The 230,686-nt window shown below is 59.5% G+C and carries 165 protein-coding genes and 17 pseudogenes (1 of these 182 cut by a window edge); 115 read left to right on the forward strand and 67 right to left on the reverse strand.

What is annotated here, in order from left to right; genetic code table 11:
• Positions 1 to 1,085 precede the first annotated feature (1,085 nt).
• The 4 genes from J3Q04_RS10660 to J3Q04_RS10675 are packed head-to-tail and all read right to left on the reverse strand — an operon-like array spanning position 1,086 to position 3,641.
• Positions 1,086 to 1,664 carry an MFS transporter gene (locus J3Q04_RS10660; protein WP_434606331.1) on the reverse strand — a complete coding sequence of 193 codons (579 nt, stop codon included), beginning with the start codon at positions 1,662 to 1,664 and terminating at the stop codon, positions 1,086 to 1,088.
• A gap of 8 nt (positions 1,665 to 1,672) precedes the next feature.
• A complete protein-coding gene (locus J3Q04_RS10665; RefSeq protein WP_434606329.1) occupies positions 1,673 to 2,269 on the reverse strand; it encodes an MFS transporter in 597 nt (198 codons plus the stop codon).
• Between the two features lie 15 nt (positions 2,270 to 2,284).
• Positions 2,285 to 2,878, reverse strand: a complete 594-nt coding sequence (locus tag J3Q04_RS10670; protein WP_434606326.1) for an NADPH-dependent F420 reductase — start codon at positions 2,876 to 2,878, stop codon at positions 2,285 to 2,287.
• Positions 2,879 to 2,888: 10 nt separating this feature from the next.
• A complete protein-coding gene (locus J3Q04_RS10675; RefSeq protein ID WP_434606323.1) occupies positions 2,889 to 3,641 on the reverse strand; it encodes a 3-oxoacyl-ACP reductase family protein in 753 nt (250 codons plus the stop codon).
• Positions 3,642 to 3,751: 110 nt separating this feature from the next.
• Between J3Q04_RS10675 and J3Q04_RS10680 the strand changes: the two genes are divergently transcribed.
• Both J3Q04_RS10680 and J3Q04_RS10685 read left to right on the forward strand, forming a co-directional pair.
• A complete protein-coding gene (locus tag J3Q04_RS10680) occupies positions 3,752 to 4,678 on the forward strand; it encodes a LysR family transcriptional regulator (protein WP_434606320.1) in 927 nt (308 codons plus the stop codon).
• A gap of 847 nt (positions 4,679 to 5,525) precedes the next feature.
• A pseudogene (locus J3Q04_RS10685) lies at positions 5,526 to 5,670 on the forward strand (transposase); the annotation flags it as partial.
• A gap of 34 nt (positions 5,671 to 5,704) precedes the next feature.
• Here J3Q04_RS10685 and J3Q04_RS10690 read toward each other — a convergent pair.
• The gene (locus J3Q04_RS10690; RefSeq protein WP_434606317.1) at positions 5,705 to 6,607 is read right to left on the reverse strand and encodes a LysR substrate-binding domain-containing protein; all 903 of its coding nucleotides are present in this window, start codon (positions 6,605 to 6,607) and stop codon (positions 5,705 to 5,707) included.
• Positions 6,608 to 6,846: 239 nt separating this feature from the next.
• Between J3Q04_RS10690 and J3Q04_RS10695 the strand changes: the two genes are divergently transcribed.
• The 12 genes and pseudogenes from J3Q04_RS10695 to J3Q04_RS10750 all read left to right on the forward strand — a co-directional run.
• Entirely contained in the window at positions 6,847 to 7,692 is an 846-nt protein-coding gene (locus J3Q04_RS10695) for a transporter substrate-binding domain-containing protein (protein ID WP_434606314.1), read from the forward strand.
• A gap of 12 nt (positions 7,693 to 7,704) precedes the next feature.
• Positions 7,705 to 8,367 (forward strand): amino acid ABC transporter permease, encoded by a 663-nt coding sequence (locus J3Q04_RS10700; RefSeq protein WP_434606311.1) that lies wholly within the window; start codon positions 7,705 to 7,707, stop codon positions 8,365 to 8,367.
• A 7-nt stretch (positions 8,368 to 8,374) separates the two neighbouring features.
• On the forward strand, positions 8,375 to 9,094 hold the full coding sequence (locus J3Q04_RS10705; protein WP_434606309.1) for an amino acid ABC transporter permease: 720 nt from the start codon (positions 8,375 to 8,377) through the stop codon (positions 9,092 to 9,094).
• Positions 9,064 to 10,566 (forward strand): argininosuccinate lyase, encoded by a 1,503-nt coding sequence (gene argH / locus J3Q04_RS10710; protein WP_434606306.1) that lies wholly within the window; start codon positions 9,064 to 9,066, stop codon positions 10,564 to 10,566. Before J3Q04_RS10705 ends, argH begins: the two co-directional genes overlap by 31 nt.
• Positions 10,563 to 11,303: an amino acid ABC transporter ATP-binding protein gene (locus tag J3Q04_RS10715; protein WP_434606304.1), complete on the forward strand. Its 741-nt coding sequence runs from the start codon at positions 10,563 to 10,565 to the stop codon at positions 11,301 to 11,303. Before argH ends, J3Q04_RS10715 begins: the two co-directional genes overlap by 4 nt.
• Positions 11,304 to 11,361: 58 nt before the next feature.
• Positions 11,362 to 11,873 (forward strand): annotated as a pseudogene (locus J3Q04_RS10720) (amino acid ABC transporter ATP-binding protein).
• Between the two features lie 350 nt (positions 11,874 to 12,223).
• Positions 12,224 to 12,883: pseudogene (locus tag J3Q04_RS10725) on the forward strand (cache domain-containing protein); the annotation flags it as partial.
• 417 nt (positions 12,884 to 13,300) lie between these two features.
• Positions 13,301 to 13,789, forward strand: a pseudogene (locus J3Q04_RS10730) (methyl-accepting chemotaxis protein); the annotation flags it as partial.
• 176 nt (positions 13,790 to 13,965) lie between these two features.
• Positions 13,966 to 14,709 carry a gluconate 2-dehydrogenase subunit 3 family protein gene (locus J3Q04_RS10735; RefSeq protein ID WP_434606302.1) on the forward strand — a complete coding sequence of 248 codons (744 nt, stop codon included), beginning with the start codon at positions 13,966 to 13,968 and terminating at the stop codon, positions 14,707 to 14,709.
• 2 nt (positions 14,710 to 14,711) lie between these two features.
• Positions 14,712 to 16,487, forward strand: a complete 1,776-nt coding sequence (locus J3Q04_RS10740) for a GMC family oxidoreductase (protein ID WP_434606299.1) — start codon at positions 14,712 to 14,714, stop codon at positions 16,485 to 16,487.
• Between the two features lie 12 nt (positions 16,488 to 16,499).
• Complete coding sequence (locus tag J3Q04_RS10745) at positions 16,500 to 17,861, forward strand: c-type cytochrome (RefSeq protein WP_434606296.1); 1,362 nt, start codon at positions 16,500 to 16,502, stop codon at positions 17,859 to 17,861.
• Positions 17,862 to 18,068: 207 nt separating this feature from the next.
• A pseudogene (locus J3Q04_RS10750) lies at positions 18,069 to 18,370 on the forward strand (transposase); the annotation flags it as partial.
• Positions 18,371 to 18,706: 336 nt separating this feature from the next.
• Here J3Q04_RS10750 and J3Q04_RS10755 read toward each other — a convergent pair.
• Entirely contained in the window at positions 18,707 to 19,009 is a 303-nt protein-coding gene (locus tag J3Q04_RS10755) for an ArsR/SmtB family transcription factor (protein WP_434611607.1), read from the reverse strand.
• A gap of 84 nt (positions 19,010 to 19,093) precedes the next feature.
• On the opposite strand from J3Q04_RS10755, the gene J3Q04_RS10760 reads away from it, so the two are divergent.
• The 5 genes from J3Q04_RS10760 to J3Q04_RS10780 all read left to right on the forward strand — a co-directional run bounded on the left by J3Q04_RS10760 (position 19,094) and on the right by J3Q04_RS10780 (position 23,959).
• A complete protein-coding gene (locus J3Q04_RS10760; RefSeq protein WP_434606294.1) occupies positions 19,094 to 20,185 on the forward strand; it encodes an NADH:flavin oxidoreductase/NADH oxidase in 1,092 nt (363 codons plus the stop codon).
• A 123-nt stretch (positions 20,186 to 20,308) separates the two neighbouring features.
• The gene (locus tag J3Q04_RS10765) at positions 20,309 to 21,298 is read left to right on the forward strand and encodes a zinc-dependent alcohol dehydrogenase family protein (protein ID WP_434606292.1); all 990 of its coding nucleotides are present in this window, start codon (positions 20,309 to 20,311) and stop codon (positions 21,296 to 21,298) included.
• Between the two features lie 21 nt (positions 21,299 to 21,319).
• Positions 21,320 to 21,694, forward strand: coding sequence for a putative quinol monooxygenase (locus J3Q04_RS10770; protein WP_434606290.1), 375 nt, complete (start codon positions 21,320 to 21,322; stop codon positions 21,692 to 21,694).
• 10 nt (positions 21,695 to 21,704) lie between these two features.
• Positions 21,705 to 22,724: a zinc-binding alcohol dehydrogenase family protein gene (locus tag J3Q04_RS10775; RefSeq protein WP_434606287.1), complete on the forward strand. Its 1,020-nt coding sequence runs from the start codon at positions 21,705 to 21,707 to the stop codon at positions 22,722 to 22,724.
• Between the two features lie 176 nt (positions 22,725 to 22,900).
• Positions 22,901 to 23,959, forward strand: a complete 1,059-nt coding sequence (locus tag J3Q04_RS10780) for an NAD(P)-dependent alcohol dehydrogenase (protein ID WP_434606284.1) — start codon at positions 22,901 to 22,903, stop codon at positions 23,957 to 23,959.
• A gap of 55 nt (positions 23,960 to 24,014) precedes the next feature.
• Here J3Q04_RS10780 and J3Q04_RS10785 read toward each other — a convergent pair whose 3' ends face one another.
• Entirely contained in the window at positions 24,015 to 24,251 is a 237-nt protein-coding gene (locus J3Q04_RS10785; protein WP_434606281.1) for an SdiA-regulated domain-containing protein, read from the reverse strand.
• A gap of 432 nt (positions 24,252 to 24,683) precedes the next feature.
• Between J3Q04_RS10785 and J3Q04_RS10790 the strand changes: the two are divergent.
• Positions 24,684 to 25,047 (forward strand): annotated as a pseudogene (locus J3Q04_RS10790) (hypothetical protein).
• Positions 25,048 to 25,063: 16 nt separating this feature from the next.
• On the opposite strand, the pseudogene tnpC (J3Q04_RS10795) reads toward J3Q04_RS10790, so the two are convergent.
• The 3 genes and pseudogenes from tnpC (J3Q04_RS10795) to J3Q04_RS10805 form a co-directional block, all read right to left on the reverse strand.
• Positions 25,064 to 26,608 (reverse strand): annotated as a pseudogene (tnpC, locus tag J3Q04_RS10795) (IS66 family transposase).
• Complete coding sequence (tnpB, locus tag J3Q04_RS10800) at positions 26,605 to 27,006, reverse strand: IS66 family insertion sequence element accessory protein TnpB (protein WP_434606279.1); 402 nt, start codon at positions 27,004 to 27,006, stop codon at positions 26,605 to 26,607. Before tnpB (J3Q04_RS10800) ends, tnpC (J3Q04_RS10795) begins: the two are co-directional and overlap by 4 nt.
• 55 nt (positions 27,007 to 27,061) lie before the next feature.
• Positions 27,062 to 27,334, reverse strand: a complete 273-nt coding sequence (locus J3Q04_RS10805; RefSeq protein ID WP_434606276.1) for a transposase — start codon at positions 27,332 to 27,334, stop codon at positions 27,062 to 27,064.
• A 386-nt stretch (positions 27,335 to 27,720) separates the two neighbouring features.
• On the opposite strand from J3Q04_RS10805, the gene J3Q04_RS10810 reads away from it, so the two are divergent.
• The 3 genes and pseudogenes from J3Q04_RS10810 to tnpC (J3Q04_RS10820) form a co-directional block, all read left to right on the forward strand.
• A complete protein-coding gene (locus tag J3Q04_RS10810; protein WP_434635638.1) occupies positions 27,721 to 27,963 on the forward strand; it encodes a hypothetical protein in 243 nt (80 codons plus the stop codon).
• Positions 27,964 to 28,121: 158 nt separating this feature from the next.
• On the forward strand, positions 28,122 to 28,295 hold the full coding sequence (gene tnpB / locus J3Q04_RS10815) for an IS66 family insertion sequence element accessory protein TnpB (RefSeq protein ID WP_434606274.1): 174 nt from the start codon (positions 28,122 to 28,124) through the stop codon (positions 28,293 to 28,295).
• Positions 28,296 to 28,357: 62 nt separating this feature from the next.
• Positions 28,358 to 29,897, forward strand: a pseudogene (gene tnpC / locus J3Q04_RS10820) (IS66 family transposase); the annotation flags it as partial.
• A 75-nt stretch (positions 29,898 to 29,972) separates the two neighbouring features.
• On the opposite strand, the gene J3Q04_RS10825 reads toward tnpC (J3Q04_RS10820), so the two are convergent.
• The 3 genes from J3Q04_RS10825 to J3Q04_RS10835 form a co-directional block, all read right to left on the reverse strand.
• Entirely contained in the window at positions 29,973 to 30,911 is a 939-nt protein-coding gene (locus J3Q04_RS10825) for an AraC family transcriptional regulator N-terminal domain-containing protein (protein WP_434606272.1), read from the reverse strand.
• A 23-nt stretch (positions 30,912 to 30,934) separates the two neighbouring features.
• A complete protein-coding gene (locus J3Q04_RS10830; RefSeq protein ID WP_434606270.1) occupies positions 30,935 to 31,768 on the reverse strand; it encodes an oxidoreductase in 834 nt (277 codons plus the stop codon).
• A 514-nt stretch (positions 31,769 to 32,282) separates the two neighbouring features.
• Complete coding sequence (locus J3Q04_RS10835; RefSeq protein WP_434606267.1) at positions 32,283 to 34,874, reverse strand: bifunctional diguanylate cyclase/phosphodiesterase; 2,592 nt, start codon at positions 34,872 to 34,874, stop codon at positions 32,283 to 32,285.
• 2,483 nt (positions 34,875 to 37,357) lie between these two features.
• Between J3Q04_RS10835 and J3Q04_RS10840 the strand changes: the two genes are divergently transcribed.
• Positions 37,358 to 37,600, forward strand: a complete 243-nt coding sequence (locus J3Q04_RS10840; protein ID WP_434606265.1) for a hypothetical protein — start codon at positions 37,358 to 37,360, stop codon at positions 37,598 to 37,600.
• Between the two features lie 1,435 nt (positions 37,601 to 39,035).
• On the opposite strand, the gene J3Q04_RS10845 is transcribed toward J3Q04_RS10840, so the two are convergent.
• The gene (locus tag J3Q04_RS10845) at positions 39,036 to 40,658 is read right to left on the reverse strand and encodes a methyl-accepting chemotaxis protein (protein ID WP_434606263.1); all 1,623 of its coding nucleotides are present in this window, start codon (positions 40,656 to 40,658) and stop codon (positions 39,036 to 39,038) included.
• A gap of 726 nt (positions 40,659 to 41,384) precedes the next feature.
• Here J3Q04_RS10845 and J3Q04_RS10850 point away from each other — a divergent pair.
• Positions 41,385 to 41,995, forward strand: a pseudogene (locus J3Q04_RS10850) (polysaccharide lyase family 7 protein).
• 1,054 nt (positions 41,996 to 43,049) lie between these two features.
• On the opposite strand, the pseudogene tnpC (J3Q04_RS10855) reads toward J3Q04_RS10850, so the two are convergent.
• From tnpC (J3Q04_RS10855) to J3Q04_RS10865, 3 genes and pseudogenes are all read right to left on the reverse strand, one after another.
• Positions 43,050 to 44,279, reverse strand: a pseudogene (gene tnpC / locus J3Q04_RS10855) (IS66 family transposase); the annotation flags it as partial.
• 81 nt (positions 44,280 to 44,360) lie between these two features.
• On the reverse strand, positions 44,361 to 44,696 hold the full coding sequence (tnpB, locus tag J3Q04_RS10860) for an IS66 family insertion sequence element accessory protein TnpB (RefSeq protein WP_434606260.1): 336 nt from the start codon (positions 44,694 to 44,696) through the stop codon (positions 44,361 to 44,363).
• Between the two features lie 534 nt (positions 44,697 to 45,230).
• The gene (locus J3Q04_RS10865) at positions 45,231 to 46,571 is read right to left on the reverse strand and encodes an HD domain-containing phosphohydrolase (protein WP_434606258.1); all 1,341 of its coding nucleotides are present in this window, start codon (positions 46,569 to 46,571) and stop codon (positions 45,231 to 45,233) included.
• Between the two features lie 771 nt (positions 46,572 to 47,342).
• Between J3Q04_RS10865 and J3Q04_RS10870 the strand changes: the two genes are divergently transcribed.
• Both J3Q04_RS10870 and J3Q04_RS10875 read left to right on the forward strand, forming a co-directional pair.
• On the forward strand, positions 47,343 to 49,154 hold the full coding sequence (locus tag J3Q04_RS10870; RefSeq protein ID WP_434606255.1) for a DAHL domain-containing protein: 1,812 nt from the start codon (positions 47,343 to 47,345) through the stop codon (positions 49,152 to 49,154).
• Complete coding sequence (locus J3Q04_RS10875; protein ID WP_434606253.1) at positions 49,151 to 50,563, forward strand: ATP-binding protein; 1,413 nt, start codon at positions 49,151 to 49,153, stop codon at positions 50,561 to 50,563. Before J3Q04_RS10870 ends, J3Q04_RS10875 begins: the two co-directional genes overlap by 4 nt.
• A 175-nt stretch (positions 50,564 to 50,738) precedes the next feature.
• Here J3Q04_RS10875 and J3Q04_RS10880 read toward each other — a convergent pair whose 3' ends face one another.
• Complete coding sequence (locus J3Q04_RS10880; protein WP_434606251.1) at positions 50,739 to 51,644, reverse strand: polyprenyl synthetase family protein; 906 nt, start codon at positions 51,642 to 51,644, stop codon at positions 50,739 to 50,741.
• A gap of 181 nt (positions 51,645 to 51,825) precedes the next feature.
• Positions 51,826 to 51,960 (reverse strand): hypothetical protein, encoded by a 135-nt coding sequence (locus tag J3Q04_RS10885; protein WP_434611700.1) that lies wholly within the window; start codon positions 51,958 to 51,960, stop codon positions 51,826 to 51,828.
• Between J3Q04_RS10885 and fni (J3Q04_RS10890) the strand changes: the two are divergent.
• The 5 genes and pseudogenes from fni (J3Q04_RS10890) (at position 51,898) to J3Q04_RS10910 (ending at position 56,151) form a co-directional block, all read left to right on the forward strand.
• Positions 51,898 to 52,814: pseudogene (gene fni / locus J3Q04_RS10890) on the forward strand (type 2 isopentenyl-diphosphate Delta-isomerase). The gene J3Q04_RS10885 and the pseudogene fni (J3Q04_RS10890) overlap by 63 nt on opposite strands.
• A gap of 78 nt (positions 52,815 to 52,892) precedes the next feature.
• A complete protein-coding gene (locus J3Q04_RS10895) occupies positions 52,893 to 53,267 on the forward strand; it encodes a lycopene cyclase family protein (RefSeq protein ID WP_434606248.1) in 375 nt (124 codons plus the stop codon).
• Positions 53,195 to 54,121, forward strand: coding sequence for a phytoene/squalene synthase family protein (locus J3Q04_RS10900; protein ID WP_434611603.1), 927 nt, complete (start codon positions 53,195 to 53,197; stop codon positions 54,119 to 54,121). The genes J3Q04_RS10895 and J3Q04_RS10900 overlap by 73 nt, the downstream gene beginning before the upstream one ends.
• Positions 54,099 to 55,620: pseudogene (gene tnpC / locus J3Q04_RS10905) on the forward strand (IS66 family transposase). The gene J3Q04_RS10900 and the pseudogene tnpC (J3Q04_RS10905) overlap by 23 nt, the downstream one beginning before the upstream one ends.
• Positions 55,621 to 55,674: 54 nt before the next feature.
• A pseudogene (locus J3Q04_RS10910) lies at positions 55,675 to 56,151 on the forward strand (GNAT family N-acetyltransferase).
• A gap of 158 nt (positions 56,152 to 56,309) precedes the next feature.
• On the opposite strand, the gene J3Q04_RS10915 reads toward J3Q04_RS10910, so the two are convergent.
• A complete protein-coding gene (locus tag J3Q04_RS10915; RefSeq protein ID WP_434606246.1) occupies positions 56,310 to 56,921 on the reverse strand; it encodes a transferase in 612 nt (203 codons plus the stop codon).
• 572 nt (positions 56,922 to 57,493) lie between these two features.
• Positions 57,494 to 58,690, reverse strand: a complete 1,197-nt coding sequence (locus J3Q04_RS10920) for an IS256 family transposase (protein WP_434606245.1) — start codon at positions 58,688 to 58,690, stop codon at positions 57,494 to 57,496.
• 503 nt (positions 58,691 to 59,193) lie between these two features.
• On the opposite strand from J3Q04_RS10920, the gene J3Q04_RS10925 reads away from it, so the two are divergent.
• The gene (locus J3Q04_RS10925) at positions 59,194 to 61,071 is read left to right on the forward strand and encodes a putative bifunctional diguanylate cyclase/phosphodiesterase (RefSeq protein ID WP_434606243.1); all 1,878 of its coding nucleotides are present in this window, start codon (positions 59,194 to 59,196) and stop codon (positions 61,069 to 61,071) included.
• Between the two features lie 346 nt (positions 61,072 to 61,417).
• Here the strand turns inward: J3Q04_RS10925 and J3Q04_RS10930 are convergent, their stop codons facing one another.
• The 3 genes and pseudogenes from J3Q04_RS10930 to J3Q04_RS10940 form a co-directional block, all read right to left on the reverse strand.
• The gene (locus tag J3Q04_RS10930) at positions 61,418 to 61,720 is read right to left on the reverse strand and encodes a hypothetical protein (RefSeq protein WP_434606241.1); all 303 of its coding nucleotides are present in this window, start codon (positions 61,718 to 61,720) and stop codon (positions 61,418 to 61,420) included.
• Positions 61,721 to 61,798: 78 nt separating this feature from the next.
• Positions 61,799 to 62,384, reverse strand: a pseudogene (locus J3Q04_RS10935) (anthranilate synthase component II).
• On the reverse strand, positions 62,381 to 63,850 hold the full coding sequence (locus J3Q04_RS10940; RefSeq protein ID WP_434635570.1) for an anthranilate synthase component I family protein: 1,470 nt from the start codon (positions 63,848 to 63,850) through the stop codon (positions 62,381 to 62,383). Before J3Q04_RS10940 ends, J3Q04_RS10935 begins: the two are co-directional and overlap by 4 nt.
• 654 nt (positions 63,851 to 64,504) lie before the next feature.
• Between J3Q04_RS10940 and J3Q04_RS10945 the strand changes: the two genes are divergently transcribed.
• The 7 genes and pseudogenes from J3Q04_RS10945 (at position 64,505) to J3Q04_RS10975 (ending at position 68,938) form a co-directional block, all read left to right on the forward strand.
• Positions 64,505 to 64,675, forward strand: coding sequence for a hypothetical protein (locus J3Q04_RS10945; protein WP_434606237.1), 171 nt, complete (start codon positions 64,505 to 64,507; stop codon positions 64,673 to 64,675).
• Positions 64,676 to 64,759: 84 nt separating this feature from the next.
• A complete protein-coding gene (locus tag J3Q04_RS10950) occupies positions 64,760 to 65,857 on the forward strand; it encodes a phenylacetate--CoA ligase family protein (RefSeq protein ID WP_434611601.1) in 1,098 nt (365 codons plus the stop codon).
• A gap of 8 nt (positions 65,858 to 65,865) precedes the next feature.
• Positions 65,866 to 66,411 carry an acetyltransferase gene (locus J3Q04_RS10955; RefSeq protein ID WP_434606235.1) on the forward strand — a complete coding sequence of 182 codons (546 nt, stop codon included), beginning with the start codon at positions 65,866 to 65,868 and terminating at the stop codon, positions 66,409 to 66,411.
• A gap of 1 nt (position 66,412) precedes the next feature.
• A pseudogene (locus J3Q04_RS10960) lies at positions 66,413 to 66,673 on the forward strand (iron-containing redox enzyme family protein); the annotation flags it as partial.
• A gap of 44 nt (positions 66,674 to 66,717) precedes the next feature.
• Positions 66,718 to 66,990 carry an IclR family transcriptional regulator domain-containing protein gene (locus J3Q04_RS10965; protein ID WP_434606232.1) on the forward strand — a complete coding sequence of 91 codons (273 nt, stop codon included), beginning with the start codon at positions 66,718 to 66,720 and terminating at the stop codon, positions 66,988 to 66,990.
• A gap of 443 nt (positions 66,991 to 67,433) precedes the next feature.
• Complete coding sequence (locus J3Q04_RS10970) at positions 67,434 to 67,916, forward strand: HIT family protein (RefSeq protein ID WP_434606231.1); 483 nt, start codon at positions 67,434 to 67,436, stop codon at positions 67,914 to 67,916.
• 401 nt (positions 67,917 to 68,317) lie between these two features.
• A complete protein-coding gene (locus J3Q04_RS10975) occupies positions 68,318 to 68,938 on the forward strand; it encodes a hypothetical protein (RefSeq protein WP_434606229.1) in 621 nt (206 codons plus the stop codon).
• Positions 68,939 to 69,369: 431 nt separating this feature from the next.
• Here the strand turns inward: J3Q04_RS10975 and J3Q04_RS10980 are convergent, their stop codons facing one another.
• The 4 genes and pseudogenes from J3Q04_RS10980 to J3Q04_RS10995 form a co-directional block, all read right to left on the reverse strand.
• The gene (locus tag J3Q04_RS10980) at positions 69,370 to 70,365 is read right to left on the reverse strand and encodes a hypothetical protein (RefSeq protein ID WP_434606227.1); all 996 of its coding nucleotides are present in this window, start codon (positions 70,363 to 70,365) and stop codon (positions 69,370 to 69,372) included.
• A gap of 213 nt (positions 70,366 to 70,578) precedes the next feature.
• Positions 70,579 to 70,822 (reverse strand): annotated as a pseudogene (locus J3Q04_RS10985) (LysE family translocator); the annotation flags it as partial.
• Between the two features lie 189 nt (positions 70,823 to 71,011).
• Positions 71,012 to 72,292: a translesion error-prone DNA polymerase V subunit UmuC gene (gene umuC, locus J3Q04_RS10990; protein ID WP_434606225.1), complete on the reverse strand. Its 1,281-nt coding sequence runs from the start codon at positions 72,290 to 72,292 to the stop codon at positions 71,012 to 71,014.
• Positions 72,279 to 72,710, reverse strand: a complete 432-nt coding sequence (locus J3Q04_RS10995) for a LexA family protein (protein WP_420763597.1) — start codon at positions 72,708 to 72,710, stop codon at positions 72,279 to 72,281. The genes umuC and J3Q04_RS10995 overlap by 14 nt, the downstream gene beginning before the upstream one ends.
• 520 nt (positions 72,711 to 73,230) lie before the next feature.
• Here J3Q04_RS10995 and J3Q04_RS11000 point away from each other — a divergent pair.
• Positions 73,231 to 73,476, forward strand: coding sequence for an EAL domain-containing protein (locus J3Q04_RS11000; RefSeq protein ID WP_434559351.1), 246 nt, complete (start codon positions 73,231 to 73,233; stop codon positions 73,474 to 73,476).
• Here the strand turns inward: J3Q04_RS11000 and J3Q04_RS11005 are convergent.
• Complete coding sequence (locus J3Q04_RS11005; protein WP_434635575.1) at positions 73,448 to 75,538, reverse strand: TonB-dependent siderophore receptor; 2,091 nt, start codon at positions 75,536 to 75,538, stop codon at positions 73,448 to 73,450. The two genes, J3Q04_RS11000 and J3Q04_RS11005, sit on opposite strands and share 29 nt — an antisense overlap.
• A 250-nt stretch (positions 75,539 to 75,788) precedes the next feature.
• Here J3Q04_RS11005 and J3Q04_RS11010 point away from each other — a divergent pair, with 250 nt between their 5' ends.
• From J3Q04_RS11010 to J3Q04_RS11020, 3 genes are all read left to right on the forward strand, one after another.
• Positions 75,789 to 76,304: a sigma-70 family RNA polymerase sigma factor gene (locus tag J3Q04_RS11010; protein ID WP_434611599.1), complete on the forward strand. Its 516-nt coding sequence runs from the start codon at positions 75,789 to 75,791 to the stop codon at positions 76,302 to 76,304.
• Positions 76,291 to 77,271, forward strand: coding sequence for a FecR domain-containing protein (locus J3Q04_RS11015; RefSeq protein ID WP_434606218.1), 981 nt, complete (start codon positions 76,291 to 76,293; stop codon positions 77,269 to 77,271). Before J3Q04_RS11010 ends, J3Q04_RS11015 begins: the two co-directional genes overlap by 14 nt.
• A gap of 119 nt (positions 77,272 to 77,390) precedes the next feature.
• Positions 77,391 to 79,781: a TonB-dependent siderophore receptor gene (locus J3Q04_RS11020; RefSeq protein ID WP_434606215.1), complete on the forward strand. Its 2,391-nt coding sequence runs from the start codon at positions 77,391 to 77,393 to the stop codon at positions 79,779 to 79,781.
• Between the two features lie 287 nt (positions 79,782 to 80,068).
• On the opposite strand, the gene J3Q04_RS11025 is transcribed toward J3Q04_RS11020, so the two are convergent.
• Together J3Q04_RS11025 and J3Q04_RS11030 are read right to left on the reverse strand one after the other, a co-directional pair.
• Positions 80,069 to 80,479, reverse strand: a complete 411-nt coding sequence (locus J3Q04_RS11025) for a LysR substrate-binding domain-containing protein (protein ID WP_434606212.1) — start codon at positions 80,477 to 80,479, stop codon at positions 80,069 to 80,071.
• Positions 80,480 to 80,527: 48 nt separating this feature from the next.
• On the reverse strand, positions 80,528 to 81,028 hold the full coding sequence (locus tag J3Q04_RS11030) for a MaoC/PaaZ C-terminal domain-containing protein (protein WP_434559341.1): 501 nt from the start codon (positions 81,026 to 81,028) through the stop codon (positions 80,528 to 80,530).
• A 321-nt stretch (positions 81,029 to 81,349) separates the two neighbouring features.
• Between J3Q04_RS11030 and J3Q04_RS11035 the strand changes: the two genes are divergently transcribed.
• From J3Q04_RS11035 to J3Q04_RS11060, 6 genes are all read left to right on the forward strand, one after another.
• Entirely contained in the window at positions 81,350 to 82,375 is a 1,026-nt protein-coding gene (locus J3Q04_RS11035) for an AraC family transcriptional regulator (protein WP_434606209.1), read from the forward strand.
• A gap of 284 nt (positions 82,376 to 82,659) precedes the next feature.
• Positions 82,660 to 84,003 (forward strand): MFS transporter, encoded by a 1,344-nt coding sequence (locus tag J3Q04_RS11040; RefSeq protein ID WP_420763607.1) that lies wholly within the window; start codon positions 82,660 to 82,662, stop codon positions 84,001 to 84,003.
• A gap of 41 nt (positions 84,004 to 84,044) precedes the next feature.
• A complete protein-coding gene (locus J3Q04_RS11045; RefSeq protein ID WP_434559335.1) occupies positions 84,045 to 84,791 on the forward strand; it encodes a nitroreductase in 747 nt (248 codons plus the stop codon).
• Positions 84,788 to 86,440: an AMP-binding protein gene (locus J3Q04_RS11050; RefSeq protein WP_434606207.1), complete on the forward strand. Its 1,653-nt coding sequence runs from the start codon at positions 84,788 to 84,790 to the stop codon at positions 86,438 to 86,440. Before J3Q04_RS11045 ends, J3Q04_RS11050 begins: the two co-directional genes overlap by 4 nt.
• Positions 86,441 to 86,490: 50 nt before the next feature.
• The gene (locus J3Q04_RS11055) at positions 86,491 to 87,798 is read left to right on the forward strand and encodes an OprD family porin (protein ID WP_434606205.1); all 1,308 of its coding nucleotides are present in this window, start codon (positions 86,491 to 86,493) and stop codon (positions 87,796 to 87,798) included.
• Between the two features lie 161 nt (positions 87,799 to 87,959).
• The gene (locus tag J3Q04_RS11060) at positions 87,960 to 88,460 is read left to right on the forward strand and encodes a hypothetical protein (RefSeq protein ID WP_434606203.1); all 501 of its coding nucleotides are present in this window, start codon (positions 87,960 to 87,962) and stop codon (positions 88,458 to 88,460) included.
• 3 nt (positions 88,461 to 88,463) lie between these two features.
• Here J3Q04_RS11060 and J3Q04_RS11065 read toward each other — a convergent pair whose 3' ends face one another.
• Complete coding sequence (locus J3Q04_RS11065; RefSeq protein WP_434606201.1) at positions 88,464 to 89,441, reverse strand: polyprenyl synthetase family protein; 978 nt, start codon at positions 89,439 to 89,441, stop codon at positions 88,464 to 88,466.
• Between the two features lie 157 nt (positions 89,442 to 89,598).
• On the opposite strand from J3Q04_RS11065, the gene fni (J3Q04_RS11070) reads away from it, so the two are divergent.
• Genes fni (J3Q04_RS11070) through J3Q04_RS11090 form a run of 5 tightly spaced genes read left to right on the forward strand, consistent with a single transcriptional unit; the run spans position 89,599 to position 95,609 of the window.
• Positions 89,599 to 90,654 carry a type 2 isopentenyl-diphosphate Delta-isomerase gene (gene fni, locus J3Q04_RS11070; protein ID WP_434606199.1) on the forward strand — a complete coding sequence of 352 codons (1,056 nt, stop codon included), beginning with the start codon at positions 89,599 to 89,601 and terminating at the stop codon, positions 90,652 to 90,654.
• A complete protein-coding gene (locus J3Q04_RS11075) occupies positions 90,651 to 91,949 on the forward strand; it encodes a glycosyltransferase (protein ID WP_434606197.1) in 1,299 nt (432 codons plus the stop codon). The genes fni (J3Q04_RS11070) and J3Q04_RS11075 overlap by 4 nt, the downstream gene beginning before the upstream one ends.
• The gene (gene crtY / locus J3Q04_RS11080; RefSeq protein WP_434606195.1) at positions 91,946 to 93,124 is read left to right on the forward strand and encodes a lycopene beta-cyclase CrtY; all 1,179 of its coding nucleotides are present in this window, start codon (positions 91,946 to 91,948) and stop codon (positions 93,122 to 93,124) included. Before J3Q04_RS11075 ends, crtY begins: the two co-directional genes overlap by 4 nt.
• Positions 93,121 to 94,611 (forward strand): phytoene desaturase, encoded by a 1,491-nt coding sequence (locus J3Q04_RS11085; protein WP_434606193.1) that lies wholly within the window; start codon positions 93,121 to 93,123, stop codon positions 94,609 to 94,611. Before crtY ends, J3Q04_RS11085 begins: the two co-directional genes overlap by 4 nt.
• Positions 94,608 to 95,609: a phytoene/squalene synthase family protein gene (locus J3Q04_RS11090; RefSeq protein WP_434559319.1), complete on the forward strand. Its 1,002-nt coding sequence runs from the start codon at positions 94,608 to 94,610 to the stop codon at positions 95,607 to 95,609. The genes J3Q04_RS11085 and J3Q04_RS11090 overlap by 4 nt, the downstream gene beginning before the upstream one ends.
• Here the strand turns inward: J3Q04_RS11090 and J3Q04_RS11095 are convergent.
• Entirely contained in the window at positions 95,491 to 96,024 is a 534-nt protein-coding gene (locus J3Q04_RS11095) for a sterol desaturase family protein (RefSeq protein ID WP_434606191.1), read from the reverse strand. The genes J3Q04_RS11090 and J3Q04_RS11095 overlap by 119 nt on opposite strands.
• A gap of 280 nt (positions 96,025 to 96,304) precedes the next feature.
• Here J3Q04_RS11095 and J3Q04_RS11100 point away from each other — a divergent pair, with 280 nt between their 5' ends.
• Positions 96,305 to 97,561 (forward strand): serine hydrolase domain-containing protein, encoded by a 1,257-nt coding sequence (locus J3Q04_RS11100; RefSeq protein WP_434606189.1) that lies wholly within the window; start codon positions 96,305 to 96,307, stop codon positions 97,559 to 97,561.
• Between the two features lie 105 nt (positions 97,562 to 97,666).
• Here the strand turns inward: J3Q04_RS11100 and J3Q04_RS11105 are convergent, their stop codons facing one another.
• Complete coding sequence (locus tag J3Q04_RS11105; protein ID WP_434606187.1) at positions 97,667 to 98,662, reverse strand: MBL fold metallo-hydrolase; 996 nt, start codon at positions 98,660 to 98,662, stop codon at positions 97,667 to 97,669.
• Positions 98,663 to 98,897: 235 nt separating this feature from the next.
• On the opposite strand from J3Q04_RS11105, the gene J3Q04_RS11110 reads away from it, so the two are divergent.
• Complete coding sequence (locus J3Q04_RS11110; RefSeq protein WP_434559311.1) at positions 98,898 to 99,401, forward strand: YkgB family protein; 504 nt, start codon at positions 98,898 to 98,900, stop codon at positions 99,399 to 99,401.
• A 160-nt stretch (positions 99,402 to 99,561) separates the two neighbouring features.
• On the opposite strand, the gene J3Q04_RS11115 is transcribed toward J3Q04_RS11110, so the two are convergent.
• Complete coding sequence (locus J3Q04_RS11115) at positions 99,562 to 100,074, reverse strand: MarR family winged helix-turn-helix transcriptional regulator (RefSeq protein ID WP_434606185.1); 513 nt, start codon at positions 100,072 to 100,074, stop codon at positions 99,562 to 99,564.
• Between the two features lie 188 nt (positions 100,075 to 100,262).
• On the opposite strand from J3Q04_RS11115, the gene J3Q04_RS11120 reads away from it, so the two are divergent.
• Together J3Q04_RS11120 and J3Q04_RS11125 are read left to right on the forward strand one after the other, a co-directional pair.
• Positions 100,263 to 101,075, forward strand: a complete 813-nt coding sequence (locus tag J3Q04_RS11120) for a DUF1206 domain-containing protein (RefSeq protein ID WP_434606183.1) — start codon at positions 100,263 to 100,265, stop codon at positions 101,073 to 101,075.
• A gap of 28 nt (positions 101,076 to 101,103) precedes the next feature.
• Positions 101,104 to 102,348: a cation:proton antiporter gene (locus J3Q04_RS11125; protein ID WP_434606181.1), complete on the forward strand. Its 1,245-nt coding sequence runs from the start codon at positions 101,104 to 101,106 to the stop codon at positions 102,346 to 102,348.
• Between the two features lie 144 nt (positions 102,349 to 102,492).
• Here J3Q04_RS11125 and J3Q04_RS11130 read toward each other — a convergent pair whose 3' ends face one another.
• Positions 102,493 to 103,488, reverse strand: coding sequence for a lipase family protein (locus J3Q04_RS11130; protein ID WP_434606180.1), 996 nt, complete (start codon positions 103,486 to 103,488; stop codon positions 102,493 to 102,495).
• Positions 103,489 to 103,855: 367 nt separating this feature from the next.
• On the opposite strand from J3Q04_RS11130, the gene J3Q04_RS11135 reads away from it, so the two are divergent.
• Genes J3Q04_RS11135 through qhpG form a run of 4 tightly spaced genes read left to right on the forward strand, consistent with a single transcriptional unit; the run spans position 103,856 to position 109,437 of the window.
• Complete coding sequence (locus tag J3Q04_RS11135) at positions 103,856 to 105,760, forward strand: sigma-54-dependent Fis family transcriptional regulator (protein WP_434611597.1); 1,905 nt, start codon at positions 103,856 to 103,858, stop codon at positions 105,758 to 105,760.
• Positions 105,760 to 107,478, forward strand: coding sequence for an ABC transporter ATP-binding protein (locus tag J3Q04_RS11140; RefSeq protein WP_434606178.1), 1,719 nt, complete (start codon positions 105,760 to 105,762; stop codon positions 107,476 to 107,478). The genes J3Q04_RS11135 and J3Q04_RS11140 overlap by 1 nt, the downstream gene beginning before the upstream one ends.
• Entirely contained in the window at positions 107,468 to 108,145 is a 678-nt protein-coding gene (gene qhpE, locus J3Q04_RS11145; protein ID WP_434606176.1) for a subtilisin-like serine protease QhpE, read from the forward strand. The genes J3Q04_RS11140 and qhpE overlap by 11 nt, the downstream gene beginning before the upstream one ends.
• Positions 108,142 to 109,437, forward strand: coding sequence for a flavin-dependent monooxygenase QhpG (gene qhpG, locus J3Q04_RS11150; protein ID WP_434606174.1), 1,296 nt, complete (start codon positions 108,142 to 108,144; stop codon positions 109,435 to 109,437). Before qhpE ends, qhpG begins: the two co-directional genes overlap by 4 nt.
• A gap of 121 nt (positions 109,438 to 109,558) precedes the next feature.
• On the opposite strand, the gene J3Q04_RS11155 is transcribed toward qhpG, so the two are convergent.
• Positions 109,559 to 111,049: an aldehyde dehydrogenase family protein gene (locus tag J3Q04_RS11155; protein ID WP_420763626.1), complete on the reverse strand. Its 1,491-nt coding sequence runs from the start codon at positions 111,047 to 111,049 to the stop codon at positions 109,559 to 109,561.
• A 476-nt stretch (positions 111,050 to 111,525) separates the two neighbouring features.
• Here J3Q04_RS11155 and peaA point away from each other — a divergent pair, with 476 nt between their 5' ends.
• The 9 genes from peaA (at position 111,526) to J3Q04_RS11200 (ending at position 122,497) form a co-directional block, all read left to right on the forward strand.
• A complete protein-coding gene (gene peaA / locus J3Q04_RS11160) occupies positions 111,526 to 113,106 on the forward strand; it encodes a quinohemoprotein amine dehydrogenase subunit alpha (protein WP_434606172.1) in 1,581 nt (526 codons plus the stop codon).
• A gap of 81 nt (positions 113,107 to 113,187) precedes the next feature.
• Positions 113,188 to 114,618: a quinohemoprotein amine dehydrogenase maturation protein gene (gene peaB / locus J3Q04_RS11165; RefSeq protein WP_434606170.1), complete on the forward strand. Its 1,431-nt coding sequence runs from the start codon at positions 113,188 to 113,190 to the stop codon at positions 114,616 to 114,618.
• Between the two features lies 1 nt (position 114,619).
• Positions 114,620 to 114,943, forward strand: coding sequence for a quinohemoprotein amine dehydrogenase subunit gamma (gene qhpC / locus J3Q04_RS11170; RefSeq protein WP_434606168.1), 324 nt, complete (start codon positions 114,620 to 114,622; stop codon positions 114,941 to 114,943).
• A 24-nt stretch (positions 114,944 to 114,967) separates the two neighbouring features.
• Positions 114,968 to 116,086, forward strand: coding sequence for a quinohemoprotein amine dehydrogenase subunit beta (peaD, locus tag J3Q04_RS11175; protein ID WP_434606167.1), 1,119 nt, complete (start codon positions 114,968 to 114,970; stop codon positions 116,084 to 116,086).
• An 80-nt stretch (positions 116,087 to 116,166) separates the two neighbouring features.
• Positions 116,167 to 117,867, forward strand: a complete 1,701-nt coding sequence (locus J3Q04_RS11180) for an AMP-binding protein (protein ID WP_434606165.1) — start codon at positions 116,167 to 116,169, stop codon at positions 117,865 to 117,867.
• A 73-nt stretch (positions 117,868 to 117,940) separates the two neighbouring features.
• A complete protein-coding gene (locus tag J3Q04_RS11185; protein WP_434606163.1) occupies positions 117,941 to 119,926 on the forward strand; it encodes a M10 family metallopeptidase C-terminal domain-containing protein in 1,986 nt (661 codons plus the stop codon).
• 163 nt (positions 119,927 to 120,089) lie between these two features.
• Positions 120,090 to 120,458: a RidA family protein gene (locus tag J3Q04_RS11190; protein ID WP_420764028.1), complete on the forward strand. Its 369-nt coding sequence runs from the start codon at positions 120,090 to 120,092 to the stop codon at positions 120,456 to 120,458.
• A 45-nt stretch (positions 120,459 to 120,503) separates the two neighbouring features.
• Positions 120,504 to 121,382 carry a LysR substrate-binding domain-containing protein gene (locus J3Q04_RS11195; protein ID WP_434606160.1) on the forward strand — a complete coding sequence of 293 codons (879 nt, stop codon included), beginning with the start codon at positions 120,504 to 120,506 and terminating at the stop codon, positions 121,380 to 121,382.
• A gap of 188 nt (positions 121,383 to 121,570) precedes the next feature.
• Complete coding sequence (locus J3Q04_RS11200; protein ID WP_434611594.1) at positions 121,571 to 122,497, forward strand: AEC family transporter; 927 nt, start codon at positions 121,571 to 121,573, stop codon at positions 122,495 to 122,497.
• Between the two features lie 111 nt (positions 122,498 to 122,608).
• Here J3Q04_RS11200 and J3Q04_RS11205 read toward each other — a convergent pair whose 3' ends face one another.
• The 3 genes from J3Q04_RS11205 to J3Q04_RS11215 all read right to left on the reverse strand — a co-directional run bounded on the left by J3Q04_RS11205 (position 122,609) and on the right by J3Q04_RS11215 (position 126,001).
• On the reverse strand, positions 122,609 to 124,759 hold the full coding sequence (locus J3Q04_RS11205) for a TonB-dependent receptor (RefSeq protein ID WP_434606158.1): 2,151 nt from the start codon (positions 124,757 to 124,759) through the stop codon (positions 122,609 to 122,611).
• A 71-nt stretch (positions 124,760 to 124,830) separates the two neighbouring features.
• Positions 124,831 to 125,220, reverse strand: coding sequence for a DUF2946 family protein (locus J3Q04_RS11210; protein WP_434606155.1), 390 nt, complete (start codon positions 125,218 to 125,220; stop codon positions 124,831 to 124,833).
• 73 nt (positions 125,221 to 125,293) lie between these two features.
• Positions 125,294 to 126,001 carry a TetR/AcrR family transcriptional regulator gene (locus J3Q04_RS11215; protein ID WP_434606153.1) on the reverse strand — a complete coding sequence of 236 codons (708 nt, stop codon included), beginning with the start codon at positions 125,999 to 126,001 and terminating at the stop codon, positions 125,294 to 125,296.
• A gap of 135 nt (positions 126,002 to 126,136) precedes the next feature.
• Here J3Q04_RS11215 and J3Q04_RS11220 point away from each other — a divergent pair, with 135 nt between their 5' ends.
• The 3 genes from J3Q04_RS11220 to J3Q04_RS11230 all read left to right on the forward strand — a co-directional run bounded on the left by J3Q04_RS11220 (position 126,137) and on the right by J3Q04_RS11230 (position 129,178).
• Complete coding sequence (locus J3Q04_RS11220; protein ID WP_434606151.1) at positions 126,137 to 127,018, forward strand: DMT family transporter; 882 nt, start codon at positions 126,137 to 126,139, stop codon at positions 127,016 to 127,018.
• Positions 127,019 to 127,179: 161 nt separating this feature from the next.
• The gene (locus J3Q04_RS11225) at positions 127,180 to 128,502 is read left to right on the forward strand and encodes an APC family permease (RefSeq protein ID WP_434606148.1); all 1,323 of its coding nucleotides are present in this window, start codon (positions 127,180 to 127,182) and stop codon (positions 128,500 to 128,502) included.
• Between the two features lie 130 nt (positions 128,503 to 128,632).
• Entirely contained in the window at positions 128,633 to 129,178 is a 546-nt protein-coding gene (locus tag J3Q04_RS11230; RefSeq protein WP_434606146.1) for a cytochrome b, read from the forward strand.
• Positions 129,179 to 129,203: 25 nt separating this feature from the next.
• Here J3Q04_RS11230 and J3Q04_RS11235 read toward each other — a convergent pair whose 3' ends face one another.
• Positions 129,204 to 130,097: a LysR family transcriptional regulator gene (locus J3Q04_RS11235; RefSeq protein WP_434606144.1), complete on the reverse strand. Its 894-nt coding sequence runs from the start codon at positions 130,095 to 130,097 to the stop codon at positions 129,204 to 129,206.
• Between the two features lie 94 nt (positions 130,098 to 130,191).
• Here J3Q04_RS11235 and J3Q04_RS11240 point away from each other — a divergent pair, with 94 nt between their 5' ends.
• Positions 130,192 to 131,358, forward strand: coding sequence for an MFS transporter (locus J3Q04_RS11240; RefSeq protein ID WP_434606142.1), 1,167 nt, complete (start codon positions 130,192 to 130,194; stop codon positions 131,356 to 131,358).
• A gap of 52 nt (positions 131,359 to 131,410) precedes the next feature.
• On the opposite strand, the gene glcF is transcribed toward J3Q04_RS11240, so the two are convergent.
• From glcF to glcD, 3 genes are read right to left on the reverse strand one after another with little or no spacing between them, the layout of a single operon-like run.
• Positions 131,411 to 132,628: a glycolate oxidase subunit GlcF gene (gene glcF / locus J3Q04_RS11245; protein WP_434606140.1), complete on the reverse strand. Its 1,218-nt coding sequence runs from the start codon at positions 132,626 to 132,628 to the stop codon at positions 131,411 to 131,413.
• Positions 132,629 to 132,631: 3 nt separating this feature from the next.
• On the reverse strand, positions 132,632 to 133,696 hold the full coding sequence (glcE, locus tag J3Q04_RS11250; protein WP_434606138.1) for a glycolate oxidase subunit GlcE: 1,065 nt from the start codon (positions 133,694 to 133,696) through the stop codon (positions 132,632 to 132,634).
• A complete protein-coding gene (gene glcD, locus J3Q04_RS11255; RefSeq protein WP_420763644.1) occupies positions 133,696 to 135,195 on the reverse strand; it encodes a glycolate oxidase subunit GlcD in 1,500 nt (499 codons plus the stop codon). Before glcD ends, glcE begins: the two co-directional genes overlap by 1 nt.
• A 232-nt stretch (positions 135,196 to 135,427) precedes the next feature.
• Between glcD and glcC the strand changes: the two genes are divergently transcribed.
• Complete coding sequence (glcC, locus tag J3Q04_RS11260) at positions 135,428 to 136,195, forward strand: transcriptional regulator GlcC (RefSeq protein WP_434606135.1); 768 nt, start codon at positions 135,428 to 135,430, stop codon at positions 136,193 to 136,195.
• Here the strand turns inward: glcC and J3Q04_RS11265 are convergent.
• Both J3Q04_RS11265 and J3Q04_RS11270 read right to left on the reverse strand, forming a co-directional pair.
• Positions 136,128 to 136,370 (reverse strand): annotated as a pseudogene (locus tag J3Q04_RS11265) (hypothetical protein); the annotation flags it as partial. The gene glcC and the pseudogene J3Q04_RS11265 sit on opposite strands and share 68 nt — an antisense overlap.
• A 66-nt stretch (positions 136,371 to 136,436) precedes the next feature.
• Positions 136,437 to 137,333 (reverse strand): alpha/beta fold hydrolase, encoded by an 897-nt coding sequence (locus J3Q04_RS11270; RefSeq protein WP_434606133.1) that lies wholly within the window; start codon positions 137,331 to 137,333, stop codon positions 136,437 to 136,439.
• A gap of 290 nt (positions 137,334 to 137,623) precedes the next feature.
• Here J3Q04_RS11270 and J3Q04_RS11275 point away from each other — a divergent pair, with 290 nt between their 5' ends.
• A complete protein-coding gene (locus tag J3Q04_RS11275) occupies positions 137,624 to 139,801 on the forward strand; it encodes a PQQ-dependent dehydrogenase, methanol/ethanol family (protein ID WP_434606131.1) in 2,178 nt (725 codons plus the stop codon).
• A 41-nt stretch (positions 139,802 to 139,842) separates the two neighbouring features.
• Positions 139,843 to 141,279: an aldehyde dehydrogenase gene (aldA, locus tag J3Q04_RS11280; RefSeq protein WP_434606128.1), complete on the forward strand. Its 1,437-nt coding sequence runs from the start codon at positions 139,843 to 139,845 to the stop codon at positions 141,277 to 141,279.
• Between the two features lie 55 nt (positions 141,280 to 141,334).
• On the opposite strand, the gene J3Q04_RS11285 is transcribed toward aldA, so the two are convergent.
• Together J3Q04_RS11285 and J3Q04_RS11290 are read right to left on the reverse strand one after the other, a co-directional pair.
• A complete protein-coding gene (locus tag J3Q04_RS11285) occupies positions 141,335 to 143,278 on the reverse strand; it encodes a sigma-54-dependent Fis family transcriptional regulator (RefSeq protein WP_434606125.1) in 1,944 nt (647 codons plus the stop codon).
• Positions 143,279 to 143,530: 252 nt separating this feature from the next.
• Positions 143,531 to 144,079 (reverse strand): glycosyltransferase, encoded by a 549-nt coding sequence (locus J3Q04_RS11290; RefSeq protein ID WP_434627451.1) that lies wholly within the window; start codon positions 144,077 to 144,079, stop codon positions 143,531 to 143,533.
• Between the two features lie 778 nt (positions 144,080 to 144,857).
• Between J3Q04_RS11290 and J3Q04_RS11295 the strand changes: the two genes are divergently transcribed.
• Together J3Q04_RS11295 and J3Q04_RS11300 are read left to right on the forward strand one after the other, a co-directional pair.
• Entirely contained in the window at positions 144,858 to 145,283 is a 426-nt protein-coding gene (locus tag J3Q04_RS11295) for a YciI family protein (protein WP_434559249.1), read from the forward strand.
• A 23-nt stretch (positions 145,284 to 145,306) separates the two neighbouring features.
• Positions 145,307 to 145,714 (forward strand): VOC family protein, encoded by a 408-nt coding sequence (locus tag J3Q04_RS11300; RefSeq protein WP_420763671.1) that lies wholly within the window; start codon positions 145,307 to 145,309, stop codon positions 145,712 to 145,714.
• Between the two features lie 101 nt (positions 145,715 to 145,815).
• On the opposite strand, the gene J3Q04_RS11305 is transcribed toward J3Q04_RS11300, so the two are convergent.
• Positions 145,816 to 147,252 carry an amidase gene (locus J3Q04_RS11305; RefSeq protein WP_434606122.1) on the reverse strand — a complete coding sequence of 479 codons (1,437 nt, stop codon included), beginning with the start codon at positions 147,250 to 147,252 and terminating at the stop codon, positions 145,816 to 145,818.
• Between the two features lie 116 nt (positions 147,253 to 147,368).
• Here J3Q04_RS11305 and J3Q04_RS11310 point away from each other — a divergent pair, with 116 nt between their 5' ends.
• Together J3Q04_RS11310 and J3Q04_RS11315 are read left to right on the forward strand one after the other, a co-directional pair.
• Positions 147,369 to 147,941: a TetR/AcrR family transcriptional regulator gene (locus J3Q04_RS11310; RefSeq protein ID WP_434559245.1), complete on the forward strand. Its 573-nt coding sequence runs from the start codon at positions 147,369 to 147,371 to the stop codon at positions 147,939 to 147,941.
• Between the two features lie 27 nt (positions 147,942 to 147,968).
• Positions 147,969 to 148,871: a LysR family transcriptional regulator gene (locus tag J3Q04_RS11315; RefSeq protein WP_420764030.1), complete on the forward strand. Its 903-nt coding sequence runs from the start codon at positions 147,969 to 147,971 to the stop codon at positions 148,869 to 148,871.
• 93 nt (positions 148,872 to 148,964) lie between these two features.
• On the opposite strand, the gene J3Q04_RS11320 is transcribed toward J3Q04_RS11315, so the two are convergent.
• The 3 genes from J3Q04_RS11320 to J3Q04_RS11330 form a co-directional block, all read right to left on the reverse strand.
• Positions 148,965 to 150,521, reverse strand: a complete 1,557-nt coding sequence (locus J3Q04_RS11320; protein WP_434559243.1) for a TerC family protein — start codon at positions 150,519 to 150,521, stop codon at positions 148,965 to 148,967.
• A 271-nt stretch (positions 150,522 to 150,792) separates the two neighbouring features.
• Positions 150,793 to 152,154: a chromate efflux transporter gene (gene chrA, locus J3Q04_RS11325; protein ID WP_434606120.1), complete on the reverse strand. Its 1,362-nt coding sequence runs from the start codon at positions 152,152 to 152,154 to the stop codon at positions 150,793 to 150,795.
• 113 nt (positions 152,155 to 152,267) lie between these two features.
• The gene (locus tag J3Q04_RS11330; RefSeq protein WP_434606117.1) at positions 152,268 to 153,137 is read right to left on the reverse strand and encodes an NmrA/HSCARG family protein; all 870 of its coding nucleotides are present in this window, start codon (positions 153,135 to 153,137) and stop codon (positions 152,268 to 152,270) included.
• Positions 153,138 to 153,254: 117 nt separating this feature from the next.
• Here J3Q04_RS11330 and J3Q04_RS11335 point away from each other — a divergent pair, with 117 nt between their 5' ends.
• The gene (locus J3Q04_RS11335; protein WP_434606115.1) at positions 153,255 to 154,130 is read left to right on the forward strand and encodes a LysR family transcriptional regulator; all 876 of its coding nucleotides are present in this window, start codon (positions 153,255 to 153,257) and stop codon (positions 154,128 to 154,130) included.
• 19 nt (positions 154,131 to 154,149) lie between these two features.
• Here the strand turns inward: J3Q04_RS11335 and J3Q04_RS11340 are convergent, their stop codons facing one another.
• Complete coding sequence (locus tag J3Q04_RS11340) at positions 154,150 to 154,503, reverse strand: hypothetical protein (RefSeq protein WP_420763678.1); 354 nt, start codon at positions 154,501 to 154,503, stop codon at positions 154,150 to 154,152.
• A 405-nt stretch (positions 154,504 to 154,908) separates the two neighbouring features.
• Here J3Q04_RS11340 and J3Q04_RS11345 point away from each other — a divergent pair, with 405 nt between their 5' ends.
• The 3 genes from J3Q04_RS11345 to J3Q04_RS11355 all read left to right on the forward strand — a co-directional run bounded on the left by J3Q04_RS11345 (position 154,909) and on the right by J3Q04_RS11355 (position 158,078).
• On the forward strand, positions 154,909 to 156,324 hold the full coding sequence (locus J3Q04_RS11345) for an acyclic terpene utilization AtuA family protein (protein ID WP_434606112.1): 1,416 nt from the start codon (positions 154,909 to 154,911) through the stop codon (positions 156,322 to 156,324).
• Positions 156,321 to 156,629: a DUF4387 domain-containing protein gene (locus tag J3Q04_RS11350; protein ID WP_420763680.1), complete on the forward strand. Its 309-nt coding sequence runs from the start codon at positions 156,321 to 156,323 to the stop codon at positions 156,627 to 156,629. Before J3Q04_RS11345 ends, J3Q04_RS11350 begins: the two co-directional genes overlap by 4 nt.
• A 75-nt stretch (positions 156,630 to 156,704) precedes the next feature.
• Entirely contained in the window at positions 156,705 to 158,078 is a 1,374-nt protein-coding gene (locus J3Q04_RS11355) for an MmgE/PrpD family protein (RefSeq protein WP_434606110.1), read from the forward strand.
• Positions 158,079 to 158,119: 41 nt separating this feature from the next.
• Here J3Q04_RS11355 and J3Q04_RS11360 read toward each other — a convergent pair whose 3' ends face one another.
• Positions 158,120 to 159,325 carry a citrate synthase gene (locus J3Q04_RS11360; RefSeq protein ID WP_434606108.1) on the reverse strand — a complete coding sequence of 402 codons (1,206 nt, stop codon included), beginning with the start codon at positions 159,323 to 159,325 and terminating at the stop codon, positions 158,120 to 158,122.
• Between the two features lie 259 nt (positions 159,326 to 159,584).
• On the opposite strand from J3Q04_RS11360, the gene J3Q04_RS11365 reads away from it, so the two are divergent.
• The 8 genes from J3Q04_RS11365 to J3Q04_RS11400 all read left to right on the forward strand — a co-directional run bounded on the left by J3Q04_RS11365 (position 159,585) and on the right by J3Q04_RS11400 (position 169,611).
• Positions 159,585 to 160,874: a CitMHS family transporter gene (locus J3Q04_RS11365; protein ID WP_420763683.1), complete on the forward strand. Its 1,290-nt coding sequence runs from the start codon at positions 159,585 to 159,587 to the stop codon at positions 160,872 to 160,874.
• Positions 160,875 to 160,957: 83 nt separating this feature from the next.
• Complete coding sequence (locus tag J3Q04_RS11370) at positions 160,958 to 162,355, forward strand: OprD family outer membrane porin (RefSeq protein ID WP_434606106.1); 1,398 nt, start codon at positions 160,958 to 160,960, stop codon at positions 162,353 to 162,355.
• 30 nt (positions 162,356 to 162,385) lie between these two features.
• Positions 162,386 to 163,414, forward strand: coding sequence for a phosphoglycerate dehydrogenase (locus J3Q04_RS11375; protein ID WP_434606104.1), 1,029 nt, complete (start codon positions 162,386 to 162,388; stop codon positions 163,412 to 163,414).
• Complete coding sequence (locus J3Q04_RS11380) at positions 163,411 to 164,394, forward strand: alpha/beta hydrolase (protein WP_434606102.1); 984 nt, start codon at positions 163,411 to 163,413, stop codon at positions 164,392 to 164,394. Before J3Q04_RS11375 ends, J3Q04_RS11380 begins: the two co-directional genes overlap by 4 nt.
• Positions 164,391 to 165,644, forward strand: coding sequence for a lipase family protein (locus J3Q04_RS11385; RefSeq protein ID WP_434606100.1), 1,254 nt, complete (start codon positions 164,391 to 164,393; stop codon positions 165,642 to 165,644). The genes J3Q04_RS11380 and J3Q04_RS11385 overlap by 4 nt, the downstream gene beginning before the upstream one ends.
• Positions 165,645 to 165,823: 179 nt before the next feature.
• Positions 165,824 to 167,890, forward strand: a complete 2,067-nt coding sequence (gene treS, locus J3Q04_RS11390) for a maltose alpha-D-glucosyltransferase (RefSeq protein ID WP_434606098.1) — start codon at positions 165,824 to 165,826, stop codon at positions 167,888 to 167,890.
• A 120-nt stretch (positions 167,891 to 168,010) separates the two neighbouring features.
• Positions 168,011 to 168,706 (forward strand): hypothetical protein, encoded by a 696-nt coding sequence (locus J3Q04_RS11395; RefSeq protein WP_420763689.1) that lies wholly within the window; start codon positions 168,011 to 168,013, stop codon positions 168,704 to 168,706.
• Positions 168,703 to 169,611, forward strand: coding sequence for a hypothetical protein (locus J3Q04_RS11400; RefSeq protein ID WP_434606096.1), 909 nt, complete (start codon positions 168,703 to 168,705; stop codon positions 169,609 to 169,611). Before J3Q04_RS11395 ends, J3Q04_RS11400 begins: the two co-directional genes overlap by 4 nt.
• Before the next feature lie 23 nt (positions 169,612 to 169,634).
• Here the strand turns inward: J3Q04_RS11400 and J3Q04_RS11405 are convergent, their stop codons facing one another.
• The 4 genes from J3Q04_RS11405 to J3Q04_RS11420 all read right to left on the reverse strand — a co-directional run bounded on the left by J3Q04_RS11405 (position 169,635) and on the right by J3Q04_RS11420 (position 173,122).
• Positions 169,635 to 170,165, reverse strand: coding sequence for a cupin domain-containing protein (locus J3Q04_RS11405; RefSeq protein ID WP_434606093.1), 531 nt, complete (start codon positions 170,163 to 170,165; stop codon positions 169,635 to 169,637).
• Positions 170,166 to 170,248: 83 nt separating this feature from the next.
• Entirely contained in the window at positions 170,249 to 170,983 is a 735-nt protein-coding gene (locus tag J3Q04_RS11410; RefSeq protein ID WP_434559215.1) for a substrate-binding periplasmic protein, read from the reverse strand.
• A gap of 23 nt (positions 170,984 to 171,006) precedes the next feature.
• Positions 171,007 to 172,350: a GGDEF domain-containing protein gene (locus J3Q04_RS11415; RefSeq protein ID WP_434606090.1), complete on the reverse strand. Its 1,344-nt coding sequence runs from the start codon at positions 172,348 to 172,350 to the stop codon at positions 171,007 to 171,009.
• Between the two features lies 1 nt (position 172,351).
• A complete protein-coding gene (locus J3Q04_RS11420) occupies positions 172,352 to 173,122 on the reverse strand; it encodes a substrate-binding periplasmic protein (protein WP_434606088.1) in 771 nt (256 codons plus the stop codon).
• A gap of 229 nt (positions 173,123 to 173,351) precedes the next feature.
• Here J3Q04_RS11420 and J3Q04_RS11425 point away from each other — a divergent pair, with 229 nt between their 5' ends.
• Positions 173,352 to 175,088, forward strand: coding sequence for an OPT family oligopeptide transporter (locus J3Q04_RS11425; RefSeq protein WP_434606085.1), 1,737 nt, complete (start codon positions 173,352 to 173,354; stop codon positions 175,086 to 175,088).
• A 57-nt stretch (positions 175,089 to 175,145) separates the two neighbouring features.
• Here the strand turns inward: J3Q04_RS11425 and J3Q04_RS11430 are convergent, their stop codons facing one another.
• Together J3Q04_RS11430 and J3Q04_RS11435 are read right to left on the reverse strand one after the other, a co-directional pair.
• Positions 175,146 to 176,930 carry an IlvD/Edd family dehydratase gene (locus J3Q04_RS11430; protein ID WP_434559209.1) on the reverse strand — a complete coding sequence of 595 codons (1,785 nt, stop codon included), beginning with the start codon at positions 176,928 to 176,930 and terminating at the stop codon, positions 175,146 to 175,148.
• Between the two features lie 46 nt (positions 176,931 to 176,976).
• Positions 176,977 to 178,158, reverse strand: a complete 1,182-nt coding sequence (locus J3Q04_RS11435) for a fumarylacetoacetate hydrolase family protein (RefSeq protein ID WP_434559207.1) — start codon at positions 178,156 to 178,158, stop codon at positions 176,977 to 176,979.
• Between the two features lie 114 nt (positions 178,159 to 178,272).
• Here J3Q04_RS11435 and J3Q04_RS11440 point away from each other — a divergent pair, with 114 nt between their 5' ends.
• The 4 genes from J3Q04_RS11440 (at position 178,273) to J3Q04_RS11455 (ending at position 182,449) form a co-directional block, all read left to right on the forward strand.
• The gene (locus J3Q04_RS11440; protein WP_434559205.1) at positions 178,273 to 179,211 is read left to right on the forward strand and encodes a LysR family transcriptional regulator; all 939 of its coding nucleotides are present in this window, start codon (positions 178,273 to 178,275) and stop codon (positions 179,209 to 179,211) included.
• A 244-nt stretch (positions 179,212 to 179,455) separates the two neighbouring features.
• Complete coding sequence (locus J3Q04_RS11445; RefSeq protein WP_434606082.1) at positions 179,456 to 180,838, forward strand: MFS transporter; 1,383 nt, start codon at positions 179,456 to 179,458, stop codon at positions 180,836 to 180,838.
• Positions 180,835 to 181,575: an SDR family oxidoreductase gene (locus J3Q04_RS11450; protein WP_420763700.1), complete on the forward strand. Its 741-nt coding sequence runs from the start codon at positions 180,835 to 180,837 to the stop codon at positions 181,573 to 181,575. Before J3Q04_RS11445 ends, J3Q04_RS11450 begins: the two co-directional genes overlap by 4 nt.
• 25 nt (positions 181,576 to 181,600) lie before the next feature.
• Positions 181,601 to 182,449 (forward strand): ureidoglycolate lyase, encoded by an 849-nt coding sequence (locus tag J3Q04_RS11455; protein WP_434606079.1) that lies wholly within the window; start codon positions 181,601 to 181,603, stop codon positions 182,447 to 182,449.
• A gap of 12 nt (positions 182,450 to 182,461) precedes the next feature.
• Here the strand turns inward: J3Q04_RS11455 and J3Q04_RS11460 are convergent, their stop codons facing one another.
• The gene (locus J3Q04_RS11460) at positions 182,462 to 183,388 is read right to left on the reverse strand and encodes a LysR substrate-binding domain-containing protein (RefSeq protein WP_434606077.1); all 927 of its coding nucleotides are present in this window, start codon (positions 183,386 to 183,388) and stop codon (positions 182,462 to 182,464) included.
• Between the two features lie 116 nt (positions 183,389 to 183,504).
• Between J3Q04_RS11460 and J3Q04_RS11465 the strand changes: the two genes are divergently transcribed.
• The gene (locus J3Q04_RS11465) at positions 183,505 to 183,930 is read left to right on the forward strand and encodes a VOC family protein (RefSeq protein WP_434606075.1); all 426 of its coding nucleotides are present in this window, start codon (positions 183,505 to 183,507) and stop codon (positions 183,928 to 183,930) included.
• Positions 183,931 to 183,988: 58 nt separating this feature from the next.
• Here J3Q04_RS11465 and J3Q04_RS11470 read toward each other — a convergent pair whose 3' ends face one another.
• From J3Q04_RS11470 to J3Q04_RS11480, 3 genes are all read right to left on the reverse strand, one after another.
• Positions 183,989 to 184,942: a diguanylate cyclase gene (locus tag J3Q04_RS11470; RefSeq protein WP_434606072.1), complete on the reverse strand. Its 954-nt coding sequence runs from the start codon at positions 184,940 to 184,942 to the stop codon at positions 183,989 to 183,991.
• A gap of 3 nt (positions 184,943 to 184,945) precedes the next feature.
• A complete protein-coding gene (locus tag J3Q04_RS11475; protein WP_434564113.1) occupies positions 184,946 to 185,905 on the reverse strand; it encodes a response regulator in 960 nt (319 codons plus the stop codon).
• A gap of 168 nt (positions 185,906 to 186,073) precedes the next feature.
• Positions 186,074 to 186,886, reverse strand: coding sequence for a helix-turn-helix transcriptional regulator (locus tag J3Q04_RS11480; protein ID WP_434606070.1), 813 nt, complete (start codon positions 186,884 to 186,886; stop codon positions 186,074 to 186,076).
• A gap of 103 nt (positions 186,887 to 186,989) precedes the next feature.
• Here J3Q04_RS11480 and J3Q04_RS11485 point away from each other — a divergent pair, with 103 nt between their 5' ends.
• Both J3Q04_RS11485 and J3Q04_RS11490 read left to right on the forward strand, forming a co-directional pair.
• The gene (locus J3Q04_RS11485) at positions 186,990 to 187,946 is read left to right on the forward strand and encodes a threonine dehydratase (protein WP_434606068.1); all 957 of its coding nucleotides are present in this window, start codon (positions 186,990 to 186,992) and stop codon (positions 187,944 to 187,946) included.
• Positions 187,947 to 188,033: 87 nt separating this feature from the next.
• A complete protein-coding gene (locus tag J3Q04_RS11490; RefSeq protein ID WP_434606067.1) occupies positions 188,034 to 188,654 on the forward strand; it encodes a TetR/AcrR family transcriptional regulator in 621 nt (206 codons plus the stop codon).
• 53 nt (positions 188,655 to 188,707) lie between these two features.
• On the opposite strand, the gene J3Q04_RS11495 is transcribed toward J3Q04_RS11490, so the two are convergent.
• Complete coding sequence (locus tag J3Q04_RS11495) at positions 188,708 to 190,168, reverse strand: efflux transporter outer membrane subunit (protein WP_434606065.1); 1,461 nt, start codon at positions 190,166 to 190,168, stop codon at positions 188,708 to 188,710.
• 211 nt (positions 190,169 to 190,379) lie between these two features.
• On the opposite strand from J3Q04_RS11495, the gene J3Q04_RS11500 reads away from it, so the two are divergent.
• Genes J3Q04_RS11500 through fabF form a run of 3 tightly spaced genes read left to right on the forward strand, consistent with a single transcriptional unit; the run spans position 190,380 to position 195,843 of the window.
• Entirely contained in the window at positions 190,380 to 191,489 is a 1,110-nt protein-coding gene (locus J3Q04_RS11500; protein WP_434606063.1) for an efflux RND transporter periplasmic adaptor subunit, read from the forward strand.
• Positions 191,486 to 194,548 (forward strand): efflux RND transporter permease subunit, encoded by a 3,063-nt coding sequence (locus J3Q04_RS11505; protein WP_434606061.1) that lies wholly within the window; start codon positions 191,486 to 191,488, stop codon positions 194,546 to 194,548. The genes J3Q04_RS11500 and J3Q04_RS11505 overlap by 4 nt, the downstream gene beginning before the upstream one ends.
• On the forward strand, positions 194,545 to 195,843 hold the full coding sequence (gene fabF, locus J3Q04_RS11510) for a beta-ketoacyl-ACP synthase II (protein WP_434606059.1): 1,299 nt from the start codon (positions 194,545 to 194,547) through the stop codon (positions 195,841 to 195,843). Before J3Q04_RS11505 ends, fabF begins: the two co-directional genes overlap by 4 nt.
• Positions 195,844 to 195,850: 7 nt before the next feature.
• Here fabF and J3Q04_RS11515 read toward each other — a convergent pair whose 3' ends face one another.
• A complete protein-coding gene (locus tag J3Q04_RS11515; protein WP_434606056.1) occupies positions 195,851 to 197,065 on the reverse strand; it encodes a multidrug effflux MFS transporter in 1,215 nt (404 codons plus the stop codon).
• A 190-nt stretch (positions 197,066 to 197,255) separates the two neighbouring features.
• Positions 197,256 to 199,466, reverse strand: a complete 2,211-nt coding sequence (locus J3Q04_RS11520; protein ID WP_434606054.1) for a TonB-dependent siderophore receptor — start codon at positions 199,464 to 199,466, stop codon at positions 197,256 to 197,258.
• Between the two features lie 289 nt (positions 199,467 to 199,755).
• Here J3Q04_RS11520 and J3Q04_RS11525 point away from each other — a divergent pair, with 289 nt between their 5' ends.
• The 9 genes from J3Q04_RS11525 to J3Q04_RS11565 form a co-directional block, all read left to right on the forward strand.
• Positions 199,756 to 200,559, forward strand: a complete 804-nt coding sequence (locus J3Q04_RS11525; RefSeq protein WP_420763715.1) for an ABC transporter ATP-binding protein — start codon at positions 199,756 to 199,758, stop codon at positions 200,557 to 200,559.
• Positions 200,556 to 201,539: a FecCD family ABC transporter permease gene (locus J3Q04_RS11530; protein ID WP_420763716.1), complete on the forward strand. Its 984-nt coding sequence runs from the start codon at positions 200,556 to 200,558 to the stop codon at positions 201,537 to 201,539. Before J3Q04_RS11525 ends, J3Q04_RS11530 begins: the two co-directional genes overlap by 4 nt.
• Positions 201,536 to 202,585 (forward strand): FecCD family ABC transporter permease, encoded by a 1,050-nt coding sequence (locus tag J3Q04_RS11535; RefSeq protein WP_420763717.1) that lies wholly within the window; start codon positions 201,536 to 201,538, stop codon positions 202,583 to 202,585. The genes J3Q04_RS11530 and J3Q04_RS11535 overlap by 4 nt, the downstream gene beginning before the upstream one ends.
• A gap of 63 nt (positions 202,586 to 202,648) precedes the next feature.
• A complete protein-coding gene (locus J3Q04_RS11540) occupies positions 202,649 to 203,578 on the forward strand; it encodes an iron-siderophore ABC transporter substrate-binding protein (RefSeq protein WP_434606051.1) in 930 nt (309 codons plus the stop codon).
• 159 nt (positions 203,579 to 203,737) lie between these two features.
• A complete protein-coding gene (locus J3Q04_RS11545) occupies positions 203,738 to 204,691 on the forward strand; it encodes a TauD/TfdA family dioxygenase (protein WP_434564112.1) in 954 nt (317 codons plus the stop codon).
• 70 nt (positions 204,692 to 204,761) lie between these two features.
• Positions 204,762 to 209,576, forward strand: a complete 4,815-nt coding sequence (locus J3Q04_RS11550; protein ID WP_434606049.1) for an amino acid adenylation domain-containing protein — start codon at positions 204,762 to 204,764, stop codon at positions 209,574 to 209,576.
• 41 nt (positions 209,577 to 209,617) lie between these two features.
• Positions 209,618 to 219,082, forward strand: coding sequence for an amino acid adenylation domain-containing protein (locus J3Q04_RS11555; protein ID WP_434606046.1), 9,465 nt, complete (start codon positions 209,618 to 209,620; stop codon positions 219,080 to 219,082).
• An 11-nt stretch (positions 219,083 to 219,093) separates the two neighbouring features.
• Complete coding sequence (locus J3Q04_RS11560) at positions 219,094 to 228,120, forward strand: amino acid adenylation domain-containing protein (protein WP_434606044.1); 9,027 nt, start codon at positions 219,094 to 219,096, stop codon at positions 228,118 to 228,120.
• On the forward strand, positions 228,117 to 230,686 hold the 5' portion of the coding sequence (locus J3Q04_RS11565) for a non-ribosomal peptide synthetase (RefSeq protein ID WP_434606042.1). 1,213 nt of this gene lie beyond the right edge of the window; the window shows 2,570 of its 3,783 coding nt (coding positions 1–2,570); the start codon lies at positions 228,117 to 228,119; its stop codon lies off the right edge, out of view. Before J3Q04_RS11560 ends, J3Q04_RS11565 begins: the two co-directional genes overlap by 4 nt.

Raw genomic sequence — 230,686 nt, forward strand, 5'->3', positions numbered from 1 at the left:
GACAGAGCTTGACCAGACATCAGGCGTAACTGTCTGAGCTTGCTTGTGCAGTCTTAATGCCTGAGGGAGACATGTCTGCTACAGATCGGGGACGGCAAAAGTCGACAGCCTGACCACACCGCCGATATGTGAACGTGGGTTGGCTATACGCTTACGAATCAACTGCATCCCAAGCGATAGAATCAGATTTCCCTCATTTCGCGTAGTCCCTTTCCAGGCGCACGTTGGCCGCTTTTGCGCCATCGAGAAGAGGGCTAGTCTCGCCCCGTGGCGGTGCTCAGTTGTGTCTGCGTACGGGTGGCCCTTTGGGCAGCCGGGTTTTGCTCAATGTTCCCCGGATTTGCAGACCTGTACGGAGCCGCCACCTCTCGCTCTGCAGGTGAAGGGGTGTGGTTGAAGCCACGAACGTCGAGATGCGTAAAAGGGGGCGGATGTATTTCCAAGGTCGACTGACTGCTCGGAGTCTAGAGCAGCCCTCCACGACAGATTGCTTTGGGTCGATAGCTGCCGATCATGCCGGCGGCTTTCGGCCAGAAGCAGAAGTACACAATGGGTAAAAATCTGGCCCCTTCCCTCGGTCAGGAGAAGCCGTCTGACGCTTGGTTTCACGTTCAACCCTGCTATCAACATCCTATGCGGGCGGATCAAGCAGCACCCAAAGTTGTGTAATTTTTCCATCGATGACTGTCGCCACATCGACGCCAGTTACCATGATAGGTCCATCTTTAGGTCCCGCTTGCCAACGCAGGTAGCCCAGCCCGTGATGGCCGATAGCGGCGCCCAGCGGCACGAATGAAAAATCTTCACCAAATTGCTCCTATAAGGCGCCCGCGACATTGGCGATAGACGCTTGCCCGCGGACAGTCTGGGAGGGTTCGTACATTATCGGTGAGGCTGAAAATAGTTGGCTGACCGCTTCAATCCGTTTGGCTGCATTACGTTGGTTGAAAACTCGGTCGAGGTTTGCGCGAAGCGCAGTATCGAAGTCAGGTTCGAAGGTATTTGAGGGTGAGTCGGTCATAAGGCACCTGTAGACAAGGGGAAAAAGGGCGCCGCGATGCAACGCTTGGTTAGTCACTGTGAAGTCAGGAGTTGGTCGCGCACACAGGGATTTTCACCGTCCGGGCCTGGCTAATAGTTGTCAAAGCGGCAGCCGCGACAGCGAATGCACCGCCCATAGCGATCGCACTGAGAACACCTAAGTGATCTACAGCGAGGCCGCCCGCCAATGCACCAAGACCGATAGATATCTGCGCGCTGGATACGAAGATCGCGCCCATCGCCTCCAGCCGGTCTGGCGCCATGCTAAACAGCCATGTCTGCATGGCGATGGGCAGCAGCCCGAAACCCAAGCCCCAGAGCATCACCAGCGCAATGACCATTGGCTTGGGCGTTACTCCTGCGGCCAGTAGAAACATGGGTATGCCCATCAGCAATGCGCTGAAAATGAGGGTGCGCGCTGCGTTTTTCGCGACGGCCCAGCCGCCGGCCAGATTGCCGAGAAACACAGCGATGCCGAAGCCCAGCAAGATGGCGCTCAACGCCATTGGCGTCACAGCGGCTTTGTTGAGCAGGTACGGCGACAGGTAGGTATAAGCGGCAAATTGACCTACAAAGATCGTCAATACAGCGGCCAGCCCAAGTCGGGTGGTCGTGCGTCGCAATACTTCGCCTAATGCCTGAACTCCTGCGCCAGCTGGGCCGGCAATGTCGGCAGCGTGCGGAGCAGGAGGAGCATGACAACCACTGACAGCGCGGCTGACACGCCAAATACCGTTCGCCAGCCGGTGAGTTCGCCAAGAATAGTCCCTGCCGGCACGCCCGCCACGGTGCCGAGTGACACACCAGAGAAAATCATTGAGGTTGCCCTGGCAGGCTGGAGGGGTTTCAGTCGCGGGCCCAGTGTGCCGCCTATGGTCCAGAAGCCGCCTACCGCAATCCCCAGCAAGGCTCTGCCGAGCAGTAACATCCATAGATCACTGGCAAATACTACGACGATGTTCGACAAAGCCAGCAGCGCCATTAACACGCACAGTACCTGACGTTTGTCGAAGGCCCGCGCCCACAATGATGTCAGGGGGGCGGTCACCGCCGCGAACAGGCCTGGCAGGGTAACCATCAGCCCGGTTTGCCCTTCGCTGATGCCGAACTCTTCAGCGACCTGAGGCAACAGTCCGACGGGTAAGAATTCCGTGGTAACCAGAACGAATGCCCCGATCCCCACGGCAGCGACCGATAGCCAAGAAGTGGACGAGTGTTCAGCGTTCACAATTAGCTCCTTGATTCAGCCATGTTTAACGAGATTGAGACCGGGCAGTGGCCCGCCTGGAAACTGGGCCAGTGCGCCTTGTTGCAGGCCGCCCAAATCGATCCCGAAGTAGCCCAGTCGAGTGATCAGATCGGCGACTTTCTGCTTCGCCTGAAGGTGCTCGCCGGAATAGAACAGCACACGCTTGCCGCCTTCTGCTGCTGGGTTTACCAGCAATGCCGGTGCCAAATGGTTGAACGCTTTCACCAACTGCGCGCCAGGCAGCATCCGCGAGACAACACTCGAGGAAGACTCACCACTCAAATCGAAAGGCTTGAACAGCGGCGCTTCGATGGGATTGTTGGTGTCCACGACTACACGCCCCTTCCAGGGCCCAAGAGGCTCAACGGCGGCGGCGATTTTCGACCAGTTCACGGCGAGAAAAACGATGTCCGCCTGACTGGCTTGTTGCACTGTCACTGCATGCGCAAGCGGACCCAGTTCGGCAATCAACGGTTCCAGGCTTTCCGGCCCACGACTGTTGCTGATGCTTACGTGCAAACCAGTACTTGTGAGTAACCGGGCGATAGCGGTGCCAATGGCTCCCGCGCCAATAATGCTGATGTTCATAACGACCTCCTTAAGCGGTGAAGCCGCCATCGACCACTAGTTCAGCACCGCTGACAAAGCCGGCTTCGGCACTGGCCAGGTAAGCCACCGCGCCAGCGATATCCCGGCCTTCGCCATAGCGACCCACCGCGATGTTGGGGCGTATAAAATCGGCAACCGGGCCATCGGCCGGGTTCATATCGCTGTCGGTAGGGCCGGGGTGCACGGTATTAACGGTGATGCCACGCGGGCCGAGATCGCGCACGAGGCCACGGCTGAAACCAGCCACTGCGCCTTTGGTCAGGGTGTAAGCAGACGCTGTAGCAAAGGCCGTGTACTGCACCATCGAACTGCCGATATGGATGATGCGACCGCCTTGGCCCATGTGCTTGAGCGCCTGTTGGGTGGCGACAAATACACCAGTGACGTTCACCGCAAGAATTCGTTGGAAGTCCTCGAAAGCGATGTCTTCCGGCGCGCCCAATACACTGATGCCGGCGTTGTTAACCAGAATGTCGATGTGGCCAAAACGCTGCCCAACCTCATTGACGGCAGCGCGCATGGCATCGGCATCACCGGCATCAGCGCGTAGCGCCAACGCTTGGCCGCCAGCCCTAGTGATTTCGCTGACCACGGCCTCAGCGCGATCAGCGGATGCGTTGTAGGTAATGGCGACGGTGGCGCCGTCCGCGGCCAGGCGTTTGGCGATGGCTGCGCCAATGCTGCGTGAGCCGCCGGTGACGATTGCGATTTTGCCGGTGAGAGAACGGTTGTGAGTGGTCATGGTGTATGCCTCGGTGTGTGTTTGGTAAGGCTATGAAACGCTTTTCACTCTTTCTCCAGTAGTGGGTAGTGACTAGTATTGCTTTCAACTAAAACTTGAAGATCGTCAATATGGAAACGTTCGGAAATTTGCTGTCCTTTGTACGCAGCGCCGAAACCGGCAGCTTTTCCGCTGCGGCGCGGCGCCTAGGCTTGACCCCTGCAGCAGTCAGCCGAAACGTGGCTCAGTTGGAGGCCAATCTCGGCGTTCGACTATTCCAGCGCAGCACGCGTCGCGTCACGCTGACCGAAGCGGGCGAACGATTTCTGAGCAATGTTGAGGGGGGGTTGAACAGCGTCCAGGCCGCTATTGCCGACGTCACCAGCAACGTCGGCGCGCCTGCCGGGGTGTTGCGTATCGCTGCGGCGCCGGGATTTGCACGGGACATTTTGTTGCCGTTGATGCCGGATTTTTTGCAGCGTTATCCAGGAATTATTCCTGAGTGGTATCTGGAGAACCGCCAGGTTGACCTGGTGGCTGAGGGGTTTGACGCGGCGATTGGTGGCGGCATTGAGCTGGCGCCAGGATTGGTGGCTAGGGATATTGCCCCAGCTCATTTAGTTTTGGTCGCAGCGCCGGCGCATGTGGCTGGACGGGGTCGCATACAGCGTCTGGACGATCTGCAGAAGCTTGATCATCTGGCCATGCGCTCAGTGCAAACCGGCAAAGTCAGAACCTGGATGCTACAAGGCCCCAAGGGGCAACGAAGCCCCCTTGATCTGGCGCCTCGCTTGTTGGTCAACGATCCGCAGGCGCTCTGTCAGAGTGCGTTGCTAGGTTTGGGTGTGGGGCTCCTGGCAATTCCTGATGTGCTGCCTTATCTCGAAGATGGCAGGCTGCAGCGAGTACTTCCTGATTGGTATGTTGATGCGGGCCATATCGCACTCTACTTTTCCAGTCAGAAACTGCTACCGGCTAAAACTCGCGTGTTCGTTGATTTTCTGGTCTCCTACTCCAGAGAACACAAGTGGACAGAGCGGTTCTCTGCCCGGCTGTGAACCCCGCGCGGGGCTGCCATATGCGGTTTGCCCGGTTTCGACATTTCCACTCACTCAGGAGCTATGGTTTTAGCAAAAGCAAGGATAAGGGGGAACACCGAACGTCTGCTTCTGGCCGATTGTGTTGAAAAAGCCGGCTTCGGTTTCCATGGCAGAAAAGTGCGCGTCTGAGATTGAAATCTGTGTTTAGCGCAGAGGGTTCAGGACTCAGATTTGACGTAGCGGCGTGCAAAAAAGGCGCTTTCACCGCTCAATGCATGGGTCACCAGGCCGGGTCGACTTTTTCAACACAATCGGCCGATTGCTGCCGGTCGCAGCGGACTAACTGAAGTACCTGCAAGGCTTCAGTCCGACTGTACTTTTCCCCAGGCACGCCACGGCTGTGGGGATGCTAAATCGGGCTGACGACACGACGTCATGTTAGACTTAGGGCTGGGCAAAACCTTCGTAAGCGTCCGGCCAGCACACCTTGCGTTAAACCGACTCCCATCGATGCGGAAGCAGCTCGGTAATTTCACTCATCCGCTGCGTCGGCAGACGTGTGAGAGCATCCTTCAGATAAAAACCATTCCGATACATACGACCGTTTGCGTTGCAGCTACATGCCCGATCAGCCTAACGTACTCTAAAGCAGCGCAGTCAGCGCATGATTCCATTTCTATTAGCTTGGCTCGATCTGTGAAAGCTCTCAGTCAATCCCAGGTAGCTTGGAAGTTGAACGTTTGCAGGTAAGTTTTTAGGGTCAAAGATCAGCTTGCTTTGATTTGCCTTGAGGCAAGCAACTGTAGTGGCCTAATGAAACCGGACACTCATTTAGGCGAGAATGCTCGCCAGATCGAGGTGTCAGATGACCAAACAACGCCGCTCTTTTTATTCCTGAACTCAAGCGCGAGGCCGCCGACCTCGTGCTCAAACAAAACTACAGCTATATCGAAGCCAGCCGTTCACTTGGCATTGGTGAGTCGGCAGTGCGACGCTGGGTTGACAAGATATGAACTCCGGTCGATTGACCAAGCGCCTCACTGCTCACTGCCAATCCTTCGCAACGGCAGTGAGCATTTCATGAATCAGTTGTCCGAACCGTTGTGTCAGCAGGCCTTGCGGCCTGTCTGCCGGTAGCAGCAGGTAGGTCGAGAAGCGTATCTGTGGGCGAAAGGGGCGGATTTCGATGCCAGTATGCAGGTACTCCAGCGCCACGATCGGGCTGACGATGCTGACGCCCAGGCCCAGACCCACCAACGAGCAGACCGTGGCGGCGTAGGGCGTTTCCAGGCTCAGTTTTCGGTGGCCCCGGTCCTCGGGGAATGCCCGGTCGACCCGGGCACGAGAGCCGTCGTTCTGCGACAGCGAAATGAATTCCTCGCCCTTGAGATCCTCCGGTCCGACGCAGGCCAGTGCGCTCAGGCGATGACCCTTGGGGAATACGCACACGCCTGGCACGTCGCAGATCAACCGGGTCGTCACCCCCGGCATGTCCTCGCCGACGTAGGACGCCAGCCCCAGATCGCAAAATTGCGAGGCAGTCCAATGGGCAACCACCGGTGAGTCGTTGGTATGGAGCGAGATCGCAACGTCCGGGTTCTCCTGGCGAAAGCGTTGGATCACGCGAGGCAACACCGTCAGCGACAGGGAGGGGACCGCGGCGATACGCAAGCGCCCCGTGCCGACGCGGCGGATGTTCTGCGCGGCTTTCTCCAGGCTGTGCAGCCCGATGAACGCTCGCTCGACATCGGCGAACAGCGCGGCCCCCTCGTCGGTGGGTATCAAGCGTCCGGCGACCCGTTCGAACAGCTTGAAACCAGCGTTGCGCTCAAGTTGGGCAATCAAACGACTGATGTTGGGCTGGGAGGTATGCAGGGACTCGGCCGCGGCGGTCATCGAGCCACTCAACATGACTGCGCGAAAGGCTTCGACTTGTTTGAAGTTCATGGCGTCCCATATCAATTTGGTATGAATGACTGATGAATTGTCATTTGTTTGCATGAGCCACAGGCTTTATAAATCTTTCCATCGACGTGAGCGCGAAGGCGGGAACGGCGATGCGGTTCGAGCATACGGCAGTCATAAGCATAAAAAAACGCCGCTCTTTATCTCATTTCTGCCCTTGTATTTTCACGGTGTCGTGCTGCCTCAGCCGCTCGATACCGATAGGTAAACCAGGAGGCATCATGTCGTTTTCATTCAAGATTCTTGGCAGTGCGCTGGCGTTCTCGTGCCTGACGCTGGGTGGCCTTGCCCAGGCCCGGGCAAGCGAATTGCCTGCGGTTCCCGATGAGATCAAGGAGGCCGGCCAGGTGCGTGCCGGCGTGCGTTGCGACCAACCGCCCTACGGTTTTCAGGACAGCAGTGGCCAGTTCGCCGGCGTCGAAGTGGAGATGGCCAGGCAGATCGCGCTGTGGTCGCTGGGCTCGAAAGACAAGGTGACGTTCACCTGCGTCACGGCGGAAAACCGCGTCCCGCAGTTGCTCGGGCGCAAGGTCGATTTCCTGATCGCGACCTTGGGCGTCACCCCTGAACGCTTGCGCGTCATCGACTTCACCACGCCTTATCGGTGGGGCGCCAGCGACGTGGTGGTGAAGAAGGACAGCCCGATCAGGAAAATCCCCGACCTCAACGGCAAGACCCTCGCCACCCTCAAGGGCTCGGTGCAGGCCAAGTGGTTCGAAGACCACATGCCAGGGGTCAAGACCTTGCGCATGAACAGCGCCGCCGATGCGCTGCAGACCTTCCGCCAGGGCCGCGCCGATGCCTACACCCATGATGCGGCGACGCTTGTGGTGGTGGCGGACAATGACAAGGACGCGCGCTTGCTCAACGAGCCGTTCCAGATTTCCGATGCGGCGATCGGCGTGCGCAAGAACGACGAGGCATGGCGTGACTACCTCAGCGCCGCCATCGCGCGCATGCATGAGGAAAAGCTGTTCCGTGGCTGGATCCAGCAGTTCGTGCCCCAGGGCATCCAGAGCTACTACATAAGCGTCTTCGAGCAGCCCAAGCCTGCCGAAGCCCTTTGAGCGGACGTCACCATGGATTTTGACTTCAATTATCTGTTGGCCCAGTGGCCGGCGCTGCTCGATGGCGTGCAGATGACGTTGCGCGTGTCGGTGCTCGCCATCGGTTGCTCATTGCTCGTGGGTGTCCTCGGCGGCGCGGCGCGGGTGATGAAAGTGCCGGTGCTGGCGCAGGTCGTGGCGCTGTACGTGGAGCTGATCCGCAACACGCCGATCCTGGTGCAGTTGTTCTTCATTTTCTATGGGTTGCCCGCCATCGGCCTGGGGCTGTCGCTGTTCTGGTCGGGGGTGTTGTGCCTGTCGCTCTGGGCCGGGGCCTATCAGATCGAGAACGTGCGGGGAGGGCTGGCGACCGTGGAGCAGGGCATGCGTGAAGCCAGCGTGGCGCTGAGCCTCAAGCCCAGTCATTACTTTTGCCTGGTGGCCTTGCCCATCGCGTTCAGGACCAGTTTGCCGGCGATGCTGAACACGGCCATTTCGTTGCTCAAGAACTCGTCCTACCTGCAGGCCATCGGCCTGGCCGAGCTGACGTTCGTCGCGGTGGATCGCATTGCCACGGATTTTCGTGCCATCGAAATGTTCAGTGCCATTTGCGTCATCTACCTGGCGCTGGTGGGGATCCTGGCGCTGTTGACGGGACGGCTCTCGGCCCGCTTGCAACGACCTTTCCAACACTGAGGCCGGTATGAATTTTCTGATCGAAAACTGGGCCTTCGTATGCAAGGGCCTGTGGATGACCTTGCGCCTGGCGTTGGTGGTGCTGCTGTTCACTACGCTGATCTCCGTCGTTCTCGGGGTGCTGGCGACGTTGAAGAATCGTCTGTTGCGGTGGACGATCCATGGCTACGTCGAGCTGTTTCGTTCGATCCCGTTGATCGTCAATGTGTTCTTCATCTTTTTCGGTGCGCCGATGCTGGGCCTGGACTTGAGCCCGTTCGTGGCGGTGACCACCGGCCTGACCCTGTGGGGCAGTGCCAACGGCATCGAGATCGTGCGCGGTGGCCTGGAGTCGGTGGCGCGCCACCAATGGAAAAGCGCCTGGGCACTGGGCCTGCGGCCCTGGCAAATCTATCTCTACGTGATCGCGCCACAGTCGATGCGCGCCATCCTTCCGGCGTACACGGGCCTGCTGACCATGCTGGTACAGGCCACGTCCCTGGGGGCGCTGGTGGGTGTCGGCGAGTTCCTCAAGGTCGGCCAGATCATCATCGAACGGGATACCGTCATGACCGGCGTGAGCCCTGCGTTCACGGTCTACGGCCTGGTGTTGCTGGTGTATTTCGTCATCTGTTCCCTGCTGAGCTGGCTCAGCCGTTATCTCGAACGTCGGCTGGGTCGCCCAGTGACGCGTGCCACTCCTGAAGAGGTTTCAACATGCAAGCATCCAAAGTCAGCCGGCGTTTGAAGGAAGCCACCGCGCCGGAAGTCAACGAGTACATCTATCGGCCGCGCCTGCAGGGCTTCGCCGAGGGTTTCGAGCTGTTGGGCAATATCAACAAGGCCCACATCGTGATGCTTGCCGAGCAAGGCCTGATCAAGGATGAGCACGCCGCCGTGTTGGCCAGGGGCGTACTCGAAATGGAGGAGGCCGGGCCTGGCGAGGTGGCCCTCGATCCGTCCCGTGAGGATGCCTACTTCAACTACGAGGCCCACCTGATCGGGCAAATTGGCACCGACATTGGCGGGCGCCTGCACACCGGCCGCAGCCGCAACGACATCCTCGCCACGCTCGACCGGCTGCGCTGCCGTGAGGTGCTGATGGACCTGGTCGAGGCATTGCTGGTAGTCCGCCAGACAGCCGTCAACAACGCCGAAGTGTTCGCCGATGTGGTGATGCCGGGTTATACCCATCTGCAACCGGCGCAGCCGATCACCTATGGCTATTACCTGTCGGCGGTGGAACAGGCGTTGGCGCGCGACTGCAAGCGCCTGACCCAGACCCTGGAATCGATGAACCAGAGTCCGCTGGGCGCGGCGGCCTTTGCCGGGACGCCATTCAACGTCGACCGGGGGCGCACGGCCGAACTGCTGGGTTTCGACGGCTATCTGGACAACGCCCTGGACGCGGTCGGCTCCAGGGATTTCATTCTCGAAAGCCTGTCGCACCTGAGCCTGTTGGCGGTGTTCTGGAGCCGCGTGGCCCAGGATTATTTCGTCTGGAGCACTCACGAATTCAGCCTGATCGACTTTCCCGACAGCGTGGCCGCGACGTCAAGCATCATGCCCCAGAAGAAAAACCCCACGGTGCTGGAGTACCTAAAAGGCCGCAGCGGGCATATCGTCGGCCTGCTGATGGGGGCGAGCATCAGCATCAAGGGAAGCAATTTCTCCCATACCGGCGACGGTAATCGCGAGGGCATCCGTGGCTTCTGGGAGGCCGCCGAAGAAAGCCTGCGCTGCCTGAAACTGTTGGATCTGGTATTGCGCACCGCAACGCCGAATATCGAGCTGGCGGTACGCCGGGCGGGCGAGGATTTTTCAACCGCCACCGGCCTGGCCGACCTGATCGTGCAGGAAGCGGACCTGTCGTTCCGCGAGGCCCATCATGTTGTCGGTGGGGTCGTGCGCATGGCCATGGACGCGGGCATGCTGGCGCACCAGATCGATAGCGCGATGGTCGATGTCTGTGCCCTGGAGCAGCTGGGGCATGCGCTGAATCTGCCGGCCCAGAAGGTGCGCGACTGCCTTGATCCGACCGCCAACGTCCAGGCGCGGATTTCGGCGGGCGGTCCGTCGATGGCGTCACTAAAACCGAGCCTGCTGCGCGCTAACGCCAGAATCGCCACCGAGCGTCAAGCCAACCAGGCCCGTCGTGATCGCCTGGCGGCTGCCCATGAGCGTTTGCAAGCAGCGACCCGGGCGCGGGCGGGGCTATGAAAAGCATGTTGACGGTACGTGGGTTGCACAAGCGGTTCGGTGACCATGAGGTGGTCAAGGGTGTGGACCTGGACGTTGCCGAAGGCGAAGTGGTGGTGATCATCGGTCCCAGCGGCTCTGGAAAATCCACCTTCATTCGCTGCCTCAACAGCCTCGAAGTGCCCTCGGCTGGCAGTGTGGTGATCGGCAATAGCGAGTCGATCAAGGCGGGTGATCGCAAGGCACTGGCGAAGTTGCGGGAGGAGGTGGGCATGGTGTTCCAGGACTACACCTTGTTCCCGCACCTGTCGGTGATGGCCAATATGATCCTGGCGCCGGTCAAGCTCAAGCGCGCGACCAAGGCCGAGGCCCAAAGCGCTGCGCTGGCACTGCTGGACCGCGTCGGACTTCGGCATAAGGCTGACGGGTACCCCTCCGAACTGTCGGGTGGGCAGCAACAGCGCGTGGCGATCGTCCGTGCCTTGGCCATGAAGCCCAAGCTGCTGCTGTTCGATGAGCCCACCTCGGCGCTGGACCCGGAAACCGTTGGCGACGTGCTGAACGTGATGAAGGGGCTGGCCGCCGAAGGCATGACCATGATTGTCGTGACCCACGAAATGGGCTTTGCCCGGGAAGTGGCGGACCGGGTGATTTTTTTCGACGCAGGGCGGATTGTCGAGATGGGGCCGCCGTCGCAGATATTTACCGCGCCCCATGAAGCGCGGACGCGACAGTTCCTGCAAGCGGTCCTTCATTGAAGCGCAGATATTCAGGCCGCTGTTCGACATGAGCGGGCCTGCAGCAGGGGAGTTTGTGATGAATGAAGTGATCACCGGGCCTGCGGGCGCCGACGGCATGATCCGCATGGAGGCTGTCTACAAATGGTACGGCCAGTTCCACGTGGCGCCGATGTGGTTGCGCAAGATGCCCAAGCGCAAGGCCGAGGAAATCGCCATGCATTATCTGGAGCGCGTGCGCATTCCGGAACAGGCGCACAAGTACCCGGGCCAGCTCTCCGGCGGTCAGCAGCAGCGCGTGGCGATTGCCCGTGCCTTGTGCATGAAACCGAAAATCATGCTGTTCGACGAACCGACCTCGGCCCTCGACCCGGAAATGGTGAAGAGGTTCTGGACACTATGATGGGCCTGGCCGAGGACGGCATGACCATGCTCTGCGTGACCCACGAGATGGGTTTCGCCCGCACCGTGGCCAACCGCGTGATCTTCATGGGCAAGGGCGAAATCGTCGAACAGGCCGCGCCGAACGATTTCTTCGATAACCCGCAGAACGACCGAACCAAACTGTTTTTGCGCCAGATCCTGCATTGATTGATCTTCTAAAAATACCATCTCTGGGTTCAACTGTGAAATGTCTCGATATCAATCGTCACCGCCTTCAACAACTTATCCAGGCGTACCTCATCAGAACGACATCCGGTGGCGCATGCGATTACTTTTCCTAGAGTTCGTTCTGTGGCGTCAAAATGACATCATTTATTTCAAGATAATTCATCCTGGGCCGATACGCTAAAAACAATATTGACCTGGAGGGCATTTCGTTCATGAAGCTTACAGTCAAAGGCAAGTTGCTGTGTCTGGCTATCATCCCCGCATTAATGTTCGCATTGATCACCAGCGCACTGGCGTCGTGGATGTTGCAGCGTACTGCGGATCAGCAAATGATTGAGACCCGCGAGAGCTTGATCCAGCGCAATCGTGACGTGCTGAAGAACTATGTGCAGGTGGCCCTGACGACCATCAAGCCGCTGCACGATGCCTCGGCTATGGGCGATATGGCCTCCCGTGACAAAGCGCTTGAGTTGCTCAAACCCGTCAAGTTTGGTGATGAAGGCTACTTCTTTGGGTACGATACCAAAGGCGTTCGCGTCTTCCGTGGCGACAGCAACGCCGGGGTCGGCAAAAGCTTCTGGGACGTTCAGGACCCCGACGGTTCCTTCCATTATCGGACCTTTGTCGAGGTGGCCAAAAACAACAAGCACTACATCGACTACTTCGCACCAAAACCGGGCCAAGAGAGTGTGCAGGTACCCAAGCTTGGCTACACCGTGTACCTGGAAAAATGGGACATGGTGCTGGGCAGTGCCATCAATATGGATGACATCGACGCCGCCATGGCCCTGGAACAGGCAGCGGTCACCGAGCGCACCCGCGCTTTGCTGGGCAGCATCTTCCTGTTGACGCTGGTGTTGTTGCTGGTTACCGCAACGGCCGGTGTCTGGACGGCCAATGGCGTTGTCCGCCCGTTGCGTGTACTCAAGACCAACCTGGATGACATCGCCGCCGGTGACGGCGACCTGACCCATCGTCTGACGGTCACCAGCAACGATGAGCTGGGAGATCTCGCCGCCTCCTTCAACCGCTTTATCGACAAGATCCACGCCATGGTTGGCCAGGTCGCGAAGATGACCACCGACCTCGACGGCCTGGTGCATCAGGCAACCCAGCAAACCCTGCGCTCTGAGCAAGCGATGCAACGCCAGCGCAATGAAACCGATCAGGTCGCCACCGCCATCCATGAAATGTCGGCGGCCGCCCAGGAAGTCGCAGTCAGTGCCCAACGGGCCGCCCAGGCCGCGGCAGAGACCGATCAGCAAGGCCATGCCGCACGGACTGTGGTAGGCGACAATATCAAGGGTATGAACGCGCTGGTATCGGATATCCGCATGAGTGGTACCAGTCTTGACAGCCTGCAGCAGGACGTACGCTCCATCGTCTCGGTGCTCGACGTGATTCGCTCGATCGCGGACCAGACCAACTTATTGGCACTCAATGCCGCGATTGAAGCCGCGCGTGCCGGAGAAGCCGGGCGCGGTTTTGCCGTGGTTGCCGATGAAGTTCGTGCGCTGGCGAGCCGTACGCAACTGAGTACCCAGGAAATCCAGGGGATGATCACGCGCCTGGAAACCGGCACCACCGACTCGGTCGCCGCTATGCAACGTTCGACCGAAGCGGGCGAAAGTGCCAACCAGCAGACCAACAAAGTCGGCGCTTCGCTGGATTCGATCTCGGGCCTGATCGGCACGATAAACGCCATGAACGCGCAAATCGCCAGCGCCGCCGAAGAGCAGACCTCGGTCGCCGAAGAGATCAACCGCAGCGTGCATCAGATAGCGGGTGCGGTGGAAAGCCTGGCCGATGAGACCGAGCAAAGCGCTAACACCATGCGCGAAGTGTCTGCACTGGGTGCCAATCTCAACAAGCTGGTCAGCCAATTCAAAATTTGACGGGTGGTTTAGCTTATCGCCAGCCTGGCAACGGTGGCGATAGCGGTTTAGTAATGACTGATTCGTTAGCTTGATCATGATTAGGTAGCAATCTAGCTACCTTCCATGCAGCGAATCATAAGAAAAATCAGCACAACCGAAACACCCCCGTGTTTAGACTCAGGAGTGATCTAGCGATGTCCGATAACGATACCTCGCCGGGGCGTCGCGACTTTTTGCGCAAGTCGCTGACGCTGATACCCGTTGTAACCCTGGCCAGTGCTGGCCTTCCCACTGCTGCTTTTGCTCGGACCCCAGTGAGTGATGCCCGATCTGGCGCACAACCGGCGGGTGAAACCGATCACTACAAGCCGACGTTTTTTACGCCTGAAGAATGGGCGTTCCTGATCGCGGCTTGCGACCGTTTGATCCCCTCCGACCAGGTCGGTCCTGGCGCCGTTGAGTTGGGCGTGCCTGAGTTTCTCGACCGCCATATGCACACTCCCTATGCCAACGGTGGGATCTGGTACATGCAGGGCCCGTTTATCGAAGCGGCACCAGAGTTTGGTTACCAAGGGCGATTAACGCTGCGCGAAACACTGCGCGTGGGCATCAAGGCTTTCGACGCCAGCTGCAGGAAATCCTTTTCTGGCAAAACCTTCGCCCAACTGACGACTGCCCAGCAGGAAGAACTGCTTAAGAGTGCCGAGAGCGGCAAGCTGGCGCTGGAGGACATTTCTTCGAAGTTGTTCTTCACCAACTTGCTCAATGAAGTGCGCAACGGCTACTTCGCCGACCCTTCTTACGGTGGCAATAAAAACATGGGCGCCTGGAAGATGATCGGTTATCCCGGCATGCGCGCCGATTATATGGATTGGGTGACGGTGCGTGACAAACCGTACCCGCTGCCGCCGGTCGATCTGGCCGGACGGAGGGGTTGAGCATGGCGAACGTTAAACCAAAAGTGGATGCCGTGATTGTCGGCATGGGTTGGACCGGGGCGATCATGGCCAAGGAGCTCACCGACGCCGGATTGACGGTGGTGGTGCTGGAACGCGGCGCTGATCGCGACACGCAACCTGATTTTGCCTACCCAAAAGTGGTCGACGAACTCGAAGGTTCGGTGCATCGCCGCTACCTGCAAAGCCTGTCCCAGGAAACCGTTACCGCGCGGCACAACCTGACGTCCACCGCCGTGCCGTATCGGCAGATGGGTTCGTTCAAGCCCGGCACCGGTGTGGGCGGCGCGGGCAGTCACTGGTCAGGCTGTCACTTTCGGGCCTTGCCGGAAGACTTCAAGCTGCGCAGCAATGTCGAGCAGCGCTATGGCGCGAAGTTCATTCCCGTCGACATGACCATCCGGGATTTTCCGGTCACCTATGAAGACCTTGAACCGCACTTCGACCACTTCGAATACGTGTGCGGCACTTCCGGAAAAGCCGGCGTGATTCAAGGCGTGAAACAGCTGGGCGGCAACCCGTTTGAAGGCTCGCGCTCGCGAGAATTTCCGTTGGGCCCAAATCCTAACTATCTCGGCGCGGAGATGTTTTACGGCGCGGCTCGCGAGATGGGCTGGGACCCGTATCCGATCCCGGCGTCCAACGCCTCGGCGCCTTACGTCAACCCGTATGGCTGCCAGATGGGACCGTGCAACGCCTGCGGGTTCTGCAGTGATTACGGTTGCCTGAACTACTCTAAGGCAAGCCCGAATATCAGCATTTTGCCGGTGCTGCGCCAGCGCAAGAATTTCGATTTGCGCACCCATGCGCAGGTTCTGAAAGTCAATATCGACAGCGATGGCAAGAAGGCCACCGGCGTGACTTACCTGGATGCCCAGGGCACTGAAGTCGAGCAGCAGGCCGATCTGGTCCTGCTTTGCGCGTTTTCCCTGTACAACGTGCATCTGATGCTGCTCTCGGGTATCGGCAAACCTTACGATCCGCAGACTGGCGAAGGCACCATTGGCCGCAATTACTCGTACCAGAACCTCAATCGCGTGGTGCTCTTTTTCGGCAAGGATGTGCAAGCCAACCAGTTCATCGGTATCGGTGGCGCGGGCACGACGATGGACAATCTCAACGGCAACCAGCTCGATAATGCCAAGGCTGGATTCGTCGGGGGCGGCATCATCTGGGCACGTCAGCCGGGCGCCGGTCCGGTGCGCGGGATCAATGTACCGCCGGGTACGCCAGCCTGGGGTGCGCAGTGGAAACAGGCGGCCAGCGATGCGTTCCGTCACTCGTTCTACTTCGAAGTGCAGGGCGCCTGCATGTCGTACCGTCAGCATTACTTGAGCCTTGATCCGACCTACAAGGACGGCTTTGGGCGACCGCTGCTGCGGATGAACTTCGACTGGCACGACAACGAAATCAAGGCCTCGCAATTTCTGGTCGGCAAGGCGCTGGAGATGTCGAAAATCCTCAACCCGACTGCCGTTGCCGGCGACGCAAAGAAACCGGGCGAGCATTACAACATCACCAAGTATCAGAGTACTCATACCTGTGGGGGCGCGATCATGGGCAGCGACCCGAAGACCTCGGCGTTGAACCGGTATCTGCAATCCTGGGACGTGCATAATGTGTTCGCTATCGGCGCCAACGCGTTTCCGCAAAACAATGGCTATAACCCGACCGGAATGGTGGGGGCGCTGGCGTATTGGTCTGCCAAGGCGATTCGCGAGCAGTACCTGAAAAATCCCGGCCCGCTGGTTCAGGCATAAGGAGCACAACCCATGAAAAAGTTTCTCCTGAGCCTGGCAGGACTAAGCGTAGTGGTGCTGGTCGTGCTGTTGGCATTCGCTTTCTGGCCGACGTACACCCGTGCGCTGCAGGCTGCACCTGAAGCGCAGCAGGCGGCGCTGATCGAGCAGGGACGCTACCTGGCCGACGCGGGCGATTGCACCGCTTGTCACACGACCCAAGGTGGCCAGCCGTTCGCCGGCGGCCTGCCGATTGCCTCACCGATCGGTACGCTTTACAGCAGCAATATCACCCCTGACCCAACATCCGGCATCGGTGCTTACACACTGGATGATTTTGACCGCGCGATTCGTCACGGCATCGCCGCCAATGGCGACAGTCTGTACCCGGCCATGCCTTATCCGGCCTACGCGAAAATCAGCGATGATGATGTGCGGGCGCTGTACGCGTACTTCATGCATGGCGTCACAGCGGTCAATGCCGAGAACCGCGCCAACGATGTAGCGTGGCCATTGTCGATGCGCTGGCCGCTGGCGATCTGGCGCAAGGTGTTTGCACCGCAGCCCGATGCCGTGGCATTCAAGGCCGACGGCTATAAGGACGCTCAGGTGGCACGCGGTGCCTATCTGGTTCAAGGTCTTGGGCATTGCGGCAGCTGCCACACGCCGCGTGCGTTGACCTTGCAAGAAAAGGCGCTGGATGAGTCAAGCCCGGTTTACCTTTCGGGCGGGTCGGTGATCGATGGCTGGCTGGCGGTGAACCTGCGCGGGAATCCGGCGGACGGTCTTGGCAGTTGGAGCGCCGAAGACATCGTCGCAACACTGCGCAGCGCCCGCAGCACGACCCATGCGGTATTGGGTGGCGCAATGGGCGATGTGGTGGTTCACAGCACTCAGCACCTCAATGATGGCGACGTGCAGGCGGTGGCCGCCTACTTGAAAACGCTGCCAGCCAGCGGGCGCGAGGTATCGAGCTTCAAGGCCGATCCAACGACTGCCAAAGCGTTGGCTGTCGGGGAAGAGGGCAGTCGTGGCGCCGAGTTGTACCTCGACAACTGTTCCGCCTGCCACCGCACCAACGGCCAGGGTTACGAGCGGGTCTTCCCGAAAATCGCCGGGAACTCCTCGGTGCTGTCGGAAGATCCGGTGTCGATGATTCGTCTGGTGCTGGCTGGCAGCAAGCTGCCCGCGACCGCGACTGTACCTTCCGAACTGGGCATGCCTGGTTTTGCCTGGCGTATGTCGGACGAGGAGGTGGCGCAACTGCTAACCTTCATCCGCAGCAGTTGGGGCAATCAGGCCCCGGCGGTAAACGCGGCCCAGGTCAAGCAACTGCGGGACACGCTGCCGAAGGAATCGCCAGCGGTGTCGCGCACGGACATCGCCGAGCCATAAGACTCTGAGGCGGGCTGACTGCCCAAGTCAGTCCGCCTGGTTTGGTGAACGCTACGTGGAGTCACGCTATGTCCTTGGAAGGTTTGACTTGAATTGATGCGCCGGAGTTAGGTGTCAACACTACGGACCGGAGCAGTTCGCTTCGGTCAACAATATCGGAATTGACTGTTCTAATTCTGTAAACCTGCAGCGCTCTGCACTGGAACCGCGGGGGAGGCGCTGGTCTGGCGCTATACCAACATTGAAACAGGCCTGACGTTGCACCGTTACTGGTGTTCGAAATGCCGGGGCTGCGCCTTGAAATCGCAGTGCACACCGAGTACGGAACGACGATTTCGACGCTGGGAGCATGAAGCCGTATTAGAGGAAATGCAGGCCCGACTGAGCAACGCGCCGGAGATGATGCGGGTCCGAAAAACAAGAAGGTTGAGCGTCCCTTCGGGACGCTCAAGCAATGGATGGGTGCGACGCGCTTCCTGACCCGAAAGCTTAACGGGGTGAGTGCGGAGCCGGGTCGGTTAGAGCACTTGGAGGCAGGCAGCTATCGGCCACAAACGGATGTCCAGAGGAGGAGACAAACGTGCCACCGCGGCAAGCGGCTACTTGTCTCGGTGGCAGTATCGCCGTGGCAGTGGCTTAGCGTTTGAGGAAACAGCTGAGTGCGAGTTTGTTTGCTTCGTCAAGGCTTGCCTCGCTCTCCTTGAACTACTTCCTTTGCAGCCCTGATAACCGCAGCTAGTGCCGTCGACAACAGGGATGGTTCGATCGCCTGCCGGTTGGCTCAAACAGGGCGACTCGAGGGAGGCAGGTCGGCAGTAACGTCAATACGTATCGTGCAACCGGCATCAGTCAAGCTGAGAAAGGATCGTTTCCAACAGGCCAGGAAATCGATTGTCCAAATCGGCCCGGCGCAGCGAGTTCATATGGGTGGTGCCGATGGTCTGGGTCTGAACCAAACCGGCGTCTCGCAGCACTCGAAAATGATGAGACATTGTCGACTTCGGCCGGCCACCGTCCAACTCGCCACAACTGGCCTCGCCCAACTCGTCAAGGCGCCGCACGATCTCCAGGCGCACAGGATCGCTCAAGGCGTAAAGCAGACGCTCAAGAACGAAATCGCTAAGTGAAGGATGTCTGTAGGGGCGCATGAACGAATCATACACGGGTTTGCTCTACGACCATAGTTCGAATATTATCGAATAAAGGTACTACGCATTCCCGGAGAAACCTCAATGCCTGCGCTATTCCAACCCCTCACGCTTAAAGACATCACTCTTCGCAACCGAGTCGCGATTCCTCCAATGTGCATGTATTCGTCAAACGATGGCCTCATCAATGATTGGCACAGTGTCCACTACGCCTCCCTAGCGCGTGGCGGCGCGGGGCTCGTGATTGTCGAGGCTACGGCTGTAGCGCCCGAAGGGCGAATCACCCCTGGCTGCGCGGGTATTTGGAATGATGAACTGGCTCAGGCCTTCGTACCGGTGGTCCAGTCGATCAAGGCAGCCGGCTCCGTGCCGGGACTCCAAATTGCCCACGCGGGGCGCAAGGCGAGTGCCAATCGTCCATGGGAGGGCGATGACCATATTGGTGATAACGACTCGCGCGGCTGGCAGACCATTGCCCCATCGGCCGTTGCCTTCGGTGGCCACCTCGGCAAGCAGCCAAAAGCCATGACCCTGGAAGACATTGCCCGCGTGCGTGAGGATTTCGTCGCGGCTGCTGGACGTGCGCGTGACGCTGGCTTCGAATGGCTGGAGCTGCATTTCGCCCATGGTTATCTAGCCCAATCGTTTCTGTCCGAACACTCCAACCAACGTGATGATGCCTACGGCGGCAGTTTCGACAACCGTTGCCGCTTCCTGCTTGAAACGCTGGCGGCCGTTCGTGAGGTTTGGCCGCAGCACTTGCCGCTAACCGCCCGTCTAGGGGTCATCGAATACGACGGTCGGGACGAACAGACCCTGGCCGAGGCTGTCGAACTGACACGTCGGTTCAAAGATGGTGGCCTGGATCTACTGAGCGTCAGCATCGGTTTCACAATTGCTGAGACCAACATCCCTTGGGCTCCGGGATTCATGGGGGACGTTGCCCAGCGTATAAAGCGCGAGGCGGGGATACCTGTGGCTTCGGCATGGGGCTTCGGCACGCCAAGCGTCGCCGAAGAAGCGATCAAGAGCGGTCAGCTGGACTTGGCGATGATCGGACGAGCACATCTGGCCAATCCGAATTGGTCCTATTTTGCCGCTCAAGAACTGGGCGTAGAGCGTGCGGCCTGGACCTTGCCAGCTCCCTACGCCCACTGGCTGGAACGCTACAAATGATCGTTGGGGCGAGTATGGCCGTCATGGCCTAATCGCCCGCTGCCCCAACGGCCGTGAACTGGTGGCTACATCGCTGGCCGCTCATGGCTCGGTCCATCCAAAAAGTTAGCTGAGGATTACGCTATGTCCCGAGTCATACGCTTTCATCGCACCGGTGGACCCGAGGTTCTTCAGATCGACGAGGTTGACGTGCCGGCTCCCGGCCCGAACGAGGTTCAAATTAACGTCAGAGCGCTCGGCATCAACCGGGCTGAAGTGATGTACCGCACAGGCGAGTATGTTATCGAACCGAGGTTTCCCGCCATGCTGGGCTATGAAGCCGCTGGAACCGTGGCTGCAGTTGGTCCCGGTGTGGTCGGCTTCGCTGTTGACGATGCGGTCAGCGTAGTGCCCGCGTTCTCCTTTGACGAATACGGCTTGTACGGTGAGTTGGTCAACGCACCGGCCCATGCGGTAGTGAAACATCCGGAAGCGCTCTCTTTCGTCGAGGCGGCGGCCATCTGGATGAAGTTTGTCACCGCCTATGGCGCACTGATCGAACTCGGTGGGCTGAAGGCCGGAGATGTTGTACTAATCCGTGCGGCGTCCAGCAGCGTGGGGCTTGCCGCTATCCAGATTGCGAACATGGTGGGTGCCGTACCTGTGGCGCTGACCCGCACCAGCGAAAAGCGCGCAGCCTTGCTTCAGGCAGGGGCGGCGTCGGTCATCGCGACCCACGAGCAGGACATGATGGCTGAGGTCATGGCCATTACTCGCGGCAATGGCGCTCGCATGGCCTTCGACCCCGTTGGCGGACCCGAAGTGGCCTTGGTGCTCAAGGCGCTAGCGAAGCACGGCATCGTCTTCCAGTACGGCGCTTTGGACACTCGGGATATCCCAGTCTCGGTCATGGATCTACTCGGAAAACATTTGACTCTACGCGGTTACCAGCTTTTCGAGATCACCCAAGATCGCGACAAACTTGAACGGGCCAAGCAATTCATCAACGAAGGGCTCGCTTGCGGAAAGCTGCGACCAGTGATCGACCGTACATTCAGCTTCGTCCAGATGGCCGAGGCTCACCGGTACATGGAATCAAATGCCCAGGTGGGCAAGATTGTTGTATCGCTGTAATCCACGTTAGGTCTTCGCGGCATGTCTGGCATGGTTACCTTCAATAGGTCATGCCAGCTCGATGCACCTTTCATATTCAAGCACACTGAGACAGGAGGTTTAATGAAAGCTCCCCTAACACTGATTGCCACACTGGTCGCCAAGGCCGGTGCCGAAGCTGAGCTCCAGCAGGCGCTACAGGAACTGCAAGGCCCCAGCCGCGCCGAAGCGGCCTGCATCCAATACGACTTTTACAAAAATGCCGAGCAGGCTTGCACATTTCACATGATCGAGCAGTGGCTGGATGAAGCGGCGTTGACTGCGCACGAGGCGACACCGCATTTCCAAACGGCCCTGCCAATCATCGAACGAGCAGCAGAAAAATTCTCCGTCACGAAAATGTACCGCGTCTCCTGAGGGGCTCAAAATGAAAGCGATCGCACACTTCAAATGTCTGCCAGTCGAGAATCCTGACGCCCTTGTGGAGATCGATCTACCCGATCCCGTGCCGGGTCCCCGCGACTTGCTCGTAGAGGTTAAGGCCGTATCGGTCAATCCTGTTGATACTAAAGTGCGCCAGGGCTACGTGCCGCACGCAGACGAAAGCCAGCCACGCATACTCGGTTGGGACGCGGCCGGCGTGGTCAAGTCGGTCGGTCCCGACGTAACGCTGTTCAAGCCCGGTGACAGGGTCTGGTACGCCGGGTCGCTGATCCGCCCGGGCAGCAATAGTGAATTGCAGCTGGTGGACGAGCGCATTGTCGGATCGATGCCACAGTCGCTGAAGTTCGCCCAGGCTGCGGCATTGCCCCTGACGTCCCTGACTGCTTGGGAGTTGCTCTTTGATCGCCTCGGCGTTACACGCGGTACCGCCAACCGGGGCGAAACGCTGTTGATCATCGGCGCTGCCGGCGGGGTGGGTTCAATCCTCACGCAACTGGCGCGTCAGCTCACCGGGTTAACGGTCATTGGCACGGCTTCGCGCCCTGAAACCCAGGCTTGGGTGACGGAGCTTGGCGCGCATCACGTGATCGACCATACCAAGCCACTGAGCGAAGAGCTCAAGCGCATCGGTATTGCTCAGGTCAGCTTTGTCGCAAGCCTGACGCAGACCGACCGACACTACGAGCAAATTATCGAATCGCTGAAACCACAGGGCAAGTTGGGTCTGATAGACGACCCGGCCACGCTGGATGTCGTACCGCTCAAGCGCAAGAGCCTGTCGCTGCACTGGGAGCTGATGTACACGCGCTCGCTGTACGAGACCGACGACATGCAGGAGCAGCACCACATTCTCAATGAAGTGGCGCGTCAGATCGATTCGGGTGTGCTGCGCACCACCGTTGGCGAAAACTACGGGCGTATCAGCGCAGAGAACCTTCGTCGTGCGCATGCCTTGCTGGAGAGCGGCAAGGCAAAGGGCAAGATCGTCCTAGAAGGGTTCTGACGGGAATCTGGCTACCGGCTCACGGAGGTACCGATGGTGAACTCCGAGAACATCGCTCTTTTTGGATTTCAAAGGCCGCTCAGAGGCACCATCAACCCAAGATTCGAAAGCCGTTGTTCCAATACCGTCTCGATCCAAACGACCATCCAATCGTCCAACTGAAAGGACCATTCTTCATGAACAACGCCATCGGCTATGCTGCCCTTGACCCGAGCGCACCACTCGCGCCCTATACATTCGCACGCCGCGCAGTAGGCTTGAACGACGTCAAGATCGAGACTCTCTATTGCGGCGTCTGCCATTCGGATCTGCATACGGCCCGAAATGAATGGAACAACACGATTTATCCCTCCGTACCAGGCCATGAGATTGTCGGGCGTGTTACAGCTGTAGGCGACTCGGTCCAAGCCTTTAAGGTTGGCGATTTGGCCGGCGTCGGCTGTATGGTCGATAGCTGCCAGAGCTGCCCGTCCTGTGGGGAAGGTTTGGAACAATACTGCGAGAACGGCTTCGTTGGGACTTACAACGGCAATGCGTTCGGCGGCAGTGAAAACACCTTCGGCGGATACTCGGACAACATCGTGGTTAACGAGAAATTTGCACTGCGCATTTCTCATCGCGACGCCGATCTCGCCGCTGTGGCCCCGCTGCTGTGCGCGGGTATTACGACTTACTCGCCGCTGCGCGAGTGGAAGGTTGGGCCCGGCCAGAAGGTCGGCGTGGTAGGCCTCGGCGGTCTGGGCCACATGGCCGTTAAAATTGCCAATGCCATGGGCGCGCATGTAGTGTTGTTCACTACCTCGCCAAACAAGAAGGAAGATGCCCTTCGCCTGGGTGCCAGCGAAGTCGTTGTGTCGAAAAACAAGGACGAGATGGAAGCGCACACGAACAGCTTCGATTTCATCCTGAACACCGTTGCGGCCCCACACGATCTCGACGCATTTCTATCACTGCTCAGGCGCGACGCGACCATGACATTGGTGGGCGCACCTGAGTCCCCGCACCCGTCGCCAAGCGTATTCAACCTTATTTTCAAGCGTCGTCGTCTGGCTGGCTCGCTCATCGGCGGTATCGCAGAGACTCAAGAGATGCTTGATTTTTGCGCCGAGCATGGCATCGTCTCGGACATCGAAATGATCGACATTCGAAACATCAACGAAGCCTACGAGCGCATGCTCAAGAGCGACGTGAAGTACCGTTTCGTCATTGACATGGCCTCGCTTAAGTCAGCCTGACCGCGGTAGCGGAAGAGGCCATGGGCATCCATGGCCTTTCCGTTGTGCGAGATGCCTACGCCCAACTGTATTGCTTGAGCGGGACGGTCCCCAAAAAGGGTCGCTTTGGCCAGAAGGATTGGCGACCTAAGTTGTCGGTGGGCAACGTGATGGTGTTCCACTGCTGGAGTTCTTCGTCGCTTAGGGCAATACGACCGTTGCCCAAATAGGCCACACTTTCGGTGTCATCGAAACCCATCAACGGATAGCGATCGACTACGTTGCCGCTTTTGTCCATGGTCAGAAGTTGCATCGGATGGACGACTGAAGCCCGAGTCAATACGCATTTTGTTTCCAACTGAAGTGATAGACGTCGGCATGCGTCTGCGGTTGGCATTTACCGTTATCGGCGCTGGCATCTACCACGAACCAGTCAGCTCGTGATGTCTGACCCAGCGGATGGGCTTTTTTCGGTACAAAACAACTGGCCAGCTATGCACCGTGGACCATGGCAAAGCTGCCAGGATTTTCGCGCAACCAACTGGCGGCCTGCTCGATCGTCTGAGAGTCGGCGAAGCCGAAATGCACAATTGGCGTAACCCGGCGGTGAACACATCTTGCGTTTTATCGTCGTGAGTTGCGGCTCCAGGGATAGGCACGTAGACCTCACTTCAGGCACGACAAAATGGCTTAAGATCATCGACGACTGTAATGGAACATTTCGACTAAAAGGACGCGACATTTTATGGAAATCCCCCTTGCTCAAATCAGGGAGCGTTTGAACAATCGCCGCTTTACGGTAGCGGGTAACGCCCACGGGCTATCCGGTGCCGGCACAGTATTTCACTACCATGTCGAAGAAGATTCCATTTGGGGTACTTACCAAGGTGGCCGGATCCGCATGGGTCATCAAGTCGGACGCGTGACTAGCCCCGATACCATTGAGCTTCTTTATCATCTTAACTACGGATGGTGAGATTCTTGCTGGCTGGTCTCGTGGCACGGTAGGCGTTGATCACGCAGGACGTATCACTCTGATGTTCGTATGGGGTTGGTTGTCGGGCGCGACTGGAGGTGGGGAGTCTAGCTACGTTGAGCTTGCCGCGTAGCGGTTAAGCTTTTTGATTACGCTCGCGTCCATCTGTGCGGTAGCAACTCGGAAATCTCACTGGCCTGCTGCGTCGGCAGGCGCGTGAGGACGTCCTTCAAGTAGGCATACGGATCATGCCCGTTGAGCCGCGCCGACTGGATCAAACTCATGATCGCCGCAGGCCGTTTTCCGCTGCGTAGCGATCCGGCGAAGAGCCAGTTCTTGCGGCCAAGAGCCCATGGTCGGATCTGATTCTCTGCCCAATTATTATCAATGGGTACGGCCCCGTCATCGAGGTAGCGTGACAGCGCTGCCCAGCGTTTCAGGCTGTAATCGAGTGCTCTACTGATAGCAGAACCTTCGGGCACAAGATCACGCTGGCCGATCATCCAGGCATGCAGCCTATCCATCACGGGCACGGCTTTTTGTTGCCGTGTTCGGTATCGTAAATCTGGCTCCAGGTTGCGCACTTCGCTCTCGATTTCGTACAGCAACAGGATGTAACGCAGGGCCTGCTCGGCGAGCTGGCTTTTGTTCGTGGCGTGCAGTTCGAAAAACTTGCGGCGCGAATGGGCCATGCAGCCGATATCGGTCACGCCGAGTTCGAAACTGGCTTTGTAGCCACCAAAATCATCGCAGACCAACTTACCTATCTAGCCTTGCAGGAAGTTGCGAGCATGCTCACCAGCGCGGCTGGGGTTGAAGTCGTAGACGACAGCGGCTGTTTCGCAAAATTGGCTGGTGGCATAAGCCCAAACATTAGAACGGTGGGTTTTCTTCGAGCCAGGAGCAAGCATCTGCACGGGTGTTTCATCCGCGTGCACGACCCGCTGCCCGATCACCACGCCACGCAAGGCATCGACCAGGGGGCTGCACGTGCACGCCCCTAACGCCCACCCATTGAGCCAAAGTCGAGCGTGGAATCGCCAAGCCGGCGCGACCAAAAGCCGATTCCTGACGGTAAAGCGGAAGATGATCTGCAAACTTCGCGGGCATGACGTGGGCAAGTAATCCGGCAGTCGGGATGCCCTTGTCGACGACCTGCGCCGGTACGGGCGCTTGGGTGTTTCGCAGTCATTGCAGACCCACTTCCCACGAATATGGCATTCAACGGTAAACACGCCGGGCGTGTAGCCCAGCTTTTCGCTGACATCTTCACCGATGCGCTTGAGTGCGCAGCCGCATGGGCAGTGGGTGGTGTCCGGTTCGTGGAGGATCAACGTGTGTGGGAATTCTGACGGCAATGCCGTGCGTTTGGGCTTTTGCTTTTTCTCGGTCGCAGTCAGCACTGTTTGCAAGGCATGAAGCTCTGCTTCAATCGCCGCGATATCGGTATCGATCAGGTCATCCAGCAAGCTGGCCTGCTCAGGATTCGTCTGCTCGCTGCGCTTGGCAAACTTCAAGCGCTTGAGTTGTGCGATCTCGTGGGTCAGCTTCTCGATCACCGTTTGATCGCGGTTGATCTTCTTACCCATTGTCTCGACCGTCTTGCCCATGGTCTCGACTTGCGAGAGCAACTGCGCCGCCAAGGCACGCAGTTGGTCGGGGGACATTTGGTCGAGACTGGGTGAAGAAGTCATGCCGCAGATTTTGCCAGAACAGGCAGTTCGCGGCGATAGATCGATAGGCTAATGGCAGCTGTTAAAGCAGTGTGATCGCGCCGCCGGAACCCGCGCGTTGCCATGGCAGACCCAATACCAAGGCCTGGAGTTGCTCGGTGTCCAACTGCATTTTCAGAGCCATGACGAATGCTTGGCCAGTGAAACCTACCCTGATTTAACCGACGTGCAGCCAGCCAGACACCGAAGCCGTCATGCACCAGCACTTTCATGCGAGTGGCACGGCGGTTGGCAAACAGATAAGCACTGTGCGGCTTCGCCGCACCGAACACCGCGATCACCCTGGCTAACGCGGTTGCGGTTCCCGCTCGCATGTCCATCGGGTCGGTGGCGAGCCAGATGGAGTCGATGCGAATCATCGCAGCAGATCTCGAAGAAAAGTCGCGCAGGTAGCAGCACTTTCAGTTGGCCAGTTCACTTTGATGGTGCCGCGCGGGTGCTGGATCTCAACGCAGATATTCGACGATGTCGCTTGCGAATTTGCTCCGGCCAGCGGCATGGGTAACGGAATAAATGCAGGTTGCAGCGCAGTGCTTTTCTGCGCTGCACTCGAATCCATTTGTGGACGAGGTTTGCGTTGAGGCTATGGCTGAGTGCGACGCTGGCAATCGAAGCGCCGGGTTGGACATACTCTTGAATGACCTTGGCCTTGAAGGATTTTGAATAGGAACGGCGTGTTGGCTGCATGAAATACCCGCTTAATGGCTAAAACTGGTGCCCACTTAAATTAAGTGCACACCATGTCCTGGCTTTGCGGGGCTGGGTAGATGACTTGGCCGGACGAATACGAAAATCCTCACAGGCTTGTGATGGAACAAGCAGCCGAAGTCACCCAAGGGGCAGATCTGGTGCTGGTCGCCTGGCATGAAGGTCATTGGCTCTTTGCGCGTCAGCCAATTGGTAAGGGGCCGTGAACACACCTTCCGAACTCCAGCATTAAGGACGATGGTGTCCGCGTATTTTTAAGCGGACACTATCGCCCTTAACGTCAGGAATTCCATGCGCCAACGAAGCTCTTATCCCAAATCGTTCAAAGCCAGGTTGTTCAGGAATGTCTGCAACCCGGTGTTTCCATATCCAGTGTCGCCATCAGTCATGGCATCAACGCCAACGTCATTCGAAAGTGGATGCCGCTATACCGGGATCAGCCGCCAGCGGTGCTACCTGCGTTTATTCCAGTACAATCTACGCCAAAACGGCAGAGTGAAACGTCGGCGTTAATCGTTCTGCCGTTTGGCGATCAATCGATCACAGTGAAATGGCCAACTTCTGATCCTGAAGGATGCGCCCGCTTTGTCCGTGGGCTCACGCAATGATTCGCATCGACGCCATCTGGCTCGCCACCGACCCGATGGACATGCGTGCAGGCACTGAAACTGCGCTGGCCAAAGTGATTGGGTGTTCGGTGCGGCGAAGCCGCACTGCGCTTATCTGTTAGCCAATCGCCGCGCCACTCGCATGAAAGTGCTGGTACATGACGGGATTGGCGTTTGGCTGGGCTGCACGTCGATTGAACCAAGGCAAGTTTCATTGGCCGGGTATTCGACAAGGCTGCGAAATGGAGTTGGATAACGAGCAACTTCAGGCCTTGGTGCTCGGTCTACCTTGGCAACGCGTTGGAGCAGGCGGTGCAATCACACTGCTATAAGAAACTGTAATCAGCGCCTCGGCCTGCTGCCGCAAGCGATCTGCTTTGGTAAAAACCCCGGCATCACTTCCTCGCCTAATCCCGATCAAATGCCCCCCGACCAATCGCGTGCATTCGCTGCGCAATTGCTGTCGCAGCTCAGACCATGGCAAGACGGTCGAAACACTGGACAAGAAGATCAACCGCGATCAAACGGTGATTGAGAAGCTGACCCACGAGATCGCACAACTCAAGCGCTTGAAGTTCGCCAAGTGCAGCGAGCAGATGAACCCTGAGCAGGCCAGCCTGCTGGATGACCTGATCGATACCGATATCGCGGCGATTGAAGCAGAGCTTCATGCCTTGCAAACAGTGCTGACTGCGACCGAGAAAAAGCAAAAGCCCAAGCGCACGGCATTGCCGTCAGAATTCCCACACACGTTGATCCTCCACGAACCGGACACCACCCACTGCCCATGCGGCTGCGCACTCAAGCGCATCGGTGAAGATGTCAGCGAAAAGCTGGGCTACACGCCCGGCGTGTTTACCGTTGAATGCCATATTCGTGGGAAGTGGGTCTGCAATGACTGCGAAACACCCAAGCGCCCGTACCGGCGCAGGTCGTCGACAAGGGCATCCCGACTGCCGGATTACTTGCCCACGTCATGCCCGCGAAGTTTGCAGATCATCTTCCGCTTTACCGTCAGGAATCGATTTTTGGTCGCGCCGGCTTGGCGATTCCACGCTCGACTTTGGCTCAATGGGTGGGCGTTAGGGGCGTGCACGTGCAGCCCCCTGGTCGATGCCTTGCGTGGCGTGGTGATCGGGCAGCGGGTCGTGCACGCGGATGAAACACCCTTGCAGATGCTTGCTCCTGGCTCGAAGAAAACCCACCGTTCTAATGTTTGGGCTTATGCCACCAGCCAATTTTGCGAAACAGCCGCTGTCGTCTACGACTTCAACCCCAGCCGCGCTGGTGAGCATGCTCGCAACTTCCTGCAAGGCTAGACAGGTAAGTTGGTCTGCGATGATTTTGGTGGCTACAAAGCCAGCTTTGAACTCGGCGTCACCGAGATCGGCTGCATGGCCCATTCGCGCCGCAAGTTCTTCGAATTGCACGCCACCAACAATAGCCAACTCGCCGAACAGGCCCTGCGTTACATCCAGTTGCTTTACGAAATCGAGAGCGAAGTCCGCGACCTTGAACCGGATTTACGCCGCCTAATACGGCAAGAAAAAGCTGTACCGGTGATGGATGCTCTGCATGCCTGGATGATCGCCCAGCGCCAGATCGTGCATGACGGCTCGGCGATCAGCAAAGCTCTGGATTACAGCCTCAAACGCTGGACGGCGCTGTCGCGCTATCTCGATAACGGGGCCGTACCCATTGACAATAATTGGTGCGGGAACCAAATCCGACTGTGGGCGTTGGGTCGCAAAAACTGGCTCTTTGCAGGTTCGCTGCGTAGCGGCAAACGGGCGGCGGCGATCATGAGCTTGATCCAGTCGGCGCGGCTCAACGGGCATGATCCGTATGCTTATCTCAACGATGTGCTGACGCGGCTGCCGACGCAGCGGGCAAGTGAGATTACCGAGTTGCTGCCGCATAAATGGGCGCCCGTTCAACCGCCCAAAGTATGTTGGGAGGTGCGGACAGCGCTGGTACTGGGGTTGCCGGAGCAGCGGGTCGGCTCATCGCTAATGTGACGAGACGTACATAGATGGCGTGGACGGCGCAGGCAGTGCGTAGGTCGCCTTCATCCATTCGATCTCTGCCTGGGGCGTGCGCCCAAAGAAACGTTTGAATTCGCGGCTGAATTGCGAGGCGCTTTCGTAGCCTACATTGAACGCCGCCGTCGAAGCGGTCATAGCGTTGCGTAGCATCAGTAATCGCGCCTGGTGCAAGCGCGTCGACTTCAGGTATTGCATCGGCGACGAGTCCGTCACGCTGCGAAAGTGCAGATGAAAATTGGGCACGCTCATGCTCGCTTCTTGGGCAAGGGACACCACATCCAGGCGCTCCTGGTAGCAACTATGGATCTTGCGGATCGCACGAGTGACCTTACCAAAGTGACCCTGGCGATTGAGCGCGGCGCGCATCGAGCCACCTTGCTCGCCGGTTAGGATGCGGTAGTAGATCTCCCGCACCAGCGACGGCCCAAGTATTTTCGCTTCGCCCGGACTGCTCATCGCCTCAAGAAAGCGTAGCGTCGAGGCGCGCAGCAAATCGTCCATTGGCGAGGCATACATGCCCTTGGGCTGGGCATCACTTGGCCCGAGAGCTTCATCCATTTGCAGTATCAAATCGCTGGCCATTTGTAAGTCGAGGCGCATGTAGACCGCCAGCATTGGCTGCGCCTCGCTGGCATCGGTCTCCATGGTGAAAGGAACTGGGACGGACACTACTAGATAGTGCTGGGCGTCATAAACGTATACGTCATCGCCCAGATAGCCACGTTTGCGCCCTTGGCACAGGATCACGATACCCGGGTCATACAGCACCGGAGTGCGAGTCAGTGGCCGATTCGAACGCAAAAAGCGGATGTCCTCTAGCGCGCTGAGGTTGTAGCCCTCGACCGGCGCGAGGGTTTCCATCAAATGCACCATGCGCGAGGTGCGTGAGTCGGCCCGATTCATTGATGTCCCCCTCTGCTGGTCGCTCAACCGTCGGTGGTAAGGGTCAGCGCTTCCCATTGATCAATCTCCCTGGCCGTGCGATTCAGCTTGTCACGTACCAGCCCCAGCGCGTCACTGCCCAATAATAAGTGTGCCGGTGGTGTCGTGCTGGCAATAACCTGCAACATCGCTTGCGCCGCTTTTCGCGGGTCGCCAAGCTGTTTGCCGCTCTTTTCTTCGCGGGCCTTACGTACCGGGTCGAAACTGGCGTCATAGTCAGCAATGCTTCGTGGGGTGCGCTGCATCGAACGACCGGCCCAGTCAGTGCGAAACGAGCCAGGTGCCACGGCGGTCACGAAGATGTTGAACGGTAGCAGTTCTTTGCTCAGCGTATCGGAGATACCTTCGAGAGCAAACTTGCTCCCGCAGTAGTACGCGATGCCCGGCATCGTGATGGTGCCGCCCATAGAAGTGATATTAAGAATATGACCAGTGCGACGCTTGCGAAAATAAGGCACGAAAGCCTTGGTCACAGCTACCGCGCCGAACACGTTGACGTCGAATTGGCGACGCATTTCCTCCAGCGGCGACTCTTCAAAGATGCCCTCATGACCGTAGCCGGCGTTGTTGACCAACACGTCGACTGGGCCGTGGGTTGCTTCAATAGCAGCTACTACGCTGTCGATCCGGGCGAAGTCAGTGATATCCAGAATCACCCCATGAGCATGATCCACGGAGAGCGCCTGAAAGGCGCGCAAGGCGGCTTCACTACGCACGGTACCTATGACACGGTGGCCCGCTGCAAGAGCTTCTTGCGCCAGCGCGTTGCCGAAGCCACTGCTCACCCCCGTGATGAATATGGTTTTTCTGCTGTTCATGGCGACTTCCAATAAGTAGGGACGAGGCCATGATATGTATCGAAAACTCGGTCACCTATGCCGGTTTGTCTTAGAGCATTGCCTATTCCTATCAGAGTCAACAGTTAAGTGGGCACGCGTTTAACCACGCAACATGTGTGTTGAATGGACACTTATGTCAATTCCATGCAATTGGATGGGAGAGTCTGCGCAATACCCCAACTACTCGAGGAGAGTTGGCCAAACGCTTACGGATTTTCGCCGTCCAGGGCAGGCTTGATGAAGCCGCGAGCGAACCTAAGACAGAACCAGCCACTGACGACAGCGGGGACTATTTTTCGAGCCCAGGGGCGGTCATGAAACCAGCGGCGCAACAGCTAGGGCACCAGGTGCCCTTTAAAGAATCTGAAACTGTACGCTTGTCAGCGAAACAGCGCCGCACATCGCCATAGGGGGCTAAGACACGCTACGGCGCTTTGCCTGATTGCCTGACGGCATTAGGCACTCTCAGAAGTAATCGTACTTGCGCAGGACGCTAGTGAGACGGAATCGGTGGGCCTGTCTGTTCAATCTTCTTGTCCCTAACCCATAAGTCGAATGCTTCGCTATCCAGGGGACGGCTAAGAAAGTAACCCTGGCCTTCGTCGCAAAGTACGGCTTTGAGCAGTTCCAGTTGCTCAGCCGTTTCAATTCCTTCCGCGGTGACGGTCAACGACAATGCCCGGCCCAACCCTACTATCGCTTGTATAACGGATTTATCTTTTTCGTTTTCACCCAACCGGTTGACGAAGCTTCGGTCGATTTTGAGACCATCGAAGGGAAACGAGCGAAGGTAACTCAGTGATGAGTAGCCGGTGCCAAAATCATCCATCGCCAGGCGTACTCCAAGACCTTTGAGGGCACGCATGATCTCGAGGGCTCCCGTAGCATCCACCAACATGATGTTTTCGGTCAGCTCCAGCTCTAACCGTGTCGGATCAAATCCGGTTTCGCACAGGGCTTTTTGAACTCGTGCCACTAAGTTGCCACGCCGGAACTCAGTTGAAGATAAATTAATTGAAACGAACATATTGTTCGGCCAGTGGTTAGCGCTCTCGCAAGCAGCGGTAAGCACCCAGTCACTCAACGATACGATCAGCCCCGATTCTTCGGCGATGGGTATAAAGGTATCCGGGGAGACCAATCCATGCACGGGGTGTTGCCAGCGCACCAGGGCTTCGGCCCCTACCAGCCGGCCATCCACAATGCGAACGCGCGGCTGAAAGTGTAACCGTAATTCTCCATGTTTGATGGCGTAGCGTAAATCGCTCTCCAACCGGCGACGTTCGATGATTTTGGCGTTCATGTCGCCTGCATAAAAACGCCAAGTGTGGCGACCGCCGGCCTTGGCTTCGTACAGGGCTATATCAGCATAACGCATCAGCTGGGCGGCTTCGCACGCATCGTTAGGCGCCATCGCAATACCGATACTGGCGCTGACAAAGACTTCCTGAGCGCCGAGGGCTATCGGTTCTTCGATTGAATGGATAAGGCGCTGACACAGCGCGTCTATTTCGTCTTGGGAACTCATGTCAGTGATTATCAGCACAAACTCATCGCCACCAATCCTTGCGACGAGGTCTCCCGTCCGTACGCAATCTCCTAATCGTTTTGATACTGTGTTAAGGACATGATCGCCAGCAGCATGACCGAGCAGATCATTTACCGGCTTGAAACGGTCTAGATCAAGACACAACATGACCAATGGGGCTTCACGGGTGGAAACAGCCCTGAGTTTGCCATCAAGAAACGCTTGTAAACGCGTCCTGTTAGGGAGTCCAGTCAAGGCATCGTGCTGCGAAAGATAATCTATGCGTCTTCGGGCTTCGACCTCATCAGTGATGTCACACGCAGTGCCGCGAAATCCCTCGTCGACCATCTCTCTCGCATGAAGCCGAGCAATCCGTGCCTGTCCTTGCGAATCAATATAGCTGCATTGCACGCTGGTGTTGGGATGCCTCTTAGGCATTTTCAACCATTGGGATAACTTTCCTGAATCAAAACGTAATAAGTTGTCTAAGTCAGCGCCAATCCAGGCATTTCTAGAGAGGCCTGTGATTTCTTCGAATCGTTCAGACAGGTAACTCAATTGGCCTTGAGCGTCAATCTCCCATATCCAATCCGAACTGGCTTCCGCTACATCGCGAAAACGCTGTTCGCTTTTGATAAGCGCAATTTGGCTGGTCTGCAACGAAGCATAATTATCTTCTAGCGTCTTTGCTGCGAAGGTTGTGCGTCGCAATAAGACCCAAGTCATCAGCCATACTACAGAAGCCGCCACGCCTATCAACGGCAACATGAAACCCAGCAACTTTTTGCCAGGTTTCTCTAATTCCCAGAGCAAATGGCCAGCGGATCCGTGTTCGCCTAACTGCACTGTTGTGGAAGACACCTTATCATGAGTTACTATACGTAACGCTTTGATGCCGTAGTCTGTTCCTATGGTTTGAAGCCTTGCACTATCAAGCGGCTCGACGAAAACCAGTACAGATACTGGACCATCAACCGCTTCAACGGTAAGGTCGTTACCGGGCGTGAGTGCCGAAGCTGCAACTACCGCAGGTATACCACCAAAGTTAACGATAGTGGAAACTGCGGCTTCCTTACCAGCTGCCGCGCGAGCTTCATTGAGGAGCGCATCGATTGGTCGTCCTAACCATTGCGCGATGTCGACTGATTTAAGTTCGCCCCTGATCACCGAATAAACGGTGCGATCTGCGCCATCGACGACAAAAACCCCTTGATAGCCAAAGTTTTTGTACACTCCGGAGCCTATGTTCGCTTGAGCAAATGCCCAATCAACATCCACCATTTGATGAAGGTGTTTGTACGCCTCCCCCCAAGAAGCGTAGTCCTTCACTGTGGTAGTTACGTGTTTCTCCACCGACTTTATGGCTTTGTTGATGTAGAAGATGCCTTCGTGTTCTTCAACCGTATCAAGGTCATGCGCCACATAGAAAAGCAGACAGGCAGCGAGTAGAAAGACACTGACCAACAGCCCCGCAAATTTAAGTAGAGAGGCGCGAATAAGGGCCACGCTGGTACGGTTCAGAGCGGGAGCGGCGGAAGTTGGGATGTTTTCGAGCATAGGATTCCAGGCAGGGTTATCTGTGTCAACTCTCAGTTAATCTATCGGCTGGAGCGGTTATTTTTTGAATGTCTGCGCCTGCCTAATCGGACGGGCCGACCAACGGTGGTCTTGGCTTTCGATCGCCTCGGTCGAAAGGTGCGACTCCAAAATATCAACTCACCAGAAGCTCGCCATACCGCTGATGATTTTTTGATACAGGTATTGTCCAGCTCACCGCGCATGGCACTCTGCTCGTTAAGTTCCTAACACGACGAAACCAGGTGGTTGTATCGAAAACTTTCTGCGAAGGGCAGAGGTTCTAAACTAACTACTCTGGGTCCGTCGGCGGCACGGTAATTAAGACGTTGTATTTGGCATCCTCTAGCGTTCGAAGCTAATGAGTTTCTCTATCAACGCGCTGCTGCGCACCTTGCCGTGTTGAGCAGCAATATTCGGTTATCGTGTTGAGGCTGCGCGCAAAACCAACGCGGATCTGGCGATCGGCCCTGAACGAGGCACCTTACGCTGTGCACCGGCGTTGATGGCGAAACCACACAGATCGAAGTTCGGACACCTGGTGCGGCATTCCCCGCGACGCGCTCGAAAAATTACTCGTCCCATTTTTTACGACCAAACCTATCGGACAAGGCTCTGGGTTAGGATAGTCCTCATCGGACGGCATTGTGAAAAAACATAACCGCACCATTCAGTGCGCAGCGAGGCCGGGGTCGGGGCTACGTTCAACGTCGTATTACCCGTGCACCAAGCGATAGAAAGAACAACCCCCTGGCTCGCTGAAGTTCTCCGCTCGCCAGCGTATCCGAGCCGCTGGCTCAACTGTGCGAGCCCAAGGTGGTGGCTAGGCATGCGATGCGTTTGGCCAATTATTCGATCGTTGATCGAGAGGAATAAGTCGCCAGTGAGGATGACGGCGACCGTGCCTCCCATCGGCGGGCAATTTAGTGGCTGAACCAGTGGCGCAGCAGCGCGTTACCGACGGCCTGGCTGTAAACCAGGCCTCCGCCCTTAGAGCACACAGTTGGCCGGGCGGTATAGACCGGTATCAAAAGCCGGCATGTGTTCCGTCTCGATCAAGGTGCCGCGAACGACGCCCTTAGGCGAGCCATGCCGCTCGCTGCCGGGCGCCTGCGTTCAAGTAGACGTGCCGATACCGTGGCTTGCGATGTATTTAACCGTGGATAACCCCCTGACTACAAAGGAGGGCGAGAACTTAAGGGCCGCCACTCCAACGCGTTAGGCGAACCGGAGAGGGAGCGCCGACCAATAAATGGGTAACTAGGATCGGAGCCTGGCAACGCTCCGACGGGCTCAAGTCATGCGGCAACTGCTCAAAGAGCATTGAGGTCCTGCTGCTCGCCTCGACGAGATTGTAGAAGCGGTCATCAGTGAATAGGGCACCGTTGAAGACTGAGTTTCCCCTAGGCAGTGTTATTCTCACACCGAGGCGAACCAGCATCCTCGCTATGCCAGCACTGGCATCGGTGATTGCTTATGATCAGCAGTCGGTGATCAGACCCAGCTCTTCCGTAGTGGTCCTTGCCAAGGTTGGGAAGGGGCTGGTCAGCTACTTTGGCAGTTCAACTGCATCTTGGCCCCGACGCCGATCTGCCGGCCATCTTCGTGCACAACAAGCACGTCGAGCCTGGCCTCTGGGTAGCAGGGCCAGCCGGCTAGCTCGTTGAATACCTGGATGAACAGCGCGCAGAGGTCAGCTTCCTTTTCGATTGTTGTCGATAGGCATGACCGTCCTGGTCTCTATAGCGGAAGACTTTAGATGGATAGCTTGACTTCATTACATTGGGGGCGCCAATAAATAGTCGGCAAATTTATAGCGAAGGTTCTAGCGGCTCACCAGAAATATGAGCATGCCTGCGCTGATTTGCGCAGGATGATCAATCTGAAAATAAACTAAGGGCGCGAGTGGGTGAGGCCGTGACACGTCAAAGCCGCACTAGGAATGGTTCCTGCTTTTTAACGAATATCCAGCGCGCCCCGAGAGCCAAAACGATGTGTCTGGCTGACGTGCAAGGGAGGGATTTTCGTACTGGCGAGAAACCGGGTGAATTTTCGGCGTATTCGGCCGATATCAGACTTAAGGGATATCGTTTCTAGATGGCGGTTGGCTCCGCCTGGGACAAATAATATGAAAACTATCGACGACTTTAGGATTGAGGCTCACGAACTGCTATTGGAGCTTGAGGCCGCCACAACTGGCCTAATGATGCTTGTTTCTTCCAAATGCATTTCGGGACCTGCGTGGGATGCAGCTACTGAACGACAGCATGATGCTCATGACCGCTGGAACGCGTTCGTAAACAAAACAACAGAATTTGCTCCAGACTAGCCGACTCTGTCAAGCTGACCTCGGCCGAATGATGAGTGTTTGGAGCGGTCGCGATGGTGGGGCTTTTAGCCTCGATAGAGGTATTGCATGTAATGGTGAAGATTGCCGGTATTTGATGTAGCTCAAGGAGAGGGCCATGTCTCATAATCTGGATTTGCCCGTCGCACACACCTACAGGGGCCACCAGTTGTTCCTGAAATTCGACTGGAAGCGCCCCAACGACGCGGCACCGACAGCTGCGCATATCTTGGTGAACTGTGATGTGCCAGGATTGGCAAGCACCGTAGGAGAACTCAAAGGACCCTGGTCCAGCTACCTCGACGCCCTTACCGAAGCAATCGGAGTCGGAGAGCAGTGGGTCGACAGTCAGCTTCCCTGAATGAGCGTTCCCTGCTGTTACGTTGCCTTGTCGGTTTAAATTGCTTGGCTTTCCTAGTCAGCGGTGGGGTTGAGGGCGGCGTCAATCTAGCCCGGTGTGTGAGGCTGAGGGTGGCTCGTTAGCAAATTGCGACGTTTTTCAGCATTTCCTTAGTGTCGTTCTCCCACTCATCCACCACTGTGAGGCATTGCTGTAGAGCCAGGCTCTCGGCGGACACGCAGTCGAGATCGTCAGCCTTCAAGAAGATCTGGCGTTCGTGCTCGAGAATGGTTTCGAGCTCGGCCGGCGAACATGACTTGGCCTGCGCTTCGCCACCCTAAGTACCGATGTCCCAACGTTTCACGCTTCTCCTCTCGACTAGGCGGAACTGATGACCGTCCTCCAGGGTGAGCAAAAGTTCTTCAATTACGCCGGTGGTGGTCGCAGAGCTGTAAATCAGCTTCACAGTCCCGCCTAGGCGAAAGACGTTCCCATCGTAAAGGTGCAGGCGGCGGCCCTCGGTTCTTTCCGAAAACGTTGGCTGTCGAATCGTGCCCAGATCGGGGGAGTCGTCTCGCGCTACAATGTAGTAGTGGGGCGCGCTGTGATATAGGACCGTTGTCCATTGCAGCTCTTCCACGGCGAGCCAGTAGCCGAGTTTGCTAGTTCGTCCATCTCGAATTGTTCAATGCGATCAACCAGCCGTTCTCCGGCCAATCTGGCACTTGCCGCAAGCAGGCAGGACCGGTACGCCTCCGGGTCCGCATCCCAGGTCTTGGTTGTCGAGCGTTTCGCGCCACTGCTGAATCCTCAGCGCCTTGGCCTGTTCAAAATTCATGATGGGATCGACTTCTTAATGCTGTTTGGATATACAGCTATAGAGGCGGGGTAAGTCTGGCGAGGGGAGGGGACGAGTCGCGCTATTCAGTCCAGGGGGAATCAGGATTGCTAGAGACATCTTCATGAACTCCTCGTTCTTGTCGATCACGTCCGGGGTGCCGCGGACGTGATCAGCGACCCAGCAGGAGGCCTAGCAGCTCGATCCTATTGGACAGCTCGTTGATTGCAGCCTAGTGCGCGGGCTGGTTTTCGTTGATTATGTGAGCATTGAATCGTAGCAGTCCCGAACGGCGGAGAATGCAAAGCCTCGAAGGTTCGCGACTCCGGGGCTTCTATTATCGCCTCCATCCCTTAATAGATAGCGAACGTACTTTTAGAATACCAATGTTTAACCTTGTTCACTATGCAAAAATCAAGGTTTCTTCCTGCAGGTCACCAATAAGGTGAGATGAATTTACGCAGGGTGAAGGGTTTGGATTGGCAGCAGCGAGCGACTCGATACTCATAAACGGTTTCTCTAAAAAACCGCATATTAACGAGATCATTTGCTATTGCCTGCTGAAGATCCAAACTCCCGAGGCAAACGCTGGCGCTACGGCACCGCACTGGAATTTGCCTAAATACGGAATCGAGTAACTAGTCCATTAAGCTGGACGGCCAGCGATGACAATTCTTGACTGGCTGCGCTAGTTTGATCAGCACCGGCAGAGGTTTGTAACGAGAGGTCACGAATATTCACTAGATTGCGATCCACCTCCCGAGCGACCTGGGCTTGCTCTTCCGAAGCGCTTGCAATCATTAAGTTTCGCTCACTGATTTGACTGATAGAATGGGTAATTGCGTCTAGCGCGTCACCAGCCGATCGTGCAACTTCAAGTGTAATGGTTAAACGCGCATTGCTCGATTGCATCGCTTGAACCGCTTTGTCAGTACCTTTATGCACACCACTGATCACCTGCTCGATTTCTTCGGTTGATTTCTGAGTGCGGTGGGCCAGTGCCCGAACCTCATCAGCGACGACGGCGAATCCACGCCCAGCATCGCCTGCCCTTGCAGCTTCAATTGCTGCGTTCAGCGCAAGTAGGTTCGTTTGGTCAGCAATCGAACGGATCACATCAAGCACAGAGCTGATTTTTATCACTTGCCCCGCAAGCTGCTCGATTTGCGTTGCCGTAGTTGTAACATCTCCAGCCAAAAGATTGATCGACTCCACGGTAGTCATAACTTGCTGACGACCATGCTGAGCGGTAGCGTTAGAAGCGCCGGACGCTTCGGATGTAGATACAGCATTACGAGCTACTTCGTCTACCGCGGCAGTCATTTCATTCACAGCGGTAGCGGCTTGCTCGATTTCGTAATTCTGCTGATGTAATCCGCGAGTCGAGACTTCGGTGACTGAATTGAGTTCCTTCGCCGCTGAGGCCAACTGGTTTGATGCGTCCGAAATGCTGCGGATGGTAATGCGCAGACGGCCTTGCATGGTCTTGAGTGCAGTTAACAGACGTGCCGGCTCATCGCTGCCAACGACAGAGAATTCTTTAGATAAGTCACCTGAGGCCACAGTTTCCGCAACAGTGATCGCTTGCTTAAGTGGTCCCGTAATGCTGCGCGTAAATACGAAAGCCAAGACCACCGTGGCGACAGCCGCTATGACAATAAATATGATGACCCAGTTGAAGGAGGCTTCGTACGTCTCGGCTGAGCGGGCTGCGGCTTTACCAGCCTCTTCCGCATTGATCCCTTGGAGTTTATCGAGCGTCCGAGTCATATCATCTGCGTGACCAGACATCGGGCCACCTACTGCTTGTATGGCCAGCTCACGTTGCCCCTGATTAATCAGAGAAAGAATATTTCTCTGCTCAATAAAGTACAGTCGTTGGAAGGTCAAAAATTGGTCATAGCCTTCCTTTTCTTCAATTGTAGTAACATTTTTTAGATACGCTGCGTTTAATTTGTCTACGTTGGCAGTCAAGGAGTTGAGCTCCTCCAGCGTCTGGGTCAATTTTTCTCCATTGACGAGGAGGGCTCGCATAGTCAGAGCGCGTATGCGCATGATGTCGGTATTAAGATCGCCTAGCGTTACGATGCTTGGAAGCCAGTTCTGGTCAATTTCTGCGGAACCTTTACGCATGTCCTTCATCTGGCTTAATGAGAATAACCCGAGCGCAAGGACAATAATGCCGATAATACCGAAACCAATGGCTGATCTGATGGATATGCTTATATTACGGGTCAACATACGAAGCCTGCCATTAGTGGCGCCGCGGGATCGCAGCGTTAATGCTCGATTTATCGGTTGGTCCGTAGCTGTCTTGAGGAGTGAACGCGTTTCAATTTTGTTGCAAAGAATTTCAGCGTTTTCCTGTCCGAATCAACTGCATATAGAGCAATAAGATCCGCCCACTGCTACCTCAACGTGCGGTGCGAACTCAAGTAGGCTGCGTGGTTGTGCACGTCGCGGATGAAGCTGATGTCGACGTGAGCCAGCGGGCGCTCGATCCAGTCTCGGTTGTATCCGCGTCCGGTCATTTCTGTCGAGAACAGGGGTCGCAAGCCGTGCGGCGACTGCCAACCGATCAATCCATACGCCTCCGAGACGTTGTTTGCTAGCATGTGCCGATTGGTATTGTGGGGTCGCTGCGGTTCGTGAAGAAGTAGCCCAGGTGTCTGGCGAGTGGCGGCCATCCGCAGGTTTAAGATGCTTTTGATGACCGATACATGAGCAGAGACTCTGCGCTGAACTTTTATCGCTTGGCGCGTATGAAACTCCGCGAAGAATATTTATTGAATTCAATGCTCCGTTGATACATTTTTCAGTCACATATGCTGCAAAGCGATGTGCAACGGCTACACATCGCTCCGGCTCCGGCTCCGGCTCCAGACCAGGATCCAGATGCAACGATTACGCCTATTCGAATAGCAGGATGCTGGTGACTAGGTAGGGGACGGTAGCCCGCCAACTACAATTGAAACCCCACGATTGGCGCGAGGATTTAAGGATAAATACTTAGCTCTGAAAATGGCAACCTTTTTTCTGGGTGCCTGTGACCGGTACCAAAACAGCTAATGCTAGTTATACACGCAGCGAATTGCGGGAAACTAACAGTGACGGCAGTCTACGCAATTGGCGTTATCCGGCGGCAGATAACAAATTTCGGGCGAGTCTGGCTATCAACCAAGTGCCCAGCACCGGCAAGATTGTGATCGGTTAGATTCACAATAAGGACAGCAACAGTCCGATGGTGAAACTGGAGTTTCAATATAAAAAAATCAACTTCTACCGGAAGCATAGTCGCGAAGGTGCGCATGCGTCCCGATGACAAAACGGGTCAGGTCGTTACAATTTCGACTGGAGTTCAGCTCAACCGCAACTTTTCTTACCAGCTTCATCTCAGCCCAAAAGGAGCGCTGAGCATTAGTGCTGCCGGATACCATTGGAAAACCACCATCGATTCGAGTTGGAAAACCAAGCCACTGTATTTCAAAGCAGGTGCATATGTGCAAGATAATACTGGGTACGACACCGAAGGCGGAAGAGTGACGTCCAGGATGCTGGAGGTCCACCACAAAATCTAGTCACAAGGAAGGTACGGTGGTGAGGGCCCTGATGAAACGCGCTGCTTTCGCACTCACTTTGGCTGGCAATATTTCGTCGTAGATTACATCGGAAGAGTAACCTCTCACAGAGTCAGGTGGTTAGCAGGCGACCGCTGCTCGATCCGCGTCTTGAAGAGTGGTGGTCGTCGTCTTCGGGATTCGAGAGATGAGGCCGCTCGGGCTACCGGCTATAGAATGCAACGGGCGAAACATCAGCGAGTTGCTAACGGAAGGTCTTGACCTCTGCTTCGGGACATCCTGACGCTACGCCTCTCGCGGGCCTGAGCGCATGCCCAAGGGTGGACGTGTGATAGGCCGTCGTGACCTCCGATGGTTTGGAGGGCAACTGGGGCGTTAGGCCGATATTTGCTGCACCTCCTACCTTCAAGGTCAGCTCCAGCACAGCGGCTTCAAGGCAAGCTGATATTCGTACAACTGCTCTCAGAAATTGGGTATTCGGTGAGCATCGTTTCGACTCCAATCGTTGAATCTTAGGCGTCGCAGCGGGAAGGGCGGAGCCGGTGGCCGGGTGGGGCGTATGCGTCCGGCCAACACACCTTTCTAACTCGGCGCAAATGCGATCCATCTGATGTAAGCAGACGCCACTTTTAGCGGTTCAAGCCGGTATTCCATACCGTTAAGACGCCGTTCCGATTCAGAATCGTTCATAGTCCAGGCCAGTCAACAGTGTGCCCAACCCGGCGCCTCGATTGCCGGCGTTGCACTGAGCCGTAGCCCCAAGGCAAACCTCGTCCGGAGATGGATTCAGCTGCCGATGCCGATAGGTACAGCGCCGTAACCTGCGTTTATTCCGTTGCGCATATTGCTGACTGGAACAAACTCGCAAGCACCATCGTCGAATATTTGCGTGACCTGGCTATTCTATTGTCCTGTCGGATGTCGGCGATGGTCTTAAAAAAGAGGCATCAGACGCTCGGCCAGCCAAATCATATCGGCGTGCGCTGGACTTCTTATGCCGAATTGTCGGCTCGACTGAAGGCGATTGAAATAGTATGGATCGATCTCCAGCAGATCGCTGGGCAACCATCCAGGCATGCAAGGCACCCATCACGGGTACCGCTTTTTCTTGCCGTATTCGACGGCGTATGTCTGGCTCCAGATCCTTGATTTCCCCCTCGATCTCGTACAGCGCCTGCATGTAACGCAAGGCTTGTTCAGCCAGCGTGCTCTTGTGGGTCGCATGCAGTTCGAAGAACTTGCGCCGCGCATGGGCCATGCAGCCAATTTCAGTCATGCCGAGTTCGAAGCTGGCCTTGTAACCGCCGAAATCATCGCAGACCAGCTTGCCCTTCCAGTCTTGCAGAAAGTTACGCGCATGTTCGCCGGCCCGGCTGAGGCTGAAGTCGTAAACGACAGCCGAGGTTTCGCAAAATGGGCTGGTGGCGTAAGCCCAAACGTAGGAACGATGGGTTTTCTTGGTGCCCGGCATGAGCATTTGCACCGGCGTTTCATCAACGTGAACGACCGGCTGTTCAAGCACCACTTCACGCAGCGCATCAACCAGTGGCTGCAACTGCACGCAACAGGCGCCAACCCATTGGGCAAGGGTCGAACGCGGGATAACCAGGCCGGCGCGGCCAAACATGGCTTCCTGGCGATACAGCGGCAGATGGTCAGCAAACTTCGCAATCATGACGTGGGCCAACAAGCCCGCAGTCGGGATGCCCTTGTCGATCACCTGCGCCGGCACCGGTGCTTGGCTCAGTGTTTCGCAACTGTCGCAGACCCACTTACGACGGATATGGCGCTCTACGGTGAACACGCCAGATGTGTAATCGAGCTTTTCGCTGACATCTTCACCGATGCGTTTGAGCGCGCAGCCACAGGCACACTCCGTGTTGTCCGGCTCGTGATGGATCAGCGTGCGGGGAAACTCAGGCGGCAAGGCGCGACGTTTGGGTTTCTGCTTTTCCTGGGTGGGTGCCGGAGTAACTTGCAGCGACTCCAGTTCCGCTTCAATGGCAGCGATATCGGTATCGATCAGATCGTCGAGCAAACTGGCCTGTTCCGGGCTCATTTGTTCGCTGCGTTTGGCGAACTTGAAACGCTTGAGCTGGGCGATCTCGTGGATGAGTTTTTCGATCAACGTTTTGTCGTGATAGATCTTCTTGTCCATGACCTGGACGGTCTTGCCCATCGTTTCAACTTGCTCGTCGAGCGCCGAGACGCGTTGCAGCAACTGCGCCGCGAGTGCACGCAGTTGTTCGGGGTTCAGTTGATCGAGGTCGGAAATCGAAGTCATGCCGCCGATCTTGCCAGATCAGCGTAAACAGGACGACAGGCTGTTCGGACAATTGTGCTGCCGGATGGGGCATGGTTCGGCTTAGAGGACGGAAATGGCGTTTCCGGGACCAACTCTCTGCCATGGCAAGCCCAGTATCAAGGCGTGTAGCTGTTCGGCGCTCAGCTCCATCTGTGAACCGTGGCGCGTGCCAGGCCAAGCGAATTTGCCTTGGTGGAGTCGACGCGCCGCCAACCAGATGCCCAACCCGTTGTGCACCAGGACTTTCATGCGGGTGGCGCGGCGGTTGGCGAACAGATAAGCGCAGTGCGGCTGCGCCGCACCGAACACTGAAATCACGCGGGCCATGGCGGTGTCGGTGCCGGCGCGCATGTCCATCGGCTCGGTGGCGAGCCAGATGGTATCGATGCGGATCATCGCAGCAGATCTCGCAGAAAGGTGGCACAGGCTACGGCGTTTTCGGTTGGCCAGCTCACTTTGACGGTGCCGCGTGGGTGCGGGATTTCGAGACAAATAGTCGACGACGCGGCTTGCGAATTTACTTCGGCTAGCTGCAAGGGCAGGGGAATGAACGCAGGCTGCAGAGCCATGGTTTTCTGCGCTTGGACTCGAATCCATTTATGGACGAGGTTTGCGTTAAGGCAGTGGCTCAGCGCAACTCTGGCAATCGAGGCCCCTGGCTGGGCGCACTCTTAAAGGACCTGAGCCTTGAAGGATTTGGAATAGGAACGGCGTTGTAACTGCGTGAAAGACCCGCTTAAAAGACTAAAAATGGTGTCCACTTATTTTTCAGGTGGACACCATCACCTTTGGCGTTGGGGTCAGGAAGGTGTGTTGGCCGGACGCATACGATCAAGCCGCTGAGGCTCCGAGTCGTCCGTCGGATGTCGCGCAGCCGCAGCGAGCGGGATGCCAAGCACCCCGCGCTCACCGTAGGTGACGCTAAGCGGGCTACTCCAGGCGCTCTGGCGATACGGTAACAAATACGTTGTATTTGGCACCTTCCAGTTGTTCGAAGCCAATGAGCTTCTCAATCAGCGGTCCGCTGAGCACCTTACCGGTATTGAGTAGCAGCATTCCGTTATCAGCATTCAGGTTGCGCGCCAAGACCATGCCGGGTGTGAGCTGACGAGTGCTGAGGATTAGTATCTCCGGATTGGTCAGCAGCGTATCGCGTAGGTGCGCAACGCAAACCTCGATGAAGACTTCCAACATGTCTGGATCGTACAATTTGCCTGCATACGTTCGAATGTAGATGAACGCTTCGTCACTGGTCATTTGTCTTTCAAGAATCAATCCTTTCTGCAGCTCCACGAAGTCCACTGCGAGTTTCAACAATCGAGACCCTACGGGGATCGCATCACCCTTAAGGCGATTGGGAAAACCGCTGCCGTCCCAGCGCTCCTGGTGATGAAGTATGATGCGCGCCGCATCCTTCATCGGGTCCAAGGCCATCAGCAGTGATTCACTTTGCTTAGGGTAAGCTCGGTATAGATCGCGGTCGGTGTGGCGCAACATATCCGACGGCGTAACCATCATGCTATCGGTCCAGCTTAGCTTGCCAAGGTTGTAGAGCGCTGCGGCCATGGTCAAATCGCGGCTAGTGGGCTGATCGAGCCCCTGGCTCTCGCTATAGGCCCTGATGAGTTCGATGACCTGCTGGTTGGTCTGTTTTGTTTTCGGAACGCGGAGGTTGGACAGCTGCGAAAAAACCTCGGTGCCGGTTATATAACTGCGTTTGAGCTCTTCATAAGCAAGGTCGAGCATGTCCGAAGTCTGCTGAAGCTCGGCGGTACGCGCTGCAACGCGATTTTCCAAGGTTGCGTTGAGTGTTTTCAGTTGTATGTACTGTTGGCGAGTGAGCGCTTCGAGCCGCTGGCGTTCGCTTTCGGAGTGCTGGTGGGCGAGAGACTGTTGCAGGGCTATCACCAGCTCTTCATCGTTCCAAGGCTTGCTCAGGTAACGATGGAGCTGCCCCTCATTGATTGCCTTAGTCATGATGCCGACATCGGCGTAGCCGGTGAGCAGGATGCGCATTGTGAAAGGATACAGCTGGCGAATATGTCCCAGCAGCGTGGCACCATCCATGTGCGGCATTCGCGCGTCGGTCATTACCAAATCAACCGGCCGCTCCTTCAATATTTCAAGGGCCTTGGCGCCACTGTCCGCCAGTAAAATTTCGTATGGCTGATTACGAAGGAGGCGACGCAAGCTGTTGAGAATTGACTCTTCATCATCTACTAGCAGTACGGATTGGACCTTGCCCGGAGCGTCCAGCGGTTGAATCTTCATAGTAATTCCTGTGAATAATATCTAACTGACGCCGCTGCAACGCGTGACAGAAGGATGCGTTGCGAGTACTCGCATGCCTGCATGCCGTATTCATTAGCCGATCGACATCCGGATGGGCAATTGGACTTTGGTTGGACGGGGGCACTCTTCTTCGCAGGCACAAGGGGATGTTTGTCGCTTGTGTCTACGGAGACCCAAGCGACAAATGCGGAAATACGCCGGGTCGAAAGCCCCCGAGGTTGATGACCGCTCCGATGTTCGCGGTAGCGTTGTGTGGCGCGGCGATAATATCAGATCAGGGGAATCTGGATAAAACAAGTGCTGGTGCTGTGCCTCTGCCAATTTTTTATCCCCAACCCGCGCTTGGAGGATAACTGCGAGGCCAGGCCATTCGATTCGTGATGCCGGCCGTCTGCCGTTTCTCAAGAAAACAAGCGTCGACCCGATAAATATGGAATTAGAGATCGTCGACCGTGCTGATGACAATACTGGCACGCTCTGGCCCTCTGTCATTTTTTCATTCGGATACCCTGGAATGCGCACCACTGCCCTGTGCCTAAGCTCTTACTTATCTATCATCTCAATCGCGGTGAGCCTCGCGAGGTCCTTACCCGCAGAACCGAACCATCGAGCAGCGGGGAAGCCGCGCACAAGTAAACCAACTGACGTTACAAAACGACCGGCACCGGCCAGCATCGAAGAAAATATCAGAGCTCGTTTTTTGTCTTCCTTGAATGTAAGTAATTGCAAGAAATTACAGCGTGATCCTCAATGACTCTACCTCCAATCTTTCGCTTAGTTGTCCTTTTTTTTAGCATAACTCTGTTGTCAGTCTACTTGGTATTTACGCATGCCGCTTCGGACCGGAATCAAACTGCCCTATATATCAAATCCAAAGATCTAGTACGCCAGCTCAGGCAGCAAGATGCCAATTTGAGTAGAGCAGTTATGGAGTGTCAGCTCAACTCTGAAATGGATGACCACAAAATTAGTGAATCTTCCAAGGAGCTGGCTCGACTTTGGCACGAGCTCGATACTATTGCGTCCAATCCAGTTGGCGCTCTACACCACCCTTGGAACGGGCCCCGAGAAGGTTATCTCAAAGCCGTCGAAGCTAAGCTAAGCATAATTGAACAGCTGAATATGCGCAGTGCAGAACTAGACCGGTCCTTGCAGTTTCTTAATGGTGCCGCGTACGGCATACATGCTCAGTTCTTACGATTGCCTGACGAGGTTAAGTTGCAGTGGCAATACGCCAGCATTGATGTCGCCGACCTCATGCTCGATACGCTGGGGTTCATACGGACCGCTACCCGCGAGCAGGCCGCTAAGGTTGCCCTAGACCTTAGCAATGTGCAAGCCAACGCCGAGCGTCTGCCGGCACCTCTGCGAGCGTCGATAGAAGAGCTGAGTCGGCATGTCCAATTGATACTCAAGCAAACGCCTCAAATATTGGAGCTTCGGCAACATGCAGACACACCGCTGGTGGCGGAAAGTCTAAATGTGATCAGCGATTATTTCGACAAGGAACAGTTGGATGTGGCCGCAGGCCATGACTTCAACCATTACGTGTTAATGGCGTTCTCGGGACTGTTAGCGTTTATCCTGGTCTGCCTGTCCATCCGGCTGAGAAAGAGTTTCGCCCAAATCAGGCGCATGAACGACAGACTACTTTCTTCGAACAAGGAATTGGAAGCTAAGGTCGAGGAACGTACTCGTAAGTTGAAAATTACCCAAAGCGAATTGGTCGACACTGCCCGGCAAGCTGGCATGGCTGAGATTGCCACTAATGTTCTACACAACGTCGGCAATGTTCTTAATAGCGTGAATATTTCCGTTGGCGAAGTCAGCCGCAGGGTGCGCAGCAGTCGAGCTTCCGGTTTGGGTAAGGCTATGCAACTGATTAATGCACACCCCAACGACCTAGGACATTTCCTCACAGAGGACGAAAAAGGCAAGTTACTGCCCGCCTACCTGAACCAACTCGTAGAGGCCATCGCCCTTGAGCATAAAAGCGTAACGGAAGAGCTTAGTCAGCTGACTAAAAGTGTTGAGCATATCAAAGACGTTGTTGCCACTCAGCAATCTTATGCCGGCATAGCCGGCCTGGTCGAAACGCTAGTCGTTAGCTCGCTGATTGAGGACGCTTTGCGCATGAACTTTGGTGCCTTGACCCGCCATCACGTCACAGTGGTGAAGGAATACTGCAGCCTTCCGCCAATCGTCGGCGACAAGCACCGTTTGTTGCTGATCCTGATTAATCTCATCAGCAACGCGAAGTACGCCATGTCGGATGTTCCCGAGGACTCAAGAGAGATCGTCATCAAGGTGGAGGTTCCTGACCCTCAGACATTATGTATCAGCGTCAAGGACGGAGGCGAAGGAATCCTGGCGGAAAATATGCCGAAAATCTTCGCCCATGGTTTTACCACCCGCAAGGACGGGCACGGCTTTGGCTTGCACAGTTGCGCAATTGCCGCTGTCGAAATGGGAGGGACACTAACGGCTCATAGCGAGGGTTTAGGAAAAGGAGCTGTTTTTGCGCTGCAAATTCCTCTAACGCTTGCAGAAGGTGAACGATGAACAGTTTCAGCAACCGGCGGATCCTTCTTATTGACGATACGCCTGCAATTCATAACGATTTCAGCAAGATCCTTACTCCAAAAGATGACAAGCATCATGATCTTGAAACAATGGAGTGCGCGCTGTTCGGGGACGCCCCCAAATCCGCTGAGGCTGAATACGAGCTTGACTCTGCCTACGGTGGGCAGGAAGGGCTGGATAAAATGCTGCGCGCGATGGATAGCGGGCGTCCTTATGCGCTGGCATTCGTGGACATGCGCATGCCTGACGGATGGGATGGTGCCAGGACGATAGAGGAGTTATGGAAGCGAGACCCGTTGCTCCAGGTCGTCGTATGCACTGCCTACGCTGATTATGCTTGGGACGCACTGTTGGAGCGGCTAAACGGAAACGACCGTCTGCTAATCCTGAAGAAACCTTTTGACAATATCGAAATCCAGCAGATGGCCAAGGCGCTCACAGTGAAGTGGGAAATGACCGCGCGGGCCCGAATGCAAACGCACACCTTGGAAGGGTTGATTCAGGAGCGGACCCAGGCGCTGGAACAAACGAGTGTCTTGCTTAAAACGGAAACAGAAGAGCGAAAGCTGCTGGAAATCCAGCTAGTGCAATCTGAAAAACTTGCGTCCCTGGGGCAATTGGCGGCTGGCGTAGCTCATGAGATCAACAACCCTATTGGTTTCATTTCCTCCAACCTGGGCGCTTTGGACGGTTATTTCGGCAATCTTTTCGAGATGTTGAAAGCCTACGACCTAGCCGCGCAGGCCATCGGCTCACCAGAGCAGCTGGCGCAATTAGAAAAACTCCGAGAAGGGTTGGAACTTGACTTTCTGTTGACGGACATTCCGCTGCTCATAAAAGAGTCAAAAGACGGCGTGTACCGTGTCAGCCAGATCGTCGATAACCTAAAGGCCTTTTCACGAGCGGAGTCCAGTCTGTCGTGGGAACTGACTGATCTACATAACGGCGTCGACTCTACGCTGAACATCGTCGCCAATGAGATAAAGTACAAGGCGGACGTGGTCAAGCAATATGCTGTGCTGCCACTTGTAGAGTGCCTGCCGTCACAAATCAACCAAGTAATCATGAATCTGATCGTTAACGCGGGTCAGGCGATCGGCGCCGAACGCGGCACAATCACGCTGCGAACAGGTATCAATGGCGAAACCGTTTGGATCGAAGTTGCAGACACAGGGTGTGGCATTCCCCACGACACTCTCGAAAAAATATTCGACCCGTTCTTTACGACCAAACCTGTCGGCCAAGGCACCGGGTTAGGACTGTCCTTATCGTACGGCATTGTGAAAAAACATAACGGCACCATCTCTGTGCGCAGTGAGGCGGGAGTCGGGACGACGTTCAAAGTTGAGTTACCAGTGCGACAGACTGTGCGAGAGCCAACCCCATGACTCGCTCAACTCCTCATGCTCGACCGTATTTTCGAGCCACCTGCGCAACGGTGGCTACAACGCCGACCGCGACTCGGTTCAATGGTTGACACTCAAGGGCGGCCGTTGTGCATGAGCAGCGGTTCACCGAGAGCTTGGTGCTCAAGCAGGCCATCGCCGGCGACCACAGCCCTGATCAAGCGGGGATCGTCGCCTTTTTGAAGACCATCGCCATAAAGCCGGCAATCATGTCGGCATCATTGAATACCTGACGCAGGTTTCGCTCGGCGTTGGAAATGTGTGTGAAGAGTTGCTGCCTGACCTTTTCCACGCCATAGGTTGAAACGAAGGTGGATTTGCCTAAATCTTTGCCCTGATCCTTGCCACTGTCCGGGCAGCTATCACAGAGATCGTCATACAGCTGGAAAGCCTGGCCCAACTCTATCGCGAAGCGCTGCAAGATCGATCGTACGCGTTCTTCGCTATTGCTGATCAGCCAGGCCATGTCCACGATGGCGCCAAATAAAACGCCGGTCTTGAGATTGTTGGTCAGCGCGATCTGTTCAGGGCTTCGCGGTTGCTGGCCGTCGCGCAGATCTTGCAACTGACCACGCACCAACCCCTGCACGCCCACGGCGTTGGCCGCCAATTCGACGAGCTGGGTTCTGATCGCGGGCGACAATTCGCGGATCGAAGCTATCACACCGAACGCGCGGCTCAACAGCGCGACCGCGGTTAGAATCGCCACATCCTCCCCGAATTTCAAATGCACGGTTGGCCGACCGCGCCTGAGTGAAGCATTATCCATGCACGGCATGTCGTCGAGCACCAACGACGCGGCGTGTATTAGCTCGACAGCGCAACCCAGGTCTAGGGCGCAGGTCCCTTCATGCCCGAGGCCCTCGGCAATGAGGATCAGCAGAATGGGGCGCAGGCGCTTGCCAGGGGCCAAGGTGGATTCACGCATGGCGAGCGCGACCAGGTCGCGCTCGTTGGGACTTTCAGAAAGTAACTCATCAAGACGCTTCTCGATGGACGCGCGTACCTGGGCAAGGCGTTCGGTGAAGCCGACATTGACGATGGCGCCGGAGTCCATGGTCATCGGTGAATATACCTCCGCTGTAGCGAATAGGGGCTGGGCAATTGCTAGACCTGTCACGCTAAAAGTTTGGGAACGACTCTGCTCCATAGCTGCCTTAGTCTGCGTCAGCTTTGTACAAACTTGCGGCCATCACTGGTCAAGAAGTTTGCTCAATCAACGACAACGTCAAGAACAAAATGACTCAAGCGTTTTGGGGCTTGTGATGAGTGATAACGATCTGAGTAGACGCAAGGACGATCACCTGGATATCGCGCTGGGCGGCAGCGCTGGCCTGAGCGGCGCTGGCACGGGCTTCGAGGCCTTGCAGTTCGAGCATTGCGCGTTGCCTGAGTTGAGACCGTTCCGTTGCAATCAATCGCCATCTGGCCGAGGCGGCTCAGGCGCTTGGCATCGCCATGGTGTGGCTCGCAACGGGTGGGGCTGCGCAGCGGAAACGATCAAGGCCTGACCCGCGAACTGCGCCGACTGGCGCCGGACATTGCGTTGTTGGGCAACATCGGCGCTGCGCAGCTGCTGGAGCGGGACGGTCTCGACCTGGCGCGCCGCTCTGTGGATACCCTGCAGGCGGACGCCTTGATCCTTCATTTGAACCCGCTGCAAGAAGCCATTCAGGCCGAAGGCGACCGCGATTGGTGTGGGGTCCTGGAGGCTATCCGCCGTACTGTCGAGACCGTCGGCGTGCCCGTTGTCGTCAAGGAAGTCGGCGCCGGCATATCGGCGCGGGTCGCGCTGGCATTGGCCGCCGCCGGCGTGCAGGTGATCGATGTGGCGGGACTGGGCGGTACGAGCTGGGCGGCGGTCGAAGCTGCCCGCGCGGTGCGGCCGGCGGATCAACGGGTGGCCGAAGCGTTCAGTGGGTGGGGCATCCCGACCGCCATCAGCCTGCAAAATGTTCGACGCGCACTGCCTGACATGCCCTTGATTGCCTATGGAGGCATTCGCAACGGCGTCGACGCCGCCAAGGCCATCTGCCTGGGCGCCGACGTGATTGGCCAGGCGGCGGGGGTGTTGCGTGAGGCCACCCTGTCAACGGCGGCGGTCATCGAGCATTTCGATATCGTCATCAGGCAGATGCGCATTGCCTGCTTCTGCACCGGCTCGGCCAGTCTGGCGGCATTGCGACAGGCGCGCCTGCTACTCGCAACTCCCTCATTGCCCGTCCGCCCATGAGCCATTTCGGAATCGTCGCGCCGGCGTTTCAAAGTCATTTCCATGCGTTTCAGGCCTTGGGGTCCGAGCTAATCGATCGTGGTCATCGCCACCGCGCTCGGTGACCACCTGCGCACCGGCCAGCGCCTTACGCAGGTGAAACCGGATTCGGTGTCCCTGGCCAATGGCGAGCATTTTCAGGCGCGGGCGGTCATCGACGGTCGTGGCGTGCGGAACAGCGATCGGATGATGCTCGAGCGCCAGGCGATTCTCGGGCAGTTGCTGCAGCTGCAGGCGCCCCATGGCCTCGAGGCACCGATCATCATGGATGCCCGAGTGGCTCAAGGGCAGGGTTATCTTTTCGTCTATAAGCTGCCGTTCTCGACTATGCGACTCGCAGCATTGCCGTCGGCTCGAAGAGCTTTGCCGCGGCGCCGCGGCTTTTCGATTCAGCCACGCGCCGCAGCGCCGTGATGCTCTATGCCTGGTGTCGACATTGCGACGACGTGATCGATGGGCAGCACGCGGGCCACTCGGCTACCGCCGTCGGGCAGGATGAGGTCAATCAACGGCTCGCGGCGCTGGTTGCCCAGACGCAGGCCGTCTACGCCGGGCTACCCGTCGATAGCGAGGCGTTGGCGGCGTTTCGCGAAGTGGTGAGTCGCCATCGCATTCAGCAAACCTACGCGCTGGAGCACCTGTCCGGGTTCGCGATGGATGCCCAGCAGCGTCACTACCTGCGTATCAAGGATACGTTGGACTACTGCTATCACGTCGCCGGCGTCGTCGGCTTGATGATGGCGCAAGTCATGGGCGTGCGTGACGAACGCACCCTGGACCGCGCGTGCGATCTGGGCATGGGATTCCAATTGACCGATATTGCCCAGGACATCATCGAGGACGCCGGCGTGGGCCGGTGTTACCTGCCGCGGGAATGGCTGCAGGAGTACTCGATTCCAGAGCAGCACCTGGCGCAGATCCAATACCGAGACGCCCTGGCCGAACTGGCACGGCGCCTGGTGTTCCTGGCAAAGCCTTTCGATAGGAACGCCGAAGCGGGCTTGACGTCGTTGCCGTGGCGCTCGGCCTGGGCGGTGGCGACGGCCAGTGGGGTCTACCGGGAAATCGGCGTCAGGGTCAAACAACGGGCCAGCAGGGCCAGGGAGACGCATGTACCTCATGCTTTGGTACTGGGCTTGCCATGGCAACGGGTCGGTGCTGGCGACTTGATCACAGTGCTGTCACGCCTGCCATTAGCCCATCGGTTGATCGCTGCTGACTTCCGGCTCTGGCACAATCAGCGGCATGACTTCCTCGCCCAATCTTGATCAAATGACACCGGAACAGCTACGTGCCTTTGCCGAACAGGCCTTACAGTTGCTGTCCCAGGTCGACTCGATGAGCCAGAAAATCCACCGCCTTGAGACGGTCAACGAGCAACTCGCTCATGACTCGCCATCCTCAAGCGACACAAGTTCGCCAAGCGCAGCGAACAGCTAAGCCCTGACCAAGGTAGCTTGCTCGACGATCTGCTCGACACTGATATCGCGGCCATCGAGGCCGGGTTAAAGGCGGTCAATCCGCCACCTGCACCGGACAAGCTACGTCAGAAACCCAAGCGTGCGCCGCTGCCACCGCAGTTCCCACGTACAGTGATCCGTCACGAGCCAGAAAACATCCAGTGCGTCTGCGGCTGCCAACTTCAGCGCATTGGCGAAGACGTCAGCGAGAAGCTCGATTACACACCCGGCGTGTTCACCGTCGAGCAGCATGTGCGTGGAAAATGGGCCTGCCGCCAGTGCGAAACACTGATCCAGGCGCCGGTGCCGGCCCAAGTGAGCGACAAGGGCATCCCGACCGCAGGCCTGTTGGCCCATCTGATGGTGGCGAAGCTCGCCGACCGTATACCGCTGTACCGGCAGGTGAAGATTTTTGCTCGGGCCGGGCTGGCGATTGCTCGCTCGACACTGGCGCAATGGGTCGGGCAGACCAGCGTACAACTCCAGCCTCTGGTCGATGCGCTGCGTGAACAAGTGTTGGCCCAAGGCGTGATCCACGCCGATGAGACTCCGGTTCAGATGCTAGCGCCAGGCGAGAAGAAAACTCACCGCGCTTACGTCTGGGCCTACAGTACCACGCCGTTTTCGGCGCTCAAGGCTGTGGTTTATGCCTTCAGTCCAAGTCGTGCAGGTGAGCATGCGCACAACTTCCTTGGGCGGTGGAACGACAAGCTGGTATTCGACGATTTCGCTGGCTACAAAGCTGGTTTCGAGAAAGGCATCACCGAAATTGGCTGCATGGCCCACGCCCATCGCAAGTTTTTCGATCTGCACGTGGCGAACAAAAGCCAGATGGCTGAACAAGCGCTGTACTCGATTGGCGGCTTGTACGAAGTTGAACGCCAGGCTCGGGACATGAGCGATGAGGATCTTTGGCGAATACGCCAGTAAAAGGCAGCCCCGATCATCAAAACGCTGCAGCCCAGCGTGATCTGGTGCCCAACGGATCGGCAACAGCCAGAGCCCTGGATTACAGCTTTAGACGATGGGTAGCGCTGACGCGCTACCTGGACGATGGTGCTGTACCCATCGACAATAACCAATTGGATAGCCAGATCAGACCATGGGCACTTTGGCGCTCAAATTGGTTTTTTGCCGGATCGCTTCGCAGTGGCAAACGGGCGGCCGCGATCATGAGTCTGATCCAGTCGGCGCGCATGAATGGGCATGATCCGTATGCCTATCTCAGGGAGGTACTGACGCGGCTGCTAACGCAAAAGGCAAGTCAGATCGAACAACTGCTGCCGCATCATTTGATAGGTGGCTGATCTGCGCGAGGCTTATTTCCCGTACCTCACGGACAAACGATACTAAGGACAGATATGCGAATTCGAGCAACAAGCGAGAACGACTGGATGCTACTCAAGCGCGTCAGGCTTGCCGCGCTTCCGGATACGCCAACAGCCTTTGGCGTCAGTTACAGACTGCTGCTGACTATGACTGCGACCAGTGGCAACAAAGAGCCTCATCTACGGGAACCGAGTTCTGGCTGGCGTTCGAGGAAGGCAGGCCCGTCGGGATGGTCTGTGCCGCAGTAAGTGAGTCAGAGCGCTTCAATTTGATTGGGATGTGGGTTGAACACGCAGCTCGGGGTCTGGCATCGCAAATGAACTGATGGATATCGTAAAGGCTCGATCCACTGAGAGAGGTTTTGACGGCGTTTTTCTGGATGTCTCTCCTGAAAACGTTAGAGCCTCAGCTTCTATTTGAATCAGGGGTTTGTCTTCCTGGATGAATGGGAGCCATTGGAAAGTCATCCGCATATTACTGTTCAGGCTATGGTATGGACGAGGCAGTGACCTCACCCTTAAAAAGGGTTGCAGCTAGGCCATCGCAATGTGACTTCCCAGGACGCTTACGTCCAAAATAATTAAGCTTCCATACGATGGCTTTCGCGAGCTTATAGCTAAGCCGCATTTACGATGCTGAGCGTGACCAGCTTCAAAATTGGCGCCACTTAATCGTAGGCGAACTGGTCAATCAACCCCAGACGTGGAACGTGGGTGTTTGGCCGTAGTAGAGCGCCGGGAGCAATGACTGCGTTTGCTCCAATTTGGCAGCCGTCACCGACTAAGGCACCGAATTTTTTTACTCCCGTCACGATTACATTGTCACCATGGCGGATTTTGATATCTGCACCATTCAGCTCATTACGGTAATTGGCAATTATTGCACCTGCTTCAAAATTCACGCCCTCGCCGATCAACGAGTCGCCTACAAAGTTGAAGTGCGCCAGCTTGCTTCCACCGAGCATGAAGCTGGTTTTCATTTCGCAGCTTGGGCCAACGATGCAATTGCTGCCTAGGTAAACGCCTCCACGTAGGTAAGCTCCCGCCGCCACAAATGATCCTTCGCCGATGATAATCGGGCCTTTCAGCACAGCCCCTTGCTCCACAACGGCGCTTTCGTGGATGGCACAGTCTCCATGGCGCCGATAATCCGCACCAAGACCTGCCAGCAAGGCCGAAATTTGGTTTTCGCAGTCTTGAGAAACAAGCCAAGCGGTTGGAGGCATCAAGCCTAGCAACGGCCACCGAGTAATAAACGTACTGATCTCAACTAGCTTCATAGAAATTCCTCCGGTACGGGTAATGTGCTGGTAGATCCACGCGGCTGACGCTAGGACAAGGGAGTCCCCCGAAAATTCACGTGCAGGCATGCCTGAGCTTTGCTGAGCTAAATAGATCACTTCACCGGACGGATACGAAGCAGTTGCGGAACGACCCGATTATTCGCGCGTTCCATTCATTCCGTATCCGACACCTCTCCATAACGCCAATGGAGAGGTGGGCGGCACGATCAACATGCTTGTTGCCTCTACCGAGCGAAGGCAGGCTGAAGACAGGCAGACGGTTCTGGTGGATGAGCTTAATCATCGGGTTAAATACGCTTTCGCCCCATGCAGTTAATCGCTGGCCAAACGGCGGTGCTTTAACGTTTCTAATCCGCCGCCTGATAACTGGAAAATGAATTAGTTGCGGGTTTTGGTTTTGGGGCTTCAGACGCCGTCTGAGACTACGCTGTCTTCGTCGTTCGGTGTGGAGGGAGGTTTACAGGATAGCCGACCGTCGCTAGCGAAATTCTGATCGTGTCCCGGGAAGTGGTGTAACTCATCATGGTTCTAGCCATTGAGCTTGCCGTTTAGTTGATCACGGCCGACAGCTTGGCCTGTGGATTATCGCTGACCGCCTCGAAGGCTTCCAACTGCATGTAGCGTCGTTGCAGGCACCACTCGTCGTTCTGCTCCAGCAGCATCGCCCCCACCAGCCGCGTTATGGCCGGATCGTTTGGAAAAATCCCCACGACATCGGTGCGGCGTTTGATCTCGGCGTTGAGCCTCTCAAGCGGGTTGGTGCTGTGCAACTGCTGCCGGTGCGCCTTGGGAAACGCCATGTGCGCCAGCACTTCATCCTCGCAGCTATCCATAAGGGCCGCGATCTTGGGGTATTTCTCGCGTAGCTGATCAGCGACCAAACGCCATTGCTGATGGCACTCGGCACGGCTGTCCTGAGCGAAGACCGTGCGCAGCAGAGCCGCCACCATGGTGCGCTGACCTTTGCCAACATGGGCCATGGCGTTGCGCATGAAGTGGACGCGGCAGCGCTGCCAGGTCGCATGGAAGACCTTGGAAACAACTGCCTTCAGGCCTTCGTGGGTATCGGAGATGACCAGCTTCACGCCGCGCAACCCGCGCCGCATGAGACTGCGCAGAAAGTCCGTCCAGAACGGTTCAGCTTCGGAAGGGCCAACGCGCATGCCCGAGACTCCACGAACACCATCTGTGTTCACGGCCACGGCGATTATTACGGCAACCGAGACGATGCGCCCGGCCTCCCGCACCTTGACGTAGGTGGCATCGATCCAGAGATAGGGCCAGTCACCTTCAAGCGGACGATCAAGGAAAGCGTGAACGCGCTCATCGATCTCACCTGCCAGCCGTGATACCTGGCTCTTGGAAATCCCAGTCATGCCCATGGCCTTGACCAACTCGTCCACCGTGCGCGTTGAAACGCCCTGGATGTAGGTGTCCTGAATGACCGCCGCCATGGCCTTCTCAGCGGTGCGTCGAGGCTCAAGGAAGCCGGGAAAGTAGCTGTCCTGGCGCAGCTTGGGGATCTTCAGGTCAACGTCACCGGCACGGGTTTGCCAGAGGCGATCACGGTAGCCGTTGCGGCTGTTGGTCCGGTCTGGGCTTTTGACATCGAAGACGGCGCCGCACAGGCCTTCGATATCGAACTCCATCATGCGCTGGGCAACGAACTGGATCATTTGCTTGAGCAGATCAGCGTCTGCCCCTTTCTCAACCAACTCGGTCAATGCGATAGTGGGCTTGGTCATCGTGGGTTCTCTGGTGAGTGTTTGGTCTTCGCAAACTCAACATTAGCCAAGAACCACGATGACCATCCTCTTTCGCCCACAGGGCGCCTTCGGTTGGTTCGGTTACGCCACTTTCTGGGACACGATCGAAATTCTCAGAGCTTCCACCACATTATGATGCGGGCTTGGTTCATCAGGCGTCGCAGAGGGGAACGATCTACAATTGGTTGAAATGTTGAGAATGCGTAAAGATGGAATGCAGTTTGATAAGGGTAGATGTGGCTCTGCAGCATTAACGAGGCATCGCTTTGTTAACGAGACGGCTAACATATAGCCTTGGATATTCGTCATTAGATGGTGAGCTGAGCTCATTCAGGTTCCGCCCGTTCTTCGGTTGCAGTTAACCCGAAGCTTTGCGGTGGTAGAAGATGGTTTTTATCACCGCATCAGTATACGTTGTGGTATCGAGGCTCAGAGGTTGGGAACACCTAATCGAAGCAATGATCATGGAGGTCACAACGAGCATGCAAAAAGACATCAATAGGCGAATCTTGCTGGTCGAAGACGAGCCCGCGAACCATCGAGCTTTGCGATTGATTCTAGGCTCCAGCGAAGGGGACGGGTTGAAAGGCTCTAATAGCGGGCGTGCGGCCGGTGCGGTTGATCCGCGAAGTCAGTACCTCGTTGAGTCAGCATACGATCGTAAACAGGCCGTCGAGATGCTCAGGAAGGCTCGGGACGGAAGTGATCCCTACGCGCTTGTCATCAGCAGCGTTCGTATGTTCCCCGAAAGCGAGGGTTTTGATGTATTGCAGGGCCTGTGGAAAGCGGACCCTAATGTGTTCATTGTGCTCTCTACCGAGCATTTAACTCATTTTTGGCGAGACATGGCTGAGCGGGTCGAGCTAGGAGAACAGCTAGTAATTTTAGACAAGCCATTGGTCAGTCTAGAGCTTCGACTGATAATTAACGCTATGACTCGTAAATGGCAGTTGGCGCAGAACAGTGAAAAGAAAATGCGCCTTCTTGAACAGACCATTGAGAAGCGAATCCAAGAATTGGTTAAGATATCGCGATTGCTGCATTATGACCCGCTTACCCAGTTACCTAACGGCACATTACTCAATGATCGTCTTACCCAAGCCCTTGCTCAATGCCACCGTTATAAGCGGCGCTTAGCGGTAATTTTTCTTGGTCTCGATCGGTTCAAGCGGATTAATAACGCGTTCGGACATGCAGTCGGAGATGAACTCCTTAAGCGAATCAGCAGTTCGCTAGCTAATGCAGTACGTGCGTCCGATTCTGTATTTCGATATGGGGCTGACGAGTTCGTTGTTTTGTTGATTGATGTGGGAGAGCCGCAGCAAGCCAAAGGCGTGGCAATGAAATTGCTGACGGCTGTTAGTACACCGCACGCAATTGAAAATCACCAGTTAAGCGTTACCGCGAGTTTGGGAATCTGTCTATATCCGACGGACGGCATTGAAGCGGTGGAGCTGGTCAAGCGAGCCGAAACGGCAATGCGTAGTGCCAAAGAGGCCGGTCCAAATGATTATCGGTTCTATACCGAAGATATTAATAGGCAGGCTCGACACCGTCAGGCCATTGAGTCCGGTCTGCGCCTTGCTTTGCAACGTAATGAGTTTGTGTTGCATTACCAACCTAAGCTTGAGCTGGCCAATGGAAAAGTGGTCGGCGCCGAGGCGCTGGTGCGATGGATGCATCCGGACAGAGGTATTGTTTACCCTGCTGATTTTATTGCAATAGCTGAAGAAACTGGACTGATACATCCACTGAGCCTCTGGGTGATCCGGGAGGCATGCCGGCAGATTCGTTTATGGCAAACTGAAGGGCGGCAGCCGATTATGATGTCGGTAAATATTTCGCCATTAGATCTTCGGCAGCATAGGTTCGTCGACGGCCTGAAGCGTGTCTTGGATGAAACAGGAACTGAACCAAAACAGCTGGAGATAGAGATCACCGAAAGCGTACTAATGCAGAATGTTGAGGCCACCATGAGTACTCTGGAGGCGATAAAGGATTTAGGGGTGCGTTTGGCGATCGACGATTTTGGGACCGGCTTTTCTAGTCTAAGTTATTTACAAAAGTTTCCCATCGATGTCCTAAAAATTGATCGATCTTTTGTTTCAGAATTGAGCTTCGAAGCTGAAGTCAGTAACGACACTAGGCTAGTGCATGCAATTATAAGCTTGGCCAAGAATTTATCGCTACGGGTTATTGCAGAGGGTGTTGAAACGGTGGCGCAGCTGAACTGCCTCAGCGTACTGAAGTGTGACGAGGCTCAAGGGTATTATTTTTCTAAGCCCTTGAAGGCAGATTTTTTCGTTGAATGGGTTGATTTATGGGAATCTGAGAGGGTAGTCAGAGAGAGACCTTCGTAGTGTTCATATTTGCTATTAGATATTTGTCTATCTTTACACTATTCTTAACGTAGCTAGCAGCTGGTTTGTTTTGGGGGCCAAAGAACAACGGGCCGGCGAACTCGTCTACCCTCCAGCATCGGGGAAAACGGTGCCTGCGAATATTGATCAGCCGCCAGAAACTGGGCCAGACCATCACGTCATGACTGGACATACACGGAGAAGCCGACGCTCTTTACTCTCAGAAACTATTGTGGGCGAAGCGCGTGCCACAGAGGACACGCATCGATACGGTGCAGATGTGTCATCGTTTGGAGCATGGATTGATGAATACAAGACGCTCGGTGCCGCGGGGCTAAAACAAGATTCAGAAATACGCCGCTGGGCTCAAATAGGCATATGGAGCACATGCGCGCATAATCTGTCCTATCATCCAGCTAGTGCGCTGTCGTGCGCTGTTGGAGAGGCCGGCGAGAGGGTCGGTATCCCTCGGTGCTGCCGGTCCCAGGCTGATGAGGTAGCTGCCGAAGCCGAGCTGACGCAGCACTTTATTCGGCAGGCGCTCCCAATCGCAACGGTTTGCATCTTTGGCGAGACTCATGAAAGCGGTCAGCGGTGCGGTACGCCCGGCCTGGTTCCGGCTGCAGACGGGGGAGTTGTGTTCGTCCATAAACGAGTCGCTCTTGTTATAGCGGGAATGAAACAGCTGGAGTATGGAAAAGAAGGGGAGTGCGCCCCTTCTGGCGGATCACTGGTGCACGTAACACTTGATGAAACTGCGAAACAGGTCCAGACCGTTTTCGGTCAGGATGCTCTCAGGGTGAAACTGCACACCTTCCACTGGCAGGTGGCGATGACGCACACCCATCACATAGCCGTCATCGGTGGATCTCGAGGTGACTTCCAGGCTGTCGGGTAACTGCTGGTCGCTGACCATCAACGAGTGGTAGCGGGTGGCCTGTATGGAGCGTGCCTGCGTGTGGTCATAGACGCCCTTGCCATCGTTCTCGATCGTGCTCACTTTGCCGTGCATCACGTGCGGGGCGCGGCAAACCTGAGCGCCGAAGGCCAGGCCGATGGCTTGATGACCCAGGCATACGCCCAGTAGCGGCAAACGCCCCTGCAAGTGCCTGATCACTTCGATGTAGCCAACGTCGACCGGGTGCCCAGGCCCAGGGCCGAGCACGCAGAAGTCCGGCGAAAAAGCCTCGATGCGTTGGAGGAGGTCTGGCACGTCGTGACGCTCGACGCGGGGTTTCCAGTCCCAGTTGTTCCAGGTACTGGCTGATGATAAAGACGAAGCTATCATAGGCGTCGATCAGGAATACTTTCATAGTGCGATCTCCTTGCCGGTCACTGCCCGGTATACAGAACCCATCTTGTACAGCGTCTCTTTCCACTCCATCTCGGGAATGGAGTCGGCGACCACCCCGGCGGATGCACGCAAGTGGTAGGTCCCCTCGTCGAAGACGGTCGAGCGAATGCACAGGGCGGTATTCACACTGCCATCAAAACCCACCAGGCCAAGGGCTCCGGCGTAGATGCCCCGGCGGTTGCTCTCCATTTCCTCGATCAGTTCCATTGCCCTGACCTTGGGCGCGCCGGACATGGTTCCTGCGGGGAATGAGGCCTTGATCACGTCGTAGGCATCCAGGCTTGGGCGCAGCAGACCGCGAACGTTCGACACCATGTGGTAGAGGTGCGAGTACTCCTCTACCAGCATGAATTCGTCGACTTCCAGCGAGCCGGCCTGGCAGACGCGACCGATATCATTGCGACACAGATCGATGAGCATAAGGTGCTCGGCGCGCTCCTTCTCCGAGCGGGTCAACTCCAGGACTAGTTGGGTGGGATCGACTCCGGGCTTCTTGCCGACAGTACCGGCGATCGGACGCATCTCTATCAAATCATCCTTGATCCTGACGAACGGCTCAGGGCTGGCACCGATCAGGTCGATACCGCCCACATGGGCCAGGTACATGTAAGGAGAGGGGTTGCGCAGGCGCAGGTTCTGGTACACCTCGAACGGCGCAACCTGCGAGCGAATCCGAATCTCATGACCGAGCTGGATCTGGTAGACGTCGCCGGCGCGGATGTGCTCTATCGCGATTTCGACACGTGCGCAGAACTGCTCCGGAGTGACCGTGCGGATTTCGTCGAATGTCTCTGGATACGGAGACTGATCCACTGCCTCGCACGCCAGGGTTGTGGTCAGGAAGGGGTAATCCTCCACAGTACGGGGCGCCCACAGGGGGTGGTTGTTGATCAGGGTTTCGACAATGCCGTTGCTGTGGAAATAAACCAGTGTTTGATAGACCGACAGGGCGATGAGCGGGTAGCTGTAGATTTGTTCGGCCACATCGGGAAGCCGCTCGATCAGGCGAACGCAGTCGTAGGAGAAGTAGCCGAAGAACGCCAGGCTGGAAGGGGCATTGGGCGCAGGCAGGAACGTAGCCTGGATAGCCCGGAGCAGGTTCCACGCGGCCTCGCTGTCCGGTAGATGGATCTTGTGCTCGGGATCGACCTGCACCCCCCCTTGTCGCAGGCTGGCGGACAAATGTTCACAAAGCGCAGGACAGCCTCGCAGTTGTGCCTGGCCCTCATCGATACACACTTCGAAAAGGGGCTCGAGCCCGAGGATCGTCGCCCGGCGATCGCGGCTTGGACCGGACAGTGATTCAAGAATGAAGACAGACTCGCGACCCAGTTGTGCCAGTGCATATGCATATATGCCAAGTGCATCCGTGGATCGACGTTCTTCGCGACGAAGAACATCCACGTCAATTAAATTTGTATTCACGGTTAATACCATTTTTAAGGTGCAACGATTCAGGCACTCGATTAAGAGAGCGCCACGGGAATATAAAGTGCGCAGGCACTTTAAATGCGTATTGACGGATATCCTGAATATTCGGGGCGGACGCTGTTCATGTCGCGCGCGGTACAAGGCTGACAACGGATTGCAGTCAGCGATGCGCAGGGCACAAGGCGCGAGCGCCTTCGAATTTCATTGGGGAGAGATCAGGACGTTGCTAGCAGGCAGCAGGCAGACGCTGGTCTTCGCTAGAATATTAGCGACGCCAGATATTGCTTTTGAAGATGGCCAGAATGGCCCGGGAACAGCTGTCGGGATAGCTGTGGGAGGAGCTGATAGCAGAAAGGTGATAGTACATTTTAGACATCCCAGTCTTGGCTAAGTACTGCGGGAATGAGCGGCAGTGCGGCGAAATTACCAGTGTGCCCCGGGGCTGTCAACTGCTCGGCGGATTAATCTTTCATGCATTTCTTAGTGTTGACAGGCGCAACAACTATTCTTGCGCATATATCGCGCGTGCTTTTAACAAGAAACTCGTGCGCACACAACTGCGGGATAGCGAAGCTGGGTATTTGTAACTTCTGTCACTAACGTAGCGGCCGTTGAGCTCCACTAACCCATCAAACCCGAGCGGCTGAAATGAAAGAGTATTTAGACACATTCAAGAAGCGGTACGATCCGATTCATCATGCCTATTGGACCGACGTCCTCAGCGACACTGCGCTGGCGGCATGGCATCAGGAACAGATGGGGGAAGTGATCGGCCACGTGAAGCTTTCTTCGCCGTTCTATGCAAGGCACCTTGCCTAGGTCGACGAACGTTCGCTGACCTTGGATGACCTCGTCACCTTGCCATTCACGACCAAGGATGACTTGCGCGAGGCGGGCTTCGACATTTTGTCCGGCCCGCTGGAAGACAGCATATTCTACTACGAGACTACAATTACCACCGGGCCTGCTACCCCATGCCCGCGGGACCGCAAGGAAAGCTACGCGAGCAATCGCCAACTGGCCATGGCCTACCAGGCCGTGATCGAAAAGCATTTTCCAGGTGAGAAGACGGTAGTCGGCATCATGGGACCCACCGAGGTCCACTCCTTCGGTGACACCTTGGGCGATGTCTGCACCCAACTCGACCTGTGCAATGCCAAGATCTGGCCGCACTCACCGGTGATCGGTTGGCCCAAGGCCCTGCAACTGCTCAAGGATCTGCAGATCGGCGTGCTCGCGTCGGCGCCGGGGCTCTTGCTGGCCATGGCCAAGGAAGCCGAGCGGCAGGGCTTGAACCCACGCGAGGACTTCGCCCTGCGCGCGTTCATGATGAGCGGCGAGCTGTGCACGCCAGCGTTGAAGAACAACCTCTACAGCCTGTGGGGCGCGCAGGCCTACAACAGCCTGTATGGCTCCCAGGAAGCGATGATCATCGCGGCTTGCAACGCCAACGACCAGTTGGTGCCTCATCGCCTCAACTACATCATCGAGGTGCTCGATCCCAAGTCCGGGGAAAGCCTCGGCTGCACCGGCGACGGTGAGCTGTGCGTGACCATGCTGATCCCTGGCAGCAAGCCGTTGATCCGCTACCGCACGGGTGACCTGGTCTCGATCCAGTCGCGCCCCGGCTATCCGCAATCGATGCGCCAGACCGTCAAGGTTGTCGGTCGGGTGAAGGATGCCGTGCAACTGAACGGTCGCGCCTTCTCGGCTGCGCAGATCGAGCAGGCATTGCTTGAAGGCGTCGAACAATGCCTTGGTTACCAGATCATCCTCAGTTGCGCCAATGATCGCGACACCGTCATCGCCAAGCTGGAAATGTTGCGCTTCTTCGAGGGCGATCGTGGGCGTCTGGTGCTGCTGATCAAGGAGCGCCTGCGCGAACGGCTGGGGGTCGATGCCACGGTCATGGTGGTGGGCGATCTTGCCGAACATGTGAACCTTGGCAGTTGGTTCAGCTGGAAAGAAGCGCGCATCGTCGATGAGCGTCAAGGCCAGTGAGGTCACCGATGAGCCTGTCTGTTCGCGTGATCGACAACGCAAATGAGCTGTTCGAGTCCGTCCGGCACCTCAGGAGTCGCTATCTGGGGACCAACCCGGCACGGGAGAATGACTTCGAGCGAAGGGAGCAGGTGCGCGACGCCTTGTCCTATCACCTGGTCTACCTGGACAAGGACGAAGTGGTCGGGACGTTGCGCGTCACCCCGCTGGGCCATGGCCTGAGTTTCGTCGAGCGGGCAGTCAATGTGCACGCCTATTTCGAACAATCGACGGACGCCTTCGATGCCAATCGCTTGGTGCTGGACGAGCGGTACCGCGGCGGGCGGCACCTGCGCATGTTTTTCCTGCAGGCGGCCATCTGGCTGAAAGCCAACATCCAGCTGCGATTCATCTCGGCCCTGTGCCGCGGCCAACTGGCGGCGTTATATGTCGGCTTGGGCGGGCGCGTGCTGGTGGATAACGTTACCTGGACCGGGGAACAGGTCGAGCGGCGCTACAGCCTCGTGTACCTGGAACTCGAAAGTGTTTACCACAATGTTAAAGGAACCTATTGAAATGCAAGCATTCTTCAAGGAACTCGACGCTATCGTCGAAGCGGGCTGGGCCCAGATCAAGCAGGGCACCTACTGGAAGTTCAGCCTGGACAATCACACGCCGCCAGCCCTCTACCAACAGCTCATGCTGCAGGTGTACCACTACACCCGCTACAACTCGGTCAACCAGGCCGCTTGCGCCTTCAGTGCCGATCCGGAAGAGACGACACTGCTGCGCTTCGTCTATAAGCACGCCCTGGAAGAGCTGGGCCACGAGCGCATGGCCGACAAGGCTATGCAGAAGACCATGAAGAGTTCGAAGACAACATGAGCTGCCTGGCGGCGCCGATTCGAGACCGCTTTGGCCACGTGATCGGCGGCATGAGCGTTTCATTCCGCTGTTTTGGCTTCAGGGAAGAATTGAGGCAGGACTACGTCAAGCACCTGATGGAACCCACGCAGCAGATTTCAGCTCAGCTGGGCTGGCACCTGCGTGGAGTACCGGAAATCTGCGAGTCGGTGACCGGACAGAAACGCCTCGATTTCCAGAGCAGTACTTCTTGCTGTCCCGGTAGCACCGATCAAGGTGGCCGAGGCTGAACCTGCCCAGTCATCATAACCGACCAGCCATAGCTTTCGCTCGGTAATCGAGTGAGTACCTGCGACGTCGATTCGACTCTCCATATTAAGAGCCTTCAGTGAGCTTAGATGATGGACTGCAGGACGAAATCCGGTGCGCCAGAACGCGATAGCTTGCCTTGGAATTTCTTTTTTGCTCTTGATAGACCCAAAGAACAAGTCCAGAATTGAGTCTCTTCTTGCTTTCGCAAGAAAAGAAACCCTTTAGACTTCAATGGGTCGGACGCCAGATGCGAGTCTCGTTTCCCGCTCCAAGATTCACAAAAAAGCCACTCAGAAATGAGTGGCTTTTTTGTGCCTGAGAAGTTTTGGTATTCATGGCGACAGGCAGCTTTCGGCCAGGAGCGGACATAGCGAAATGACGTTGCTATTCTGCTACGTCAGTTCATCAGGACATACTGCATATGGAAATTGCGCCGCATTTTATTATTCATCAAACCGATCATTGGATTATCAACCATCACCTCGTGAGCACGCTTCCCGGCTACTTGATGCTGGGAACAAAAATGCAGACCACGTCGTTGACTGACCTGTCATCAGATGCGCTTACAGAGTTGGGAGGGTTGCTCGCCAATACTCAAAATATAATTGAGCAGCGACTCCGGCCCAAGCGGCTATATATCGGTCGCTTCGGTCATGAACCAGGTTTACCAATTCACTTCCATTTCATACCGGTCTACCACTGGGTCGAAGACATGTTCTGGAGTGATGCTCGTTATCGGGTCCTTGAAAATTTCTCCTACGCTGAACATGGCCCCTCTTCAACTGACGGCGCAGAGCTGACCTTGTTCATATGGAGAGAGTTTGGGGAAAATCCTACCCCACCAAAAATTCCAGATCTCACGGTAGGCGGTGTGATTAAAGATCTACGTGACGCCTTTCTGTAGAATGATCAGTCTGATCATCCGCAAAATTGGACATCCGATATCAGCCGATTGCTGCACTTCACCACAGGCAGCATTCGACCCATAGCAGTCTCTGAACCGCATTGATCGAAAGAAATGTCCACCGCCAATCCTAAAAACGTGATGGTGGCTCTTTTCCGGCCTTGATATGCGAAAAGACCTGATCTGGATCTGCCTGGCACCAATATCTGAACAGAAGGCGAGGTTCGGCATTTCCTGAATATTGATCCACGATTTCGCCACCGTAATGTAAGCGTCCAGTCAAGTCATCTACCGATGCAGCTATAAGCACGAGGATGACTGGTAGCCGCCCATGCCGTAAGGTTCGCTACCAAAATCGCCACAGCCTTCCAGTGGTGGTAATACAGCAAGGGGAGCGAACGATGAACACCTTCAAATCGTCAGTTCAAAACGTAGCTGCGGCCATAGGCCTTATCGCAGCAGTGACAGTCGGTGGATGCGTGATGATCCCTTACGACACGCCGGAATCAAAAGCCCAAATCCAGCGCGATCTGAAAATTGCACCATCGGATATTCAAGCCGTGTCGGAAACGAACTGGTGCTTGTTCCCATATGGAAGCGAAGGCAGCTGCAGAGCCACTCAAGGCCTGGGAGTGTTGACCAACAAAGGCCTGATCCTCAGCCGCTACAACAACCACACCTACACTGAAACCGCACGCATCCTCCCAGAACAAGTGCAGTGCGTGAAGACGGTTGGTGGCCGCCCTGGAGTCGAACCGTTCGTTGTATTCACCAAAGACCGAGCGATCATGCTCGCCGTCATTACGCCGGGTGGGCAAATGAATGTGCCTGTGAAAGTCAGTTTCTTTGATTATCTGACGAAGCCAGGGCAGCACGTCTTCACTGGGACGGATGGCGGATATGTGCGCAAGTCGGGTCGACAGCAAACCGTAGGCGGAATGGTGTCAGGCACTGCCGTCCCGTGGCATACAACACTCGACGTAACCGAGGTGTTTAACCCTTGCCCGCGGGTTACAGATTAACGAGAGGAAACGGGGACAGACCACGATATGAGACAGTCCGATTACAGGTGAGCCAAAATCGTGGTCTGTCCCCGGTTTCCCTTAGCGGTGAACACGCGGGGTTTCATTTGATTCTCTGGCTGACTGCAGACCAGAACGAAAACCAGCTAGTCGAAGCAGCGAAACAGGTCGGGCTGCAGCTGCAACCGCTTCGCCATTCTTGTCACAACCTTCAACCAGGACCAGCGTTTGTCTTGGGCTTTGCCGCGCTCACCCGCGCCCAGGTAAAAAGCGCTGCGGGAAAACTGGCGCACCTGCTCAGGGCCAACCAGCCCTCGCAGTGAAGAAGGACCAAGTGGTTTGCACCTGTTGCTGTCGGCTCTGCCTTTCGGCACCCCCGGCAAGGTGACCGGCACATGCTGGGCCAACCATTCACTCAAACGATCGCGCGTTTAGTCAGTAAGTGTGGCCAACACCTTTCCGTCTCTGCGCTGCACGATGGTCTTAGGCGCTACCGGCTGTGAGCCGTCGGCGCCCGGCGGTGGGGTTATCAACCAGGCACCCGCATAGTCTTCCCGGATATGGAGCGGATTGAAGCGGATAGCGCTTGCCGCCGCATAACGGCGCCCTGCGAGTGTGGCAACGCTCGAAAGCACCGCACTTCTGACTTCATAGAGCCTTCGCTCTGCGTCGAGCGCAATACTGGCATCCGCAAGCTCGAAATTATCGATACGCACGGGTACGCCTTCCGGCATATCGAGAACCCACCGGTCAGAGTCTACAAACCCATCGGCATAGACATTGCCGGTCGAAGCCCGGAGCGAGGTGCCTTCGGGCAAGGTGATGCCATCGACTACATTGCCATCAGCAAGCGTACAGGTGCTGAACCTCGATACGCCGCCATCTGGCTTGAGCTCAAACTCCACCGGTTGCAGCGCATTGCACCGCCAGCCGATCTGCATCGTCGTGCCGTGGCCGGTTAGCCGCATGTTCTCTGGCGTGAAGCCCACCGTTTCGTATTTTTCGTTGGTTTGAATCGCGATGTAGCGGGCTACTTCGACGGCATCCATATCGAGCATACGCACAGGGCTTGGAAATACGGCTCGTTTGAAGGATTCCCGATGATCCGCAACGGCTAATTCGAGTTTTGTGCCTTTGGGCATGTCGATCTGGCCAAGGCGCATCGGCTCTACTAGTTCCGGGCGATAACTTGCCTCTCTATCCCGTTCATAGCTGCGCATCTGCACATAAAAAGCCGCGGACTGCCACAGGGTAAAAAGCGCACACGCGGTGACAAGCATGTAAGGCAGGAGGAGAGGGCGGCGCCAGCGACCTTTGATATATCGAACCCCCAGCCTTATCGTCCACCCGAACCAGAAAAGCGTCGCGGCGACGAAAAAGGCAAGGTAAAGCAGTAGTTCGGCGGAGGGCAGTGCAACGGGGATCATGCGAGCCAAACTTCCTGAACGGGTGATGGGGTTTGCACGCACCTACGACACAAAAAGGGCGAGCCGTTACGTTGAGTCAATTTTACTCCGATGCCGCGTAAGGTCGATCTTCGTTGCTCCCGCAGTTGTCGTCGTTCCGCGCCGCGAAGACTAACGTCATCCGGGGCGCGGATTTACTCCAACGCAGCTACCACGGCATCGAAGAATACCAGTCATCGAAACCACCACTACGACTGCCAGCATCGACAAAAACGTGCTGGGTGAAACGTGGGTGACCATGGATTTAGGATTGCCAATGTTCGTAACGACCCCTTGGATGAATGACTGCCAAGGCCAAAACTCCTGACCGCGTAGCAACTACCGCTTTGTGGACTACTGCAACGAAATTTGGCCCTGAAATAACGACACCGGCCAGGTAAACCAAAAAGACTGTCAAAACGGCGGGAACATCGATCATCTGCATTCCTTTGCGAATGTTGAGGCAGGGGACGGTCATCATTCAGTTCAAAGCCGTCCGCGGCTTCAACGTACAACGAAAAATTCGATACAGGGCTTTTGAGCGTAGTTGTGTTTTTACACACTCTGGCCGTAAGTAGTCGGCATAGAAGGCGCATTTTTTAAGCTGCAGATGCCGAACGCGTCCTCGCTAGCGGGCTTTCACCGTCCACAACTGATCAAAGTTCGTCGTATAGCTCTGACTCATCAGCTCTCGACGCATTGCCCAACCAGGCGCTGCAGGCACACTCGCTATCCGAATAACCCCCTTTCCCCATCGACCATTGATTTCATCCAAAACACTCATCACCTTATCAGCCATGACGGGTTGAGAATGAGCGAACAGATCATCAGTGAATTCGCCAGGCTGGCGCAGATCCATCAGCAAAACTTCTGCTTTGCTGTACTTGAAGCCGGGCCGGAATAGACGGTTTACCGCTTCGGTTGCGGCCTTGGTCATGAGCCGCACGTCGTTGGTCGGGTAAGGTAATTCGACCAACGCCCCGTTCGCATACTTCGCTTCCTGAGGGTTGAACATGCCGGTTCTAATGCTCACGCGGATTTTCTTGCACAGTGAGCTTTGAGCTCGGAGCTTTTCCGCCGCGCGTTGTGTGTAGGTAGCGATAGCTTCCTTGATTGGCTCAATCTCGGTGAGCCGCGTGCCGAACATCCTGCTACAACAAATCTCCTGCTTGGGTGGATCAGCCTCACTCAACTCCAAACATGGGGTGCCGGCAAGTTCGCGAGCGGTTTTCTCGATCACCACGCTGAATTTTTGACGAAGCATCCACGGGTCGGCTTTGGCCAAATCCATCGCGGTCTGGATCCCCATTGTTTCCAGATGCGCCTTCATGCGCCTGCCGATGCCCCAGACCTCGCCGACATCAGTGTTGCGCAGCGTCCAATCCCGTTTGAAGGGATCACAGAGATCCACTACGCCGCCCGTGATATCCAGCAGCCGCTTGGCGGTATGGTTGGCAAGCTTGGCCAGCGTCTTGGTGTGCGCGATTCCAACCCCGACAGGAATGCCAGTGCGTTTGAGAAGGGTAGAACGCATGTGCCGGCCAAACGCAGATAAGTCACCTGGGATACCGGTGAGGTCGGCGAACGCCTCATCAATGCTGTAGACCTCAAGCGTCGGTACTAACGATTCAATGATCGTCATGACACGCTCGCTCATGTCGCCGTACAGAGCGTAATTACTGCTGAACGCCACAACCCCATGCCGACGTAGATGATCTTTGATTTGGAAGTACGGCTGGCCCATCCTTACGAAAGGTTTTGCGTCGTAGCTACGCGCAATTACACAGCCGTCGTTGTTGGACAGCACCACTATAGGTGTCTTCGCGAGGTCCGGTCTGAAGACGCGCTCGCAGCTGGCGTAAAACGAGTTGCAGTCAATCAGGGCGAAGACAGGTTCACGTGTTGTCATGATCGCGGACGCTGTATTTCACTACACCCCAAATCATGAGTTCGTCGCCTTCCATCACGTGCCTTGCCGGATACTTGGGATTTTCCGACAGAAGTATTACGGCGTTGTCGCGCAAATGCAGACGCTTGAGCAGTGGCTCGGAGTTAAGCGCAGCTATAACGATGTCCCCACTGATCGGATCTATGCTTCGATCAACCACCACCATATCCCCCGAATAGATCCCCGCGCCCTGCATGCTGTCGCCATCGATCCTCACGAGATAGACGTGGGGAGCTCGTACATCGAAGAGCTCATCCAGGGAAATGTGCTTTTCGATGTGGTCAGCAGCGGGCGAAGGGAAGCCTGCAGGCACCTTGAATGAATAAAGAGGCAGCTTCTCGCCGCCGGTAGCCAACAGGCCCAGGATGGTGATGCTCATGATGCAAGCCTTAAAGGGATTAACTGTACGTATATACAGTTAACGATTTGCATCGTTTGCGGTCAATGTCATAAGCAGCACTATTCGACGGGTGACAGCATGTGCGGACGCATGGCGCCTGAGCATGCTCGTGAATGGATTGATCCCGACACGCCACCTGACCGAGCGCGCGAATTAGCGATGGAGCATTGTCGACCAGCAACAGACTTTCATTGGTACAAGGTTGGTAAGGATGTCAGAAATGTTCGCAATCAGGGCTCGCACCTGATTCAGCCGCTTTCCTTTGCCTCTGATGCCGATGATTGAGCGGAGACGGACACCGTAGCCCTGCAGAGGCCTCACGTTCTGTGTAGGCATATGGACAGCTACCTCATTAGCCCAGCCGCTTTCCTTTGGCAACGGTACCCGTCTGCGCTGATCCACAGCTATCGGTGGAACATCCGACGGAAGAATTCACGGTGGAACTGAAGCTGGTTGATGTTTTGGCACCGGCTATTCGGCCCTCAGCTACTTGAGTCGCTTGCCCATCGAAACGCTCAAGATCCACCGCTCGTTTATCAACGACATCGAACACAACCGCGACAGCGCGGAACTGGTCAAGGCGATTATCTCCATGGCTCATAGCCTTCGGTTGACCCTGGTTGCCGAAGGTGTCGAGGAGGCCTCTCAGCAGGCGCTCCTGAAAATCGATTCCTGGCGCTCGAGCGGTGAATGCATTGCGACCTTGGCGATCACTGTCAGAGGTCGAGGCTCAGACTCACACTGAGGTTACGCGGCTCTCCGGGCAGGACCCAGGCACTGTTATAGGATCGTTCGTAGTACTTGCGATCGAACAGATTGTTCAGGTTCAGCCCGAGCGTAACGTCTTCGCTGGCTTTGTAGTGCGCGAGCAGATCGACAGTGCTATACGACGGCAGTTTGAAGCTACTGCCAGCCTGGCCTGAGCGTTCGCCGACATAGTTGAAGGCTGCGCCCATGTCCGATCCACGCAAGGCGCCGTCCTGAAACTCATAAACACCCATCAGGCTACCGCTGTTGCGGGCGATGCCTAACAGGTCGCTGCCTTTGGGTAGCGCGGAGTCGCCTTTGGTCACCTCGGCGTCGATGTAGGCATAAGCACCGATAACACGCAGGGCATCGGTGATCTGGCCGCTGAACTGCAGATCCAGGCCCTGGCTGCGAGCCTCACCGGCTGCGACACTTTCACCGAGCGCGTCGGTTGTCACGACGTTTTCCTTGTCGATGTGAAACAGAGCGATGGTCGCGCCAATACGGCTGTCGAACAGGTCCAGTTTTAAACCGGTTTCATAACCCAGGCCTTTTTCCGGTTTATAGACCTGGCCTTGCGTGCCGATGGTATTGGGCTTGAAAGACGTGGACGCGTTGGCGAATACGCCGACCTGTGGTGCCAATTGGTAAAGCAGCCCAACGCGTGGAGTGGCGACGTCTTTTTCCTGGCTGTTGCTGACAGCTGTCGTGCGATTCAGCGAAGTCTGCTCGATGCGCTCCAGGCGCACGCCGATCAATCCGCGCAGACGATCGGTAAAGGCGATCTGGTCCTGCAAATTGAGCGCGTAGCTCTCGGTGTGCTCGTGGAAATCGTTGGCGCGGGTCAGGGCCGGCTTGGGCTGACCATAAACGGGGTTGTAGATATCCAAGCCATAGCTTGCAAGCGTGGCGCTCTGGGGGTACTTCTGGCTGTTGCGGTAGTTTTCATACTCCAGTCCCGCCAGCGTCTGATGCTGCCAGCCGGCCAGTTCGAAGTTGCCATGTAGCTCGGCCTGGGTGATGTTGTCGTTCCATTCAAAGTCACGCTCGCGATAGAAACGCGTGATGGTGGTGCCGACCAATGCTTGAGGTTCCCAGCTCGCGCCATTGAGCGTGCCCTGCGTGTAGTGATTGGCCAGGCGAACCTTCCAGTTGTCGTTCAAATAATGTTCCAGCGCCAGATCAATGGTCTGGTTGTCGTTGCGTATCTGGCCATCGTTGGGCTCACCCATGAAGGTCGACCGCTTGACCGAGCCAAGCTCACCATTGACTGCCGGAATGCCGCGGTCGAACACCGATTCGGTACGGGAGAACTCGGTGTCGAACATCAGGCGGGTGTCTGGTGAAATCTGCCAGCTCAACGACGGGCTGATGATCCGTCGTTGACTGTCAACGTGATCGCGAAAACTGCCATTGTCTTCGATGGCCATGTTTACTCGTGCCAGCAGGTTGCCCTCGCTGTCGAGTGGCGAGTTGACGTCGAGGCTGCTGCGGTAACGGTCCCAGGTGCCGGCGCTGATGTTCAGGTTGCTGAACGCCTCAGCCTGCGGACGCTTGGTCACGATATTGACCAGGCCGCCGGGATCGCCTCGACCGTAGAGACTTGCAGCCGGGCCTTTGAGCACTTCGATACGTTCGATATTGGAAGTGTCCGGCGCGCTGTAGCTGCCACGGTTGATGGCAAAGCCGTTCTTATAGAGTTCGCCGGTGGTAAAACCACGGACGCTGTAGTTGAGAAAAGTTAGTCCGCCAAAGTTGTTCTGTCGTGAGACACCGCCTGCGAAATCCAGGGCGCGGTCGATTCGCGTGGTGTTGAGGTCCTTGATCACCTGGGCGGGTATTACATCGATGCTTTGCGGGGTATCGCGAATGTCTGAATCGGTGCGAGTAGCTGTGCTCGAACGCGTTGCTCGATAACCTTGCACTGGACCATCGGCACGCTCCTCCACGGTGGATCCGGTGATAGTCAACGCGTCCAGCGTCAGAGGTTGTGCGGCTGAAATAGGTTGTCCAAGTAGCCCGAGGGTGAATCCTGTCAGCAGCGGAACGTGATGTTTCAAAATGAACTCTCCCATAAAGATGTAATAACATAACATTTATGGGGCCAGTCACACCACAACCTATAGATCGCCACTTGCTTGTTGACTGGGCACCGTCCTGATGATCATCTGCGTGCCTGGCGTTCCTTCGCAGCCTCTACAGAATGATAGCGTTCGCCCAAAGCAGACACTAAGCACCACGTATTTGCCTCAGGCCTACCGCATGAGTAGAATGCGATTAATTATCAATCATGTATTTGCCGGGATTCCGATGCGCAGCGATGAACCACTAGGTAGTGCAGATCTAGGGCTGCTCTATCGAACCCACCACTCGTGGTTGCACGGCTGGCTAATCCGACGCATTGGATGTCGCGATAACGCAGCAGATTTGGCGCAGGACACCTTCGTACGCCTGCTCAAATCCCGTCAGCCCAGCCCCTTGCGTGAACCACGCGCCTATTTGAGCAGTATCGCCCGCGGGTTGATGATTGATCAGTATCGCCGTCGCGAACTCGAACGTGCCTACCTGGAGAGCGTCGCATTACTGCCTCAACACGAGGTTCCCTCGGAAGAAAGCCGACTGCTGATTCTCGATACGCTCGAGCGGATAGATCGCATGCTCGATATGCTTAAACCGAGAGTTCGCCAGGCGTTTTTATTTGCCCGGCTCGACGGCTTGACCTGCGCGCAAATAGCCGAAAAGTTGGGTGTTTCCCGTGCGACGGTGGAACGCGATCTGGCCACCGCCCTGCAACACTGTTATCGCTTGCGTTATGTCGAGGCGTGAGTCCCAGACGCTGGATCCGGCCGTTGTCGACCAGGCGATCTACTGGCAGGTGCGCCTGCGCTTCGATCAGCCAGATGAGCAAACACAGCGCACATTTGAGCACTGGCTGCAGCAGTGCCCGGAGCACGTGTTGGCGTGGCAGCGCGTGGAAGCGCTTGGGGATGAATTCGCAGGCGTGCCAGCTCAACTGGCCCGGCAAACCCTTAATGGGACCAATCATGGAATGCGGCGGCGGGAAAGCCTGAAACTCCTGGGCATATTGGCGACTGTTGGCACTGCAGCCTGGCTCGGCCGGGACTACACACCCGTACCCGCCATGCTTGCGCAGCAGCGCAGCAGTACCGGCGAGCAACGGCGCTTCCAACTCGATGATGGCAGCCTAATCCAGCTCAATAGCGATAGCGCCGTCGACAGCGATTTCGACGCCCAGCGACGTCTGATAATCCTGCGACGTGGTGAAATCATCGTGAATGTCGGCGCGGATCAACACTCGCCTCGAGCGCGACCGTTCTGGGTGCAATCACGTGACGGGATCATGCGCGCTCAGAGTTCCCGCTTTCTGGCACGCGAGTTCGACGATGGCACGCTGGTCGCGGCTCAGGAAGGATCAGTCACGGTTTTCCCCGGCTCCAGTCAAACGCCTGCCAGCCGCAGTGTTCAGGCAGGAAATCAGCTGCTGTTCACATCAAGTGGGGCCCGAATGTTCAAAGGCAACGGCCTTGATCTATGGAGCTGGGGTGACGGGGTGATCAGTGCGCGCAATATGCGCCTCGATGATTTCATCGTGGAGTTGTCGCGCTATCGCCCCGGGGTACTGCGCTGCGCCGACGAGGTCGCGGATCGTCGCGTTTCCGGCACCTTCCAACTCGCCGACAACGATCAGGTCCTGGCATTGATCGCGCAGTCACTGCATTTGCACGTTGATTATCGGACCCGTTATTGGGTGACCGTGACCGCTGCCACCTAAGCCCATCAGAACTTTGTGCCACCTGAAAAAATAATGAGGTGTATTCTCATTCTCGTTCGACCTCTTAGAAAGGCCGGAATACAGGCCTGTCTGCCGATGTCCTTTCTTGGAGCGAGAATATGAGTTCGTCCCCTGTTTCCCAGCGCCATCCATTAAGTCGTGCCTTGCACGGTGCGATTTTGGGGCTGATCGTAAGCAGCTACGCCTTGCCATCGCTGGCGCAAACGCCGAGCGCTGACCACAGCAATCAGGTCAGGCAGTGGAACATCGCTGCCGGCCCGCTGGCGCCGGCGCTTGACCGCTTTGCGCGCGAGGCTGGCATCAGCCTTTCCTTCGACGCGTCGAGTGTAGCGAACCGTACCACTGCTGGCGTGAATGGCACGCTCGATACGTCGGCAGCGCTGTCATCCTTGCTACAGGGAAGCGAATTGCAAATCCAACAGCAAGGCCCGAATGCCTATCTACTGTTCCCTCAGCCTACGCCCGCCGGCCCGCTGGAACTCGACACAACGTCCGTCGAGGACTATCGCCTTGCGCCCCTCATCATCAATGCCAAGGTCAGGGTCAGTGCCGACGACGACGCCAACTCGGTTGTCGCCAAGGAACTCTGGGTGGGCGGCAAGGTGGCAACCAGCATTCTCAATACACCGGCATCGGTGTCGGTTGTTACCAACAAGGAAATGGAACAACGCAGCGTCAGCACCACGGAAGAGGCGCTGCAATACACCCCCGGTGTGGTCAGTGACTTCTATGGTACGGATGACCGCAACGACTATTTCCAGATCCGGGGCTTCCAGGCCACCACCTACCGTGACGGCTTGACCCTGAGTTCGATGCGCGGCGTACGCGAAGATCCATTCGCTTACGAACGCATAGAGATTTTGCGTGGCGCCAACTCCACGCTGTTTGGCCCAGCGGACCCGGGCGGTTCGGTGAATTTCGTGACCAAACAGCCGCGCTTTGAGCAGTTTGGCCAAGGCTATGTGACCTACGGTTCGTTTGACCATGTCGAGACAGGCATCGATGTGGGGGATGCGCTGAACGACGAGAAAACCTTGGCTGGCCGCTTTACTGCCAAAGGCCAAAACAGCGACCGCGAGTACGATCACTCACAGGACGACAACCAGTTGCTGATGGGTGGCCTCACCTGGGCGCCCACGGATTACACGTCAGCCACCGTGATTCTGGACTATCTGAAAACCGAAAGTTCGCCCAACAGTGGCGGCTATCCGCTGGACAAGGAATACGACCGCAGCAAGTTTTATGGTGAGCCGAGCTACAACTTTCACGATGTCGAGCGCACCAGCCTCAGCGGTAACGTCACCCATGACTTCGACAACGGCTTCGTATTGCGCAGCAATCTGCGTTACAGCAAATTGACCGATGATTTTGGCTACGTTTACATCAGCGACAGCGCCGCGCGTGTCGGTACTACCGTTGACCGGTACTTGTTTGGAACGGACAGTGAGGCCGACCAGTTCAACGGCAACCTGATGCTGCAATACGATGCCCGCTTCGAGAACATCGACAGCAGCAGCCTGGTGGGGGTGGAATACCTCGATTCGACTACCAAGGAAAGCTCGGTCTACGCCCTGACGACCCCGATTGACGTTGCAAATCCCGTGTTTACTGGCGTTTCACGCTCTATCACCCCGTATGCGGTCAACAAGCGAGACGCGACCACCAAGGCCGTATTCCTTCAGCAGAACCTATCGTTCTACGAGCGTTTCATCGTCACCGCCGGTATGCGCAACGATTCGATGGACCTTACCAGCAAAGGCTTGCAATCCACCGAGAAAGACAACTTCTCCGAAACCTCCTACCGAGGTGCGTTGACCTATATCGTCAACGATGAGGTGTCCACCTATGTGAGCATGGTGGAGTCCGTCTCGCCGCCTCAGGTTGGCGTAACACCGCAGACCGGCAGGCAGTACGAAGTGGGCGTGAAGTATGCGCCGATGGGGATGGACGCACTGTTCTCCGCGGCCGTTTATGACTTGACCCAGGAAAACGTCACCATCGCCGTGGTGCTGCCGAGCGGCATCATCGAGCAACAGACGGTGGGCGAATCGCGGGCGCGTGGCCTCGACCTGGAGGCCAAGGCGCAGGTGACGCAGAACCTCAGCCTGATTGGTGGCTACTCCTATATGGAGTCCGAGGTACTGCGCGGTTCGTTGTACGACGGCAGCTCCCTGAAGGGTAATGAGTTCACCACGGCACCCAAGCATTCCGCTTCGCTCTGGAGTTATTACGACGTGCCCGGTACTGATGTCAGCGTTGGCTTGGGCGCGCGCTACGTCGGCTCTTATTACTTCGATGCAGCCAACTCCGGCAAAAGCGATGGCGCCACGCTGTTCGACGCCGCGTTCAACTACGAGATCGCCAAGGGCACCGACCTTGCGGTGAACGTCAGCAACCTGCTGGATGAGCAGCACGTGGTCGGTTCCGGCACAGCGAACTTCTACAACCCGGGTCGCGAGATTACCGCCAAAGTGAGTTACAGCTGGTAAGCAGGCGTGTAAGCCTTCGTCCCCTATGGGAAGCGGTGCCCGCTATACGCGGGTACCGTCAACTTGGCCATAATTGTGCGGGACGAAAAGCAAGGGCGTTCGATTTTCATCGTTACGCGCCAGCGGTTGCTACGCGCGAAATCCAACGATGCTCACCGGAAAAAATCGCCTGATGTTCGTCCGGTTGTGGCACCTGAAAATGTTCGGTCCGAGCCGCGAGTCATTCGCCTTCGGGGCGGGCAGAGGAAGGTGGGACTGTTAATCAGGCCAACACCAATGAGGCCGCGCTAATGCCTTTTCTCTTGGAACAATGCACTCACCCATTCGACAAATACCCGCACATTGGGTGATAGATGACGGCGATCCGGAAACAACACGGAAACGGTTTTCGGCTCGACTGGAACATCCGGCAGAACTTCCACCAGACGTCCGCTATCGATGTATCGCTGCAGCGCCGGGCGCAGCCCCTGCACCATCCCAATCCCCGCCAATGCGCAGTAAAGCAATGCCTCTGCGTTGTCGACGACGATGCCGCTGCGCATCTTCACATTGATAATTTTACCGTTGCCCCTGAACCGCCAGGGCATGATCTGGCGGCGCTGTTCAACCATGAAGTTGACAGCCAGGTGCGCCTGCAGATCATCCAGCGTGGTTGGTAAACCATGTTTCTTTACGTAGGCGGGAGCCGCGCAGGTCACCAAAGCGACCTCGCCGATACGTTTGGCACCAGGCTCGAATCATCCAGATCACCGAGCCGCACGGAACAATCGATGCCTTCTGCAATAAGGTCGGTCGCCCCTTCGCAATATCAATACGGCCACCTCATAAACAAGCACTGTTTTTCCGGAATGGGTGGTGACATCGACCTTAAACACGACCCAGCCCCGTTGATGATTTGACGCATGAATGAATGATCGAACGACTTGAACGGATAGCTTGAGCGTGTCTCCGGGCACCACCGGAGCAACCATCCTAAAACCATCGATCTTGCCACCCGCCACGACATTGGTTTGAAGCAGCAAGGCGTCGCACATCAGCCGCTGCGAAATACCGAAGGTTTGCACTGCACTGGCGCAGTGCACGCCAAGCGGACTCGAACGGGCAAGGTCAGGATCTATGTGAATATCGAGAGGATCGTACTCTGCGGCAAAGGCAATGATCGCCTGCGTTGTAATAGGCGCAGATTGCTTGGCCGTCCAGAGGCTACCTGGCGTGAAGTCTTCCCAGTACAGCTCTTTCTCTGTCACGGTAACTCCTGGATTCTGTAGCGTCAGACTCAACGTAACCGAAGGTTGCCGGCCGATAGTGTCGGTGGGCGACGGCCTGGACAATGTCCAAAAGCCTCGGCGTGGTTGAATGTTTTGGACAACTATCAAGACCCGCCATCAAAGCCTGGGAAGAGGGCCCATGCGCTTGTTGATAACAAAACCTTCGGGTTGACAGGTCATGTCGAGAAGTCGGAACGTAGAAAGCGTTCAGGCTCGTCAGGTTGCCCAAGGCAGGACTGCCGAAGAGATTCACAAGTCAGCATCAAGTCAGCAGGCAACCACCGGCAGAGGGGAAAGGGCGTGCTCATCCAGGATAAAGGAACGACTTCAATCGGATTGGTGCATGAGGCCCTGGAGGGCGCGTTGCGTCGCCAGCTGGACACCTCCCTTGCACTGCAGCAAGCACGTATCGACCCTGTACTCCTCACTTCCCCCCAAGCCAGGGTTTCGGCTGCAGCATTTTCTCGGCTGTGGGTCGCGCTCTCGGATCTGCTCGACGATGAGTTTTTCGCAATCGATAGCCATCCCATGCGACGGGGCAGCTTCCGATTGATGTGCCAGTCGTCGATTGACTGCGAGTCGTTAGAGCAAGCGTTGCGACGGATTCTGAAATTTTTGCGTCTCGTACTGGACGATATTCACGGTGAGCTGAGTTTTGATGGCGACTGCGCCGTCATCGTTATCCAAGACAACGGCATTGAACGTCGTCTCTTTAGTTATGGAACATGGCTGATCCTGGTCCATGGACTGCTCTGCTGGTTGGGTAACAGACGCATTCCCATTAAACAGCTCTGCTTCAGGCCGAATCGACCACTCGACGATAGCGACTATCGGATGCGCTTCTGTGAAGACATTCAGTTTGGTGCGCCAGCGACGATGATTCGTTTCGAGCGCAGTTTTCTAAGCCTCAAAGTCGCGCAAAACAAAGCCAGTCTATCGGCTTTCTTGAAGGAGTCGCCTGCCAGTCTGCTGGTGAAATATCGTAACGAGGACAGCATCAGCGCCCAGATCCGCCTCAGATTGAGAGGCCTCGATCCGGAGCAATGGCCAGAGCTGGACAAGATGGCAAGCACGCTGTGCATGTCTTATTCGACGCTCCAGCGAAGACTGCAGGCCGAGGGGGTCAGTTATCAGCGTTTGAAAGACAATCTGCGCCGTGACATGGCGATCAATCTGTTGTGCCAGCCGAATATGACCGTGACTGAAGTGGCTGCCCTCACGGGTTTCCAGGAAAGCAGTGCGTTTCATCGTGCATTCAAAAAGTGGACGGGCGTGAGTCCCGGCGCTTACCGCCGCTCCAATGCTGACGAATCGGGCGAGATTTAAAAGCGTTTCTTGCGCTTATACAAAAGCACTGCGTCCCCGCCAGATTACCTCCTGTGATCTGCAACTCGTTTCATCCGCCAAAACCTCAACAGACCAGGGTCATCCCGGGCGTGGCGGGTAAGTCACGAGTGTCCAAAACGGTCACGTACAACGATGCCGTCGGGCATAGGCCGCCGCAAAGGCAACTCCTACGATGCGCTGCAGGTAGCCCTGGCATCGCCTGTCAAGCGAGCCAGTAACTCTTCGCACTTCACAAACAAAAACAAGATCGAAGGAGACGCGATATGCAGCCGGTAAACGTCTATACACTCGCGGTTGAATCAAAGTTCAACCGCTTCCATGGGCTCATCCTGTTTTGGTGTGTACTCATTCTGATCATCGATGGTTATGACCTTGCGGTCGTCGGTGCAGCCCTTCCGGCGATCATGAAGGACATGAACGTCGATCCAACCAGCGCCGGCGTCATGGCGGGCTCTGCGCTCTTCGGAACGATGCTGGGCGCCATTTTTCTTGGCACGCTAGCCGATCGTATCGGGCGTCCCAGGATGATCGCCATCTGCGTGGCCTTGTTCAGTATTTTCACGGCGGCGGCAGGCCTCACCAGTGACCCGATCAGCTTCAGCGTAGCCCGCTTCATCGCCGGCCTTGGCATCGGCGGCGTACTGCCTATCTGCACCGCTCAGATGGGTGAATTTTCTCCACTCAAACTGCGTACTCGGCTGGTCACCCTGGTTTTCGCGGGGTACTCCGTGGGCGGAATCCTGGTCGCGCTGACGGGTAAGCAACTGATCGAGAGTCATGGATGGCAATGGGTGTTTTATGTGGCGTTGCTGCCCGTGGTGCTTATTCCCCTGATCCTGAAGACCATGCCTGAATCCATCGGCTACCTGCTCAAGACCGGACGTCAGGACGAACTGCGAGCGATCGCTCGTAAACTGGACCCGGCTCTCGTTATCGACGAAAACACGCTGATGACTGGGAACGCCACGGTCCTGGATAAGCAGCAAGCACCGGTTCGTAACTTATTCAGGGAGGGGCGGGGCTTCAGCACTTTAATGATCTGGGCCGCGTTCATGACGGGCCTGTTCATGGTCTACGCCCTTAACTCCTGGCTAACCAAGCTGATGGCGATGGCTGGATTCAGCCTGGGTTCTGCGTTGAATTTTGTGATTGTTTTCAACTTGGGAGCCATCGCCGGTGCAATAGGCGGAGGGTGGTTGAGCGACAAGCTGAACATCAAGCACGTATTGGTCTGCTTCTATATCGTCGGTGCGATAGCACTCACCGTTTTGGGTTATACGCGTTCAACGTCGTTGCTGTTTCCAGTGGTGTTCATCGTCGGCGCATCGACCCTGGGAACTCAATTGCTGGCGTATGCGTACGCCGGCGATTTCTACCCGTCATCGATTCGTTCAACCGGCGTGGGTTTCGCGTCTGGTGTGGGACGAATAGGCGCAATCGTCGCCCCTGTCCTGATTGGCTGGCTGGTGTCGTTGAACCTTGCGCTCGAGAAAAACTTCATGGCCATCAGCCTGGCTGGCCTCATTGGCGCTGTCGCCGTAACCCTGATCAATCAGTCACGCGCCGACTCTACCCAAGTCAGAAAATCCCCGGCCCTGTCGAACTGATGGATGCCCCCGTCTGTAGCTGAATCCGTGGAATTGAATGCATGAAAATGAATCGCTTATCCAAACCGCCCATACCGCCTGAACTGCTTGCTCAAACGGTTGATTGGGCGATCGCTTCGCGGCGCAGTATTCGGGCTTTTTTGCCCACTCCCGTACCGCGCGAAGACATTGAGGCGATCCTTGATGTCGCTCGGTTCTGCGCTACGGGGGTGAACATGCAGCCTTGGCGCGTGCATGTCGTCACTGGAGAAGCAAAGGCTCGTCTTTCATGCGCCATCGCGGAAATTGACAACGATCCATCACAGAGCAACGACCTTGAAGATGCCTATGACTATTACCCACGCGAGTGGACTTCACCCTACGTGGATCGGAGAAGGCAGGTCGGGTGGGAGCTCTATGGGCTGCTGGGCATTGAAAAGGGAGACAAGCAGCGGATGCATGCGCAACACGGCCGCAATTACCAGTTCTTCGACGCCCCCGTCGGTCTGATCTTCACCATGGATCGGGTGTTGAAGGAAGGCAGCCTTCTTGACTACGGCATGTTTCTACAGGCCGTGATGGTCGCTGCGCGTGGAAGGCATCTGCACACCTGCCCACAAGCCGCTTTTTTGAAATATCACCAGGTCATTTCGCAAGCCCTTGCGATTCCCTCGGATCAAATGCTGGTTTGCGGAATGAGCCTTGGATACGCCGACGAGAGCAGCATCGAGAACACCTTGGTCACTGATCGGGAGCCGGTGAGCGCGTTCTGTACTTTTCATCACAATAATAAGGAAACAACATCATGACCCCCGGTGCTTATGAAAGTGGGCTTGATCGCTGCAAGGCCAACTATCTGCCCCTGACGCCACTTGGCTTTCTGGATCGGGCAGCCCTTGTGCATCCGGATCGGGTAGCGGTGGTGCATGGCGAACTGCAACGAACCTGGCGTGAAACCCGCGAACGCTGCTATCGACTTGCCTCGGCACTTTGCGAAAAAGGCCTGGGAGCAGGGGACACCGTTTCAATTCTGTCTCCTAATACTCCTGCCATGCTCGAAGCGCATTTCGGGGTCCCCCTCAGCGGCGCGGTACTCAATGCGGTCAACTACCGCCTAGATGCCGAAGGTGTGGCATTCATTCTGCGTCATGGCGAATGCAAGTTGCTGCTGGTGGATCGAGAGTTTGCTGCGCTTGCGAAGGCTGCATTGGCACTCCTCGAACATCCCCCGATGGTGATTGATATCAATGATCACCTGGCGCCACTTTGCGCGAGTGTCGCAGACATTGACTACGAAACCTTCATCCGCAGCGGCAGCCCTGATTTCGAAGGCGTCTGGCCGGATGATGAGTGGCAGCCGATAGCACTCAACTACACCTCCGGAACAACCGGTGATCCAAAGGGCGTGGTCGCGAGCCATCGTGGCACCTACCTCATGAGTCTGCTGCAGATGACCAACTGGCCGCTCACGCGGGCGCCTCGTTACCTGTGGACATTGCCGATGTTCCACGCCAACGGATGGTGTTTTACCTGGGCGATCACGGCTGTGGCCGGCACGCACGTCTGCCTGAGAAAAGTGTGCGCAGAGACGGTGTTCGATGCGATCGATAACCACGGTGTCGATCACTTCTGTGCGGCGCCGATTGTCATGGCCATGATTGCCAACGCCGAAGACCGCCCCGCGCTCAAGACGCCGGTTCGAGTGTTGACTGCTGGTTCTCCACCTCCGGCCAGCATACTCAACGCAGTTGTTTCACGAGGCTTCGACGTGGACCACGTGTACGGAATTACCGAAGTGTCCGGTACGCCGATCAGCTGCGTCTGGCAAGACGGCTGGGACGATTTAACGCCCGGTGAGCAAGGCGCTATGCGAGTACGCCAAGGGGCTCGTGCAGCCGCCTTCGAAGGTTTGATGGTGGCTGACGCCGATACGATGCGGCCAGTCGCAAAAGATGGCCAGACAACGGGTGAGCTGCTGCTCAGGGGCAACACCGTAATGATGGGTTATCTGAAGAATGACAGTGCAACCCGAAAAGCATTCGAAGGCGGTTGGTTTCATACGGGTGATGTCGCCGTCGTGCACCCTGACGGCTACGTCCAGATTACCGACCGGTGCAAAGACGTGATTATCTCCGGTGGGGAAAATATTTCGTCTGTAGAGATCGAGGAGGCGATCCACTGTCACCCGTCTGTTCTGTATGCCGCGGTAGTCGCTCAGCCGGATGACAAATGGGGTGAAGTACCGTGCGCGTTTGTCGAGCTGAAAACGGGCGTCGAGCCTCCCACCGAAGCAGAAATAATGGAGTTCTGCCAAGCACGTCTGGCTCGATTCAAATGTCCGCGCAGGGTGGTCTTTACGGTGTTGCCGAAAACCGCAACCGGGAAAATCCAAAAGTTTGTACTTCGTGAGCAGGCAGGCAGTCGCGATGCCATTGTCCGTTTGGCTTCGAATGGCTAGGTCGTAGTCGCTTCCATCACCTACTAAAAATAAGAATCGGAGCGTTATAAGTGAGCCTGAAAAAAATAACTGCAACGTTGGTGTCTGGCAGCATCGCCCTCAGTGGCCAGGCCTTTGCCGACTTTCTAAGTGATAGCAAAGCCACCTTGGGCATGAGGAGCTTCTACTTCAATAACGACAACCGCGATGGTGTCGCTGCCCCTTCAAAAACCGAAGAGTGGGCGCAGGGCTTCATGCTGGACTTCAAGTCGGGTTATACCGAGGGCGCCGTTGGTTTTGGTGTTGATGCCCTTGGGTTGCTGGGCGTCACCCTGGACAGTGGCAAGGGACGTCACGTTGGCAGTTCGATGATTCCCTCGGACAGTGACAACCGCGCCGTCGACGAGTGGAGCCGGCTGGGACTGACCGCGAAGGTCAAAATGTTCAGGACCGAACTGCGCTACGGCACCTTGATTCCGAAACTTCCGATTCTGGTCGCCAACGATGGACGGGTGCTTCCACAAACCTTCGAGGGCGGCCAAATGACTTCGAGCGAGTTCAAGGACTTGACCCTGACGGGTGGGCGAATTGAACGGGCAACCGGTCGTGCCTCAACGGATCAGACGGGGCTCGCCGCTATGGGCGGTACGCGTCAAAGCAACCAGTTCGCCTTCGCCGGGGGTGACTGGAAAGTCACCAAGGACCTGACGGCTCAGTACTACTATGCCCAGCTCGAAAACTACTACAACCAACAGTTTTTCGGACTGACGCACACCCTCGCGTTCTCGGACAGTCAATCGTTGAAAACCCACCTGCGTTACTTCAGGACTGACGCGTCAGGTGAAAACAGTTCCGGTACATCGGGCTACCGAATCAGCGGTTACACCAAAAACGGAGATGGCGTTATCGACAATCGTCTCTGGAGTGCTGCATTGATCTACAGCATCGGCGCTCATGCGATGACGGCGGGTTACCAAAGCGTCTCGGACGGTAGCAGCTTCACCCAGCTCAATCAGGGTGGCCTGATAGATAAAGGCGCAGCAGGCAGCTCCTTGTACCTGCACACAGATCGTCTGATCCAGAGTTTCACCCGTGCAGGGGAGCGCACAGTATTCGGTCAGTATGCCTATGACTTCGCCGCCCTGGGTGTCCCGGGCCTGAAAGCCTCGGTCATGTACCTCTCCGGTGACAACATCAAGACGAGATCCGGTGACGATCAGAAAGAATGGGAGAGGGATATCTTTCTGGACTACGTCATTCAGTCGGGAGCGCTCAAAGGGGTTGGCTTCGGCTGGCGTAACGGTAAATCCAATAGCGAAGCCGCCCGTGACCAGGACCATAACCGGGTGTTTGTCAGCTACAGCATTGCGCTGCTCTAAGGGCGCAGCATCGCCATCCTCGGCCCGGCGCCCCCGTGGCAACGCGCTTGCGAGCAGGTCAGGCAACAAAAGCATTAATGCGCTAGAGCGCGACAGCCAGGCTGACGTAGGATGGCGTCAGCGCTTCACTCCGTGACTTTCCTCGAATAAGGTACGAAACCATGCGGCTTATGATCCTGCTGATCGGTGCACTACTGAACTTCCACGTGTTGGCGCAGGAGTCAGCCCAATCAAAAGCTCTGGATCAACCTAAAGATCTAAACCAGCCGGCGATGAAGTGGACCCTGCTGGATCAGAACGAGAAGGCGTATACCTTGAACGACAGCGCTCAGGTGCTGTTGATAGCGCGCAGTATGTCGGCCGCCAAGTTAGTGGATGCGGCGATGGACGGTCACCCGGAGGGCTATCTGGAAGCGCGCCACATTGTGTACCTGGCGGATATCGAGAAGATGCCTTCCATGATCAAGCTGGTGGCAGTACCGGCCATGCGTTCGGCCAAATACAGAATTATGCTCGACCAGGACGGCAGGGTTGCCACCCGCTATGGCGGCGACCGGGACACCGTTCAGTGGCTCGCCTTGAACAATGGCGCGGTCGTCAATGAGCAGCGTTTTGCCGACGCCGAAAAGTTGAAACAAGCAATCGCCGAGCAGGCCAAGTAGGCCCTACAGCCTTGCGCCACGTTGTCGCACCGCTTTCTCGAAGATCATCCGCACATACCAGGTGATCATTCGCGAGGGCCCGAAAACTTCTCGCAAATGGCTTTCGGCGCTCATTAGATGAGCCTCTAGCTGTTCGCGGACTTTTTGCTCGCCGTAAAGCGCAATGAACGTCGACTTGCCCTCGTCCTTGCCCTGGTCCTTATTGCTGTCCGGACAACGATCCAAAAGGTCATCATGCATTTGGAACGCCTGACCCAGCTCAACGGCAAAGTCCTGCAAGATCGGGCGTGTGTGAGCTTTGGCACCACTGATCAGCCAGGCCATGTCCATGATCGCGCTAAACAGTACCCCCGTCTTGAGGTTGTTGGTCAGTGCAATTTCCTCGGGGGGGCGGTTTTTCTGGCCGTCACGCAGATCCTTGAACTGACCCTTGACCAGACCCTGCATGCCAACGGTATTGGCCATGACCTCCACCAATTGCATGCGGATTGCGGGTGCCAGATCGGTAATCCCGGCGGCCACCCCGAATGCGCGGCTGAGGAGGGCAACGGCGGCAAGAATCGCCACGTCTTCGCCAAACTTCAGGTGCACGGTCGGCTGCCCACGGCGCAATCGGGCGTTGTCCATGCACGGCATGTCGTCCAGAACCAGTGACGCTGCGTGGATCAATTCCACGGCGCAGCCCAATTCCAGTGCCTGATCACCACCGTGCCCCAAGCCTTGTGCAGCCAGTATCAACAGAATCGGCCGCATCCGCTTGCCGGGCGCCAGCGTGGAGTCACGCATGGCCAGCGCGACAAGGTCGCGCTCGTCGCTGCTGCTCGGCAGCAGTTGGTCCAGACGCTGCTCAATAGCCGCGCGCACATCTTCCAAACGTTCGCTAAACCCATATTCGACGGTTGCGTCAGGCTCGATGGTCATCGGTCTTGACCTTTGCTTTAAGGGCAGTTGTGAAGGGTGATCTGCTTTCTGGTGGTTCACGTGATGGGCCTCAAACTCTGAACCACTTTGAATAACCAGTGCCTCAATTATCAGTCAGCGTTGCACACAAGTTGTACGATCGGCCTAAGCTTGTATAACGCCACTCAACAAAATGACCACGCGCGCCGCGAAATGATTCAACCGAATTGGAGCTTTCATGACCGAGCATCCCTTAAGTCGGAGAAAGGATGATCATCTCAATATCGTGCTGGACGGCCGTGGTGTGAGCCATAACCCACGACAGGGTGGCGGCAACGGGCTGGATGCCTTTCAGTTCGAGCATTGCGCGTTGCCCGAGCTGAATCTGAACGACATTGACCTTGCCAGCGCGCTGGTTGGGATCCCCCTCAGAGCGCCCTTGCTGATCAGTTCCATGACCGGCGGGGCGCAGCGTTCTTCGGCCATTAACCGCCATCTGGCTGAGGCCGCCCAGGAGCTTGGCATCGCCATGGGCGTAGGTTCGCAGCGCGTCGGTCTGCGCAGTGGCAACGATCAGGGCTTGACCCGTGAGCTGCGGCGGCTGGCGCCCGACATCCCGTTACTGGGAAATATCGGCGCGGCACAGTTATTGGAAAAGGATGGCCAGGAGTTGGCGCGCCGCGCCGTGGAGACTTTGCAGGCCAACGCTTTGATCATTCATCTGAACCCGTTGCAGGAAGCCGTTCAGGCCGAAGGTGATCGGGATTGGCGAGGCGTGCTGGATGCCATCGGGCTGACGGTGCAAAGTCTCGGCGTGCCGGTGATCGTCAAGGAAGTCGGGGCGGGTATATCGGCATCGGTGGCGGTGGCCCTGGCTGGAGTCGGGGTCAGCGTGATCGATGTGGCAGGCAGCGGCGGCACCAGTTGGGCAGCGGTAGAGGCTGAACGCGCCAGCAGCCCCGCCGATCGCGAGGTGGCAATGGCGTTTGCCGATTGGGGTATAACGACGTCCACCAGCCTGATCAGCGTGCGTGAGGCATTGCCCGGCATGACGCTGATTGCATCCGGCGGCATTCGCAACGGCGTGGATGTGGCCAAGGCGCTGTGTCTGGGGGCCGACCTGGTAGGGCAGGCGGCCGGAGTGCTGCGCGATGCGACGGTGTCGACAGCGTCGGTCATCGAGCATTTCGACATCGTCATCAGGCAGCTGCGCATTGCCTGTTTCTGCACCGGTTCCGGAGATCTGGCGGCATTGCGTCAAGCCAGATTACTGCCATCGGTTCATCGCCCATGAGCCATTTCGGCGTGGTGACCCCGGCGTTCCATAGCCACTTCCAGGCCTTTCAGGCGCTGGCGGTAGAGCTATTGAATCGTGGGCATCAGGTCACGTTCTTCCAGCAGGCCGACGCGCGCCGTTGGCTGGGTGATCCGCGCATCGGTTTTCATGCGATGGCTGCTAGCAGCCATCCACCGGGGAGCCTGGACGCTGTGTTGCAGCGCGCGGCCAGCTCTAATAACCCGCTGACCTTGCGGCGGGTTATTGCCGATATGTGTTCAACCACAAACATGCTTTGTAATGAATTACCCGCGGCGCTGGCTTACGAGCAGGTCGATGCACTGCTCTGCGATCAGATGGAAGCTGCCGGTGGGCTGGTCGCCGAGGCCTTGGGGCTACCTTATGTCTCGGTGGCTTGCGCGTTGCCGGTCAACCGCGAGCCAGGCTTGCCGCTGCCGGTGATGCCGTTTGCCTACGGTCGCGACGAACGTAGCCTACGCATGTACGCCGGTAGCCAGCAGGTCTACGATTGGCTGATGCGACCGCTCAGAGACGTATTGCGGGGTGCATGTCGACGGCTTGCCATCGTGCCTCGCGATGCGCTGCATGAATGCCTTTCTCCGCTTGCCCACATCAGTCAGACCCTTGCGGGATTTGATTTTCCCCGTTTGCAGCAGCCCGCGCATTTCCACGCAGTCGGACCGTTGCGCCTGCCTTTTCCGGGTACGGGGCAACCTTCGCCAGGCAATGAAACCTTCGAGTGGCAGATTGATAAAAATCGACCCTTTGTCTTCGCCAGCCTGGGTACCTTGCAGGGCGGGCGCCTGGGTATGTTCCGGCAGATTGCAAAGGCTTGCCGTCGCCTGGATGCGCAATTGTTGGTCGCCCATTGCGGCAGGCTTGATTCGGTTCAGGAACGCATGCTTCTCGACAGTGGCGCGACCTGGGTCACTGCGTTCGCCCCCCAGCAAGCGGTGCTTGAACACGCCGATGTAGTCGTGACCCATGGAGGACTCAACACCGTGATGGATGCCATAGCCACCACTACGCCGATGCTCGTCATGCCCATCGGTTTTGACCAGCCGGGGGTGGCTGCGCGTGTCAGCTACCGAGACCTGGGCCTGAAGTTGAACCGCCGGGCGAGCGCCGCCACCATTGCTGATGGGCTGGCCCGGCTGCTTGTTCTGCCACGAGAGCCCTTGCAGCGGATGGCGGCTGAGTTGCAGCGCGCCGGTGGCGCCAGCAAAGCGGCGGACATCGTTGAGGCGGCGGTGCGTAGCGGCGAACCCGTGCTGACGCAGGCGGTGGCATGAACTATGACCTGATCCTCGCCGGTGGTGGGCTGGCCAATGGGCTGATCGCCTGGCGGCTCAAGCAGTTGCGCCCTGAGTTACAGGTGCTGTGCGTTGAAGAGCAGGCCCGGATCGGTGGTAACCATACCTGGTCCTTTCACGACTCGGACTTGACGGCCGAGCAGCATCAGTGGATCAGGCCCTTGGTGGTGCAAACCTGGCCTGCCTACGAGGTGCATTTCCCGGGGCGTTCGCGACGGCTGAACAGCGGTTATGCCAGCATCACCTCCGAACGCTTTGCCCAAGTGATCGAACCGGCGCTCAGTGACGGGGGGCGGGCAGGGTTGCGTGTCTCACAGCGGATCGAACAGATCACCCCGACTTCGCTGTTGCTGGAGGACGGCGAACAGCTGTGGGCCAAGGCCGTCATCGACGGGCGTGGCGTCCAGCACAGCGAACATCTGGTGCTGGGCCAACAGGCGTTCCTGGGTCAGGTGCTGCAGCTACAGGCCCCTCATGGGCTGGACGTGCCGATCATCATGGACGCCCGGGTGGCTCAAGGGCAGGGCTATCGTTTCGTCTACGTCTTGCCGTTTTCAGCCGACACGGTGCTGGTGGAGGACACCCACTACGTTGACCGTCAGAGCCTTTCCTCAGAACAACTGCGCCAGCATGTCCGTGATTATGTGCAAGATCGCGGATGGATCATTGCCCGCTGCCTTCGTGAAGAGCAAGGCGTGTTGCCGATCACCCTGGCAGGCGACTTTTCCAGCTTCTGGCGCGAGGCGCCCGGCCAGCCGCGTTCCGGTTTGCGGGCCGGTCTTTGCCATTGCACAACAGGTTATTCGTTGCCCCAGGCGGTGCAACTGGCGGACTGGGTCGCCCGCCAGCAGAACCTGCAGGCGGACGCCTTATACCTTGGCATTCGCGCATTCGCTGAACAGGCGTGGCGGCGCCAGGGGTTTTACCGTTTGCTTAATCGTATGCTGTTCCTGGCAGGCAAACCCCAGGACCGCTGGCGGGTGATGCAACGTTTTTATGGTCTGCCCGAGGGGCTGATCAGGCGCTTTTATTCGGGCGACAGCACGCTGCAGGACAAGCTTAGAGTGCTGATCGGCAAGCCGCCTGTTCCCATCAATGAGGCCCTGCACGCGGCACGTCGCTGCCTGCCTCGGCATTACAAGGATCAAGCATGACCCAGGGGAAAAGCGCGATTGTGATTGGCGCAGGCTTTGGTGGCCTGGCACTGGCGATCCGGCTGCAGGCGGCGGGCGTGCAAACCACCTTGCTGGAAAAACGCGACAAGCCCGGCGGCCGCGCCTATGTGTATCACGACGAGGGATTCACTTTCGATGCCGGGCCGACGGTGATTACCGATCCCACCGCCATCGAGGAATTGTTCACAGCGGCCGGCAGATCCATGCGTGACTACGTCGAGATGCTGCCGGTCTCGCCGTTCTATCGCTTGTGCTGGGAGGACGGTACGCAGTTTGACTATGCCAACGATCAGGCCGAGCTGGACCGCAATATCTCCAGGCTCAACCCCAAGGATGTTGAAGGCTACCAGCGGTTTCTGGCGTACTCCAAGGCGGTTTTTCGCGAGGGTTATCTCAAGCTGGGCGCCGTGCCGTTTTTGTCGTTTCGGGACATGGTCAAGGCCGGGCCGCAGCTGGCTCGGCTGCAGGCGTGGCGCAGTGTCTACTCGATGGTTTCTGAATTTATCGAAGACGAAAAACTGCGCCAGGCGTTTTCGTTTCACTCCCTGCTGGTGGGCGGCAATCCGTTTTCCACCTCATCGATCTACACCTTGATCCATGCACTGGAGCGCGAATGGGGCGTGTGGTTTCCCAAGGGAGGGACGGGGGCGCTAGTGCAGGGGCTGGTGAGGTTTTTCGAAGACCTCGGCGGGCGTTTCGAGCTCAATGCCGACGTCGCCAGCATCGAGGTGCAAGCGGGCAGGGCCAGCGGCGTGCGCTTGAAAAACGGTCGCTTGCTGAATGCCGACTGCGTCGCTTCCAATGCGGACGTGGTGCATACCTATGAGCAACTTCTGGGCGGCCATGCCCGTGGCATCAAGGAAAGCGCGCGCCTCAAAGGCAAGCGTTTCAGCAACTCGCTGTTCGTCATCCATTTCGGCCTCAAGCGGCCGCAACCTCAGCTTCGACACCACACGGTCTGCTTCGGGCCGCGCTACCGGTCATTGATTCAAGAAATATTCAATGGCGCTGAGCTGGCTGAGGATTTCTCGCTCTACCTGCATGCGCCCTGCATCACGGATCCGAGTCTCGCCCCGCCGGGCTGCTCCAGCCACTACGTGCTCTCGCCGGTTCCTCATCTGGGTAACGCGCCTATCGACTGGGAGGTAGAGGGGCCACGCTACCGTGATCGGATTTTCGCGTATCTGGAAAAACACTACATGCCTGGCCTGCGGGAAGATTTGGTGACCAGTCGGATTTTCAACCCGGATGATTTTCGCAGTGAGTTGAACGCACATTTGGGTTCGGCGTTTTCACTTGAACCTGTCCTTTGGCAGAGTGCCTGGTTCCGGCCCCATAACCGCGACGCGAGCCTTGGCAACGTTTACCTGGTGGGCGCGGGCACTCACCCCGGTGCGGGCGTCCCCGGTGTCATCGGCTCGGCCAAGGCCACGGCAGGTTTGATGCTGGAGGATCTGCACTCATGAATCGCGATGCTAACCAGGACCAAGTCCTGCTGGAGCATGCCGAACGCAGCATTGCTGTGGGCTCGAAGAGCTTTGCCGCGGCCTCGCGCTTGTTCGACCCCTCGACCCGGGCCAGCGCCATGATGCTCTATGCGTGGTGCCGGCATTGCGATGACGTGATAGATGGTCAGGAGGCGGGGCATTCGGCGACCGTGTTGAACCAGTTCGACATTGAACGGCGCCTTGCCGACCTTACCGCTCAGACTCGGGCGGTGTACGCCGGGTTGCCTGTGCAGCACGAAGCCTTCGCTGCTTTCAGAGAGGTGGTGGTCAAACATCGCATTCAGGAGCGTTATGCCCTGGAGCACCTGGCGGGTTTTGCGATGGATGTACACCAGCGCCGCTATCAGAGCGTAAACGACACCTTGGACTACTGCTACCACGTGGCCGGGGTCGTCGGGCTGATGATGGCTCAGGTCATGGGCGTCAGCGACCAAAAGACATTGGACCGCGCCTGCGACCTGGGCATGGCGTTTCAATTGACCAACATTGCCCGGGATATCGTCGAAGACGCTGCCGTCGGCCGGTGCTATCTGCCACGAGACTGGCTGGATGAGCTTTCGATCCCCGAGGCGTCACTTGCCGACGATCAGCATCGGCCCGGTCTGGCCATCCTCGCGCAACGGCTGGTGCAGCTGGCCGAGCCTTTTTACGCCAGTGCCGAGGCGGGATTAAGGGCATTGCCGTGGCGCTCCGCGTGGGCGGTGGCGACTGCGTCGGGTGTCTATCGGCAAATTGGCATCAAGGTCTCAAGGCGGGGCGAGCATGCCTGGGATACGCGGGTGTCGACCTCGAAGGTCGACAAGTTGCGGCATGTGCTCGGCGGCCTGTGCCGCGCCGTCACTGCTCGCGGGCGTCACTGGCCTGAGCGTCTGCCGAGCCTGTGGCAGCGCCCGGATCATTCTTGCGAAGAGGTCCGCCATGCAGATCGCGCAACTGAACCCGAAGCACCGCGGTAGGTGGGGCATAGAGAAAACCGAATGAGACACAGCGGTCCTTGCCCGACACGGCATGGTGCATCAAATGCGCTTGATACAGACGCTTGAGATAGCCGGTGCGGGGGACGTACTTCAATGGCCAGCGTTTGTGGACTAGCCCATCATGGGCCAGAAAGTACACGAAACCGTAAGCCGTCATCCCGGCCCCTATCCATTCCAGCGGGTGCATGCCCTGGGTGCCAAGCGCGATGAGTACGATGGCGATCAGCGCAAACGCGATCGCGTACAGGTCGTTTTTCTCGAACCAGCCGGTGCGGGGCTCATGATGGGAGCGGTGCCAGCCCCAGCCCCAGCCGTGCATCACATATTTGTGGGCGAGAAACGCAAAACCCTCCATACCGATAAGGGTCGCGAAAAAAACCAGTGCGTTCGTCATGAGGCGGGTCATCCGAGCAAAGACACAGCATCGGACTGCGCCGAGGCGGTGAACGTTCTAACATCTAACAACGCGATCTTGGCCCTGTTGAGCTGCTCAATCACCTCATTGGCGGCCATTCTCGACATATTCACCGTTCAGTGGCGCGCAGTTGTTTATACCTGACGAGAAGCGATGAGTGTCGTCCTTCAGCTTGGGCGCGATTCCAATGAGTAGACTATGGTTCAAGCGGCCGCGTTATTTAACATGCGTGAAAAGCAAAACAAAAAAAGGATCGGTTATGCACTCATCCGCGATTTTTCGTGCGACTGCGACTGCGACTGCGCCTGGTCGCTCGCTGCTTCTCTCACTGGGTCTGCTCGCTGCGGGTATCACCTCGGGCGCATGGGCTGAGGATTATCCCCACGCCAAGGAACCGATTGGCACGGTGGAGCAGATCTATGACGGCGCCATGCTCCCGGATCTGGCGGTCAGTACCTACCGCAACATCGACCGGCTTTTCCCCACCCACAGGATCAAGGCCGGCGATCACCCGTATGCACTGCCCAAATCAGACAAACAGTTGCCCAACGTTCGGTTCACTGTCGGGGACAAAAAGTACGACCTGTATGACTTTGTCGCACTGGACAGCATTACGGCGATGCTCGTGCTCAAGGACGGCAAGATCGTGTTCGAGACCTATCAGCGTGGCAACACGGAGAAAACCCGATGGATGTCGATGTCGATAGCCAAATCCATCACCTCCACGCTGGCGGCTGCAGCGATCAAAGACGGCCTTATCAAGAGCCTTGACGCGCAAGTGGTGGATTACGTTCCCGAGCTCAAGGGCAGCGCCTACGAAGGCGTGACCGTGCGCGACGTGCTGATGATGTCTTCGGGCGTGAAGTGGAACGAAACCTACACCGATCCGGCGTCTGATCGTCGCGCGCTACTCAAAGCGCAGATTTCGCAGAAACCGCGTTCTGCCATGGCCTTGATGGCAAGTTTGCCGCGAGCGGCCGAGCCCGGCACGGCCAACACGTACAGCACTGGCGAAACGCAGGTACTCGGCGAGATCGTCCGTGGCGCTGTGAAGATGCCACTGGCCGATTATCTATCGCAGAAGATCTGGCAGCCGTTCGGTATGGAAAGTGATGCCCGGTGGTGGCTCGATTCGCCTGACGGCGTGGAGATCGGTGGCAGCGGTATCAGCGCCACGCTGCGTGATTATGGACGCTTCGGGCTATTTTTCATGAACGGCGGCAAGATCAATGGCACCTCGATTCTGCCCGAAGGTTGGGTCAAGGAGGCGACGCTTCCGACCACCCTCAAAGGCGGTAAGACCCTGGACTACGGCTACATGTGGTGGACGGCGTGGACCGAGCCGTCGGTGAAAGACGGCGCCTATGCGGCGGTCGGTATCCAGGGCCAGAACATCTACCTCAACCCTGCCAATAACGTGGTGATTGTCACCTTCGGTGCCCAACCCAAGCCGGTTGACAAAGAGCCGATCGACCCGATGGTGTTCTTCGATGCCGTGGTAGCTGCGTTGAAGTAAATTCGCGCGTTGATGACGTCAACCTAGTCGTCGCGAGCCTATGGCCCCGCGTAGCGGGGAGCCATGTATTTCGTTCTGGATCAATTGCGATCCAGGCCTACGGTATTAGTCGCGATTGCGGTATTGGACGGGTACCCACTCATACCTGCCGGCTTCGCGCCTGATGTGGCCGATACCCGGAAATGGCAAGTGAGCGACTGCTGACAACCGTCGTTCACTCGCGGCTGTCTCGAATTGTTCTAGCCGCTGGGCGCGAGCAGCGTTCTGATTGACGTCGAAGGTTATTGTCACTTCTGGCCTCGAGAATTGAATGAGGCCGACATGCATGATGTCGCCCCAGAAATCGATGCTCTCGCCTTCGCTTGTGACCCGGAAAAAGCTGTGGCCCGGGGTATGTCCCGGCGTGGGTATGGCAGTGATACCCGGGAGGATTTCGGATTCGGCAGAGAATGGCTTCAGCTTACCTGCGCGCTGATACGGGCCAATGGTCTTCAACGCTTCCTCCAGATATGCCGGCTTTAACCCCTTGTCCAGATTGGCGCGGTCCAGGAAAAAGTCGACGTCGGCCTGGCCGACGTGGATGGTCGCATTGGGAAACATCATCTGGCCGCCGCGTGTCAGGCCGCCAGAGTGATCGGTGTGGATGTGGGTAATCAGCACATCGCTGACCTGCGCCGGCTGGTAACCCGCAGCCGCCAGGCTTTCGGGTAGCTTGCCGCCAACGCTTGCGAACAATTCACCGGCACCGGTATCGACCAGTACGACACGTGAGCCAGTGTCGATAACGTAGGCATTGATAGACGTCTCCAGCGGGTTGCGAGCAAATCCGCGTTGCAGCATTGCGTCGATCTGCTTTGGACTGATGCCTCTAAGCAGCGGATGTAGATCGAGGGGCAGCGTCCCGTCGCTCAGTGCGGTGATGCGGAACTTGCCCAGGTTGAAGGCATAGACGCCTGCGAGTGCGGGCTTATGGGTCGAGGCAGTCGTTGCGGTCGATGTCTGTGAGGCTTGCGCTGCGGTGGACGACAGTGAGTAGGTTGCGCCCGTGACCAGGGCGGCTGTCAGAAGGGCCGCGAGTTGGAACCGCGCGTGGTTATGCATGATGAGTACCTTTGTGAGTGCGACCATTGGTGATCGCTGGGATAAAGGTAGATAAAGCGCGGTCGGTGTGAGGCACCGCGTACGCCTTGGCCGTTCAATGGTCCGTACCGGCTTGTAGCCGTAATAAGACCTACAACACGTGCAGAGTCCATAGCGAAATATTATATGCACGGCGCATGCAATTCGCCATTCGATAATATATGCTTCGAGCACATATCAGCAATCGGAGGATGTCATGCAGCACATCACGAGCGTCACCAGCAGCCAGGCTGCTTCCATTTCCAGTGTTTCGAAACTCCAGAAGGTAAGCCGCGCGATTGTCTTATCGGGTGTTGTTCTTCCCCTGCTAATGATTGGTCTGCTTAAGTTCACACAGATTGAGGTGCAGGCACTCATACCCCTTATCAGCGGCACTCCTTGGCTAGCCTGGCTTTATCCAGTTTTTGGCGAAGCCGGTACCTCTTACTTACTGGGTGTAGTCGAGATATTGACTGCACTGCTGCTTATCGCTTCACCCTGGTCTGCTCGAACAGCTATCGCGGGTGGCTTGTTAGCCTCGCTGATCTTCTTCACGACCATTTCCATGCTGTTTGTATTGCCAATCTGGGAGGCGGGATCGGGAGGTTTTCCATGGCTGAACTTCCTAGGCACGTTCCTGATAAAAGACGTTGCGTTGTTAGGCGTGAGCCTGGTGATCCTCACCGAGGGCCTGCAGCGACTGCGCCCAAACTTGGGATAAGCCAGGAGTAGTTGAAGGACTGAGGCGAAGAGGGCGGCAGGAAGATGGATGACGGCAAGACTTGTCGAAGTTCTGATAAATGATTTGCTGCCTTTTTTCTTGAGTAGCGCAGTCAGCAAAAGGGCCTACAAAGGTTGTTCAACCTGCTGGAAAACTGAATTCAGTGATCTTCATCCAGCGCATGTGCGACTGGGCAATTCTTGCAAGCCGTGGGGTCGCACAGTCGGCAAACTGAATAGGCTTGATCGAGATCATGCACCAAGCCGTTAAGTAGTTTTTCGGTTATCCGTTCAAGCACTTCACGCTCATCGGGATCAAGAACTTCCAAAGCACGCGCTATACGTTCATGGCGGACCGCTAGCACCGCAGCACAGTTCGTACTTCCAGCGGCAGTAAGGTGGAGCGCAACGGAGCGACGATCAGCTTCTGCTTGTCTGCGTTCCACTACACCCTGAGTGACAAGCCTATCAACCAGGCGCACAGCTCCAGGATGAGATAACCCTAAGGCTCGCCTCAAACGTTCTATAGACAGGCCTGGCTCGTGACCGAGTAGGGCGATGGCCGCTGCCGCCGGACCCACTTCTGGAGCTTCGTCTTGAGTGCCTTGGTGGATAGAGTCAGAAATCGCCAGCGACAGCGCCCCAACTATGTTTTCTAGTTTCATGTCTTTCATGGGCTAAATATGTGTGCATCGCGCATAGAATGCAAGGTGTTTAGAAGAGGGCCAATGAGGGAGCTACCTGTCGCCCCCGGGGTTAGCGAATGACGCTGCGTAGGTCAGGGCTGCGGTTTTGAATTTAACGATAGAACCCCTTCCAGCCAGACGAGTCTGTTCCTGTACTACTTTCGGGAAAGCAGCCAATGTCAGCGCACCAAAGCCTTATTGTCCTAGCACGCGGAGGGTACGCCGCGCGAGGTGTGATTTACCTCATCATCGGTATCTTCGCATTGCTTGCGGCACAAGATTCGACAAAACCGAAAGATAGCCAGAAAAGCCTGGAAGCCTTATTGGGCCAGCCGTTTGGCTATTTTTTAGTTGGGATCGTCGTGGCGGGTTTGCTCGCATTTTCGGCTTGGCGTGTTCTGCAAGCTACCCGTGATGTCGACCACCACGGCAAAAATCTCAAGGGACTGGTAATTCGCACCGGTCTTTTTGCGGGGGGGTTGGTCAATGGTGCTCTGGCATTTTTTGCGTTAGGCCTACTTGTAAGCGGAGTGGGTAGCTCTGGCAACTCAGGAGAACAGAACACAGATTGGCTGGCGCATCTATTGTCCTGGAAGCATTCCAACCTATTGGTGTATCTGCTTGCTCTCATTCCGCTTGGCGTTGGAATTGCTCACATTTACAAGGGATGGAAGGCATCGTTTGAAAAGTATTTCGAGGCTGACGAAGACGTCATGCGGTACGTCCGCCCGGTGTCTCGGTTTGGCCTGATCGCACGTGGCGTCGTCTTTATAGAGATTGCATTGCTGTTGGCCTTTAGCGGCTCGGCCTATCAAGCCATGGATCCACCCGGTATGAAGGAAGCCCTCGACGCACTTCAGGGTTTGCCCGCTGGATGGTTGGTTTTGATGGTGATGGCCTTCGGATTGATTGCTTTCTCGGCATACAGCTTCTCTGAAGCCTTTTGGCGCAAGATAAATATGGAAGTACCCGGATTGTCGAAAGCGTAGTGCACCGCATCAACAGGGCCATTATCGAATGCTGGATATCGTTGCTGTCTTTGTGAGTATCACGGCGGTTCTTGCCTTCCTCAATCGCCGTTATGTTGGGCTGCCGCCAGCGATTGGTGTCATGGGCATTGCGCTGGGCCTCTCTGTGCTGAATATGGCGTTGGATGCGATGGGTTTTCATGCACTCCACACGCTTGAGCAATCGTTGGTGGAATCGATCGATTTTTCCGAACTGCTCATGCAGGGGATGCTTTCCTTACTACTGTTCGCTGGAGCGTTGCACGTCGATCTTTCGCAGCTGCGTTCTTACCGGTGGCAGGTGGCTTCTCTGGCACTAGTAGGTACAACAGCCTCCACATTGTTGATTGGCTATGGGCTGTGGCTACTTCTGTCACTAACGTCTCTGGAACTTCCCCTTGCCTACTGCCTGGTATTCGGTGCCCTGATTTCTCCCACGGATCCCATAGCGGTCATGGGTATCCTGAAGTCCGCCGGGGCTCCCAAAAGCGTCGAACTGGTGATAGCGGGCGAATCACTGTTCAACGACGGAGTCAGTGTTGTGCTGTTTTCACTCATTGTGGCGATGATAGCCAGTGGCGAAGCACCGTCGGCGTTGGGCGCATCGAAGTTGCTTCTGACAGAGGCCGGTGGCGGCGTGCTTCTAGGCGCAGCCATTGGATATCTAGCCTATTTGATGCTGAAAAGCATCGACAGCTACCAGGAAGAAATCTTGATCACATTGGCTGCGGTGCTAGGTGGGTACGCGCTGGCGAACCATCTTCATGTGTCCGGCCCCCTGGCGATGGTAGTCATCGGGCTTATCGTCGGAAACCAGGGACGATCCTACGCAATGTCCGAGCAGACTGAAAAACATGTGGACATGTTCTGGGAGCTGATAGACGAGATCTTGAACGCCGTTTTGTTCGTACTGATCGGCCTGGAGGTGGTTCTCATCCAGTTCTCGAACTCCCTGATCGTCACCGGGCTGGCGGTAATAGCACTTACCTTGCTGTCTCGATTGCTTACGGTAGGCGTTCCTATTGCTGCGCTTGGAAGACGCTTTCGTTTACCCAGCGGTTCATGGCGCGTTTTGACCTGGGGAGGTTTGCGAGGGGGCATATCGGTAGCCTTGGCGCTGTCACTGCCAGCCGGAGGCGCGCGGGATATTGTCGTTTCACTCACCTACATGGTGGTGATATTTTCAATTTTGATCCAAGGCATGTCTATCGCAAGCGTGGTTAAACGAGTCATCCCATGCGCGGACACTCAGTAACGTCAGTGGGTGCCGTCCGCCTAGGTTCGTGAGTGTTTGCGGGTTGAAAAAAAGCGGGCGACAAAAAGGCGAATTGCAATTCTGTGATTTGCCGAACAGGTGCCGACAATTGCAGGTCGAACACCTGATCGTCGAGGCTGCGCGCTAGCTGCCAGACGGCGCCGGCATCGGAATATCACCCAGCTGCAGCCCCAGCAGCGTCATGTATTCGTAGATGTGCTGGTAGCCCGATTGCGCTTCATAGCTAGGGCACGGGGATTGAAGTTCTCCGCAGAGCCGCAGCTCCATGTTTGCGCCGCCCATGCCCCATTGCGTGTAGTTGGAGTTATTACGGGTGACGGTATCGATATTGGAGCAAACCAGTCCCTTCATTTTTTCATCGATGACATTGGTCGGCTCATAAAGCGTCAAGGAGAAGTCGAGAGAGGTTGCGCACCAGGCCATCGGAACGACATCCAGCGTGTTGTAGATGCGTAGCGCATTGCCGGCCATTTGCTTATTGAAATAGCTTGCAAAAACACCGTCGCCGGCCGTTGGTGCAGCAATTGTTTCGCAATGGAAATTAAAGTTCGAGAATTTATCTTTCAAATAAAGCGCAAGAACCGACATCAAGGCACCGCCGAGGCTATGCCCGACCAACCGGATCGTTGCCCCACTGCGCTGTTCCGCCAGAAAATCGCAAAGTGTGCCCTGGAAACCGATTGTCGATTCCTGACCCAATATCGCCTTTACACCGTCCGCAGTTCCCTGCGCCAGGTGTGCCGGCACCGGGCAGTTCTTGATGAGGCTCTGCAGCGGCACCATTGAAGAAATATCAAGATCATCTATCTGGTCCTTGACCGAATCGGCGAGGGTTCCACTTGTCACCACCACAATGTCGTTTTTGTCCTGCCCGCCGACCAACACCACCGTGATGTGGGCCACATGCTCGCCATCCGGGACCAGGGCGGGTCCCCAGGCTACGTCATAGCCGCCGCCAAACTTGGAGCCGTTAAGGCGCGTAAGAATGTTGTCTTTGACCTGGGTCGGCGAAGGCTTCTTCATGTTTTGCCAATCCGGCGAAGCCAACGCCGCATTGTTCACCACGTACGCGTGGGTAAGATTGATTTGTCTTTGCTCAATTGAGTCTAGCGAAGTCATGACTGCTCCTTGTCTCAGATAATTCAACGGGACCAACGAAAACTCACGCTGCCGTCGATCCTTCTTGGCCAGCAAGACCGAGTGTAGTCGCAGTTTTGGAAGCGACAACTTAATGCGCAGCCTTAGCAGTTCGAACGGTCCTTGATCCGCAAATCCGGAACCGAGGATGAGGTGCAGCTGGTCTTGATATCACCGAACCAGTGCCCTGCGTATTCAATGCGAGGAGGAGCGACCGAGAAGCGAGCACCCCGCCTAGGATCAAGCACAAACGCCGTAAGGCACTTGCCAATGCCCTGACGTTAACGTAAAGATGGCAACAAAGCGCTGAACTCAGAAGGGCGCAGGGCGGACCGATCCGGAGCGCTTGCTGATGCTGATAAAAACAACTCATCCCAAACTTCATCGCGAAGCACGGCTGGCCCGGGAAAAGCTGCACCTCGAAGGCACCGTCCCCGATGGCGTATTGCGTGCGGAAATCGATGCGTCGTGGCGGCGCAGCCTCAGCCATGGCGTGCATTTCAATGCCAAGCAAGAACTGGCGTTGGAGTCGAACGCCAGCCTTGATGTGCTGCTGGAGAGCAATCGCTTGTTGATCGATGCGGCGATGCCGGCCATCGATTATCTGGCCGAACGCCAGGGCAAGGAAGGGCTCATCATCCTCGCCAATTCCGACGCCACCATCCTTGCAGCCGAAGGGCACGCCGACCGTTTCAAAGGCAGTGGCCTGCAAGACATCACGCTGGGGGCTTGCTGGAGCGAAGCGGTGCGCGGCACCAACGCCCTGGGTACCGCACTGGTGGAAGCCCGACCGACGATGATCGATTGCGGCGAACATTACCTTGACCGTCTGACTGATTTTTCCTGCACCTCGGTGCCTATCCATTGCCCGCAGGGCGACATCCTCGGCGTCCTTGACCTGACCCGCGAAGGCCCGCTCGGCCGTGTTCACGACAGCACCGCGTTGCTGACCATGGCCGTCAGCCAGATCGAAAGTCGCGTGTTCAATGCCTGTTACCCGGACCAGATCGTTCTCGCCTTCCACAGCCGTCGACAGTACCTCGAATCCCCTTGGCAGGGCTTGCTCGCGGTGAGTCTCGGGGGTCAGATTCTCGCGGTCAGCGCCCAGGCGTGTCAGTTGCTTCACGCCGAGCGTTCGGCGCTCGTGGGGCGACGCTGTGAAGATTTCCTGGGTGTCGATGGCCTGCAGCTGTTATCGCGTCTGCATCAGGGCGGCGTCGGCAGCCTGCAAACCGCCAAGGGTGAATTTTTCTACAAAGCCCTGCGCGCACCGCAGCGCTCGATCAACGTCAGCACGGTATCGCGCACCCCAGCTAAAAGCGCTAAACCACAACCCGATCTAGAATCCCTGGCCGGCAACAATGCCCGTTATGCCCGGGCGCTGCGCATGGCTCGCCAGGGTCTGGCCAATGAATTACCGGTGTTGCTGCAGGGTGAAACGGGCACCGGTAAGGAAGTCATCGCCCGAGCGTTGCATACGGCTGGAGCGCGCTGCGACAAACCTTTCGTGGCGGTGAACTGCGCGGCAATCCCTGAAGGCCTGATCGAGTCGGAGCTGTTTGGCTATCGCGAGGGTGCCTTTACCGGGTCGCGCCGGGGCGGCATGGTCGGGCGCCTGCAGCAGGCCCATGGCGGCACGTTGTTTCTGGATGAAATCGGCGACATGCCGCTGGCCTTGCAGGCCCGTTTACTCAGGGTATTGCAAGACCGCAAAGTTGCGCCGCTGGGCGCTGGCGAAGAGCAAGACATCGACATCGCGCTGATCTGCGCCACGCATCGCGACCTCAAGCGTCTGGTGGAAGACAAACACTTTCGCGAGGATCTGTTCTACCGAATCAACGGCATCAGCGTGATGCTCCCGGCCCTGCGCGAGCGCGACGACTTCACTGGCCTGGTCGACCGTTTGCTGGCCAAGCTCGATGCGCCGACGGTAGTCCTGCATGACGATTTGAACCGGTTGCTCGGCGGCTATCACTGGCCGGGCAACATCCGCCAGCTGGAAATGGTCCTGCGCACCGCACTGGCCATGCGTGAACCGGGGGAGACTGTGTTAACCCTCGACCATTTGCCCGACAGCACGCTCGATGAGCTCACCGCCGGCGAGCGCCCTCCAAGTGGCAGTATTCGAGAGCATGAACTGGAATTGATTCGTCAGTCCCTGGACACGCACCAAGGTAATGTCTCGGCCGCCGCCGAAGCCCTGGGCATCAGCCGCGCGACCCTGTATCGCAAGCTTAAACAGCTGCGCTCGTGATGCTGCGTTTGATCGTTCGGCTGATCGACAGCCAGAACCCTGCGGCCCAGCAAGCGGCGTTGCGCTGGCTCTACGGCTTCGTGCGTCCGCACCGGCTGGCGATTGCCGGGCTGCTCGGGCTGTCGGCCTGCGCCTCGGCGTTGGTATTGGTGCAACCTTGGCTGACCAAGCTGCTGATCGACGATGGTCTGTTGGCGCGCAACTTTACGATGCTGGTGCTGATCGCCGGGTTGATGATGGCCGCCGGGTTGCTGGGCACGGCACTGTCGGGCGTGAATCGATATCTGCACACGCGATTGTCCGGACGGATTCTGTTTGCCCTGCGCGATGACCTTTATCGGCATTTGCAGACGCTCTCGCCGGGTTTCTACGGCCAGCGGCGAATCGGCGATCTGATGTCGCGCCTCGATGGTGATGTCGCGGAGATCCAGCGTTTCGCCGTGGACTCGCTGTTCTCCGCGGTGTCGAGCGTGATCGGTCTGGTGGTCGCCGTGGCGATGCTGGTGACCTTGTCGTGGAAACTCTCGTTGTTGGCCCTGGTACTGATTCCGATCGACGTGCTCTGGCTACGCTGGATGCGCCGTAAGGTCGAGCGCGATGTCCGGCAGTTGCGCGAGCGTTCGGCGGACATGTCCTCATTCATGGTCGAGACCTTGCCGGTGATGAAGTTCATCCAGTCCGCCGGCCAGCAACGGCGCGAAGCACGGCGCCTGGAAACGTTGGGCCAGGGGTACATGAGCCAGCTCTTGCGCTTGCAAGTGACTGAGTTCTTCACACAGGCGGTGCCCGGCACCCTGACGTCGTTGTCGCGGGCCTGTGTATTTTTGATTGGCGGTTACTGGGTGGTGCAAGGGACTTGGCAGTTGGGCGCGCTGATCGCGTTTTCGACCTATCTGGGAATGGCGGTGGGCCCGGTCCAGAGCCTGCTGGGGCTCTATGTCGCGGTTCAGCGGATGACCGTGAGCCTTGGGCGGGTCATGGAACTGCGCGGTGAAGAGCCAACCGTCCTCACTCCGGTTACACCCCAACCGATGCCGGTTTCTGGCGATTTGCGTTTCGACAACGTGCACTTCAGCCATCCCGGCCGCGCGACGACCCTGCGTGGCGTAGAAGCGCAAATTCCCTACGGTTTGAAAGTCGCCTTGAGCGGCGGCTCCGGTGTCGGTAAATCAACCCTGATCGATTTGCTGCAACGGCACCATGATCCGCAATCCGGCCGGGTTTTGCTGGGGGAGGTCGATCTGCGGGAACTGGACCTGTTCCAGCTGCGTCGGCGCATTGCCGTGGTCAGTCAGGACATCGTGCTGTTTCGCGGCAGCCTTGCGGACAACCTGGCCTATGCCGTCCCGGACGCCAGCCGCCAGGCCATCGCCGAAGTGGCGCGGCTGGCTCAGCTCGATAGCCTCATCGAGTCACTGCCCGAAGGTCTCGACAGCCCTTTGGGCGAGCGTGGCCAACAGTTGTCCGGCGGACAGAAACAGCGCATCGCCATCGCCAGGGCGCTGTTGCAGGATCCGTTGATCCTGGTGCTGGACGAAGCGACGTCGGCGGTCGACGAAGCCACCGAGCGCGAAGTGATCGAGGCCATCGATCGGCTGTTCGCCGGGCGCACGCGGATTCTGATCAGCCATCGTCCGTCGACCCTGGCCGATGCCGATCTGCGCTTTGAACTGCTGGATGGCGTGCTCACGTCAAAATCGGTGCAGCATGAAACCTGAGCTGCGGATTGGGGTGGTGGACAGCGGTCATTCAGTCGCGCAACGAGTGCGGGTGATTGCCGGTCGACGGTTCTCGCTGCTGGAGGATGGACTGGCCGAAAGCGATTTACGCGACGATCCGCTGGGTCATGGCAGCGCGGTAATCGAGGCCATCGGCCGACGAGCGCCGGCGGCGGTTTTTTGCATCGCCCAGGTGTTCGACCAGCGAGGCATCACCAGCGCCTTGCAGATCGCTGCCGCTATCGATTGGCAGGTGGCGCAGGACGTGCGGGTGATCAACCTGAGCCTCGGTCTTCGGCAGGATCGCAGCCTGTTGCGTGAGGCCTGTGCCGCGGCGGTGGCGCGGGGTGTTTTGCTGTGTGCGTCCAGCCCGGCCCAAGGCGAAGGGGTGTTCCCAGCGAATTATCCGCAAGTGCTACGGGTGACCGGCGATGCGCGTTGTACCGAACAGCAATGGTCGTGGCTCGACAGCGCCCAGGCAGATTTCGCCGCGTGTGTTCACGGCACCCACCCGGGGCAGTCGGGTGCAAGCCTGGGCTGTGCGGCATTGAGCGGACACATTGCGAGTTTTCTCGTTGAAAATCCCGAGGCGAGCGACGCGCAAATTGTCGAATGGCTGCAAAGAAACGCCTGTTATCACGGCCCTGAACGGCGCGTCGGCCCATGAAGCCGATTGTGATTCTCGGCGCGGGGCCTGCGGGGGCTGCGGTGGCCCTGGGGCTGCGGCGGCTCGGCTACCCCGTAACGCTGGTCAGCGAGTGGCGGCGCTTCGCGGCGCTGGAAGGGGTTTCGGCACGGGTGCTGGATGCGTTGCGGGGCGCGGGGCTGCATCAGGCGTTGACGGACGCGGCGCAGCCTTCCCAACGGCAGGTGTCCTGGAACGGTCAGCGGCATGCGCAGAACATTGAGTTTTTGCTGGACCGTCCGAGCTTCGATCGAGGCTTGCGCGAGGATTTGCGGCTGGCCGGCGTCGAGTTGATCGACGGCCGAGTGCTGACGGTGCAGTCGCACGCTTCGGGGCATCGAATCGAACTGCAAGGGCGCGAAGCGCTGCTCGCGGATTTTCTGGTGGACGCTCGCGGACGTCAGGCACCGGCCCTTGGCAAAGGCCTGCGGGGGCCGGAGACGGTCAGTTTGCTCAATCGCTGGCGAGGCGCGCCGGGTACCACCGCCAGTGCCGTGGAAAGCCTTGGGGACGGCTGGGCCTGGATGGCGCGTCGGGCTGACGGCCAGTGTTACTGGCAATGGACGGTGGACGTGGCCAGTGCCGGGTTGCCGGGTAAGGCGCTGCTGCTCGATCACTGCCGTCAGCGCCGCCAGGATTCGCCATTGGCCCGGGAGTTTTTCGGGAGTGAACCGGAAACCGGACTGCATTTGCATGCCCGCAGCAGCACGGCGATTTTGTGTCCCCACGTCTGTGGCGATAACTGGATTCGGATAGGGGACGCGGCCATGGCGGTCGATCCACTGTCGGGTAATGGCATTTTTCAGTCGTTGTCTTCGGCGTTGCAGGCGCCTGCGGTGGTCAACACGCTGTTGCGCAAACCTGAGCGGGCGTTGCTGGCGCAGCGTTTTCATCAGCGGCGGGTCGAGCAGCTGTTTTTGCGTTTTGCGCGCATCGGCCGGGATTTTTATGCCGATGAGCAGCGTTGGCCGGACCAGCCGTTCTGGCTGGCGCGGCGTCAGTGGCCGGATGCTGAAGTCGCCCACGCCGAGGTGGATTACGCCACGTTGAGGGTTGAGCGGGCACCGGTATTGCGCGATGGCTTCGTGGAGGAGGCCGAGGTGGTGATCACGGCGGATCAGCCGCTCGGTATCTGGCATCTGCAAGGCGTGGAGTTGGCACCCTTGGTGCGACGGTTGCGCAGCGAGCCAGCCGAGCGTGTGTTGGAGGGGTTGACGGTGGAGCAGGGGAGGATGGTTCGGAGCTGGTTGTCGGGGCAGGGGTTCAAGCCCTGACATTGGGCTGCCTGGGCTGGCCTATCGCGAGCAAGCTCGCTCCCACAATGGTTTTGCGTCGACCGAATATCCACTGTGGGAGCGAGCCTGCTCGCGATAGCGGTCTAAAGAACGCCGCCAATCACAACTTGATCAACACCGACTTCAACTCGGTGTAATGCTCGATCGCCGCATACCCCATTTCACGCCCGACCCCCGACATCTTGTAGCCGCCAAACGGCAATGCCGGGTCCAGGGCGCTGTGGCAGTTGACCCACACCGAGCCCGACTTGATCCGCGGAATCATCCGGTGCACCGCCGCCAAGTCATTCGACCAGATACTCGCCCCAAGGCCATAAGGGCTGTCATTGGCCAGGCGCAGCGCATCGGCTTCGTCATCGAACGGAATCGCCACCAGCACCGGGCCGAAGATTTCCTCTTGTACCAATGAATGCCGCTGATCGACATCCACAATCACCGTGGGCTTGACGAAGAAGCCTGGGCCGAATTGCTCACCGCCGCAAGCGATGGTCGCGCCGCTTTCCCGACCTTTTTCGATGTAACCATAAACCCGCTCCTGTTGACGTGCGGAAATGAGCGGGCCCATTGCGACACTGGGGTCCAGGCCATTGCCCAGTTTCATCGCATTGGCGATGTCGGCGATGTCCGCCACCACATTGTCGAAATGCTTGCGTTGCACATACAGCCGGGACCCGGCGCAGCAGACCTGGCCCTGGTTGAAGAAGATCGCGCTGGCGGCGCCCGCTGCGGCGGTCTTCAGGTCGGCGTCGGCCATCACAATGGTTGGGGATTTGCCGCCCAGCTCCAAGGTGACCCGGGTCATGGATTCCATGGCGATCTTGCCGATCTGCTTGCCCACGGCGGTGGAGCCGGTGAACGTCAGCTTGTCCACCAACGGGTTATGAGTCAGGGCGGAGCCCGCCGTGACACCGGTGCCGGTGACCACATTGAACACGCCTTCGGGGTAACCGGCTTCCAGCACCAGTTCGGCGAGCTTCAGCGCGGTCAACGGTGTTTCGTCGGCAGGTTTGAGCACGACGGTGCAACCGGTGGCCAGGGCCGGACCGAGTTTCCAGCAAGCCAGCAGCAGCGGGAAATTCCAGGCGACGATGGCCCCGACCACGCCCACCGCTTCGCGACGAATGAAACTGTGAAATTGATCGTTGGGCATCAGCGGCAGCGACACGTCAACGCTGGAACCTTCGATCTTGGTGGCCCAACCGGCCATGTAGCGCAGGAAATCGATAGACAGCTGCACGTCCATCACTTGCGCCACCGCCGCGCTCTTACCGTTGTTCAGGCATTCGAGTTGCGCCAGCAGTTCGGCGTCGCGCTGCATCAGATCGGCGAGTTTCCACAGCAGGTTCTGCCGTTCCCGAGGGCGGGTGCGGGTCCAGGCCGAATCGTCGAACGCCTGACGGGCGGCGAGCACTGCACGGTCGACATCCTCGGGCGTGGCCCGTGGCACCACGCATAACACTTCGCCCGTGGCCGGGTTGTGCAGGGGCATGGTCTGGCCGTCCGCGGCCTCGACCCAGTCGCCGCCGATGAGCATGCGTGGGGCGCGTTGGACGAAGGCCGAGGTGGCGGGAAGCAGATTAGGCAGGGGCATGATGAGACCTCTTGTTGTGCGTGAGAACGTGGATCTCTCCAAGGTTGGCAATGGCTGTGCCAAGTACCGGGAACGGGCCAAGGCCCCTTGTTGGCGGGGGTTGAGCGATAAAAGGAGAAAATGGCACCCAGTGGTTTTGTCGCAAATCGCGACATCGGTGAGACGGCGAGCCATTGCGTGTGTACTTGAACATTGCCGCTGGCCATGAAGTATTCCAGCCGGGGGCACCTATGCTTGTCTCAGACTGCAACGGCTGTCGCGATATAAGACGCAGGTCATCTCGTTCTGATGCGTAGAAAAGCCAAGATATTCCTATAACTCATTGATTTAAATGCTGTTCGTTAAGCTGGCACGCTCCGTGTATTGCTCATCGCAGACGTTTCTCTTGCCTCCGTCAGCGGCTTGTCGCCGACGGCAGAAACCATAAAAACGATAAGCCACAAAAATAAGAAAGCACCGTGGGAGGTTCGACGTTGATGAAGAGAAAACTCCGATCAGGCCTGAGCGCCAGTCTGTTGACCGTGGCGGCCTGTGTAGCGCTGCATTCGCCTTACAGCCTGGCAGCTCGCGACGCCCAGACCATCCTCAGGGAAACCTGTCAGGGCTGTCACATCCCCGAAGCCGATAACGCCCTGAGCCGTATCAGCCACCAGCGCAAAACGCCGGAAGGCTGGCTGATGAGTATTGCCCGGATGCAGGTCATGCATGGTGTGCAGATCAGCGATGACGATCGCCGGACCCTCGTCAAATACCTGGCTGACACCCAAGGCCTGGCGCCCAGTGAGACCGATGGTGTGCGTTATGCCTTGGAGCGACGGCTCAATACCGTCGAGAAGTTCGACGACCAGACCAGCCAGATGTGTGGCCGCTGTCACTCCGGTGCGCGGGTTGCCCTGCAGCGTCGACCTGCCCAGGAATGGGAGCGCCTGGTGAACTTCCACCTCGGCCAATGGCCGTCCCTCGAATACCAGGCCCTGTCCCGCGACCGCGATTGGTTCGATCTGGCCCGCAAAGAGATGGTGCCGCTGCTGGCCAAGCGTTATTCGCTGGACAACCCGGCCTGGAAGAAATGGGTGGAAAGCGCGCCGAAAGCCGAGGCGCTGGTCGGCGACTGGAGCTTCAGCGGGCACCTGCCGGGTAAAGGCGAACTGGCTGGCGTCATGAGCGTGACTGCCGATGGCAGCGACACGTTCAAGGTCAACGTCAAAGGTCAGTATGCCGACGGCAGCCCGTTCAACGGCGATGGCAGTGCGATTCTCTACACCGGTTACGAATGGCGCGGCAACGTGACCATCGATGGCGTAGTCATGCGTCAGGTGTTCGCCGCCCAGGGCAACGCCATGCAGGGTCGGATGTTCGAGGCCGAGCACGACGAGCGGGGCCTGGACTTTGTCGCCGCCAAACAGGGCTCCAAGCGTTTGCTGGCCGTGCAGCCGGGGTATCTGAAGGCGGGCAGCGAAACCGAAGTTACCCTGATCGGCAGCGGCCTGACCGGCAAACCGGATTTTGGTAAAGGCGTGGAAGTGGTTCAGGTGCTTGAGCAAAGTCCGGAGCGCCTGCGAGTCAAGATCAAGGCCGCTGCCAATGCGCAACCGGGCCTGCGCAACGTCGCGCTCGGCACGCTGAAAGGCCCGACACTGTCGGTCTATAGCAAGATCGCTGAAGTCAAAGTCGTGCCCGAATTCTCGGTGGCGCGGATCGGCGAGGGCGGTGGTTCGACGCCAAAAGTCCAGGGCCGTTTCGATGCCGAAGCCTGGGGCAAGGGCGCTGACGGCAAGCCCTATCGCATCGGCGTATTCCCTGCGCAATGGAAGGTCGAGGCTTTCGATGACCGTGCCAAAGAGGATGAAGACGTCAAGTTTGCCGGCACCATGCAGGCCGATACCGGTGTGTTCACCCCAGGCGATGCCGGGCCGAACCCGCAGCGCAAGATGTCCACCAACAATGCCGGCAATCTCAAGGTGATCGCCGCCGTCGACGACGCAGGGAAATCCCTGACCGGCGAAGGCCACATGATCGTCACCGTGCAACGCTGGAACAATCCACCCATTCCATAAGTTGGCTGTTTGTAGCGGTTCCAGACACTTTTCGGAATGACCGCAGGCCTCGTGAATCGGGGCTTGCACAGGAGGTTTGCAATGGGCGCTATTTTGAATCTGGTCGAACGCAATCTGCACGAAGTGCATGTCGACGCCGACCGCATGCTGTTCCACATTCCCAGCAGCTCGCTGTTCGCCAGCGATGAGCTGACGGGCACCATCATCGACACCTTGCGCGGTCCCGGCTGTTCATCGGACGACCTGATCCAACGCTTGGCCGCACGCTTCAACGGCGAAGAAATCACCGAAACCCTGCGTGAGCTGATCTCCCTGGAACTGGTCAGCGACGGCTCACCGCTGTCGCCGGACATCGGTACCAAACGGGTGGAGCGCACCGCAATCAATACCGTGGTGCTCAACGTCAACACGGGCTGCAATCTGAGCTGCACCTACTGCTACAAAGAAGACCTCGACAAGCCCTCGGCGGGCAAGAAGATGGACGTCGAAACGGCGGTCGCTTCGGTAGAAATGCTGCTGCGCGAATCCCCCGATGAAGAGCGTTTTACTGTGGTGTTCTTCGGGGGAGAGCCGCTGAGCAACCGCAAGCTGATCGAGTACATGGTCGACTACTGTGAAAAGCGGTTTGCCGAGGCGGGCAAGTTCGTCGAGTTCGTCATGACCACCAACGCCACGTTGCTCACCGAAGACACCGTGGACTACCTCAACGCCCATCGCTTCGGGCTCTCGGTGAGTATCGACGGGCCGAAGACCGTGCATGATCGCAATCGCATCACGGTGGGTGGGCAGGGCACGTATGACGTGGTGCGGCGCAAGGCCGAGATGCTGTTGTCGCGTTACAACAGCCGTCCAGTGGGCGCGCGGGTGACCCTGACCACTGGCGTTACCGATGTAGAGACCATCTGGGACCACCTGTTCAACGAACTGGGATTTGCCGAGGTCGGTTTTGCTCCGGTGACGTCCGGTGATATCAGCAGCTTCAACCTTTCCAGCGACGAACTGATCGAGGTCTTCGCCAACATGAAAAAGCTCGGTCGTCGTTACCTGGAAGCGGCACTGGAGCACCGCAACATCGGGTTCTCCAACCTGCACCAGTTGATCACCGACATCCATGAGGGCCACAAGAAAGCCCTGCCGTGCGGCGCGGGCCTGAAGATGCTGGCGGTGGATCACAAGGGCGAATTGAACCTGTGCCACCGCTTTACCGGTTCGAGCCTGCCGACGTTCGGCAACGTTCACAGCGGGGTGAAACAGGTCGAGTTGAATGACTTCCTGTCCCAGCGGCTCGACCGTACCAATACTGGCTGTGAAGACTGCCAGATCCGCAATCTCTGCTCCGGCGGCTGCTACCACGAGAGCTACGCCCGATACGGCGACCCGACTCATCCGACCTACCACTACTGCGAACTGATGCGTGACTGGGTCGACTTCGGCATCGAGGTCTACACCCGGATCATGGCTCACAACCCTGCGTTTATCAGCAGTTACATCACTCCGCGCAAGGCTCACTGATATGAAACATCTCAAGGCAATCAACAACAAAGCCCAGAAACTCGATCAGGCCGCGGCCGAGAACCGAATCGAAGAAGTGGTGGCGATGAGCTCCGTCGCCGGCTGCGCCTCGACCACCGATCCTGGTTGGGAAATCGACGCGTTCGGCGGCGTGTCGTCGCTGTGCCAGCCGATGGAAGCCGACCTGTATGATTGCTCCGACCCCTGCTGGTGGCCGGCCCAGGTGCCGGACATGATGAGCACCTATCCGGACTGGAACAAGGATGCCCAGGCGTCCAACGAAAACTGGCGCAACCTCGGCACCGTTTTTCCTAAAGACAAGTGATCGGTCATGAAGAAGGATTCCAGCATGCAATGCATCAAAGCCTGCGGCTTGGCCGCGTTCGGTGTCCTGGGCGTTATCTCATTCGATGTCCTGGCCGATGAAAACACCGCACTGCAAAGCGGTCACGAGTACATGGTGACCACCAATTATCCGAACAACCTGCACGTGATCGACCTGGCCACCGACAGCCTGTTCAAGACCTGCAAGATGCCGGACGCCTTCGGTCCCGGCACCGTGCAACTGTCGCCGGATCGCAAGACCGCGTACGTGTTGAACAACCATTACGCGGATATTTACGGTGTTGAGCTGGACAGCTGTAAACAGGTCTTTCACGCCAGCATCACCCAGAAACCGGGGGAGAAAGCGAAATCCATGTTCGCTTTTACTGTTGGCCACGACGGCAAGGAACTCTTTGCCATCGCCAACCCGACGTTGATGCTCAACGACCGTTACGAAGTACAGCAACCCCGGCTCGATGTGTACGCCACCGATGCCGGCATGAACGCCAAACCTGTTCGCAGTTTTCCGGCACCGCGGCAGCTGACCATCATGCAAAGCGGTGACGATGGCACGCTGTATGTGGCGGGAGCGGATGTCTACAAGGTCAACGTGAACACCGGCAAATTCGACGTGCTGATCCCCAGTCGTCATTGGAAGCGTGAAAACTACAGCGCGCCGGACGTGCTTTATGTGTGGAACCAGCAAACGTACCGCCATGATTTTTCGCTGCTCTATACCGCCGCGAAATTCAAGGACAAGCAGCAGGACCCGGCCACCGCCGAATACCTCTATGGGTTGTTCAGCATCGACATGAAAACCGGCAAGACCGAAACCACCGACTTCGGCCCTCTGACGGAGATCTATTTCAGTGGCATGCGTTCGCCCAAGGACCCGAACCTGATGTTCGGTGTACTCAACCGTCTGGCCAAGTACGACATCAAGCAGAAAAAACTGCTTCAGGCCGCCACGCTGGACCATTCCTTTTACTGCATTTCGTTCAACAAGGCCGGCAGCAAAATTTACCTGGCGGGTACCTTCAACGACGTAGCGGTGTTCGACGCCGACAGTTTGAAGCAGATCGGCAACATCAAATTGCCCGGCGGTGATATGGCGATTACCACGGCGCAGATATTCACGCGTTAAAAACAAAGAGGGCAAGCCATTCAACAAAGCGCCGTGGTTGAAACCCCGGACCACATTTGGATCGTACAGAGAGAACAGATATGAGTGTCCCCAGTTACACCCGTGGACCGCAAACCACACCCTTGCTGGCGATGACCATTGGCGCGGCGTTCGACCGAGCGGTGGAACGGTTCTGCGATCGCGAAGCGTTGGTCGTACGGCATCAAGGGCTGCGCTACACCTGGGCACAGTTGGCCGAGGAGGTGGACTGTTGCGCACGAGGATTGCTCGCGCTGGGTCTCAAGGCCGGTGAACGGGTCGGCATCTGGTCGCCGAACTGCGCGCAATGGTGCATTGCCCAATTCGCAACCGCCAAGGTGGGAGCGGTGTTGGTGAACATCAATCCGGCCTACCGCCTGACCGAGCTTGAATACACCCTCAAGCAGTCGGGGTGCTGCTGGCTGATTTGTGCCGATTCGTTCAAGACCTCCAACTACCACGCGATGCTTCATGATCTGCTGCCCGAACTCCAACGCTGCGCCGTAGGCGCACTGCAAAGTGGCCGGTTGCCTGAGTTGCGGGGCGTGATCAGCCTTGGCGATGCGCCAGCCGCCGGTATGTTGTCATGGGAGGGGTTGCGAGACCTGACGGAACGAGTGGCTCCGGAGCAATTGCGCGAACGCGGCGAACAATTGCAGTTCGACGATCCGGTCAACATCCAGTACACCTCGGGGACCACCGGATTCCCTAAAGGCGCCACCCTCAGCCATTACAACATCCTGAATAACGGCTTTATGGTCGGTGAAAGCCTGAAGCTCAGCGAGCAAGACCGGCTGGTAATACCGGTGCCGTTGTATCACTGCTTCGGCATGGTCATGGGTAACCTGGGTTGTGTCACCCACGGAACGACAATGATCTACCCCAGTGCGGCGTTCGATCCTCTGGAGACCTTGCGGGCCGCCGCACAGGAGAAAGCGACCGGCGTGTATGGCGTGCCGACCATGTTCATCGCGATGCTCGACCACCCGCAGCGCCAGTCATTGGATTTGAGTCATCTGCGAACGGGCATCATGGCCGGCTCCACCTGCCCGATCGAAGTCATGAAGCGGGTGATCGAAGACCTGCACCTCAAGGAGATGCAGATCGCCTACGGCATGACCGAAACCAGCCCGGTCTCCACCCAGACCGGGCCGGAGGACGATATCGAACACCGAGTCACCCGTGTCGGCCGCACCCAGCCGCACTTGGAAAGCAAGGTCATCGACGAACAGAACCGGGTCGTTCCTCGCGGTCAGATTGGCGAACTGTGTACTCGCGGCTACAGCGTGATGCTGGGCTACTGGAACAACCCGCAGGCGACCGCGCAGGCCATCGACGATGCGGGCTGGATGCACACCGGCGACCTGGCAATCATGGACGACGAGGGTTATCTGAAGATCATCGGGCGCAATAAGGACATGATCATTCGAGGGGGCGAGAACGTCTACCCGCGCGAAATAGAGGAGTTCTTCTTCAGCCACCCTTCGGTGGCAGACGTTCAGGTCATCGGTGTTCCGGACAAGGTCTATGGGGAAGAGATCGTTGCTTGGATCAGGCTGCACGAGGGACACCAGGCAAGCGCTGAAGAGCTGCGCGATTACTGCAAGGGCCGGATCGCTCATTTCAAGACGCCACGCCACTTCAAGTTCGTTGACAACTTTCCGATGACCGTCAGCGGTAAGGTGCAGAAGTTCCGCATGCGTGAAATCAGCGTAGAGGAACTGGGAACGCCCGGTTCGCCGATGCCCTTGATAGGCGGTTGAGGGATGAAAAGTGGCAACCTGACTGACCCATGTCTATAGTTTTTGGCGCCTAATAGCTACAGGAGACATGGACATGAGTCAGGACATTTCGCCCGCCGCTGCAGCGGCGCGGAACACAGGCATGGTTGCCACCACCTTATGGGGCTCGGACACTGTCGCAGGTATCACGGTCGATCCGGACGGTGCTATCTGGCTGGGCGCTTACAGTCGCCTGGGATTGGGAGGCGAAGAGGACTCGGGCTTCACCGGTAGCGTGGTCCGGTTCAATGCCGACGGTAGCCTGGACCGCAGCTTCAGTGGAGACGGTAAATCGCTTCTTCCTGTGTCGCTCGATATCGAGGACGGCGGTAATGCCGCGGTGCAGCCGGGAGGCGGTTACCTGGTGGCGCAGTACGTGCAAGTCGGCGACGCCTGGGTATCGGGGGTAAGTCGCACCTTGGCGGACGGCAGCCTGGATACGAGTTTCGGGAATGGCGGCACCGCGATCGTGCCTTTTTACTGGAATGACAATTTAGGCCAGCAAGCGTCGTTCTCCGTGCAACGCGACGGAAGCTTTTTCGCAAGCGCGGGGTATCCCTCCGGGGAGATCTATATCGCCCGCTTCGACGCGACGGGGGCCTTGATCCCGTCTTTCGCAGAGGCAGGGGTCTTGCACCTGCCAGCCTCCGTCGGCATTCACCCCGGCGGCACGATCGACGTTTCGCTGCAGGAAGACGGGAAAGTATTGGTCACAGGGCAAGATACCCTGACCCGCCTCAACCCGGACGGTACCCTGGATAGCGGCTTCGCGAACGGGGGCAGCCTGGCCCTGGATGTTCATGCGGATGCCCTCGTCATCCAGGATGACGGCAAAATCCTGCTGGCGGGCGCCTCGGGGGGCGTGGCGACCGTCACCCGACTCAACGCCGACGGCTCGCTCGACAGCAGCTTCGGTGACCAGGGTAAGGTGAGTTGGGGCTCGCAAAACGCTCCTTTTGCGATCGCCGACATGATTGTGCTGGCCAACGGCAAGGTATTGATTGGCGCAAGCCAAGGTACAAGCGCGGACGGCTACCTGGCCTCCCTGGTTCAGTTGAACCCCGACGGTAGCCTGGACCACAGCTTTGGCAATCCCGACGACGGCTATCACCACGTCGACGGTGGCCGCGATGATGATTTCTTGCCCGGTACCGCGTCATTCGACGATGCGATCTCTGGCGGAGCCGGTAACGATCTGCTCGATGGCCAGGAAGGTCGTGACCTGCTGACGGGCGGGGCCGGTGCCGATACGTTCCGTTACGAGTCAGTCGCAGACAGTTACCGAACCGCAACCACCGCCCATAGCGACCGAATCACCGACTTCGACCCCAGCACCGATACCCTCGATCTCTCATCCCTGGGCTTTCTCGGGCTGGGCAATGGCTATGACGGAACGCTGGCGATACGCGTCAATGAAAGCGGGACGCGGACCTACCTCAAGAGTTTCGAGGCCAACGCGGATGGGGAACGCTTCGAAGTGGTCTTCGAGGGTAATCTGGGCCAAACGCTGGATGAAACCAACGTCCTGTTCCAGCAAGCCAGGTTGGTGGGCACCGAAGGGGACGATCGTTTACAAGGCAACGCCCGAGGCGAAATCATCGAAGGGCACGCGGGCGATGATCGCCTCTATGGAGCGTTAGGCAATGACGTATTGATTGGCGCAGAAGGCCGGGACCAATTGGTCGGTGGCGGCAACAACGACGTGTTCCGCTTCGACCTGCTGAGCGACAGCTACCGTACCGCCACCGAAAACCACACTGACCGCCTGATGGACTACACCACGGGTGAAGACACGATCGATGTGTCCGCCTTGGGCTTTACCCGACTCGGCAATGGGTACAACGGCACCTTGGATGTGGTTGTCAATGAAGCCAAGAACCTGACTTACTTGAAGAGCTACGAAGCCGACGCATCAGGAGCTCGATTCGAGTTGAGCCTGGTCGGGGATCACTCCGGTTACCGTGACTTGAACATCATCTTCGCCGAGCCCCCGCAAGAGGAGGTCTTTCAATTGATCGGAGTGGCTGACTCGCTGGCGTGAAACGCAAACCTGGCTGTTCCGGGCCTAAGGCGTTGGCATGAAAGGCCCGCTTGGTGTCAATCCAGCTGCGCTGGGCATAACCTTGGCATTTGGTGGTGCCCAGCGTATGGTTCGGCTGGTTGACGGCCCGACCTTAATATTCCCAGTTCATGGATTAAAACCAATGGCAACGATTGAACGTTTTCAGAGCAACGCGCGGATGTCCGGGGTGGTTAGTCACGGCGATCTGCTTTACCTCTCCGGCCAAGTACCTACTGATCTACAGGCTGGCATCGAAGAGCAGACGCAGCAGGTGCTGGCCAAAATCGAAGCCTTGTTGGCGTTGGCGGGCAGCGACAAGGGCCAGCTTTTGAGCGCACAGATCTGGCTTAAAGACATTGATCGTGATTTCGCGGCGATGAACTCAGTGTGGGATGCTTGGCTTCCAACCGACTGCGCTCCTGCACGGGCCACTGTTCAGGCAAATCTGGCGCGACCCGAGGTGCTGGTTGAGATCATGGTAATAGCAGCGAAACCTGCCCTTGATGCTTGATCCCTTTATGACAAGCTCGGCCATCAATCTGCAGGATTAATGGCTATGTCTCTACGCGCACTTCGAACACTGCTTGCCATTGCCCAATACGGTTCTTTTGTTAGGGCCGCGGACGCCGTGCATTTGACCCAGTCAGCGATCAGCCTTCACGTCCGGTCTTTGGAGGAAGATTTCAATACACTTCTGTTTGATCGCTCACGGCGGTTGCCGGTGCTGACGGATGCTGGGCATATTGCCGTTGAGCGCGCGCGAGAAATTCTAGCCTTATACGACGGCATCTCGTCCGAGATTGGAGGCGACACTGAGTTGCGCGGCAGGCTTAGAATCGGTGCCATTCATACAGCGCTGGCGAGCGTGTTGCCTCTCGCGCTGTCGGCATTGCGTGCCGAACATCCTCACCTGCGCATCACTGTTGCGTCGGGAATGTCCGCCGAATTGGCCACGCGCGTAGAGGCGGGCGAGCTTGACGTTGCGATCACCACCGAACCGGTAAAACCACACCCTTACGGCCTGGCAAGCACGGTACTTTACGAGGAAGGGTTCTGGATCATCGCGCCGGTATCACACGCGAATGAGGACTTGAAGCTTCTACTCAAAAGCCAGCCGTTCATTCGATTCGATCGTCGCGCCTGGGCAGGTCGAACCATTGAGCGAGAGCTTCGCGCTATGCGGCTGCGTGTGGAGACCAGCATGGAGCTGGATAGCCAGGATGCGATTATCAAGATGGTCTCAAGCGGGTTGGGCGTATCGATCGTTCCGCTCTCCCGGCATCAAGTCATAAGCTTGAAAACACTGGCCGTTCAACCGTTCGGCATCCCTCAAAAAACCAGGCGTGTGGTATTGCTGGAGCGCGAAGATCGTCCGCTTGCGCGACTGGCGGCAGCGCTGGCGAACGCGGTGAAAGCCCATGTCTTGCCCGATTAACCATGAGTAATACTTGTTGATCACTGAAGTTTAAAACGTTTTTATTTTGGAGTTCGACCTCTTATCGTGGTCCTCAGTCATTGAGTTTTTGGGGGCACCATGATCAATAGACCTACCGTAGACATGCCGCTGATGAGCCGACGGATTGCGGAATGCGAACCGTTGGCACAGAAAATCAAGGCATGCGCATGACCCTCTCCTTGCTGACTGCCTTGTTGCCCATCGCGCTTTTGATCGTGCTGGGCGCGTGGCTCAAGCATCGTCAGTTTTTGGCGGATACTTTTTGGGCGCAGGCAGAGCGCTTGGCGTATTACGTGTTGTTGCCTTCTCTTTTCTTTCACGGACTGGCGACCGCCAACCTTGATGGCGTGCCGTTTCAAAGCATGGTTTCGGTGCTCGTATTCTCGACTGTTGTGGTATCGCTAATGTTGTTGAGCGCCAGATCGCTGATCACCACGGACGATGCTGCGTTCACTTCGGTTTTTCAGGGGGGGATACGTTTCAATAATTACGTGGGCGTGTCGGCAGCTGCGGGCTTGTTCGGTGTGCAGGGTATAGCCCTGGCCGCGGTCGCGAACGCGGCCATCGTGCCCAGTGTGAACATTTTGTGTGTATTGGTCTTCGCAAAGTACGGCTCAGGCGGCAGGATGCCATTGGGCAAAGTCCTCAAACAGTTGGCACTGAACCCGCTGATACTTGCGTGCTTCGCCGGCGGATTGATCCAATTCTCGGGCTGGGGATTACCTGTGGGCATTGAGCCGATGCTCAAAGCCTTGGGACAAATGTCACTACCGCTTGGATTGCTCTGCGTGGGTGCTGCGCTTGAGTTCGCAAGCATCAGGCAATGGTGGCGTCCGGTTGGTTATTCGTCGCTGACCAAGTTTTTAATCATGCCGCTGGTGACACTTTGGGCGTGCCACCTATTCGGGCTTGAAGGAAAGGCCGCGGTTGCAGCACTTCTGTTCCAAGCACTGCCCACGGCCTCGTCCTCCTACATCATGGCAAGGCAGTTAGGAGGGGATGCCCCCCTTATGGCTGGGATCATCGCTTGCCAGACCATGCTGGCAGGACTGGCACTTCCAGCTGTAATCCTCGTGATGACCCAGTGGATTTGAGCGCGCGCTCAGCCATGCTACCAGGCTAGCCAACGCGGGACGGCCTGCGCTCCGACTCATAATCAGACACGTCAGGCCGTCAGACGACTTGTTGCAGTGCGTTCAGGCTTGTCAGTACTTCCACTGCATGGCGACTTCCAGACTGCGCGGTTCCCCCACGTAATATTGAGTGTTGCTCTGGTGGATGAAACGGGCATAGACCTCGTCGGTCAGGTTGCGCAGGCGCGCGCTGACTTGCAGGTGTTTGTCCAGGTCGTGGGTCATGGACAGGCCGTACAGGGTGTAGGAAGGCACCCACATCGTATTGGCGGTGTTGGCGTAAACCGACGACACGTAGCGCGCGTCGGCCCCGAGTTGCCAGCCAGGAGCCACGTCATAGGTCAGCCAGAGATTGGCTACCCGATCTGGAATGTTCACCGGATTATTGCCTTTGCGTGAGTGCACGACGCCTGCGATGGTTTCATTGAACTCGTCGTACTCGGCCCTGACCCAAGTGACGTTGCCGGCCGCCAATAGCTTGGGCGTGACCTTGAACGACGCTGCCAGCTCAATGCCGGTGGAGGTTTGCTGACCCGCTTGTTCGGTGGTGTTGGGCACCGTCGAGGAGGGGACGGAGATGTTCTTGCGCACGATGCGGTAGGCCGCGGCGGTGGCCGAGCCGCGACCGTCAAGAAAATCGAACTTGCTGCCCACCTCGACTTGGCGACCGGTGCTCAAGTCAAAATCGCCCACCTGGGCAATGGATGCGCTGGTCAGCGTGCCTCCCGGCGGCTCGGCCGACGTACTGTATTGGGTATAAAGGCTGACATTGAACGTCAGGTCGTACACCAGGCCCACGCGACCCGTGACTGCATCCCAACGCTTGTCGAGCCTGGCCTGGGCCACATGATCGACGACCTCGAAGTCGATGTGGTCATAGCGCAGCGCGGTGATCAGCGCCAGTTGTTCGGTCAGGCGCGTACGGTTCTCGACGAAAGCCGAGGAGGTATCGGTCCAGGTGCTGCGACCTTTAGCGCGCGGTGCGTCCATCCCCGGAATGTCCAAAAACTGGCCCGGCTCAACGCCATTTGGGTCGATGGTATCGAAGGCACCTTTGGACAGTGGGTAGTTGGTTTGCTGGTTGGTGTTGTAATCCACGCCCAGGGCCCAATCGCTGGCCAGGCCGAACAGCTGAGCCTGGTGAGTCAGCTCGATACGGTCACCGTTGACCTCCTGGTCGTGCCGCTGGCGGTAACCGCCGGAGCGGGCGATGGCACTGTTGTCGCTGTTGTAGCGGTAGACCTCAAGGTTGCGGTAATCGCGCTGGCCGTCGTAGTGATAGAAGGTGTTGCGCAATTGGGTGTTGTCGTCCAGATGGTAGTCGGTGATTGAACGTATCCAGCGGGTGCGCTGCTCGTAACGACCGTCCTCGACGTTGTAGTTGTTGAAGCGGTTGTGCTTGTCGATGTGCAGCTTGCCGGTCAGCGGTTGCAATACCGGCGTGCCCCAGTAGGGACTGTCTTCCTTCTCCTCCAGATATTCGATCGCCAGCGTATGGGAGAGTCGGTCGTTGATGTCGCTGAGCAGGGAGAAGGCCAGGTTGCCCGCACCGTTCTCCTGGCGATCGATGTAGCCGTTGCTGCTGGTGCGGCTGTAGTCGAGCCGCGCATAGTGACGTGGACCGTCACCGCTGTTGAGCGCCTTATTGAAGCCGACTGCGGTTTCCCAAGTGTCGTAGCGACCGTAGCTCATCCGGCCCTCGAAGGTATCTTCCTCGCGGTTGGCGAGCTTGGTGATCACGTTCAGGCTGCCACCCAAGGCACCGCTGCCGTTGAGGAACGAGGAGGGGCCGCCGAGCAATTCCACCCGGTCATAAATCCATGCGCCGACCGGACGCGCTGCGCCGCCGTATTGCAGGTTGATGCCGTTGAACAACTGGCTGATCTGGGCACCGTTGAAACCACGATACGACACATAGCCGCCCCAGCCGGGCGGTGCAGAAGCGTTTACGCCTGGCAGGGCGTTCGCCGCATCCTGAAAGTTGCGCGCGCCGATGCGTTCCATTGTCTTGCGATCGGCCACGCTCACAGAGGCCGGGTTTTCCCGGGCACTGAGGTTCAGACGCGAGCCGCTTTCGATGGGGGTGTCCAGGTCCAGGCTGGTCGCCGGTTTCGGCTGGTCGGCCGAGGCGTTGATATAGCTGGTGGGTAAATTCAGGGTTGTGTCTTGCGCCCACGCGCAGGTGCTGCCCGCGAGCAGCGCCAAAGTAGTCAAGCGAAACATGAATAGCTTCCTGGCTTAATTCGATGAGCACACACCGTCCGCGCGTCAGGCAGCGGCTAGTGGTGATGATGTCAAGGCGAGGGAAGCAGGGCGGGGGAGGCGCGAGGATTGATCAGGGGCCAGCGCTGCCTGGGTAAGCAACGGGTAGGTTGTGCGGGCAAGGGCCAGGCTGGTTCGCCGGCAAGCAAGGCGAGCAGTCCGAAGAACGCCGCGAGCAGGATCGCACCGAACAGGCTGGCAATGACGCAATCAGCCTCGACGGGCAGTGACGGGGCGGGCGCATCATGCAGGCTTTCGAAGACTGCACCGCCGCCTGTAGAGCAAAGCAGTCCGCCGTCCAAACCGCTCAATCGCAAGCCGGCCATTTGCCCGTGGCCCATCGCGCACAGCAACGATGCGAACAGGACGCTGAAATACAGTACCCAGGCAATCATCGATTTTTTGCGGCTGGCCAGCTTCATCAGCAAAGCTCGTTGAGAAGGAACGGTTTTTTGGCGAGCGGATTCTACATTTTTTGATCCGTCAGTGGGCTTTTCAACAGTCCGACCTACAGGGACTGCCTTGCTCAGCCTTCAGTCCGGGCAGGAGGGTGTCGCAGAAAAACGTCGCGATGGATTCCGGCGAGCGCGGGCCGCCGGGCTTGATCCACAAGTAGCTGTAATGGTGTATGCCAAGGATAGCCTTGACGGCCAACGCGTCAGCTGTACGGAAGGTCCCCTCGTTCACGCCGGCCTTGAGGATTTGCGACCAGAGCTTTTCATACTGCCGGTGCAGGTCGAGCAACTCGGTCTGGCGCTCGCCAATGACGGAATACACCTCCCGGAAACATACCGTCATTTCGGCCAGGTGAGTGACAATCGTGCGCATCACCATGGCCGAGAACTGGCGAAATTTATCCTCCGCGGGCAGGTCACCCTCGCACAGAGGCGTGCCCTCAGCGATGAGCACCCGCAAGTACCGGCTGGTGATCTCGAACAGGAGCTCTTCCTTGCTGCCGATGTGGTAATACAGCGCGCCTCGAGCCAGGCCGGTGGCTTTTTCCAACTCAGCCATGCCGGTCGCGTGAAACCCGCGCGTCGAAAACAATTGCGCAGCGACTTTCAGTATCCGCTCCTTGGTGCTGGTTTCAGCAGGTTCGGCAGCGACGACGGCGTTCTTTTTTCCCATGGGCCATTTCCAACCGGTTGAGCGGCAATCATACCCATGCGTGCGCGTTGAAGGATACAAATGGGAGAAGCTCATCCGAGGGTCGTAGGAAGATAGTTGTATTGACCGATCGGTACAGAGACGACTATAAGCCCAACGTAGTTGAACGTGTTTCAACGGGCGCGGTGGCGTCGAACGTTCTAAGAGCCTGCCTGGGCATTGGGATCGACCATGACAATAAGCAAACACCCCACACTGGCGTCCAACTCGTCAGCATCGGCCAGATTGATAGCGATGACCTGTTTCGCCCTGTTCGCCTTCGCCGCTAACTCATTGCTGTGCCGCCTGGCGCTTAAGCACACTGATATCGATGCCGCGAGCTTCAGCGTTGTCCGGCTGGTCAGCGGGGCCTTGGTGTTAGGGCTGATGTGCCTCATGAGGCGGTCCTCAACCCTAACCAAAGGCAGTTGGAAGGGCGCCGCAGCCTTGTTCGTTTACGTCTTTGCTTTTTCCTTCGCGTACCGTCATTTGGAGACCGGGACGGGGGCGCTGTTGTTGTTTGGCGCGGTTCAACTGAGCATGGTTCTGTTCGGCTTGTTCAAAGGCGAACGGATGCATACGCGGGCAATCGTTGGGTTTTTGTTGGCGATGGCTGGCCTGGTCAGTCTGCTGCTGCCAGGCGCAGCCGCTCCCGACCCCGTTAGCGCGCTTACGATGCTGTTATCGGGGCTGGCATGGGGAATCTACTCGCTGCTTGGCAAAACTGTCGCCGATCCGCTGGCGACCACAACCGGCAATTTCCTGCGGTCGATTCCCCTGGTCCTGGTGGCAAGCTTGCCGTTTCTCTCAACGCTGCGTTGGGATGCGCTGGGTATGTTTTATGCGGTTCTTTCCGGCGCGCTGGCGTCAGGAGTCGGCTACGCGGTCTGGTATGTCGCGGTGCGTCATCTTGCGGCGTTTCAAGCCGCGACGGTGCAGTTGAGCGTGCCCATCCTGGCTTCGCTGGCGGGTATCGTATTTCTGGGTGAAAGCCTGAGCGTAAGGATGGTCTTGGCATCCGTCGCCGTGCTGGGGGGTGTTGCTTTGGTGCTGGGTAGCAAACGGCACGGCTAGTTGGCATTGGATGGATAACCGTTCGTTTGGCTATGGGCTAAGTTGGTCACGGGTGATTTAGTGAACTTTTACCCTACGAACCCATTCCACTGGTGCAGACGTTGTGCGCAGGCATGACGCTTGAATACCTTCGCGCATTCACATCTGTGACAGAGCCTTCAATGAAAGTAAACACGTCCCAATCCAAGACCTCTTTGCGTCGCGCTGTCACGGGGCCGATGCTGTTTCTGTTCATACTTGGCGATGTGCTGGGCGCTGGCGTTTATGCGCTGGCGGGTACCATCGCAGGGGAAGTCGGCGGCGCGATCTGGGTGCCGTTGTTGATCGCGTTATTGTTCGCAATGCTGACGGCGGGTTCGTATGCCGAACTGGTCTCGAAATACCCTCACGCGGGCGCGGCGTCGGTGTTTGCCGAAAAGGCTTTCAAATCACCGTTGATATCGTTCCTGGTCGGTTTTTGCATGCTCGCCGCGGCGGTGACAAGCGCTGCCGGTCTCTCGCTGGCTTTCGCGGGGGACTACCTTGCAGCGTTCATTGAAGTACCCGCCCACGTCGCTGCCCTGATTTTCTTGTTGGTCATCGCGCTGTTGAATGCCAGAGGGATCAAGGAATCCCTCGGGGCGAATATGGTGATGACCGTGATCGAGCTGTCGGGGCTGATCCTGGTCATCGTCGCGGCGGGGAGTTTCTTCAGTTCTGGCGAAGCGCAACTCGCAAGGTCGCTGGAATTCAAGCCTGGAGTCAGCCCGATGCTCGCCGTCCTGGGCGCTGCGTTGCTCGCGTTCTATTCGTTCGTGGGTTTTGAGACTTCCGCCAACCTCGCGGAAGAGATCAAGGACGTCCGCAAGGTATACCCCCGCGCCTTGTTTGCGGCGCTGATAACCGCGGGCGTCGTTTACATGGCCGTTGGGGTCGCAGCCTCGTCAGTACTGTCCACGGAGAAACTGCTCGCGACCTCGGCGCCGTTACTTGAGGTGGTCCGTGCGTCCGGGCTAGATATTCCGCCTCGCCTGTTCGCGTTCATCGCGCTCATCGCAGTGGCCAACGGGGCGCTGCTGACCATGATCATGGCCAGTCGTCTCACGTATGGGATGGCAAATCTAGGCCTCTTGCCAGACTTCCTGGAAAAGGTACTGCCCCACCGGCGCACGCCGTGGGCGGCCATTGTCGCAACGACCCTCGTAGCAATCGCACTGACGCTCACGGGGACCTTGGCTACCCTGGCGCAAACCGTGGTTCTGCTTTTACTGTTCGTTTTCCTCAGCACCAACATAGCGGTGCTGGTGTTACGCAAGGACAAGGTCGCACAAGAGCATTATCAGACGCCTACGTGGGTACCCGTGCTAGCCATCCTGTCTTGTCTCGTATTGCTGAGTCAGCAAGACATGGGCACTTGGCTGCGCGGCGGGGCACTCATCCTGGTGGGCATGCTGCTGTATGTCTTTGCTCGGATGACCGTGCCTACCGTTGCGAAGCCAAACTAGCCGGGGCAGTGCAGGCAGGAACGCGAGGCTACAGCCAAGCAGCTTGATTGCGGCAGGGTACGGCCGTACGACGGCCCGTCACCCGACAGCATGATCTATCATTGGGCTGATCACTCACTGGGCTTGCACGATGACTTCATCAAACTGGCAACTACACGACAGCCATGTTCGCTACGGAACAGTCAGTCGTTTCCTGAACTGGTCAATGGCCGCCTTGCTTGCGTGGCAATTTGCTACGGCGTTTTCCCATCTTCTACTGGAGGACACGGCCGTCGAGAAATTTTTATGGGGCACCCACAAGACACTCGGGTTCGTATTGATACTTCTGGTGATACTGCGGGCGTGCTGGTCCTTGCACAATCGCGGCCATAGGCCCGCGTCCCTGAGCATCGCAGCGACACTGGGACACCTGGCGATGTATGCCCTTGTCATCATCATTCCGCTGATCGCACTGGTCCGGCAATACGGCTCCGGGCGGGCTTTTTCGCCGTTGGGCATTCCGTTGATGCCGGGTTTCGATGAAAAAGTCGAATGGATGATGTTGCCCGCGAACCTCCTGCATAGCTGGTTGGGTTGGTTGCTGCTGCTACTGATCATCGGCCACGTCGCCATGGTGCTGATCCATCGGCGGCGTGGCGGGGAAGGCGACGTTCTGGTGCGAATGTTCGGACGCTAGGCCGCCTGGTCCCCCCGGGCTACGCTCACAGTCGATGATGCTCCAGCAGAAAATCGACGAATACCCGCACCCGCGCTGGCATTGCCGTCCCGCCAACAAAAACTGTGTGGATCGGTTCCCGGTCCCCGGGGTTCCAGGCACCTAGTAGCGGTACCAGATCGCCGCGTCGCAAATCCTCGGCCACGGTGAACTCGCCGATACGGGCGATGCCGGCGCCCACACGCGCGAGTTGTGCCAGCGCCTCGCCGCTGCTGCATTCGATGTTGCCGGTGACTTTCAGGGAAAATTCTTCGCCGTCGCGGATGAACGGCCAGTTGGGTTCGGCGCGACGGAAATTGAAGCGCAGGCAGTTGTGTTGCAGCAGGTCTTCCGGTTCCTGGGGTGTGCCATGGCGCTCTAGATAGGCGGGCGAAGCCACCACCACCTGGCCGGTGTCGCCGATCCGGCGCGCGGTCAGTGGGCTGTCGGGCAAGTGGCCAAACCGCACCGCGACGTCGGCCTGGCCGCCGAGGATGTCGACCACTTCGTCGCCGAGGGTTAGGTCGACGACGATGTTCGGGTAGCGGGCGCTGAAGGCCGCCACCAAGGGAACGATGGCTTGCCGCCCATGGCCGAGGGCGGCACTGACGCGCAAGCGGCCCCGGGGCACGCCCTGGTCGGCGACGGCTTCTTCGACCTCGGCCATGTCGGCCAGGATCCGCCGAGCGCCGCGCAGGTAAGCCTCGCCTTCGGCCGTGAAGGTGATAGCCCGCGTGGTGCGCAACAGCAGGCGGGTACCCAGACGCTGTTCGGTCCGCGCGATGGTCCGGCTGACCGCCGAGGGCGTCAGCCCCAATACGCGCGCGGCGGCCGACAGGCTGCCTTCCTGCGCCACCGTGGCGAACACAGCCATTTCCCCTGATCTGCCGTTGAAGTCCATTTGTGCTCCGCACGCAAAGGTGTATGCCAGAAAGGCTATCTACCGCCTTGAAAGTCCGCATCGTAGCATTTGCGACATAGATGAGGAGACTTCCATGCGTATCAATCCACCGCTTGTTGCACTCGCCATTGGTGCCTTTGGCATCGGCGTTACCGAGTTCGCGCCGATGGGCATGTTGCCGGACATCGCTGCGGATCTGGGCGTTTCCATTCCCTCCGCTGGCCTGCTGGTCAGTGCTTACGCCCTCGGCGTACTGCTCGGCGCGCCGTTGATGACCCTGACCACCGGCAGGATTCCCCGACGTTATCTGCTGATCGGGCTCATGGCGATTTTCACCCTCGGAAACCTGATGTCAGCGCTGGCGACCGACTACTACAGCCTCATGATCGCCCGGGTGGTGACCTCACTGAATCACGGAGCGTTCTTTGGCGTTGGCTCTATTGTCGCTGCCAGCGTGGTCGCGCCGCAGAAACGTGCCGGAGCGGTCGCGGCCATGTTCATGGGCCTGACCCTGGCAACCATCGGCGGTGTGCCGCTGGCCGCCTGGTTTGGCGAACTGTTCGGCTGGCGCACGGCATTCTGGGGCATTACTGGCCTGGGCGTGGCGGCGATGGCCGCGCTGTGGTTCGCCCTGCCCAACGTGCCGACGCCGCAAAGCATCGGTGTGTTGGCGGAAATCCGGGTGCTGGGCCGTGGCCCGGTGTTGGGGGCATTGGCCCTGACCGTTGTCGGTTCAGGTGCGATGTTCACCGTCTTCACCTATATCGCCCCGATCCTGAGCAGCGAGACCCATGCTCGCACCTCTTTCATCACCGCGATGTTGGTGTTGTTCGGTGTCGGGCTGACGTTGGGCAATATGTGGGGCGGCAAGGCCGCCGATCGCTCGATAGACCGCACGCTGATCGTATCGCTGAGCATACTGATTGTTGTCCTGCTGGCGTTTACCGTGCTGATGCGCTGGCCGCTGCCGGCCGCGGTAGCCATCCTGATCTGGGGCATCGCCAGCTTTGCCTTGGTGCCGCCTTTGCAGATGCGCGTGATGGAAGCCGCCAAGGACGCGCCTAACCTGGCGTCTGCGGTAAACATCGGTGCCTTCAACCTGGGCAACGCGATTGGCGCGGCGCTGGGAGGCGCGGTGATCAATGTGGGGTTGGGTTATCCGGCGATCTCCCTGGCCGGAGCAGCGATGGCGGCCCTGGGGTTGCTGATGGTGCTGGCTTTTGCCTGGCGTTCCAGGGTGGTTGCGGCTGCTGCAGTGTGACCGGGGGTTGAATACAAGCGGGCCGCGACGCCTGTTGAATCCCAGTGCTCGGTCAAGGCATCGCGGCTTCGACCAATTCTATCCAGTGCCGGACCGAGGTTCGGCCAGCACCGTCGAGGTGGGACTGGCAGCCGATATTGGCGGTGGCGATGATCTCGGGGTGTCCGCTTTCCAGCGCATTGAGCTTGTTGTCCCGCAATTGCCGGGACAGTGCAGGTTGGGTCAGCGAATAGGTGCCCGCCGAGCCGCAGCACAAGTGACTGTCGGGCACCGGCGTGAGGTTGAATCCGAGCCTCTCGAGGATGGCTTCAACCGCTCCCCCAAGCTTTTGCGCGTGCTGCAAGGTGCAGGGGCAGTGGAAGGCCAGGCGCTGATCGCTGTGTACGCCGAGCTTGTCCAGTGGCTCGTCACGCAGTACTTCGACCAGGTCCTTGGACAACGCACTGACCCTTGCGGCCTTGTCGGCATACGCTGGGTCGGTGCTGAGCAGATGCCCGTAATCCTTGACGAAGGCGCCGCAGCCGCTGGCGGTTTGCACAATGGCCTCGGCACCGCTTTCGACGGCCGGCCACCACGCGTCGATGTTACGTCGGGCTCGATCGAGGCCGGCGGCCTGGGCATCCAGGTGGTAATCCAGCGCACCGCAGCAGCCGGCCTCGCGAATCGGGGTGACACTGATTCCCAGCCGGTCCAGTACCCGGGCGGCGGCGGCATTGGTATTGGGCGACAGGCTCGGTTGCACGCAGCCTTCGAGCATGAGCACTTGCCGATCATGGCGCAGGGTCGGTCGTGGCTTTGCCCGATGAGTGTTGCGAGGCAGTTTGGCTTGCAGTGCATTGGGCAGCACGGCACGGAAAACCTGGCCACTGCTCACCAGCCCTTTGAACAATCCTGGATTGGGCAGCACGCCGCGCAATCCCTCGCGCAACAGCCGTTGGCCGGGTGAGCGTGGGACTGCCGCATCCACCACCGCCCGACCGATGTCCAGCAAATTGTGATAATCGACGCCAGAGGGGCAGGTGGTTTCGCAGTTGCGGCATGACAGGCAACGGTCAAGGTGTTCCTGGGTCTTGCGGGTCACTTCGTTGCCTTCGAGCACCTGCTTGATCAGGTAGATGCGCCCCCTCGGGCCGTCCAGTTCATCGCCCAGCAATTGGTAGGTCGGGCAGGTGGCATTGCAAAAGCCGCAGTGCACGCAACTTCGCAGAATCCGTTCGGCTTCTTCGGCGCGAGGCAGTTGGCGGGCGTTGTCGCTCAAGTTGGTCTGCATGGTTCAGAGCTCCGCGTACAGGCGACCGGGGTTGAAGATGCCACGCGGGTCGAGTTGTTGCTTCAAGTTCCGGTGGTAGCGCATCAGCGCGTCGGGCAGCGGCTGGAAGGGGGTGTCGGTCACGCCAGGGGTGTAGCAGGTGGCATGCCCTCCGGCTTGTTCGACGAGCGAGCGGATAAAGGGCGCTTCGGCAGCGGATTTGAGCCAGCGCTGGGCGCCGCCCCAATCGATCAACTGAACGCCCGGCAAGGGCAGTCGAGGCGTGCCATTGGGCACGGCGAGGCGCCAAAGGGGGCGGTCCTCATCGAAGAAGCTCAACCGGTGTTCATTTAGATCCTGCCAGTACGAAGAGTCCAGCCACTCGCCGCCCAGACGGTCGCGGGCCGCGGCGACCGAGCCTTCGCCACCTTCGAGCCGCAGGTGCAGGCGCTCGCCATCGTGGCACGCCGCGCTGATGGGCAGCGGTTGCTGGCCCCATTCCGCGAGGCGCAACAAAGCCCGGGCGGCGTCCATTTCCAGGCTGATGCTCAACGTTTGCCGCGGTTTTGGCAGGACCTTGAGGGACACTTCGGTCACCACGCCCAGCGCGCCGTAGCTGCCGGCCATCAAGCGCGACAGATCGTAGCCGGCGACGTTTTTCATGACTTCGCCACCGAAACGCAGGTGTTTACCGTGACCGGTGATGATCCGTGTGCCGAGAATGAAATCGCGCACCGACCCAGACCAGGGGCGCCGGGGCCCTGAGAGCCCGCAGGCAATCATGCCGCCCACGGTGGCGTTCTCGCCGAAGGAGGGCGGTTCGCAAGGCAGCATTTGCTGCGCCGCGTCCAGCACCTCGCAAAGATGAGCCAGTGGCGTACCGCAGCGAACGGTGATCACCAGTTCCGTCGGATCGTAGCTGACGATGCCTCGGTGCGAGCGCGTGTCGAGGACCTCACCGGCGACGCTGCGTCCAAGTGACGCTTTGCTGTTGGAGCCTTGGATGCGCAGCGCGGTGGCGCTTTCCAGCGCCTGGTTGACCTGCTGCAGCAGCGCTGCGCTGTCGTCGAAATCATGTTCGCTGCCCATCAGAAACGCTCCAGTTCAGGGAAGGGCACCTGACCCATGTGGACGTGCATGGCGCCAAACTCGGCGCAGCGATGCAGTGTTGGAATGTTTTTGCCAGGGTTGAGCAGGCCGCTCGGATCGAATGCGGCTTTGACGGCGTGGAACACGGTCAATTCGTCGCTGTTGAACTGCGCGCACATCTGGTTGATCTTTTCCCGGCCCACGCCGTGTTCCCCGGTGATGCTGCCACCGACTTTCACGCACAGTTCGAGGATCTTGCCGCCCAGGGCTTCGGCGCGATCGAGCTCACCCGGTTGATTGGCATCGAAGAGGATCAGCGGATGCATGTTGCCGTCGCCCGCGTGAAAAACGTTGGCCACCCGCAGGCCATGTTCGGTCGATAACGCCGCGATGGCGCGAAGCACTCCGGGCAGCTCCCGGCGCGGTATGGTCCCGTCCATGCAGTAGTAATCCGGCGAGAGGCGTCCCACCGCAGGAAACGCATTCTTGCGTCCAGCCCAGAAACGCACGCGCTCGGCCTCGTCGCGAGCCTGGCGCACTTCGGTGGCGCCGGCCTGCTGCAATACCTGGCGCACGCGATCGCAGTCGTCGTGGACGTCGGCCTCCACGCCGTCGAGCTCACACAACAGGATGGCTTGGGCGTCTACCGGATAGCCGGCGTGAATGAAGTCCTCGGCGGCGCGGATGGCCAGGTTGTCCATCATTTCCAGGCCGCCCGGGATGATGCCGGCGGCAATGATGTCACCCACGGCGCGGCCGGCCTTTTCAACCGAGTCGAAGGCCGCCAGCAGGACTTTGGCCGTTTGCGGTTTGGGCAGCAGTTTGACTGTGACCTCGGTGATCACCCCGAGCATGCCTTCGGAACCGGTGAACAACGCCAGCAGATCGAACCCGGGTGAGTCGAGGGTCTGCGACCCCAACGTCAGGTGTTCGCCGTCGACGGTGAGAATGTCCACCTTCAACAGGTTGTGGACGGTCAGCCCGTACTTGAGGCAATGCACGCCACCGGCGTTCTCCGCGACATTGCCACCGATCGAGCAGGCGATCTGGGAGGAGGGGTCCGGCGCGTAGTACAAGCCGAACGGCGCGGCCGCCTGGGAAATCGCCAGATTACGCACCCCCGGCTGGACCCGTGCGGTGCGGGCGGCAGGGTCGATGTGCAGGATGTTGTTGAAGCGCGCCATTACCAGCAACACGCCTTTTTCCAGCGGCAGCGCACCGCCGGACAAACCAGTGCCGGCGCCACGGGCAACGACGGGGACCTTGCGCTCATGACAGAGCCGCAGCACGCCCTGGACCTCTTCGATGTGGCGCGGCAGCACCACCAGCATGGGCGTGGTGCGGTAAGCGGAGAGCCCGTCGCATTCGTACGGCTTGAGCTCCTCGCGCTGATGCAGGATTTCCAAATCGGGCAATTGGGTTTGCAAGGCTTGCAGCAGCGCGTTTTTGTCGACGTCAGGCAGGGCGCCGTCGACGCGTTCGTCGTAGAGAATATTCATCGTTCGTAGGCGACACTCGGTTGTTTTTATTAGAGGTCTGTTCCGATACGGCTGACTTGCATCATTAGGCCGACGCGTTCTACTGTCTATGGGGTGTTCAGCTGGTCGAACCAGTTCTTTGAGCCGGTTCTCATGGGCTATAGGGTAAAAGCCTTATAGGGCAATGGCTTATCAGCATGTCCGAACGGACGATTACATTGGTCTGAATCTGGTCATACCAGTGGGAGATTCGATGGAAAGCGTGGAAACGAGCCGCAACCCGCAGGTCGCCGACGTCGTCTGTGAGCGCATCGAACGCCTGATTGTCGATGGCGTACTCAAGACCGGGCAATTGTTGCCTTCGGAGCGCCGGTTGACAGAAAAACTCGGCGTCTCCCGGACTGCGCTTCGCGAGGGCCTGAAGCTGTTGCGCGCCCGCGGAATCATCAAGACCGAGCAGGGCAAGGGGTCCTTCGTGGCCGACCTGGCTGGGCATGGCTTGGCGTCGCCGCTGATGCACCTGTTCAGCTCGCAGCCACGCACACTCTACGACTTGTTTGAAGTGCGCAGCCTGCTTGAGGGCGAATCGGCGCGCTTGGCGGCCCTGCGCGGGACCGAGGCTGACTTCGTACTGATTACCCGCAGCTACGAGGCCATGCTCGACGCCCATAGCCGCCCCCTGGAAGCCAGCGTCCACGCCCGGCTCGACCATGCGTTTCACCTGGCGATCTGCGAGGCCTCACATAACCCGGTGCTGGTGCAGACTTTGCGTTCGCTGACGGACTTGCTGCTCAGCTCGGTGTTCGCGTCGGTCAACAACCTCTACCACCGTGAACCGCAGAAGCGCCAGATCGACCGCCAACACGCCCGGCTCTACAACGCCGTGACCGGACGCCTGCCGGAGCAGGCACGCAAGGCGGCCATCGCCCACATCCAGAGCATTTGCGAAAACCTCAAGGAAATCGAAAACGAAGAACAACGCCTGGTGCGCGCCACGTTGCGGCTTGAGGGGTGGGTGTAGAGGCAGTGGCTGGCGGGAGCGCTAAGGGATGGCTTTTCATCTTCCCGCCCCACGAAAAGTGGTCGTGGTAGTAAGCCGCGATGACGTTGCAACTGATGCCCGCATTTCCCAACGCCGTTGCGAAGGCTGTGGTCAAGCCGACGGCGTCCAGGGCGGAATGCACGGCCAAGGTGATGATGGATTGGGGCCCAGTGTCCAGGAATTTGCCGCAGGTGTCGTAGGAGCGGTTGCCGCCTGTAAATTACCGGCCCCGGGGGATCGAAGGGAGCAAAAATCCAAGCACCTCGTCCAGCAAAAGCTTCGGCGCTTCTTCCGCTATGTAATGCCCCGACGGTAGCGCTTTCCCTCGCACATCGGTCGCGACTTTTTGCCATTCCCCCAGCGGATCGAAGCAACGGCCCACGACGCCGTCCGCTCCCCACAAGGCCAACAATGGCACTGAGAGTTTTCGGCCAGCCTGCCGGTCGCTCTTGTCGTGCTCCAGATCGATGCTGGCGCTTGCCCGGTAGTCTTCACAAACACCATGAGCTGCGCCGGGGAGTGACAGGCAGCGCAGGTATTCGGCCAATGCTGAATCAGTGAAAGGCGCCATGCCAGCGCTGCGAGTGCCCATGACGCTGCGCAGATAGAGCTCCGGATCGGCCTCGATGAGCGTTTCGGGAAACGGAGCCGGGCGAATCAGGAAAAACCAGTGCCAATAGGCGCGGGCAAACGCTTCGTTGGTTTGCTCGTACATCGCCAGTGTCGGAGCGATGTCCAGCGTGATCAAGCGCTTCACTGCATCCGGGTGATCCATCGCCATGCGATGGGCCACGCGTGCGCCTCGGTCATGCGCCAATACGTCAAACTTCACGAACCCCAGCGCGCGCATGAGTTCGAGCCCGTCCAGGGCCATTTGCCGCTTGGAGTAGGCGACGTGTTCTGCGTCGCCTGCCGGTTTGTCGCTGTCACCGTAGCCGCGAAGATCCGCCGCGATCACGGTGAAATGCTCCGCCAGGGGTTCGGCGACTTTGTGCCACATGACGTGGGTCTGGGGATGCCCGTGGAGCAAGAGCAGACCTTGGCCGCTCCCACCTTTGCGGTAGTTGACGGTAATGCCGTTGACTTGGCATCGGCCCGATTCAAATGAGGCGAACATCGCTTGGCTCTCCTGCTGATGGTGGCTTTTATTCTAGGCCCCTCGCGCCAAGGTGCTAAGGCACAGCGTGTGACCGCTTTCTTCACGAATCGTGTGCAACCTGGCGCACGTCTGGCACAGCTGTCACGGTGAATGCGACAACTGTCGCACGTCTTCGCAACCCGCTACACCAAGCGCAGCCCCCGTAGAACGGGGCTTGCAGAGCATTTCCCGACGGTGGCATGGGGGTTGCTCCTGCCTGAGTGCGCAGCGCAATGGCTTCGCTACTAATAAGAATCAGGAGTCCTCCCATGACACAGATTGGCCTCGCCGTGCCTACTGCTTCTCGGAACGCGCCCCTTCGCGCTCCCCTCAAGGCGCTATATGTCGTGCTGGCGCTTACCCTCAATACTGCTCCGAGCTGGGCCCAGGATATGCCGGCGAATGTCGACGGCAAGCGCATCATCGCCGCCGACCAGGACCCCGGTAACTGGATGAGCACCGGTCGCACCTACGACGAACAACGCTACAGCCCGTTGAACAAGATCAGCGACCAGAACGTCGACCAGTTGGGGCTCGCCTGGAGCTACAAGCTGGACCTGGATCGCGGTGTCGAGGCCACGCCTATCGTGGTCGACGGCGTGATGTACACCACCGGCCCGTTCTCGGTGGTCTACGCCCTGGACGCCCGCGACGGCAGGTTGATCTGGAAGTACGACCCCAAGTCCGACCGCAACCGCGCCGGCGAGGCCTGTTGCGATGCGGTCAACCGGGGCGTCGCGGTGTGGAAGGGCAAGGTTTACGTGGGCGTGCTCGATGGTCGCCTGGAGGCCATCGACGCCAAGACCGGCCAGCGGGCGTGGTCGGTGGACACCCGTGCCGATCACTCGCGCAGCTACACCATCACCGGTGCGCCGCGCGTGGTCAACGGCAAAGTGGTGATCGGCAATGGCGGCGCCGAGTTCGGCGTACGCGGTTATGTCACCGCCTATGACGCCGAGACCGGCAAGCAGGCCTGGCGCTTCTTCACGGTGCCGGGCGACCCCAAGCTGCCGCCCGAAGACAAGGCCATGGAAATCGCCGCCAAGACCTGGCACGGCGACGCCTATGTGGCCCAAGGCGGTGGCGGCACGGCCTGGGACTCGTTTGCGTTCGACCCGGATCTGAACCTGCTGTACATCGGCGTGGGCAATGGTTCGTTGTGGGACCCGAAATGGCGGAGCCAGGCCAAGGGCGACAATCTGTTCCTGTCGTCCATCGTCGCGGTCAATGCCGATACGGGGGAATACGCCTGGCACTACCAGACCACGCCGGGTGACGCCTGGGACTACACCGCTACCCAGCACATGATCCTTGCGGAGCTGCCGGTCGACGGAAAGCCGCGCAAGGTGCTGATGCAAGCGCCGAAGAACGGTTTTTTCTACGTGATCGACCGCGCCACGGGTGAGCTGCTGTCCGCCAAGGGCATCGTGCCCCAGAGCTGGACCAAGGGCATGGACATGAAGACGGACCGGCCCATCGTCGATGACGAGAATGCCGCGTACTGGAAGGACGGCAAACGTAAACTGGTCACGCCCGCGTTCTGGGGCGCCCATGACTGGCAGCCGATGTCCTACAACCCGAACACCGGGCTTGTGTATATCCCCGCGCACATCATGTCCGCCTATTACGAGCACATCCCCGAGGCGCCGAAGCGCAACCCGTTCAAGAGTATGTACCAACTGGGCCTGCGTACCGGGATGATGCCGGAGGCCGCCGATGGGCTGTTGGAAATGGCCAAGGGCTGGTCAGGCAAACTGATTGCCTGGGACCCGGTCAAGCAGCAACCGGCCTGGGAAGTGCCCTATGTGACGATCTTCAACGGCGGCACTTTGAGTACCGCCGGCAACCTGGTGTTCGAGGGCAGCGCCGACGGCCGTGTGATCGCCTACGCTGCCGACAGCGGCAAGAAACTCTGGGAGCAGCCGGCGGCCAGCGGTGTGATGGCGGCGCCGATTACCTACAGCGTGGACGGTGAACAGTACGTGACGTTCATGGCCGGTTGGGGCGGTGCCTTCTCGACATTCGCCGGAGCCTTGTCCCTACGCGCCGGGGTTCGGCCGTTCTCCCAGGTGTTGACCTATAAATTGGGCGGCACCGCGAAACTCAACGAGCCGGCACCGCTCGCCGACACCCCGAAACCGCCACCCCCGACCGGCGACCTGGCGGCAGTGGAGGCCGGCGGCAAGCTCTACGACGGCTACTGTTCTCAGTGCCACGGCATCCACGCGGTCAGCGGCGGTGTGCTGCCGGACCTGCGCAAACTGACGGCGGAAAAGCACCAGATGTTCCTCGGGATTCTCTACGGCGGCCGGGTGCCGGACGGCATGCCGTCCTTTGCCGACGCCTTCACGCCGGAACAGGTGGAGCAGATCCACCAATACCTGATCAAGCGCGCCCACGACCTGCAGCAAGAAGGCGGGGTCTGGAAGACCTTCACCGCCAAATGAGCGCCCCCGCATTATTTCGACCCTGACGCGAGAGCAAGCACATGACCGAGATCACCGATTACCAGAACTTCATCGCCAACGCTTTTGTTCCCAGCGACCCAAGCATCGAAGTGCGCAACCCGGCCAACGGCCGTTTGCTCGCACGGGTCCCCGAAGCCAGTGGTGAGCAAGTCGAAGCGGCCATTGCCGCAGCGCGCAAGGCGCAAAAAAGCTGGGCTGCCCGTCCGGCCATCGAGCGCGCCGGTTACTTGCGAAAAATCGCCACAAAAGTGCGCGACAACGCCGAACGCCTCGCCCATATCATCACCGCCGAGCAGGGCAAAGTGCTGGGATTGGCGCGGGTGGAAGTCAACTTCACCGCCGATTACCTGGACTACATGGCCGAGTGGGCGCGGCGCCTTGAGGGAGAGGTGCTGACCAGCGACCGTGCCGGCGAAAGCATCTTCCTGCTGCGCAAGCCCCTGGGCGTAGTGGCCGGGATTCTGCCGTGGAATTTCCCGTTCTTCCTGATTGCTCGCAAAATGGCGCCGGCGCTGGTGACCGGCAATACCATCGTGATCAAGCCCAGCGAAGAAACCCCCATCAATTGCTTCGAGTTTGCTCGCCTGGTGGCTGAGACCGACCTGCCGGCCGGTGTGTTCAACGTTGTCAGCGGCACGGGGGCGACCGTGGGGCATGACCTGACCCGTCATGCCGGCATCGACTTGATCAGCTTCACCGGCAGCGTCGGCACCGGCTCGCGAATCATGGCGGCGGCAGCGCCAAACATCACCAAACTCAACCTGGAGCTCGGTGGCAAGGCGCCGGCTATCGTCCTGGCGGACGCCGACCTGGACCTCGCGGTCAAGGCCATCACGGCTTCGCGGGTGATCAACACAGGGCAAGTCTGCAATTGCGCCGAACGGGTGTACGTCGAGCGCAAGGTCGCCGATCGGTTCATCGAGCAGATTGCCGCCTCGATGGCCGCGACCCGCTACGGCGACCCGCTGGTCGAGGACAATCTGGACATGGGGCCGCTGATCAACCAGGCGGCCCTGGACAAGGTTGCGCGAATGGTCACGGTCGCGAAGGGAGAGGGGGCCGAAGTGGTCACGGGCGGCGCGGTGGCCGACAAGGGCCAGGGTTTTCACTATCAGCCGACGGTGCTGGCCGGGTGCGGCGGCGAGATGGCGATCATGCGCCAGGAGATCTTCGGCCCGGTACTGCCGATCCAGATTGTCGACGACCTGGACGAAGCCATTGCCCTGGCCAATGACAGCGAATACGGCCTGACTTCATCGATCTACACCCGCAGCCTGAGCGCGGCCATGCGCGCCAGCAATGAGCTCGATTTCGGTGAGACCTACATCAATCGAGAAAACTTCGAAGCGATGCAGGGCTTCCATGCGGGGGCGCGCAAGTCTGGTATTGGCGGCGCGGACGGCAAGCACGGCTTGTATGAATACACCCATACCCATGTGGTTTACATCCAGGTCTGATCGGACGACAAAAAATGCCGGCCCCCGCAAGGGCGCCGGCATTTTCATGGGCGTATCAGAACTGGTCGTTGGGCGCGACGACGCCGTGCTTTTTCATCTTGCGGTACAGCGTGGAGCGAGAGATGCCCAGTTCGGTAGCGGCGGCGCTGATGTTCCAACGATGCTGACGCAAGGTCGCCAGCAAGCGGCGGGCCTCTTCGTCGCCCAACTGTTCGCCCAGCTTGCCGGACAACGGTGTGGTGTTGTCGAGCAATGACAGCCGCCGTGGCGCCAGGACTTCGCTGGGCAAGCAGTCCAAGTCGATGACCCCGTCTTCGGCCAGGGCTACCGCGTAACGCAGGGCGTTGAGTAATTGGCGGATATTGCCAGGCCACTGATAGTCGAGCAGGCATTGGCGGGCGTCCGCGTTCAGCCGTAGCTCGCGAGTTTCGTCCTGAGTCGCGAGCAATTGATCGATCAGCGCGGCGCGATCACTGCGTTCGCGCAAGGCGGGCAGCGCCAGGTTCATGCCGGCGAGGCGATAGAACAGATCTTCGCGAAAGCGCTTCTCGCCGATCATCGTGGGCAGGTCCTGGTGAGTCGCCGAGATGACCTGGACGTCCAGCGTCACCGGCACTTCCGCTCCCAGCGGCGCGATTTCCCGCTCCGCCAGTACCCTCAGCAAGCGGGTTTGCAAATGGGCGGGCATGTCGCCAATCTCATCGAGAAACAGCGTGCCGCCGTTCGCCAGTTCCAGCTTGCCCTTCATGCCTTTTCGGTTGGCGCCGGTAAAACTGCCGGCGCGATAGCCGAACAGCTCGCTCTCGATGAGCGTCTCCGGGATGGCCGCGCAATTGAGCGCAACGAACGGGCCTGAGCGACGACGGCTGGCCTGGTGGATGGCTCGGGCAAAGGCTTCCTTGCCGGTGCCGGTTTCGCCGGTAATCAAAATAGGGATGCCTTTGTCGATCACCTTGCGCACCCGCCGCACGCTCTGTTGCAGTTGAGGGTCGAGGCCGGCAAGTTGTTGCAGCTCCGGGTGAGCGTCAAGGGCAGGGCGGGCGATGGGGCGCGGGCGGTGCTGTTGGGATGGAATCCGCAGGCCGACCTCCAGCAGCGCTTCATCGCGAAGACCACGCAAACGCACGCCCTGGGCGCCGCCATTGGTGAGCTTCAGCAATTCGTCCATTGTGGTGGGAAGCAGGCGATCGATGGGCGTGCCCAGCAACTGCGGCCCCTGAGCCAGCTCCAGGGCGACAAATGCCGCACGGTTGGCCCCGATGACGCGGCCGTTTTCATCGAGCGCCAGCAATTGCTCGTTGGCCAGGTCGGCGATTTCATCCAGGGGCTTGAGGGACAAGGTCAAGCGGTCGCGGTAGCTCTGGCGAAAATGTGCGTTCTCGATCAGACGCGCATACATGATCACCAGTTGCAGCGTCAGGTATTGGCTTTCCCGGGGGCCTGCGCTGTTCATGCAGGTCGCATTGAGGCAACCGCGCAACAGGCCTTGGGCATCGAAAATGGGCGCCACCGAACAGCTCAGGCTGAAATTGGACGCCAGGAAATGCTCCTCCCGATGAATGATCAACGGCTGCGCGGCTGCTAGCGTGGTGCCGATGCCATTGGTCCCCACCACCGATTCCTCCCACTGCGCACCCACCACCAGCCCGGACTGCGTATAGATGTCGTGCTGGTCGGGCAGTCGGGAATCCAGGGTAATGCCGCGCTCGTCGCTCAGCAGCACGGCAAAACCGGCGGGCACCACGCGCCGGGCCAGACCGCTGACACCTTGGCTGGCGATGGAAAGATACTGCTGGTGCTGTTCCTGATGACGGCGGATGTCCTCGGCGCTGAGGATGTTCTTGCGGCTCGCCGCGCCAGGGTCGAGCCGGTGCTCCACGACGCTGCGGTACCAGGACTGGGCGATGAGGCCATCGGGCTTCAGGCCGCGTCCGGAAAAATGGTCGTTGACGAAGGCTGCCAGTTCGCTCGGGATAGGCTGCGCGCTATGCAGGGTCATGAAATGCTCCATCAGGCGTGAATCCGCGAAGGGGCTTCACGGCGATCTTGTTATTGGACGATGGCCGCCATTACAAGTATCTACCATAGACGCTGGCGCGTAAGTTTTCATCGTTGGATTGAAGGTCCCGATTCGATTTCACCCCCTCCTCAGAAAAACGCCCAACGCCCGGACGATGTCGCGGGACGCTTGATCCGCGATGCGCCCTGGCACCTGGTCGAACATATGGGGCGCGCCGGGATAGACATGAAGTTAGACCCCGATGACCACGCTGACCCATAGGACGGTTGGGTACTCGCGACGGAAGAACTTGCGATAGAAACGCAGGAACCCCAGGTGTTTGTGCCACTCGACGAAATAGGGACGGTGACGGCTGCAACCGCCGAAGACGTGCATCACCCGGGCACCCGGCACGAACAGAACGCGCCAGCCGGCCTGATGGAACCGCATGCACCAATCCAAGTCCTCGCAATGAAGAAAATAATCCTCATCCCAAAGCCCGACGCTTTCGATCGCTTCGCGCTTGACCAGCATGCAAGCCCCGGAAATGGCCTCGACGGCAACGGCAACGGCAACGGCAACGGCAACGGGAACGCGGGGCAGTGGCTCCTTGTGCAGTAAAAAATCGGACAGCACCGATGGGAAAAGGGCCGAGAGTCGCGAAAGGCCGAAGGCCCGCATGAAAGCTCGCCTGGGCGTTGGAAACACCCTGCGCCCACCCGCTTGCTCGCTGCCGTCCGGATTGCACAGGAAGCCGCCGACCATGCCGATCCCCGGTGAGCTGCGCAGTGCCTGCAGCATGCAGTCTATGGCATCGGCGGCGAGCTCGGTGTCCGGGTTCAGGAAAAGCAGATTGGACGCCTCCGACAGGCGGGCACCTTGGTTGCACGCCGCAGCGAAGCCGAGGTTGGTGGCATTACGGACAATCTGAAGCGAGTCGGTCGCAGCGTCGATTCGCGCAAGCAGACCAGTTTCGTCTTGGGCCGTCAGGTAAACAGGCTTATCGCCCCGGTAAGCAACGACAAGCCCGTCATCAGAAGCGAAAGCAGCACCGCCCACTTGATCGTGCTTTTCTGGAAGTCGCCGAGGTCTCGATTGACCGAACGTGAATCGCTGACGTGGGACGACCTGACCGAGGTGGACTACATCAGCCTGGCGCAAGGCAGCGGCAACCGCTTTCTGATCGACCAGGCCCTGGCCAATCGCGATGTCCGGCCCCGGTCGTTCTGTGAAGTCAAGCAGGCGCCCGCTGATGGATCCGGCGATCAGCCGGACCTTGGGGCTGATATCACGTCGCGGGCGAACATTGTCGCCCGTCGCGCAGTTGCTTTTCGACCTGCTGATAGCGATCAAGAAGTAATGATCTGCTGCGATACGCCGCACATATGGCAATTCCGGGCCCAGGCCCGGGGCCTTGCCAGGTTCAAGCGTCGCGCTTGGCGAAGATGCTCCAGCGGTCTGCATAAGCCATCTGAAAAATAATCGAGCGACCTTGTCGATTTCGCCTGCCCCCATTCGATTAGTCATGGAGCCCTCTCACGGACGGCTCAACAGTCCTCTACTCTAAGGAGATTCGAGCATGCGATTTATGGTTATCGTCAAGGCCAGTCCGGAATCGGAAGCCGGGGAAATGCCGAGCGCGCAACTGCTGGCCGCCATGGGCGCTTACAACGAAGAGTTGGTCAAGGCCGGGGTGATGCTCGCCGGTGAAGGCCTGCATCCCAGTGCCCAGGGCGTGCGCGTGCGCTTTTCTGGTAAGGACCGGAGCGTCGTCAAGGGCCCCTTCGCTGAAACCAGGGAGCTGATCGCCGGTTTCTGGATCTTCCAGGTCAGTTCATTGCAGGAGGCCATCGACTGGGTCAAGCGTTGCCCGAACCCGATGGTCAGCGATAGTGAAATCGAGATTCGCCAGATCTTCGAAGCCGAGGAATTTGGCGAGTCCTTTACCCCCGAGTTGCGCGAGCAGGAAGATCGCTTGCGGGCTCAGATGTCTGGTCAACAATGAAACGGTGACAGGAGAAAAGCACCATGAAAATCATTCCGTACCTGACCTTCGACGGCCGCTGCAAGGAAGCCTTTGCGTTGTACAAGGAGGTGCTTGGCGGCGAACTGTTTTCCATGTCCTTCGCCGACGCGCCAGAGGACGTGGGCATGCCCAAGGACCCAAACCTGATCATGCACGCCTGCCTGACGGTCGGCGATTTCAGCCTGATGGCTTCCGACTGCCCGCCTTGCCAGCCGTTCAGCAAGCCGCAGGGCGTGTCGGTTTCCCTCAACGTCGACAGCGCGCAGGAGGCTGAGCGACTCTTCAAAGGCTTGAGCGAGGGCGGCCAGGTACAAATGCCATTGGCGCAGACATTCTGGGCGGAACGTTTTGCGATGTTCGAAGACCGTTTCGGAGTGGCCTGGATGGTCAATTTCGAAGGGCGGAAATAAACCGGGTCGCGTGCAGCCAAAAAAACCACTCGAATGAGTGGTTTTTGTTGTGCGGACTTTATGTTTTCAAGTTGAAGCCGTCGTGGTGTAAGCCCCCCGCGTCAAAGCTTCCCAGCCCAAACCTCGGGTTTGCGTCCAGCCCAAGGCAACACACCCTCCAGCTGTCCCGCCAGACGCAGCAACCTGTCTTCCCGACCAAAACCCGCCGAGAACTGCATGCCGATTGGCAGGCCGGTATGCGGATCGAACGCAAGTGGCATGGACATGGCAGGGGACCCCGTCACGTTTGCCAATGCGGTGAACGGCGAATGGCTGAAGACCCGATCCATCCAGCCCCTGCCATCCAGGAACTCCTGGCCTTCGTTATAGTGGCCAATGGCAGGAGGCAGCGCTGGCAGTGTCGGGCTCATCAAGATGTCGAAGTTGCAGAAAAAGCTGCCCATGCTGCGAGTGACGAGGTTCCTTGAATGCATGGCCCCAAGCAGATCGATGGCAGTGAGTTCACTGCCCATTCGATGCAGCGAAAGCGTGGCGGGCTCCAGTGTGCTGTCATCGACGGGCCGGCCGGTTGCCGCTGCGATGGCATTGATCCAGGCTGCGGTGTTGGCTGACCAGAAGCGGGCATTCATTTCAACGAAGGCGTCCCAGCTCAGGCCGATGTCCAGGCGGATCTCTTCCACACGGTGCCCCAGGCCTTCGAGCTGGGCGGCAACCTGGCGAGTGGCTGTCGCGACCGGCTCGGCGCAGCGAGTGCCGTTCAGCGGATGCGGGAGCAGGCCGATGCGCAGTGACCCGGGGGCGCGATTCAATTCGGATAGATAGGGCTGCTGCGGCCTGGCGATCTCAAAGGGATCACCCATGGCGGCGCCCTCGATGGCATCCAGTAAAGCAGCGCTGTCACGCACGGTTCGACTGACGACACCGTGCACCGCAAGCCCGGCCCATACTTCGTCCACCGCCGGGCCCATCGCAATCCTGCCCCGGCTGGGCTTGAGCCCGAACAGTCCGGTGGCGGCGGCGGGTACGCGGATAGAGCCGCCGCCATCGGTGGCGTGCGCCGCCGGTACGAGGCCGGCGGCTACAGCGGCGGCCGAACCACCGCTTGACCCGCCTGCGCTGCGACTCAGATCCCACGGGTTTCGTGTCGGCCCTGGAAACACGGCTTCGGTGGTGGTGCTGGCCGCCAGTTCCGGCGTGTTGGTCCTGCCGAGGGTCACCAGTCCCGCTTGGCGCAAGCGCGTCATCAGGGTGGAGTCTTCGTCGGCGATGCATCCGGCGGCCAAGCGACTGCCCAGCTCATTCAGACGCCCTTTGGCGGTCAGTCCGAGGTCCTTGACCAGGAACGGCACGCCCTTGAACGGCCCGGACGGAGCCTCGGGTTCAGTTTCCCAAACCTCTACCAGCCCATTGATTTTCGGGTTGAGCTGTTCGATAGCGGACAAGGCCGCGGCCCGGACTTCATCTTGGGTGACGTGACCGTTGGCGATCAGCTCAGCCAGGCCCAGTGCATCGTATTCGGCGTATTCAGCGCTTTTCATCACATTTCTCCGAGCCAATTGCCTGGCAAAAGCGTTATGATTTACTCGTCGGTATCGAGTGATACTGATTGGTATAGTAAGATACCGTCGAGTATCGATGTCAAGCGGAGAGCATCATGCGGCCCGAACGTATTCCCCAGTTAGCCCCCAAAGAAAGGATTCTCGATGCTGCCGAGGCGCTGTTTTTCAGCGAGGGCATCAGTCGGGTGACGGTGGATGCCATCGCGGCGAAGGCCAAGTCGACCAAGATGACGGTGTACCGGCATTTCGATTCGAAAGACGCGCTGGTGCTTGAATGGCTACGTTTGCTCGTCGAGAAATATGCCGAGGTCTTCGAGGCGCTGTCGGCGCAACACATCGACGATCCCAAGGCGCAGATTCTCGGGTTTGCCGAGTTCATCGCCCACGACCTTTCGGCGTCGTCATACAGGGGCTGTCCATTCACCAATTCGCTGGCGGAAATACCCGAGCCGGCCAATCCCGCCCGCGTTCTGATCGAGGAACATAAAAAGCGTCAGTTCTTGCGATTGGTCGCGCTCTGTGAAGAGGCTGGCCTGCCCGAGCCGGACGAAGTGGCAATGGAGCTCACGTACCTGATGGAAGGGGCCCAGGTCGTTGCGCAGAACAAAAGCATCGAGGACGTCGGCGCAAACCTCATGACGATGGTTCGGAAAAAAATTGCTGGATAAACCGAGAGACATGACAGCGTGAAAAGAATCATTCGAGTCGATGATCTCCAAGTATTCGTGACCACGACGGATGCCGGAAGCTTTTCAGCGGCAGCACGGTTGCTGGACATCTCTCCGGCATTGGCCAGCGTCGCGGTGCAACGACTCGAGGCCAGCCTGGGGGTGAGGTTGTTCGTGCGGTCCACCAGGCGGCTGCGTTTGTCGGATGACGGCGAGCGTTACCTGAGCCACGCGCGGCAGGCGCTGGAGGCCTTGGAAAATGGGGAGCTTGCCCTGGCCCAGGGGCGCGATGAAATTTCCGGGACGCTGCGCTTGTCCATGCCCTCGGACATCGGCCGCAACCTGCTTCTGCCATGGCTGGATGAGTTCCAGCAGTTGCATCCCAAGGTCCTGTTGCAGTTGCGCGTCAGCGACCAGGTGGCTGATCTGTTTACCGAACACCTGGATGCGAGCATTCGTTATGGCCAGTTGGCTGATTCAAGTCTCGTGTCCCTGGCGCTCGCGCCGTCCAACAGACGGACGGTGTGTGCCTCTCCCGACTACATTGCACGCCATGGCCGCCCAGAAACACCCGGCGAGCTGAGCAGGCATAATTGCCTTCGTTATGTGATGGGCGAGCAGACCTTCGAACGCTGGAGTTTCCAGACGCCGCAGGGAGTGGAAACCGTCCAGGTGCTGGGCAACCGCATCAGCGATGACGCTGACATCGTCAGGCGTTGGGGGGTGTCGGGACTTGGCGTCGTCTACAAATCCAAGCTCGATGTGATGGACGATATCCGCAGCGGGCGCCTGGTCGAAATCTTCCCGCCGGACTATGGCCAGCCCGCGCCGCTGCAACTGGTGTGCGCCCACCGGACCTCGCTGACGCCGGCGGTCCAGGTGTTGAGGGCATTCCTGGTGGCGCGTTTAGAGCGTTACATCAGCGGGTGAGTGACAGCGCTGCAGCGCATACCCTGGCTACCGAACGGCCATGGTATGCGCTTCGCGGCCGCCGGCCCCGGCTGCTGGTCCCGGACAATCAGGTCAGCCCTGGTCCTCGACGCGTAACAACACCCGGGTCACCCGCCGCTCTTCCACCTCGACGACCGTCATGCTCCATTGCTCCCAACGCAGGCTATCGCCGATGATGGGCAGACGGTCCAGCAAGCTCATCACCAAGCCGGCGAGCGTTTGGTAGTCCTCCGTCGCTTTCGCCTGGAAGCCGATATGTTCGCGGACCTGGCTGAGATTCAGGGCGCCGCTGACCAAAAAACCTCCCTCCTGGGCAACGATGTTCGGACCCTCGATTTCACTGGCATCGGGCAGTTCCCCGGCGATGGACTCGAGAATGTCAGTCATGGTCAACAGGCCGACGAAATCACCGAACTCGTTCACCACGAAGGCGATGTGGGTTGACTCCTTGCGCATTTGTTCCAGTGCGTTGAGGATCGTGAAACTGTCCAGCAGGTTGATGGCCTTGCGCGCCATGGCTTCCAGATTCGGCGGGTTGCCCGCCAGCATTTCCTTAAGCAGCTCTTTTTTGTGGACGAAGCCCAGGGGTTCGTCCACGCGACCTTCGCGGATCAACGGCAAGCGTGAATACGACGAATGCATCAGTGTCGTACGGATTTCTTGCGCAGTGTTCGCCAGGTCAAGGTGATCGATCTGCGCGCGATGAGTCATCACGCTGCGTATCGGGCGCTCCGCCAATTGCAGCACGCCACTGATCATCACCCGTTCCCGTCGATGGAAAACCTGTTCGGGTTCTTCGCCGGCCAACATGTCGGCTATTTCCTCGCCGACTTCGTCGGGGCCGAGCTTCTGGCCGCCCAGCAAGCGCATCACCGCGTGGGCGGTACGCTCGCGCATCGGCCGCAGACCCTGCAGGCTTTTCTTGCGCCGCGAGCGTGCCAACTGGTTGAACAATTCGATCAGGATCGAGAAGCCAATCGCGGCGTACAGATAGCCCTTCGGAATGTGGAAGCCCAGCCCTTCGGCGGTGAGGCTGAAGCCAATCATCATCAGGAAGCCCAGGCAGAGCATGATGACGGTCGGATGACTGTTGACGAAGTGGGTCAGCGGCTTGCTCGCGATCATCATCAAGCCGATGGAGAAAATCACCGCGATCATCATGACCGACAGGTGCTCCACCATGCCCACGGCGGTAATCACCGCATCCAGGGAAAAAACCGCGTCCAGCACCACGATCTGCGCGACGATGGGCCAGAACAACGCATAGGCAGCATTGCCGGAGCGTTGCGCCACGTGGCCTTCGAGACGCTCATGCAGTTCCATGGTTGCCTTGAACAACAGGAACACACCGCCGAACAGCATGATCAAGTCTCGGCCCGAGAACGTCTTGCCGAAGATTTCGAACAGCGGGTTGGTCAGGGTCACCATCCACGAAATGCTCGCCAGCAGGCCCAGGCGCATCAGCAATGCCAGGGACAAGCCGATGACACGGGCACGGTCGCGTTGTTCGGGGGGAAGTTTATCGGCCAGGATGGCGATGAAGACAAGGTTATCGATGCCGAGCACCAGCTCCAGCACGATCAACGTCAGTAGGCCCAGCCAGGCCGTGGGATCAACGATCCATTCCATAGTTTATTTGCTCCCTCGACCGGTCAGTGCGAGGGCAAGAGGCTGCGACGAGCCTGCCCAGGGCGCGGCGACGGGGGAGAGGCGGTTGTTCGTTGAACGGCGACTGGGGGGTTCCTGAAGGGTTTTCATACAGACCTGAGGTTAAATGGGGAAGAAATCCTACAATGGTTTCCAGCGTTTCCCACGAGACGATTTATTACAGGATCTGACGAAGCAACGGCGAAGCGCAGCAAACCGTGTGATTTTCATGGCGGGTCGGGCCAACATCAATCTAGCGAAATAAGTGCACGGCCAAGCCAACAAGCCCACAGCCGAGCAATACCTGGATCACGCCCCGCTTGAAGCGAAACAACGCAATCGCCGCCCCGATCGCTATCAACGCCGAAGGCCAGTCGAGGCTGCCGCTGAACCCGGTTGGCCAGAGCACGTGGTAACCAAAGAAACACGCCAGGTTGAGGATGACCCCGACCACCGCCGCGGTGATGGCGGTCAGCGGCGCGGTGAACTTGAGCGCGTTGTGAGTCGATTCCACCAACGGCCCGCCCGCGAGAATGAACAGGAAGGAGGGCAGGAAGGTGAACCACGTCACCAACGCTGCCGCAACGGCACCGGCCAGGAACACTTGATCGGCGCCAAACACTTGCGAGACATACGCCCCGATGAAACCTACGAAAGCCACGACCATGATCAGCGGCCCGGGGGTGGTTTCGCCGAGCGCAAGGCCGTCGATCATTTGGGTCGGAGTCAACCAGCCGTAATGGCTGACCGCGCCTTGGTAAACATAGGGAAGCACCGCATACGCACCACCGAAGGTCAGCAGCGCGGCCTTGGTAAAGAACCAACTCATCTGGGTCAGCGTGCCTTCCCAACCAAACAGCGCGGTCAGGGCGGCCATTGGCAAGGCCCACAGCAAGGCGCCAATCAATCCCAGCAATGCCAGCCTTGGCCAACTGAACCGGGCATGCTCGGGCGTGGGTGTCTCGTCATCGATCAGGGCCGGGCCGAATGACTTGTTGGCGGCGCTGTGCCCACCAACCTGGAATTTTCCTGGTGCCAGGCGGCCACCGATGTAACCGATCAGCGCCGCACCCAGCACAATCAGCGGGAACGGAACATTGAAAGCGAAGATCGCCGTGAACGAGGCGGCGGCGATGGCCCACAGCCAATTATTCTTCAACGCCCTGGAGCCGATTCGATGCGCCGCCTGCACGACGATCGCGGTCACTGCTGGCTTGATCCCGTAGAACAGGCCGGCCACTACCGGAACTTCACCAAAGGCGATGTACACCCAGGACAAGACGATCAGGATGAAAAGAGAGGGCAATACAAACAGGGCGCCGGCGATCACGCCGCCCCAGGACCGATGCAATAGCCAGCCGATGTAGGTCGCCAACTGCTGGGCCTCCGGCCCGGGAAGCAACATGCAATAGTTGAGGGCATGAAGAAAGCGTCGCTCGGAGATCCAGCGCCGTCGCTCGACCAACTCCTGATGCATGATCGAAATCTGTCCCGCTGGGCCGCCGAAGCTGATGAAGCCCAGCTTCAGCCAGAACCAGAAGGCGACGCGCAAGCTGATCGGTTCAGGTCTCGCAGGATCATTTTCAAGGGCAGATTCGGCAAGCTTGGGGTTCATGGGCGATAGCTTGGAAAAATGAGGATGCCGCTACAGTATCGGCTGCATATGAAATTGAAAGCTATTTGTCGCAAGCCGGTGAAAGGTCATCGCCTCCCACCGGCAGCGGTCATTCAAGCGCCGCCGACGGCCTCGCGAACGAAGTCTTCATAGCTGCGCAACGGACGGCCCAGAATGGCTTGGAGTCGCTCCACCGTTCCTGCCTCGGCTTGCATGCCGAACGCCTGGATACCGGCCATCATCAGGCGCATGTCGTAGGCCAGCCAGCCAGGGCCGAACGACGCCATCTGGGTTTCGAAGGCGGCCACGTCGTCACCGCCATAAGCCACCTCCCGGCCCAACGCCGAACCCCAGGTTTGCGCCACGGCCGCGCCAGTCAGGGCCCGGGGGCCGACCAGTTCCAGCGTGAGCCGTTCGAGGGCAGCGGGTGCCCGGTCGCGTCGCAGCAATTCGGCGACGGCGATGTCGGCGATGTCTCGCGCATCGATCATCGAGACCCCGGCCGAGCCGATCGGCATCGGGTATACGCCATAGTCCTGGATGGTCTGCCGGACCATGAGCTCGTTCTGCATGAAATACGCCGGACGCAGGATGGTCGCCGGCATGTCGAGGCTTTCGAGCATGCGCTCCACCGTATGCTTGCCGGTGAAATGCGGGACATTGGTGAACCTGTCGGCATGTATCACCGACAGGTAGACGATGCGCTCGATACCGGCTTCACGCGCCAGGTTGAGTGTGATCAAGGCCTGTGTCACTTCGTCCGGCGTGACGGCGTTGAGTAGGAACAACGTGCGTACTGACGCGAGCGCGGCGCGCATCGAGGCTACGTCGGTCAGGTCGCCAACGACTTCCGTCACGGCAACCGGGAAGTCGCGCTTGCCGGGCTGACGCACCAGGGCCTTCGCTTCGGCGCCTTTCTCGGCAAGTCGTGTGGTGATGAGAGAACCGATGGTGCCCGTGGCGCCGGTGATCAAGATGCTCATGTGAATCTCCTGTCGCTGATATCAAGGAATGGCATTGCAGTGACCAGACGATAGGGCGTTGCAGGGATAAAACGAAGGCGCCAGAATGCAAACACCTCGTTTCAAAAATGGAACAACATGAACCTGAATGCGCTCATTGATTTCGCGCTGGTCGCCACCAACGAAGGATTGGGCAAGGCAAGCCGCGCGAGCGGCCGGTCGAAAGCCACCTTGTCGCGGCGCATCGCCGAATTGGAGGAACAGCTGGGCGTCAGGCTGATCGAGCGTAGCGCCCGTGGCCTCAAGCTTACCGAAGCCGGCGAAATGCTGATTGCCCGGACCGAAGGGCCGCTGGGGGAGGTGATCGAAGCCATGACGGCGACCCAGGAAGGCGTGTCGACGCCTAACGGACGCTTGCGGGTGGCGGCGCCGGTCCTGTTTTCCCAATTGACGATGGGGCGCATTGGCGCGGATTTCTGCGCGGCCTATCCGCAGGTGACGATCGATGTGCGGGCGGAGGACCGCCTGGTGGATCTCGTCGAGGAACAATTCGACGTCGCCATCCGAGTCAACCCAAGCCCGGACAGCAATCTCGTCGGACGTTGCTTCGCCAAGGACCGGTTGGTGGTCGTGGCCGCGCCTGGCGTGGCCAAGCCTGAACCCGGAGCGGTCAGGCCTGTTCCCAGTATCGTGCCTTCCAATTTCCAGCCGACCCACTGGAATCTCGATGATGGGCGCTTGATCCTGGAGCCCATCCCCAAGCTGTGGTTCTCTTCCTACCTGATGATTCGCGACGCCGCGGTCGCGGGTGGGGGCGCCGCGCTGCTTCCGAAATCGATTGCCTGGAATCAATTGGCCCGCGGCGAGTTGGTCCAGTGGGGGATGGTCGCAAGCGCCGAGCGACAGTTGTGGGTCCTGCACACCTCCAGGCGCCTGGCGGCGCCGAAGGTTCGCGCGTTTGTGGACTTCCTGTGCGCCCGTTACCCGGATATGTCATTGACACTGGAAGGATAACGGAGCGGTTTGCGCCCACTCAAGGTAAGGGCTGTTCCTTGACCTTGGTTGAAACGACCGCGTCGTAACCGCCCGGGCTCTGCACTTCGTCGGAGACCCATAACCGCTCGCTGCGGCATTTGTATTTCACGCCTTTGCGCGGTGCCATGACTTGCGCGCTTTCAATACACATCTGTCTGGATGCATAGGTCGGCCCGGGGTTTCGCTCTTCCACACAGCCTTCCATGCCACTACAGATCCTCATGACAAGAAAATAGACAGTCATCATCCTAATGTTGCTCCAGCGAGCGATGCGGTTGGTTACGTCCTGTGTCAGCGCGGTTTTAGCGCCTGAACGCACAGCGATCATGCGGCGGATGATGAGCCCGCTCACAAATCTTCAGCAATGGGACATCAGTGCCATCTGTCGGAAAAATGGCGCTTCATATAAAAGTTTTTATAGGGAGGTTTTTGGTGACGGATTGTTGACGTCACGGAGGGCGTCATGTCGCGCTTTTTCCCGTCCCTTGAAGCGATGGCTGGGAAGAGCCACGGGCGGGACAAACGGCCGTTTTGAACGTGTTGCCATGTGCGCTTCGAGCGCCTTCGAACAGATATTTGTACTTGATTTTTTTCTTCGTTAGTTATGCAGGATAAACACGATTAATCATCAAAAGTTATCTTGCGGTAGCCTTCCGAGAGCATTAATTCGCAGGGCTATATGGACAAAATCTGTCCACTTGTCAACGTAATTGCAGCCCCTATTATTGGCGCACTGAGTCGCCAAGAAGAGGGTGTCATGAAGCAGTTATTTGAAGGTTGTGTAAAAGTGATTGTCCCCTGTGGTTCATTGGGAGCGGGTGTACGAGAAGAAGAAATTGCTTATGGGCTGGCGGCGGGGGCGCAAGTAATTGCCACGGACGCGGGTTCAACCGACAGCGGCGCGGCTTATCTTGCCCTTGGCAAATCGAAGAATAACCGAGGCGCGGTCAAGCGCGACCTGACTATTCTGATGAAGGCCCAGGCGCAATCCGGCGTGCCGATTATTGTCGGGACTTCGGGGCAGGCGGGCGGCGATCTGAATCTTGATTGGACGCGTGATATTGCCTTGGAAATTGCCGGGGAGTTGGGTGTGTCACCAAAGATTGCGCTCATTTATTGTGAGCAAGACAAGCAAACCATTAAAAAGCTGAACGCTGAAGGTCGTATCAAACCATTGCCGCCCCACGCCGAGTTGGACGACGCGACAGTGGACGCCTGTGAGCACATTGTCGCTGCCCTAGGGGTTGAACCCTTCCTCGCCGCGCTGGATGCGGGCGCCGATATCATATTGGCCGGCCGTTCGACCGACACAGCCGTCATAGGCTGCTATCCCATTTGGAAAGGCGCGCCATGGGGGCCGTCCTGGCATGCCGGCAAGACAGGTGAATGCGGCGTGCAATGCGCCGTCAACCCGACGCTAGGGTCGGGGATCCTGCTCAGTGTTGACGCGAACGGCTTCGAAGTCGAGCCGTTGAGCCTGGACAACCAGTGCACGCCCCATAGCGTATCGGCCCATATGCTCTACGAAAACAGTGACCCGTTCCGGTTGTTGGAGCCCGGCGGAATCTTGAACGTGGCCCAGGCGCGCTACACCGATTTGAATGGGCGCGCTGTTCGGGTAGAAGGCTCGCAATGGGAGCCGATGCCTTACACCATGAAGTTGGAAGGCGCTGCCGCCGGTTTGTACCAAACCATCATGCTGGTGGGCATCCAGGACCCCGATGTGCTCAAGGACATCGATGGTTTTCATGACCGTTTGCTGGACGCGCTATATAAGAGAACACGTCAGTCGATTCCCGCTGAAGAGTTGGGCGAGTTTCATATTTCCCTGCGCATGTACGGGTGGAATGGCGTGACCGGTGTCAAACCCGCAGCCGGAACGTTACCGCCACCGGAAATAGGGATGTTGTTTGTCGCCACGGCTGCAACGCAGGAAATGGCCAATACCATTGCCCAGGCGTGTAATCCGTACTTCTTCCATTATCCAAGCGTGATGGGTAAGGAGTTGCCTTCCTATGGGTTTGCCTTTACACCGGCCGATATACCTCGCGGGCAAATATTCGAGTTCAAGTTGAATCACGTGGTGCAACTTGAGAATCCCCTTGAATTGGTTCGTTTGAAGTGGATTGATCTGTCGGACACCACAATAGCTGTGAAGGAACTTGCACAATGACTAAGTTGCGTGATGTATGCCGGCACGTCCGATCCAAACAAGCGGGGCCGTTCTGGGTTACGTTCGATATCTTTTTCAACGGACGCGAGAATTTCGAACGTTATTCCAATTGCGCGGCACTCTCGCCGGCTCAATTCGCAACGCTCTACGGCACCGACCCGGAACGGGTCAAGCGGATCCCGGTGCCGGATCTGGAAATGGTCAAGATCTCCTATCCCCGTGCGACGCCCCAGGGCGGAATGGTCGAGCGCGACATGCACGCCGGCCAGCAATACGTCCGTCTGCTTGACGTGATCGTCGACTGAGGCCGGGCGCCCGCTCGAGCCTTGATTTGTGTGCCTCATGGACGAGGACCGACCCCCTGTTTACCCGAGGTAACTATGACGGACCCGACCGTTGCGATGCGCCTTGCGCGATATGCCCATGAATTTCGTAGCCAACGCCTGCCCGAAGACATCATCAAACTGGTACGTCAGCGTTTCATCGACAGCCTGGCGTGCATACTGGGCGCCTACGGGAGTGACCCGGTCAAGGCTGCCCTCTGTTACGCCGCTGCAAACACGGCGCAATCATCCAGCGTATTCGGCACCAACCTCAGAACAACGACGGAAATCGCAGCTTTCGCCAACGGCTTGATGGTTCGTTTCCTGGACTACAACGATGGCTACATGGGCCTGGAGCCCGGCCATCCGAGCGATAACATCCCGGCCTGCCTGGCGGTGGCGCAAGCCGAAAACGCATCCGGGGCTGAGTTGGTCTCGGCCATCGTCCTGGCATATGAGATCCAAATGCGCTTGCAGGATGTGGCGAGCCTGAACAAGCGTGGCTGGGACCACGTGAACTACATCAACGTCGCGATGGCGGCGGCGGCTTCCAACTTGATGAAGCTGGACGTGGCGCAGACCGAGCAAGCGATCAACATCGCCCTGAGCGGGCATTTGGCGATGCGGCAAGTGCGCAGCGGGTCGTTGTCCGACTGGAAGGGCTGTTCCGCGGCCAATGCCGCTCGCAACGCGATTTTCGCAGCGCAACTGGCGCGCCATGGCATGACCGGGCCGTCGCCGATCTTCGAAGGCGAGATGGGCTTCTTCAAACAGATTAGCGGACCGTTCGACCTGGACATCAGTCGTTTTGGCACGCCCGGCAACGGCGACTACGCGATACGGCGCTCGCTGACCAAGACGTTTCCCACCAATGGCGAATTGCACACGGCCGTCTGGGCCGCGCTGGATATCCGCAAGCGGATTGACGGTGTGCAGGACATTGCCGCCATTTCAATCGAAACGTCTGAATTCAACCGTCGGGTCCTCGCCGATACCCCAGAGAAATGGCTGCCGAAAACCCGCGAAACGGCTGACCACAGCCTGCCTTACAACGTCGCCCGGGCCTTGCTCGATGGCGATATCACGGTCGGCTCGTACGCCGCAGAAAAGATCGCCGACCCCGCAGTGATTGCCTTGATGAAGAAAGTCAGCGTCGTCGAAGATCCGGCGCTCACCGCGCTGTTTCCGCGGCACCTTGCCAACCGTGTTTGCGTAACCCTGAAATGCGGCGAGCTGGTCGTGAGCGAGATGATCACCGGTCCCGGTTCGGTCGAAACGCCAATGACCGATAGCGACTTCGAGCGCAAGTTCCGGCGCATGGCGATGCCGCATCTCGATGCATCGGCACAGGCTGCGGTGCTTGGATTCGTGGCGGGGCTCGAGCATCAAACCGAGTTCGAGACATTGTTTGCGGCGATGGTTGCCTCCTAGGGTCGCCAGCGCCCCAATGGCATCGCCAACGAATGCCCCAATCAGCGGCGTCCGGTATCGGTCGCCGTTGGCAGCGTCCCGGTGTAGCGAGCGCGAGGGCGGCCCTCGTGGTGTTGGTTGTATTGCTCGCTGGCGTGGGCGATCCAGCCGATGGATCGACCTACGCCTCCCAATGAAATTTCCTGCCCGCGCAATCCCAGTTTCCTGCCGATGAAGCTCACCATGAGAATGAATTCCGGTGGGTACGCCACGAGCTCCGAGGCCACCGAGAAGGCTTTTTGCAGTTTGATGAACTCACTGTCGCCATCAAAGGCAGCCGTGAGCGCCGCCAAAAGATTGCTGGCACGCGGGTCGTTGATCGAGTGGACATTGGGACCGAACCCGACAATGTGTCCGTCCTGGTTGTAGCGCTGCAAGATCGGTCGCGTAGGGTCCACGGCGGTACAAATCTCTTCGATCATCCGACTGGCGGCTTCATTCCTGCCATAGGCGATTTTATGGCCCCGTGCGGCGGCGAGTGCAGCGATGACCGCGTAGTACGGAGTGGCGCCGGTGGTGGCGGCGACGCGGACGCTGTGGGTGGTGTGATCCAGCTCATGGTCGATACTGAGGATCAACAGGCGCCGGATCAGATCGGCGTGGGCCGGCGGGGCGCCGCACGACTGGGTGATGAACTCATGCAGGGGTTGCGTACTCGGTTCGGTCGTCCCCACGACCAACGCGGCAAACCACCTCACGACATCGGCGCCTGTACGGGCGTAGCTGTCCGGGGAAAGGTCGAACGCTTTGGGATTCTCTCGCTGGACCAAGGGGAAAAGCGCGATGGCTTTTTCCTGGGCAGACATGTGCTCGTAAATCTGCAACAGCTTGGCGCTTTCCTTCGGGGTGCGAGGCAGCGAATCGCCGAACGCCGAAGGCACCTGCCAGATCAACTCGGCCACCTCTTCGACGGTGGCCCGGTCCGCGAGCTCGACGACGTCATGGCCACGATAAAACAGCCCATCGTCGGTGATCAGCGTAATCGCACTGTCCGAGGGCGATGAGCGCTTCGCCACGGGTTTCTCCGCCGCCGGCACTTTCACCAGCCGCTGAATATCCTCTGCCCAATAGCGACGCTTGGGCGTCCCGGCGATTTTGATGGAGCGGATATTCTTGCGACTGACGTAGGCGTACAACGTCGGCAGGCTGATCCGGAGCAGGGCGGCTGCCTCGTCTGCCGAGAGGTAAAGGCCTTCTTGTTCTGGCATGACGGGCCCACTCGGGTGATTGGAAGTCGTACATGTTTATTAGATATGCAGTCAGGTCGTCAATGTGTATTGGCGGATAAATTTCAACACGTGTTTTTTAGACGAATGATGGCGGGATAGGCCCGATTAAGCCGGGATGTTGACGAAAAAAATCAAGATTTACAGCGTTTCAGCCCCTATGTAGATTTCGGCTGCGCAAGAGTTGTTCACATTGATTTTTTGATGCATCGATAACAATAAAAACGAAAAGGTGAAACGCATGGCTTGGTTAGGTTTCGCAATGGTCGTCACGTTTATGGCCTTGATCATAAGCAAACGACTTTCTGCTGTGACGGCACTCATCCTTATTCCGGTTGCCTTCGGGCTGGCCAGTGGGGCAGGACCGGAACTGGGCGCGATGGTGATGAACGGCGTCAAGCAAGTTGCGCCCACCGCGTTGATGCTGATGTTTGCAATCCTGTATTTCGCGATCATGTTCGACGCCGGGCTCTTCGAACCCGCCGTGAGGAAAATCCTGCGCCATGTAGGAAATGATCCTCTTAAAGTCGTACTGGGCACTGCATTGCTGGCCACCGTCATCTCCTTCGACGGCGATGGCGCAACGACTGTGCTGATCGTCACGACGGCGTTCCTGCCGCTTTACCTGCGGCTGGGGATGAACCCGCTGATCCTGGCATTGATGCTTTTGCTGACGAATACCGTGGTCAATCTCATCCCTTGGGGAGGACCGATCGCCCGCGCCGCCAGCGCCCTTCACCTTGATGTGGCAGAAATGTTCCTGGGGCTGGTGCCGGCGATGCTGGTGGGGCTTGCCTATGCGTTTGCCGTGGCGTTCTGGATAGGCCGAAAGGAGCGGCGCCGCTTGGGATGGACGCCCGGCACCCAGGACGCCGCACCGCAGGAGGTCGCTTTGCCGACCGTACACGCCGAAACCCATCGGCCGAAACTCTTCTGGGTCAACCTGGTGCTTACCGCGGGGCTCATGTACTCCATGGCCACAGGGCTGGCACCCTTGCCGTTGCTGATGATGGTGGGTTTTTCCCTGGCGCTGCTGATCAACTATCCACGCTTGGCGGAGCAGAAGGCTAGAGTCGCGGCTCACTCGGAAAGTGTGCTGATGGTCATCGCGCTGATATTTGCCTCAGGTGCGTTCACCGGCATCTTGTCCGGCACCGGGATGGTTGATGCCATGTCAGGGAAAATCGTCCAGCTGATTCCCGACGGCGGTGGCCAATACTTCAGCATCATTACTGCGCTGGTCGCCTTGCCGCTCAATTTCCTGCTGTCCAATGACGCGTTTTTCTTCGGCATCTTACCGGTGCTGGGGGCGGCGGCTGCCGAATATGGCATCGACCCGATGCATATCGCTCGCGCGTCGGTGCTGGGGCAACCGGTGCATGCATTGAGCCCATTGGTTGCAGCGGTCTATCTCATCAGTGGAATCATCAAGCGCGACATGGGCGACATGCAACGCTATTGCCTGCTCTGGGCGATCGGTAGCAGCGTTGTCCTGATTGTAACGGCAGTTATTACCCGGGCGATTTATTAATTAATTAGTTCGCTGCGCCGAAGTTCAAAGGACGCCAGTTCGCGTCTGCTCACGTCAAAATAAAAATAATAGAGAGGTGGTCGATGAAATCGATTAACGCCGTCGCTATGACGTTCCTGTCGACATTGTTAATGTCTGGAATTTGCCTTTCGGCAACCATCAGTGATCCTGACAGGTTCCAGCATGAAGGGAAGTTGAATGCTTATCTTCGTTCGGTCTATATCAATACGCGTATCGCCAACGATTTGATCGAAGACCGCTTTGGCGGTTTTCCGGACGGTGCCGAGCTGGGTGGCACAGGCGTCGGTGCGATCCTGGATTACAACTCCAGTTATTGGGCCGGCGTTGTAGGGATTGATGCCTCTTTGTATGGCGTGGCAATGATCGATTCAAAAGACAATGGCCGAGACCTGTTCGACGATACTGACGGCACCAACGGGGGCTTTGCCAAAGTTGGACAGAGTTATTTCAAGTTGCGTTACGAGGGCAACGGCTGGAATGCCGATTCCCAAGTAGGTCGGGGGCGGTTCGACGCCGGAACGTTGGTCACGCTGGACACTCGGATCGTTCCCGGCTCCTACCAGGGAGGCCGCGCCCATTTGAACTTCACCGAGATGGGGATCGGTCCGCTTCCTGGCACGTTGGGGTTCGAAACCGCCTACATCAACCGCACCTCGCCTCGGGACAGGGAAGACTTCGAGCACCTGCTGAGCCAGACGGGCGAGGAAATCAAGGATCTGTATACCTACGGCATCAATTACGACTTGAAAGCTGTCGAGCTGGGTTACGCCCACGGGGTGGCGCGGGACTTCAATGAAAACACCCGTTATGGGCTGACATTAAAAGCGCCGCTGGGCGACAAAGCCGGTGTGGTATTGGACACCCAATATTATGAGTTCCAGAAAGCCGGGCGAATCTGGGAGCGTGACTGGGAGGCGGGTGAGGCGGCTTACGATGATGACGCGACATGGTTGAATATCAACCTGGGTTTATTGCTCGATAAACTTCGCCTGGGTCTTTCTTTTTCCGAGACCCAGGCAAAGTTGAGCAACGGGCAACTGGGTTATGCCTACTTCGACCACGGCGATAATGTTGACGGCCGGATGGATGCCTGGACACGCTCCGGCAATGATTTCAATAACGACGGTGAGCGAACCTGGCAGATTGGCGCCGAATATGACTTGAGCGGACATTCTTTATTGGGCGCTTCGCTGGATGGTTTCAAGGTCATGACTATTTATAAACAAGGTGAGTTTGACGCGACCGACCCGTTCAGCGGTCGACGCACCGACGTGACCGAGCGACAAAATGAATATCGCCTCTACTATCGCTTTGACGAAAAAGAATACGCAGGACTTTCCGTGGGCCTGATTTATATCAACTACCGGATTAACCAGGACTTCGTCGCACTGGTTTCCGCTCAACCCGATAACGTGGTGAGCGGTTCGGAAGCGCGGGTCTATCTGGACTACGCATTTTAGAAGTTCAACCGCTCTATCGAGAGGCTCGAGATGTCTACACCTCGTCATAAAATAGTGGTCACACAGCGATTCTTCGATGCCATGGCGACCGACTTCCTGGAGAGCCGCGGCTGTGATGTAGTCGTCGCCGACCTGGCGCCCGGGCAAGCGGACGGCGACCTGAGTGAACAGCAACTGACCGACATCTTGAAGGACGCTGACGGCTGGATCGTCGGGCACGCGACTATCACGTCCAGCCTGTTGGGCTCGCTACCACGCTTGCAGGTCATCGCCCGTCGCGGTGTGGGTTACGAACGGGTTGATACGGCGGCGGTGGAAGCGGCGGGGAAGGTCGCGACCATCGCGATCGGCGGCAACGACGCAAGCGTCGCCGACCACACCGTGGCATTGATGCTCGCTGTGTGCCGCCAACTCAAACGCTGCCAATCGGGATTGTCCGCAGGGGATTGGTCGATCCCCCTGGGCGGCGATTTGTACCGCAAGACGGTGGGCGTCGTCGGGATGGGGCGGATCGGCCGGGGCGTTCTGCAGCGCTTGTCCGGGTTTGAAGTAACACCGTTGATTTTTACCCCTGATCCTCACAAAACACAGCTCGACGGTATCGCCTACGGTAAATTCGTTGGTCTGGAAACGCTGCTCGAGGAAAGCGATTTCGTCACCCTTCATGCGCCTCTCAATCCTCAAACCCAAGGGTTGATCGACGAGCACGCATTGAGACTGATGAAGGGGTCCTCGGTATTGATCAACACCGCGAGGGGCGGGTTGGTGCGCGATGCGGATCTGCTCTGCGCGCTGCGGGAAAGCCGGTTGGCAGGGGCGGGGCTCGATGTCTTCGAAAGCGAGTCTGACCCCACGCTTTTACCTGTGACCGAACGATTGATCCAACTGCCGAACGTGGTCGTGACGCCCCACGTCGGCGCCTCCACGGTCGAGGGGCTCAATCGCACCAACCTGATTGCCGCCCAGTGCGCGGTGGCCGTCCTGCAAGGGCGCAGCCCGCCCAGCCATTGCGTTATCGCGGACGGACGTCGACCCGCCGGCACGCAGGTGTGGCCATGAGTCGTAGCGAAAACCCGTCGCCGGACTCATGCCCGCCGGTTCATCCCGACTTGCTCGCGGTGGCGACGTCGCTGCGCCAACAGGGCCTGCTTCCGATTGTCCAGGGCGATGTGCAAAGCGTCCGGGGCCAGTTGGAGCGGATCAATGCGTGGGCGGCGCACCGCAGCGTGCCCCTGAGCTACGAGCGCACGCTGGGCTTTTGCGTCAACGGTCGAACGGTTCCCTGTAAGCTTTATTGGCCGGAGGGCGATGAGACGCCTTGCTTGATGTTCTACTGCCATGGCGGCGGATTTCGCCATGGTTCGCTGGCCGGCTGGGACGCGCCGCTGCGTCAGTTGGTTCGCGACAGTGGCCTGGCGGTGCTCTCCATCGACTACGCGTTGTCGCCGGAGCATCGCTTTCCCGTGGCGTTCAACGAGGTGGTAGCGATCGTCAGCCGTGTCATCAAGCTCGGGGCAATCACCGACTGCCCGGTGCGCGGCTATGCCCTGGGCGGCGATTCGGCGGGCGCGAACCTGGCCCTGGGCGCGGCCATTGCGCTGCGTGACGCGGGGATCGATGCGCTGCGCCAGCTGTTGCTGTTCTACGGCAGCTACTCGCGGGACATGACCTCCAACTCGTGGCAACGGTTGGGCGGATACGCAGGGCAGAATCTGTCGGTCGAAACCATGAGCGCCTATTGGGCCAGCTATCTGGCCGATGATGAGGACGATTGGCGGGTGCAGCCAATCACGGCTGACCTGACGGACCTGCCGCCGACGCGATTGGTCGTTGGCGAGCTGGACCCGCTGCTGGATGAGAACCGAGCGTTGGCACAGCGGCTGAAGAACGCAGGCGTGACGGCGAGCCTGCAAGTCCTGGCGAACATGACCCACGGTTTTATCCGTTTCAACGAAGTGGCGCCCATCGCGCGCAACGTACTCGCTGCTCAGGGCAACGCGTTGCGCAAGGCGCTTTCCAACCAGGCGAACCTCCCATGAATGTTTTCCGAATCGCGGCCTTTGCATGGGCCTGCGTCGCGGCATCCGTTGGCATGGCCGCCGGTACGCTGCCTGTCGGGCCCGTTGCCGGGGATGTGCAGTTGTCGGCGTTTTATCGCTGGCCTGAGGCAATGCCCGAATCGCCGGGTACGCTGCTGCGAAACGAGCGCATGCCAGTGCAGGCACTAATGCCTGCCGCCGCGCAGGCGATACGCCTGCTCTACAGTTCGGTTGACGAACGCTGGCATTCCGGCCTCGTTCCGGTCAGCGGCGCGTTATACCTGCCGGCGGGCAATCCCCCCGCCGAAGGCTGGCCGCTGCTGGCCTGGGCCCACGGTACGCTTGGGATCGCCGATGCGTGCGCGCCCTCCTGGACCGGGCTGCGCGACCGTGACGCGGCGTACATCAATCGTTGGCTGGCGCGAGGGTTCGCGGTGGTCGTGACTGACTACCAAGGACTGGGCGGGCCGGGGCCGCATCCCTATACATTCTGGCAAGCCGAGGGACGTTCCGTTCTCGACTCGATTCGCGCTGCCCGCGCCATCAGACCAGGGCTGATCGCCCCTCGCACGTTCCTCGCCGGGCAATCCCAGGGCGGCGGGGCGGCGTTGGGCGCGGCGATACTTGCAACAACCTACGCACCCGAACTGCCTATCCTGGCGGCGATACTCACGGCGCCGAACAGCACGTTTCCCCAAGGCCCCATTGCGCTGCCGCCACGCCAATCCAACACCGTGTTCCTGGTCCTGGCGTCCGGTGGCCTGCGCGAAGACGGACCGCCAATCGAAACCATCCTGACCGCCAAGGGCCTCCAATTGCTGGACGTCGCCCGGCAGGGCTGTACCCGTGACATTGCGCTCAAATCCAAGGCGTTGCGGATCGGTTCGTTTGCAGAGCTGTTGACAATCACCCCCGAGGCATTGAACGCAGCGCGCATCCCGTCCACCGACATGCCGCAGGCTTCGATTGCGTTTGCGTTGTTCATCGCCACCGGCCAGGCAGATCAGACGATCACGCCAGAGCGGCAGTACGCGGTCGCGGCGGCGTTGTGCGCCGCCGGCAACCCCGTCACTTGGCGCACCTATGAAGGCCTGGGGCATGACGGGGTGTTGCACGGTTCGCTGGAAGATGCCTTCGCATTCGTCAGGGCCCGACTCGATGGGCAGGGCCATGGTTCGAATTGCGCCACCTTGCAAAGACCTGGTCCGCCGGGGGAGAGAGACGAAGGAGCACTGTTTAACGACGATTGAATGCTGAGTAGACCTATGTGGCGAGGGAAGTTGCTCCCTCGCCACGGTTTTGGCGGGTTTGCCATCTCGCGAACCGTCCCAATGCAACGATTGCCAGGCCACGGCCTCATATGAGTCATAAGCGGCGCCTTGGATACCAGGCGGCGGGCCGATTTTCCTTATGACGGGTGATTGTTTTCATGACGATGGCTGAGAAAAACCATGTCGACTGGCTGGTGGAGCAATCGATGCTCAAGGCGGCGAGGCAGCGGGCCAAGCTTTACTCGGGACAAGGGCGCCTGTGGCAACAGCCCTTCGCACACACCCGGCCCCGTGACGCCTGCGCGCTATCCTCCGTTTGGTTCACCGCGTACCCGGCCTCCATCGTCACCCGGGAAGATGGCACGGTGCTCGAAGCGCTGGGGGATGAAACCTTGTGGCATGCGCTGTCGAAGATCGGCATCCAGGGCATCCACAACGGCCCCTTGAAAAGGTCCGGAGGCCTGCACGGCACTGAATTTACGCCGACGATCGACGGCAACTTCGACCGCATCAGCTTCGACATCGACCCGGAACTGGGCACCGAGGCCCAGTTGCAGGCATTGACACGCATGGCCGCTGCCCACAATGCCGTGGTCATCGACGACGTCATCCCGTCCCACACCGGCAAGGGCGCGGATTTCCGCCTGGCGGAGATGGCCTACGACGACTATCCAGGCCTCTACCACATGGTGGAGATCCGCGAGGAAGACTGGCCGCTGTTGCCTGAAGTCGAGGAGGGGCGCGACGCGCAGAATCTCACCGCGCAGCAGGTGGACGCCCTGCGCGACAAGCACTACATCGTCGGCCAGTTGCAGCGGGTGATCTTCTTCGAACCCGGCGTCAAGGAAACCGACTGGAGCGCAACCCCCGTCGTCATGGGTGTGGATGGCAAGCCGCGGCGTTGGGTCTACCTGCATTACTTCAAGGAAGGGCAGCCGTCGCTGAACTGGCTTGATCCAAGCTTTGCCGCGCAACAGATGATCATTGGCGATGCGCTGCACGCCATCGATTGCATGGGGGCGAAGATCCTGCGCCTGGACGCCAACGGTTTCCTGGGCGTCGAGCGCAAGCTCGATGGCACTGCATGGTCCGAGAGCCACCCGCTGTCGATCACCGGTAACCAGCTGCTCGGCGGTGCGATTCGCAAGGCAGGGGGTTTCAGTTTCCAGGAATTGAACCTGACGTTGGATGACATCGCCGCCATGTCCCACGGCGGGGCGGACCTGTCCTATGACTTCATCACGCGACCGGCCTACCAGCATGCCTTGCTGATGGGCGATACCGAATTCCTGCGCTTGATGCTGCGCCAGATGCACGCCTTTGGCATCGATCCGGGGTCGCTGATCCACGCGCTGCAAAACCACGACGAATTGACCCTTGAGTTGGTGCACTTCTGGACGCTGCACGCCCATGACACCTACCTGTACCAAGGCCAGACGTTTCCCGGCAACATCTTGCGCGAGCACATCCGCGAGCAGATGTATGAGCGCCTGTCCGGTGAACATGCGCCTTACAACTTGAGGTTCGTGACCAACGGCGTGTCCTGCACCACGGCCAGCATCATCACCGCCGCGCTGGGCATCCGCGAGCTCGATGCCATCACCGCCGCCGATATCCAGCAGATTCGCCAGGTGCATCTACTGCTGGTGATGTTCAACGCCATGCAGCCGGGCGTGTTCGCCTTGTCAGGCTGGGATCTGGTGGGGGCATTGCCGTTGCCGGCGGAGCAGGTCGAGCATTTGATGCGCGACGGCGACACGCGCTGGATCCATCGCGGCGCCTACGACCTTGTAGACCTCAACCCGCAAGCGCCGGTGTCTGCCGGGCAAATGCCCCGCGCCAGGACGTTGTATGGCAGCCTGCCGAGCCAATTGAAGGATCCGGATTCGTTCGCCTCGCAACTGCGCAGAATCCTGGCCGCGCGCCGGGCCTACGACATCGCCGCGAGTCGCCAGATATTGATTCCGGACGTTGAGCATCCAGGGTTGCTGATCATGGTCCATGAACTGCCGGCCGGCAAAGGCACGCAGATCACCGCGCTGAATTTCGGCTCGACGCCCATCACTGAAACCCTCCATCTGCCAGATATCGCGCCGGGACCGGTGGTGGACATCATCAATGAGCGAGTCGAAGGGGATCTCACGTCGGAAGGCGAGTTCACCATTACCTTGGACGCGTTCGAGGGGCTGGCGTTGCGGGTGGTGAGCAGTTCGCCGATGATCTGAGGCAGTCGAAGTCTTTGATCTGTGAGGAAGATTGAAAAGATAAATATCAATATGCCACTATTGTTATTGCCGCAGCTGCCGATATGAGCAGCATCGATTTTAATCATAGGGACTTGATACATGTCTTTTCGTACGCTTCGCACCCTCGCGACACTGACCGTTCTTGCCTGCCTGACCCTCACCGGTTGCGCCCACGTTCAACCGCCGGTACCGCTGGACCATCAATTCTGGGACGCCAAGGAGCCGACCATTGGCGTGGCGATCAACGTGGTGCCGGAGCCGGTGCTGGCGCTGACCGGCAATCAGGGGTTGCTGGACCTGGCCATCAATAAAGGCGTCAACAGCAAGCTCAGCGATAACGTTGAAAAATGGCAAGTACGCGACCTCAACACCTTGCCGGACGCCATCGTGGCCAAATTGCAGGCCAAGGGTTACAAGGCCAAGCGCATCAACGAGCCGGTGGACCTGACTAAATACAAGGAAGTCAGTTTCCGCGAAGGCTACACCACCCGTGACCTGACGCCGATCAAGGCCACCTACGGTGTCGATCGCCTGCTGCTGGTGAACGTGATGGGAACGGGCGCTACCCGCAGCTATTACAGCATCGTGCCGACCAGCGTCCCGATGGCGCAGGTGGGCGGGCAGGGCATGGTGGTCGATCTGGCCGACAACCGGCTCCTGTGGTTCAAGCCTTTCTCCGTTGTGCAGGCAGCCCAGGGCGAGTGGGACGAACCGAACTACACCAATCTGACCAACGCCTTTTACCAGGCGATGGACACGAGTCGCCAGCAAATGATCACACCGTTCGAGCAATGAAGCGCGGATTGATAGCGCTCGGCTCGGTGGCCTTGCTGATAGTGGCGGGTTGCGCGCAGAAGCCAGCCCCGCCGGCCGGTTTCAAAACGCTGGACGCGGTGTCCTATGTCCAGACCCACGGGGTGAAGGTTGACCTGCAACTGCCCCAGGCGTTTGTCGGCGCCAGTACCGTGGTGGACGCCGAGGCCGCACAGAAGGCTGCTTCGTCGAGTCATAACCTGGTCGCCAGTTCCGGCAACGCTGCTGGGCTTGCCGGTTTGCTGGTTGCCAGCCTGATCAATACCCAGATGGGCAGCGGTAGCTTGCAACGCGATGCCGAACAAACCGCCGCGAAGGAGTCCAGGCCGTTGGCGGACCTGCTTGCCGGCGTGCCGTTGCAGGAGCGCCTGCAACAGCGTTTCCAGCAGGCTTCGCTGGCAGCGGGTCTCAAGCAGGGCGCGGGAGATATCAGTGCCCGCCTGGTGATCGAGCCCAAGCTGATGCTGACGCCTGATCGTGGCAGCTTCGTATTGATCAATCAGGTGCAAGTCCAGGACATCGCCGGTTCGGCGTTGTATCGCATGCGCGTTGAAGTCTCCAGCCAGCCGATCCGGCGTTGCGGCAAGCGTTGTGTCGACGACGGCTCGCTGGACCTGGCGCAAGTGACGACGGCGCTCGACGAATGTATCGATGAGTCGATGCGTGTGCTGGCTGCCGACCTGATGTTGCCGGCGCCGCCGGAAGCGGCCCAGGAAACCCTTCGCTATGTGCTTGATGGGCAGCGTGTAGTCGAGCGCGGTTATCAGTTGGCCAACAATGGGAATTACTGGCGCTACCGCAACCTCTACGGCGCGGTGAAATCAGTGCCGGTGCCGTTCGAAGACGCGTTGACTCAGGAGCAGTTGCGCCAGGTATACGGCCGCTGACCGCTCACATGTTCGGCCAGATGTCAGCGTTGGTCCGTCCAAAACCGGCTGACGCCGCCGTTGGCACCCTGCACCGGATCCCGATCCGGAAACGGCAACCCTTCGATGTTTGCCAGTTGCGCCTCGCTCGGCGCTTCGCGGCAGATGTCGGCCTGCTGGCCGGGTGGATACGCGCCGACCACCAGGAAGTCCTCGCTGGAGCCCAGGTTGCAATGCCCGGTGCCGGCGGGGAGAAGCAGCGCATCACCGGCCTTGACGTCGATGACTTGGCCGTTGGGGCCACCGATCATCAAGCGAGCCTTGCCGCTGGCAACACCGAGCACTTCGTGGCCTTCAGTGTGATAGTGGTGAAAGTCGTAGATCCCGTAACGCCATTGCGGTGGCCAGCCGTTGGCGCGGAAAGTCTGCTCCAGGCGGGCGGCCAGATCGTCGGTATGGGTCGCGACCGCATCACGGTAAATGATCACCGGCAGGCGTGGGTTGTTGGGTACCCAATCGTTGCGTTCCAGCAACAAGGTCTGGATTGAATCCGGGAGTGCGTTGAACGTGCTCATCGAAGAACCTTCACATCTGTGCCTTTATGGGCTAGACGGTGCCTTCGATGGGAGAGTTCAACGTCGCTGACCGGTGCCGCGCGTCAGCGCTTTTCCTTCATGATCCGCTCCACTTCACCCGAAGCCTTGAGCTGTTCGAAAGCGCGTTGTGCCTTGGCGACCGTCTCGTCGGGTGTGCTCAGGCTGAACGCCAGGTAAACCCGATGGGGCTGCTCATCCAGCGCGTAGACCTCCTCCAGCAGATTGAAGTCAATCCGGGCATCCTGGCTCATCAGGCGCGCGGTGTTCTCCGGCATCGGCACGAGCTGGACCTGACGGTTCAACAGTTTCTGGAAGTTATCGTGGTTATTCGCTGAAACGACCAGTCGGCTGAAGCCACGACCTTGCAGATAAACCTGCTTGGCGTCATTTCGTACCACGCCGATGCTGTACTGCTTGGCCTCTTCCAGGGTGCCAATGGCGATGGGGGCCGTGTCGCGCAGCTTGTAGAGCCGGCTGGTGGAGCGATGGATTTCACCGACCCACTTGAACAGCTGTTCACGGGCCGGGGTGCGATCCAGCGGGAAGATGAGCACGTTGGGCTCGCGCAGCGCCATTTCATAGGCCCGCGCCCAGGGGTAGAGGGCCATGTGGAAATCGTCGAGGTCGGCCTGCTTCAAGGTATCGGCGGCGATATGGATACCGGGGCCGACCAATTTCTCGTCGCGCAGATAGGCATACAACGAGTCCTCGGTCACGACCTCGATGGTTTCGGCCTGGCTTTGAAGGCTGTTCAAGGCCAGGAATACCCATGAACAGAGCATCAATGAGTGGCGCATACAGACCTCGGTTTTGGCGATGATTAGAGGGACACGCGGTTGCGGCCCTGGTGCTTGGCCCGGTACAGCGCCTGGTCGGCGCGTTGCATCAATTGGTCGAAATGATCCATGGCCTCGGGGTCCAGCTCGGCGACGCCGATGCTCAGGGTGACGAATGGGGAGATCGATGAGCCGCTGTGGGGCAGTTGGCGTTCGGCCAGGGCGCCACGCAAGCGTTGGGCCGCCTCCCAGGCCTGCCCTGCGTCGATATTGGGCAGCAGGACGACAAATTCCTCGCCACCGACCCGTGCGGTCAGCTCGCCAGAGCGGCCGAAGACCTCGCGCAGGGTTTCAGCGATCTGTTGCAGGCATTGGTCGCCGTTCATATGGCCATAGGTATCGTTGTAGATCTTGAAGAAATCGACGTCGCACATCAGCACCGCAAGCGGCGTCTTGTGGCGCATGGCGCGGCGAAACTCGACTTCCTTCAGCTCGTCGAAATGGCGACGGTTGGCCAGGCCCGTCAAGGCGTCGTGACGGGACAAGGCTTCGAGGGCCTGGTTGGCGGCCTTGAGCTCAGCGGTGCGCGCCTCGACCAGCTCGACCAGTTGGTCGCGGCTGGCGGCGATCGCCAGCTCGTCCGAACGCTGGCGCTCCAGGTGGGCGTGGAGATTGTCCTGGAGTTCATTGACCTGGGATTCGAGCAAGCTCAACTCGTCCTGGCGATCCACCGAACGCTGCAGCTTGAGGTGGTGCTTGAGTGTTTGTGGCTCGAGCTCGCCCAGGTGCCGGGCGATATGCACCACGTGGACCGTCACCAGGCGGTTGAACATGGTCATGACCAGGCCCGCCAGCAGCATGGATTGGATGATCTGGGTGATGACGATGCTGCGCGCTTCGCCCCACAGGCGCTGCCACAGCAGTTGGTTATCGCCTTCGATGATGAGCTCGCCGACTTTTTCGTGGGCGCCGAGATAAGGCTGCGCGATGAGCTCGCGGTGCAATACCGGTGCTACCCCTTCGTTACCGGTGGTGTAGCGATTGAGCTCGATGATTTCCGGCGACCGGCCGGGCCGCAGGACATTCAGCGCCACGCGTCCGACCGGCGCGGCCTTGGCGACGCTGGCAAGCTGTTTGTCCAGGGAGTCGCGGTCCATCTCCCAGATCGCATGAGCCAAGGTGTCGCGGAAAACCTGGTCGATCAGCCCCAGCTCGGCATTCATGTCCGTCAGGTTGCTTTCCCAGGCCAGCCAGGTGCGCCAGGTGACCATCGCCACTGTGAAAAACAGGCAGAACAGCAGGGTCGCCAGGACCAGGCGCCGACCCAGGGAGCTGAGGGTCTTGGCCTGTGCCCGTTGAGAGGGTGGGGGTGTGAGATGGCTGTCCATCTCATAACCACTTGCGCGCGATGGCATCGTAGACGCCGTTGCGACGTATGGCTTGCAGGCCTGCGCGGAATTTTTCGACGGTCTGCGGCGGCGTGTTGCGGCTGAACGCCATACTCAGGCCGTCGGCACTGCTCAGTTCGGGCAGCGCCAGCGACTTGATCAATACTTTGTCCGGGTCTTCGCCGTTCTGACGGGTCAGGTACAGCGCATTGAGCTCGTTGGAAATCCACAGCTCCACGTGGTCGACCTTGAGCTTGCGGTAATTGTGTTCATATTTGGTGCTGGACTGAAGTTCTTCGCCGATGCGGAAGCCCTTCGAGACGAGAAACTGCTCGCCCACATCCTGATTGACGGTAGCGATCTGGTGCCCATGGGCATCGGCCAGGGAGTCGAGTTTCACCGGCCGCTCGGCCAGGGAGTAGATATACCACTGGGTCGGGGCGATGGCGCCGATCCACTGGAACAGCGATTCGCGTGCCGGGGTGCGCACGATGGAATAGATCAACACATTGCTTTCATTGAGCGCCAGTTCATAGGCCCGCGCCCAAGGCATGGGCTGGATCGACGCTTCGACGCCGATCTCCTTGAGCACAGCCTCGACCACTTCGGTGCTCATGCCGGTCACCCGGCCGTCCTGCGTCATGTTGTAGGGCGGCAACTCCTCGGTGACGATGCGCAGTGGCGGCTCAGCCGCGATGGCCAACGCCGATCCACCTGCAACCAGGAGCATCAGGGCGCCACACATCAGTAAGCGGTTAAGCAGCGAAGCCATTGATCATCACCCTATGCAGCCAGCAGAGCCTGGCGAGGCCTGAGGGCCTTCGTCATCCAGGTTATCGGCTGGGTGAGGGTGTTGCTTGAGCGCAGCTACGCATCTTCCGGGCGACCGCTCTATCACGCGGACGCCAGGACGCGCCGGTGAACCTTCCGTCAATACAACGCTCACTTGTTAGGTCGTCGCCCCGGGTGAACGCGCTGTTTTCTGCCGATAAGGAATTCGCATGGATCCAACCTCGACCTCCCACGTGCGCCCCGTAGAGCGCGAGTTCAGCCCACGCGCGGTAATCACCGGGATCGTGCTGGGTATTTTGCTGACGCCCTCCAATGTCTATGCGGGATTGAAGATCGGCTGGTCGTTCAACATGTCGATCATCGCCTTGCTGGTGGGCTACGGCATCTGGCAGGGCCTGGCCAAGCGATCCTCCGGCCGGCTGCCCTGGACGCTCCACGAGAGCAACATCAACCAGACCGTGGCGTCGGCCGCGGCATCGATCATTTCCGGCGGGCTGGTGGCGCCGATCCCGGCGTACACCTTGCTGACCGGCCAGCAACTCGACGCGTTGCCCATGGTCGCGTGGGTATTTTCGGTGAGTTTCCTGGGTATCTGGATTGCCTGGTACCTGCGGCCCTCGTTGCTCAACGACAAGGCGCTGAGGTTTCCCGAGGGCATGGCGACCCTGGAGACCTTGTTGCATATCTACAATCACGGCCACGAAGCCGCGACGCGCCTCAAGGTGCTGCTCGGCGCAGCCGTGCTGTCCGGGTTCGCCAAGTGGGTCGATACCTTCGTCTGGGCCATCCCGCGCTGGTCGCCGAGCGCCCAACTGGAGCGGCTGACATTTACCGCGGATCCGTCGCTATTGCTGGTGGGATTTGGCGGCATCATCGGCATCCGTGTCGGCCTGACCCTGTTGCTCGGCGCGCTGTTGGCGTGGGGTGGGTTGGCGCCGTGGCTGTTGGAAAATGGCCTCGTGCACTTACCGCCCGGCAGCAGCGGCCCGCAATTCGCCGTGCTAGTGGAATGGCTGCTGTGGCCGGGCGTGAGCCTGATGGTTTGCGCGACCCTGGCTTCCCTGGCGATCCGCTTGTGGTCGCTGCACCGCTCAACCAAGGCCAGTGGCGCGGCGTCCTGGGCGGTGCCCAAGGCCGGGCCCGCCGTTGGGTTTTTGCTGGCAATCGTCTTGGTGGTCAGCCTGCAAGCCATGTTGTTCGGCATCAATCCCTGGATGGCGCTGCTGACCATTCCCTTGGCCATTTGCCTGGCGGCGGTGGCAGCCCGGGTGGTCGGCGCCACCGGAATTCCTCCCATTGGCGCCATTGGGCAACTGTCCCAGCTGAGCTTCGGCATCGTTGCACCGGGGCAGGTGCCGATCAACTTGATGAGCGCCAACACCGCCGGCGGTTCGGCGGGGCAATGCACGGACCTGATGAATGATTTCAAGGTCGGCCGGGCGATCGGCGCGACGCCGCGCAAGCAACTGCTGGCCCAGACGCTGGGGATTTTCATCGGCAGCATCGTCGGCGTGCTCGCTTACCTGGCGTTGATCCCCGACCCGCAAACCATGCTGCTCACCGAAGAATGGCCGGCCCCGGCCGTCGCCACCTGGAAGGCCGTGGCGCAAACCCTGACCCATGGCCTGGACTCGTTGTCGGTGAGCATCCGCTGGGCGATCTTCATCGGCGGCGCCGTCGGTTTGCTGCTGGGCATCCTCGACAGCCTGCTGCCGGCCCATCGCGCCCGCTACCTGCCCAGCACGGCTGCCCTGGGCCTGGCGTTTGTCCTGCCGGCCTCGGTGTCGCTGATGATGGCCCTTGGCGCCGTGCTGACCTGGCTGGTGAGCTGCCGCTGGCCGAGCCTCACCGAACGCTTCGCCATCACGGCGGCGGCGGGGTTGATTGCCGGGGAGAGCATTACCGGGGTGGGGGCTTCGTTGTGGGAAATGCTCGGGAATTTGTGAGCCCCCGTGGCGAGGAAGCAAGCTCGCTCGCCACGGGAAGCGGTGGGTGGCGCTGAGTCAGTGTGAATGTCGCGGCTCACCACTGCGGGCGATCACCCTCAGGTGCAACGTGGCCGGCTCCAGGCAACCTCCCGTGGAAAGCTGGCCGACCAGTTGCCGGTACAGTTCCTGCCAAGGCGTTTGCGACGGCGGGAAGTTCGGCGTCCAGGCGCGGCGGCGCCGCTCCATCTCGGCGTCGTCCACCAGCAGGTTCACGGTGCGGGTGTTCAGGTCGACTTTCAGCCGGTCATTGGTCTGTAGCAGCGCCAGGCCGCCGCCAACGGCCGCTTCCGGGGACATGTTGAGGATCGACGGGCTCGCCGAGGTGCCGCTCTGGCGACCATCGCCCAGGCACGGCAGGGAGTCAATGCCGCGCTTGATCAGCGCGGCGGGCGGAGCCATGTTCACCACCTCGGCGCTGCCGGGATAGCCCACGGTGCCAGCGCCGCGGATGACCAGGATGCAGCGCTCGTCGATGTCCAGCGCCGGGTCGTCGATGCGTGCGTGGTAGTCCTCCGGCCCCTCAAATACGATGGCCCGCGCTTCGAAGCTGTTCTCGGCGCCGGGTTCGGACAGGTAAGTCTTGCGGAACGCTTCGCCCACCACCGACATCTTCATGATCGCGCTGTCGAAAAAGTTGCCGCTGAGCACGATGAAACCGGCGCGGTGCTTGAGTGGGGTGTCGAAGGGGTGGATGACGTCGGCGTCGCAGGTCAGGCTGCCGCTGACGATCTCGCCGATGGTCTTGCCGCTGACCGTGGCGCAGTTCTCATGCAGGCGGCCGGCCTTTTGCAATTCGTGCATGACTGCCGGCACGCCGCCCGCGCGGTGGAAGCCTTCGCCCAGGTATTTGCCAGCGGGCATGCAGTTGACCAACAGCGGCACGTCCTCGCCGATTTTTTGCCAGTCGTCCAGGCTCAACTCGACGCCCATGTGCCGGGCGATGGCGATCAGGTGCGGCGGGCAGTTGCTCGATGCGCCGAGTGCCGAGGCGACGGCGATGGCGTTTTCGAAGGCTTCACGCGTCATGATCTGGGAAGGGCGCACGTCCTGGCGCACCAGTTCGCAGATGCGCTTGCCAGTGGCGTAGGCCATCTGCCCGCGCTCGCGGTACGGCGCCGGAATGCTTGCGCAACCGGGTAACGACATGCCCAGGGCTTCGGCCAGCGCGTTCATCGACAGGGCGGTGCCCATGGTGTTGCAGTGGCCCACGGAGGGCGAGGCCGCCGTGGTCATTTCCATGAAACCTTCGTAGTTGATCTCGCCAGCGGCCATCAGGTTGCGAGCGTGCCACAGCACTGTGCCGGAGCCGATCAGCTCGCCCTTGTGACGACCGTCGAGCATCGGCCCGCCGGACAGCACGATGGACGGCAGGTCGGTGGTGGCTGCCGCCATCAGGCAGGCGGGGGTGGTCTTGTCGCAACCGGTGGTGAGCACAACGCCGTCCAGGGGATAGCCGTGGAGGATTTCCACCAGGCCCAGATACGCCAGGTTTCGGTCCAGGGCCGCCGTTGGGCGACGCGACTGTTCGGCGATGGGGTGCACCGGGAATTCCATCGGAATGCCACCGGCGTCGCGGATCCCGGCCTTGACCCGTTGCGCCAGTTCCAAGTGATGGCGGTTGCAGGGTGTCAGGTCGCTGCCGGTCTGGGCGATGCCAATGATCGGCCGGCCCGATTGCAACTCTTCGCGGGTCATCCCGTAGTTCATGTAGCGTTCGACATACAGCGCGGTCATGTCCGCGTGGGCCGGGTCGTTGAACCATTGCTCGCTGCGCAGGCGGCGTTTTGGCGTGTCACTCATGATTCATTTCTCTCTTGTAATTGGGTGAATCGACGATCAGTCGGGCTCAGCGATCGAGCAGCCCCCGCGCGGCGAGGTTACGCAGCAGCGCGCCGACGCCGAAGGTCCACGGCGCGGCGTCGCAGCTATGGGTCACCTGATTATGCAGGCTGCCCAGTAGCGGGCTGCTGATACTGACGCGGTCGCCGAGTTTGTGGGTGAAACCGCTGCCGGCATGATCACGGTCCTCGGTGGGGGCGAACAGCGTACCGAGAAACAGCAGGAAGCCATCGGGGTATTGATGGTTGGCGTTGAGTGTCTGGCCGGCCAGGTCCTGCGGATCGCGGCTGATCTGGCTCATGGAGCTGCAACCGTGCAGCCGGTAACCGTCTTCGCCTTGTACGTGCAGATCGACTTCGCAGGCGCGCACATCGTCCAGGCTGAACTGCTCGTCGAACAGGCGAATGAACGGCCCAATGGCGCACGATGCATTGTTGTCCTTGGCCTTGCTCAACAACAGCGCACTGCGGCCTTCGATGTCCCGCAGGTTGACGTCGTTGCCCAGGGTGGCGCCGTGGATCTGGCCACGGCTGTTCACCGCCAGCACCACTTCCGGTTCCGGGTTGTTCCATTGCGAGGCCGGGTGAATGCCGATCTGGCTGCCGCTGCCCACGGCGGCCAGCACCGGCGCCTTCGTGAAAATTTCCGCGTCCGGGCCGATGCCCACTTCCAAATACTGCGACCACATACCTTGTTCGATGAGGTACGCCTTGAGGCGCATCGCTTGCTCGGAGCCTGGCACGATCGAGCGCAGGTTGTCGCCGATCACGCCGTGGACCGTGGCGCGCACGGCTTCGGCGCGGGCCGCGTCGCCGCCGGCCTGTTCCTCGATGACCCGCTCGATCATGCTCGCCGCGAACGTCACGCCGGCCGCCTTGATCACTTGTAAGTCCAGCGGAGGCAACAGGAACGGCTTGGCCGGGTCGGCGTGGGGGCCGGTGTTGGCCAAGAGTGCTTCGAGGGTGGCGATGAAGGTGCCAGGCGTCTCTCTTACCGTCGCCAGGGGCGAGGGTGTTTCCAGTAGGTCGCTAAGTGTCGCGAACCGATCCGAGAGGTCGAACACCCCGTCGCTGCGCAGCACGATGGGCGAAGGCCCGGCGATCCGCCCCGGGACCCAGGCGCGACCAATCAACGTGCCGGCCACGCCATCGACCGGCAGAGTGTTCTCGGGAGTAAGCAATAGCGACATGGACAGGCTTCCTGGTTCGTAAAGCCTTCACGCTAGGGCCCGTTGTCGATGAACTCCAATGAGATATATTCAGTATCCGATAACGCCTGGTTATTGCGCCGCCGAGGAATACCCATGTCCGATCTGTCCTTTTCCAGCTTTTGCGGCTGGCTCAAATTTCGTCATCTGCTGCTGATCGACACGTTGGGACGCACCTGCAACATGCATTTGGCGGCCGAGCAGATGAACCTCAGCCAGCCGGCCGTGAGCAAAATGCTCAAGGAAATCGAGAGCCTGCTCGGCTTCGCCCTGTTCGAGCGTCGACCGCGCAGCATGCCGCCCACCGCCCTGGGCGAGCACGTGCTGCGCTACGCGCAAATAGCCCTGAATGACGCCCGTTCGTTCGTCGAACAGATCAGCAGCCTGCGAGAAGGTGGCCACGGTTACTTGAAGGTCGGCGGTATTTTTGCCGCGACGGCGGTGGCGTTGCCCGAGGCGATCCTGCAGATCAAGCAGCGCTGGCCCTTGCTGTCCATCGAAGTGGTGGAGCAAACCAGTAATCATCTGATGAAGATGCTCGAAGAAAAGAAGCTCGACCTGGCCGTGGCGCGTTTCACCGATCAAAGCCAGCAGCAGCGCTACGACTTCCAGCCCCTGGCCCCCGAACCGTTCTGCATCGTGGTCAACGATCGCCATCCGCTGGCCAACGCTGGGCCGACATCCTTGCAGCAACTGGTGGACCTGCCGTGGATTCTCTATCCGGTCGGCACGCCGATTCGCGCCCGCATGGAGCTGGCCTTTGCCGAAGCTGGTGTGGGGATGCCGCGCAACACCATCGACACGATTTCGATGCAGACTTTCCTCCAGGTCCTGCAACGTGGCCCCATGATTGGCATGTTGCCCAACGCCATGGTCGACCCGTTGCTCGAAAGCGGCCAGCTCAAGACCCTTGACACGCCGCTGCACCTGGTGCCCCAAGACTACGGCATTCTCACCCGCAAGGACGAGCCGCTGGTGGGCGCGGCCCTGGAGTTCGCCGAGATCCTCAAGGACAACGCCCGCTTGAGTGGTTGAACGTGCCGCCCCATCGCGAGCAAGCTCGCTACCACACAGCCTGCTTGCGCTGAACCCGTGGCGAGGGAGCTTGCTCCCGCTGGGCTACGCAGTAGCCCCCTACGATTTCTGATAACACTGGGTTATCAACTAATCCAAAAATGCCATTGGGAAAGAATCGCTTCCCGACAGTAGAGTCCTCGTTCAATCGCCGGATGACTCGCTCATTCGACGTGACCCAATAAAAACAATCAGGGGTTACCTCATGCAAACCATCTCCGAGCATTCGCCCGCCCAGGCTTCCGCCAGCGGACTCGATTTCGAGGACCGGACCTACCGCAAGGTCATCTGGCGAATCCTGCCTGTCCTGCTGTTGTGCTACATGGCGGCCTACCTCGACCGGGTGAACATCGGTTTCGCCAAGCTCGACATGCTCAACGAGCTGCAATTCAGCAACACGGTCTATGCCTTGGGCGCCAGTATGTTTTTCTGGGGCTATTTCCTGTTCGAAGTCCCCAGCAACCTGTTGCTGCATCGCTTTGGCGCGCGGTTCTGGATCGCCCGGATCATGCTCAGCTGGGCGGTGATCTCCATGGCGGTGGCCTACACTGTGCCGCTGGCGGCGTTCTTCCATATCGAATCCAGCACCATGTTCTATGTGCTGCGTTTCCTGCTGGGTATCTGTGAAGCGGGCTTTTTCCCGGGCGTGATCCTTTACCTCAATTACTGGTTTCCGACCCACCGGCAGAGCCGGGTGATGTCCGGGTTCCTGTTGGCCTTGCCGGTCAGCCTGACCCTCGGCGGGATCTTGTCCGGCTGGCTGATGAATAGCATGCAGGGCGTGCAAGGCCTGTCCGGCTGGCAATGGATGCTGATCATCGAGGGCATTCCTTCGATCATCATGGCTTTCGTGGTAATCGTCTGCCTGGCCGACAACATCGACAAGGCCAAGTGGCTGTCGGCAGCAGAAAAAGCCATGCTCAAGGCCAACCTGCAAACCGACAACCAGGGCAAGGCGTCGCGCTTGAGCGAGGTGTTTTTCAACCCTCGGGTGTGGTTGCTGGTGTTGATTTTGCTGACCTTCAACACCGGCTTCTATGGCCTGGCATTCTGGATGCCTTCGATCATCAAGAGCACCGGCATCACCAACAGCCTGCACATCGGTTTGCTCACCGCCATCCCTTATTCGGTGGCCGTCGTGGCGATGCTGCTCAACGCCCGGCACTCCAACCGCACCGGTGAGCGGCGCCTTCACGCGGCGATTCCAGCCTTCATCGGTGGCGCCGGGCTGATCCTCAGTGCGTTCTTCGCCGATAACCTGGTGCTGTCGGTGCTGTTCCTCAGCGTCTCCGCTTCGGGGATCCTGAGCCTTATGCCGATCTTCTGGACCCTGCCGGGCACCGTGTTGTCGGGCGTCGCTGCCGCTGCCGGGATCGGCATGATCAACGCCATCGGCAACCTGTCGGGCTTCACCGGATCGATGATCACCGCCGTGGCCGAGACGCTTACCGGTAATATCAACAATGGTACGTATGTCCTGGCCCTGTGCCTGTTGGTCAGTGGCGGGCTGATCCTGGCCATTCCGGCCTCGATGCTCGCCAGGGCACCAAAAAGCGCAGTCCCGGCAACGCAACTGGAGACCGCATGAGCTTGCAGAACAAACGGGTACTGGTGACGGCGGCCGGGCAGGGTATCGGTCTCGCCAGCGCGGTGGCCTTCGCCCAGGCCGGGGCCGAGGTGTTTGCCAGTGACATCGATACGCGCGCATTGGCGGGCATCGAAGGGGTGACGGCGGTCACCCTGGATGTCACCTCGGCCAGCGCCATCGAGGCTGTCCGCGACTGGATCGGCGGCCTGGACGTGCTCTTCAACTGCGCCGGCTACGTGCACAGCGGCAACATCCTGGACTGCGACGAAGCGGCCTGGGTGCGTTCGATGGACCTCAACGTCACGGCCATGTACCGGATGATCCGTGCGTTCCTGCCGGGCATGCTGGCGCGGGGTGGCGGGTCGATCATCAACATGTCGTCGGTGGCGTCCAGTGTCAAAGGCGTGCCCAATCGTTTCGCCTACGCTGCCAGCAAGGCAGCGGTGGTGGGGCTGACCAAATCTGTCGCCATCGACTTCGTCAGCCAGGGGATCCGCTGCAACGCGATCTGCCCCGGCACCGTGGATTCACCATCGCTGCGCCAGCGCATTGCCGACCAGGCCGCGCAGCAGGGTGTCGATGTGCAACAGGTCTACCGGCAGTTTCTCGACCGTCAGCCCATGGGGCGCATTGGCAACACTCAGGAAATCGCGCAACTGGCGCTGTACCTGGGCAGTGACGCGTCCGCCTACACCACGGGAGCGGTGCACGTGATCGATGGCGGCATGAGCCTTTGAGTTTTCACTTGAACAGGAGCACTTCATGAAACTGTTGCGATACGGCGAAAAAGGTTCGGAAAAGCCCGGGCTGCTGGATGACGACCATCAGGTCCGCGACCTGTCGGGCCATGTGCCGGACATCGCCGGCAACGTCCTGGAGCCGGAAGGCCTGGCCAGACTCGCGGCCATCGACCCGCACAGCTTGCCGGTGGTGACCGGCCAGCCTCGGATCGGCCCGTGCGTCGGGCAGGTCGGCAAGTTCATCTGCATCGGTTTGAACTACGCCGATCATGCCGCCGAATCTAACATGGAGGTGCCAAAAGAGCCGATCATCTTCAACAAATGGACCAGTGCCATTTGCGGGCCGAATGACGATATCCAGATCCCCCGCGGCTCGCTCAAGACCGACTGGGAAGTCGAGCTGGGCGTGGTCATCGGCAAAGGCGGGCGCTACATCGACGAAGCGAATGCCCTGGAGCACGTCGCCGGATATTGCGTCATCAACGACGTGTCGGAGCGCGAATGGCAGCTCGAACGTGGCGGCACCTGGGACAAAGGCAAAGGCTTCGACACCTTCGGCCCGCTCGGGCCGTGGCTGGTGACCAAGGATGAGATCCCAGACCCGCATACGCTGGACCTGTGGTTGGAAGTCGACGGGCATCGCTATCAGAACGGCAACACCCGGACGCTGATCTTCAGCGTGCCGCAACTGATCGCCTACCTCAGCCGGTGCATGAGCCTGCAACCGGGCGACGTCATTTCGACCGGCACGCCGCCGGGTGTCGGGCTGGGCATCAAGCCCAACCCGGTGTTCCTGCGGCCGGGCCAGACCATGCGCCTCGGGATTGCAGGATTGGGTGAGCAGCGTCAGGTGACCGTGCAGGCGGATTGATCCGGGAAGCGTTCAAGGGTAAGTAGTGCCGCCAATCCTATTCGGGTCTGCGACACCTGACGCGCTTGCGGGCGTGCCTGCTTGCTCGATGACCAGCTCCGCAAGAATCGCAACGGGGTCGGCCAGGCTCTGTCGCGACCGATGGATCAGGCCGATGTCCCGATGAAACGTGTGTGGCCCCAGGTCTAGGGCCCGCACGCCTTTGGGCCACGGCTGATGGGCTGACGTATGCGGCACCAGGGCGACACCGACGCCTTTTTCCACCAGTTTGATGATCGCGTCCAGTTCATCCAGTTCGCACACTTCCCGCAGGGTGAAATGCATCTGCCGCAGGAAACGATCGACCTGCCTGCCGCCGAACGAGGACCGGTCATAACGGATGAAGGGTTGGCTGGACAGCAGCGCCGCCCAATCCTCGCCGGGCATTGCACGGGGAATGATCAGCCGATAAGGCTCCAATGCCAGGGTGGTCCAGCGCAGATCACTTTGCAGCGAGAACGGCGGGCGGATCATCACGGCCATGTCGATTTCACCGGCGTCCACCAGATTGATCAATTCCACCGACAGGCCCGGCACGATGCGTGTGCGGCACTGCGGGCATTGCTGGTGAAACCTGGCGAGAGCGTCCGGCAGGTACGAGCGCTGGACCGAGGCGATCGCGCCGATGTTCACCAGCACGCTGGCGGGAAGCCCGGGGGTGGCGGAGCCGAGACTCTCGTAAAGGCGAAGCAGTTCCTGGGCTTGCAGGAGAACCTGGTGGCCCCGCTTGTTGAGGTGGGCCGTGCGCCCCTTGCGGTCGAATAGCTCGAAGCCCAGCTCGGCTTCCAGGCGCTGGATCTGCGCACTGACCGCCGCCTGGGTGAGGCCGATCTTGTGCCCGGCTGCGGCGAAGGTGCCTTCGCGCGCGACGGCAATGAGGGTCTTGAGTTCTTTGATCATTGATAAAGATTAATGGTCTTTCTAAGAAATTTATATTGATTTTATTGTTCGGTTCCCGCGCCTACGATGGGCAAACGCGCGGTTGCGTATCCCATGATTGAATCTTTGGAGTCCCGATGAGCGTCTCGCCTTTCCATTTAGCAATTCCGGTCTATGACCTTGCGGCAGCCCGTACTTTTTACAGCCAAGTGTTTGGGTTGGAGGAGGGCCGCTCCAGTGAACAGTGGGTCGATTTCAATTTCTACGGTCACCAGTTGGTGATCCACGAGCACCCCAAGACCGCGTCCCAGGAAAGCGTGCACAGCAACGCCGTGGATGGGCACGATGTGCCGGTGCCTCATTTTGGTGTGGTATTGGGGTGGGCTGAATGGGAAGCGCTGGCCGAGCGACTGAAATCCTTCGGCACTCAATTTGTGATCGAGCCCTACGTGCGTTTCAAGGGGCAGGTGGGCGAACAGGCGACGATGTTCCTGTTCGACCCTTGCGGCAATGCGCTGGAGTTCAAGGCGTTCAAGGACATGAGTCAGTTGTTCGCCAAATAACGGCATGCGCATGACCCTGTGGGAGCGAGCCTGCTCGCGATAGGGTTCGGTGCCGTCCTTAGCCATGCACCGTCACGCGATTGCGCCCTGTCTTCTTCGATGTATACAACGCCTGGTCGGCCCGGGCGATCAGCTCGGCGTGGTCGTTCGCCGGCGTGCTCAGGTCGGCCACGCCCAGGCTGATGGTGAACCGAATCTCCTGGCCGTTGTACTGCACCAACAATTGTTCGACAGCCTTGCGCAGGCGCTCTGCGAAAATCCGTGCGCCGGCCTGGTCGGTGTCCGACAGCACCACGCCGAACTCTTCGCCCCCGTAGCGCCCGGCCACGTCGGACTCGCGTACGTGCTCGTGCAATAGCGCGGCAACCTGTTCGATCACCTTGTCGCCGGCCTGGTGGCCGTAGGTGTCGTTGACCTGCTTGAAATGATCGATGTCCAGCATCACCAGGCTCAGGGCGTTGCCATAGCGCTGATGGCGGGCGTAGGCGGCTTTCAGGGTGCCTTCCCAATGGCCGCGGTTATAGAGGCCGGTCAGGCGATCGGTGCTGGAGAGCAATTGCAGTTGTGCATTGGCGGCCTGGATCTGATGGCGATTGGTCGCGACGTCGGTGACGTCATAGATCACCAGGCAGATATGGTTGATTCGGTTGTCAGGCGAGCGCAGCGGCAGCAAGGTGGTGTTCTGGTACATGAACTCTTCCTGGCCGGTGATCGGTTGGTAGCTCTTGAAGCGCATCAGGTACGGGCGCTGCTCCCAGACTGTGAACGCGGGGGTGCCCAGGGTCGCGACGCTTTCCACCTTGCGGCTGAACCATTGGCGGTCGATTTCCGGGAACAGGCTGAAGAAATTCCGGTTCTGGGCGTCCTTGGGTTGGACGCCGGAGCGGTTCTCCATGAAGGTGTTCCAGACCTGAACGCGGTACTCACGGTCGAGCACCACCACGCCGACGTCGATGCTCTGAACGATGGCCAGCAACCAGTGGAATTCGTTCAGATCGATGGAGTCGGTCATGGCTCAGCTCATCAGGTAGGCGAGTTTGTGGGTCAGCCGCTCGATGGAATCCTCCGTGAACAGCAGTAACAGGTCGAAGCGGATATCCTGGCCTTCGAGGCCGTAGCTGATCTCCACCGCGAGGGTTTTTTTCCAATGGACGCGGTTTGCCCGGATCAATTCCTCGATGGCCGCATGCTGGCCGAGGACCTGCGGATGACCTTGGGAGAACACCACATCGATCTGCTCGGCGATGCTGCTCAGGCACGCACCGATCAGGATGCTCGAAAGGTCCACCAGCATCTCCAGGTCTGAATAGTCGGCGCTTTCGCGCTGCATCAACTGGGCGATATCGGCGATTTCCGAATCATGGAAGATCAGCAGGGCTTCGCCGGCAATCCCGCTGCCGATAAACCCCTGGCAGATGGCCGTGAGTTGCTGGGAACCGCCGACGTCGTTCAAGGCCATGTGCAATTCGCCGACTTCGAGCACGTTGACGTTCGGCACCGGCAGTTGCACGAAAACCCCCAGCACCTTGGCAATCAGGGCGGCGGCCTGGCCGATGGCAACGTTGACCGTTTCGCGGAACGCGTCCTGGAAGCTGATGGCCGTGTTCGGTGTCGCTCGGTTCTGCGGCGGCGCCTGAGCGGGCTGGCTCAACAGCCCCACGCGGTTGAGGGTCTGGCGCAGTTCGTTTTCATCGAATGGTTTTTTCAGGAAGGCCAACGCGCCCAGCTCAAGGACGCGGCGCACGGCCTCATCCTGGATGTCACCGGAAATCACGATGACCTGCGCCTTGAGGCCTTCGGCGCGCAACGCGCTCAGGACCTGGTATCCATCCATTTCCGGCATGGTCAGGTCGAGCAGCACCACATGGCCGAGGCCCTGACGTATGGCATCCATGGCCTGGCGGCCATTGACCGCCTCGGTGACTGAAACCGGCCAGTCTTGCGGCAGCGCACGCAACACTTGCTTGCGCGCCATGGTGGAGTCATCGCACACAACCAGAGGGATCAACGGCACTGGGGTGTCCAACGACGAATAGCGGGGGAGTTCCTTCGTGCCTCATTCATAGGCGGCAGTGGCCCTCTGATCAATGAACGGGATGCTGTCTTGGCTTCTTTTAAAAACTGGACCATTAAGTCAAGGGCGTCAAACGCCACTCGTCATCTGGCGCAACTGCGCCGGGCTCACCCCTAGGCGCTGCTTGAACGTTGTTGTCATGTGCGCCTGGGAGCTGAAACCGCAGGCGTGGGCGATTTGTGCCAACGTCGCCGATGAGTCGCGTATCAACGCCCGGGCTTTGGCGAGGCGGCGGTCGATCAGGTAAGCGTAGGGGCTTTTGCCCGTCGCGAACTTGAAGGCGCGCATGAAATAACCTTCGGACAATCCCAGCAACTGCGCCATTGCCGAGACGCCCAGCGGTTGATCGAGGCCGGCATCGATGAACTCGTCGAGCAGGCGCATCCGGCTGTCGGTCATGGAGCCCTGGAGCGTTGCGCAAGAATGTTCGCCCGGCGTCACGCGCTCGGCCAGCGCCACGGCCCAGGCTTGCCAATCATCTTCGACCGAAGCGTGCAGCAACGCCTTGCGCATGCGTTGCGCGAGGGCGCTGGCGCGTGGGTCGACGCGATTGTTGAACGCATGATCTCCAGGCAGCACGACGCCGTCAGTGCGCACCAAACGCAGGTATTCGCCGCCTACGGGTGACTCCGAATACACGTCGCACTGGGCTGGGACGAACGCCAGGCCGTTGGGCTTGGCGTAGAACGGCTGCACCCGGTCGCTGCCAATGGCATGCAGGCCTCGCTGGCTGTCGAAGGCAAAGCCGATGACCGGCTGGGTTGCAACGTATCGAGCCGAATAGGCGCTACCGGGGAGCAGTTCGATGAGCCACGGGCCGGCCTCGACGCGACGGGTCGATTCAGTCGGGCGCGGTGGCTGTGGGCGGTTTCGATGGCTCATCTACCCATAGTAGTGAAGCGAGGGGACAAAAGTCAGGTCAGTTTTTTGAAAGCCCGGCTTCGGCGTCCCTGGCTAGACTGGCCGAAACCCAAGGAGACCCATCATGTACGCACTGACTCTCGACGATATCGAACAAGCGGCTCGCCAGGTCTACCAGGTCATGCCCGCCACGGCCCAGTACGCCTGGCCCTTGCTGGCGCAACGCCTCGGTTGCACGGTGTGGGTCAAGCACGAAAATCATACCCCCACGGGCGCGTTCAAGGTCCGCGGCGGCATCACATTCATGGATTGGCTCAAGCGTGAGCATCCGCGAACGAAAGGCATTGTCACCGCGACCCGTGGCAACCATGGCCAGAGCCAGGCGCTGGCGGCCAGCGCGGCGGGGCTGCGGGCATTGATCGTGGTGCCGGAGGGAAACTCGGTCGAGAAGAACGACGCCATGCGCGGCTTCGGTGGCGAAGTGATCGAATACGGCCGCGATTTCGATGAGGCTCGTGAAGAAGCGGCACGCCTGGCGCAGACCCAGGGACTCTATCTCGTACCGCCGTTTCATACCGAGCTGGTCAGAGGCGTCGCTACCTACGCGCTCGAGCTGTTCAAGGCCGTGCCTGACCTAGACACCGTCTACGTGCCCATTGGCTGCGGCTCCGGGATCTGCGCGGTCATCGCTGCCCGTGATGCCCTGGGCTTGCAAACCCAGGTCGTGGGCGTGGTGTCCACCGAGGCGACGGCGGCGAAACTGTCATTTGAAGCGGGTGAAATCCGCGAAACCGCCTCGGCCGATACCTTTGCCGACGGCCTCGCCGTGCGCAAGCCGATTGCACAGGCCTTCGCCATCTACGGCGCTGGCGCGGCGCGCATCGTAGCGGTCAGCGACCAGGAAATTGCCGAGGCCATGCGCGTCTATTACACCGACACCCACAACCTGGCCGAAGGTGCCGGCGCGGCGGCGTTGGCGGCGCTTATCCAGGAGCGCGGGAAGATGGAAGGGAAGAAGGTCGGGGTGATTTTGTCCGGCGGTAATATCGATCGATCGGTGTATGCCCGCGTAATCGAGTAGTCAGAGACGACAGGGCGATGGGATTGTGACTAAATCCAGGTTTGGTCATAAGTTGTCAACGGTCGTCGGGATGCGTAAGCTGCCCCGATGAACCAGCCATCCATTGCACCACCCAGCGCCCGTGGACCCGCCGATCACGACATTCGTGACCAGATCATAGCGGCCGCCCATGAACATTTCAGCCAGTACGGCTTTGGCAAGACCACGGTTTCCGACCTGGCCAAGGCTATCGGCTTCTCCAAGGCGTACATCTACAAGTTCTTCGATTCCAAGCAGGCGATCGGCGAAGCGATCTGCGCCAACTGCCTGTCGACGATCGTCGAGGCGGTGGAAGAGGCGATCAACGTAAACGGGCTGACGGCAACGGAGCGCTTGCGCAGGCTGGTCAAAACATTAGTCGTCACGGGCGTGAACCTGTTTTTCAACGACCGCAAGCTCTACGATATCGCGGCTTTCTCGGCTTCGGAGCGCTGGCCTAGTTCCCAGGCGTATAACGAACGGATCAAGAGCTTCGTGCTGGAGATCATCCGCCAAGGGCGTGAGCTCGGCGAGTTTGAACGACGCACGCCTCTGGACGAAACGGTGGAGGCCATCCACCTGGCCTTGCGGCCGTTCGTCAACCCCTTGCTGCTGCAATACAACCTCGACTTCGTCGAGGAAGCCCCCACGCTCACGACCAATCTCATCCTGCGTAGCCTGATGCCCTGAGCTTTGGCTGATGGCCACTCTCGCAGCTATTTAGTGACCATTTCTAAAAATGTTCACCTTGTCGCCACAGCTCCTTCCTCGGGAGCTTGCCAACCACCGCCAAGCGCACGGAATGCCGCGACCGCTGCCCGTGCTGATTCCGTTCGAGCCTGCGCTCGGGCATCGGATGCCTGCAGCAACGTCTCGTCGGCGTTGAGCACGTCGATCAGGCTGGCGGTGCCTTTCTGGTAGGCGACGAAGGCCGATTGACGGGCCTGGTTCAAAGACGTTTCGCCTTGGGTGAGGGTGGTCGCCTGGGTTTCGCGATTGACCAGCGCGCTAAAGGCGTTTTCGACGTCTTCAGTGGCGCGCAGCACGGACTGGCGATAAGCAGCCAACGCTTCGGCTTCCTCGCCCTTGGCCTCGTCGATCCGGGCGTTGATGCGGCCAAAATCGAAGAGCCTCCAGCGCAGCCCCAGCACGCCCGCCGATTGGCTGGCGCCGCCACTGAACAAGTTACCGCCGGACACCGCCGTGGCGCTGCCGAGCAAGGCGCTGAGGGAGAACTTTGGATAGTACTCGGCGACGGCCTCGCCGATGCGCGCATTGGAGGCCGCAAGGTGACGCTCGGCGACGATCAGGTCTGGCCGGCGACGCAGCAGGTCCGCCGGCGTTCCGGTTGTGGTTATTTGTGGGGCGAGGGGAATGTCGCGGCGCTCGGCCAATAGCGGCCGATGGGTGCCGGGCGGAGTGCCGAGCATGACATCCAAGGCGTTCATCGCGGCATCCAGGCCGGTCTGCAGGACCGGTAACGTTGCCTGGACTTGTGCCAGTTGCCCCTCGGTCTGGCGAACCTGATAGCTGGCGGCGAGGCCTTTGTTGTACAGCAATTGGATTTTTTTTAGCAGGTCTTGCTGCGTCCTGACCTGTCGGTTTGCAATGTCCAGCCGGGCCTGCAGTCCACGAACGGTGATGTAGGTGTCGGCGACCTGCGCGGCGACCGCCAAGCGCGTGGCGACCGCACCGGCCTCGGACGCCTGGTAGTCCGCCAGCGCTGCTTCGCGTCCACGCCGCAGGCCGCCGAAGGCATCTATCTCCCAACTGGCGCCGAGGTTGAGTTCGTAGGAACTTCCGTATCGATCATAGCCAGGCGTTGAATCGAGCACCTGGCCGAGCGGGGTCTCCACCGACTGGTAGGCGCGCGCGGCCTGGCCACTGATATTTCCCGAGGGCAGCAAAGCGGCGTTCGCTGCGCCCAGTCCGGCCCGTGCCTGCGTCACGCGCGCCGATGCCTGCGCCAAGTCCAGGTTTTGTTCAAGGGCCTTGGTGACAAACACCGTGAGGTTTGGATCACCAAACGCTTCCCACCAGATAATCGAGTCGGCCCGAACGCTCGCGGACCGCTGTTCGACCAGAGGCTGGCCTACGTAACGACTCGAAAGTGGGACTGCGGGACGATGGTAGTCCGGGCCGACCGCGCAACCTGTCAACAAGCCGGTGCTCAGAAAAAAAGCCAGGGGGCGCAGGGGTAGCATGGAAAATTCCTCGAGTCGATGCGGATGGTGACCATATCATAATATGGTCACAAGCTGTCAATTGGCTTCCAGGCAGAGCTAACGGACAGTTGTTAAGCGCAACACGGCTTGAAGGCTGACGGTCTTAGCGTAAATATCGTGACGATTGACAGATATGGTCACTCGAATGAGAATGCGCCTTCCATCCTGTCCGCTCATGAAAAGGGACCTTATGCTCCGGCGCCGACCTGTCACTCTTGCCGCTTGCTTGCTGCCTCTCGTCCTGACGGCGTGTGGCGAGTCATCCACCGAGAAAGATCCACGCACGCTTGCGCCCATCGTGAGGGTCGCGCAAGTTTTGGGTTCGCCCGACCGGTCGCGTTCGTTTACCGGCGTGGTCACGGCCAGGGTCCAGAGCGACCTGGGCTTTCGCGTGTCGGGCAAGGTCCTCGAGCGGCTGGTCGACACCGGCCAGACGGTCAAGCGCGGCCAGCCACTGATGCGCCTGGACCCTGTCGACTTGGGGCTGCAAGCGCGAGCACAACAGGAGGCCGTTGCCGCCGCTCGGGCGAGGGCGAAGCAGACCGCCGATGACGAGGCTCGTTACCGAGACCTCGTCGCTGCCGGCGCCATTTCCGCCTCGGGCTACGACCAGATCAAGGCCGCCGCCGATACCGCAAGGGCGCAACTCAGCGCGGCCCAGGCCCAGGCTGACGTTGCCCGCAACGCTTCTGGTTATGCCGTGCTGCTCGCCGACGCCGATGGCGTTGTGATGGAAACGCTCGCCGAGCCCGGGCAAGTTGTCGCTCTTGGACAAATCGTGGTTCGACTGGCCCGGGCAGGCCAGCGCGAAGCCGTGGTGCAACTGCCTGAAACCCTGCGGCCGACGTCGGGGTCAGTCGCCCAGGCGACGCTGTACGGCAATGCCAGCGAGGCGGTCAATGCGAAGCTGAGGTTGCTGTCGGATTCCGCCGACCCTGTAACGCGCACCTTCGAGGCGCGTTACGTGTTGGAGGGCGCGCTGGCCAGCGCACCGCTGGGATCCACGGTCACGCTCCGGGTCGCCGCGGGGCCTCGGACGGAACAGGCACTGCAAGTTCCGATCGCTGCCATTTTCGACTCGGGCAAAGGCAGTGGTGTCTGGGTCATCACGGGCGAACCGGCGACAGTCGCCTGGCGTCCGGTGAAGGTCGTCGGCTTGAGCGACGACGCCGCGCAGGTCTTGGGCGAGCTGAAAATGGGCGAGCAGATCGTTGCGCTCGGCGCCCATCTGCTGCACGAGGGCGAGGCGGTGCGTCTTGCGCAACCGCAAGACGTGAAGGTTGCGGGGAATCGCCCATGAGCTTCAACCTCTCCGCGCTCGCCGTCCGCGAGCGTTCCATCACGGTATTCCTGCTGTTGCTGATCGCCGTTGCGGGTGTCCTCGCTTTTTTCCAGCTCGGCCGCGCGGAAGACCCACCCTTCACGGTAAAGCAACTGACGGTCATCACCGCCTGGCCAGGCGCGACAGCCCAGGAAATGCAAGACCAGGTCGCCGAACCGCTGGAAAAACGCCTGCAAGAATTGAAGTGGTACGACCGCACGGAAACCTATACCCGTCCCGGCCTTGCGTTCACGATGGTGTCGCTGGTCGATCGGACGCCGCCGTCGCAAGTGCAGGAAGAGTTCTACCAGGCGCGCAAGAAGCTGGCTGACGAGGCGATCAAACTGCCGCCCGGGGTTATAGGGCCGATGGTCAATGATGAATTTTCCGACGTGACCTTCGCCTTGTTCGCCTTGAAAGCCAAAGGCGAGCCGCAACGACGGCTGGTGCGTGATGCCGAAGCGCTACGCCAACAACTGCTGCATGTGCCAGGCGTGAAGAAGATCAATATCATCGGCGAGCAGGCCGAACGGATCTTCGTGTCCTTTTCCCACGATCGCTTGGCGACCCTGGGTGTGTCGCCCCAGGATATTTTTACCGCCCTCAACAGCCAGAACATGCTCACGCCAGCCGGCTCCATCGAAACCGTCGGGCCGCAGGTGTTCCTGCGCCTGGATGGCGCTTTCGACAAGCTGCAGAAGATTCGCGACACGCCGGTCGTGGTACAGGGGCGCTCGCTGAAGCTGTCGGACGTGGCGACTGTCGAGCGCGGCTATGAAGACCCCGCCACGTTCCTGGTGCGCAACGGTGGCGAAGAAGCGTTGTTATTGGGCGTGATCATGCGCGAGGGCTGGAATGGCCTGGACCTGGGCAAGGCCTTGGATACGCAGATCAGCAAGATCAACCAAGACATGCCGCTGGGCATGGCGCTGACCAAGGTTACCGATCAATCGGTCAATATCGACTCGGCGGTCGGCGAGTTCATGGTCAAGTTCTTCGTCGCGCTGCTGGTGGTGATGATTGTCTGTTTCCTCAGCATGGGCTGGCGCGTGGGTGTCGTGGTCGCGGCGGCCGTGCCGTTGACGTTGGCCGTGGTGTTCGTGGTCATGGCCGCCACCGGCAAGAATTTCGACCGAATCACCCTCGGCTCCCTGATCCTCGCGCTCGGTTTGTTGGTGGACGACGCGATCATCGCCATTGAAATGATGGTGGTGAAAATGGAGGAGGGCTACGACCGGATCAAGGCCAGCGCGTATGCCTGGAGCCACACGGCCGCACCGATGTTGTCCGGCACGCTGGTGACCGCCATCGGCTTCATGCCCAACGGGTTCGCGCAATCGACCGCTGGCGAATACACCAGCAACATGTTCTGGATCGTCGGCATCGCGCTGATTGCTTCCTGGGTGGTCGCGGTGGCATTCACACCGTACCTGGGCGTGAAATTGTTGCCCGACATCAAGCAGGTCGAAGGCGGGCACGCGGCCATCTACAACACGCGGCACTACAACCGTTTCCGCCGAGTGCTGACGCGAGTCATCGCGCGCAAATGGTGGGTGGCCGGTACGGTGATCGCGACATTCGTGGTGGCGATCCTCGGCATGGGCCTGGTGAAAAAACAGTTCTTTCCGACCTCGGATCGGCCCGAGGTGCTGGTGGAAGTGCAGATGCCGTACGGCACCTCCATCGAGCAAACCAGCGCCACCACCGCCAGGGTCGAGGCCTGGCTGCAACAACAGGAAGAGGCCCGGATCGTCACCGCCTACATCGGCCAAGGCGCGCCGCGTTTCTACCTGGCGATGGCGCCGGAACTTCCCGATCCGTCATTTGCCAAGATTGTCGTGCTGACGGACAGCCAGCAAGCACGCGAAGCCCTCAAGTTCCGTCTCCGCGAAGCGATCGCCCAAGGGCTGGCTCCCGAGGCGCGGGTGCGGGTCACTCAATTGGTGTTCGGCCCGTATTCACCGTTCCCCGTGGCGTATCGTGTGATGGGCCCTGATTCGACGAAGCTGCGCGAGATCGCCAGTCAGGTCCAGGGCATCATGCAGGCGAGCCCGATGATGAGGACCGTCAACACCGACTGGGGACCCTTGGTGCCGACGCTGCATTTCAATCTCGACCAGGACCGCTTGCAAGCGGTGGGGCTGACGTCCAATGCGGTCGCCCAGCAATTGCAGTTTCTGCTCAGCGGCGTGCCGATCACGGCAGTGCGCGAGGACATCCGTTCGGTGCAGGTGATCGGCCGCGCCGCCGGTGACATCCGCCTCGACCCCGCGCGGATCGAAGGTTTCACCCTAGTGGGCGCGACAGGCCAGCGCATTCCGCTGTCCCAGGTCGGCGAGGTGGATGTGCGCATGGAAGATCCGATCCTGCGCCGTCGTGATCGCACGCCGACCATGACGGTGCGCGGCGATATTGCCGAAGGCCTGCAGCCGCCGGACGTCTCCAGCGCGATTATCAAGCAACTGCAACCGGTCATCGACAGGTTGCCCGCCGGCTACCGGATCGAGCAGGCGGGCGCCATCGAGGAGTCGGGCAAGGCCGGCAAGGCCATCGTGCCGCTGGTGCCGATCATGGTCGCCTTGACGTTGCTGATCATCATCCTGCAAGTGCGCTCGATCTCGGCGATGATCATGGTGTTCTTGACGGCGCCACTGGGGCTGATCGGCGTCGTGCCGACATTGCTGATCTTCAATCAGCCATTCGGTATCAATGCATTGGTCGGCCTGATCGCCCTGTCGGGCATTCTCATGCGCAATACGCTGATCCTGATCGGGCAAATCCATCACAACGCCAACGAAGGGCTGGATCCGTTCCATGCGGTGATCGAGGCCACGGTGCAGCGTGCACGGCCGGTGTTGCTCACGGCACTGGCGGCAATCCTGGCATTCATCCCCCTGACACATTCGGTGTTCTGGGGCACGCTGGCCTACACCCTGATCGGCGGCACGTTCGTCGGCACCATCATGACGCTGGTGTTCCTGCCGGCGATGTATTCCATCTGGTTCAAGATCCGTCCTGATACGAAGAGGGCTCCATGAAAAATCGCGAAGGTCAAAAACGCATCGTCATCACTGGCGTAGGCATCGTCGGCCCGCTGGGCTGCGGGGTGGAAGAGGTCTGGCAGCGCTTGCTGGCCGGGCAATCCGGCATTCGCAACCTGTCCGCCGACGTCACCGACGGGACCGGCGTCGCCGTGGGGGGGCAAGTGCCGACCTTGGAAGAGGACGGTATCGCCGGTTACGACCCGGAGCGCCTCATCGCGCCCAAGGATCGCAAGAAGATGGACCGCTTCATCGAGTTCGCCCTGGTGGCGGCTCACGAAGCCCTGGAGCAGGCGGGCTGGCATCCCGTTGATCCCGTCCATCAGGAGCGGACTGCCACGATCATTTCTTCGGGCGTGGGTGGTTTCGCCACGATTGCCGATGCGGTGCGCACCACCGATGCTCGCGGTCCACGTCGACTGTCGCCGTTCACCGCGCCGGCTTTCCTGGCCAATATGGCGGCCGGGCAGGTGTCCATCCGACATGGTTTCAAAGGGCCGCTAGGTGCGCCCGTTACCGCTTGTGCTGCCGGCGTACAAGCCATTGGCGATGCCGCTCGGCTGATCAAGAGTGGCGAGGCGGACATTGCCATTTGCGGCGGCACCGAGGCGGCGATCGACCGGGTGACGTTGGGCTGCTTCGCGGCGGCGCGGGCACTGTCCACGGGATTTGCCGAGCGTCCACAAGAGGCCTCGCGGCCGTTCGATCGGGAGCGCGACGGCTTCGTCATGGCCGAAGGCGCCGGGTTGCTGGTGATCGAGTCGCTGGAACACGCTCTGGCCCGGGGTGCCAAGCCCCTGGCGGAATTGGTGGGGTATGGCACCAGCGCCGATGCCTACCACCTGACCGCGGGCCCGGAGGATGGCAACGGAGCCCGCCGCGCCATGGAGCAAGCGTTGCGCCAGGCAGGTCTCAACCCCAGCGAGGTGCAGCACATCAATGCCCACGCGACGTCCACCCAGGTGGGTGATGCCGGTGAGCTGGCGGCGATCCGCGCGGTTTTTGGCACGAACGGCGGCGCGGGCGCAGGCGTGGCGATCACTTCTACCAAATCAGCCACTGGCCACTTGTTGGGCGCGGCCGGCGGCATCGAAGCGATCTTCACGGTTTTGGCGCTGCGTGATCAGATCGTGCCGCCGACGCTGAACCTGATGCATCCCGACGAGGCAGCCAACGGCCTCGATCTGGTTGGCCTGAAGGCCCGGAAAATGCCGATCACCCATGCACTGTCGAATGGGTTCGGTTTTGGTGGCGTCAATGCCAGCGTGTTATTCCGTCGTTGGGACGATTGACGCCGCGTCAGCGGCGCAAGCGGAACAGCACCAGCGCGACCAGGCAGGTCAACGCCTGTATCGCGCCCAGTGTGGCGATGGGTGAAAAGCTCAGCACGGCGGCGAGCCAGGTGGTCAACGCTGCCGCACCCATGGAGAGAAAACCCAGCAGCGCCGAGGCCATCCCGGCCTCTTTGCCGAAAGGTCCCATGGTGATTGCCGTGCCTAAGGGGTTCGCCAGGCCCATGCCCCAAAGGAACGTCACCATCGACACCGCATACCAGCCAAGCCCCGGGCTGGCCGGCCCCACGATGAGCAAACCACCGCCGATCATGGCGCAGGCAATGCCCAGCAGGGCGGTGTTACCTGGGCCAAAACGTCGGGCCAGGCGAGGAGCGGCCAGGCCGGCGGCGAACACCACAAACACCGTTGATGCGAAATACAGGCCGGCCTGCAGGGACGTCAGGCCGATGCCTTTCATGAGAATGGCCGGGGCAGCGGCGAATGACGCGAACAGACCGCTGAGCAACAGGCTCATCGACAGGGCAGGGAGGATGAAACGCTTGTCCACCACCAGCCTGGCGTAAGCGCGCACCACACTGCCGGTAGAGTGCGGCGCCCGGCGGTCGGCGGGATGGGTTTCGCCAAGATCGCGTACATAGAAGAACGCCAGCACCACGGCGGCCAATCCCACCAGGAAAAAGATGGCGCGCCATCCGAGCGTGACGGACAGCACGCTGCCCGCCAAGGGTGAGAAACCTGGCGCAGCGGCCGTGGCGACCATCGTCAATGACAGGGCGCGGGCCAGTGTCTCGCCTTCGAACAGATCCCGTGCGATGGCCCGCGACAGCACCGAGGCCGCGCACACGCCCAACGCCTGAACGACGCGGCCGGCAATCAGTACCTCAAGGGTGGTGGCGAGGCCGCCGATGACGGTGCCGACTATGAACACCGACAGTCCGCCCAGCACCAGTTTCTGCCGTCCATAACGGTCAGCCAACGGCCCGACCACCAACTGACCCAGGGCAAAGGTGACGAAGTAACTGGAGAGCGTCAGGCCCAGTTCGCGGGCGGTCACGCCGAGGTCATCACCGATCACCGGGAACGCAGGGAGGATGATATTGGTGGAGAGCATGCCGATGGCCGCGAGGCCGGCGAGCAGTGCGACGATTCGGCCGGTCAGGGCTGGGCTCGATGCGAGTGGCTGCGTTTGCACAATCGCTGATGCATCTGCGGTTTTCATGGATCAACCCTCTGGCCGGTTTTGTCTCGCTTATGATGATCGTAATATGACGATCGTCATCTAGGGCGTCAAGGTCAATGGAAAATTTAGGGGGATGGGTGCGATGAGGGGATTCGAGAGGGCTTACAAAAGTTTATACAGCTGAAATGACTCGGTCGACACCTGGCGGCGCCGACCGAGTCAGGGGCATTTACCAGCGGAAGTTGACGGAGGTCACCAACTCGCGCTCGTCGCCGTAGCGGCAGATGGCAAATTCGCAATAAGTGTATTTTTTGTTCGTCACGTTGTTGGCGTTGAGGGCGATGTCCCAGTTCTTGTCGATCTGGTAGCTGGCCATTGCATCGAACAGCGTGTAGGCAGGCATTTGCGAATCGATGCCCGAAGCTTGGGTGGTTCCCTTGTAGCGCGCGCCGCCGCCGATTTTCAGCTGCGGTACGCCGAAACGGGCGAAGTTGTAGTCGGCCCACAGCGCGGCTTGGTGGTAAGGCGTATCTTCGCTGCGCTGACCCACTTCGCTCTGGATTACGCTTTTGGTGATGCGCGCATCGGTGTAGGCGTACGTCGCGATGACCGTCAGTTGAGGCGTGATGTCGGACTTGGCTTCGAGTTCCAGGCCACGGGAGCGCTGCTCGCCAATCTGCTGGGGATTGAGGCCAGCCAGGTCGCGCTTCACGACGTTTTCCTGCGTCAGTTCATAAACCGCTGCGCTCAACAGTGTATTGCTGCCCGGAGGTTGGTAGCGGATGCCGATTTCGTACTGCTTGCCTTCTGTAGGCTTGAATGTCTGGCCAGGCGCGTCGGCCACCGCAACTGGGAAGAATGATTCGCTGTAGCTGATGTAAGGTGCCAGGCCGTTGTCCGCCTGGTACACCAGGCCGGCGCGCCAAGTGGTGGATTCGTCGTTCTGGCTCAGCTTCTCGCCGGTGGCGAAGCCTTCCTGATCCTGATCTGCCCAATCGTGGCGACCGCCGAGCAGCAATAGCCAATGATCGTCGAACTTGATCTGGTCTTGCAGGTAGATACCTGTCTGGAAGGTATCGATCTGTGAACCGCGGTCGCGGTTCCGGCTCTTGTCCACCACCACTGGCTGACCGTAGTTGTAGTCACCAATATTGATAGAGGTCGAGTTGGCTCGGAAGTTATGCGAGTCGTATGACGCGTCGTAGGTATCGGCACCCACCAGGAAGGTGTTTTCAATCCCGCCAATGTTCCAACGCGTCTCGATGTTGGTGTCGCTGGCCAACGCCCGGGAGCGCTCCCGCCGATCACTGTACTGACGACCCAAAACGCCCGTGGCGGCTGCTGTATTGACTGGATTCCCTGTCCGAATCTGCATGTATTTCCACTTCACATCCGCTTCGTAGTAACGCAACTTGTTGCTGATACGGGTGTGTTCATCAAACCGGTGTTCGAACTCATAACCGATGGCGGACATCTCGCCGTTCATGTCGTCGTAGTCGGGTTCGCCGATGAAATCGTGGCGGCCGATGGTGAAGGGGCCGTTGCCTACGCCTTTGACCAATTGATAGGGCAGCGGGGCGGAGAAACGCGTGTCGCTCTTCTGATAGAACGAGAGCAGGGTCAGGGACGTGTCTTCATCAGGGCGCCAGGTCAGGGCCGGGGCGATGTAGAGCTTGTCGTCGTTGACGTAATCCTGCTGGGTGTCGCTGTCGCGCTTGAGCATGGTCAGGCGGTAGGTGAGGACCTCGCTGTCACCGAGCGGGCCGCTGAAGTCGGCGGTCAGTTGCTTGCGATCATGGTTGCCATATTGCAGCCCCAACTCATGCAGCGGGGTTTCGGTCGGGCGCTTGCTGACACCGTTGACGAAGCCGCCTGGCGACAGTTGGCCGTACAGCACCGACGCCGCGCCGCGGATAACTTCCACGCGCTCCAACCCATACGGGTCCTGGACGCCATCGTAGGAGTTGTTTTGCAGGCGCATGCCGTCGCGCAGGGAGCCGCCAGTGGCGGATTCGACGTCGAAGCCGCGAATGCGGAACCGGTCCGAGGTGCGGTTGAAGCTGCTCGGTTGGCTGGTGAAGCCCGGGGTGTAGCTGAGGGCGTCCGCCATGGTGTCGGACTTGCGATCGCGCATTTCATCGGCGGTGACCACGGACACCGATTGCGGCGTTTCAGTGATGGCCGCGTTGGACTTGGTGGCACTGCCGTTGCGCAGGGCGACTTTGCCGGCCAGCGGCGCCGTGGGGTTTTCCACGGCGGCGGCATTGATGTTGATTTCGCCGAGTTGAAGAGGAGCGTTGGCTGCAGCCTCTTCTTGTGCGGCGATCGCCTGTGCTGAAAAGATGCTCCCCAAAGCCAGGGCCAGAGTGCTCAAGTGAAACGCTGGATGACGCGAGACGTAACGTTTTTCGGTGCCAACTGTTGTTTTTCTTACGAGCATCGAGGAAGTCCTTGAGGATTGTTATTGATCTTCGCAAGCCTATCGTCCCGGTCCGGCGGCAGGGCAGGCGAGCGAAGTTAGTGTCTACTGGCCATAATCTGACTGTGAATGATAAGGGTTTGCATTAATATTGTCAGGCTTGTAGGGAATTTATTTTAGTTTCGACATATTCTGTGCCGCACTTTTTAGCCTGCGGTGGGTTTTCCGGCGTTGTTACCGGGAAACGAATGCGCGGGATCTGTACGATGGACGATTCGATCAGGCCCTCTTGGGCGGTGGAGGGACGGTCATGCTGAAAGCCAGCAATGTGCGGCTGAGCTATGGCGAGCAACAGATTCTCAACGGTGTCAGCCTGGACATTCCCGAAGGCTGCTTCACGGCGTTGATCGGGGCCAACGGCTGTGGCAAGACCACACTCTTGAATGTGCTGGCACATATGCTGCGCCCAAGCGCGGGTGAGGTGCACCTGTCCGGCAAGGCTCTGGGGCAGTATTCGCGCCGGGCGCTGGCGCAGCGCATGGCGTTGTTGCCCCAGCGCACTACGTCACCGGCCGGCATGAGCGTGCGGGAGCTGGTGATGCAGGGACGTTTCCCCTGGCAGAGCTGGTGGCGGCAATGGTCCGAACAGGATCAGCAGGCAATCGACCGTGCCATCGAACTGGCGGGCATCGCACCGTTGCTCGATCGCTCGTTGGCCACCCTGTCGGGTGGACAACTGCAGCGCTGCTGGATTGCCATGACCTTGGCCCAGGACACCCCAGTGATCCTGTTGGACGAGCCCACGACGTTTCTCGATATCGCTCATCAGATCACCTTGCTCGAACTGCTGGTGGACCTGCGCGAGCAAGGCAAGACCGTCGTCGCCGTGCTTCACGATCTCAACCAGGCCGCGCGTTATGCCGATCACCTGGTGATGATGCGTGAAGGCCGCTTGCTGGCCCAGGGCGCGCCCGCTGAAGTCTTTACCCGTGAGAATCTCAAGGCGGTCTTCGACCTGGACGCGCACATCATCACCGACCCTTATTCGGGCGACCCGCTGTGTGTTCCGCAAACCACCCGTAGCCAGCCATCGGCTGTACGGGAGGCGATGTGAGTCACGGTTTGCGAATACCGGTGTGGCTGGGCCTGCTGGTTGCCATCGCCTTGGCCGCGCTGCTGCACCTGGCGGTTGGCGCCAAGAGCATCCCTTGGAACGAGGCCTGGCAGGCACTGGTGGCGTATGCACCGGACAACGCCGATCAGAGCGTCATCCGTGGCAGCCGCCTGCCACGCTTGCTGGTTGCCATGCTGGTGGGCGCCAGCCTTGGCCTGGCGGGAGTGATCATGCAGGCGGTAGGTGACAACCCCCTGGCCGACCCCGGCATTCTCGGCATCAACAGCGGCGCGGCATTATTCGTGGTGTTCGGCTTGCTGGTGCTGCCCGGTCACGACCTGTCGATGATCCCATTGTTTGCTTTCAGCGGTGCCCTGGTGGCAGCCATTGGTGTCCTGCTGCTGGCGGGCAGGGGCCATAACCCGATTCGACTGACCTTGTCCGGCGCGATGATCGCGGCGTTGTTCAGCGCCATCACGTCAATCCTGCTGTTGCTCGACCAGCAGGGGCTCGACAGCCTTCGCCGCTGGCTCACCGGGTCGATCGGCGTGACCGGAGGCTCGATGCAGGCATGGGTCTGGCCTTATGTGGTGTTGGGCATGGTCTTGTGCCTGGTCAATGTCCGGGCCTTGAACGCCCATCGGCTCGGTCCGCAGGCCGCGGCCGGCATGGGCGTCAACTTGTTGAAAATGCGCCTGTTCGGGCTGGCTTCCGTGGTGCTGCTGTCAGGATGCGCCGTGGCGCTGGCGGGACCGATCGGTTTTGTCGGGTTGGTGGTGCCCCATGCGGCGCGGCTGTTGTTTGGCGATGATTATCGACGGCTATTGCTGGCCGCGCCGCTGCTCGGCGCGTTGCTGCTGATCCTGGCGGACATTGCCGCACGAACCGTTGTGCGGCCCTTTGAGCTGAACACCGGGATTGTCACGGCACTGATCGGCGGGCCGATTTTCGTCGCGTTGGTGTTGAGGAAAGTCAAATGACGCGCGTTGGGCTGATCTTGCCCAGGGCACTTCCATTACTGCCTTGGGTGGCCCGGCCCATCGACGTGATTTCGGTGCTGGCCCTGATGTTCGCATTGGTTGCCTTATCGTTGTACGCGTTGACTGTCGGCAGTTATTCGTTGGGGGTTGTCCAGGCCTGGCAAGCGCTGTGGGCGCCTGAACAGGTCGACTCGACGACGCGCAATCTGCTTTGGGAATTGCGACTGCCACGTGTGGCCCTGGCGATCCTCGCCGGCATGGCCATGTCGCTGGCCGGCCTGTTGATGCAGTCGTTGACGCGCAATCCGCTGGCGGCGCCGGGGCTGGTGGGCGTGGAGTCGGGCGCCAGTGTGACGATGCTGCTGATCATTGTGCTCTGGCCCACGCTGTTGCCCCTTGAGCTCTATCCATTGGCGGCACTGGCGGGCGGGTTGGCCGTGGCATTCTTCGTCGCGCTGCTGTCGTGGCGCCAGGGGATTTCGCCGCTGCGGTTGATCCTTGTCGGCGTTGGGCTCACCGCGATGCTCAGTGCAGTAGCCGATTTACTGATCACCTACGGCAACATCGACCAGGTCGAGTCGGCCCTGATGTGGCTGGGCGGCAGCTTGCACCGGGCCGGTTGGCCGCAGGTTCACAGCCTCGGCACCTGGCTGTTGCTCGCGGGGGTTCCCTTGCTGTTTTTTCACCGTCAATTGAACCTGTTGCAGTTGGGCGAAAAAGTCGCGCTCAGCCGGGGCCTGAACGTCACGGGTGTCATGGCTTTCCTATTGCTGTGCAGTGTCATGCTGACAGCGGCCGCCGTGGCGAACGTCGGCACCATGACTTTCGTCGGGCTGGTGGCGCCGCACCTGGCACGCCAACTGGCAGGCGATCGCCACGGTGCGCTGATGCCTTTGTCGGCGTTGATGGGGGCATTGCTGGTACTGGCGGGGGATACACTGGGCAGGGGGCTGTTCCCACCGCTGCAATTACCGGCGGGGCTGGTGGTTGCAATTATCGGCGCACCTTATCTGATCATATTGTTGGCGCGTCAACGCAGTCGCTGAAAACACAGCGGCGCTTATCTTGAAATTATCGGAGGCAAACGCGTGCGGGTAGGGATGAGAGAAGTGTTCAAGAGGTTGTTTGGCATGCTTTGCGTGCCGTTTGCATTGATGTCGATGCACGCTGGCGCGGCCGAAACCAAAGTGTTCGAGAACAGTTTCGGTCGTGTCGAGGTGCCTGTTTCACCCCACTGCATTGTCTCCCTGCACGATTTCAGCCTGACCGATCAGTTGCTCGAATTGGGTATCAAGCCCTGCGGATCGACAGGCAGGAAGAAGCTGTTTTCGGACGTGCTGTTTCGCGGCGCCCAGGAGCGCTTCGACGTGACAGGCATTCAATACATCGGCTCGCACCAATCTCCTGACCTGGAAGCTATCGCCGCCCTGAAGCCTGACCTGATTGTCGGCCTGTCTTATCACGCGGACCTAAAGGAAAAGCTCAGCAAAATCGCACCGGTCGTGCTGCTGCCCTCCCGGGAAAGCGACATCAAGACCTACGCCAGGCAGCTCGCCGAGCTGGTCGGCAAACAGCAGCGTTACGAAGAAATGCTCCATGAATACGAATGGGTCGTCAGCGAGTTCAAGAAGCGGGTCAAGGACCCTTCGCGGATCACGGTCACGACGCTCGAAGTCTATACCGATGGTTTCCAACTGATCGGCCGTGGCGGTATGGACGACGTCATCAAGGATTTCGGTCTCGGGCGTGTCGCCGCCTATCGTGAGGCGCGCCAGAACGTGCCCTACAGCCTGGAGCGCATCGGTGACTTCGACAGTGATTTCATTATCGACACATACGAGGAGTTACTCGATTCGGAAGCGAGCACGGCAGCGTTTCGCCAGTCGCCTCAATGGCAGAACCTGTTTGCGGTGAAAAACCGCCAGTTTCTCTACCTGAACCGCAGCCGATACGCCGATACGATGCAAGGCTTGCTGGGTTCCGCCTACCTGCTGATGTCCCATATTGCCGAGCGAGAAAGCGTGCTTCAGGCCAAGTGACTTTGTGCCGATTGTTATACAAAAGTCATTAATGACAATGATTCTCTATTGCGGTTGTTACTCGTTTGTATTAGTTTGTGCTCTCGAAAAAAACACGCTTATCGGAATGGCGAGGGATCACAAATGGAAACGGGTTTGGCGCGTGCACAGGTTCAACCCATGGAAGGCGTACCGGGCGACGAACAGACCTTGCCATTTATCTTCCACGCGCCAGGCGCGGGGGCTGCTTGGCAGGACAGCCGGGCGCAGATCCTGCAAGCAGTCGAGGCGCAGTTACCGCGAGCGGGCGGCATCCTGTTTCGTGGCTTTGTGTTCAATGGCGAAGCGGACTTTGAAGCATTCGCCCGCGGTTTCGGTCATGAACTGCTGACCTACGACTACGCCTCAACGCCGCGCACCAAGCTCAACAACCGGGTCTACACGTCGACCGAGTACCCGGCCCACCAAGTGATCCCTCTACACAACGAGCAGTCCTACTCGCTTAACTGGCCAATGAAAATCTGGTTCCACTGCATGCAGGCCTCTGCGGTGGGCGGTGAAACCCCCATTGCCGACAGCCGCAAGGTCTACCAGCAACTCGACCCCGCCATACGTCAGCGTTTCGCCGAGAAGCGCCTGATGTACGTGCGCAACTATGGCAACGGCCTCGACTTGCCCTGGCAACAGGCGTTCAGCACGGAAGACCGTTCACAAGTCGAACATTTCTGCCGCGCCAACCAGATCCAGTTCCAGTGGAAAGAGGACGGCGAGCTGTCCACCCGCCAGATCTGCCAGGCCGTGGCCCAGCACCCGGTGACTGGGGAGTGGGTGTGGTTCAACCAGGCGCATCTGTTCCATATCTCCAATCTCGCCGCACCCGTGCGCGAGACGCTGATTTCCATCGTCGGCGAAGAGGGCGTGCCACGTAACGTTTTCTACGGTGATGGCTCGCCTATCGAGCTTGATGCCCTGGAGCATGTCCGTGCCGTATTGCAGCGCTGCCAGGTGAGCTTTCCCTGGCAAGCCGGTGACGTGCTGATGCTCGACAACATGCTGGTGGCCCATGGCCGTTCGACATTCCAGGGCGCGCGAAAGGTCGTGGTCGCCATGGCCGAGCCTGCTTCCGCGAACTGAGCTAGACGCTCTTGCAGACAGCCGTCACATGGGGCGGCTCATTCAGAACAAGCAAAATGAAGGACATCAAATGCTCGATCGCTTGATGCATCGCTGCTGGCTGCGTGGGATTCGCCTATCGAAAGTCGAAGGCCAATTGGTCATCACCCCCGGATCACCTAGGGCGTTGGACGATGAACTGGCAAGCGAACTGACGGCGCACGGCGCCGACGTGCTGCAATGGCTGGCCCGGCACCCCGATTATTTTGAAGCGCGCCCGCTGACGGATAACGAGCAGGCGCTCTGGTTCTTGCAACGACTGGAGCCGGACAGCTGCGCCTATAACATCGCTTACGCAGGGCGCATCAAGGCGCAGTTCGTCACCGACGACTTGCCCCGACGCCTGCAAGGCGCCTGGGAAACGGTGCAGCGACGCTATCCCATGCTGTGCACCGCCTATGCCGAGCGCAATGGCGACCTGTTGCAGTGGAGCGACCGCGAGCGAGTCCGGCCGCTGGAGCGCATCGCGCTGCAGGCGGCCGACAGGCAGGCGTTGCAGCAGCGCGTCACCGAGTGGGCCGATAAGCCTTTCGACTTGGAAGCCGGCGACGTCAGTCGGGTCGTCCTGTTGAGCAACGTTCACGCCGATGATGTCGAGCACACCGTGCTGCTGGTAATTCATCACATCGCCGCTGACCTGGCCACGTTCTACATCGTGCTCAATGAACTGTTCGCGCTGATCAACGAGCAAGCATTGCCCGCTGTGAATCCAGATGCCTATCGCGACTATTGCAGCGAATTGCACATACGCAGCGAAGCTGCCGAACCGATGGAGCTGGCCTGGTGGCAGGCGCAATTGGAAGGCGCCCCGGCACTGGAGCTACCGACCGATTTTCACTACGGCAGCAATCAGGCATTCCAAGGCGGGGAGCTGTCGTTTCGTTTCGACCGGGCCACCACGGCCAGAATTCGTGCCGTGGCCCGTCAATGGGGCGTGACGCCTTATATCTGTTGGTTCTCTTTGTTCCAGCAGTTTCTCGGCGTGCTGTCCGGCCAGGATGACTTTGTGCTGGGCACTCCCAGCGGTTGGCGCCTGCGCCGCGAGCACGTCAATCTGCCGGGCTACCTGGTCAACCCGTTGCCGGTCCGCTGTCGTTTGCAGCGCGAGCTGTCCGGCGGCGATTGGGCCAGGCAGGTGGACGCCAACGTCAAACAAACCTTGCAGCACCGTCATTATCCGTTCTCGCGCCTCGTCAAACAGTTGGATCTGCCCCGGCAGATGGGCAGGGCGCCGCTGTTTCAGCACATGTTCACCCTCAACAAGGAGCGCATCGCGCCGTTCGAGCAGTACGTCGACCGTCTGCTGTCGGAGCAGCGTGGCGCGGCCCATGAGCTGAACATGGTCATGATCGACGAGGAAGACGGCTTCCTGTGCCGGTGGCGTTACAGCAAGGCCTTGTACCGCCACGAAACAGTCCAACGTTTTTGCGAACAGTTCGTTGCGTTGGTCCACGCGGTCATCGAACAGCCGGACGTACCGTTTGCCCAGCTCGACTGGCTGGCACCGGCGCAGCAATCCTTGCTCTGTGGCGAGGACCTGCCGGTCCCGGTCAGCAACGCCTGGCAGGCGTTCGTCCAGCAGTGCGTTCGAAAGCCCGAGTCAATTGCCCTGCAAGACGAACAGGGCACGCTCAGCTATGCCGAATTGGGCCGTGCAGTGGTCGCCCGTGGCGAGCGCTTGCAAGCAGGCGCGAATCTGGAGGGCGCACGCATCGCCTTATGCTTGCCCCGCAGCCGCGAGCTGGTGATGCACATGCTCGCCGCCTGGCAGTGCGGCGCCACCTACCTGGCCCTCGATCCGCAGTGGCCGCAGTCGCGTTTGCAGGACATCTGCCAGGATGGCACGCCCAAGGTCTGGGTCGGCGAGGGCCAGCGTCCCGAGTGGCTGCCTGAAACGGTGCGGTGGCTGTCGTTGCCAACTGAGGCGTTGTCGGGTGAATCGCCGTTGCGCGCGTCCTTGCCCGCTGAAAGGTCGGCCTACGTCGTCTACACCTCCGGCTCCACGGGACGGCCGAAGGGGGTGATGGTCAGCCAGGGCAACCTGATCCATTACGTGGTCGGGTGCCTGGAACGCCTGGATCTGTCCGCCGATGCCAGTCTGGCAAGTCTCGCCAGCTGCGCCACCGACTTGGGGCACACGGCCTTGTTCGGTGCGTTGCTCAGCGGCCGTCGCCTGCGGCTATTGGCTGAGGAACTGTCATTCGACGCCGAGGAGCTGGCGGCCGTGCTTGAGCGCGATCCCGTGGACCTGCTTAAAATTGTGCCTTCACACCTCAACGCCTTGCTGGTCGCCAACGATCCCCAGCGCCTATTGCCGCGCCGATGCCTGGTCACCGGTGGCGAAGCCCTGGGCCATGAGCTGGTTTCGCGCTTGCGGGCATTGATGCCGGACCTGCGTATCGTCAACCACTACGGCCCCAGTGAAACCACCGTCGGGGTGTTGACTCATGAGGTCGATATCGATGGCGCGGCACCGCTGGGACGACCGCTGCCCAATGTCCAGGTCAGCGTGCGTTCGTCCGAGGGCCGTCTGTTGCCGATCGGTGTCAGCGGCGAACTTTGCGTGCAGGGCAAAACGGTTGCGCTGGGTTACCTCAGCGCCAACGATTCAGACCACGCCCGCTTCGGTGCCCATGGCTATCGCACCGGTGACCGGGTGCGGCTCAATCATCGGGGGCAGATGGAGTTTCTCGGTCGGCTCGATGAGCAGGTCAAGATCCGCGGGTATCGGGTCGAGCCGGCAGAGGTTGCGGCACGGCTGCGGGCGATGCCGCAGGTCGGCGACGTACAGGTGCTGAACAACCCATCGCCCCTGACGGGCAACCGCTTGGTGGCGTTCCTGGTCGCACCATTGGCCGCGTTGCCTGATATTCAGGCCGCCCTGCAAGCGCAACTGCCGGACTATATGCAACCGTCCCAGTGGCATTGCCTCGATGGGTTTGCCTTGTTGCCCAACGGAAAAGTCGATCGCAAGGCATTGCAGCATTTGGCCGGGCAAGCGCCGGCCACCGCGCAGACGACGTCTCCCATCGAGGAACCTCTGAATGCGGTTGAAAGCGCGTTGCTGGATATCTGGCGCGGGCTGCTCGGCAACCCCGACCTCGGCCCCGATGACAACTTCTTCGCCTTGGGCGGCGATTCGATCCTCGGCCTGCAGATCATTGCCTTGGCCCGCCAGCAACATATCCTGATGACGCCCAAGCAGTTGTTTGCCGAACAGAGCGTACGCGCCTTGGCCCGAGTGGTGCAGACGCCACAGCGCAACCTCGAACAGCGTCTGCTCAATATCGCTCGTGAGATTCTCAATAACCCCGACCTGAGGGTCGATGACAATTTCTTCAGTGTCGGGGGAGACTCGATCCTGAGCTTGCAGATCATCGCCCGGGCCAAGCAGCACGGGCTGCAGCTCAAGCCCAAGCAGATTTTCGAGTTCCCAACCGTGCGTGGTTGGGCCGAGCAGGTGGTTGATCTTGGCGCGGTGGAGACGGGCGCTACGCCGGCCGTGCTCGAACCTGTCACAGCGTTCGCCCTGACGCCGATCCAGCAATGGTTTTTCGCCCAGAAGCAAACCGAGCCCGAGCATTGGAACCAATCCTTGCTTCTGGCATTGAACGCACCATTGGAACAGGCGCGGTTCATCCAGGCTGTTGGCGCACTGTTACAACGTCATGCCAGCTTGCGCCTGATATTTGAAACGTCGGAGCAGGGTTGGCAACAACGCTACCAGGCGTTTTCCTCGGGCCAGCTCGACGGGTTGTTCCACATCGAAGACCAACCCTTGGACGAAGCGCTGTTGCAGCGCTGGCAACAAGGCTTTGATTTGGGCAAGGCGCCTTTGATCCGCTGGGTGTATTTCTCCCATAGCCGTGAGCTGCTATGCACGGCGCATCACTTGCTGGTCGATGCCGTGTCCTGGCAAGTGCTGCTGGAGGAATTGGAAAGCCTCTACTTGCAACCGAACGCGGCGTTGCCTGCCGTGTCGGCGGGTTTCCACGCATGGAGCGAGGCCTTGCAGCAGCATCGCCGCGAGCCCGCCGTCCTGGCCCAGGTTGGCTACTGGCATGAGCAGGTAGCCGCCGAACATAGCGCTCCTCAACAGCCCAATACATACGGCGAAAGCCGGACACTGGACATGCAACTGTCGGTCGAGCAAACACAATTGCTGTTGGGCGATTGTCACTCGGCCTACAGCACTCAGGTCCAGGATCTGCTGGTGGCCGCGTTGGCCGGTGTCATCGGCCAATGGCAGGGGCGCGAGCGCGTCACCCTGGAGCTGGAAAGCCACGGTCGTAGTGGCTGGGAGCAAGGCCCCGAGCTGTCGCGCTCCATCGGTTGGCACACCAGCCGATATCCGCTGGCCATCAATACTTCCCGGGATTTGGAATCCTCGATCATCGCGGCCAAGGAAGCCCTGCGCCGCGTCCCCGAACAAGGCATCGGCTACGGCCTGCTGCGCCAGGATCCGGCCCACGGCCTGGGTGCCGTCACGCTGCTGACGTTCAACTACCTGGGGCGTGTCGATCAGTGGATCGGCGCATCGAGCCTCTGGCGCCTGGCGCGGCCGATGTGCCCCGGCATGCGCGCCGACAGCACCTGCCGCACCCATTGGCTGGACGTGACGGCGCTCATCAATGAAGGCCAGCTACACGTCGAATGGCGTTATGCGCCGCAGGTCCACGATCAGGTGTTGGTGAACGAACTGGCGCGGCAATTCCAGCAGCGACTCAGCACCTTGCTGGATCACTGTCAGGCCCCTGCGGCGGGCCGCGCCACGGCTTCGGATTTCGCCGACTCGGGCCTGTCCGACGATGAATTTTTGGGGTTGCTCGAACAACTTGAGCAATGAACCCCCTGCGCCCCCCAATTACAGGTTCGGATACCGTCAGCATGAACGACAAGGTCAAAGCTGTTTCGCGCAATATCGAAGCTATTTACCCGCTGGCTCCCATGCAGCAAGGACTGCTGTTTCACAGCCTGATGCACCCTGGCAAGGGCATGTATCTGCTCCAATATCGCCATGTCATGGTCATGCCGGACCTGGACCTCGCGGCCTTCCGCCAGGCCTGGGCGCAGGTGGTGGAGCGCCATGAACTGCTGCGCACATCGTTCGTCTGGAAGCAGCAGAAACGCCCGATGCAGGTGGTGCACAAGCAGGTCGAATTACCGATCACCTATGAAGATTGGTCGCATCTGAGCGAAGGCGAGCAGCAGGACCGCCTCGAGCAATTGCTCAGCGCGGAGCGTGCCGAAGGCCTGGACTTCACCAAGGCGCCACTGATGCGGGTCAGGCTGTACAAACTGGCGCCCGACACCTACCAGTTCGTGCGCAGCTACCACCACATCCTCATGGATGCCTGGTGCTTCTCGATCATCATGATGGACTTCCTCAACGGCTACCGCGCCGCCCGGGAAGGGCGCCGACTGAGCCTGCCGACACCGCGCCCGTATCGCGACTTTATCCGGTGGCTGGAAACCCAGAAACCGGAAGATCACCAAGCCTTCTGGCAACAGCGACTGGCGGGCTTCGATACGCCCAACGAGTTTGGCTTTGGTCATGTCGGTCGCATCCAAGGTGCTGCCGAACCGGTCGAAGACTGTGTCGAACTCCTGGAGCCCGGGCAGACCCAGGCGTTGCAGAACGTCGCGGCGCAGCACGGCCTGACCCTCAACACCCTGGTGCAAGGCGCCTGGGCGCTATTGCTCGGGCGCTACAGTGGTGATCGCGACTTGGTAATGGGCATCACCGTCGCTGGCCGCCCGGTGCACCTGCAAGGCATGGAAAGCATCGTCGGCCTGTTCATCAATAGCTTGCCGCTGCGCTGGAGCTGTGGTCCGGAGGATAAGCTCGGCCCGTGGCTGAAAGCCTTGCAGACCGAAAACCTGAGCCTGCGCGAACACGAAAGTGTTTCCCTGGCCGACATCCAGCGCTGGAGCGACGTTCAGCGACAGGACTTGTTCCAGAGCCTGTTCGTGTTCGAGAACGCGCCCATTGCCGCCGACTTGCGCCAGGGCCAGTTGGATTACCTGATCAGCGACATGGCCAACCGCACCCACACCAACTACCCGGTCACTGTGGTAATCGTGCCGGGCGAGCGCCTGCACCTGCAGTTGACCTATCAAACCGACTGGTTCCTGCGCGAAGAAATCGAGCAAATGCTGCGGCATTTCCGCACCTTGCTGTTGAACATGGGCGATGCCCTCGGCGCAGACGCCGGCACGCCCTTGCATCATTTGGCGATGCTGGATGAAAGCGAAGTCACTCACCAGCACGAGGTTTGGGCCGGCGGTGGCCTGGCGGCGGACGAGCAACTGCTGCAACCCTTATACATTGAGCGATTCCAGCAACAGGTGCGCCAGACGCCAGAGCGTGTCGCCGTTGTCCATGGCGAGCAAAGCCTGACGTTCGATCAGCTGAACCGCGCCGCTAACCGACTGGCTCGGCACTTGCGCGCCCAGGGTGTGGGCAGCGACGACCTGATCGCGGTGTTCGACGAGCGGGGCCTGGATCTGGTGGTGATGATTGTCGCCACGCTGAAGGCCGGTGCCGGTTGGCTGCCGCTCGATCCGCGCAACCCGGCGCAGCGCCTGGCCCAAGTGCTGCGCCAGAGCCGCACGCCGTTGCTGATCCATAGCGCAGGGCAGGGCGAGCTGGCGATGCAGGCCCTCGACCTGCTCATGCACCGACCCAAGGCCGTTCGCTACGACCCTTCGGTGCTGGGCAGCTATAGCGACGATAACCTCGACATCACGGTGCACGGCACATCATTGGCATACTGCATCTTCACTTCTGGCTCCACTGGCACGCCGAAGGGCGCGATGGTGGCGCAGGCGGGCATGCTCAATAACATTCTCGGTAAATTGCCGGGGCTGGGGCTCGATGCGAACGATGTGATTGCCCAGACCGCGCCGCAGTGCTTTGACATCTCAGTCTGGCAGACCCTCGCCGGCCTGGTGCTCGGAGCCCGCACCGTGATCCTCGGCGACTGCGTGGTGCAGGACCCCGAGGCATTGGCCTCGGCCATCGGGCGGCACGGCATCAGCATCCTCGAAGCGGTGCCGTCCTTGATGCAAAGCCTGCTGGACGCTGGATTGCAAACGTCCCCCCTGCGCTGGGTGCTTGCCACGGGCGAGGCCTTGCCGCCGGCCTTGGCGCGTCGCTGGTTCGAGCGCTACCCGGCGATCCCGCTGATGAATGCCTACGGGCCGGCTGAGTGCTCCGATGACGTGGCCTTTCATCCGCTGCTCGAGCGCCTGCCGGAACAGCGCATCAACGTACCGATCGGCCGCGCCACGCTGAACAATCGCTTGTACCTGCTCAACGCCGATCTGCAGCCGATACCGGTCGGCGCGGTCGGGGAGATCTTCGTTGCCGGTGTCGGCGTCGGGCGCGGTTACATGGCCGACCCTGCGCGTACGGCGGCGGTGTTCCTGCCGGACCCGATCGCCAACGACGGTTCACGCCTGTACCGCACCGGTGACCTGGCGCGCTTCCTGCCCAACGGCGACCTGGAATACGTCGGACGCACCGACCATCAAGTCAAGATTCGCGGCCACCGCATCGAGCTGGACGAGATCGAGGCATGCCTGACCCATTACCCCGGCGTGCGCGAAGCCGTGGTCGTGGCCCGTGACGACCAGCAACGCGCCAAGGTACTGGTGGCTTACGTCGTGGCCAATGACGCCTGCAGCATCGAGATGTTGCGCGAGCATGTACTGGGCAATCTCCCGGCCTACATGATCCCGAGCGCATTCGTATTCCTGGAGCGTTTCCCGCTCAACGGCAACGGCAAGATCGACCGCAAGTCGTTGCCCTCCCCGGATTTTGCCGCGCAAAGCCAGGCCCGCTATGTGGCGCCGAGCAGCGAGTTGCAAGGCCAGTTGGTGCAAGCCTGGCAAAGCGTGCTCGGCCTGGACCAGGTGGGTGTCGAGGACAACTTCTTCGAGCTGGGCGGCCATTCGCTGCTGGCGACCCAGTTGATCGGCCTGATCGGTAAGCTCAGCGGCAAGGATTTGCCGTTGCGCGTGGTCTTCGAGCGTCCGACCATTACCGCCATGGCGGATTGGCTGGAGAACCAGGCCGGCGCGGTAAAGCCGTCGCCGACCTTGCTGCCGCGCCCGGAAACGCTGCCGCTCTCGTTTGCCCAGCAACGGTTGTGGTTCCTGCAACAACTCGACCCCGACAGCCCGGCGTACAACCTGGCCGGCGCCGTGCGCCTGACTGGCGAGCTGTACGTCGCTGACCTGCACGCGGCGTTGCAAGCGGTCCTCGACCAGCACGAGGTGCTGCGCACCGGGTTCATCGGCGCGGCCCAAGGGCCGAGCCAGGTTGTCCTGGCGCACAGCGAAATTGAGTTGCCAGTCATCGATGTGGCGAGCGAAGACGCGCTGCACGAACGGCTACGCCTGGACGCCATGACACCGTTCGCCCTCGACGCGGCGCCGCTGTTGCGCGCCAGGCTGTATCGCCTGGCGCCGGAGGCGTTTGTCCTGTCGTTGAATTGCCACCACATCATTGCCGATGGCTGGTCCTTGCAACTGATCATCGACGGCCTCTGCGAGCAGTACCGCAATCGTCGCAAGGGCGTCGCGACCCCACGGCCCGCCCCGGCAATGCAATACGCCGACTACGCCGTGTGGCAACGCCAGTGGATGGGCAGCAAGGCGTGCGAGCAAGAGCTGGCCTACTGGCGCGAGCAACTGGCCGGCGAGCTGCCGGTGCTCGACCTGGCGGCCGATTTCCCTCGTCCCGCCCAGGCGAGCCAGGCCGGTGGACGTGTCGAGCGTCGCTTGCCCGACGACCTGGCGGCGCGGCTCAGGACCTTCAGCGCTCGCCATGGCTGGAGCAACTTCATCCCGATGCTGACCGCTTTCCAACTGCTGTTGCGCAGTCGCAGCGGAGAAAACGACATCCTGGTCGGTGTACCGGCGGCCAACCGGCACCATGCGGCGTTGCAGCCGCTGGTGGGTTGCTTCGTCAACACATTGGTGTACCGCAAGAAAATCTCCGGCGAGCGCAGCCCGCTGCAACTGATGAGCGAATTGCAGGCATTGTCGGTTTCGGTCCAGTCCCACCAGGACTTGCCGTTCGATTACTTGATCGAACAGTTGGGAGTGGTCCGGCAGGTGAGCTACAACCCGCTGTTCCAGGTCATGTTCAATTACTTCCCGGGCAACGCTCTGGAGCGTTTCGAACTCACTGACGTCATCGCCGAGCCGCTGGACAACCGCCCGGAGAGCGCCTTGTGCGATCTGCACCTGGACGTGCGCGACAGCGAACACGGGATTAACCTGAGTTTGCAATACAGCAGCGACCTGTTCCGCGAGCAGACCGTGCGAGGCATGGCCGAGCAGTACCTGGCCTTGCTCGATGCGGTGATCCAACAGGCCGGGCGGCCGCTGGGTGAGTTGACATGGCAGCCCGCTGAACGGGCCCTGGCGCGGATCGATGGCCGCGCCCTGGCCGGTCAGCAAGACATCCTTGACGCCTTCGCGCTTCAGGTTGCGCGCCAGCCCGAGGCGATTGCCGTCGTGGCAGGCAATCAACAAATGACCTACGCCGAATTGGACCAAGCCGCCGAGGCACTCGCAACGAGGTTGCAGGTCCAGGGTGTCGGTGTCGAAGACCGCGTAGCGTTGAGCCTGCCGCGCGACGCTCGCCTGCCCATGGCCATGCTGGCGGTCCTCAAGGCCGGGGCGGCGTATGTGCCGTTGGCCGAGGACACGCCGCCGGAGCGCGGCCGCTACATTCTCCAGGCGGCGCAGCCCACGTTGTGCCTGGGCACCGCCGCGAGCCTCGGCGTGTTGGCGCAGTGGAACCCCGGCCTGCCGCTGCTGGACATCGACGCCAGTGGGGCGACCGGTACGCGCAAGCCTGTGGACTGCAACCCCGGTCAACTCGCCTACGTGCTGTACACCTCGGGTTCCACCGGCCAGCCCAAAGGGGTGGCGATCAGCCGTGGCAACCTGATGAACCTGATGCTGGCCGTCGAGCAGGTCCTGCCAATGACGGCCCGGGACCGGGTCCTGGCCTTGACCACCGCGACCTTTGACATTGCCATTGTCGAGTTGCTCCTGCCCTTGGCCCATGGCGCCAGCATCCTGCTGGCCGATCGAGAGCAGGCGCGGGACCCGCAAGCGATCGATCAGTTGCTGATAGGCGGACGACCCACCGTCATGCAGGCCACGCCGGCCACCTGGCGAATGCTCGTGGCGCATACCTCCCGCAGCTGGCGGGGCGTGCGTGCCATCTCCGGTGGCGAAGCCTTGCCGTGCGCGTTGGCCGAAGCCATCGAGGGCAGGGGTGCCAAGGTCATCAACGGCTACGGGCCGACTGAAGCGACCGTCTACAGCACCTTCGAAGTGCGCGGTGGCGAAGAAAGCGCGGTCGAGGTGCCGATCGGGCAACCGGTGGCGAACACCGCCGCATACGTGCTCGACGCTGACTTGCAACCGGTGGCTGCCGGCGTGCCAGGTGAGCTGTACCTCGCGGGGGCCAACTTGGGTCGCGGCTATTTCGCTGCCGCGCGCCTGACCGCCGCCGCGTTCCTGCCGGACCCTTTCGTGGCTGGCGCGCGCATGTACCGCACCGGCGACCGGGTCCGACGCAATGGCAACGGCAGCCTGGATTACCTCGGGCGCCTGGATTTCCAGGTCAAGCTGCGGGGTTTCCGTATCGAATTGGGGGAAATCGAAGCGCTGTTGTCCCGCGTCCCCGGGGTCCGCGAGGCGGCCGTGGTGCTGCTGGGCAGCGGTGACGCGGCGCGGCTGGTGGGCTACTACGCTGGCGATGCGCTGGACGAAACGACTCTGCGCGCCAGCCTCGGCGCCCAATTGCCGGACTACATGTTGCCCGGCCAGTTCGTTCGCCTCGACACCTTGCCGTTGAGCCCCAGCGGCAAAGTCGACCGCAAGGCCTTGCCGGCGCCGCAACAGCGTGACGGCCAGCAGGGCGCGCTGTCGAGCGACTGGGAACAAACCCTGGCCGGCCTCTGGGAAGAGCTGCTGGAATGCACCGACATTGGCGCCGACGACAACTTCTTTGCCCTCGGCGGACACTCGCTGTTGGCGGCGCGGCTGGTGGCGCGAATCGCCGAACAGCATGGCCGCCGCCTGCCATTGCGCAGCGTGTTCGAACAACCGGTGCTACGGGACTTGGCCGCCATTTTGGCCCAGGCAAGCACCGAGGCTGATCGCATCCTGCGCCCGTTCGCAGAACCCTTGGCGCCGTTGCATTTCACTCAGCAACGCTTGTGGTTCCTTGACCGTTTACAGGGCGATACCCAGGCCTACCATCTGTCCTTGGCGCTGCGCCTGGATGGCATCCTACAACCCGATTTGCTGGAGCAGGCGCTGGCGCAACTGGAGGCTCGCCAACACAGTCTGCGGACGGTGTTCAGCGACACCGCCGACGGCGCACGCCAGCATATCGAAGACCTTGTGGCGGTGCCGCTGAGCTTCGAACCGCTGGAAGTCGATGAGCATTCGAGCGGCTTCGCCCAGAAGCTCAGCCAGGAGGCGCAGCATTCATTCGATCTCACAGCGCCGCCGCTGTGGCGGGTGCGTGTGTACCAGGGCCAGGATCGCAGCGTTCTGCAGGTGACCTTGCATCACATCATCGCTGACGCGCGTTCGCTGGAGATTCTCTTCAATGAACTGCAAGTGATCTACCAGGCTTTGCTGGAAAGGCGTGACGCTTGTCTGCCAGCGTTGCCGTTGCAGTTTTCCGACATCGCGGCCAGTTGGCAGAGCCCGGCGGGGCAGGCGCAGATCGAGTCGCAACTTGACTATTGGCGCCGTACCCTGGCGGGCGAGCCGCCGGTGCTGAACCTGCCGACCGACATGCCTCGGCCCGCCGAGCAGGGCTACAAGGGCCAGCGTCTGCGCTTCAACCTGTCGGCTAGGCTGGTCAAGCGCCTGCGCGAGACGGCGCAGCGCCGTGGCCTGACCGCTTTTGCACCGTTGCTGGCCGCCTGGAAAACCTTGCTGGCCAGGCACTCGGGCCAACGTGAAATCTGGATTGGCTTGCCGGTCGCCCATCGCCATCAGGCTCATACCGACAACCTGATCGGCTATTTCGCCACCACTCAGGTCCTGCGCAGCCATCTCGATCCGCAACAATCGGTCGAACAGTTCTGGCAGCAGTTGCAAACCACGCACCTGGCGGCGCAACAGCACGCCGACGTGCCTTTCGAGCGCCTGGTGGAAGCCCTGCAAGTACGCCGCGATCTCAGCCACACGCCGCTGTTCCAGGCGTTGTTCAACCTGATCCAACGCGATCCCACCGCAACGACCGAGCAGCACTTCGCCGGCTTGCCCGTACAGCGACTCAACGTTGAAAGCGACAGTGCCCTGGTGGACATCGGTCTGCACATCGAGCAGCAGGGCGAGGAGTGGCAATGCGTGCTGGAATACAACACCGACCTGTTCCTGGCGCACACCGCGCAACGTTATGCCGATGAGTTCCGCTACCTGCTCGAAGGCATGTTGGAACAACCCGAAGTGCGCCTCTGGGACATCGACCTGGCCAATGCCGACCACGCCTTGGCCCAGCGTCCTTGGAACCGTCCGGCGCAATCCTCGACGCCAGTGGTGGACGTCATCGCCCGTTTCGAACAGCAGGTCGTCCTGACACCTGAAGCGCTGGCGGTGGATTGCCAGGACCAGCAACTGACCTATGCGCAACTCAACGCCATCAGCAATCGCCTGGCCCAGTGGCTGCGCGCGCAAGGTGTCGGCACGGATGACCTGGTTGCGGTCTGTCTGACTCGCGGTCCATGGCTGCTGCCAACCCTGTTGGCGGCCCACAAGGCCGGTGCGGCGTACCTGCCACTGGATCCGCAGCAGCCGGGCGAGCGCCTGGGCTTAATCATCCGGCATGCGCGTGCGGCCATGGTGCTTACTGAAAGCCTTTGCGCCGGGGCCTTGGGCGGCGTCAACCACTTCCTGCTCGACGGGTTGGCGCTGGACAATTGCAGCGACGCCAACCTTGCATTGCCGATCGATCCACAGCAGCGCGCCTACGTGATCTATACCTCGGGCTCCACCGGCACACCGAAAGGCGTGCAGGTCAGCCGCGGTAACCTGAGCAATCTGCTGGCAGGCCTCGATCGCTTGCTGCCGCTTGGCGCCGAGGATGTTTGGCTCGCCAGCACCACGTACGCCTTCGATATGTGCAAGCCGGAGCTGTTCCTGCCGCTGGTCAACGGCGCGGCCATCCTGCTGGCGCGCCGCGAGCAGGTGGTCGACGGGCATCAACTGTTCGCGCTGCTGCGCCGGGCGACGGTATTCCAGGCTACCCCCGCTGGATGGCAGATCCTGCTGGAAACCGGCCAGGCCGATTGGCCGCCGCTGCGTGGCCTGATCGGTGGCGAGGCGGTGCCCGGTGAGCTGGTGAACGAACTGCGCGGTCGTGGCGTGGCGCTGATCAACGCCTACGGCCCGACGGAAACCACCGTGTGGTCGACCACCCAGGCGTTGCAGGAGGTGCCGTCCGGCGTCGCCGACATCGGCGCGCCGTTGCTCAACACGCTCTGCTACGTGCTCGACGACATGCTCCGCCCGGTGCCGCTCGGCGCGACGGGTGAGCTGTATATCGCCGGCTCCGGCGTCACGCGAGGGTATCAGCATGCGCCGGCCACCACGGCGGCGGCGTATTTGCCAGATCCCTATGCAGGCGAACCCGGTAGCCGCATGTACCGCACCGGCGACTTGGTACGCCGCCGCAACGACGGGCGGCTGGCCTATGTAGGTCGCGGCGATTTCCAGGTCAAGGTGCGCGGTTTCCGTATCGAGCCCGGTGAAATCGAATCGCTGCTGCGCCGTTACCCAGGCGTGGAAGAAGCGGTGGTGATGATCGATCCGTGCAGCCAGAGCCTGTTTGCCTGGCTGCAGACACCGAGCCCGGTCGATCAGGCGGCGTTGCGTCGGTATCTGGAAGGCGTGCTCCCGGGCTACATGATCCCGGCTGGCTTCATCGAGCAGCCACGTCTGGCCCTCAACGCCAATGGAAAGATCGACCGCAAGGCCTTGCCGGCACCACAGCCTGTGGCGATCCAGGGAGTGGCGCCGCGCAGCGAGCTGGAGCGGCAGTTGGCGGGCATCTGGCAGGACCTGCTGGCGTTGCCGCAGGTTGGCGTGTTCAGCAGCTTCTTCGAGCTGGGCGGACATTCGTTGTTGGCCATGCGTTTGATGACTCAGGTCGAGAGCCGTTTTGGCGTCAAGCTCGAACTGCGCAGCCTGTTCCAGAACCCCACAATCGCCGCGCTCGCCGAGCAGATTGAAAAACCCCAGGGGCCTTCGACCGACGAAGCCCTGGACGAAATGCAGCGCCTGTTGGCCGAGATGGAAATGTAAGGATGAGTACGATGACGCAACAAGCTTTCCTGGAGATTGCGCAGCGGCTGGCATCCTTGCCCGCGGAGAAGAAAAAGGTCTTTCGCCAACGCCTGTCCGAGAAGGGCATCGACAGCTGGCGCCTGCCGATCGTCCCCGCTCTGCTCGGCGAAGGCGAACACAGGCCGCTGGCGCAGGCGCAGCGGCGCTTCCTGTCGGCTGAAGCCCTGAGCAGCCGGGCCCTTTATAACCTGTGCTCGGTGCTGCGCTTCGATGGGCGCCTGGATGGCGCGCGTTTGCAACAGGCGATGCAGCAGGTGGTCGACCGCCACCAGATCCTGCGCACGCGCTACAGCCCTGACACCAGCGGACAGTTGCAGCCCCATTGCGAGCCACAACAGGTGCACTTGCCGGGCGTCGAACGGTTGACCATCGCCGCATCCGAGCACGAGCAATGGTGTGCCGATGAATATGCCCGCCAACTCGCCGAGCCCTTCGACCTGGCGCAGTCGATGCCTTGGCGCTGGAAGGCATTCAGCGATGCCCAGGAGCATTGCACCTGGCTTTTTTTCACCATTCACCACGTCGCCTATGACGCCTGGTCGGCCCAACAACTGACCCTGGAACTGGCCGAGGCTTACCGGGCACTCGCTTCGAACGAGCCTGCCGCGTTAGCTGAACTGAGTATCCAGTACGCCGATTACGCCGCATGGGAACGTGAGTGGCTGGACAGCGATAGCTGCCGGCAGCATATCGATTTCTGGCGCGACCAACTGGCCGATGCACCGGCGCCGATGGCGTTGCCACTGGACCGTCCGCGCCCCACGTCCACGCAACGTCGCCACAGTGGCGCGGTCCTGGCCCGGGAGCTCCCGCCGCAACTGACCACGGCAGTCGAAAGCGCCATCCGCAATCATGGCGTGACGTTGTACATTTATGGCCTGACGGCATTCACCTGCCTGCTGTCGCGCTATAGCGGCGAGGCTGATCTGTGCCTGGGCACCTCGATTGCCCAACGTGACCGTCCGGAACTGGCATCGTTGATCGGGCCGTTACTCAATACCCTGGTGATTCGCCAGCGCCTTCAAGGCAATCCGGACTTCAGCAGCGCGTTGCAGCGCACCCGCGACACCGTTGCGGCGGCGTTCGACCATCAGCAGTTGCCCTTCGAAAACATCCTCGAAAACCTTGAACGTCCACGTTCGAGCCCGTTGTTCCAGGTCATGTTCGTCCAGGTCGATCTGCCCGAAAGCCGCACCCTGGCCTTGCCCGGCGTGGCGGTGGAGGTACTCGACCCGCCGCAACGCCACGCGCGTTTCGACTTGACGTTGCGCATGGTCCGTACCGCCGACGCGCGGCTGCGTTGCGAACTGGAATACAGCGACGAATTGTTCGACACGGCCACGGTCGAGCAAATGCTCGACGACTTGCTGGCGATCTTCCACGAGGGCTCGGCTCATCCGCAGCGGCGGTTGTCGGACCTGCAACTGGTTTCCACGCCGAGTGAAGTGCGCGGCCCGGTCCTGGGCGCGATCGCGTTGCCGTTGGACCAGCAGGTGCTGCATTGGGCCACGCATACGCCGAATGCCGTGGCGTTGTGCAGTGTGGAGCAGAGCATCGATTACGCCACGCTCGGCGCGGCCAGTCGCTCGATGGCCGCACGGCTGGCCGCGCAGGGCGTTGGGCCGGGTCAGGTGGTCGCGCTGTGCATGCCGCGCTGTGCCGAACAAGTGCTGGCGACCCTGGCGTGCTGGCAGCGTGGCGCCACCTGTCTGTTTCTCGACCCGGCGCAACCAGCCCGGCGACTCGCACAACTGTTGCACGACAGCGGCGCGAGCCTGTGGCTGACATTGGCGCAAGCACCCGAGACCGGCGTGGGCATCCCATGCCTGGTGCTGAGCGCCGACGATTGGTCTCTCAACGCGAACATCCACCAGTACGAAAGCCTCAGCCAGCCTCAGTTGCCTGCCTACCTGATCTACACGTCGGGCTCGACCGGCCAGCCGAAAGGCGTTCAGGTCACGCATGCCAACCTCGCCCATTACGCCAATGCCGTCGGTGAACGCTTGCAAGCCAAATCGGGTAGCCGCTGGGCGACCTTGGCAACGGTCGCCGCCGACCTCGGCTTGACCTCTGTTTTCGCCGCGCTCAACGCAGGCGACACGCTGGTATTGCCACCGGCGTCGTTGGCCTTCGACCCGCCCGGCTGGGCCGATTTTCTCGACCAATATCCGGCGGATTGCCTCAAGATCGCCCCTTCGCACCTGCGCGGTTTGCTGGCGTTGGACGACGCCCGTCGCGTGTTGCCCAAGGTGCTGTTGATTCTTGGTGGCGAGGGGTTCGACCAGGCGTTATTCGCCAAGGTGCGTGAACTGGCGCCGCAACTCCGTATCTTCAATCACTATGGCCCGTCGGAAACGACTGTCGGCGTGGTCTGCGGTGAAATTCTGGACTCCGAGGCGTTCGTAGCGGGTCAGTATCTGCCGCTGGGCCAGCCGCTGTCCGGCTGTGAGTTGCGCATCGTCGATGGTCAAAATCGGTGCGTACCGCTGGGTGTCGCCGGTGAGCTGCTGATTGGTGGTCCCCAGGTTGCCCAAGGCTATCTCGGCCAGCCTGAGTTGACAGCACGTGCGTTCGGCGTCACGGCCCAGGGCCAACGCTTTTATCGCAGCGGCGACCGGGTTCGCCTGGATCGCGACGGGCGCCTGGTGTTTCTCGGACGTCAGGACGATCAAGCTAAGATCCGCGGGTTCCGCGTCGAACCGGGCGAAGTCAGCGCCTGGCTCAACGCCCAGCCTCAGGTTCGCGAAGGCGCCGTGCTGGCTTGTGAAGTAAAAGGGCGGACGCAACTGGTGGCGTATGTCAGCCCCTCGATGACAACCCAAGCGCTGGCGGCGCTGCAAGCCGAGGCCAAGCGGCAACTTCCGGAACACATGGTGCCGGCCCATTGGTTGGCGCTGGACGCTTTGCCGCTGACTGCCAATGGCAAGCTGGACCGACGTGCATTGCCTGAGCCGACGATCGATGAGCCGGCCGCCGAAGCCACCGAGCAGCCCAGCGGAGCGACCGAACAACGATTGGCGCAACTGTGGTGCCAGATCCTCGGCTGCGCGCCAGTTGGCCGCGCGGACGATTTTTTCGCTCTGGGCGGGGATTCGATTCTCAGCCTGCAATTGATCGGCCTGGCATCCCGGGAAGGGCTCAAGCTGGAACCGCGGGACGTGCTGCAGCATCCGACCCTGGCGGCCATGGCCCTGTGCATCGACTGCCGCGCCGAGCCGGCATTGCTTGCGGTTCTGACGGCTTTTCGCGAGTTGCTCGGACAACCTGGCCTGGGGCCGGACGCCGATTTCTTTGCCATGGGCGGCGACTCGATCCTCAGCTTGCAGTTGATCGCGCGCTTGCGTCAGGCCGACTTGCGCCTGATGCCCCGGCAATTGCTGGAAAACCCGACCCCTCGGCAACTGGCCAAGGTGCTCGCACCGATCGTCGCACCGGTCGCTGATGCCGTGGCGCCGTGCGAGGACGCGGCGCAACCGCAGGCTCTGTCCCATGCCCAGCAACGGGTGTGGTTCATGCAGCAATTCGACCCGGCTGAAACCGCCTACAACGTTACCCAACTGTTGGCCTTGCGCGGCGAGCTGGATGTGCCCCGCCTGCAACGCGCCTGTCAGGCGCTGGTGACCCGGCATGACGCATTGCGCTGCCGTTTTTTCGAAGAGCACGGGCAAGTCTGGCAGCGGCTGGACGATACGACTGCACCGATCTTCAACGTCCATGACATCGGCGCCCTGAGTGACTCGGAACAGGACGCGGCCATTGCCAGTGCGGCCAAGCGGGTGTTCGATCTCACGCGAGGTCCGCTGCTGGCCATCGATGTGTTTGGTGTGGCGCCCGGCGACTATCGCCTGCTGTTCAACGTGCACCACATTGCCGTGGACGGTTGGTCGATGGGCTTGCTCGTCCAGGATCTGGCAGCGCTTTATCAAGATCAGACCCTACCGGCGGCAAGCGCTTTGCTGCCGTTGATCAAGGCGCATCGAGAGCGCTTGGATGGCGCGTATGGCAAGGATTCGTTGGCCTATTGGCAACAACGCCTGGAAGGCCTGGGCAACGAGCCGCTGGAGCTGCCTGAGCAATCCACGCGGCCGGCGGTGCAGGCGTTCGGTGGAGCGCGAGACGAATATGTGCTGCCCGGTTCGCTGAGCACTGCGGTCGAGGCGCGGGCGAGGGTGCTAGGCGTCACGCCGTTCGTGCTGTATTTCGCGGCCTATCAGTTGCTGCTCTGGCGCCACGGCGGGCGCAGTGATTTCGCCATCGGCTTGCCGGTGGCGGGGCGTGAGTCAATCCAGAGCCAGGCGTTAGTCGGGTTGTTCGTCAACACCCTGGCCCACCGTGTCCAGATCGACGGCCGCCAGAGCCTGCAAGCATTCGTCCAGGCACTGGACAGCACGCTGAATGAGGACCTGGCCCATCAATCGCTGCCGTTCGAGCAGTTATTGGAAGTGCTGGATGTAGAGCGCAGCCTGGATCGCACGCCGCTGTTCCAGACGATGTTCAACTATCAGGTCGACCATCAGGATTCCCGCAGCCTGAACCTGCCCGGCATCAGTGCCCAGGCTTTGGCGCTGCCGGGTGGCGTGGTGAGCGCCAAATTCGACCTGACGTTCAACCTGTTCACCCAGGGTCGCGGTGCCGAGGCCAGCACCGGTTTGATCGTCGAATACGCGACCGCATTGTTGCGGCCCGACATCACTCGCCGGTTGGTAGAGGATTACCAGGCATTGCTCGCCAGCCTGTCGGGCCAGGATCTTGATGCGCGCCTGCTGGAAATCCCGCTGCGTTCGGTTGCGACGTTGGCGACTGCCGGGAAGTCGTTGCCCTTGCACGGCGAAGCGGATTGGGTGACGCGTTTCGAAGTGCAAGCCGCTGTGCATCCCGAGTGCATCGCCGTCTATTGCGCCGACCGCCGATTGAGCTATGCCGCGCTGGAGGCCCAGGCTAACCGCTTGGCTCATTGGTTGCTGGCCCAGGGCGTCGGGCCTGAATCGTTGGTTGCCTTCTGCCTGCCTCGGGATGAACGCCTGTTGGTGTGCATGTTGGGCATCCAGAAGGCCGGTGCCGCCTATTTGCCACTCGACCGCGCCCATCCACCGGCCCGCCAGGCGCAAGTGCTCAACCGGGCGCAGCCACATATGCTGCTTTGCGATTCGACGACAGGGGATTGGCCTGCCGACCTACGTGTTTGCCTGTGGGCAGATCTGCCATTGGCGCAATTTCCCGCCCAGGCGCCTGGATTGGCGACGCACCTCGGGCAACTGGCCTACACCCTCTACACCTCGGGGTCGACCGGGCAACCCAAGGGCGTGCAGATCAGCCGCGGTAACTTTGCCAATTTCCTGCTCGCCATGGAGCAGGCGCTGCCCTTGGATAACGTGCAGCGTTACCTGGCCTTGACCACTGTCACTTTCGACATTTGTGGCCTGGAGCTCTGCCTGCCGCTGGTGCGTGGCGGCTCGGTGGTCCTGGCGGACGAGGACGAGCGCCAGGATCCGCTGCTGCTTGCACGCTTGATTAACGAACGGTCCGTTGACCTGATCCAGGCCACGCCCGCCACCTGGGCGATGTTGTTGCAAGGCGATCGCCGGGTGTTGGAAGGGCGAGTGGCCCTGGCCGGCGGCGAGGCGGTGCCGAAGGAGCTGGCCAGCGAGCTGAAGCAGCACGTGGCGCGCTTGATCAATGTCTACGGCCCGACCGAGACCACGGTGTGGTCGACCCAGACGCCGATCGACACACTTCAATTGCCCGTCGCCCCGATAGGCCGGCCGTTGCTCAACACCCGCTGCCATGTTCTCGATGAATACCTGTGTGAAATGCCGCCAGGCTGCGTCGGTGAACTCTATATCGCCGGTGACGGACTGGCCCGGGGTTATGCCGGGCAGCCGGGGCTGACCGCAGAGCGCTTCATTGCCGACCCGTTCGGTAACGGTGGTCGCTTGTACCGCACCGGCGATCTGGCGCGCTGGCAGCCCGACGGCCAGCTGTACTACCTCGGACGCACCGACGACCAGATCAAGTTGCGTGGCTATCGCATCGAACTGGGGGAAATCGAAGCCGTCCTGCTCAGCCATCCTCAAGTGCTGCAAACGGTGGTGGCCGTGCAAGGCGAGCAGTTGGCCGGATTCTGGGTGGCGAATCCTGACGATGCACCTGGTGAGGCAGCTGTTCGAGACTATTTGCAGGCGCGCTTGCCGGTCTACATGGTGCCGACGCACCTGCAGGCGCTTGAGCAACTGCCGCTCAACAGCAATGGCAAGGTCGATCGCAGACAACTGCCGCGCTTGCAATCGGTTGTCGGCAGCGCGCCAGCAACCGGGCGCCCGCTGTCGGCCGGCGAGGGGATGCTGGCGCAGATCTGGGCCTCGGTGCTGAACGTGCGGGACGTCCCACCCGACGGACATTTCTTCCAATTGGGCGGGCACTCCCTGATGGCGGCCCAGGTACGTGGGCGCCTGCGGGAACAGGGCTTCGAGGTGCCATTGCGCTGGCTGTTCGAAACACCGGTGCTGGCGCGACTGGCCGAGCGAATCGAGGGCCTCGCCGCTGAGCAGGATCTGGCGTCGGTGACGATTCCGGTGGTTGACCAATGCATCGATCAACCCTTGTCCTCGGCGCAGCAACGGGTCTGGTTGATGCAACAACTGGATGAGGTCGACAGCAGCTTCAACATGAGTAGCAACGTGCGCTTGCGTGGGGAACTGGATAACCAGGCCCTGGAGCGTTCGTTGCAACGGTTGGTGAATCGACATGCCATCCTGCGCACCACCTATCACCAGTGCGGCGGCGAGTTGCGCCAGCGAATCCACCCGCAATTGGCGGTGGCTTTGCAACGCCTGCCGTCGAGCGAATCGAAGTGGTCAATCAATGCCCGGGACATGGCGCTGCGACCGTTCGACCTCGGCAGCGAAGCGCCGCTTCGGGTGGTCCTGTATCGCCTCGGCGAACAGGAGCATGTACTGCAAATGGTCATGCACCACATTGCCTCCGACGGTTGGTCCGGCGCGGTGTTGGTCGATGAGCTGATTGAAGGTTACGAGGCCTACAGCACCGGCGTGCTGCCAACCCAGGAAGCGCTGCCGATCCAATACGTCGACTACGCCGTTTGGCAAGGTTCGGCGGCGGTCCAGTTGCGTCAAAGGGAAGGCTTGGAGTTCTGGCGAAGGACCCTGGCGGGGATTCCCGCGCAGGTGCCATTGCCATTCGATTTCCCGCGTCCGGAGCGTGATAGCGGTGCCGGGGCGGCGGTGGATTTCCAATTGTCGCCCGCCACGGTGGGCCGGTTGAAAACCTTTGCCCAGGACAGCGGCACGTCGCCGTTCATGGTGCTGCTGACGTGTTATGCAGCCGTGCTGCAACGTGAGACACAAGGCCGCGACCTGGTGATTGGCACGGACGTGGCGAACCGCGACCATCCAGCCACCGAATCGCTGATCGGCTTCTTCGTCAACCTGCTGGCCTTGCGTATCCGCGTGCAACCGGAATTGAGCTTCCGTGAGCAAGCCTTGCAAGTCCGCGAGCTGTGCCTGCAAGCGTTCGCCTGGCAGGACACGCCGTTCGAACGGGTCGTCGAATGCCTGGAGCTGCCGCGCGTGGCCAATGTGCACCCGCTCTTGCAGACCCTGTTCGTGCTCGACAACACGCCGCGCCAGCAGCGCCAGCAGCGCCAACTGGGCAATCTGCAGGTCGAGCCGCTGACGGGCGAGCAACACCATTCCAAGTTCGACATGGCCCTGTTCGCCAGCGAAGACGGTGATGCGATCAGCCTGCGCTGGGTGTACCGCACCAGCCTGTTCCGCCCGGCCACCGTCGAGCGCTTGCGCGGCGCCTTCGAGTCGCTGCTGGAGCTGGCCCTCGGCGCGCCGGACACCCCCATCGATACCATGATTGCGACTGTAAAGGGAGCTGCTGCAATGTCCACGGACAATCCGCTGCAACGCAAAATGAGCAAATTGGGCAAGATGCGCCAGAGTGGATCGGCGACGACCCGTGAACCCATCGAAGCCCGGCCGCTGCGAGAGGACTCGAAATTTCCGTTGCTGGTTTCCTTGCGGGACCGCGAGCTGGCCCCGGCCATCTGGGCCGAAGCCAACCGCGACAAGGTCGAGAACTGGTTGCGTGAGCATGGCGGCATTCTGTTCCGTGGCTTCGACCTGCCGACCCCGACGGATTTCGAGGCGTTCTGCCAGGCGCTGTGTCCGCAGTTGTACGGGCAGTACGGTGACTTGCCGAAGAAAGAGGGCGGCAAGAACATCTACAAGTCGACGCCATACCCCAAGGATCGGATGATCCTGTTCCATAACGAGAGTGCGCACCAACACCGCTGGCCACGTCGGCAGTGGTTCTACTGCGAGACGCCGGCGACGTCCGGTGGCGCGACGCCGATCGTCGACAGCCGCCAGGTCTACCGTGAACTGCCGGCCTGGCTGCAGGCCAACCTGCGCCGCAAGCAACTGATGTATGTGCGCAATTTCAGCACCAGCCTGGACGTCAGTTGGCAGCACTTCTTCCAGACCGGAGATCGGGCCGAGGTCGAGCGGATCTGCCATGAGAGCAGCATCGAGTTCCAATGGCGTGGCGCCAACGACCTGCACACCCGCCAAGTGTGCCCGGCGGTGATCCTGCACCCGTTGACGGGCGAAGAGAGCTTCTTCAACCAGATCCAGCTGTACCACCCGGCATTTCTCGATGCGGATATCCGCGAACAGTTCCTGCGCGACGGCGAGTCGGCCATGCCGAGGCAAGTGTTCTACGGTGACGGCTCGGAGCTTGAACCGGCGGCGATCGACGCCATCAATGCCGCCTACGACCGTTGTGCGGTGCGCTTCGACTGGCAACAGGGCGACGTGGTGATGCTCGATAACATGCTGGCGGCGCACGCCCGGGATCCGTTCGAGGGCGAGCGCAAAATCGTCGTGGCCATGGGTGAAATCTATGCCCGCCACCAAGTCATGGCCGCCCCGGCGCAGATCGAAGAAACACTTGAAGAGTTGACCCCATGATGGACCTTGGACTCACGCTTTCACCCCAGCAGAAACAACTGGCCCAGGCCAATCCGCACGCTTGGCGCTGGGTGCGCATGTCATTGACGGGCGTTGCCGAAGGCACCGTCGAGCAACGCTTGCGCGACAGCCTGGCGCAGCACCAGGCGCTGTGCCTGCGCTATGAGCGTCCGCTGGGCGCCACCGGGTTGCGCCAACGGGTAATCGAGCCTCAGGCATTGCGCCTGGACTGGCGCCAGGGGCGCACAGCCGACGGCCACGATGGGCAAAAATGGTTGGACGAGGCCCAGCGTCGTTGCCAGGCCGAACAGCCCGACGTGCTGGCCTGGCTGCTCGATGATCAATTGTTATTGGCGGTCCCGGTGTACTCGCTGGACGCGCGCAGCCTGGTCCAGTTGCGCGAGCACTTGCTCGGTCGCGCCGCGTCGCTCGATGACGAACCTATGCAGTACGCGGACTACGTCGAGTGGATCAATGGCCTGCAACTGGATGAAGACGCCGAGCAGGGCGCGCAGTTCTGGCGCAACCTGGCCTTGCAGGACGTCCCGGGCATGCGCCTCGTCGAGCGCTACGGTATTGCCGGCGGACGTCACGCGGTGGTCCGCCAGTCACTGGCGCCGACTCTTGCGCCGCTGCTTACGGCATTGGCCGATCGTGAAGGCGTGGCCGTCGAACAACTGGTGCTTGCCGCTTGGGGATCGCTGCTTGGCAGGCTCAACGGCCAACGCCAAGGCCAACTCGGTGTGCAGCACGACCCCCGTGACAACTACGAGGAGCTGGCCGGCGCGCTTGGGGTGTTCGAACAGACGTTGCCGATGGTGGTGCAACTGTCCGAGCACAGCACCCTGGTGAACCTGGCCCGGCAACTGGCCCGGCAATTGGAGAGTGCCGTCGACTGGCAGGAATACGTCGGCCAGGCGCAGTTGTTGCCGGAGTGGCGGGCCAGTTTCCAGGCAGGGTTGCAGGTAGTGCACGTGCCGCAACTGGGCGCGTTGCAGTGGCTATCGTTCGACACGCCGGTCGAGCTGCAGCTGCAATTGAGCCTTGACGCCCAGGGCAATGGCGAGCTGGCGCTGGCCTATGATTGCGGGGTGTATCGCGACGAGCAAATGCAGGCGTTGCTCAAGCGTCTCGAACACTGGCTTGGCCAAGTGGTGCAATCGCCCAATGGGCTTATCGATGGCTTCGATGCGCGTCTGCCCGAGGAGTCCCTGGCGTCGTCGACGCGTCCTGAGTTCGGAGCGGACCTGGACATCGTCGCGGCCCTGCGCCGGCACGCCCAGTCACACCCCAATCGGCCGGCGCTGCGTTATGCCGACCAGTTGTTTTCCTACGCTGAACTCGATGCCCTGAGTGACCGCGTCGCCGGCAGCCTGGATCAGGCGGGTGTGGGCCTTGAAGCGGTGGTGGGGCTGTATCTGCCACGCGGCGCGCAGATGCTGGTGGCGATGCTCGCCTGTTTCAAGGTCGGCGCCGCCTATCTGCCGCTGGATCCCCAGCAGCCGCCGCTGCGCCTGGCCGGGATCCTCGACGATGCTCAACCGGCATTGCTGCTGCACTTGGAAGGTTTGGCGCCGCAAACGTCGGCGCGCACGCTGTGCTGGTCCCAGGCGAGCAACGGGCCGCTGTTCGATACGCCGTATTTCGGCACTGCACAAGACCTGGCCTACGTGCTCTATACCTCGGGCACCAGCGGCAAGCCCAAAGGGGTGCAGATCGAACAAGGGCAATTGCGCCATTACGTCACCCAAGTGACCGGCGCGCTGCAACTGCCCGAGGGCGGGCATTACGGGCTGGTGTCCTCGCTGCTCGCGGACCTGGGCAACACCGTGTTGTTCCCGGCGTGGCTGCAGGGCGGTTGCGTGCACGTGCTGGCGCAATCGACCGTGATCGACGCCCAGGCTTTTGCCGAAGAGCTTCGGCGTTATCCCCTCGACGTGCTGAAAATCGTCCCGTCGCACCTCGCAGCCTTGATGGGCGAGCAGGCCGCCGACGTACTGCCACGCCAAGTGCTGGTGTTGGGCGGAGAACCGATCGGCGAGGCGTTGCTGACCCGTTTGGTCCAAGCCGGACCGACTTGCCGGCTGTATAACCACTACGGCCCGACCGAGACCACCGTCGGCGTGTTGTGGCGTGCCATCGATCTTGCGCAGGGCGTGAATGGCTGTGCGTTGAGCCAGGTGCTGGGGGACAACCGCGTTCATTTGCTCGACGAGCAGCAACGGCCAGTGCCCACAGGTCAGGCCGGCGAGTTGTGCATCAGCGGCGCCAGTGTCGGCAGGGGGTATGTCGGCAAGGTCGGCGGCGCTGCCTTCGGTGTCGATCCCGCCAGCGGTCAACGCCTGTACCGCACCGGTGACTTGGCCTTGCGCCAGGCCGACGGGGCCCTGCGCATTCTGGGGCGCAACGACCAGCAAGTGAAAATCCGCGGGTTTCGTCTCGAACTGGCGGAGGTCGAGCAGGCGATGCTGGCCCAGCCGGGCGTCTTGCAGGCCGCAGTGCTGTTGGATGGCGAGGGCGATCACGGGCGATTACTGGCCTTCGTGGTCACGGACGATGTTCAGTT

It is taken from the genome of Pseudomonas sp. D4-21 (genome assembly GCF_051132125.1).
Taxonomy (GTDB): domain Bacteria; phylum Pseudomonadota; class Gammaproteobacteria; order Pseudomonadales; family Pseudomonadaceae; genus Aquipseudomonas.

What these genes read in the sequence shown, in the direction of transcription:
- J3Q04_RS10670 (WP_434606326.1), bottom strand. Translation starts at nt 2,878, where the DNA reads ATGAACATCAGCATTATTGGCGCGGGAGCCATTGGCACCGCTATCGCC.
- J3Q04_RS10675 (WP_434606323.1), bottom strand. Translation starts at nt 3,641, where the DNA reads ATGACCACTCACAACCGTTCTCTCACCGGCAAAATCGCAATCGTCACC.
- J3Q04_RS10680 (WP_434606320.1), top strand. Translation starts at nt 3,752, where the DNA reads ATGGAAACGTTCGGAAATTTGCTGTCCTTTGTACGCAGCGCCGAAACC.
- J3Q04_RS10690 (WP_434606317.1), bottom strand. Translation starts at nt 6,607, where the DNA reads ATGAACTTCAAACAAGTCGAAGCCTTTCGCGCAGTCATGTTGAGTGGC.
- J3Q04_RS10695 (WP_434606314.1), top strand. Translation starts at nt 6,847, where the DNA reads ATGTCGTTTTCATTCAAGATTCTTGGCAGTGCGCTGGCGTTCTCGTGC.
- J3Q04_RS10700 (WP_434606311.1), top strand. Translation starts at nt 7,705, where the DNA reads ATGGATTTTGACTTCAATTATCTGTTGGCCCAGTGGCCGGCGCTGCTC.
- J3Q04_RS10705 (WP_434606309.1), top strand. Translation starts at nt 8,375, where the DNA reads ATGAATTTTCTGATCGAAAACTGGGCCTTCGTATGCAAGGGCCTGTGG.
- argH (WP_434606306.1), top strand. Translation starts at nt 9,064, where the DNA reads ATGCAAGCATCCAAAGTCAGCCGGCGTTTGAAGGAAGCCACCGCGCCG.
- J3Q04_RS10715 (WP_434606304.1), top strand. Translation starts at nt 10,563, where the DNA reads ATGAAAAGCATGTTGACGGTACGTGGGTTGCACAAGCGGTTCGGTGAC.
- J3Q04_RS10735 (WP_434606302.1), top strand. Translation starts at nt 13,966, where the DNA reads ATGTCCGATAACGATACCTCGCCGGGGCGTCGCGACTTTTTGCGCAAG.
- J3Q04_RS10740 (WP_434606299.1), top strand. Translation starts at nt 14,712, where the DNA reads ATGGCGAACGTTAAACCAAAAGTGGATGCCGTGATTGTCGGCATGGGT.
- J3Q04_RS10745 (WP_434606296.1), top strand. Translation starts at nt 16,500, where the DNA reads ATGAAAAAGTTTCTCCTGAGCCTGGCAGGACTAAGCGTAGTGGTGCTG.
- J3Q04_RS10755 (WP_434611607.1), bottom strand. Translation starts at nt 19,009, where the DNA reads ATGCGCCCCTACAGACATCCTTCACTTAGCGATTTCGTTCTTGAGCGT.
- J3Q04_RS10760 (WP_434606294.1), top strand. Translation starts at nt 19,094, where the DNA reads ATGCCTGCGCTATTCCAACCCCTCACGCTTAAAGACATCACTCTTCGC.
- J3Q04_RS10765 (WP_434606292.1), top strand. Translation starts at nt 20,309, where the DNA reads ATGTCCCGAGTCATACGCTTTCATCGCACCGGTGGACCCGAGGTTCTT.
- J3Q04_RS10770 (WP_434606290.1), top strand. Translation starts at nt 21,320, where the DNA reads ATGTCTGGCATGGTTACCTTCAATAGGTCATGCCAGCTCGATGCACCT.
- J3Q04_RS10775 (WP_434606287.1), top strand. Translation starts at nt 21,705, where the DNA reads ATGAAAGCGATCGCACACTTCAAATGTCTGCCAGTCGAGAATCCTGAC.
- J3Q04_RS10780 (WP_434606284.1), top strand. Translation starts at nt 22,901, where the DNA reads ATGAACAACGCCATCGGCTATGCTGCCCTTGACCCGAGCGCACCACTC.
- J3Q04_RS10785 (WP_434606281.1), bottom strand. Translation starts at nt 24,251, where the DNA reads ATGCAACTTCTGACCATGGACAAAAGCGGCAACGTAGTCGATCGCTAT.
- tnpB (WP_434606279.1), bottom strand. Translation starts at nt 27,006, where the DNA reads ATGATTCGCATCGACTCCATCTGGCTCGCCACCGACCCGATGGACATG.
- J3Q04_RS10805 (WP_434606276.1), bottom strand. Translation starts at nt 27,334, where the DNA reads ATGCAGCCAACACGCCGTTCCTATTCAAAATCCTTCAAGGCCAAGGTC.
- tnpB (WP_434606274.1), top strand. Translation starts at nt 28,122, where the DNA reads ATGACGGGATTGGCGTTTGGCTGGGCTGCACGTCGATTGAACCAAGGC.
- J3Q04_RS10825 (WP_434606272.1), bottom strand. Translation starts at nt 30,911, where the DNA reads ATGAATCGGGCCGACTCACGCACCTCGCGCATGGTGCATTTGATGGAA.
- J3Q04_RS10830 (WP_434606270.1), bottom strand. Translation starts at nt 31,768, where the DNA reads ATGAACAGCAGAAAAACCATATTCATCACGGGGGTGAGCAGTGGCTTC.
- J3Q04_RS10835 (WP_434606267.1), bottom strand. Translation starts at nt 34,874, where the DNA reads ATGCTCGAAAACATCCCAACTTCCGCCGCTCCCGCTCTGAACCGTACC.
- J3Q04_RS10840 (WP_434606265.1), top strand. Translation starts at nt 37,358, where the DNA reads ATGTCTCATAATCTGGATTTGCCCGTCGCACACACCTACAGGGGCCAC.
- J3Q04_RS10845 (WP_434606263.1), bottom strand. Translation starts at nt 40,658, where the DNA reads ATGTTGACCCGTAATATAAGCATATCCATCAGATCAGCCATTGGTTTC.
- tnpB (WP_434606260.1), bottom strand. Translation starts at nt 44,696, where the DNA reads ATGATCCGCATCGATACCATCTGGCTCGCCACCGAGCCGATGGACATG.
- J3Q04_RS10865 (WP_434606258.1), bottom strand. Translation starts at nt 46,571, where the DNA reads ATGAAGATTCAACCGCTGGACGCTCCGGGCAAGGTCCAATCCGTACTG.
- J3Q04_RS10870 (WP_434606255.1), top strand. Translation starts at nt 47,343, where the DNA reads ATGACTCTACCTCCAATCTTTCGCTTAGTTGTCCTTTTTTTTAGCATA.
- J3Q04_RS10875 (WP_434606253.1), top strand. Translation starts at nt 49,151, where the DNA reads ATGAACAGTTTCAGCAACCGGCGGATCCTTCTTATTGACGATACGCCT.
- J3Q04_RS10880 (WP_434606251.1), bottom strand. Translation starts at nt 51,644, where the DNA reads ATGACCATGGACTCCGGCGCCATCGTCAATGTCGGCTTCACCGAACGC.
- J3Q04_RS10885 (WP_434611700.1), bottom strand. Translation starts at nt 51,960, where the DNA reads ATGCTCGAACTGCAAGGCCTCGAAGCCCGTGCCAGCGCCGCTCAGGCC.
- J3Q04_RS10915 (WP_434606246.1), bottom strand. Translation starts at nt 56,921, where the DNA reads ATGAAGCTAGTTGAGATCAGTACGTTTATTACTCGGTGGCCGTTGCTA.
- J3Q04_RS10920 (WP_434606245.1), bottom strand. Translation starts at nt 58,690, where the DNA reads ATGACCAAGCCCACTATCGCATTGACCGAGTTGGTTGAGAAAGGGGCA.
- J3Q04_RS10925 (WP_434606243.1), top strand. Translation starts at nt 59,194, where the DNA reads ATGCAAAAAGACATCAATAGGCGAATCTTGCTGGTCGAAGACGAGCCC.
- J3Q04_RS10930 (WP_434606241.1), bottom strand. Translation starts at nt 61,720, where the DNA reads ATGGACGAACACAACTCCCCCGTCTGCAGCCGGAACCAGGCCGGGCGT.
- J3Q04_RS10945 (WP_434606237.1), top strand. Translation starts at nt 64,505, where the DNA reads ATGAAAGAGTATTTAGACACATTCAAGAAGCGGTACGATCCGATTCAT.
- J3Q04_RS10955 (WP_434606235.1), top strand. Translation starts at nt 65,866, where the DNA reads ATGAGCCTGTCTGTTCGCGTGATCGACAACGCAAATGAGCTGTTCGAG.
- J3Q04_RS10965 (WP_434606232.1), top strand. Translation starts at nt 66,718, where the DNA reads ATGAGCTGCCTGGCGGCGCCGATTCGAGACCGCTTTGGCCACGTGATC.
- J3Q04_RS10970 (WP_434606231.1), top strand. Translation starts at nt 67,434, where the DNA reads ATGGAAATTGCGCCGCATTTTATTATTCATCAAACCGATCATTGGATT.
- J3Q04_RS10975 (WP_434606229.1), top strand. Translation starts at nt 68,318, where the DNA reads ATGAACACCTTCAAATCGTCAGTTCAAAACGTAGCTGCGGCCATAGGC.
- J3Q04_RS10980 (WP_434606227.1), bottom strand. Translation starts at nt 70,365, where the DNA reads ATGATCCCCGTTGCACTGCCCTCCGCCGAACTACTGCTTTACCTTGCC.
- umuC (WP_434606225.1), bottom strand. Translation starts at nt 72,292, where the DNA reads ATGACAACACGTGAACCTGTCTTCGCCCTGATTGACTGCAACTCGTTT.
- J3Q04_RS10995 (WP_420763597.1), bottom strand. Translation starts at nt 72,710, where the DNA reads ATGAGCATCACCATCCTGGGCCTGTTGGCTACCGGCGGCGAGAAGCTG.
- J3Q04_RS11010 (WP_434611599.1), top strand. Translation starts at nt 75,789, where the DNA reads ATGCGCAGCGATGAACCACTAGGTAGTGCAGATCTAGGGCTGCTCTAT.
- J3Q04_RS11015 (WP_434606218.1), top strand. Translation starts at nt 76,291, where the DNA reads ATGTCGAGGCGTGAGTCCCAGACGCTGGATCCGGCCGTTGTCGACCAG.
- J3Q04_RS11020 (WP_434606215.1), top strand. Translation starts at nt 77,391, where the DNA reads ATGAGTTCGTCCCCTGTTTCCCAGCGCCATCCATTAAGTCGTGCCTTG.
- J3Q04_RS11040 (WP_420763607.1), top strand. Translation starts at nt 82,660, where the DNA reads ATGCAGCCGGTAAACGTCTATACACTCGCGGTTGAATCAAAGTTCAAC.
- J3Q04_RS11045 (WP_434559335.1), top strand. Translation starts at nt 84,045, where the DNA reads ATGAAAATGAATCGCTTATCCAAACCGCCCATACCGCCTGAACTGCTT.
- J3Q04_RS11050 (WP_434606207.1), top strand. Translation starts at nt 84,788, where the DNA reads ATGACCCCCGGTGCTTATGAAAGTGGGCTTGATCGCTGCAAGGCCAAC.
- J3Q04_RS11060 (WP_434606203.1), top strand. Translation starts at nt 87,960, where the DNA reads ATGCGGCTTATGATCCTGCTGATCGGTGCACTACTGAACTTCCACGTG.
- fni (WP_434606199.1), top strand. Translation starts at nt 89,599, where the DNA reads ATGACCGAGCATCCCTTAAGTCGGAGAAAGGATGATCATCTCAATATC.
- J3Q04_RS11075 (WP_434606197.1), top strand. Translation starts at nt 90,651, where the DNA reads ATGAGCCATTTCGGCGTGGTGACCCCGGCGTTCCATAGCCACTTCCAG.
- crtY (WP_434606195.1), top strand. Translation starts at nt 91,946, where the DNA reads ATGAACTATGACCTGATCCTCGCCGGTGGTGGGCTGGCCAATGGGCTG.
- J3Q04_RS11085 (WP_434606193.1), top strand. Translation starts at nt 93,121, where the DNA reads ATGACCCAGGGGAAAAGCGCGATTGTGATTGGCGCAGGCTTTGGTGGC.
- J3Q04_RS11090 (WP_434559319.1), top strand. Translation starts at nt 94,608, where the DNA reads ATGAATCGCGATGCTAACCAGGACCAAGTCCTGCTGGAGCATGCCGAA.
- J3Q04_RS11095 (WP_434606191.1), bottom strand. Translation starts at nt 96,024, where the DNA reads ATGACGAACGCACTGGTTTTTTTCGCGACCCTTATCGGTATGGAGGGT.
- J3Q04_RS11100 (WP_434606189.1), top strand. Translation starts at nt 96,305, where the DNA reads ATGCACTCATCCGCGATTTTTCGTGCGACTGCGACTGCGACTGCGCCT.
- J3Q04_RS11105 (WP_434606187.1), bottom strand. Translation starts at nt 98,662, where the DNA reads ATGCATAACCACGCGCGGTTCCAACTCGCGGCCCTTCTGACAGCCGCC.
- J3Q04_RS11110 (WP_434559311.1), top strand. Translation starts at nt 98,898, where the DNA reads ATGCAGCACATCACGAGCGTCACCAGCAGCCAGGCTGCTTCCATTTCC.
- J3Q04_RS11115 (WP_434606185.1), bottom strand. Translation starts at nt 100,074, where the DNA reads ATGAAAGACATGAAACTAGAAAACATAGTTGGGGCGCTGTCGCTGGCG.
- J3Q04_RS11120 (WP_434606183.1), top strand. Translation starts at nt 100,263, where the DNA reads ATGTCAGCGCACCAAAGCCTTATTGTCCTAGCACGCGGAGGGTACGCC.
- J3Q04_RS11125 (WP_434606181.1), top strand. Translation starts at nt 101,104, where the DNA reads ATGCTGGATATCGTTGCTGTCTTTGTGAGTATCACGGCGGTTCTTGCC.
- J3Q04_RS11130 (WP_434606180.1), bottom strand. Translation starts at nt 103,488, where the DNA reads ATGACTTCGCTAGACTCAATTGAGCAAAGACAAATCAATCTTACCCAC.
- J3Q04_RS11140 (WP_434606178.1), top strand. Translation starts at nt 105,760, where the DNA reads ATGCTGCGTTTGATCGTTCGGCTGATCGACAGCCAGAACCCTGCGGCC.
- qhpE (WP_434606176.1), top strand. Translation starts at nt 107,468, where the DNA reads ATGAAACCTGAGCTGCGGATTGGGGTGGTGGACAGCGGTCATTCAGTC.
- qhpG (WP_434606174.1), top strand. Translation starts at nt 108,142, where the DNA reads ATGAAGCCGATTGTGATTCTCGGCGCGGGGCCTGCGGGGGCTGCGGTG.
- J3Q04_RS11155 (WP_420763626.1), bottom strand. Translation starts at nt 111,049, where the DNA reads ATGCCCCTGCCTAATCTGCTTCCCGCCACCTCGGCCTTCGTCCAACGC.
- peaA (WP_434606172.1), top strand. Translation starts at nt 111,526, where the DNA reads ATGAAGAGAAAACTCCGATCAGGCCTGAGCGCCAGTCTGTTGACCGTG.
- peaB (WP_434606170.1), top strand. Translation starts at nt 113,188, where the DNA reads ATGGGCGCTATTTTGAATCTGGTCGAACGCAATCTGCACGAAGTGCAT.
- qhpC (WP_434606168.1), top strand. Translation starts at nt 114,620, where the DNA reads ATGAAACATCTCAAGGCAATCAACAACAAAGCCCAGAAACTCGATCAG.
- peaD (WP_434606167.1), top strand. Translation starts at nt 114,968, where the DNA reads ATGCAATGCATCAAAGCCTGCGGCTTGGCCGCGTTCGGTGTCCTGGGC.
- J3Q04_RS11180 (WP_434606165.1), top strand. Translation starts at nt 116,167, where the DNA reads ATGAGTGTCCCCAGTTACACCCGTGGACCGCAAACCACACCCTTGCTG.
- J3Q04_RS11185 (WP_434606163.1), top strand. Translation starts at nt 117,941, where the DNA reads ATGAGTCAGGACATTTCGCCCGCCGCTGCAGCGGCGCGGAACACAGGC.
- J3Q04_RS11190 (WP_420764028.1), top strand. Translation starts at nt 120,090, where the DNA reads ATGGCAACGATTGAACGTTTTCAGAGCAACGCGCGGATGTCCGGGGTG.
- J3Q04_RS11195 (WP_434606160.1), top strand. Translation starts at nt 120,504, where the DNA reads ATGTCTCTACGCGCACTTCGAACACTGCTTGCCATTGCCCAATACGGT.
- J3Q04_RS11200 (WP_434611594.1), top strand. Translation starts at nt 121,571, where the DNA reads ATGACCCTCTCCTTGCTGACTGCCTTGTTGCCCATCGCGCTTTTGATC.
- J3Q04_RS11205 (WP_434606158.1), bottom strand. Translation starts at nt 124,759, where the DNA reads ATGTTTCGCTTGACTACTTTGGCGCTGCTCGCGGGCAGCACCTGCGCG.
- J3Q04_RS11210 (WP_434606155.1), bottom strand. Translation starts at nt 125,220, where the DNA reads ATGAAGCTGGCCAGCCGCAAAAAATCGATGATTGCCTGGGTACTGTAT.
- J3Q04_RS11215 (WP_434606153.1), bottom strand. Translation starts at nt 126,001, where the DNA reads ATGAGCTTCTCCCATTTGTATCCTTCAACGCGCACGCATGGGTATGAT.
- J3Q04_RS11220 (WP_434606151.1), top strand. Translation starts at nt 126,137, where the DNA reads ATGACAATAAGCAAACACCCCACACTGGCGTCCAACTCGTCAGCATCG.
- J3Q04_RS11225 (WP_434606148.1), top strand. Translation starts at nt 127,180, where the DNA reads ATGAAAGTAAACACGTCCCAATCCAAGACCTCTTTGCGTCGCGCTGTC.
- J3Q04_RS11230 (WP_434606146.1), top strand. Translation starts at nt 128,633, where the DNA reads ATGACTTCATCAAACTGGCAACTACACGACAGCCATGTTCGCTACGGA.
- J3Q04_RS11235 (WP_434606144.1), bottom strand. Translation starts at nt 130,097, where the DNA reads ATGGACTTCAACGGCAGATCAGGGGAAATGGCTGTGTTCGCCACGGTG.
- J3Q04_RS11240 (WP_434606142.1), top strand. Translation starts at nt 130,192, where the DNA reads ATGCGTATCAATCCACCGCTTGTTGCACTCGCCATTGGTGCCTTTGGC.
- glcF (WP_434606140.1), bottom strand. Translation starts at nt 132,628, where the DNA reads ATGCAGACCAACTTGAGCGACAACGCCCGCCAACTGCCTCGCGCCGAA.
- glcE (WP_434606138.1), bottom strand. Translation starts at nt 133,696, where the DNA reads ATGGGCAGCGAACATGATTTCGACGACAGCGCAGCGCTGCTGCAGCAG.
- glcD (WP_420763644.1), bottom strand. Translation starts at nt 135,195, where the DNA reads ATGAATATTCTCTACGACGAACGCGTCGACGGCGCCCTGCCTGACGTC.
- glcC (WP_434606135.1), top strand. Translation starts at nt 135,428, where the DNA reads ATGGAAAGCGTGGAAACGAGCCGCAACCCGCAGGTCGCCGACGTCGTC.
- J3Q04_RS11270 (WP_434606133.1), bottom strand. Translation starts at nt 137,333, where the DNA reads ATGTTCGCCTCATTTGAATCGGGCCGATGCCAAGTCAACGGCATTACC.
- J3Q04_RS11275 (WP_434606131.1), top strand. Translation starts at nt 137,624, where the DNA reads ATGACACAGATTGGCCTCGCCGTGCCTACTGCTTCTCGGAACGCGCCC.
- aldA (WP_434606128.1), top strand. Translation starts at nt 139,843, where the DNA reads ATGACCGAGATCACCGATTACCAGAACTTCATCGCCAACGCTTTTGTT.
- J3Q04_RS11285 (WP_434606125.1), bottom strand. Translation starts at nt 143,278, where the DNA reads ATGACCCTGCATAGCGCGCAGCCTATCCCGAGCGAACTGGCAGCCTTC.
- J3Q04_RS11290 (WP_434627451.1), bottom strand. Translation starts at nt 144,079, where the DNA reads ATGCTGCAGGCACTGCGCAGCTCACCGGGGATCGGCATGGTCGGCGGC.
- J3Q04_RS11295 (WP_434559249.1), top strand. Translation starts at nt 144,858, where the DNA reads ATGCGATTTATGGTTATCGTCAAGGCCAGTCCGGAATCGGAAGCCGGG.
- J3Q04_RS11300 (WP_420763671.1), top strand. Translation starts at nt 145,307, where the DNA reads ATGAAAATCATTCCGTACCTGACCTTCGACGGCCGCTGCAAGGAAGCC.
- J3Q04_RS11305 (WP_434606122.1), bottom strand. Translation starts at nt 147,252, where the DNA reads ATGAAAAGCGCTGAATACGCCGAATACGATGCACTGGGCCTGGCTGAG.
- J3Q04_RS11310 (WP_434559245.1), top strand. Translation starts at nt 147,369, where the DNA reads ATGCGGCCCGAACGTATTCCCCAGTTAGCCCCCAAAGAAAGGATTCTC.
- J3Q04_RS11320 (WP_434559243.1), bottom strand. Translation starts at nt 150,521, where the DNA reads ATGGAATGGATCGTTGATCCCACGGCCTGGCTGGGCCTACTGACGTTG.
- chrA (WP_434606120.1), bottom strand. Translation starts at nt 152,154, where the DNA reads ATGAACCCCAAGCTTGCCGAATCTGCCCTTGAAAATGATCCTGCGAGA.
- J3Q04_RS11330 (WP_434606117.1), bottom strand. Translation starts at nt 153,137, where the DNA reads ATGAGCATCTTGATCACCGGCGCCACGGGCACCATCGGTTCTCTCATC.
- J3Q04_RS11335 (WP_434606115.1), top strand. Translation starts at nt 153,255, where the DNA reads ATGAACCTGAATGCGCTCATTGATTTCGCGCTGGTCGCCACCAACGAA.
- J3Q04_RS11345 (WP_434606112.1), top strand. Translation starts at nt 154,909, where the DNA reads ATGAAGCAGTTATTTGAAGGTTGTGTAAAAGTGATTGTCCCCTGTGGT.
- J3Q04_RS11350 (WP_420763680.1), top strand. Translation starts at nt 156,321, where the DNA reads ATGACTAAGTTGCGTGATGTATGCCGGCACGTCCGATCCAAACAAGCG.
- J3Q04_RS11355 (WP_434606110.1), top strand. Translation starts at nt 156,705, where the DNA reads ATGACGGACCCGACCGTTGCGATGCGCCTTGCGCGATATGCCCATGAA.
- J3Q04_RS11360 (WP_434606108.1), bottom strand. Translation starts at nt 159,325, where the DNA reads ATGCCAGAACAAGAAGGCCTTTACCTCTCGGCAGACGAGGCAGCCGCC.
- J3Q04_RS11365 (WP_420763683.1), top strand. Translation starts at nt 159,585, where the DNA reads ATGGCTTGGTTAGGTTTCGCAATGGTCGTCACGTTTATGGCCTTGATC.
- J3Q04_RS11370 (WP_434606106.1), top strand. Translation starts at nt 160,958, where the DNA reads ATGAAATCGATTAACGCCGTCGCTATGACGTTCCTGTCGACATTGTTA.
- J3Q04_RS11375 (WP_434606104.1), top strand. Translation starts at nt 162,386, where the DNA reads ATGTCTACACCTCGTCATAAAATAGTGGTCACACAGCGATTCTTCGAT.
- J3Q04_RS11380 (WP_434606102.1), top strand. Translation starts at nt 163,411, where the DNA reads ATGAGTCGTAGCGAAAACCCGTCGCCGGACTCATGCCCGCCGGTTCAT.
- J3Q04_RS11385 (WP_434606100.1), top strand. Translation starts at nt 164,391, where the DNA reads ATGAATGTTTTCCGAATCGCGGCCTTTGCATGGGCCTGCGTCGCGGCA.
- treS (WP_434606098.1), top strand. Translation starts at nt 165,824, where the DNA reads ATGACGATGGCTGAGAAAAACCATGTCGACTGGCTGGTGGAGCAATCG.
- J3Q04_RS11395 (WP_420763689.1), top strand. Translation starts at nt 168,011, where the DNA reads ATGTCTTTTCGTACGCTTCGCACCCTCGCGACACTGACCGTTCTTGCC.
- J3Q04_RS11400 (WP_434606096.1), top strand. Translation starts at nt 168,703, where the DNA reads ATGAAGCGCGGATTGATAGCGCTCGGCTCGGTGGCCTTGCTGATAGTG.
- J3Q04_RS11405 (WP_434606093.1), bottom strand. Translation starts at nt 170,165, where the DNA reads ATGAGCACGTTCAACGCACTCCCGGATTCAATCCAGACCTTGTTGCTG.
- J3Q04_RS11410 (WP_434559215.1), bottom strand. Translation starts at nt 170,983, where the DNA reads ATGCGCCACTCATTGATGCTCTGTTCATGGGTATTCCTGGCCTTGAAC.
- J3Q04_RS11415 (WP_434606090.1), bottom strand. Translation starts at nt 172,350, where the DNA reads ATGGACAGCCATCTCACACCCCCACCCTCTCAACGGGCACAGGCCAAG.
- J3Q04_RS11420 (WP_434606088.1), bottom strand. Translation starts at nt 173,122, where the DNA reads ATGGCTTCGCTGCTTAACCGCTTACTGATGTGTGGCGCCCTGATGCTC.
- J3Q04_RS11425 (WP_434606085.1), top strand. Translation starts at nt 173,352, where the DNA reads ATGGATCCAACCTCGACCTCCCACGTGCGCCCCGTAGAGCGCGAGTTC.
- J3Q04_RS11430 (WP_434559209.1), bottom strand. Translation starts at nt 176,930, where the DNA reads ATGAGTGACACGCCAAAACGCCGCCTGCGCAGCGAGCAATGGTTCAAC.
- J3Q04_RS11435 (WP_434559207.1), bottom strand. Translation starts at nt 178,158, where the DNA reads ATGTCGCTATTGCTTACTCCCGAGAACACTCTGCCGGTCGATGGCGTG.
- J3Q04_RS11440 (WP_434559205.1), top strand. Translation starts at nt 178,273, where the DNA reads ATGTCCGATCTGTCCTTTTCCAGCTTTTGCGGCTGGCTCAAATTTCGT.
- J3Q04_RS11445 (WP_434606082.1), top strand. Translation starts at nt 179,456, where the DNA reads ATGCAAACCATCTCCGAGCATTCGCCCGCCCAGGCTTCCGCCAGCGGA.
- J3Q04_RS11450 (WP_420763700.1), top strand. Translation starts at nt 180,835, where the DNA reads ATGAGCTTGCAGAACAAACGGGTACTGGTGACGGCGGCCGGGCAGGGT.
- J3Q04_RS11455 (WP_434606079.1), top strand. Translation starts at nt 181,601, where the DNA reads ATGAAACTGTTGCGATACGGCGAAAAAGGTTCGGAAAAGCCCGGGCTG.
- J3Q04_RS11460 (WP_434606077.1), bottom strand. Translation starts at nt 183,388, where the DNA reads ATGATCAAAGAACTCAAGACCCTCATTGCCGTCGCGCGCGAAGGCACC.
- J3Q04_RS11465 (WP_434606075.1), top strand. Translation starts at nt 183,505, where the DNA reads ATGAGCGTCTCGCCTTTCCATTTAGCAATTCCGGTCTATGACCTTGCG.
- J3Q04_RS11470 (WP_434606072.1), bottom strand. Translation starts at nt 184,942, where the DNA reads ATGACCGACTCCATCGATCTGAACGAATTCCACTGGTTGCTGGCCATC.
- J3Q04_RS11475 (WP_434564113.1), bottom strand. Translation starts at nt 185,905, where the DNA reads ATGGCGCGCAAGCAAGTGTTGCGTGCGCTGCCGCAAGACTGGCCGGTT.
- J3Q04_RS11480 (WP_434606070.1), bottom strand. Translation starts at nt 186,886, where the DNA reads ATGAGCCATCGAAACCGCCCACAGCCACCGCGCCCGACTGAATCGACC.
- J3Q04_RS11485 (WP_434606068.1), top strand. Translation starts at nt 186,990, where the DNA reads ATGTACGCACTGACTCTCGACGATATCGAACAAGCGGCTCGCCAGGTC.
- J3Q04_RS11490 (WP_434606067.1), top strand. Translation starts at nt 188,034, where the DNA reads ATGAACCAGCCATCCATTGCACCACCCAGCGCCCGTGGACCCGCCGAT.
- J3Q04_RS11495 (WP_434606065.1), bottom strand. Translation starts at nt 190,168, where the DNA reads ATGCTACCCCTGCGCCCCCTGGCTTTTTTTCTGAGCACCGGCTTGTTG.
- J3Q04_RS11500 (WP_434606063.1), top strand. Translation starts at nt 190,380, where the DNA reads ATGCTCCGGCGCCGACCTGTCACTCTTGCCGCTTGCTTGCTGCCTCTC.
- J3Q04_RS11505 (WP_434606061.1), top strand. Translation starts at nt 191,486, where the DNA reads ATGAGCTTCAACCTCTCCGCGCTCGCCGTCCGCGAGCGTTCCATCACG.
- fabF (WP_434606059.1), top strand. Translation starts at nt 194,545, where the DNA reads ATGAAAAATCGCGAAGGTCAAAAACGCATCGTCATCACTGGCGTAGGC.
- J3Q04_RS11515 (WP_434606056.1), bottom strand. Translation starts at nt 197,065, where the DNA reads ATGAAAACCGCAGATGCATCAGCGATTGTGCAAACGCAGCCACTCGCA.
- J3Q04_RS11520 (WP_434606054.1), bottom strand. Translation starts at nt 199,466, where the DNA reads ATGCTCGTAAGAAAAACAACAGTTGGCACCGAAAAACGTTACGTCTCG.
- J3Q04_RS11525 (WP_420763715.1), top strand. Translation starts at nt 199,756, where the DNA reads ATGCTGAAAGCCAGCAATGTGCGGCTGAGCTATGGCGAGCAACAGATT.
- J3Q04_RS11535 (WP_420763717.1), top strand. Translation starts at nt 201,536, where the DNA reads ATGACGCGCGTTGGGCTGATCTTGCCCAGGGCACTTCCATTACTGCCT.
- J3Q04_RS11545 (WP_434564112.1), top strand. Translation starts at nt 203,738, where the DNA reads ATGGAAGGCGTACCGGGCGACGAACAGACCTTGCCATTTATCTTCCAC.
- J3Q04_RS11550 (WP_434606049.1), top strand. Translation starts at nt 204,762, where the DNA reads ATGCTCGATCGCTTGATGCATCGCTGCTGGCTGCGTGGGATTCGCCTA.
- J3Q04_RS11555 (WP_434606046.1), top strand. Translation starts at nt 209,618, where the DNA reads ATGAACGACAAGGTCAAAGCTGTTTCGCGCAATATCGAAGCTATTTAC.
- J3Q04_RS11560 (WP_434606044.1), top strand. Translation starts at nt 219,094, where the DNA reads ATGACGCAACAAGCTTTCCTGGAGATTGCGCAGCGGCTGGCATCCTTG.